The sequence below is a fragment of the Stenotrophomonas genospecies 5 genome (assembly GCF_054473825.1).
The window spans coordinates 111,000-340,079 of record NZ_JBTMUW010000003.1; the positions used below are offsets into that span (position 1 = coordinate 111,000).

Consider the following 229,080-nt stretch of genomic DNA (forward strand, 5'->3'; position numbering starts at 1 on the left):
CAGGAGGCTCCCACCAGCTGCCCATCCGGCAACGGTCGCGCCTGCAGGGACAACAGCTGTTCGCTGCCCAGATGCACGCCGACACCCAGCGAGCGCGCCAGTTCGATATCGCGGTTCAGCAGCCACTGCACCCCGCGCCGGTGCGCACGCAGCGCCTGCTCGATCAGGGCCTGACGGCGAGGATGCTGCAGCGGCAGGCGCAGCTGGATGCGCTGCTGGCCGCCACTGACCGCGCGCTGCAGCCGTTCCTGCCACTGCCGTTGACCGGCCTCGTCCTCACCCGGTGCAGGGGTGACCAGATAGCAGTCGGGCTCGCGCAGTGCCGCCACCACCGGCAGGTCGGCCGGCGGCATCGAGTAGCGTCCGAGCTTGTCCTGCGCGACCCAGGTGATGGCTTGGCCTTCGCGACCGCGCGGCGTGCCCTTCCAACTGCGGACGTGCCGCACTTCCAGCGTCAGGTGCTTGTCCGGGTACCGCTGCGGCACGTCCATGATCCAGTCGCCGACCTCGGCTTCGATGCCCAGTTCCTCGCGCAGTTCACGCACCAGGGCCTGCGCGGAGGTTTCGCCCGCTTCGCGCTTGCCGCCGGGGAACTCCCACAGGCCGGCCATGTCACGGTTCTCGGTACGACGGTTGAGCAGCACGCGGCCACGGGCGTCGGTGATGACGGCCGCCACGACATGGATCGATCGGGTGGGGGAAGGCATGCAGGGAGCATGCCTACAACAGGGGGACCGGCGCAATCGCGGATCGCGTACTTTCCTGCCCCAGAACGGGAGAGCCCCGCTTTCGCGGGGCTCTCTGGCCGGTCAGCTCAGCTGGCCGTGGCAGTGCTTGTACTTCTTGCCACTGCCGCACGGGCACGGATCGTTGCGGCCGATCTTGGCTTCTTCGCGCTGCACCTGGGCCACGCCCTGCTGCGCGGCCTGCACCTGCGCCGCTTCCTCGTCGGCGCTGTAGCCGCCGGCGTCCTGGTGCTGGAACTGCGACTGGCGCAGGCGTGCCTCGACCTGCTGGCGCTCGGCCGCTTCCAGTGCCTGCACTTCCTCGTCGCTGCGGATGCGCACGCGGGCGAGCAGGGTCACCACTTCGCGCTTGACGTTCTCCAGCATGTCCGAGAACAGCTCGAAGGCTTCCTTCTTGTACTCCTGCTTCGGCTGCTTCTGCGCGTAACCCCGCAGGTAGATGCCCTGGCGCAGGTAGTCCATGCGTGCCAGGTGCTCCTTCCAGCTCTGGTCCAGCACGGTCAGCATCACATGCTTTTCCAGCGCGCGCATGGTCTCGTCGCCGACGCTGGCTTCCTTCTCGGCGAAGTGCTGGTTGACGCGCTCCTGCACCTTGGCGGCGATGGTTTCGGCGTCCAGTTCCTCGTGCGACTTGACCAGGTCGGTCAGCGACATCTGCAGGCCGAACTCCGACTCCAGGGTCGCTTCCAGGCCACGCAGGTCCCACTGCTCGTCTACCGAGTTCGGCGGCACGAAGCGCGCAACGATGTCGAAGACGACGTCGTCGCGGATGCCATCGACGTTCTCCTTCACCGATTCGGCGTCCAGCAGTTCATCGCGCTGGGCGTAGATGACCTTGCGCTGGTCGTTGTTGACGTCGTCGAAGTCCAGCAGGTTCTTGCGGATGTCGAAGTTGTGGGCCTCGACCTTGCGCTGCGCCTTCTCGATCTGGCGGCTGACCAGGCGGTCTTCGATGACGTCGTCTTCCTTCATGCCCATCATGCGCATGGCCTTCTGCACCCAGTCGGAGGCGAAGATGCGCATCAGGTTGTCTTCCAGCGACAGGTAGAAGCGGGACGAACCCGGGTCGCCCTGGCGGCCCGAACGGCCACGCAGCTGGTTGTCGATACGACGCGATTCATGGCGCTCGGTGCCGACGATGTGCAGGCCGCCTGCCGCCTTCACTGCTTCGTGGCGCTGCTGCCAGTCGGCCTTGATCGCCGCCTTCTGTTCATCGGTGGCATCTTCGCCCAGCGCATGCAGCTCTGCTTCCAGCGAACCACCGAGCACGATGTCGGTACCACGGCCGGCCATGTTGGTGGCGATGGTCACCGCGCCGGGACGACCGGCATTGGCGACGATGGTCGCTTCGCGGTCATGCTGCTTGGCGTTGAGCACTTCGTGCTTCACGCCCGCCTTGCGCAGGTGCTCGGACAGCATTTCCGAGGTTTCGATCGAGGTGGTACCGACCAGCACCGGCTGGCCGCGCTTGGCGCATTCCTCGATGTCGGCCAGCACCGCGTTGAACTTGCCCTTGCGGTTGAGGAACACCTGGTCCGGGCTGTCCTTGCGGATGGTCGGGCGGTTGGTCGGGATCACCACCACTTCCAGGCCGTAGATGCTCTGGAACTCGAATGCTTCGGTATCGGCCGTACCGGTCATGCCGGACAGCTTCTTGTACATGCGGAACAGGTTCTGGAAGGTAATGCTGGCCAGCGTCTGGTTCTCACGCTGCACCGGCACGCCTTCCTTCGCCTCCACCGCCTGGTGCAGGCCGTCGGACCAGCGGCGACCGGCCAGGGTACGGCCGGTGAACTCGTCCACGATCACCACTTCACCATCGCGCACGATGTAGTCCACGTCACGCTGGTAGATGGCGTGCGCGCGCAGGGCGGCGTTGAGGTGGTGGACCACGGTCAGGTTCTGCGCCGCGTAAAGGCCTTCGGTGTCGCCGTTGAGGATGCCGGCCTCGACCAGCAGCTGTTCGGCGTGCTCCATGCCCGCTTCGGACAGGTGCACCTGCTTGCCCTTCTCGTCGACCCAGAAGTCGCCCTCGCCGTCTTCCACTTCCTGCTTGACCAGGTTCGGCACGATGCGGTTGACGCGGATGTACAGCTCCGGGGAATCGTCGGCCGGGCCGGAGATGATCAGCGGGGTGCGTGCTTCGTCGATCAGGATGGAGTCGACTTCGTCGACGATGGCGTAGTGCAGGCCGCGCTGATAGCGATCGGCCTTGGACAGCGCCATGTTGTCGCGCAGGTAGTCGAAACCGAATTCGTTGTTGGTGCCGTAGGTGATGTCGGCGGAATAGGCTTCGCGCTTGTCGCTGTGCGGCATGCCCGGATACACCACGCCCACGCTCAGGCCCAGCCAGTTGTACAGCTTGCCCATCTGCGCGGCATCGCGGCGGGCCAGGTAGTCGTTCACGGTGACCACGTGCACGCCCTTGCCTTCCAGCGCGTTGAGGTACACCGGCAGCGTGGCCACCAGGGTCTTGCCTTCACCGGTACGCATTTCGGCGATCTTGCCCAGGTGCAGGACCATGCCGCCGATCAGCTGCACGTCGTAGTGGCGCATGCCGAGCACGCGGCGACCGGCTTCGCGGCAGACCGCGAATGCTTCCGGCAGGACCTTGTCCAGGGCCTCACCGCCGGCGATGCGCTGCTTGAACTCCGGCGTCTTGGCCTGCAGCTGCTCGTCGGAAAGCTTCTCGATCTCCGGCTCCAGCGCATTGATCTTGGCGACGATGCGGTTGAGCTGGCGCAGCTGTCGTTCGTTACGACTGCCAAATACGCGGGTAAGCAGGCTGTTGATCATTGAAGGAACCGGGTTGGATGGACACGACGCCCGGCCTTCCCTGGGGAATCCGTCCGCCGCAAACGAAACAGGGCGCTTGGCGCCCTGTCGATGGCAACACCCATTGTAGCTTGGGACGGCCGGGAGGGGTTTCAAGCGTCCCGTGCGGCGTGATCGGCCCGGATCCGGCAAACCGGGGTTGAGCAAAGGGGTCGGATCCCTTTCGCCGTGGCGAAAGGATCTGACCCCAAGGAGGGTGGCGCCGGGCCATGCCCGGCGCTGGAATCAGCCGCGGCTGATACGGCCGACCGGCGTGTTGCCGCCGTCGCCGAGGAACTTGCGCGGGTTGACCACGTTGCCGTTTTCCCACACCTCGAAGTGCACGTGGGCGCCGGTGGAGCGACCGGTGGAACCGGCCTTGGCCACTTCCTGGCCGGCACGGACCAGATCGCCGACCTTCACGACCAGGCGCGAATTGTGCGCGTAGCGGGTGACGTAGCCGTTGCCATGGTCGACATCGACGACGTTGCCGTAGCCGCCCTTGACGCCGGAGAAGCTGACCACGCCATCGGCCACGGCCATGACCGGATCGCCGACCCGGGCGTGGAAGTCCATGCCCTTGTGGGTGGCGGCACCGCGGCCGAAGGGGTCGGCACGGGTGCCGAAGCCGGACGTGACATAGCTGTTGCGGATCGGCATGCGCGAAGGCACGGCGTTCTGCTGCAGCTGGTGATCGAACATCAGCGATTCCATCACCGACAGCTGGCGGCCTGAAGCAGCGAAACGCTGCTCCAGCACCTGTAAGTCGGCGTTGACATCCTTGACCGGGATGTCCGAGGTCGGGCCGCCGGCATCGCCGTCACCCAGGCCGGGAGTTTCGTTGAAGTCGAACTCGCCATCTTCCAGCTTGCCCATCTGGGTCAGCCGTTCGCCCAGGGCGTTGAGGCGGGTGGCCTGCGCCTGCAGCTCGCCGAGGCGGGCCGCCAGCGCGTTGACCTGGGTCTGCGCATCGCGCTGGACCTTGGCCAGTTCAGCCTCCTGGCGGTCGACCTTGGCCTGCAGCCGCGAATCGTTGAACGCGTTGGCGCCGATTCCGCCTGCAAAGCCGATAATGCAGCCTACCCCGAGCACGCTGCCCAGCAGGGCACGGGGGCGGTCCTCGAAATAGAACCGCAAACGCGTGAGCGCCGATTTGGCCTGACCTTCACGCGTTTTGATTACGATCTTTTTGAATGCCATCAGTGAGTTTTCATGTCTGAGCCGAAATCCAGCGTTCGCCCCGCTTCCGTGCCGAAACCGGCACTGGATGCGGTAATGGCGGACAAAAGCGGGAACCCGCTGCGGCGTGCCTTGTGGCTCGACGCGCTGGACCGTCAGTTGCGCCCCCAGTTGCCGCCACCTCTGCGCAGCCGTTGCCGGCTGGCCAATGTGGACGGGGAACACCTCGTTTTTCTCGTCGAGTCCCCGGTCTGGCATGCCAAGTTCCGGCTTGCCGAGGCCCAGCTTCTCGACGCGGCCCGGTCCATCGGGCTGAAGGCCACCAGGGTGACCATCAAGACTGCGTCCACCACTCCCTCACGCTCCCCAGCGATCGACAACCGGAATGGCCCCCACGCAGTTTCAGCCGCCACGCACAAAGGGCTACGCGACGCCTTGGCAGCCCTGCAGGATGTTCCTTCGAAGCCGAAGAAGCGGTCCTGAGGACAACGGAGCCTCCTGCTCCGCTCCCCGTCGCGCGTGTCACCGCAGCGTGAAACATTTCGGGGGCCGGGTCGCATCCTAGCGGTCCCCGGTGGACCTGTCGTTAGATTGTTGTTAAAACAACGTTAAATTCAGGCTTCCGATCCAACAGGTTCACGAAACCGTGACGACAGACCGACAGTCGCGTCACCTGCTGCGTCGTATCCATCGCAGCCTCCAGAAATGCGGACGCCGCCCTGAGAGGCGGCGTTTTTTCCTTTCAATTCAAAACGTTATGTGGATCAGGCGTAGGCCGGGGTGGCGTACTCGACCGGATCCGGTACCGCCGGCGAGTCATAGCTGACCCACTCCCACGCGCTGGCATCGGCCATCAGCGCGCGCACCAGCTTGTTGTTGAGCGCGTGACCGGACTTGAAGCCCTCGTAGGCGCCCAGCACCTGGCCACCGGCGAGGTAGAGGTCGCCGATCGCATCAAGAATCTTGTGGCGCACGAATTCGTCGGCGTAGCGCAGCCCGTCTTCGTTGAGCACGCGGAACTCGTCAAGCACGATGGCGTTGTCCATCGACCCGCCCAGGCCCAGATTGCGTTCACGCATGTACTCCAGGTCGCGCATGAAGCCGAAGGTGCGCGCGCGGGAGATTTCCTTGGTGTACGCCAGCGTGGAGAATTCGATTTCCTGGCGTGACTGCTTGGCCGGGATCATCGGGTGGTCGAACTGGATGGTGAAGCCCAGCTTGTACCCCTCGTAGGGCGTGAAGCGGGCCACCTTGTCACCCTCGGTCACTTCCACGGTCTTGAGCACGCGGATGAAGCGCTTGGGCGCATCCTGTTCCACGATGCCTGCCGACTGCAGCAGGAACACGAACGGGCCGGCCGAACCGTCCATGATCGGCAGCTCGGCCGAGGACAGCTCGACGATGATGTTGTCCACACCCAGGCCGGCCAGAGCCGACATCAGGTGTTCAACGGTCTGGACCTTGGCGTCGTTGCAGGTCAGGCCGGTGCACAGTGTCACTTCGGTGACCAGCTCCGCCTTGGCCGGCACTTCCACCACCGGATCCAGATCCACGCGGCGGAACACGATGCCGTGGTTGACCGGTGCCGGGCGCAGGGTCATGTAGACCTTGTCACCGCTGTGCAGGCCAACGCCGGTGGCGCGGATCGTGTTCTTGAGGGTGCGTTGCTGGATCATGGGGGCAGACCGGAAGTGACACCTTAGATTAACACGCGCACTCCCCTACCCCGGCTGAAACGGCGGCAGGACACACCGGCGCGCGGGTGGGACACGCGTGAAGGGCCGCCGGGCCTATCCTGGCCCGGCGCCCGCACTTCAGGACATGGTGGCGCGACCCGGGGAGGACAAGCCCCGGGCAGCTCCGCTCAGTCCGCCTGGCGGCGCAGGAACGCCGGGATGTCCAGGTAATCGTTCGGCAGTTCCGCCGCCGCCGGGGCCGAAGAGGCCGGGGCCGACGCGGTGGAGGCTGCCGCGGTATCGCTGCTGGCACGACGCAGGCCCAGGCCCATGCCGCCCACGGCCTTGGAGACCGCATCGCCACCCGTGTCGAACTCGCCGAACTCCGGCTGGCCGGTGGTGGCATTGCGCACCAGCTTGATCGGCGCACGCTCGCCCGGACGCTGGCTCTTGCTGGCCGACACGCGGTTCAGGCCGGTAGCGACCACCGTCACGCGCACTTCGTCCTGCATGTCCGGATCCAGCACGGTACCGACCACCACGGTGGCATCTTCGGACGCGAAGCCATCGATGGTGCGGCCGATCTCGTCGAACTCGGCCATGGTGAAGTCGGCGCCGGCGGTGATGTTGACCAGGATGCCGTTGGCACCGGCCAGGTTCACATCGTCCAGCAGCGGGTTCTGGATCGCCGCTTCGGCGGCAGCCTGGGCACGGTCATCGCCACGGGCGGTGCCGGTACCCATCATCGCCAGGCCCATTTCGGACATGACGGTGCGCACGTCGGCGAAGTCGACGTTGATCAGGCCCGGACGCACGATCAGGTCAGCAATGCCCTGCACGGCGCCCTGCAGCACGTCATTGGCGGCACGGAACGCCTGGATCATGGTGGCGTTGCGGCCCAGCACGGTGATCAGCTTCTCGTTCGGAATCGTGATCAGCGAGTCGCAGTGCTGGCTCAGTTCCTCGATGCCCTTCAGCGCAACCTGCATGCGGCGACGGCCTTCGAACGGGAACGGCTTGGTGACCACGGCCACGGTCAGGATGCCCATTTCCTTGGCCAGCTGCGCCACCACCGGCGCCGCACCGGTGCCGGTGCCGCCGCCCATGCCGGCGGTGATGAACACCATGTCGGCGCCCTGCAGGGCGTCCATGATGCGCTCACGGTCTTCCAGGGCGGCCTGGCGGCCCACTTCCGGGTTCGCGCCTGCGCCCAGGCCCTTGGTCACGTTGGTGCCCAGCTGCAGCTGCAGCTTCGCACCGCAATTCTTGATGGCCTGCGAGTCGGTGTTGGCGGTGATGAACTCCACGCCGTCCACCGCCGAGTTGACCATGTGCGCCACGGCATTGCCGCCGCCGCCGCCCACGCCAACCACCTTGATCACCGCATTGGGTGCCATCTTTTCGATCAGTTCAAAATGCGCCATGTCCGTGTCCTCGTTGTATCCGCTTTCGATGGCATGGGCATTCGGGCGTCCTGCCGTCCTGCTGCATGCCGCCGTTGCGGCTGTGTGGGTTGTGTGTTGCCGGTGTTGCGTTGTGTTGCGGGTGTTGCATCCGGGCGATGCCCGGCGTTACGGGTTCCGCGTCAGAACTCGCCGCGGAACCAGGTCTTGAGTTTCTTGAACATGCTGCCGGCGCGCCCGGTCGGCAGCGATGGCCGGCGCGGATGCTCGATCTGGCTGCCCATCAGCAGCAGGCCCACGCCGGTGGCGTGCACCGGGTTGCCGACCACTTCGCCCAGGCCGGTGACGTGCTGCGGAATGCCCACGCGCACCGGCATCTGCAGCATCTCTTCAGCCAGCTCGACCACGCCTTCCATCTTCGATGCACCGCCGGTGAGCACCATGCCCGCGCGCACCAGCTCTTCGAAGCCGGAGCGACGCAGTTCGGCCTGCACCATCTCGAAGATTTCCTCGTAGCGGCCCTGCACTGCCTGCGCCAGCGAATGGCGCGGCATGCGCCGCGGCGGGCGATCACCCACCGACGGCACCTGGATGCTCTCCTCGGCAGTGGCCAGCTGGGCCAGGGCGCAGGCGTAGCGCACCTTGATCTGCTCGGCTTCCGGGGTCGGCGTGCGCAGCATGTGCGCGATGTCGTTGGTGACGTGGTCGCCGGCAATCGGCAGCGATGCGGTGTGGCAGATCGCGCCCTGCACGAACACCGCGATGTCGGTGGTGCCTGCGCCCATGTCGACCAGCACCACGCCCAGCTCGCGTTCGTCGGCGGTCAGCACCGCCACGCTGGAGGCCAGCGAGGAAAGCACCAGATCATCCACCTGCAGGCCGCAGCGCTGCACGCACTTGCTGATGTTGGCGGCGGCGGACTGCGCGCACACCACCAGGTGTGCATGCACTTCCAGGCGCACACCGGTCATGCCCACCGGGTTGCGGATACCTTCCTGCGAATCATCCAGCACGTACTCGCGCGGGATCGCATGCAGGATCTTCTGGTCGGCCGGAATCGCCACCGCCTTGGCAGCGTCGAGCACGCGGTCCAGGTCGCCCCAGGTCACCTCGCCATCGCGGATCGGCACGATTCCCGGCGAGTTCTTGCACTGCACGTGGTTGCCGGAGATCGAGGCGTAGACCGAACGGATCTCGCAGCCGGCCATCAGCTCGGCCTCTTCGACCGCACGCTGGATCGACTGCACGGTCGATTCGATGTCCACCACCACGCCGCGCTTGAGGCCGCGCGACTCGTGCGATCCGATGCCGATCACTTCGATCGGATTGCCCGGCGAATACTCGCCCACCAGCGCCACCACCTTGGAGGTGCCGATATCCAGGCCGACGATCAGCGATTTGTCACCCTTGCGATTCATGTCCTTTCCTGCGTCCTTCTTGCCGGGGTCGCCGGCGCGTCAGCCGGCGCGGCCGGGGTGCCCCAGCTCAGCGTGAAACCATTGGTGTAACGGAGATCGGCGCGCTCGATCGGCGCAGCCTGGTTGGCCAGTTGTGGCAGCACGCGCACGAAGCGCTGCAGGCGCGAACGGGCGTCATCGCGTCCTACCACCACTTCGGTGCCGTTGCTCAGCACCAGCGACCAGCTGCCGCGCGCATCCATGGTCAGGCGGCGCACGTCGACGCCGGCAGGCGCGAACAGCGCGCGTGAATCGTTGTACAGCTTGACCACTTCCTCGGTCTGGCTGTCGGGGCCATCCAGCTCGGGCAGCTGCAGGTCGGCCAGCTTCTTCGGCGTGGGGAACAGCTTGCCCTGCTCGGACAGCAGGCGACCCTCGCCCCAGCGGGCGAAAGGCTTGTGCTCGACCAGGGTCACTTCCAGCACGTCAGGCCACTGCTTGCGCACCTGCGCGCTTTCCACCCACGGCAGCTTCTCCAGTGCGTCCTGCGCATCCTGCAGCTTGACCGCGAAGAACCCGGCACGCGCATACGGCAACAGCACCTGCTGCAGCTGCTCGGCCGGCACGCGCTTGAACTCACCGTGCACGCGCAGCTTCGCCAGCGGCCAGCGCTCGGCGCCGACCCAGCCATTGACCACGGCCACCACCGGCAGTGCCACCACCGACAGCGCCAGAAGCCAGACGAAGATGCGCAGCACCGCGTTCATGCGTGGCCAGCCTCCAGGGTCTGTTCAAGCACGCGCCACACCAGCTCCTCGAAGCCGATGCCGGCCTGGCGGGCCGCCTTGGGCACCAGCGAGTGGCTGGTCATGCCCGGCGCGGTGTTCACTTCCAGCAGGAAGAAGCGGCCACTGGCCCGGTCACGCATCACGTCCACGCGCCCCCAGCCACGGCAGCCGGCGGCGCGGAACGCGGCCAGCGCGATGCGACGGATCTCGTCCTCGGCCTCGCCGTCCAGGCCCGGGCACAGGTACTGGGTATCTTCTGCGATGTACTTGGCGTTGTAGTCGTACCACTGGCCCTTGGGCACGATGCGGATCGACGGCAGTGCGACGTCGCCAAGGATGGCGACGGTCAGCTCGTCGCCGACCACCATCTGCTCCATCAGCAGCTGGCCGTCGTAGCGCGCGGCCAACGCCACCGCCTCGTCCAGGCCTGCTTCGTCGGTCACACGGCTGATGCCCACGCTCGAGCCTTCGTTGGCCGGCTTGACCACCACCGGCAGGCCCAGCTCGCGCGCCTGTGCGTGGACGGTCTCGGCAGTGACCTTCCGGTACTGCGGGGTGGGTAAACCGACCGAGAGCCACACCTGCTTGGTGCGGATCTTGTCCATGCTCAATGCCGAACCCAGCACGTCCGAGCCGGTGTACGGCACGCCGAAGGCGTCCATCAGGCCCTGCACGATGCCATCCTCTCCGCCACCGTTGTGGCCGTGCAGGATGTTGAACACGCGATCGATGCCGCCGCCGGCCAATGCCCGGGCCAGGGCCGGAATGCCGTCCACGGCGAACGCATTGACGCCGCGCGACTGCAGCGCCTCCAGCACGTTGCGGCCGGAGTCCAGCGACACCTCGCGCTCGCTGGAGGTGCCGCCGAGCAGCACGGCGACGCGGCCGAACACGGCCGGGTCGGTACTGCGCAGCGGCGGGAAGGTCAGCGTGCTCACGCCTCGCCCTCCGCCTTGAAGCCTTCCACTGCGATGTGGGTGGCGACGGCGCCGATATCGCCGGCCCCCATCATCAGCAGCAGGTCACCATCCTGCAGCACGTCCGGCAGCACGCTCGCCAGCTCGGCGGCCTTGCCCACCACCACCGGCTCGCTGCGGCCGCGGGCGCGGATGGCGCGTGCCAGCGCATGCGAATCGGCACCTGCGATCGGCTCCTCGCCGGCCGGGTAGACCTCGCTCAGCACCAGCGCGTCGACGCTGGACAGCACTGCAGCGAACTTGTCGAACTGGTCGCGGGTGCGGCTGTAGCGGTGGGGCTGGAACGCGACCACCAGGCGCTTGTCGGCCCAGCCGCCGCGGGCAGCGGCGAACACCGCCTCCAGTTCGCTCGGGTGATGACCGTAATCATCGATGATCCGCACCCTGGCACCGCTGGCGGTGGTGACTTCGCCCAGGTCGTTGAAGCGACGGCCGACGCCGGCGAAGGCCTCCAGCGCACGGGCAATTGCATCCGGTGCCACGCCCAGCTGCCAACCGACCGCAGCGGCGGCCAGCGCGTTGAGCACGTTGTGTCGGCCCGGCAGTGCCAGCACCACTTCCTGGCTGGTGCCCTGCGGCAGGCGCAGGGTGAAGCGCATGCGCGAGCCCTCCTGCACCACGTTCTCGGCGCGCACGTCGGCCTGCGGGCTCATGCCGTAGCTCATGACGTGGCGCGGCGTCCTGGCGGCCAGTGCAGCCACTTCCGGATCGTCGATGCACAGCACCGCCAGCCCGTAGAACGGAAGGCGCTGCAGGAATTCGGCGAATGCGGCCTGCACCCGGGCGAAGTCGTTGCCGTAGTTCTCCAGGTGGTCCGCATCGATGTTGGTGATGATCGACATCAGCGGATTCAGGCGCAGGAAGCTGCCATCGCTCTCATCGGCCTCTGCCACCAGCCACTGCCCACCGCCCAGCTTGGCATTGGCGCCGGCGGCCAGCAGCTGGCCACCGATCACGAAGGTCGGGTCCAGGCCGCCCTCGCTCAGCACCGCTGCCGTCAGGCTGGTGGTGGTGGTCTTGCCATGGGTGCCGGCCACGGCGATGCCACGCCGGAAGCGCATCAGCTCGGCCAGCATCGCCGCACGCGGCATGATCGGAATGCGCTGGCTGCGCGCCTCCATCAGCTCCGGGTTGTCTTCGCGGATCGCGCTGGACACCACCACGCAGTCGGTGCCCAGCACATTGGCCGCCGAATGGCCACGCATGATGCGTGCGCCCAGGCCGGCCAGGCGGCGGGTGGCCGCATTGTCGGCATTGTCCGAACCGGACACTTCATAACCCAGCGTCAGCATCACTTCGGCGATGCCGCTCATGCCGGTGCCGCCGATGCCGACGAAGTGCACGCGCGGGAAGGCGCGCACCAGGTCGTTGGTGTCGTGCAGGCGACGGATCATGCGCGGCCTCGCGCAGGGCAGGCGCGCTGGCATGCCTTCTTCATACAGCTTCCTCGAGAATGATATCGGCGATGCGCTCGGCGGCATCGACCTTGGCCAGGGCACGCGCGGCTTGCGCCATCTGCATGCGGCGGCCGGGATTTTCGGACAGATCGCGCAGCAGTGCGGCAATGCCGTCTGCCAGCGTTCCGTCCTGCTTCAGCAAAACCGCCGCGCCGCGCTCGACCAGATACTCCGCGTTGCGGGTCTGGTGATCGTCGACGGCGGCGGGGAATGGCACCAGCACGCTGCCGACACCGACCGCGCACAGCTCGGCCAGGGTGGATGCCCCGGCACGGCACACGACAAGGTCGGCCCACGCGAATGCCTCGGCCATGTCCGCGATGAACGGCGTGATCTGCGCCTGCACGCCCGCCTTGGCATAGGCCTCGACCGCTTCGGCGTGCAGCTTCTCGCCGCTCTGATGGCGCACCTGCACCGGCACTTCCGCACCGAGCGCTGCGATGGCCTGCGGCACGCCGCTGTTGAGTGCGCGCGCACCCTGGCTGCCACCCACCACCAGCACGCGCAACGGACCGTGGCGATCGGCGAAACGCTGTTCCGGCGGCGCGATCGCGGCGATCTCCGCGCGCACTGGATTGCCCACCGCTTCTTCACCCTTGGCGAAGGTGCCCGGGAACCCGGTCAGCAGGCGGCGCGAGTAGCGCGACAGGATGCGGTTGGTCATGCCGGGTGCGCGGTTCTGCTCGTGCACCAGCAGTGGCAGCCCATGCAGGCGGGTGGCCATGCCACCGGGTCCCGAGGCGAATCCGCCGAAGGCAATCACCGCACGCGGCTGGCGACGGCGGATGATCATGCCGGCCGCACGCAACGCGCGCATCAGCCGCCACGGTGCGCCCAGCAGTGCCAGCTTGCCCTTGCCACGCAGGCCGGTGATGGACAGCGTGTCGATCGGAATGTCGTGCTGCGGCACCAACCGGGTTTCCATCGCGCCTTCGGCGCCCATCCAGGTGACCGGCACGCCACGCTCGCGCAGCACGCGGGCCACGGCCAGCCCCGGGAAGATATGCCCGCCGGTACCACCGGCCAGGATCATCACCGGGCGCACATTGTGGTCGGCGGCGCTCATCCGAGCCTCCCGAAAGTCGGTTCGACGCGGGACTGCAGGCGGCTGGTGCCACGCACGGCAGGGCCCGCGCCGGCAGGCGCGTCCGCGCCCATCGGCAGCGACCCCGCGGACGGGGCGGACGGCTCTTCGGCCGGTGCGGTGGCAGCATCGTCGCCGCCGCCGATGCGCACGGCCTGGCGGCGCTCGGCACGCTTCAGCTCGTAGGACACGCGCAGCAGCAGGCCCATCGCCACGCAGGTCATCAGGACCGACGAACCGCCCGAGGAGATCAGCGGCAGGGTCAGGCCCTTGGTCGGCAGGATGCCCAGGTTCACGCCGATCGAAACGAAGGTCTGCATGCTGATCCACAGGCCGATGCCGAAGGCGATGTAGCCGGAGAAGTGGCGCTTCATTTCCACGCAGCGCATGCCCAGCCAGAAGGTGCGGCCGACCAGCAGCGCGAACAGGGCGATGATGACGCAGGTGCCCATGAAGCCGAATTCCTCGGCGGTCACCGAGAAGATGAAGTCGGTATGTGCTTCGGGCAGGTAGTACAGCTTCTGTACCGAATTGCCGAGGCCGACGCCGGTCCACTCGCCGCGCCCCACCGCCATCAGCGCGTTGGACAGCTGGTAGCCGTCGCCCTGCTGGTCGGCCCACGGGTCCAGGAACGAGGTGATGCGGCGCATGCGGTACGGCTCGATGATCGCCAGCGCGCTCATGCCGACCAGGCCGATGATCACCGGCATCGACATGCGCGGCATGTTGACTCCGCCCAGCACCAGCATGCCGGCCGTGATCGCCAGCAGCAGGGTCGACGAACCGAAGTCGGGCTGCAGCAGCAGCAGCACCACCAGCGCACCGGCCACGCCCAGCGGCTTGAGCATCGCCGGCCAGGTCGCGTTGACCTCGTCGCGGAAGCGCACCAGGTAGCTGGACAGCCAGACGATGTACAGCACCTTCACCGCTTCCACGGTCTGGAACTTGGAGACCCCCAGGTTGATCCAGCGGCGGGCACCATTGACGCTGCTGCCCAGACCGGGAATGAACACCACCAGCAGCAGTGCGAAGCAGCCCAGCAGCAGCACCTGGTTGTACTGCTCGATGGACTTCAGCTCGGTACGCGCGGCAATGGCCGCCAGCACGATGCCGATCGCCAGGAACACCAGGTGGCGGTTGAGGTAGTAGAACGGGCTGCTCATCAACGCGATCGAGCTCGACGCCACCATCACCACGCCCAGCCCGGTGAGCGCGAGCATCGCACCCAGCAGCCACTTGTCGTAGCTGCCTTCGATGGCTTCGAGGCGTGTTGCCTGGCGGGACAGGTCGTTCATCGTCAGCGCACCTTCAACGTGGCCAGGCCGATCAGCACGAGCACGACGGAGATGATCCAGAAGCGCACGATCACGCGCGGCTCCGGCCAGCCCTTCAGTTCGAAATGGTGGTGGATCGGCGCCATGCGGAACACGCGCTTGCCGGTCAGCTTGAACGAGGCGACCTGGATCATCACCGACAGGGTCTCGATGACGAATACGCCGCCCATGATCACCAGCACCAGTTCCTGGCGGGTGATCACCGCGATCGTGCCCAGCACCGCGCCCAGCGCCAGCGCGCCGATGTCGCCCATGAAGACCATCGCCGGATAGGTGTTGAACCACAGGAAGCCCAGCCCGGCGCCCGCGATGGCGGCGCAGATGATGACCAGCTCACCGGCACCGGGAATCTGCGGGATCTGCAGGTAGTTGGCGAACACCACGTTGCCGGAGGCGTAGGCGAACACGCCCAGCGCGCAGGCGACCAGCACGGTGGGCATGATCGCCAGGCCGTCCAGGCCATCGGTCAGGTTGACCGCGTTGGAGAAGCCGACGATCCAGAAGTAGGCGATGGTCACGAAGCCGATGCCGGCCAGCGGCAGCGCCACCGACTTGAACATCGGAATGTAGAAGGTCAGTGCGGCAGGCACATCGGCGGTATAGAACAGGAACAGGCCGGCGGCCAGTCCGAAGATCGACTGCAGCAGGTACTTCCAGCGCGACTTCAGGCCGTTCGGGTCGCGGCGGACGATCTTGATCCAGTCGTCGTACCAGCCGATCGCGCCGAAGCACAGCATCACGGCCAGCACCAGCCAGACGTAGCGGTTGCGGAGGTCGGCCCACATCAGCACCGACAGGGTGACGGTCAGCAGGATCAGCGAACCGCCCATGGTCGGCGTGCCGGCCTTGGAGAAATGGGTCTGCGGGCCGTCCTTGCGGATCGGCTGGCCGCCCTTGAACTGGGCAAGCTTGCGGATCATCGCCGGGCCGAGCCACAGCGACAGGAACAGGGCCGTCAACGCGGCAAGGATGGCGCGGAACGTCTGGTAGTTGAACAGCCCGAACAGGCTCTCCAACTGCTGCAACCATCGAGCCAGTTCATACAACATGCGGGGATTCCTCTCCTTGCGCCAGCAGCGCTTTGACGATCGTGTCCATGGCGCTGCCACGGGAACCCTTGACCAGGCAGCGCACGCCGGCGTGCAGCTCGTCCTTCAACGCCTGCGACAGCGCGTCATGGGTGGCGAATTGGCGGCCGCCTTCGCCGAACGCGGCGGCGGCGGCGGCACTGAGCGGACCGAGCGCGTACAGGCGCTTCAGGCCTGCGGCGCGCGCGCGGACGCCGGCCTGCGCGTGCAGCGACTGCGCATCCGGGCCAAGCTCACGCATGTCACCCAGTACCAGCCAGCCCTCTTCCGGGGCGGCCGCCAGCGCATCGATGGCGGCGGCCAGCGAACCGGGATTGGCGTTGTAGCTGTCGTCCACCAGCACCGCACCATTGCGCAGCTGGTGGGCGATCTGGCGTCCGGGCACCGGCTGTGCGTCGGCCAGGCCGGCGGCGACCCATGCCAGGTCGATGCCGGCGGCCAGCGCCAGGCTGGCGGCAGCAAGCGCGTTGCTGACGTTGTGGCGGCCCGGCAGGCCCAGCACCACGCGTGCTTCGCCCATCGGCGAGACCAGCGTGAACTGGCTGCCCTGCGCACCGGCGCGGATGTCACGCGCGGTGATGTCGGCAGTGTGTTCCAGGCCGTAACGCAGCACGCGGCAGCGCGGCGGAACGCCGACGAAGTGCTGCTCGAACCAGCGTCCGTAGGCATCATCGGCATTGATCACCGCCACGCCGTCGGCCGGCAGTGCGGCGTAGATGGCGCCTTTGGTGGTGGCCACGCCGAGCAGACTGCCCATCCGCTCGAGATGCGCAGGCGCGATGTTGTTGACCAGCGCATAGCGCGGGCGGGCGATATCGGTCAGGTAGGCGATGTCGCCCGGCTTGCCGGCGCCCATCTCGTAGACGGCGTAGTCGGCATCTTCCGGCGCATCGATCACCGCGAGTGGCAGGCCGATCTCGTTGTTGCGGTTGCCCGGGTTGGCATAGACCACCTTGTGCGCGTGCTGTGCCACCTGGTGCAGGATGGCCAGCAGCAGGCTCTTCACGCTGGTCTTGCCGTTGCTGCCGGTGATCGCGAAGACCTCGGTGCTGCGGTCGCGCTGCATGCCCGTGGCGATCTTCGCCAGCGCCAGTTCGCTGTCGGCGACCAGCACCTGCGGCAGCTCGACCGGCAGCAGGCGCTCGACCAGCAGCGCGCTGGCGCCACGGGCCTGCGCGTCGGCGGCGAAGTCATGGCCATCGAAGCGCTCGCCACGCAGGGCCACGTACAGGCTGCCCGGGCCAAGACTGCGGGTATCGTTGCTGATGGCATCGATGGCGACATCGTCGCCGTGGATCTCGCCGCCGGCCCAGTGCGCGATCAGCGACAGCAGGGTGCGCTTCATCGTGCACCCTCCGCCGCCAACACACCGGCCTTGGCAGCCAGTGCAGCGGCCGCCACTTCGGTGTCGTCGAAGTCGTGGCGTACGCCCTTGATCTCCTGGTAGGGCTCATGGCCCTTGCCGGCGATCAGGATGATGTCGCCGGCACCGGCGCGCTTCACGGCCAGGCCGATCGCGCGCGCACGGTTGCGCTGCACCGTCACCGCGCCGGCATCGGTAAATCCTGCAAGGATGTCGGCGACGATGCGGTCACCGTCCTCGCCACGCGGGTTGTCATCGGTCACGATGACCTGGTTGGCCAGCCGCTCGGCAATGGCCGCCATCTGCGGGCGCTTGCCGGTGTCACGTTCACCGCCGCAGCCGAACACACAGTACAGCGTGCCCTGCAGATGCCCGTGCAGGCTGTCCAGTGCCTGTTCCAGTGCATCCGGCGTGTGCGCGTAGTCGATGACCACGGTCGGCAGGCCCTGCTCGCCGCCAAGGCGGTTCATGCGGCCGCGGATCGGCTGCAGCGCCGACAGTACCTCGGCGATACGCGGCAGTGACTGGCCCTGTGCGTGCAGGGTGCCGGCCACGGCCAGCAGGTTGTCGACGTTGAAGCGGCCCAGCAGCGGCGATCGGACAGCTGCGCGCTGTCCTTCGATCACCAGGTCGAAGGCGATGCCACGGCCATCAAGCTGCAGCGCGTCGGCGAGCACGACGGCGCCGTCGGTATCGCGCGAGCTCAGGCCGATCGGCAGCACGCCGGCCGGCAGGTCGGCGAACAGCTGGCGACCGAACGCGTCGTCGAGGTTGATCACCGCGGCCTTCAGGCCAGGACGATGGAACAGGCGGGCCTTGGCCGCGCCGTAGCTGGCCATGTCGCCGTGGTAATCGAGATGGTCGCGGGTGAGGTTGGTGAACACGGCCACGTCGTAATGCACGGCATCGACGCGGCCCTGGTCCAGCGCATGTGAACTGACTTCCATCGCCACCGCACGCGCACCCTGGTCGCGCAGCTGCGCCAGCAGGGCATGCATCTGCAGCACCAGCGGCGTGGTGAAACCGGTCGGCTCGACCGCGCCGTAAAGTCCGGCACCCAGCGTGCCGATACTGCCACTGGGCGTTCCCAGCAGATGCCAGGCCTGGGCCAGCAGCTGCACGGTGGACGTTTTGCCGTTGGTACCGGTGACACCCACCATCGCCATTGCCCGCGACGGTGCACCGTGGAACTGGTCAGCCATTGCGCCCATGCGTGCGCGCAGGCCCGGCACCGCGATGGCATCGGCCGGTGCGGGCAGATCGTCCGGTGCCGGTGGCTCGAACAGGATCGCGCCGGCGCCCGCCGCGCGCGCCTGATCGACGAAGCCCAGGCCATGTGCGCCGAAGCCGGCGATGGCCACGAAGGCATTGCCGGGGCGTACGGCACGGCTGTCCAGCACCAGGCCGGTCAGAACGGGATCATGGCCCGCCAGGGCCACGTCCGGAAGCAACTGCGAAAGCAACATCGAAGGGCTCATTGCGTGCCTCCCGTGGCGGGCGGCGTCTGGACCTGCGCGCTGGGCAGCGCGGCATCGAATTCGGCGGCGGCATCAACCGGCAACGCGGTCTCGGCCGGCGGGGCCGGCAGGATCGAGGCCGAGTGCCCCATCTTTCCGGACTGCTGCGCGGCCAGCCACGACTGCAGGTCGTCCAGCGGCACATCCATCAGGCGCAGAGTGCCTTCCATCACGTTGTGATAGACCGGCGCCGACACCAGGCCGCCGTAGAACTTGCCGGCCTGCGGATCATTGATGACGATGACAGTGGCGAAGCGCGGGTTGGTGGCGGGCACCACGCCGGCGAACAGCGCGTTGTAGTGACCGCGCTCGTAGCCGCCGGGGCCGGCCTTGCGCGCAGTACCGGTCTTGCCGGCGACGTGGTAGCCCAGGACCGCCGCCTGCTTGGCGCCGCCCTGGGTGACCACCGTTTCCATCATCGCCACCACCTGCCTGGCGACGTTCTCGTCGATGATCTGATGTGCTTCGTTGCGCTGGCCCTTGACGAAGGTCGGCGCGATCAACTTGCCGCCATTGGCCAGCGCCGAGTAGGCGGTGGCGATCTGCAGCGGCGTCACGTTCAGGCCGTAGCCGTAGGACATGGTGGTCTTGGTGGCACCGTCCCAGTTGGCCGGGCGTCGCACCACGCCACCGGATTCACCTGGGAAGCCGCTGTGCGGTACCGAACCGTAACCGAAGCGGCGCACGCCGTCGTAGAACACCTGGTCCGACATCTTCGCCGCGACCTTGGCCGCGCCGATGTTGGAACTGCGGGTGATCACGCCGGTCACGTTCAGCACGCCGTTGTTGCGCGGCACGTCGCGGATGGTGAAGCGGGCCACCTGCATGTAACCCGGGTTGGTATCGATGATGGTGTCCTTGGTCACCGCACCGGCCTGCAGCGCGGTGGCGATGGTCAGCGGCTTCATCGTCGAACCCGGCTCGACCAGGTCGGTCACCGCGCGGTTGCGGCGGGTGTCCGGAGCCGCACCCCCCACCGAATTCGGGTTGTAGGTCGGCAGGTTGACCATGGCCAGGATCTCGCCGGTGGTCACGTCCATGATGACCATCGAACCGCCGGCCGCCTTGTTGGCCACCAGCGCATTGCGCAGTTCCTTGAAGGCCAGGTACTGGATGCGGCGATCGATGCTGAGGGTCAGGTCCTTGCCCGGTTCGGCGGCACGCAGCAGATCGCTCTCGACGGTCTCGCCCTTGCGGTTGCGGATCACCCGCTTCGCGCCCGGCTTGCCGCGCAGCCATTCGTCGAACGCCAGTTCCAGGCCTTCCTGGCCGCGGTCGTCGATGTTGGTGAAACCCAGCACATGCGCCATCGCTTCGCCCTGCGGGTAGAAGCGGCGGAACTCGCGCTGCGCGGCCACGCCTGGAATCTTCAGCGCGACCACCTTTTCTGCCTCGTCCGGATTGATCCGGCGACGCAGGTACATGAATTCCTTGTCCGACTTCTGCGACAGGCGGCTGCTCAGCTCGTCCACCGACATGCCCACGGCCTGCGCCAGTTCCGGAATGCGGTCAGGCGCGCGCAGCAGGTCCTGCGGGTTCACCCAGATCGAGGCCACCGGGGTGGAGACCGCCAGCGGTTCGCCGTTGCGGTCGGTGATCATGCCGCGCGATGTTTTGATCGGCAGCTCGCGCAGGTAGCGGGCCTCGCCCTGGCGCTGGTAGAAATCGCTGTTGATGATCTGCACGTAGGCCGCGCGGCCGACCAGCGACACCGAACACAGGCCGAGCGCCAGCGCCACCCAGCGCAGGCGCTGGCGCAGGTTGAAGGCGTTGCGTGGACGGTTGCGGCCGGTCTTGCTCATGGGCGCACCACCACTACGTCGGCGGCTTCGGGGAACTTCATGCCCAGCTTTTCACGGGCGATGCGGTCGACGCGGTTGGCTTCGGCCAGAGTGGCCTGTTCCAGCTGCAGGCGGCCGAATTCGATGTTCAGGTCATCGCGCGCACGCTCGGCGCGCGACAGCTCGATGAACGTCTGCCGGTGGCGGTGGCGCACGAACACCACGCCGATCGCCGAGGCCACGGTGGAGGCCAGCAGAATGATCAGCAGCAGGCGGCTCATGCGTCGGCCTCCCGCTTCTGGGCCACGCGCAGCACGGCGCTGCGCGCGCGCGGGTTGGCGGCCAGTTCGTCGTCCGTGGCCTTGATGGCCCCGCCGATCAGGTCCAGAGTCGGCACGAACGCGACCGCTTCAGGCAGGCGGCGGTTGGCAGGCGGCGCCTTGGCCAGACGGTTCATGTACTGCTTGACGATACGGTCTTCCAGCGAATGGAAGCTGATGACCGCCAGCCGGCCGCCGGGCTTGAGCCGCTCCACCGCCGCGTCGAGCCCGGCCTCCAGATCGGCCAGCTCGCGGTTGATGTGGATGCGAATGGCCTGGAAACTGCGGGTGGCCGGATGGATCTTGTCCTTGCCACGGGGCATCACCGACGCGATCAGTTCGGCCAGTTCGGCGGTGCGGGAGAACGGCTGCTTCTCGCGGCGGGCAACGATGGCGCGGGCGATGCGCCGGCTCTGCCGCTCTTCGCCGTAGGTCCACAGCACGTCGGCGATCTCGCGCTCTTCGACGCGGTTGATCCACTGCGCGGCACTTTCGCCGCTGTCCGGATCCATGCGCATGTCCAGCGGGCCGTCCTTGCCGAAGCTGAAACCACGTTCGGCCACGTCCAGCTGCGGTGAGGACACGCCGAGATCGAACAGCACGCCATCCAGGCCTTCGGCCGTCTCGTTCCACTGCAGCAGCTGGGCGAAGCTGCCACGGAAAATCGACACGCGCGGGTCCGGCGCGAAGTCGCGCTCGGCCACAGCGATGGCTTCCGGATCCTTGTCCATGACCAGCAGGCGTCCCTCCGGCCCCAACTGGGTGAGCACGCCACGTGCGTGACCGCCACGACCGAACGTGCCATCCAGATAACGTCCGTTTTCGATCACCCTCAGGCCGTCCAGGACCTGGGTGTACAGGACCGGCAGGTGCACCGCCGGCGACTGCGACACCGGAAGGTGACCGGCCTGCGCTTCTGGGCGCATCCGGGCACCCCGGCTCACAACTTCAGGTCGAGCAACCCATCGCCCAGATCCTCGTCAGACAACGTCTGCTGGATCAGGGCACGATGCGCCTGCTCGCTCCACAATTCGAACTTGTCGCCCATACCGAGCAATACCGCCTTCTTTTCTATGCCCACCGCACCGCGGTGGCTGGCGGGAATGCTGATACGACCGTTGCCGTCCAGCTCCAGGTGGGCGGCCGAGCCGACCAGCTTCTGCTGCAACAGGCGCACGACGCGCTGGGTATTGGGCTTGGACATGACATCGTCGCGGACCCGCTCCCATTCGGACTCGGCATACAGCCACAGGCAGCCGGCTTCGAACGGGTTGTAGGTCAACACGAGACGGTTGTTGCTGGCGCGCGCGACGAGGTCGCGGTAAGCGGTGGGAACCGCCATGCGCCCCTTGTCGTCAACTGTGATGGCCGTCTCGCCCTGAAACACGACGCCTGCACCTTGTCCTTCGCCCGGTGAAACATTGAACCACGAAAACCCACAAAACACCCGGATTTCCCTCTGATGCCCACCTTAGCAGCGAGCGAAGGGTTGTCAACAACTTTTCCGCAGGGAAATCGCCAGCCACATCAATGGCTTGCAGCAACCTTTAGAGAATTGTTCAAGGCTTATCCACAAGTTGCTGATCCGTCTCAATTTTTGAGATTGAACGGAAGTTCAGGCCTGTGCAGGGGGCGTGAAACATCGCCCCCGCATTCATCGGGAACTGGCTGAAAGCGGCGCCAGACTGCGCAAACCGGGCACAATGACGTCATGTGCCTGCTTGCTCTTGGCTGGATGCACCATCCGCGCTGGCGGCTGGTGATGACCGGCAACCGTGATGAGTTCCACGCCCGCCCCACTGCGGCGCTGGCCCGCTGGCAGGATGAGACCTCCGTCATCGGCGGGCGCGACCTCCGCTCCGGAGGAGGCTGGGCCGGCGTCGGTGCCAGCGGCCGGATGGCGGTGGTCACCAATGTGCGCGATCCGCTGGCCGCCCAGACCGGTCCCTCGCGTGGCGCGCTGGTGGCCGACTTCCTGCGTGGCCGCGACCCGGCCGCAGTGCATATCGACCGCTTGGCGGCCGTGGCCGGCGCCTACGCCCCGTTCAACCTGCTGCTGGCCGATAGCGACAGCCTGGAGTATCTGGGCAACCACCCTGCCGAACGGCAGCGCCTGGGGCCGGGCGTGCATGGCATGTCCAACGGTGCACTGGATGCCCCCTGGCCGAAGACACAGCGGCTGATGGCGGCGCTGACGGCCTGGCTGGAAGAAGACGGGGTCAGATCTCCTTCGCAAAGCGAAAGGAATCTGACCCCGGACCTGACCCCGCTATGGACCGCGCTGGCCGACGAACACCGGCCTGCCGACAGTGACCTGCCGGACACCGGCATCGGACTGGAACGCGAGCGCTGGTTGAGCCCGGCCTTCATCCGCGGCGACGACTACGGCACCCGTGCCAGCACCGTGCTGCTGATCGATGGTGATGGCCACGGGCAGATCCATGAACGCCGCTTCGGGCCGCAGGGCGTATTCGTCGCCGGAAGCCGCATCGACTTCTGAGCGGCGGGCAGGATGCCGCCGGGCATGGCCTGGCGCTACAGAAGTGAATGGAGGCGGAGCCGGCCGATAAGCCGGGTTCTGTCGTGGACAGTCATTCCTCTAGGCGTTACGTCACCGCAACGCTCAAGCAACCTACCCGGATCCAACGCGGGCCGCGCCAAAGGATCCCTATTTGGTCTTGCTCCAGGTGGGGTTTGCCGTGCCGGTCTGTTACCAGACTCGCGGTGCGCTCTTACCGCACCATTTCACCCTTACCGGCCTTCCGAAGAAGACGTAGGCGGTATCTTTCTGTTGCACTTTCCGTCGGCTTGCGCCGCCCAGGCGTTACCTGGCACCTTGCCCTGTGGAGCCCGGACTTTCCTCGGCACCCCGCAAGGGATGACGCGACTGTCTGGCCGGCTCCGCCAGCGCGCATTCTACCGTACGCGGGTGGTTCCTGCCCGGTGGCTGTTCGATGCCGCGCGACGCGCACGCCGGGCATGGCCCGGCGCTACCGGCCGTACAACGCCTTGCGCGGTGCGCCGGTCAGCTCGGCGGCCAGCTTGGCGGCGGTCGACGGCGGCAGGTGCTCGCTCAATGTGGCGTAGACGCGACGGCCATGGGCCAGCTGCGCTTCCTCGTCGTCGCCGGCCCCCTGCACCATCACCACAAACTCGCCCTTGCGCTGGTTCTCGTCGGCTTCGACCGTTGCCAGCAAGGCCGCCAGATCGCCATCCAGCACGGTCTCGAACAGCTTGGTCAGCTCCCGCGCCAGCACCGCAGGCCGCTCACCGCCGAAGATCGCCGCCATGTCCGCCAGGGACTCGGCGATCCGGTGCGAGGATTCGTAGAACACCATCGTGCGCACCTCGCCGGCGAGCGCCTGCAGCCGGTCGCGGCGCCCGCTGGCCTTGGCCGGCAGGAATCCCTCGAAACTGAAGCGATCGCTGGGCAGGCCGGCCACGCTGAGCGCGGCAATGGCGGCACAGGCACCCGGAACCGGGCTGACCCGGATGCCCGCCGCGCGCGCGGCCCGTACCAGGCGGAAGCCGGGATCGCTGACCAGCGGCGTGCCGGCATCGCTGACCAGCGCCAGCGATTCGCCCGCCTGCAGGCGCGAGACCAGTCGCTGCGCCAGGGCGTCTTCGTTGTGCTCGTGCAGCGCCACCAGCGGCTGCTGGATGCCGAAATGGGACAACAGCTGGCCGCTGCGCCGCGTGTCTTCGGCACAGATCGCCGCTACCGAACGCAGCACCTCCTGTGCGCGCGGACTCAGATCGGCCAGGTTGCCGATCGGCGTGGCGACGACATACAGGGTGGGGACACTCATTTCAGCGGTACTCACGGGGCAAGGGTAGAATCCTAGCGTGTACCTGGCCAAGGCCGCTGCCCTCATCGCATGGACCCGATCATGAACAAGCCCGCCGCACGCATCTCCGCCCTTTCGTTGTCGCTGATGCTCCTGGCCGGCTGTGCCACCACCAGCTTCACCAGCGCGCCCGAATCGCCGGCCCAGAGCCAGGCGCTGGCGCTGATCGAACAGGGCAAGCCGCGCGACGCCGCGATGCAGCTGGAGGGCCTGGCGGCCACCCTGCGCGGCAGCGCGCGCAGCAATGCCCTGGCGGATGCAGCCTGGGCGTGGCACCTGGCCGGCGACAGCACCCGCGCGCGCAGCCTGTTGGGGCAGCTCAGCGCCCGCCAGCTGTCCGGTGCCAGCCTGCAGCGTTACCAGCTGACCGGCGCCGAGCTGGCACTGGCTGACAAGCAACCCGCACAGGCGTTGGCCCTGCTCAAGGACAATGGCGACAACGTCGCACCCGGCCTGCGCACGCGCTGGCTGCTCGCCCGTGCCCAGGCCCTGCAGGCCACTGGCGATGCCTTCGGCGCCGCCAGCGACCGCGCACGCGCGCAGGCCGGCCTCACCGGCAGCGCGCGCAACGAGAACCAGGCGGCCATTTCAGGCCTGCTTGGCACCCTCGACGATGCCACGCTGCGCAGCCGTGCCGCCGCGCTGCCGGCCAACGATCCGCTGTACAACTTCGCCGGCCGTGCGTTGATCGCCCGCGGCCTGCCGCTTCCGCGTCCGTTCGACCGCGACGGTGCCGCCCAGTTCGATACCAGCAAGCGCCCGCCGGCAATGAGCGATGGCTACCGCCCGCCGGGGAAGCTGGCCGTGCTGCTGCCACTCAGTGGCCGCCTTGCCACCGCGGCACAGCCGGTGCGCGATGGCCTGCTCGCCGCCTATTACGGCGAATCGCGCCGCCGCCCGGACATCAATTTCTTCGATACCGTCGGCACGCCGGCCGGTGCATTGGCTGCTTACGACAAGGCAGTGGCCTCCGGTGCCGACTTCGTTGTCGGCCCGCTGGGCCGCGATGAAGTGGATGCGGTATACGGCCGCCAGCCGCTGCAGGTGCCGGTGCTGGCGCTGAACCGTGGCAAGGATTCACCGCCGGCCGGCAGCGCCGGCTTCTCGCTCGCCCCGGAAGACGACGGCATCGTCGCCGCCGAATACCTGCGCGGCCGTGAGCGCAATCGCGCCCTGGTCATCAGCAGCAGCGACGATACCGGCCGCCGCGCCGCCGCGGCCTTCTCCCAGCGTTTCACCCAGCGCGGTGGCCAGGTGGCCGCCACGGTATCGGTCCCTGAAGCGGTGGGCGATGTCGGCGCCCAGGTGCGCAATGCCGGCCAGGTCGACGCTGTGTTTCTCGCCGTGCGCGCTCCGCAGGCGCGGCTGCTCGCGCCGCAGCTGGCGCTGGCCGGTGTCGGCGGCGCCACCCGCGTCGGCACGTCCCAGCTGACCATCGGCAGCGGCAAGGTGGAGGAAGACGTGGCACTGGACGGCATCGTCTACCCGAATGAAGCCTGGAACGTGCGCAGTGTCTCCGGCCTGCCGTCGGCCAGCCAGGTCGCCAGCACGCTGCCCAGCGCGCGCGGTGCCGCCGGCCGCCTGTTCGCCTTCGGCGCCGACGCGTGGAAGATCAGCAGCTATCTGGACAAGCTGGCCAACGAAGGCGGCCTGGAAGGCGCCACCGGCACCCTGTTCCTCGATGGCAACGGCAACATCCTGCGCCAGCCGGCGTGGTCGACCTTCAGCGGCGGCCGGCCGATGCCGATCGTCGGTGGTCGCTGAGCGCACGCAGCGGGGCTCGGCGGTGGAAACCGCCGCCGAGCTGCACCTGCAACAGGCCGGGCTGCAGCCACGCGCGCGCAATGTCCGTTATCGAAGCGGTGAACTGGACCTGGTGATGGACGACGCCGGTACCGTGGTTTTCGTGGAGGTGCGGTACCGCGCGCGCAGCGACTTCGGCGGCGCTGCCGCCTCGGTCGACCCCCGCAAATGCCGGCGCCTGGTACAGGCCGCACAGTTGTACCTGCAGGCGCATCCTGCACTGGCCGATGCGCCCTGCCGCTTCGACGTGGTCGAGGCCAGCGGCGAACCGCCACAGCTGCACTGGCTGCGCGACGCATTCCGGCTGGACGACTGCTGATGCCCTCGATCATCACCCACGCTGCCGTGCCGATGCCCGGCGCAGAGGCCGCCTGTAAGGCCATCCACTCCGTACCGGTTGTTCCACGAGATCCAACATGAGCCCTGCCCTGCCCGCTGCCCTGGTTGCCGAACTGTCCGCCCTGCTGGGCACGGAGGGCTGGCGCATGGATGACACCACGCTGGAGGCGAATGCGCAGGACAACTCATGGCGCCGGCAACGCCCCGCCGCCGTCGCGCTGCCGGCCGACACCGAACAGGTGCAGGCGCTGGTCCGCGCCTGCCGTGTGCACGGCGTGGCCCTGGTCGCGCGTGGCGCGGGCACCGGTACCACCGGGGCGGCGGTGCCCCTGCCGGGCAGCATCGTGCTGTCGTTCACCCGCATGGATCGCATCGTCGAGATCCGTGCCGGTGATCGTTGCGCGGTGGTGCAGCCTGGCGTGCTCAACGGCGCCCTGCAGCAGGCGCTGACACCGCATGGGCTGTTCTGGGCGCCGGATCCGTCCAGCGCGGAGATCTGCAGCGTCGGCGGCAACCTCGCCTGCAATGCCGGTGGCCCACGCGCGGTGAAGTACGGCACCAGCCGCGACAACGTACTGGGGCTGGTCGCGGTCACCGGCACCGGCGAGGTGATCCGCTGCGGTGGTGCCTATACCAAGGATGCAACCGGCTACGACCTGACCCACCTGCTGGTGGGTAGCGAGGGCACCCTGGCGCTGATCGTGGAAGCTACCTTGAAGCTGACGCCGCTGCCGGTCGCGCAGGCCGGACTGCGCGTGCTGTACCGCGATGCCTATGCCGCCGCCGCCGCGGTATCGCGGCTGATGTCGCAGCCAGTGGTACCCACCCGCCTGGAGTTCATGGACGCGCGCAGCCTGGAACTGCTGCGCCTCAATGGCGCCGACGTACCGGAGGCCGGCGCGATGCTGCTGGTCGAGGCCGATGGCGACCACGACACCCTGCCCTACCTGCTGCAGGCGCTGGCCAGCGCTGCCGAAGGCGACGGCATGATGGAACTGGACGTAGCGATGGAGGGCCGCGCACGCGACCAGCTGTGGGCGGCGCGCAAGGCACTGTCGCCCGCGCTGCGCAGCGTTGCACCCGGCAAGATCAACGAAGACGTGGTGGTGCCGGTATCGCGCATTCCCGACCTGGTTGCCGGGGTACAGGCGCTGGCAGGCGAGTACAGCCTGACCATCGTCACCTTCGGCCATGCCGGCAACGGCAACCTGCACGTCAACATCCTGTACCACCCGGACGATGCCGATGAGAGCGCGCGAGCGCATGCGGCGCTGCCGAAGATCTTCGCGCTGACGCTGGCGCTGGGCGGCACACTGTCCGGTGAACATGGCATTGGCCTGGCCAAGCGCGATTTCATGGCGCAGGCGTTCACTCCCGCCACGCTGGCGACCATGCGCGCGATCAAGGCCACGCTGGACCCGGATGGCATCCTCAACCCGGGCAAGGTGCTGCCGCCTGCATGAGGCGCCGCCCTGTGCATGAACGCCGTCCGTGTCAGGACGGTAGCGCCGGGCCATGCCCGGCGTTCTCATTCGTCAGGCGAAGTGCTGATAACCACCGTCGGCCACTTCGCCATCCACGTGCACGCCCTGCCCTTCGGCGATGCGGCCAATGCGGGTGAGCGGCAGGTCCAGCGATTCGGCGAGGTAATGCAGTGCGTCGCGCTGATCGGCGGCCGCAGTGAAGCACAGCTCGTAGTCGTCTCCGCCCCGCAACGCGCAGTCGCGCGCGCCATCGCGGCCGAGCAGCTCACGCAGCGCGTGCGAGATCGGCAACGCATCGGTATCGACGTGCGCTGCCACGTCACTGCGGCGGGCGATGTGGCCCAGATCGGCCAGCAGTCCGTCGGACACATCCACTGCCGCATGCGCGAAGGCACGCAGGCGCAGGCCGAGGGTGACACGCGGCGTCGGCCGCAGCAGGCGCAGGCGCAGGCGTTCGTAATCGGCCAGCAACGTGGCCGTGGCCACGTTCAGCGCCCCCTGTTGCCACAGGCGCAGCGCACCTGCCGCATCCCCCAGCGTGCCACTGACCCAGATGTCATCGCCGGCCTGTGCACGGTCGCGGCGCAGGGCCTGACCACGGCCCACCTGGCCCATTGCGGTGACAGACAACGACAGCGGTCCGCGCGTGGTGTCACCCCCGATCAGCGCGACGTCATGCTGGTCGGCCAATGCGAAGAAGCCATCGGCGAATGCCTCGATCCAGTCTTCGGACGTTTCCGGCAATGACAGCGCCAAGGTGCACCAGGCCGGTCGCGCGCCCATCGACGCGAGATCGGATAGATTGACCGCCAGCGTCTTCCAGCCGATATCGAAGGCCGGCGTCTCCGCCGGGAAGTGCACGCCACTGTTGAGTGTATCGGTGGTCACCACCAGCTGTTCGTTCGCGCGGGGCTGCAGCAGCGCGGCATCGTCACCGATGCCGAGCAGCACGTCATCGCGCTCGGCGGTGCGGGCGCGGATACGGTCGATGAGGGCGAATTCGGCCAGGGACATGGGGCGTTCTGCTCTTATGTAGCAGCCGGGCCATGCGCGGCTGCAGTTCGATCACGCGCCACACTACCGGACGCAGCCCTGCCCTGCGCGGCAAGCCAGGCAGGGCACGGCTCTACAGCGATCGGGTCAGTGGCCCGATTCGACCTTGCGCCATTCCACGGCGGCGCGGTCCAGCACACCGTTGACGTAGGTGTGGCCGTGTTCGGAGCCGAAGCGCTTGGCCGATTCGATGGCCTCGTTGATCACCACGCGGTACGGCACGTCCAGGCGGTAGCGCAGCTCGTACGCGGCCAGGCGCAGCACCGCGCGTTCGATGGCATCGACTTCCTCGATGCCACGGTCCAGATACGGGGCCAGCGCTTCGTCGATGTCGGTGCGGTTGTCGAGCACGCCGTGCATCAGCGCCTCGAAGTACGCCAGATCGGCGATCTCGCGGGCCTGCTCATGCGCGAACTGGGCGATCAGCGACTGTGCGTTGCCGCCGGAGATCTGCCACGCGTAGACGGCCTGCACGGCACGACGGCGCGCGCGCGAGCGCAGCACCGGATCAATGCCATCGCGGCGGACGGGTTTACCGGAGGGCTTGCCCTGGGTGTTCTTGTTCATGGCAGCTGCTCCAGAAGATTGACCATTTCCAATGCGGCGAGTGCGACTTCCTCGCCCTTGTTGCCGTGGCTGCCGCCGGCGCGGGCCTCGGCATCTTCCACGCGTTCCACCGCCAGCACGCCGTTCAGTACCGGCACGCCGAAATCCAGCTGCACGCGCATCAGGCCTTCGGCGCAGCGGTCGGCCACGTGTTCGTAATGACGGGTGTCGCCGCGGATCACACAGCCGAGGGTGAGGATGGCGGCGTGTTCATGGGCGGCGGCCAGGCGTGCGGCGACCAGCGGCAGTTCCCAGGCGCCCGGCACCCGGATCACGTCGATGTTGGCTTCGGTGATGCCGTTGCCGGCCAGGCTCTGGCGTGCGCCGGCCACCAGCGTATCGGTGATGCGGGCGTTCCAGCGGCTGGCCAGGATGGCAAAGCGCGCCGACTCGGGAGTGCGAAGATCGCCTTCGTAGTGGCTCATATGCGGCTTGGGGGACTCGATAAGGGGTAATTCTAGCGTGGATGGGCCCCGGCCGTGGTTGGCGGGGGCCTGGCATCCGCCCGGCATGGCCCGGCGCTACCGGGGTCGGATCCCGCACCGCGGCCTCCGACCCCACGGGGCGACCGTTACAGGGCCACCGTCTCCACCACTTCCAGGCCATAGCCGGCCAGGCCGATCTGCCGGCGCGGCGTGCCCAGCACGCGCAGCTTGCCCAGCCCCAGATCGGACAGGATCTGCGCACCGGCGCCATTGCGGCGCCACTGGCCCACATCCTTGTCCTTGCCCGGCACCACCGGTGCGGGCTGCTGGCGCAGGCGGGCGAGCAGCGCCTCGCCATCGCGCGGCGCCGACAGCACCACCATCACGCCGGCACCTTCGGCGGCGATCGCACGCAGCGCGTCGGTGGCGGCCACGCCGAAATCGTCACGACGCCAGTGCAGCAGGTCGGCCAGCGGATTCTCCACCTGCACGCGCACCAGGGTAGGCGTGCCAGCGTCGGGAGTGCCGCGGACCAGGGCGAAGTGCAGGTCGTGGGCGATGCGGTCGCGGTAGGTCACCAGCCTGAACGGGCCAAACTCGGTATCGATGTCGCGCTCATCGACGCGTTCGACAGTCTTCTCGGTGGCCAGGCGGTAGGCGATCAGGTCGGCGATGGAGCCCATCTTCAGGCCGTGCTCGCGGGCGAACACTTCCAGCTCCGGGCGACGCGCCATGCTGCCGTCCGGGTTGAGGATCTCCACCAGCACGCCGGCCGGTTCCAGCCCGGCCAGCATGGCCAGGTCCACGCCCGCTTCGGTGTGGCCGGCGCGGGTCAGCACGCCGCCCGGCTGGGCGATCAGCGGGAAGATGTGGCCGGGCTGGTGCAGGTCCGACGGCCGCGCGTTGGGCTTCACCGCGGTGCGGATGGTATGCGCGCGGTCATGGGCGGAGATGCCGGTGGTCACGCCCTCGGCCGCTTCGATGCTGACGGTGAAATTGGTCTGGAACTGCGCGGTGTTGGCCTGCACCATCGGCGCCAGGCCCAGGTCGGCGGCGCGGGTGCGGGTCAACGGCAGGCACACCAGGCCACGGCCGTGGGTGACCATGAAGTTGATGTCGCTGGCCTTGACCAGCTCGGCAGCCATGATCAGGTCGCCTTCGTTCTCGCGGTCCTCGTCATCGACGATGACGACCATGCGGCCCTGGCGGATGTCTTCCAGGATCTCGGGGATCGGCGCGAAGTTCATGCTGCGCCTCCCTGCAGGTGCCCGCCAACAAGACGTTCGACATAACGGGCGACCAGGTCGATTTCCAGGTTCACCGCACTGCCCACGCCGGAGGCGGAGAAGGCGGTGTTGGCCACGGTATGCGGGATCAGCGCGACCTCGAAGCCTTCCTCGTCCACTTCGTTGACGGTGAGGCTGACGCCGTCCACGCAGATCGAGCCTTTCTTGGCGATGTAGCGCAGCAGCGAGGCCGGCGCGGCGAAGCGCCAGCGCTGGGCGCGCGCGTCATCGTGGATGGACAGCACCTGGCCCAGGCCATCAACGTGGCCGCTGACCAGATGCCCACCCAGACGATCGGTCGGGCGCATGGCACGCTCGAGGTTGATGACCGCGCCCTGCTCGAGTTGGCCCAGCGTGGTCAGGCCCAGCGTCTCGGTGGAGGCATCGGCCTGGAAGCTGTTGGCGTCGAATGCGATGACCGTCAGGCAGACACCGTTGATGGCGATGCTTTCGCCCATCTGCACGTGATCGAACGGCAGGTTGCCGACATTGAAGGTGAAGCGGACATCGCCGCCGATGGACTCGCGTGCGGCCAGACGGCCGACGCCTTCGATGATTCCAGTAAACAAGTAACGTTCTCCGCAGGATGTGAGCGAAAAACGCCGCAAGGCAAACAGGCACGCGCAGGGCATGAGCCCTGTGGCACCGTCTTCTTTCATCCGGACTATGACCGTCGGCTCCGGCCTTGAACCGGATCTGCTGACCCCCGGCCGTGGGCCGGGGCGCTCGCGGGCTCGTGCTTGCGCACCTACCGCCGGTGGGGAGTTGCACCCCGCCCTGAAGACGTTTGTATACCGGCGAACCGGCGTGGCCAGTGTACCAGCCCGGGCTGAACGGGGTGGGACACCCGGGGCCGAAGCCGTTTCCCGGCGGGAAACGGATCTGACCCCAAGCCTGCCCAGCCTGTGACGGCTGTCTCTCGCATTTTGTAAAACTTTCATTAAAATTCGCCGCGGACGACATGAGGTCGCCACGGGCGGCGCCTCCGGCGCGCCCGCCAATGGACTGCAATTCACAGGAATTCCCATGCGCAAGCTCCTGATCATCGCCAGCCTGCTGGCCGTCGCTCCGCTGGCCTCGGCCGCCGAAGGGCTGAGCTACACCTACGTCGAAGGTGGCTGGACCCAGGTCAAGACCGACGACAGCGATTTCAACGACCCGAAGCTTGACGGCGGCTACGTGCGCGGTTCGTTCGCGCTGGCCGAGCAGGTGCACGTGTTCGGCAGCTGGTCGCGTACCAGCAAGAGCTACCACTTCACCGGTGCGTCGGCCAAGTTCGAACTGGACCAGCCTGAGCTGGGCATCGGCTACCACATGCCGTGGACGGACCGCCTGGACTACACCGCCGACATCGCCTGGGTGCGCCAGAACGCCGAGCTGACCGTGAAATCGGATCTGTTCGGCCGCGAACACCTGAAGGATCACACCAACCTGGCCCGCGCCACCATGGGCGTGCGTGGCAAGCCTTCCCCGAAGACCGAAGCGTGGGCCAAGGCCGGCTACATGGATGGCGGCAACGACTTCAAGGGCACCTGGGTCGGCACCGTCGGTGGCCAGATCAATTTCACCCCGACCTGGGGCCTGGTGGGAGAAGTCTCCGGCCAGCGCGATGTCACCCAGTTCTCGGCCGGCGTCCGCGCCAGCTTCTGATTGCCCGATCCTCGTCGTGCGATCGAACGGGCCCCGCAAGGGGCCCGTTTTTTTTCCGCTGCACACCGTTACCTGGCTGCATCGCACCATCGAAAGCGTGGGCAGATGCGCTAGGCTTGCCCGCCTCTGGACCCGGAATCACTGTCATGAAGACCCCCCTGCGTTCCCTGCTGGCCACTGCACTGTTGTGCGCTCCCCTGTTCGCCAGCGCCGCCTCGACGCAGCTGAGCCCCGAACAGACGTTCGATCTCTATTCCCGCGTACTGCTGGAAGACGACGCGACCGCCACGCGCACGCTCAACGACGCGCTGAAGCCGGCGTTCGAGGGCCAGGACGCCGTGACCCCAAACCCGGGCGCGCTGGCCAAGGCATTGGCCGAACCCTGGCAGACGGTACTGGCCAGCACCGGCGCTTCGATCGACGCTGCGGCCACCGAAGCGCTGTACGCCAAGGCGCTGCGTGATTCGAAGTGCCGCGCAACCCAGAGCGTGATCGAAGACAACGAATACGTTGAAGACCAGAAGCTGGCGCGGATCACCTACACCTGCCAGGTGCCCGACCTGGGCAAGGTCCGCCCGCTGTTCGCCGCCAGCCTGGCCGACCATGCCAGCCCGGCCTCGCGCAAGCAGTTCACCGACGCCTACACCCAGGCGCTGCAGAGTGGTGCACGCGTGCCGGTCAGCGGCACCTTCACCCTCTACCCGGCCAAGGACAACGGCTACTGGTACAGCGGCAACTTCGATGATCTGGTGGGCACCGTGGCCGGTGCGCTGGCTCCGTTCGAGGACTGGATGCAGGACGCGCAGGCGGCCAACGCGCCGAAAGTGACCGGCATACCCGGCTGCGACCTGCTGCTGCAGCAGCACCGCAGCTGCGTGGCGAAGATCGCGCCCAACCAGATCAGCGGCGTGGACGCGATGGCCGAAGAGCTGAAGGCCAAAGCGCAGGTGCAGTCGGCCGAGGAGATGACGCAGGAGTGCAAGGCACTGCGCCCGCTGGCCGAGATGATGTGGACCGACGAATGCACCTGAGCCGCTAAGTGGTAGCGCCGGGCCATGCCCGGCGACACTCGAATGCACCTGATCGCGTGATGATGGCATCGCAGCGGGGACATGCGCTGCATGACCCCGTTTGCAACTTGTTGCATTGCTTCACAGGATGCCGGGGCCGATCCTGCAGCACCTTCCCGGCCCCTGACATGCGCCTGCTCGCCGCTCTGTCCTGTCTGTTCACCGGCGTGTGCATTGCCGCGCCACACACGCCGGAACAGGAGTACACGCTGCAGGCGCGTGTTGTTCTTCAGCACGATCCGGCTGCGCGCGACCAGCTGGCCCTGTGGGACGCTGCCGCTGTTCCTCGCAACGGAATCGATTGGCAGCGCAGCCTCGATGATCTGCCCACCTGGCTGCGGCAGCAGCACCTCGGCGTCGGTGATGCAGGATGTCACCGATGCACTGCTGGCGCGACTGTCGACGGCCACCTGCGCCGAGGCGTTCCTGCCGCTGGGCAGTCCCGAGATTGGTCGATTCACGCTCGCCTGCGCGTTGCCCGACCCGGCGCCCACGTTCGCGCTTTACCGGGCATTGCGCCAGGCCGGGCCCGGCGGGCAGGCGCAGCACAGCGATGTGTTCTTCAGCGCCTACGCCGTCCACCTTCGCAGTGCGCCGGCGGCATTGCATCGCACCCATGTGGTGGGGTGGTCCTCCTATCGCCATGGCGACGTGCATGAGGCACGTTCAGACCAGCTGTACCAGGCCATTCTGCTGACATTGCTGCCGTTCGAGGCATGGGACATGCGTATCGCGGGGGATGTTCCCCCAATCCTGCTCCACGACTGACCACCCCGGCTACCGCGCGTCCGTCTCGTCCGCCGCCTGCCAATGCTACGGCCGCAGCAGCAGGCGCAGGTCCTCACCCACCTGGCATTGCTCGACCACGCGCAGCCGGCGTTGCTGCTGCATCGCTTCGATGCCCAGCCCGGCCAGCAGCGGGCGGGCCCGGTCACCCAGCAGGGTGGGCGCCTGGTACAGCAGCAGCTCATCCACCCAGCCGCCGCGCAGCAGCGCACCGGCCAGCGTAGCGCCGGCTTCGGTATGCACTTCGTTGATGCCGCGCCCGGCCAGCAGGGTCAGCATCGCGCCAAGATCGAGACGGCCGTCGGCACTGGGCACGCAGGCGAACTCGGCATCGGCGGCATCCGGTGCGCTGACCGCCGCATCGTGCAGGTACAACGTGGGTGCCCCACCCTCGCGCACGCGGCTGCATTCCAGCGAACGCAGGCGCGAATCGAGCACGACGCGCAGTGGCGGCATCACCTCGGCATCGGCCAGGCGCACGGTCAGCATCGGATCGTCGGCCAGCACGGTATCGGCACCGGTCAGGATCGCGCCGGCGCGTGCACGCCAGTGCTGCACGTCTTCGCGCGCCGCTGCTCCGGTGATCCATTTGGACGTGCCGTCGGCCATCGCCGTACGCCCGTCCAGGCTGGCGGCCAGCTTCACCCGCAGCCACGGGCGATTGCGCTCCACGCGTGACAGAAAGCCCTTGTTGAGCTCGCGTGCCTGCGCCGCCATCAGCCCTTCGGCGACCTCGATGCCGGCGCCGCGCAGCAGGTCGAATCCGCCGCCATCGACCTGCGGGAAGGGATCACGCAGCGCAGCGACCACACGCGATACACCGGCCTCGATCAGTGCCAGCGCGCACGGTGGTGTGCGCCCGTAATGCGCGCAGGGCTCAAGGGTGACGTAGGCAGTGGCACCGCGCGCCTCACCACCGGCCTCGCGCAACGCGAACACTTCGGCATGCGGGCCACCGGCACGCTGGTGCCAGCCCTGCCCGACCACACGTTCACCATGGGCGATCACGCAGCCGACCATCGGATTGGGGCGGGTGGTGTAGGCGGCGCGCTCGGCCAGACGCAGCGCGCTGGCCATGTGCAGATGGTCGAGTACGGAGAATGGGGTGGTCATCTGGCCATGGTAACGCTGCCGGTGTTGATCCATGCCATCGATGCCAACCAAGGTTGGCACCCACCAGTGAATGCAGCTATCGGTGCCAACCAAGGTTGGCACCCACCCGTGGATGCGCCATCAGTGCCAACCGAGGTTGGCACAGGCCACCGCAGAGGCGGTCAGCCCTTCTTCTTCTTGGCCAGGGCGATCACATCGCCCAACAGCTGCAGCTGTTCGGTGCTGGCCGGCAGCTCGCGTTCGAGTTTTTCGATTTCCTCGCGGAAATCGGCCACATCCTCGAAGCTGCGGTAGACCGAAGCGAATCGCACGTACCCCACGTGATCGAGCTTGCGCAGCTCGTTCATCACGAACTCGCCCACCTTGATCGAAGGCACTTCACGCTCGCCACTGAGGCGCAACTGATGGACCACCGCACGCACCGCCGCTTCAATCTTGTCTTCCGGCACGGCACGCTTCTGCAGCGCGCGATCAAAGCCGGCGCGTACCTTGCGCTGGTCGAAGGCCTCGCGGGTGCCATCGCTCTTGACGATGGCCGGCAGCTTCAGTTCGACGGTTTCCAGGGTGCTGAAGCGCTCGTTGCAGGCCTCGCACTCACGCCGACGGCGGATCGTCGCGCCGTCTTCAGAGACGCGCGAGTCGATGACCCGGGTATCGGCATGTTGGCAGAAGGGGCAATACATTGAACGCCTGGCTCAGGGGACAACCTACATGCCACGGTCATGGCAGCGTCGCAAAGGTACCTGAGAAGGGGCTTTCCGGCAAATTCCATGTGCTGTACGGCCCCTCGTCAAGGGCAACCCTGCAGCCGTCCCAGATGCACCCCAATACTCGGAAACACCCTGATGCGTGAGGCTGGACAGGCGATCCCTGCACCACCATGCGACCTGCCTGAAAAGTCAGGCGCCCGGGAGGTGAGCAGGCCGCCAGCGCAGCCAGGCCAGATGCGCCGCCGGCAGCAGCAGCGGCGGGCCGAACAGCAACAGGCTGAAGCCCTCCATGCGCTCGGTCATGCCGACCACCAGCCCCAGCACGACGGCGGGCACCGCAGCCAACGCGCCCAGCGCCAGCAACGCCCACCACACCCGGCCCACTGCCTGCAGGCCAGACCGGCCCTGCAGCAGGAAACCGGCGCCGATGTACAACCAGGCAACAATGCCCAGCGCCCCGGCGCTGCCCCAGCACACCAGCAACAGTCGGCTCGGCAGGCGGGTTTCCTGCGTCAGGCCGGAGTACACGCCCACCAGGGCCACGGTGCCTCCCAGCAGCACGCCTGGCAGCCCGAACAGCAGGGCCTGCACGAGGTGCAGGCGCTTGTGCAGACGTTCATCCATACGCTCATCCATGTGCGTTGCTCTCCCTGGGCCGGGGTCGGAGCCCTTCCCCTGCGGGACGGGATCCGACCCCATCAGCCGATCAACCGTAGACCGGGTACTTGCGGCACTGCGCGCTGACGGCATCGCGCACGCGGGCGATCACGGCGTCATCGTTCGGCGCATCGAGGACATCGGCGATCCAGTTGGCCAGATCCACGCAGTCCTGCTCGGTGTAGCCACGGGTGGTCACCGCCGGCGTACCCAGGCGCAGGCCCGAGGTCACGAACGGCGAACGCGGGTCGTTCGGCACCGAGTTCTTGTTGACGGTGATGTGCGCCTTGCCCAGTGCCGCTTCCGCGTCCTTGCCGGACACGTCCTTGCCGATCATGTCCACCAGCATCAGGTGGTTCTGGGTGCCGCCGGAGACGATCTTGTAGCCGCGCGCGATGAGCGTGCTGGCCATCGCCTGGGCGTTCTTCACCACCTGCTGCTGATAGGTCTTGAAGGCCGGTTCCAGCGCTTCCTTGAAGGCCACCGCCTTGCCGGCGATGACGTGCATCAGCGGACCGCCCTGGATACCCGGGAACACGATCGACTGCAGCTTCTTGACCAGGTCCTCATCGGCACCCTTGGCGACGATGATGCCGCCGCGCGGGCCGCGCAGGGTCTTGTGGGTGGTGGAGGTGACGACGTGGGCATGGTCCAGCGGGCTCGGATAGACGCCGGCGGCGACCAGACCGGCGACATGGGCCATGTCGACGAACAGGTAGGCGCCGACCTTGTCGGCGATGGCGCGGAAGCGTGCCCAGTCGATCACCTGCGAGTAGGCCGAGAAGCCGGCCACGACCATCTTCGGCTTGTGCTCCAGGGCCAGGCGCTCGACTTCGTCGTAGTCGATCAGGCCCTGGTCGTTCACGCCGTACTGCACGGCGTTGAACAGCTTGCCCGAGGCGTTCACCTTGGCGCCATGGGTGAGGTGGCCGCCGTGGGCCAGGCTCATGCCGAGGATGGTGTCGCCCGGCTGCAGCAGCGCGAAGTACACGGCCTGGTTGGCCTGCGAGCCGCTGTGTGGCTGCACGTTCGCATAGTCGGCGCCGAACAGCTGCTTGAGGCGGTCGATCGCCAGCTGCTCGGCGATGTCCACGTACTCGCAACCACCGTAGTAGCGCTTGCCCGGATAGCCTTCGGCGTACTTGTTGGTCAGCTGGCTGCCCTGCGCTTCCATCACTGCCGGGCTGGTGTAGTTCTCGCTGGCGATCAGCTCGACATGGTCTTCCTGGCGCTGGGTCTCAGCGGCGATGGCCTTGGCCAGTTCGGGATCGTAGGATTCGATGCGGACGTCACGCGGGAACATCGGGTACTCCAGCAGGCAGGGAAAGGGGGTGTACGGCTCAGCCCCTGATTGTAGCCCCGCACCGGCCGGCTGGGGCCGAAACGGACGGGGCCGGATCCCTCGAAGGAATCCGGCCCCGTATGGTTCCGAGTGATGTTGCGGGGTCCTCAGCGGCTGCTGAGCACGTACTGGGCGATCACGCCGGTGGCGATGGCCACCAGCAGCATGTTGCCGCGGTCATCGCGGATCCAGTGGTGGCCATGCGGCGGACGGCGCAGGTGGTAGCGCGGATAGTCGTTCACCACGTAGATCGGGCCGCGATAGTAGTCGCGGTAGCGGTGCCCCACCTTCCAGCCATAGCCGGGGCCGTAGGCAGGGCGGTAGACCACACGCGGCGGCGGTGCCGGGCGGTAGTAGCGGTCATGGTCACGGTGCCACTCGCGGCGGTCCTGCCGGTAATCGCGCCGGGCCTCACGGCGGTCGCGCTCCCAGTCACGACGGTCCTGTCGCCACTCGCGACGATCCTCCCGCCACTCGCGGCGGTCGTGACCGCGGCCGCGATGGTCGTCGTCGGCAAATGCCGGGGCAACCGCGCCGAGCGCCCGCACAGAGGCCACGGCTCCGGCCATTACTCGATTGATGCGCATGTCAGACCTCTGCTTGGGTGGTGGTGACCCCATATTGCGCACCGGATCTGAACCGTTTCCGGCTGGAAACGCTTCCCGCTTCAGGACTGTGACGGCGATTCAGGCCGCGGCCAGCCCGGCCGGCTCCCGGTGGCGCGGCGGGTAACCGGTTCCGGCTATAATTGGCGGTATTCCATTCAAGTCTGTGCCCGCTGCCGCACCGGGAAACCTCCCGTGACGGTCGGGCGCAGGGTCGCGCCTACGGAGACCTCATGTCCTCGCAATACATCTACACCATGAACCGCGTGTCCAAGGTGGTCCCGCCCAAGCGGCAGATCATCAAGGACATCTCGCTGTCCTTCTTCCCGGGCGCGAAGATCGGCCTGCTGGGCCTGAACGGCGCTGGCAAGTCGACCGTGCTGAAGATCATGGCCGGCGTGGATACCGATTTCGAGGGCGAGGCACGCCCGCAGCCGGGCATCAAGGTCGGCTACCTGGCGCAGGAACCGGAACTGGACCCGAACAAGACCGTGCGCGAGTCGGTCGAGGAAGGCGTGGGCGAAGTGCTGCAGGCCCAGGCTGCGCTGGAGGCGGTGTACGCCGCCTACGCCGAGGAAGGCGCCGACTTCGACGCGCTGGCCAAGGAACAGGAGCGCCTGGAGGCGATCCTGGCCGCCGGCGACGCGCACACCCTGGAAAACCAGCTGGACGTGGCTGCCGATGCGCTGCGCCTGCCGCCGTGGGATGCCAAGATCGCCAACCTGTCCGGCGGTGAAAAGCGCCGCGTCGCGCTGTGCCGCCTGTTGCTGCAGAAGCCGGACATGCTGCTGCTGGACGAACCGACCAACCACCTCGACGCCGAGTCGGTGGAATGGCTGGAACAGTTCCTGGCGCGCTACACCGGCACCGTGGTGGCCGTTACCCACGATCGCTACTTCCTGGACAACGCCGCCGAGTGGATCCTGGAACTGGACCGCGGCCGCGGCATTCCGTGGAAGGGCAACTACACCGAATGGCTGGTGCAGAAGGATGAGCGCCTGAAGCAGGAAGAAAACCAGGAAAAGGCCCGCCAGAAGGCGATCCAGAAGGAACTGGAGTGGTCGCGCCAGAACGCCAAGGGCGGCCGTTCCAAGGGCAAGGCCCGTCTGGCCCGCCTGGAAGAGCTGCAGTCGCAGGATTACCAGAAGCGCAACGAGACCAACGAAATCTTCATCCCGCCGGGCGAGCGCCTGGGCAACATGGTGATGGAGTTCAAGAATGTGTCCAAGAAGTTCGGCGACCGCCTGCTGATCGACAACCTGTCGATGCTGATTCCGCCGGGCGCGATCGTCGGCATCATCGGCCCGAACGGCGCCGGCAAGTCGACGCTGTTCAAGATGATCACCGGCCAGGAGAAGCCGGATTCGGGCGAGATCGTGATCGGCCCGACCGTGCAGCTGTCCTACGTGGACCAGAGCCGCGACAAGCTGGAAGGCAACCACAACGTCTTCCAGGAAATCGCCGGTGGCCTGGACATCCTCAACATCAACGGCATCGAGATCCAGTCGCGCGCCTACATCGGCCGCTTCAACTTCAAGGGCCAGGACCAGCAGAAGATGGTCGGCTCGCTGTCCGGTGGTGAGCGTGGCCGCCTGCACATGGCCAAGACCCTGCTGCAGGGTGGCAACGTGCTGCTGCTCGACGAACCGTCCAACGACCTGGACATCGAAACGCTGCGTGCGCTGGAAGACGCGCTGCTGGAGTTCCCGGGCAACACCTTCGTGATCTCGCACGACCGCTGGTTCCTGGACCGCATCGCCACGCACATCATCGCTTTCGAAGGCGACTCGCACGTGGAGTTCTTCCAGGGCAACTACCGCGAGTACGAGGAAGACAAGAAGCGCCGCATGGGCGATGACGCTGCGCCGAAGCGCCTGCGCTTCAAGGCACTGAAGTAAGGCAACAGGAAAGGCCGCGCTCGCGCGGCCTTTCTCCTTCTGTGGGTCGCCCGCTTGCCGGGAGACACCTTCACGAGAAGCCCCATGTCCCTGTTCGAACGCCTGTTCCAGCTGCAGCAGCACGGCACCACCGTGCGCACCGAGCTGCTGGCCGGTGTCACCACCTTCCTGACGATGTCCTACATCGTCTTCGTCAACCCCGAAATCCTCGGCACCACCGGCATGGATGCGGGTGCGGTATTTGTCGCCACCTGCCTGGCGGCCGCGCTGGGCTCCACGGTGATGGCGCTGGCAGCCAATTTCCCGGTCGGCATGGCTCCGGGCATGGGCCTGAACGCGTTCTTTGCCTTCACCGTGGTCGGCGCCGCCGGCCTGCCCTGGCAGCAGGCGCTGGCGGCAGTGTTCATCTCCGGCCTGGTGTTCCTGGTGCTGTCGCTGACCGGCGTGCGTGCCTGGCTGGTATCCGGCATTCCTTCGTCACTGCGCTCGGCCATCGTCGCCGGCATCGGCCTGTTCCTGGCCATCATCGCCCTGCAGAAGTCCGGGGTGATCATCGGCAACGAGGACACGCTGGTGGCGCTGGGCCCGCTCAACACCGCCCCACCGCTGCTGGCACTGGCCGGCTTCCTGCTGATCGCCGTGCTGGAGGCGCGCCGCATCCGTGGTGCGATCCTGATCGGCATCCTGGCGGTCACTGGGGCCGGCTGGGCGCTGGGCGACGTGCAGTACCAGGGACTGGTGTCCCTGCCGCCAAGCCTGGCGCCGACCTTCCTGCAGCTGGACCTGCCGGGCCTGCTGCACCACGACGGCGGTGCCCCCATCGCGGTACTGCTGCAGGTGGTGCTGGTGTTCGTGCTGGTGGAGGTGTTCGATGCCACCGGCACGCTGTACGGGGTGGTCGGCCGCGCCGGCCTGCTGAAGCTGCCGGGTGCGCAGAAGCGTTTCGGCCGTGCACTGCTGGCCGACAGCACGGCAATCGTCGCCGGCTCCATGCTGGGCACCAGCAGCACCACGGCATTCGCCGAAAGCGCCTCGGGCGTGCAGGTGGGCGGCCGTACCGGCCTCACCGCCCTGGTGGTCGCCGCGCTGTTCCTGGCCGCCCTGCTGTTCTCGCCGCTGGCCTCGATGGTGCCAAGCTACGCCACCGCACCGGCCCTGCTGTTCGTTGCCGGGTTGATGCTGCGCGAGCTGGTGGAAGTGGACTGGAGCGACCTCACCGAATCGGTGCCGGCGGCCCTGTGCGCGCTGGCGATGCCGTTCACCTACTCCATCGCCAATGGACTGGCTTTCGGCTTCATCGCCTACGCCGCGCTGAAGGCCGGCACTGGCCGCTGGCGCGAGGTGCATCCGGCGGTGTGGCTGGTGGCCGTGCTGTTCGTGCTGCGCTTCGCGCTGGAGTAATCAGGGCAGGGGCCCGCTGTCACGGCGGGCTGGTGGTGTACTCATCGCCATGCCGGTCGCAGCTGGCCATCCACGCCGAAACGCCAGCGGCCCTCGGCCCAGCCCCGGCCGAACAGGGCCAGCATCTGCGAATAGTAGGCCGGTGCCTCGGCACGCTGCTGTTCCGGGCTGGGCAGGCTGGCCAGCAGCGACTTCGCCAGCCCCTGCTCGCGCTGTGCCAGCACACAGGGCAGTACAGCCGCGCGGAAACCATAGTTGCCTTCGCCCTGCCCCTGCCCGCTGCGGGTATCGACCTTTTCCCAGAGTGCCGCACCGCTGCGCAGGCGCTGCAGCGGACCGGACAACGCCGCCAGCTGCCGCCGGAACAACGGATCGCGCGGGGCCGTCATGCCTGCCCACGTGTAGCAGCGGATCGCATCATAGCCGCCCACCGCTCCGTTCACCGGATCGACCACGAAGCGCCCCTGCTGCCACGCCGCCCAGTCCGGTGCATAGCCATGCGGGCTGGTCTGCTCCAGCAGCGTGGTCGCGTTGTCCGCCAGTTCCGCCCAGGGCCCACTGCGATCGGCCGCGGCAAAGCGCCGCAGCAGCGGCAGCGGCAGATAGCTGGGATTGACCCGGGTCGCATCGCCTTCGACGAATCCCTGCGGTCCCGGCAGCAGCATCGGGCCGAGACCGGGCAGCTGCACGACTTCCCTTTCCCGCACCTGCCCCAGCATGCCCCCGGCGATGGCCTGCAACGCAGGACGGTGCCAGAGCCGCCCCGCTTCGAGCAGGGCGTAGGCCAGCCACAGATCGGAATCGGACGCCGGATTGTCGTCCAGTACGCGCCAGCCGCCCTTGTCATCGCGGCCCCACAGCCAGGCCGGCAACCGCTGCCGCATATCGCCCCCGGCCAGGTTGTCCTGGGTCCAGCCCAGAACGCGATCAAACAGCGCCTGATCGTTGTCGACCAGCGCGAAGAACAACGCATACGACTGCCCTTCCGACGTACTGCGCTGGTCGTCCTGGCTGCGATCGATCATGCGTCCGTCGTTGCTGAGGCTGCTGTCCAGCAGCACCTGCCAGGCCGGCCAGCGCGGCGCTGCGAGCGCACGCCCTGCGCCCATGGCCAGCAACGGCAAGGCGGCCGTCGCCTGCAGCAGTCGGCGGCGTTGCGGGTCAGCGGAACTCGCCATAGGGCACCAGCGGCGACACGGGCAGCGGCAGGTTGCCCTGCCAGGGCTTGAAGGTATAGCGCAGATAGAGCTGGAATGTGTTCGGCGAGAAGTCACGGCTGCGCTGCAGGGTTCCCGCCGCGCCCAGGACGATGTGATCGCCCAGCCGCCGCTCCACGGCCGCGTAGAGCCGATAGCCGGTGCCGGTGCTGCGGCTGTCGCCGGTGTACAGGCCAGCCTCGTTTAGCGCGAGAGCACCGTACTGCGGCTCCAGCTGTGCCACCACGCGCTCGATCAGCGCCTGGTCCGGGAAGCGGCTGATCGACGCCGTACGCGCGCTGGAAACACTGACCGACCCATCCACCCGCAGCGACCACAGATCATTGCGCCAGGCAAAGCTGGCCGGCAGGCTCAACGAGGCATAGCGCTGCGGGCTGTAGTAGCCGCCCTGGCCCAGCGAGTAGCCGCCCAGATCCTTCTGGTAACGCCAATACATGGCCGTGGTGCCGACGTCCAGGCGCATGTCCGTACGCTGGATCAGCTTGTGGTACCAGCCGACCATCGCACGCGCACGCGTGTTGTCCGCGACGTTGTGACCGGTCAACCGGTGCCAGCTCCAGTTCGACCAGACACCATTGCGTCCGCCCTCATCGAAGCCCAGGCTGAAGGTGATGCCATTGGCGGTCACCCCACCCCAGGCAATGCCGCTGCGAGGATCGTAGGCACCGGCCTGTGACAGCAGGGAGTTGGTCATCGGCCGCCGCGACAGCGTCGCCCCCCAGCCGAGACGGCCCAGATCGCCATTGGCGGTGATGCCTCCCAGCCAGTTGCCGATCACATAGTGGGACGGCGTATGGCCAAGGTCGACATTCCAGCGATCGTCCAGCGTGCGCCAGCCGGCCGCGAACCCTGCGCCGGAACTGCGCCGCTGATGCACGAAGCGGGTACATCCCGGGGCCTGCAGCCGGGAGCCGTCGGCACGCAGCAGCGACAGGTCGCAGCTGCCGAAATCCTCGTCGTAAGTGCCGTCGGCGCCGGTGCGGAACCGCCCTGCGTCGAAGTGCACCTGTTCGATGCGCGCCCAGCCGAGCCCGCCTGCAAACGGCGCATCCAGATGCGCGATGCGGGTGTCGCGCCCGAGGCGGGAAATGCCGGGCGTTCCGTCGCTGCGACGACCGGTATCCTGCATCACCGTCAGCGTGGGATTTTCCTGCTGGTACAGCGTTTCCACGTCGCTGCGCAGGCTGCGCCGCAGCCAGTCGTCCCCCGCGGTCTCGCGGCTGGCCAGGGTCAGCGCGCGGTTGTCGCGCGGCTGTGCCTGCGTTGCGACCAGCAGGCCGTTGTCGGCCATCGCCTGCGCGTACATGTCCAGCGCCTGCTGCGGATCCTCGCGGCGCACCAGTCGCGCTGCGTCGCGCCAGGACTGTGGATCCGGACCGTCCCTGCGGGCCAGCAGCGCGCGCAGGATCGCCAATGCCTTGGCGTCCTCGTGCAGGTCGGTCCAGATGCCGGCCAGCTGGCGCTGCTGGCCGAGCGCATCTTCGGCGACCACCGGGGGCGACAGCCGCATCTGCCGCCGCGCGTTGTCCAGATCGCCGGCACCGATCCAGGCCTGCACCTGGCCAAGCTGTGCATCGACGTTGTCCGGCTGCTCCGCAAGTACCCGCTGGTAATACTGCAGGGCCTGCGGGTGGTCGCCGCGCAGGCGCGCCCAGTCGGCCAGCAGCAGGTTGTTCTCGGCACTGGCCGGTTGCTGTTGCAGCAGGGCGATGGCTTCCGGCTCGCGTCCCTGCGCACGCAGCGACCAGAGATGATCGATGAGCTGCTGCCGGCGCAGCCGTGCGGACAGTGCGCGGATATCGTCATCCCATTCCGCCAGCGGCACCGCGTCCAGCACTGCCAGTGCCTGCGGCAGGCGATCGGTGCCGGACAGATACAACGCCTGCGCGTAGCGTGCTTCAGCGCTGTCATTGCGTGCCACCATGTCCGCGACCACCGCATCGGCCTCGGCAGGCCGACCCGCGGCCTGCAGCTCAACGGCCAAGGCACGGGCGAGCCACGCATCGGCGGGCAGCTCCACGCGCAGCTCATGCCCGAGCGCAAGGGCGGCCTCCGCATCGCCGGCCGCCAGGGCCTGCTCACGTCGTTCGCGCAGGCGACTGATCCGCAGCTGACGCAGATCCTCGGCGTACAACCGGCGCTGCGCGGCCGGCAACGCATCGATGAAGGTCTCCAGACGCTGCGGATCGGTCCTCCCATACAGCTGCACCAACCTGCGGATCACGTTGGCATCGTTCGGCGCCATCCGCCTCGCGGCCTGCAGCTGGCGTTCGGCCGAGGCGTCGTCGCCACGGGCCACGGCAACATCCACCTGCCCCAGCCGTGCGTTGACCTCGCGTGGCTGCTGCCGCCGCGCCTGCGCGTACAACGCATCCGCCTCGTCCAGCCGACCGGCACCGAGTGCGGCATCGGCCTGGTCCAGCAGCAGCCAGTAGCGCGTACTGGCAATGAGGTCGCGCCATTTGTCGCTGCTCTCGCCGACGGGCGTGGCCTGGATCGCGCGTTCGAACAGGCCGATCGCCGACGCGCGACGGCCCTGTCGCATCTGCGCCATGCCCAATCCGCCCAGGAAGGCGGCTTCGCGCGGATAGGCCCGCAACGCCTGCTGGAAGGCACGTTCGGCCTCGGCATCGCGCCCGCGTTCAAGCAGTTGCTGGCCACGCAGACCCGCCCGCCAAGCCGGATCACTGACCTGCCTGTGCTGCTCGGCATAGCGCTCGCGCACCAGGGCGATGTCATTGAAGGTGGGATTGCGGGTGATGAACGCCTGCAGGCGACGCACGCCGCGCTCATCGGCGGGCTGGTCCTGCAGGTACGCCCACTCGGCATCGGCAGCCAGCCCGCGGGCGTCGGGGTTGCGGCCCATGCGCCGCAGCGCGTCGAGCGCTTCATCGTCGCGACCGGCCGCGAACAGCAGCTGCGACAGCGTCTGCAGCAGCCCGGTGTTGCCTGGATACGCCTGGTCCAATGCGGTCAGCTCCCGGATCGCCAGCGCGCGGCCATCCGCCTGCGCGCCACGCAGACGCCAGTACTCCAGCCCCAGCTGCAACCCCGGAGGCGCGTCATTGAACAGGCGGCGGTAGATCGCCAGCGCATCGGCACTGCGGCCACCGGCTGCGAACAGGCGTGCCTGCTGCAGCTCCTGCTGCAGATCGCCCTGGTAGGCCTGCCAGAGGCGATCACCCGCAGCGAGTTCGCGACTGCCCGCACCGACCTGCCGCAATCGTTGCAGCGTCGCGGTCGCATCCTCCACCTTCTGCTGCGACAACTGCACCTCCAGGATCGCCAGCAGGGCGCCACGATCATCCGGTGCCAGCATGCGCAGCCGTGCCAACGCATCTTCGATCAGGCTCTGGCGCCCGGTCGCCTCGCCGATGCGTACCTGCTGCAACAACCACTGCCGCTGCTCGGCCGCAGTGCCGCCGGGCATTTGCGGCAGCGCCTGTGCCGCGCATGCGCCGGTCCCGGCCAGACCCAGCAGCACCAGCCGGGACGCCATCAGCAGCGGCGGCGAGGTCCGGCTCATTCCTTGCCCGCATCCAGGCGCCGCGCGGCGACCCAGCGCAGTGCACGCCAGAGCAGGAAGGCGACCATCAGCACCACCAGCGTGGCCAGCACGGCCAGCAATGCCGGATGATCGGCCAGGTGGTACCACAGCAGCAGCCACCACGGCAGCGCGCCCACGTAGTAGTGTTCGCCCACGAACTGGCTGTTGATGCCGGAACTGCGCAGGATCGCCACCGATCCCGCAATGGCTTCGCGCTTGCCGGTGTCGCTGAGTGCATCATCGAGCAGCTGATAGTCGGCCGGATGGCTGGCCGCCAGCGAGACGATGCTGCGTTGTGCATGGCGGGGCGACTGCAGGCCGACGATGGCCGCGAAGGGCGCCTGTGCGGTGACCGCCACGCGGGTGACCGCAGGATCGCCCGCGCGGCTGCCGCGACGGGCCTGCTGCACCGCCAGCTCCGGCGATGACCACTGGCCATTGAGCAGGCGCGTGCGTTGGTCGTCGATCAGCAGTGACAGCTGCTGGCTGCCGCGCAGCTCATCCGGCAATGCGCCCAGGACCAGCAGGTCCGCATCCAGCGCACTGGCCTGTTTCCAGTCCGCGGACAGGCGCAACCCGTAGGCCGGGTACCCACTCTGCACGCCCAGGCCTCCGATCAGGTTGAGCAGCAGGCTGACCTGCGCCTCGCTGGCGGACGGCGGCACCAGCACCACGGTTTCAGACAGGTCCGCCATGCGTGTGAACGGGAAGCCGCTGAGCGCGAACGCGGACAGGTCCGGCAGACCCATGTAGTGATGGAAGCCGGAGAAGTCGATGGTCGAATCCTCCTCGATGGCCGCCTGCAGGTTGGGCGGCAGCACGGTCTGGCAGTGGTCGCGCTGGGCACTGCCCATCACGCTGGCAAAGTTGAAGTCGAACCGCAGCTGGTTGCGGTCACCCAGCTTCAGCGCCGGAATCAACAGGCGGCCATCGTCGGCGCCGGCATCGCCAGCGAGCACAGGCAGGCGGATTTCCGCCACACCCTGCTTGCCGGTGCGGCGCACCAGCGGGAAGCTTGAAATGAACTGGTCGTTGATCGCCACGCCCAGCCGCGACTCATCACTGCCAAACGGCGGCGTGTAGCGGTAACGCAGGTTCAGTGGAATGCCCTGGTTGCGCCAGATGAACAGGTCCGGTGGCAGGTTGAGGTTGACCGTGATCGGCTGCGGCGACACCCCGTTGGCACGCAGCTGCTGCGGATAGTCCAGCAGCTCGGCCAGGCGCACCGAGCGATCGGTACGCACCCAGTTCGGCGCGTCGTACGGCCTGCGTGGCGCCAAGGGCTTCATTTCGTCGATCGCGACCTGGCGGCCGCGGAACAGGACATTGCCGGCCGCCATCGCCGAAACGGCCTTCTGCAGGTCATCATCGTTGCGGCCGAGCACCAGCAGCAGCTTGCGCTGCGGATCCTCGGGCAGGGCCATCAGCTCGATCACCGGCCCCTGCACAGGCGCATGGTTGGCGATCACCGGCGGGAAGCGGCCATTCACCGCCAGCACGACCGCCTGGCCCTGCTCGGGCAGCGTGCCGAAGCTCACCGGAAAACGGGCCTGCCGCCACCATCCCGCCAGGCTGCCGAAATAGGACGCCATGACCGCCGCAGCCCGCTGCTGCGCCAGAGTGGGCGCCGCTGCAAACACCACCGGCAGTTCCAGCCGCGCGGTGTCGCGCGGATCGAAGAAGGGCAGCGGGAAATTGGCCAGATCATCCTGCATGTCCAGCAGCTGGCCACCCAGCCTCAACGTGCTGTTGCTGGAGAGGTTGACCCACAGCGAACTGTGCGTGGGTTCTTCGCAGATATCGGTGTAATGGCCGACGAATTCCAGGCGGACCTGGTTGAAATCAGCGATCAGGCGCGCATCCAGCGGCAGCTTGGCCTGCACGGGGCGTCCCAGCTGGTCGTTGCTGATCGGTACCACGCCCATCATCGCGTCGTTCAGATAGACCCGCAGGTGCGACAGCGTCGGCAACAGCGACGGCGAGGGTGTGAAGCTCAGATCCAGTTCCGCTTCGCGCGCGAGGCGATCGCGGCGCACCTGGAATTCGAACGTGGTGCTGTTGCGGACGCCGGACAGCAGCGTGTCCTGGCGGCGGCCGAGCTGTGCGAAGGTGCTGTGCCGTTGCCAGGGCCAAGCGCTGCCGGCCCAGGTGTCGGGCAAGGCCGGTTCGCCGCGCGGCGCGGGCACCGATGCCGCTGTGGTCGGGGTCGGTACCGCAACCTGCGCGGCCGGGGCATCCGGCGTTGAACCGGTGGCAGGCGCCGGCACGGGTGCTGGAGCGCCATTGTCGGACACCACTGGCAGTACCAGCAACGGCAGCAGCAGCCAGCGCAGAGAGGTCGGGATGCTCATGGACGAAGCCCTGGGTCAGCGGCTGGGTCAGCCGGGTGGGAGGGAAGCGGACGTTGTGGTGCGAAACTGGCCAGCCAGCGCAGCAGGCGACCGCTCCAGTGCACCGGGCGGTCGAGATCGAACGGCGTGAAGTCGCCCATCCGCCGATAGCCTTTCCAGCCCAGCACCAGCACGCTCCACAGGCTGCGTGGCAGGCTCTTGGGCTGGTAACCGGCATGCCAGTCCAGCCACGCATCGGCGCGGGCGAATGTGCATTGCGCGAACTCCACGCGCTGGCGCTCGTTGTCGAACTGCAGCAGCAGGCCGAGGCGATGGCCGACGCTGCGCTGTACCCGCGCCGGGAAGGCGAACTCGCGCCGGCCACGCCCGAGCAGCAGGTGTACGCGCGTGCCTTCGGCCAGTTGCGGATCCAGTCCCAACTCCAGGCCGACGCCATCGTTGGAATAGTCCTGCAGCACGCCCCGCAGTCGACGCCCATCGGGTATCTGCAGCGCCATCGGCAGGCGCGTGGTGACCCTGTGGGTGCGCCGCACCTGCTGCACCTCCGCCGCCACCGCCAGCGCGCCGCCGATGATCAGCAGGTTGTACAGCACCCACAACGAACTCACGACCACGGTGCCGCGCTCATCGGCGGGCCCCTCGATGAAACGCCACACGGCGAAGCACAGTCCCAGCACGTTCAGCAGCGCCAGTACCAGGTAGGGGCGCGCCACCCGCCAGTCGAAGCGGTCACCCGCCTGCGTGCCTCCCTTGTCGGTGACATTGAACTTGCCACGGCCGGGACTGAACAGGGCCACGGTGGTCGGCCGCGCGATGTACCAGGCCAGCACGGTTTCATAGACCTCACCCCAGAACGGGCGGCGGTACCGGCCCTGGATGCGCGCGTTGGTCAGGCTGGCGTGGGCCATGTGTGGAACGACAAACAGCAGGATCGCCAGCGCGGGGGCGTAGATGATGTAGACATGAAGCAGGAGGAAGGCCAGCGGCGCGGTGAGGAACACCAGCCGCGGGATGCCCGCGAGAAAGTGCAGCATCGCGTTGGCGTAGCAGAAGCGCTGGAACAGGCTCAGGCCCTTGCCAAGCAGCGGATTGTCGATGCGGAAGATCTGCACCATGCCGCGTGCCCAGCGGATGCGCTGGTTGACGTGCGCGCCCAGGCTGTCGGTGGCCAGGCCGGCCGCCTGCGGAATGCGAAGGTAGGCCGAGTTCCAGCCCTGGCGATGCAGGCGCAGGGCGGTATGCGCATCCTCGGTGACGGTCTCGGTGGCGAAGCCGCCGATGGCATCGATGGCCTCACGCCGCAGCACCGCGCAGGAACCACAGAAGAACGCGGCATTCCACAGGTCGTTGCCGTCCTGCACCAGCCCGTAGAACAGCTCGCCCTCGTTGGGATCACTGCGGAACACCTGCAGGTTGCGCTCGAAGGGATCGGCCGAGAAGAAATGGTGCGGCGTCTGCACCAGCGCCAGCTTCGGATCGCGCAGGAACCAACCACAGGTGATCTGCAGGAACGAGCGCACCGGCAAGTGATCGCTGTCGAAGATCGCCACCAGCTCACCGTCGATCAGGGTCAGGGCGTGGTTGAGGTTGCCGGCCTTGGCGTGCCGGTTGTCGCTGCGGGTGATGTAGTTGACGCCGGTCTGCTCGGCGAAGGCACGGAACTCCTCGCGCTTGCCGTCATCGAGCAGGTGGATGCGAAGTCTGTCGGCCGGCCAGTCCAGCCCCATGGCGGCATGGACGGTATGCCGCACCAGTGACAGGTCTTCGTTGTAGGTGGGAATCAGCACATCCACCGTGGGCCACTGCCGGATGTCCGCCGGCAAGGGCGCCGGACGCCGTCGCAGCGGCCAGGCAACCTGTACGTAGCCCAGCATCAGCACCAGCCAGGAATACGTCTCGGCCACCAGCAGCACCAGACCGCAGACCAGGTCGAAGGTGCTGCTCCAGTTCAGGGTGGCGGTATAGCGCCACCAGAGATAGCGGCAGGACACGGTGATCGACAGCACCACCAGTACCAGCGTCGCATAGCGGCCGGGCATGCGCCGTACCAGCAGCGCGATGACCCATAGCAGCAGCACGAACACGAACTGCGCCAGGTAGCTGAAGGGCTGGGTGATGCACAGTGCCGCCAGACCCAGCGTAGCCAGACCAGTGAGCGCGGTCAGCGCCTGACGCGCGCGGGGCGGCAGGTGCTCCAGGCGCTGCGCGAGCCACGCCGCGAGGCGACTGTTGCCGACATCGGCAGGTGCATCACGCATCGCCCGCAGGTAGCGCAGGCGACCGCGTCCTGCCGCTCCGCGCAGCTCGGCGATGCGCTGGCGCCGGGCCTGGGCCAGGCGCTGGCGGCGCAGCGAGGTATGCGGAACCAGGCGCACCAGCGACAGCCATGCGGCCTGGATCAGCAGCCGCAGTGGATCTCCGGGGCGCCAGCGGCGATCACCCTGCAACTGCGGGAACGCACGCCGCAGCCGCGGCGCCAGCGCCTGCCACGCAGGTCCTTCCAGCCTCAACAGCGCCCAGCCCAGGGCCTGCAGCGACCACAGCAGCGCGCACAGTGGCCATGCGGCGTACACGCGCTCACGCAGCCGGTTCCAGTGCAGATAGTGGATGCGTGCGCCCTTCATCGCCCGCTCTCCCGATCCTGCCGCCGCGCCGCCTCGGCCAGGCACCACAATGCCAGGCCGGCGACGTCGGCAGCCGCCAGCGCATCGGCCGCATGCTGCCCCAGCGGCTGCTTGCTGGCCAACGCGGCCGGCACCCGCGCATCTTCGTGCAGAGGCTGAGGCACCAGCATCGACGCGTGCGCATGCAGCCAAAGCTGCATCAGATCGCGCTGCACCGGAACCGCCGGGTCATACCGGTTGGCCAGCAGACGGCGCGGATCGTCGTGCTGCCGCTGCAGGAAGACGTGGCTTGCCGGATCGACGCACGCCAGGCGCAACGGCAGCGTACAGCGCGCATATCGGTTGACCGCCGCCGCGTGTGCCGGCAGCCGCTGCGGCAGGTCGAACAGCAGCCAGTCGAACTGCGCCGACAGCACTGGCACGCGATCATTCCAGGTGTCGGGTGCCAGACTCAGCGCCTGCTCGATCTGCAGGGCTTCGGCCGCGCTGACACGGCCGTACGGCAGCACTGCCAGGCCCGGTGCGCAGGCGAAGGCCGCATCACGCCAGTCGCGGCCGTCCAGCATCGCCCGCGCCCAGCCATCGGCCTCCCGTGCGGCCAACCCGACATGCAGGCCCAGCATCTGATCCGGACTGCACTCGACCAGCAGCACGCGCTGGCCCTGCGCATGCAGCGCCTGTCCCAACGCGGCCAGCACCGTGGTGACGCCTGTGCCGCCGTGCACGCCCTGCAGGGACAGCAGTACGCTCATGGCTGCCGCTCCAGCTCGGCCAGCAACGGCCAGCGTGCCAGTGCCCGGGCACGTTCGTTCTGCGCCGAGAAGTCCACGTAGGGCAACCCGGGCATGCCCAGGCTGCGACGCAGCAGATCGATGTCGTCCTCCTCCACCGAAAGCGTACTGGCAACGGCCAGGATGTCGGCCATCAGCGTTTGTCCTCCGGGTACGGGTTCCAGGCCTTGCTTCCCTGCAGCTGCAGCCAGGGCTTGCCACCGTAATCGATGACCTTGGCGCCTTCGTTCTCCGACACCGAGGGCGTACGTGGCAGCCCCTGCAGCAGGCTGTCCCAGTCACGCGCTCCCGGCGGCGACTGCGCGTTCAGCGCATACACCCGCGACACCAGTTCGGAGAGGGCCAGATAGCTGCTGGGCTCGGGCACATGACGCGGCCCTCCGCTGGCCGGCGTGCCCATCCCGACCAGCTTGACGCCGACCGGCACATGGGTGATCGAAGGGCTCGGAATCTCCCGCATGCCGGGAATCTGCATGCGGTCGCCATGCAGCGCCGCGCCATGCTCGGGCACCACGACGATCATGGCGCGACGGCCACTGCGCTCCACCGCTTCGACGAAGCCTGCCATGTCACCCAGCACCATCTGCGCGCGGGCCTTGTAGTCCGCCGCGTTGGCACGACCGTCGGCGCCGACGATGCGGTTGCCGTCGTGCAGGGAGATCGTGTTGTAGAACAGCGCGACCTGCTGCGCCTGTTCGGCCTGGCGCTGCTTCCACCAGGCGTTCAGCACGTCACCATCGCGGCGCAGCGGCGACTTGTCGAACGCGACCAGCGCCCGGGGAAACGCGCTGATGTCCATCGGCCGTGCCTGCAACCCACCGTACTGGCTCAGTTCGCCGATGAAGTTGTCGAAGTGCCCATCGTGGTTCATCGCCAGCTCGCTCTGGAAACCCAGGCGCTGCAGGTTGGAGAACAACTGGCATTCGGCTGGCACCGGGTCGAACAATGCGGTGTGCGAGGTCTGTCCGCAGCTGGCGCGCAGCAGGCGGATCGCCGCCGGTCCGCTGTAGGCGGTGGCCGAGTTGAAATCGTCGAAGATCAGGTCCATGTGGTCCAGCAGCGTGTTCTGGCGCATGCCGACTTCGTCCAGATCACTCCATGCCAGCGAACAGATGTTGAGGATGATGACGTCGAACGGCGCAGCGCTGGCCGGCGCCGGGAACACCGTCTTCAGGCCCGACTGCTGCTGGTAGAAGGCCGCCAGCCAGGCATTGAGTGTCTCGTTGCTGGCCGGCGCAAGTGCACCGGCAGCGCCGGCAGCGGCGTCAGCACCGCCGGTCGCTGCGGTGGCCTGCGACGTTCCCCAGTTCAGGCCCGCCGGCAATGGCAGTGCCACCACCGCCATGCCCAGCATGCCCAGCACGCTCAGCGTCGTGATGCGCAGCCACGGTTTCAGCAGCAGGTAGGCAACCACCAGCAGCACCAGCACCGCGACCATCTGCCAGTTGATGAAGCGCTGCGCCAACTCCAGCCAGTAGTCGGCGGAGAAATCGAGCACGCCCGGCTGTGCGAGAAGACGCTGGAAGGGCGGCCACCAGGTGTCCTGGTAGTAGAGCACCACGGCCACCGGCACGGCGACGACCGTGCGTGTGATGCGTGCCCATCGCCACGGCAGTGGCACCAGCAGGGCGGCCAGGAACAACAGGTTGGGCAGGACCTTGAGGTCCAGCGCGCCCATCCAGGCCAACACCACTTTGGACAGGAAGTACAGGTTCCAGCCGCGCAGGTCCGACCAGACGAACGGCGATGCGGGCGTCGGCTCTGCGCTCATTGCGGCCTCCGCGCATCGCGCACCCGCACGCCCGTCCGCCGCAGGTGCCGTGGGGGCAGCCATGACTCTGCGCGGCGACGCACCGCGCGCCACAGCGCGCCCAGCATCACGCCGAACGGAATCATCACCAGCGCACAGGCCGCGATCAGCGTCCACAGCTGCTGGTCGGTTGTCATGCGGAATCTCCCAACCGGAACGGGATGGGGGCGTTGAATGCGACCTCGTTGACCGGGGCCGCGGGTTGCGGCAACGGAACGGCAGGGGCGGGCAGCGTCTCGGATTCGGAGTCGCTGCCGCGGGCATTCATCGCTGCGATGTCGTACTCGGCCAGGCGCTGGTAGCCATCGAACAGCTCGCGCCAGGGCAGCCGGTACAGGTTGGAGAGCGCCTGTTCGACCGCATCGCGGCGGCAGCCGAACAGGAACAGGCGGACCTGGCCGCGGTACACGCAGGCCACATCCCCCTGCCTGCGGATGTTCAACTGCTGCAGGGTCTGTTCCGCGCGCAGCCCGGCCACCGGCTGCAGCGCCAGCACGGCGCTTTCCACCGCGCTGCCGTCCTGATCGATGCGTTCGCCGACGATCTGCCGGAAGCGGTCGGCCGCCACGATTCCATTCACTTCCGGTGGCCGGTGGGCACGGATCAACGGTTCGGGGTCGGCCGCCAGCTGCCCCTGCCAACGCTGCCGCTGCACCGTCTCCAGCAGCGTCAGCAGCCGCGGCAGCGGAGTCGCCGCCGGCACCACCATGTTGCCGCCGCACTGCAGCAGCAGGCGCTCGTCGGCGTAGCGCAGGCACGGTTGCACCTCGCGCACCACCAGCTTCAGCAGGTCGCCGCGCTCGCGGCGCAGCCGATGCAGCAGGCGTGCCAGTGTGTCCACCTGGTCGTTGCTGCGGATCGCCAGCACCACGGTGGCCTCGCGCGCCTGCAGCGCCGAAGGCAGCAGGTCCGCCCAGCCATCGTGGAGCCGCCAGGCGGGCGACAGCGGCGGAGCGCCTTCCAGCACGTCGGCCTCGGCCAGGTACAGATCACGATCGCCGCCGCTGGCCTCGACCGCAGAGAGCACGCTGTCCGCCTCTTCTGGCACGCGGCGCAACCCGCCTTCTGCCGCTTCGATCGCGAAGGCACGGCGGGCCACCACGCCATGGGCGTTGGCCCAGTAATGCAGCAGCAGCTGCAGCGCACCGCGGTGCGGATGAAGCTGGGCGACGCCGGAACAGGTCCGGTTCAAGGCCAGCAGGCGCGGCGCCAGGGTGGCCACTTCACCGTGGCAAAGCAGCAGCAGCACCGTGCCGGCCTGCTCCGCCCAGGCTTGCAGCTGCCGGTTCCATGCCGCCAGCCGGGCATCGCTCCAGCCTTCCAGCGCCGCCAGCGGAAACTGCACCATGCACAGGCGGGTCGCGGCGGTGGCCGCGCGGGGAAGATCAACCGCCAGACCGCGCAGGGTTCGCTGCATGGCAGCGGCCGAGGAACGGAACAGACGCAACCGCGCCGGCCCCTCCCCCGGCGGCAGCTCGGCCAGCATCGCATCGGCGCCGCGCCCCAGCGTCGCCAGCACGGCGTCCTGCACGTCGCTGGCCGAACCCAGCACACCTGCGCCAACCAGGTCGGCCGGCGCGCTTCCGGCCGCGACGACCCAGTACAGCCCACCGCCGTGCATCTCGACGAACTCGGGCGGCAATCCGGCGATGGCAAGATGGGGCGCTGTCATGCCGGGTCCTTTCAGCGGACCTCAGCCGAGCCGACGCTGCGGCAGCGGAGGTGCTGTGTTGGGTGACTCGAATTTCATGACGCGCATCACACTCGTGCTGCGATACGTTCATGGCAGCTCCGATCTTGGTATTTCCGGGATCAAGACGCAGTCAACGTCGCCTGCGGAACAGGCAACGTTGGGGTGCAGCGCAGCGGTGGAACGGCCGTTGGCCGCTACTCGTACTGGATGGTGAAAGTCGCCTGTCCGTTCGCGACACCGGCACCGACGGTACCGGCCTGGGTCTGTACATAGCGGGCGCGCAGCGGCAGGGTCATGGTGCTGGTGCCCGGTATGGTGGTGCCGACATTGATCGCCTGACCGAAGCGCACTTCGCGCTCGGTGGTGCCATCGCGCTGGACCATCTGGATGCCGATGCGGGTCGCGCTGTTGGCAGCCGCGCTGAGCTTCAGCACGCCCGGCATGTTGGAGCTGTCCTGGTCGGCATCCAGGCGGATGCCGATCTTGCTCTGGTAGGCAGCAACATTGCTGCCCTGGCAGTTCAGGCGGATGTCGAAGTCACGGTTGACCGCGCGCGAACCGACGCCGGTGAACGAGGTGTTGGGGACACTGCCGAAATCCACCGCGATGTTGCGGCTGCCGGCGTCCACCTCGCAGGTCGGGCTGACCACGGTCGTGCCCGATCCCTTGAAGGTGGAGGTCAACACCGGCCGGCTGGCACTATCGCCATCGAAGTAATAGGTGGTGAAACGGCCATTGGGCGCGATGATGCCCGAACCTGTCTGCGCCGCGGTCTTGATCAGCTGGATGCGGAACTGGCCACCGATCAGCGAGATGGTCGCGTTGCCGTTGAAGTTGATCGAGTGAGGATAGTAGGTCTGGATGGCGCCGGAGTCGCGGAACAGGCGGATGCCCACGCCCGCCACGTCGGTTTCATAGACGTTGGAAAAGCCGGCCACCGGGCGCTTCTGTGCGGCATTGACGTAATCGCCGATGGAGCGACCGCCGGACCAGTCGCAGCGCGCGACACTGTTCTGCTGGTTGATCGCAACGCTGATCTCCTTGATCACGCCGCCAACCGGGGTGCTGGGCAGGATCACGATCTGACCCATGTCCATGGTCACGTCCTGCGCGGTGAACCCGCTGGTCTGGATGCGGCATGCGGCGCTGGCCTGCTGGGCCAGCAGCACGCCCCCCAGCACGGCCAGTGCGGCCAGCGCCTTGCGGCCACGGGAAAGAATCATCGGCATGCTGCCTCCAGCGGGATGAAGCCGGTCTTGGACGCATCGGCGCCCGCCGGAACCTGGTAATCGACGGTGCAGCGCTGGTCGGCGCCGGCGCCCCACTCCACCTGCAGTCGGCCGTGATCCTGCTCGCTGCGCACATACAGGCGGCCACCCTGGCTGACCATGCCCACCGGCTGGCCCTGCTCGTCCTTGACCTGTGCGCCAAACGGCAGTGTGCGGCCATCGGGATTGCGCACCTGGATCAGCAGCGCGTTGCCCTTGCGGGTATCGAAGCGCAGGTAGCTGATGGCACCGGCAAACGGTGCAACCGACTGGCTGCTGCTCTCCAGCTCGACGTCATGCGCCATGCCCTGCGGATCCAGGGTCACGGTGTTCAGGCGGTACGGCGATACGTACGGCACCACGGCGTAGCCGCGACCATCGATGCGCAGGCCCGGTGCGTTGGTCACCTGCGCGTCGCGCGCGCCCGGCGCCTCGACCAGCACCATGGTATCGCCACGCTGCGGAGTGAAGGTGACGCCGCCCGGATGCATGACCACGCTGCCGTTGGCGCCCACCGATGCCTGGCGGAAATCGCTGGAATGGCTGTAGGTCGCGTTCAACGCGGTGTAGCGGCTGCGGTACTCGGCGTTGCCGACCGCGGTGGTGTTGCCCTCGCGGGAATCGGACAGGGCCACGCCGTAGCTGAAGTTGTTGTCGACGCCGGCCGAACCGGTGATGCCCACGCGGCTGTTGTCGTAGCCACCACGGTCACGCGCGCCCAGGTCGGCGCTGAACGACACCGGATGGGTCCCGCGGCCCAGCGGAACGCTCATCGAGAACAGGTACTGGGTGTCGGCCCGGCCGAGGATGCCTTCTTCGGTGCGCAGTGCCGAGAAACCGTAGTTCACCGAGCGCCAGGCGTTGTTGTAGCCCACCTGGTACTGCTTGGAGGTGCCGGAACGGTCGTAGAAGTCACGCACCGAACCGGTGACGTACAGCGCACCGGCACGGCGGCCCAGCGGCTGGTTCAGGGTCAGCTGGAACTGGCTGCGCTGGCGGCCACGGGTGGTCGGGTCGATGCCGCGATCATCCGCGTCGCGTCCGTACAGGGCGTCCTGCAGGCTGTAGTAGCCTTCGGTCGAATAACGATAGGCGGCCAGGGTCAGGTTGGTCCCGGTTTCGCCGATCATGTTGCTGTAGCTCAGGCGCACGCTGGCGCCGGTGTGGTCGCCGTAGTGGTTGAACGACGTACGGGCATGGGTGACATCGGCCGCGAACGCACCGATCCGGGTGGACAGGCCAATGCCGTACAGCAGTGAAACGTAGCCTTCGCTCAGCGCGCTGCCGCCGTACAGGGTCAGCTGGTTGCCGATGCCGCGCTGGTAGGTACCCTGCGCCAGCCAGGGTTCATCGCGCAGCAGCTCGTTGCGGACCTGGCCGGCGGTCACCGAGTAGCGGGAGACGCCTTCGCGCAGCATCTGCGGCACCGAACCGAACGGCACCTTGAACTCGCGGCGGCGGCCATCGGCCTCGATCACGCTCACTTCCAGGTCACCGCCGTAACCGGTCGGGTACAGATCGTCGATGACGAAGCTGCCCGGCGATACGGTGGAGGAATAGATCAGCTGCTGGTTCTGCCGGACTTCCACCCGCGCATTGGTCTCGGCGATGCCGCGCACCACCGGCGCGTAGCCGCGCAGCGAATCGGGCAGCATGCGGTCGTCACTGGCCAGGCTGGCACCCCGGTATCCGATCGACTCGAACAGTTCGCCGGTGGTGTAGGCCTCGCCCACAGTGAGCATGCCGCGGATCTTCGGGATGCCGCGCTGGGCGTAGGTGGCGATGCTCTGCCAGTGGCGGCCGTCGCCCTCGGTCCAGGTCAGGTTGGAATCGTGGCGGAACTGCCAGCCACCCAGGTTCAGGCCGGCATTCAGGCCCAGATAGGCGCTGCGGTTGCGCTGTCCGCCTTCGACGCGGCTGTCGCTGTCGATGGCATTGAAGCTGTAGCCGACGAAGCCGGCGTTGATGCCACGGTCCCACAGCGCGGGGTTGACGTAGCCACGCGCTTCGCGGCGCAGGAACACCTGCGGGATGCTCAGGTCGTAACGCAGGTTGCCGCTGTCATAGACGCCATAGGCATTGGCCATGCGCTGCTGCACCGGCACGCACGTGGAGGTATCGGTCGGCACCGACGGATCCTGCTGCAGCAGCACCGCCTCGCTGTCCACGCCCATTTCCTCGAGCATCGGCAGCGCCAGGCAGGCATCGACGCGCCCCTGTGCATCCGCCTTGAACTGCACGTCGCGGCGGCCCTGCCAGGCGCCATTGACGTAGACGTCCACGCGATAGGTGCCGGCGACCATCGGATTGCCGTTGCTGAAGGCCGCCAGATCGACCTGCTTGGCCTGGCCGGAGAGGAAGCTGGAGTTGAACTGCGCCGACTCCGGCGCACGCGCGGTCGCCGCCCCAGTCTGCGCCATCAGCGCCTGTTCGCCGAGATTGGCCGGGGCAGCCAGCGCCCATCCTGGGCAGGCCACGCCGGCAGCCAACAGGCAAAGCGCCTGATGGATCGACAATGTCAATCTGTTTCCGATCACACTGACATTCCTTCAATTCGCCGCACGGCGGCGGTGGCGGGATGCGCAGGCCCTGGCCAGCGCGGCGCGTTCAGCCCCCGGTGCTGTCGAGGCGGACCTTGTGCTCCACCCGACCGCCGTAATCGTTGATGGTGATGAAGCGCACCTCGGTGGTGCCCGCCGGTGCGGCGAACTCCAGGTTCTGCTTCGGTGCGACCATCGTTCCCTTGTCCTCGACCGCCTTTTCGCTGCTGCCGGTCACGGCATGCACTTCGGCCAGGGTCACGTGGAAGGGGCTCGGGTTCTCCACCCGCAGGCGGTCACCGCTGCGGGTCCAGCGCAGGGCTGCCGGTGCGTCGTTGGCGACGCCCTTCAGGCCCTGCGGCCGATAGAAAAGCTTCAGGCGCGAACGGAACGCGACCTGCAGGTAGTTCTGCTCACCGTTCTCGGCGTTGTCCGGAGACGGCGGCACGTCCAGCACGTTCAGCCAGAACACCGACTCGCGATCGGTCGGCAGCTGCGCGCCGGAGAAGATCAGGCGCAGCGCCTGGCTGCGGCCCGGCTCGACGCGGCTGATCGGCGGCGTCAGCACGAACGGGGCATCACTGGTGTCGGCCGTCTGGTTGGCGTCGCCACTGTCGATCCAGGCCTGCACCAGCGCGGGCGAGTCGCCCACGTTGTCGACCTGCACGGTGACTTCGCGCGACTGCGCCGGATAGATCACACGCGTGCCATTGACCACCACGCCTGCCATGGCTTCCTGGCAGAAGAGCAGCGTCGACGCTGCCAGCAGCAGCGCCCGGGGAAAGAGAGCTTTCATCGGAAGTACTACGCTCGAGGTGTGTGGCCAGGGGCCGCGGAGCGCTGGCCGGCGCGTACGCCGGCCAGTGCGGGTACGGCGATGATCAGTTGTAGATGATCGTGTACTTGACGCTGCTGGTGACGTCGCCCGGGGTGGCGGCGGCAGTGGCGTAGTACTCGGCGTAGTAGTTCAGGTTGGCGGTGCCGTCGGTGGCAACGGTCACCCACTGCGAGTTGTCCTGGGCCAGACCGGTGCCTGCGGCCTTCACCGGCAGGAACTGGTTGTTCGAGCCCAGCAGCTGCAGCTGCACGTTGCCGGCAGCGTTGGCCGAAGCCTGGTTGATCAGGCGGCCGCTGTTGAAGTCAACGGTCGAACCCGGCTCGAAGTAGGTGGCGACGTTGCCGGCGCTGCACTTGGTCAGGTTGATGGCGAACGGGGTGCGGCCCGCGACGGCACCGGCGGTGGCCAGGGTGTTCTTGGACACGGTCGGCAGGGTAACGGCGAAGTCCTTGCCGCCCGGGGTCGAGATGGTGCAGGTCTTGTCGGTCACCTTGCCATTGAAGGTGATGGTGCCGTCGGCAGCGTTGGCGGCCAGCGGAGCAGCGGCCAGCATGAGAGCCGCGATGATGTTGATCTTGTGCATTGCTTTTACCTAACCCTACTGAAGAGATGGAAGTAGAGGAGGAAGCAAGGAGCACTGCCGGGCTTCAAGACCCATCCTTGCGTCTCACCTGTGGCCGGATTCGGACATACCTACCCCTGAATCCGTGACGCAAGTATATGCAGAACTGTGATGAAAGTCCCATTATTTTTCTGAACGATGGTTTATTGACGCCCCAAATGTGACGTGATATGCACTTTTGGCTTGGCGGCCGATGGGGAGTTGGCGCGGGCCGACAAAGGTGGGGGAACGACAGCAGATGACGTCTTCGACCCCGGTGGCGGGCGCGCCTGAAAGAGGCTGTTTTCAGGCGGCCAGCGCCTTATTTGATGCGCATCACTCTTTGTTGGTGATGGCCCTAGCAGATTCGGATTTTGCCTATTAAAGGCCGTCCGGAGCTGTCGCTAACTAGGACACACCGAACCAGAGAACGTGTCATGAGGACTTCCCTTCTGCTGTGCGTGGCCCTGATGTCCGTCAGTGCGCTGGCCCAGGCCAGCAGTGGCAGCATCCGGTTCAGCGGCCGCATCGCCGAGCCGGGTTGCACGACGGCCCTGTCCCAGGGCGAGCTGAGCCTGGCGGCCTGCCCGCCGTCGGCCAAGGGCTCGACGGTGGCGGTGACCGCGGTGGGCGACAGCCAGGCCGCGACGCTGCGCGATGGCAAGCGCCATGGCCAGCAGCTGGCCGTGTCGGCCAGCGCCATGCGCGTCGGCGACATCGCCTTCTCCGAGCGCTACCGCGTGGAAGCGCCGCAGCAGCAACCGCTGCGGGGCGCCTACCTGGTGGTGGTCGACTACCTTTAAGCCGGGTCCGGCAGTTCAAAGACCTGACGCAGGTAGGCCAGGTAGCCGGGGTCGTCGCACATGCTCTTGCCCGGCGAATCGCTGAGCTTGGCCACCGGCTGGCCGTTGCAGCGGACCATCTTGATGACGATGTTCAATGGCGTCGGGCCCAGATCGTTGGTCAGGTGGGTGCCGACGCCGAAGGCCACCTGGCAGCGACCGCGGAAATAGTCGTACAGGCGCATCACCTTGGCGATGTCGAGCCCATCGCTGAACACCAGCACCTTGCTGCGCGGATCGACCCGGCGCTGCTGGAAATGCGCCAGCATGCGGTCACCCCAGTCGAACGGATCGCCCGAGTCATGGCGCACGCCGTCGAACAGCTTGCAGAAATACATGTCGAAGTCGCGCAGGAAGGCGTCCAGGCCGACCACGTCGGACAGCGCGATGCCCAGGTCACCGCGGTACTCGCGTGCCCATGACTCCAATGCCGCCACCTGCGAATCGCGCAGCCGTGGCCCCAGCGCCTGGAATGCCTGCAGGTACTCGTGCGCCATCGTGCCGTGCGGGGTCATGCCGTACAGCCGGGCGAAATGCACGTTGCTGGTGCCGACCAGCTGCGGGCCGAGCGCATCGCGCAGCAGTGGCAGCAGGCGCGCATGCCAGTCGCGCGAGTAGCGACGGCGGCTGCCATAGTCGGCGATGCGGCATTGCTCGAAGCCGGGGGTGTCGCGCAGCAGCGCGGCCTTGGCCTGCAGGCGGCGCTCGCCCTCGGCGAAGTCGGGCGTGGTGGTGTTGCGGAACCAGACTTCGTTGATGATGGCCAGCAGCGGCACTTCAAACAGGATCGTATGCAGCCAGGGCCCGGTGATGTCCAGTTCGATCTCGCCGGGCACCCGGGTCGAGGCACGCAGCTGGATGTACTTGCGGTCCAGGTGGAACAGGCCGAGGAAATCGGCGAAATCGGGCTTCACGAAGCGCAGGCCACGCATGTAATCCAGCTCGGCGTCGCTGAAGCGCAGGCTGCACAGGTGGTCGATCTCTTCATCGATCTGGTCGATGAAGCGGGCCAGGTCGATGCCGGGCGTGCGGCATTTGAACCGGTACTGCACCTGGGCGCCGGGGTGCTGGTGCAGCACCGCCTGCATCATGGTGAACTTGTACAGATCGGTGTCGAGCAGGGACTGGATGATAGGCATGAGGCGGATTATGCGCCCGGCGGGGTGAACCGGGGGGCCCGCCCATGCGCGCCGCCGCCGGACACGCTCGACACTACAGGGATCTGCGCAGCAGTCTCGGCACCAGCAGCAGCGCGTGCGCCCAGATCGCCCCCCAGACCGCCACCTGCACCAGCAACGAGCGCTGTGGCGCCTCGAACCTGCGGAAGTAACGCCACAATCCGCGGTGCTTGTGCCACTCGACGAAGAAGGGCCGCGAACGGCTGGACACGCCGCGCACATGGGTGACCTGCAGGTCGTTGGCGATCGCCACCACCGCGCCCGCCTCGCGCGCGCGCCGGCACAGGTCCAGGTCCTCGGCGTGCAACCGGTAACCGGCGTCCCAGCCACCGAGACGATCAAACAGCGTCCGCGGCATCAGCAGCAGCGCGCCGGACAGCGCCGGCACCGGCTGCAGCGTCTTTGCCGGATCGCGCGGAATAGCCAGTTTCGAGCCGCTGCCCGGCGAGCGCAGCATGGCCAGGAAATCCGGATCACGGCGGCGCACCGCCTCATCGGCATGGCCGTGCTCATCCACCTGCTCGACCCCGAGCAGGCAGTCACCGAGCACGTGCGCGCGGTCGCGCAGCCTGGCCAGGGTTTCCGGCTCGACCATCAGGTCCGGGTTGATGAACGCCAGCCATGGGCTGTGCGAATCGGCCGCGCCCTGGTTGTTGGCGGCGGCGAAGCCCGGATTGTCCGGGTTGCCGATGAAGCGCACGCGCGGGTCGTGGCTGGCGTGCCGCTGCACGATGTCCAGCGTGCCATCCACCGAACCGTTGTCGATCACCCGGATTTCCGCCACATCCTGCGACTGGCGCAGCCGCGACAGGCAGGCATCGATGGTGCTGCCGCTCTGGTAGGTAACGACGATGGCGGCAATGGCGGCATTCAAGCGGTTGGCTCCGACGCGGACGGGACGAACAGATCGCCCTGTTCGCGCGGCATTATCGCCTGCTGCATCCGCTGCTGCAGGTCCGCGCGCAGTTCGTGCAGCGGATCGTGCATCAGGAAGTCGGCCAGGCGTGGCACCCAGCCAGGCCACCGCGCGGCCAACGCCTCCAGATCGCCATCGCGGCTGACCGCTTCGCCGGCGCGGCTGACGAACGCGTTCTCGCACAGCACGTTGCGCCAGCCCAGGCCCGCCATGCGCAGGCTCAGATCGACCAGCGCAGCGTTCCAGCCGGCGTAGCTTTCCACGTCCAGTCCGCCGGCACGGCGACGTGCATTGCCGCGCACCAGTACCGCATGCGTGACCGCCGATGGCAGCTCCGGGTGCAGGGTCGGCAGTGCGGCGCAGGTCTGCGCCAGCAGCGCAGTATCGGTGGGCTCGGCATTGATCTCGCCCAGCCGGGGCCAGGCCGCGGTCTCGCCTGCATTGCACCAGGGCGTGGCGGTGGCAATGGCCGCATCGCGGGCGAAGGCGTCCTGCAGCTGCTGCAGCCATCCCGGCGCCGGTACGCTGTCCGGTGCCAGCACGGCCACATCGAGCCCCTCGCAGGCACGCAACATTTCATCCAGATGAGCCACCTCGCCCAGCGGCCGGGCGCGGCGGGTGTACTCGGCCTGCAGTGGCGTGTTCGCCAGCCAGTGCTCGACGACCGCCTGAGCGCGTGGTCCGGTCTGGGCATCATCGGCCAACCAGACCGCGGTACCCGGTGCCGTACCGGCATCAAGCGCAGCCAGACACCGGTCCAGCGCCGCATCGTCCACGCACAGCGGCAACAACACGATCGCCCCCATCCCGCCTCCGTGGTTGTCGGTGGCCACAGCGTAGCACCGGGAGGGTGTCGGCCGGGTTGCACCCGGCACGTGCAGAGGCCGGAGCCGAAGCGGGGTTCATGGGAACGGCGGGGGTCGCCCCGCCGTAACCCCCTACTTCTTTGCGCGCGGCTGGTTCAGCGGCTCCATCGCCCGGAAACGCTGGCTGTACTCGTCGGTCAGCGTGCGCGCTTCCTGCCCATTGCGAACGATGCTGGGCGTCAGCAGCACGATCACCTCCGAGCGACGGCTGGTGCGGCTCTTCTGCCCGAACAGCGCGCCGATCACCGGAATGCGGCTCAGGCCGGGAATGCCGCTGCTGCCATCGGTGGCCGAGTCGGTGATGAGGCCGGCCAGCATGATGGTGTCGCCGCTCTGCACGGCGGCCTCGGTAGCCAGCTTCTTGGTGGAAATGCGCGGGTTGCAGTTGCGCTCCTGCGGATTGCAGTTCTCCGGCACGTCCGACGCGCTGCTGACTTCCTGCACGATGTCCAGGAACACCGTGCCGTCTCGGGTCACGCGCGGGCGCACCTTCAGGATCACGCCGGTATCGATGTACTGCACCGAGCTGTAGCTGCTGGTGCCGACGCCGGTGTTCACCGTGGTGGTGCTGATCGGCACCTTGTCACCCACGTTGAGCGTGGCCTCGGCGTTGTTGCGCACGAACACCGACGGGGTCTGCAGCAGTCGCACATCGGTGACCTTGTCCAGCGCGCTCACCACCGCTGCACCATTGTGGCCGGTGAACGCCCAGCCCAGGCCTTCGCCGCCGGTCGCGGCACCGGCGAAGCTGCTCCAGGAGCCACCCGCCGCGGCAGGCAGGGTCACACCGCTCAAGGCTCCCGTCAGTGCACGCCCGGCCACGGCGTTGTCGAAGAACCAGTTCACGCCGTACTTCAGGTCACCATCCAGAGCGACCTCGGCCACCTGGGCTTCGATGTGTACCTGCAGTGGCATCACGTCCAGCTTCTCGATCACTTCGCGGATCGAGCGCCAGGCCTGCGGCGTCGCGCGCACCAGCAGCGTATTGGTTTCCTCCACTGCCGACACGCCGACCCGGTCGCCTTCCACTTCCAGGCTGACGCTGACGTTGCCGGACTGGCGCTGCGGCAGGTTCAAGCTGCCATTGCCGCCACTGGAACTGCTGCCCAGGGTCGAGCCGAAGCTGCTGCTGTTGTTGTTGTTGTCCATGCCACGGTCGCTGTCGCTGTCCAGCTGCGACGGAATGGCACCCGGGGCCAGCGATGCAGGGCTTGAGCCGCCCCGCTTGCCGCTGCTGGCGAACGCCTCGCTGAGCCGCTCGGCAAGATCGCGCGCCTTGATGTAGCGCAGCTCATGGGAGAACAGGCGGGCACTGCCACCCGCGGTATCGATGCGGTCCAGCCATTGCTGGATCTGGTCCAGGTAGCGCACCTGCGGGGTGATCACCAGGACCGCGTTGGCGTTTTCCAGCGGCAGGAAGCGGAACATGCCGGCGCTGGGCGTCTTGCTTTCCTCGCCGAACACCTTCTCCAGGTCGCTGGCAACCTGCTCGGCCTTGCCGGACGTGATCGGGAACACGCCCACCGACATGCCCGACAGCCAGTCCACATCGAAGATCTCGACCGTGCGCAGGTAGTTCTCCAGCTCGGCACGGGTGCCGCCGAGGGTGATCACGTTGCGGCCGCTGTCGACGTTGACGATGGCGTTGGGCCGCGCGTACGGCTCCAGCACCTTCTTCATCTCGGTGGCGGAGATGAACTGCAGCGGCACCACCCGGACCTCGAAACCGCGCGCGCTGGAGGCTGGTGCGGTGCTCGGCGCGACAGTGCCGGCCAGCGCCTGGTCGGCGGCAACGATGTTGTAGCGCCCGCCGCTGTACACCATGCGCGCGTTGTTCCAGCCCAGCACCATCTCCAGCAGGTTCAGCGCCTGTGCCGGCGAGACCGGCTTGGGCGTGGCCAACGTGACCGTGCCCTGCACCCCCGGCGCGATCACATAGTTCTGGCCCAGCATGTCACCGAGGATCGCCTTGACCACGGCATGCAGCGATTCGCCCTCGAAGTTGAACGTGGCGCTGCCGGTGCCGGCCGCATGCAATGCCGGCGACGGCGCGCGCGCGGCCTCGCGGTTGATCATCGTGCCGGTGCCACGGCGGATGACCGCCTGCGGTGCCCCCTGGCTGTCGGCCGCCGCATCGGCCTGGACGTCCGCTGCGGCCTGGCCGGCGCTGGCCGCAGGCTGCAGGGCGCCCTTGCGCTGCACATGGGGGCTGGAGACGGTACTGCAGCCCACCAGCAGCGCGAGCACGAAGGACCAAGGAAGAAAACGCAGGCTCATGCTCTCACTCTACCGGTTGGCGCCATTGCCCGAAGGCGGCGGCGACTGTTGTTGCTGTTGTTGTTGCAGCTGGCGGCGGCGGGCCTGGATGCGCTCGCGGATGGCCTGCATCTGCGCTTCGCTGGGCCCGTTGCTGTTGGCCGGCGGCGGGGGGGCGGCAGCAGACGCCGGCGCGGGTGTGGCGTCCGCTGCACGCTGCGGTGCGGTCGCCGCCTGTGCCGGCGCGGCCTGCGCCGGCAGCGGCACTACCGGCGGTGGCACCGGCACTCCCGGTGCGGGTGCACCGGTACTGCCGCGCAGAACCGTCGGTGGCTCCCCGCCCTGCCCGTTGAATACGGCAAGTTCCAGCACCTGGCTGCCGCCCGGGCCGATCACCGTCGCCTGGCGGGGTTGCAGCGCGACCAGCTGCCAACCGTCGACCGCGTCACCGTTGAGGCGCAGGCGCAGCGAGCGGTTCTGCTCCGTACTGAACGTGGCCAGGCCGAAGTCGTCCGTGAGCAGCACACCGGTCAGGCGCAATGCGGCACTGGCGCTGGGTTCACTGCCGCCCAGCAGGTAAGGGCGCGGCCTGCGGTCTTCGGCGAACAGCGGACGCGCGGCGATGGCGCTGTAGCTGTCCGCACTGGCCATCCGTTCCGGAGCGAACGCCGGCAGCACCGGCAGTGCTGCCGCGGGGTCGGCGTCGGCCCCGCCGGCCGGCAGGCGACTGCCCAGTCCGAAACCGGTGGCCAGCCATATCGCGGCGGACCAGCCGGCCAGGGCCAGCAGGAAAGCGGTGCGCAGGCTGATGGGCTCACGTTTCATCGGCGACCTCCTCTCCCTCGGCGGCCGCCGGTGGCGGCGGCTCGACCGGGGCCGGGGCGGCCTCGGCGGGCTCCGCTGCGGGAGGTACTGCCGCAGCGCCACTGGCGGCACCGGGCAACAGGTAGCCGGCCAGTTCGAAGGAGACGTCCAGGCCCAGCCCGGATTCGTTCGGCGACTGCTGGAAGCGCTGCGCGATGAGATTGAGGTTGTCCACGAACAACCGCGGGCTGCCGGTTTCCAGGCTGTGCAGCACGGTCGCCAGTTCCGCCACGCCGCAGCGCAGGCGTACCTGCATGGCGACGCGGACGAACTCGGCATCACGGCGATTGTCGGTCAGCGGCGTGCGATTGCTGATGGTGCAGCTGCGGTTGCCGGGGCTTGCAGTGGCCACCGCATCCTGCAGGCGCGCGCCGAGCGCGGCGGCGGCGGCTTCGGCAGTGGCCTCCTGCAGGAAGCCGGGTTGCCGTTGCAAGGCTTCACGGGTGGCGCGCAGCCGCTGTTCGATCTGGGGCTGCTGCTGCAGCTGCGCCTGCACGCGCTGCTGGCGCTCGCGCAGGGCCGCGACATCGGCATCGATCTCGCGCAGCGGCTGGGTGAACCAAGGGTGCACCAGCAACAGGTAAGCCAGGCCCAGCACCGCCAGCAGCAGCGCCAGCGCCAGCCAGCGGTCACGGCGTGCGCTTGGCATCGGCCGCCTCCGGAGTCGCTGCTGTCGGCGTTGCCGGTGCCGCCGCGGGCAACGGCTGAAGTTCGGCAGTCATGGTGAAGCGGTCCCGGCCGCTGCCGGCGCCGTCCGCCTGCAGCACACCGGTCAGGTTGACCTTGCGCCATTGCGGAGCATCCTGCAGCAGCTGCACCAGCTGCGAGGCTTCGCGGCTGAGCCCGATCAGCTGCAGGCCGTTGTTCTCGATGGCCAGCTTCTCCAGATAGGTGCCTTCGGGCAGACGGCGGGTCAGCTCGTTCCAGATTTCCACCGTGCCGGCATGCTGGCGGCGCTGCGACTCCAGGAAGGCCGCGCCGTCGATCAGTGCCTGCAGCTGGGCGCGTTCACTGGCGACACCCCGGGCACTGCGCGCGCTGCGTTCGACGTCCGCACGCAGTGCGTCGGCGGCGGCGCGGCGGTTGTCCAGCAACTGCAGTCCAGCCAGTACCAGCATCACCAGCGCGGCCAGGGCCAGCAGCAGGTTCCAGCGCCGCATCGGATCGGGCCGCGACTGGCGCTGGGCGCTCGGCAACAGGTTGACCTGCAGCGTGCCAGCCTGTGCATCGATCGCGTCGACGCCGGCCAGGGCATCGCCCCACTCGCCCACGCTGGCACGCCAGGCCTCCATCTGGCGCAGCGGCCAGGCCACCAGTTCGACCTGCAGCTGGCCTTCCCCTGCCGCGCCCAGTTCACGCACGTCATAGCTGACCTGGCTGGCCTCGAACGGGGTCTGCCGGTCGATCTCATAACCGACCACCGCGTGCAGCCGGTCGCCGGCCGCCGCCGGCAGCCGCAGGGTGCGCCGCAGGACCCGTTCCACCGGCAGCAGCCAGAATCGCGGCAGGCTGCGCAGGCGCGGCTCCAGCACGCGATCCAGTGCAGCCGGAGACGAAGGCCATGGCAGGGTGACCACCGCCTCGCGGCGCTCGCCCGCTTCGCGCCAGACCTGCAGCTGGTCACCCTCGCGCTGCACCAGCAACCGTGCCTGGGCCCAGCCCAGCGCCCATTGCCAACGCGCCGGCACCCACGCCAGCAACGAGTGCCGCCACCAGCGCAGGAAACGGCCGGCGCCAGGACCGATCTGGCCCTGCACCTGCCGCAGACTGTCCTGCCAAGCCGTCATCTTGCCGTCATTCCCTGCTCCCAGCGAAGCACTGTGTAGGACCGCCCGGGAATCCCCCCGGAGCCATTGCGAACCACTGCCTGCAACACCGACCTGCGTCCACTGCTGTCGATGACACGGGACTCGATACTATAGGTGCCGCTGCTGCTGGCAAGCGCTGAAGATCCATCCGCCGGATCGCCGTCACGCTCCGGCTGGTTCCGCTGCGCCAGCACGAGGTCGGCATCCAGGCCCAGCGCGGTCAGCACGGGAGCGCTGGCGAATCGCGGATCCGGTCGCGCCTGGCGGCTGTAGAGGGTCAGGTGCGGCAGCATCTTCCGGTACAGCGGCCCGTTCATGCCCAGCACCCGCTGCAGTTCGCCCAGCGTCTCGAAGCGCTTGTTGCGTGGCCCATACGGCAGCCCGGCCGCAGCGTAATCCTGTGCCTCGGCACCGCCGCCGGGCTGCAGCAGGCTGTCCTCGTCACGCCAGTCGACGATCGCGCCGGCCAGCTGACGCGCGTTGTCCACCGGTTCGCCAAGTGCCTGCAGAAATGCGGTCAGCAGCGCCACGTCGGCCAGGTTCAGGTTGATCTTGCCGTTCTCGTCCAGCACCTGGATCTCGATGCGGGCACCGTCGAACTGCCAGCGATAGGTGCGACCATCGGCCTGCCACGGCGCGCGCAGCGGATCCGGTGACAGCCGCATCAGTGCGTACTCAAGTCCCGCACGGGCACGCTCCTGGCCACGTGCATCGTCGTCGAGCACGCGCTCCTGCAGATGCTCGACGCGGGCGCTGAGCGCGAACGCGCCGACCAGTGCGGTCATCAGCGCGATCAACCACAGCACCAGCACCAGTGCGGCCCCGCGCGACCGCATCAACGCCCCCCTCCACCGCCGCCCAGGCGGGGGGCCACCACCAGGGGCGGCCATGCGGCACCGCGGACCGGCACGATCCGCAGTTCCACCAGCAGAGGCAGGCGACGGGTGTCTTCCCAGCGCGGCAGCCACTCGGTCATCTGCCCGCTGCCGGCATCGATGCCGCGATAGCGCATCTCCACCGCTTGCAGGCCATCCACCAGCACCTCGGGCGGGCGTGGTGGCGTTTCGGCGATGCGCTCGCCCTCCTGCAGCAGGACCAAGTCCAGCAGCAGACGCTGCTGCCCGGCCTTGCCGTCCACCTGCAGCGCATGCAGATAGGGCCCGCCGCGTCCGAGGTAGCCTGGCAGATCGGCGACGAACAGCATCCGTTGCTCTTCGCCCAGGAAGAACACCGGCTCGCGGGTCGGGTCTGGCACTTCCAGCGGGCTGCGCATCGCCCCGGCCAGCTGTCGCCGCAGCAGGGCCTGCACCGCGCGCATCCGCTCGCTTTCGGCGGCGATCTGTTCACCCCGCTGGCTGACCGCCATCGCCGAGCGCACGCTGGCGAACGCCAGCGCCAGGCCACCGGCAAGCAGCACGGTCGCCAGCATCACTTCAACCAAGGTGAATCCCGCAGCGCCCCGCTTCATCGCGCACGCTCCAGGTCTGGTGGCAGCAGGCGCAGGCTGCGCCAGCGCAGCTGTTCGCGTTCGCCATCGCCCCACCGCACCTGCAACTGCAGTTCGGCCAGCCACGGTGCACCCGGCGACTGCGTGGCCGCGGCGTTGCCGGCGCGTGGCTCGGTCCAGGGCTGCACCTGCAGCTCCCAGCGATAGCGCCCGTTTTCCCAGTCGCCCTGCTGCTGCCCCACCTGCAGCGGCGCATCCACGCCCGCCGCAGCCAACAGCGATTGCGCATGCAGGACAGCGCGGGTGCGCAGTTCGGCCTCGCGTACCTGCCTGGCACCGCCGGACAGGCTGCCCAACAGCAGGGTCAGCGCCAGCCCGAGCAGAGCGAAGGCCACGATCACCTCCAGCAGCGTGAAACCGCGCGCCCGCCGCATCACTGCGCCTGCCATGGGCCGGAGCGGACTTCACCGGTCAACCAGCCGACATCGATGCGCCATTCGGCGGCATCACGCTGCAGGCGGATGCGGCCGCCACTGGAACCGCCATCGGGATGGAACTCGATCACGCCCTGCCCCGGTGCAGTGGCCAGCTGCGCCGCACCTTCGAAACGCACCGTCAGCTGTGCCGGCACTTCACCCTGGCGCTGGTTCGCCCCCTGCCAGCGATGCCGTGCCGGCTCGATCACGAACCGCTGCGGTTCGCCGCGCGCGATCGCCTGTGCACGCACCATGCGCAGCTGGTTGGCGATGTCCTTGCCGGCGCTGCGCAGCTGCATGCCGGCGAAGCCACGCGACAGTCCCGCCGCGGTGATCAGGCCGATGGCCGCGATCAGCGCGATCACCAGCAGCATCTCCAGCAGCGACAGCCCCGCCGGGCGCCTGCCGTGCAGGCGCGGTCGGGGCAACCGGCGCGGCAGGAAATACGTCATGCGGGATTACGGCTGGTAGCGGATGTCGGCATCGACGCTGCTGCCACCGGCCTTGCCGTCCTTGCCCAGGCTGATCAGCTCGTACGGCTGGCCTTCGCCGGGTGCGCGGTACTCCAGCGCGTGCCCCCACGGATCGTTGAGGTCGGCCGGCTTGGCGTACGGGCCGAGCCAACCGCCAACGCCGGCCGGTGCGGTCACCAGATCGGTGAGCGCGCCCGGCAGCTTGCCGGTATCGATCTGGTAGTTGTCGATCTTGGATGCCACGGTCTGCACCTGCGCCTTGGCGATGTTGGCCTTGCCCCGGTCGGCACCGCCCAGCACGCGGCTGGCCACCAGGGTCAGCACCGCGCCGATCAACACGATGACGATGATGATCTCCAGCAGGCTCATGCCCGACTGGTGCCGCGCGGCGGTGAAGGACAGGCGGATGGGTCGACGGTTAGCGATCATGATCGGTCCTTTCGGTTGCGTTGGGTCGAAGTGCGGAAGAGTCCATCGTCAACCGATGGCATTGGTCAGGTCGTACAGCGGGACCAGCACGGCGACGATGACCGCACCGACCACCGAAGCCAGCACAAGGGTGATCGCCGGGACCATCGCCGCCAGCAGGCGATCGATGCGCCGGGCGCTGTCCTGCTCGAAGGTATCCGCGGCCTTCAGCAGCATGGTATCCAGCGCGCCGGATTCCTCGCCGACCTGGATCATCTGCAGGGCAAGCCGCGGAAAGCGCTTGCCGCGCGACAGTGCCAGCGACAGGCCCGCACCGTTCTTGACCTCGTCGGCGGCCGTATCCACGTCGGCTGCCAGCGCGCGATTGCCCAGTACGTTGCGGGCGATGCCCAGCGCACCCAGCAGCGGCACACCGTTACGCAACAGCGTCCCCAGCGTGCGCGCCAGCCGTGCGGTTTCCAGCTCGCCGAGCAGGCGGCCGATGCTACGCCGTTGCAGCAGCCAGCCGTCGAGCGCCAGGCGGAAGGCCGGCTGCCGCAGCTTGCGCTCGAACAGCAGGGCCAGCACGCCCGGTACCACCAGCAGCAGGATCCACCAGTCGCGCACGAACAGGCCCAGCTGCAGCACGGCATTGGTGAACCACGGCAGCGCCACGTCCAGGCTCTCGTACATCTGCGCGAACTGCGGCACGACGTAACCCAGCAGGAACAGCAGCGCGCCGCCCACCACCACCAGCAGGATGGCCGGGTAGACCAGCGCATTGATCACCTTGCCCTGCAGCGCACGCGCGCGCTCAAGGTAATCGGCCAGCCGCTGCAGGGTCTCATGCAGGCTGCCGCCGGCCTCGCCGGCACGCACCATGTTCACGTACAGGCGCGAGAACAGGCCATGCTGGCGCTCCAGCGCGGTCGACAGCGGCGCACCACCGCGCACCACGTCGCGGATGTCGGTGATCGCACGACGCGAGCGCTCGTCCTCGGGCAGGCCCAGCAGGATCGACAGCGCGCGATCCAGCGGTTGGCCGGCACCGAGCAGGGTCGCCAGCTGCTGGGTGAACTGCAGCAGCGCCGGGCCCTGCAGCGGGCGCTGGTGGAACAGATTGCGCCAGCTGCCCCCGCCGATGGACCCCGCATCGGCCAGTTGGGTTTCCATCGGCAGATGCCCCTGGTCCTGCAGGCGCGCGATCAGGTCGGCCTCGCTGGCCGCTTCCATCTGCCCGTCGAAGATCTCGCCATGCGGATTGAGGGCCTTGTAGCGGTAGTTCGGCATGTCAGCCCCGGGCTCCGGCGCGCATCAGCTCTCCTCCGTCACACGCAGGACTTCCTCGATGGTCGTCTGCCCGGCAAGGGCCTTGGCCAGGCCATCCTCGTACATGGTGCGCATGCCGCCTTCGCGCGCGATGCGCTCCAGCTCGCCCATGCCATCGCGGCGCATCACCGCGCGCCGCAGCGCGTCGTTCATCACCAGGAATTCCATGATGGTGGTGCGGCCCAGGTAGCCGGTCGGTGCCAGTGCCGAGGGGCGCGGCCGGTACAGGTGAATCGCCCCCTCCGGCTGCAGGCGGCGCAGCTCGAAACGATCGATCTCTTCCGGCGACGCCGGGTAGCGCTCGGCGTGGGTCGGCTCCAGACGGCGCACCAGACGCTGCGCGAGGATGCCGTTGATGGTGGAGGTCAGCAGATAGTCTTCCACACCCATGTCGAGCAGCCGGGTGATGCCACCGGCGGCATTGTTGGTGTGCAGGGTGGACAGCACCAGATGGCCGGTCAGCGCCGACTGGATCGCGATGCGCGCGGTCTCCAGATCGCGCATTTCGCCGATCATGATGATGTCCGGATCCTGGCGCACGATGCTGCGCAGCGCATTGGCGAAGTCCAGGCCGATCTGCGGCTTGGCCTGGATCTGGTTGATGCCTTCGATCTGGTACTCGACCGGGTCTTCGACCGTGATGATCTTGACGTCGGCGGTATTGAGCTGGCTCAACGCGGTGTACAGCGTCGTGGTCTTGCCCGAACCGGTCGGGCCGGTCACCAGCAGGATGCCGTGCGGCTGCTCCAGGACCTTGCGGAACTGCGGCAGGAATGCATCGGTGAAGCCAAGCCGATGGAAATCGAACACCACGGTTTCGCGGTCAAGCAGGCGCATCACCACGCTCTCGCCGTGTGCGGTCGGCACCGTGCTGACGCGAAGGTCCAGCTCCTTGCCCTGCACGCGCAGCATGATGCGGCCGTCCTGCGGCAGGCGGCGCTCGGCGATGTTGAGCCGGGCCATGATCTTGATGCGGCTGATGACCGCGGCGGTCAGGTTGGCGGGTGGGCTCTCGCCCTCCACCAGCACGCCATCGACGCGGTAACGGACTTTCAAACGGCTTTCGAAGGGTTCGACATGGATGTCCGAGGCACGCAGTTCCACCGCGCGCTGGATCACCAGGTTGACCAGGCGGATTACCGGCGCTTCCGAGGCCAGGTCACGCAGATGCTCGATGTCGTCCACCGCGCCGCCTTCACCATCGGCGGTTTCCACGATCGCCCCCATGGCGCTGCGGCCCTGGCCGAACCAGCGCTCGACCAGATCGTCGATCTCCGCCCGCATGCCCAGCACCGGCGTGACCGGCACGCCCAGGGCCAGCTGCACGGCCTGCTGCGGGTAGACATCGTGGGCATCGGCCAACCACAGCCGTACGCCGTGTTCATCCAGCGCCAGCGGGCAGACGTGGAACTGCTTGAGGAAGCGCAGCGACAGCGGCAGGCCTTCGGCGAGGGACTGCGGCGGCGTCTCGGGCACCTGCTTGCCTTCCAGCAGTGGCAGGCCCAGCACATCCGCGCTGGCCTGCGCCTGGTCCCGCTCGGACACCAGTCCCAGGCGCACCAGCAGGCCGAGCAGGCTGCCGCCGGCCTCGGCATGCAGCGGCCGCGCCCGGGCCAGGTCTCCTTCCTTGAGCCGCCCACGCGCCAGCAGCGCATCCAGGATGCGGCTCTCGGCGTCGTCGGCAGTGGTTGCAGCGAGCGCGTTCACGTGACTCTCCTGTCGATCGGCCCGACTTTAGCAGTTAAGCCGTGGTTTCCGCCGCCATCGCGCCGCCTTTCGAAAAATGACAACGCCCGCCACCACGGGGTGACGGGCGTCGCCAGTTCATCTACGACAGTGTGATGGCATTACTGCGTGGCGAGGATGGTCACCCCGCTGTAGGCGGCTTCACCCACCACCTTGACGTAGTACGTGCCGGCCACCGGCTTGTTGACGCGCACGGTTTCGGCGTTGCCCGCACGCGTGGACTTGGCGTCGTTGTCGCTCGCGCTGGGCTCGCGGCCCTGGGCCAGGTACACCGACACGTTGCCACTACCACCGTAGGTGATCACGCTCAGCGATTTGCCCGCCACCGCTTCGAAGCTGTACAGGGCACTGCCGCCGGTCGCACCGGACAGGCCGCCGACAGCGACCTTGTTGGTCAGCGGCGTGGCTACCGGGCCACAGTCCTCGGTGCACGGTTCCTCCAGCGCCTTGGCCAGTGCGGCCTTGGCGTCGACGATGCCGGTACCGATCGGGGTCGCCGACGGGATGGCCACCGGGAACGGGCGTGCGGTTTCCTTGAGCAGGGTACGCATGGCTGCCGGAGCCAGCGGCTCCTTGCCATCGGCGATCAACGCGCTCTGCACCAGTGCCGCCACCGCCGCGACGTGCGGCGAGGCCATCGAGGTTCCGCCCTTGCCCATGTAGGTATAGCTGCCCGAGTCCGGCGTAGTGGCCGCGTCGGAACCGGCCTGCCAGACATAGCCACCCGGATTGCCGTCCACGCTGCCGCCACCACCAGGGCCGGAAAGATCGACGCGGGTGCCGTAGTTGGAGTAGTAGGTGATGCCGCCGGTGATACGGGTGGCTCCCACCGTCACCACGCCATCGCAGCTGGCAGGGCGGTAATTGGACGCATTGTCCGTCTCGTTGCCGGCGGCCACCACGACCGTGGTGCCGCGCGAGATCGCGCCATTGATCGCATCCTGGTAGGTGCCGCCGCAGCTGCCGCTGCCACCGAGGCTCATGTTGATGATCTCGGCCGGGTTGGCATTGGCCGGAATGCCGGCCACGGTGCCGCCGGAGGCCCAGGTAATGGCATCGGCGATATCGGAAAGGTAGCCACCGCACTTGCCGAGCACGCGGACCGGCAGCACCTTGGCCTTGTGCGCGACACCGGCCATGCCGACGCCGTTGTTGGTCTGCTCGGCCACGGTGCCGGCAACGTGCGTGCCGTGCCAGGAGCTGTCATCGGCCAGCGAGCCGGTGTAGCACTCGTTGTCGTTCTCGACCCAGTCGCCATAGTCCAGCGCACCCGGTACCCGCTCATTGGTGGGGCGGCGCGAGGTCTCGGCATCGCTGATGAAGTCGTAGCCTTCCAGCAGGTTGCCGACCAGATCCGGGTGCTGCGGCAGGATGCCGGTGTCGAGCACCGCCACCACCACGCCCTCGCCCTGCGAAACATCCCAGGCTGCCGGCGCGTTGATGCCGCCGGTCGCGTTGTGCAGGTGCCACTGGTACTGCTGGTAGTACTGGTCGTTCGGCACCAGCGCCGGCTGCACATCGCCCGCACGCAGTTCGCTGCGGCGCAGCTTCACGTCGGCCTCGGCGTACTGCACCGCCGGATCAGCCTTCAGCTCCTTCAGCACGCGCTGCAGTTCAGCCGGGGCCAGACGGCCCTGCAGGCGGATTACATCGGCGCCGACGCCGAGCTTGCGCACGACCTGCGGGCCCAGGGTACTGGCGCGCGCAGTGCCGCCGGACAGGCTGGCGCGGGTCAGCGCCGACTGCACCGTGGACAGCTTGGCCGAACGATCCAGCGCAGCGGCCGTGCCGGCGCGGTACTTGACGATGATGCGGTCGGTGCCCGGCTGTGCGGTGCCCGCCTGGCGTGCCGGTTCCTGCGTCGGCAACCCGGCGGCATGGACGGCACCGACCGCGGTCATCGACAGCACGGCGGCGGCAAGCACGTTGATGCGAAGGTTCTGCTTCTTGATCACGTCGAAATTCCTCTTCTGGGTCATGGATCGAACCAACACTGCGGCCATCATTCCTTGACGACTCCCGGCCGGCCCAGCCGGGATTGCCGTGACCTCCCCCCAGGCCCTCGTTGCGGGTGTGGCGCCGGCGTGGGTGGCCGCCGGCGCGATGGAGTGGCTTACCAGCCGAAGCCGGCACCAACGCCGACCGAACTGTCGTCGCTGCTGAAGGCACCGCCGAAGGTGACCGTGGCGCGGTCGCTGATTGCGCGCTGGTAACCCAGCGACAAAGCCGACTCGCCGCCCTGGAAGCCGACACCGACGCCGACCCGGTTCTGGGTACGGATGCCGGCGGCGCTGGTGGCCATGTTGAGCATCGCCGCGCTCATCGCGCCCTGGCGATCGATGCGACGGTCCATGTGACGCAGGCGGCCATCGACTTCGCCCTTGAACACATCGAAGCTGTCGGTCACGGCCTTCACCTGGCCATCGGTATAGCTGTTGGCCGTGGCGACACCACGGTCCAGCTGCCCCTTGTTGACCGCGTCGGTGGCAGCGCTGCCGGCCGCGACATTGGTGACCTGGCGCTCGTTGCCTTCGCTGCCGACAGAGACGGTGTTGGCACGATCGGCAACCGAGCCCTGGCCCAGCGCTACGGCGTTGGCGGCCGTCGCACTGGCCCCCTGGCCGATGGCCGTGGACGACGCGCCGCTGGCAACGGCGCCCTCTCCCACGGTGACCGCGTTGAAACCCGCTGCCGGTGTACCGACCGGGATGCCCGAGCCCGCTGCGGCGGCGGTCGGCGCGCCCTGTACCCGGGCGCTGCTGGCAGTGGCCACGTCGGGGACGGCATCGGCGCTGGCCGGCTGCGCGGCCAGATTGGCGGCGCCCCCCTCCAGCGGCGTGCTGGTCGAACGCAGGCTGGCGGTGCGGGAGCGGCTCGCCCCCCCGGTGCGCTGGTCGATCTCGCTGACCTTGCGGTCCAGTGCGCCGAGCGCATCGCCGACATTGCTGTAGCTGGCACCCTGGATCACGTAGTTCGGCGCGACGAACACACCCTGCATGCCGACACTGGCGCCACCGCCGAGGAAGCTGGCGGCATCGCTGAGCGACTGGAACAGCTGGCCGCCATTGATCGCCTGGCGACTGCCTGCGGCGATGCTGCCGGCGCCGACATTGTCGATCGTGGTGCCCTCGATGCCGGCCAGGGTCAGCCGGTCGCGGCTGGCGTCGTCATAACCGACCGCATTGGCAGTGGACGTTTCCACGGTCGCGATACGCGAATCGAAATCGCCGACCCGGGTTTCCACCGCACCGACGCGCTGGTTGGTGACGTTGAGCTGCGAACCGGTGACCGCGTCGCTGCTGCCTGCGGCGATGCGACCGTCGGCGACGTTGACGATGCGGCGCGTCGCCGGACCATCGGTACCGTTGCCACCGCCGACGGACACCACATTGGCGTCCAGCGCGCGCGCGCCACTGCCCAGCGCCACCGAGTTCGCACCGGTCGCGCCGGCGTTGGCGCCGACGGCCAGCGCCGCATTGCCGATGGCGCTGGCACTGCTGCCCAGCGCATTGCTGCGGTTGCCGCTGGCACTGGCACCGGAACCGACGGCGACCGCGTTGCTGCCCGTGGCGCTGGCGGTCCCGGTACCGGTCGCACGGAAGTGGCGGCCGGTGGCATCGGCGGTGGCCGCCACCACATCCAGCTGGCCCTTGTTCACCGCATCGGTCGCCTGGGTACCGGCCGCGACATTGGTGACCTGGCGGTTGATCGCGCTGTGGGTAACGCCCGCCGCATCAACCCAGTCCTGCGCCGCACCGACCGATACCGCGTTGGCACGATCCGCCAGCGATCCGGCACCCAGCGCGACGCTGTTGTCGGCGGCCTTGGTCGTCCAGGTGTTGCTGCCCAGCACCGTGGCATTGGTTGCCTGCGCGTAACTGTTGTAGCCGACCACGGTGGCCCCGTCCTCGGTCGCCCACGCCTCGCTGCCGATGGCGGTAGTGTGCTGACCGCTGCCGACGCTGTTGGCATCCTGCCCGGCCAGTGCGTTGAAGCCCACCGCCACGCCATTGAGGCCGGTGGCCGCGTTGTTGCCGAGCGCGGTACCGTACTCACCGGCGCGTGCCTGTACGCCGAAACCCGCACCGGCGATCTGCGCGGTGGTGCCCTGGCCGACCGCCGTGGCGACGTCGGCCGCCTGCGCGCCACTGCCCAGGGCCGTGCCGAAGAAGCTGGACGTGGCACCCGCACCGTAGGCTGTGGACTGCCAGCCATTGGCATAGGCGAAGTTGCCGACCGCAGTCGCTTCGCGACCGTCGGCCGTGGCCCCGTAGCCGACGGCGGTAGCGGCCAGGCCGCTGGCCTGGGCGATGCCACCTACCGCAACGGCACCGATGCCCTCCGCTTCCGACTGCGCGCCCAGGGCGACGCTGGCCGGCCCGGCGCTGCTGCTCTGCGCACCGAGGGCGATCGCGCCGCCAGCGGTACTGCTGGCGCTGTTGCCGATGGCCACGCCATCCTCACCCGTCGCCACCGCGTTGAAGCCCACGGCAGCGGCATTGGCGGCGACCGCCGTCGCGCCACTGCCCAGTGCGGTGGCACCGTTGCCGATCGCGTTGGCCGCTTCGCCGGCGGCCAGCGCGTTGTCACCTTCCACATAGGCGCCGGCGTCGCTGTCGGCACTGCCACTGGCCTGGAAGTAGCGGCTGGTGTTCTCAGCTACCGACGCCACGGCGTCCAGCTGGTCCTTGTTGACCGCATCGGTGCCTTCGGTACCTGCGGCGACATGGGTGACCTGGCGTTCGCTGCCCGTGCTGCCAACCGCCACCGTGTTGTCGCGGTCTGCCTTCGATGCAGCACCGAGGGCGACGCTGTTGCTGCCGTTGGCGGTGGCATTGGCGCCCAGTGCGGTGGAATCAGCTGCGTCGGCCCACGAGTTCCAGCCGATGGCGGTGGCGTAGTCGTCGGTGGCCCATGCGCCCGCACCGAACGCCGCGGCGCCGTAGCCGCTGGCGCGGGCCGGGATCAGACCGAAGAAGGTGCTGCCGCCGATGGCGACGCTTTCATCGCCGCTGGCTTCACTGGACTGGCCCACCGCCACGGCTCCGGTACCAGCCGCGGCCGCACCGAAGCCGACGGCCGTGGTGTTGGCGCCGGTCGCGGCGGTGCCATAGCCGAGCGCGGTGCCGAGGCGACCCGTTGCCTCGCTGTAACCACCGACCGCCGTGGTGCCATCGGCCGACGCCGCGCTGCGGAAGCCGCTGGCCAGCGACTGCGCACCGCTGGCCAGCGCTTCCGAGCCGTTGGCGGTGCTGTACACCGCCGTGGCCTGTGCCCCCGCGCCGGTCGCCGTGCTGCCGATCTCGCTGGCAACCGCGCCGTTACCCAGCGCCGCACTGTTTTCACCGGTGGCCTGTGCGTTGCTGCCCACCGCTGCGGCATTGCTGCCGCTGGCCAGGCTGTCCAGGCCCACCGCGGTGGCACTGGCGGCGACCGCGGTCGCGCCACTGCCCAGTGCGGTGGCACCGTTGCCGATCGCGTTGGCCGCTTCGCCGGCCGCCAGCGCGTTGTCACCTTCCACGTAGGCGCCGGCATCGCTGTCGGCACTGCCACTGGCCTGGAAGTAGCGGCTGGTGCTCTCGGCCACCGACGCCACGGCGTCCAGCTGGTTCTTGTTGACCGCATCGGTGCCTTCGGTACCTGCCGCCACGTTGGTCACCTGGCGCTCGTTGCCGGCACTGCCCACGGCCACGCTGTTGGCGCGGTCGGCAACGGAACCCGCACCCAGTGCCACGCTGTTCGCAGCATTGGCGGTGGCGCTGGCACCGAGTGCGGTGGAATCGGCCGCGTCGGCCCACGAGTTCCAGCCGATGGCGGTGGCGTAGTCGTCGGTGGCCCATGCACCCGCACCGAACGCCGCGGCGCCGTAGCCGCTGGCGCGGGCCGGGATCAGACCGAAGAAGGTGCTGCCGCCGATGGCGACGCTTTCATCGCCGCTGGCTTCACTGGAATCACCCATGGCCACCGCGCTGGCGCCGCTGGCCGTGGCAAACACGCCCGTCGCAGTACTGTTTGCCCCGCTGGCGATCGTGCCGTAACCCAGTGCAGAACCGAGACGACCACTGGCTTCGCTGTAACCACCGACCGCCGTGGTGCCATCGGCCGACGCCGCGCTGCGGAAGCCGCTGGCCAGCGACTGCGCACCGCTGGCCAGCGCCTCCGAGCCATTGGCGGTGCTGTACACCGCCGTGGCCTGTGCACCCGCGCCGGTCGCCGTGCTGCCGATCTCGCTGGCAACCGCACCGTTGCCCAGTGCCGCACTGTTTTCACCCGTGGCCTGTGCGTTGCTGCCCACCGCTGCGGCATTGCTGCCGCTGGCCAGGCTGTCCAGGCCTACGGCGGTGGCACTGGCGGCGACCGCCGTCGCACCACTGCCCAGTGCGCTGGCACCGTTGCCGATCGCGTTGGCCGCTTCGCCGGCGGCCAGCGCGTTGTCACCTTCAACGTAGGCGCCGGCGTCGCTGTCGGCACTGCCACTGGCCTGGAAGTAGCGGCTCGTGTTCTCGGCCACCGATGCCACGGCGTCCAGCTGATCCTTGTTGACCGCATCGGTGCCTTGGGTACCTGCCGCCACGTTGGTCACCTGGCGGGTGTTGCCACCACCACCGACCGATACCGTGTTGTCACGGTCTGCAATCGAATCGGCACCCAGCGCGACGCTGTTGGCGCCGCGCGACTCGGCCGCATTGCCGAGCGCGGTGCTGTTGATGCCCGGCGACCATGCGCCACCACCGACGGCCGTGGAGTAGTTGCCGGACGCCTCGGTGGCGAGAATGCCGAACAACGAGCCGCCGACAGCGACACTATTGGTACCGGTGGCCAAGCTGCCCTGACCGGTGGCCGTGCTGTAGTCGCCGGAGGCTTCCGAGTCGCCGCCCAGCGCCACGCTGTTGGAGCCGGAGGCATTGGCGAAATTGCCGAACGCGGTGGCGTTGAACGCCGAGGCGCTGGCGAAACCGCCGATGGCGGTGCTGTAGCCACCCGTGGCTTCCGCACCGATGCCGAATGCAGCCGAGGCCGTGCCGCTGGCCACGCTCTCGCTGCCGACCGCCGTGGCCGCTTCACCACTGGCGGTGCTGAAGTAGCCCACTGCCGTCGCCTCTTCTGCGGAGGCTTCGGACAGCACGCCGCTGGCGGTGCTGCCGGCGCCACTGGCGATCGAGGCAGCACCGAAGGCCGCGCTCTGTTCACCGCTGGCTTCGCTTTCCGCGCCATGCGCGGTGGCGTACTCGCCGGTCGCCTGTGCGTTGGCACCGATCGCGCTGGCGTTGTCTGCGGTGGCCACGGCATTGAAGCCCAGCGCCTGCGCGTTGTTGGCCAGTGCGTTGGCGCCGCTGCCCAGGGCGATGGCGCCGTCGCCGATGGCGTTGGATGCCTCGCCGGCAGCCAGTGCGTTGTCCCCTTCCACGTAAGCGCCAGCATCGCTGTCGGCACTGCCGCTGGCCTGGAAGTACTTGCCGGTGGTGGATGCTTCCGCCGCGACGGCATCCAGCTGTGCCTTGTTCACCGCATCGGTGGCCTGCGTCCCTGCGGCCACGTGGGTCACCTGGCGCTCGTTGCCGGCAGCGCCAACCGCCACGCTGCGGTCACGATCAGCCACCGAGCCTGCACCCAACGCGACCGCGTTGCTGCCGCTGGCGTTGCTGCCGGCACCCAGCGCGATCGCGCTTTCACCGCCGGCCACCGTATTGGTGCCGATGGCGATGCTGTTGACCGTGTTGCCCAGCGCCTGGTAGCCCAACGCCACGCTGTAGTCGCCGTAGCCGAAGGCACCGCGGCCGACGGCGGTGGCGCTGGTGCCGTTGGCCCAGCTGTTGTAGCCGATGGAGGTGGCGCCACTGCCGCTGGCCCATGCTGCATTGCCGAAGGCGGATGCGTTGGTGGCGGTGGCCCATGCGCCCGAACCGAATGCGCTGGCGCCACTGGCGGTGGCCCAGCTGTAGCCGCCGACGGCGGTGCTGTCGTCGCTGCTGGCGAACGCACTGTCGCCCACGGCGACCGCGTAGCTTCCGGTCGCACGCGACTTGCCACCGGCAGCCACGCTGTTGTCGCCGGTGGCTTTGGCCGCGCTGCCGAACGCATTGCCCGACGCACCCGTTGCCTGCGCACCATTGCCGACGGCGGTGGCATCGGCGCCGGCGGTGGTGCCGACACGTTCTGGTTGACCGTCATCGCCGATGATCGGCTGGTTGTACTGGTCGTAGGCCTGGCCCAGTCCACCGATGGCGACCCCGCCGTTGCCACTGGCACTGCTGTTGCGACCGATGGCGACGCTGTCATCGCCGACGGCGGAAGCACCCGCGCCCTGGGCGACGGCACCGGCGCCGATCGCGTTGCTGGACGAACCGGCGGCCACCGCACCCTCTCCCTCGGCAAACGCACCGGCATCGCTGCCGGCTTCCGGCTGGGCCTGGAAGTAATGGGCGGTGGTATCCGCGGTGCTGGCCACGGCGTCCAGCTGCGCCTTGTTCACTGCATCGGTGGCTTCACTGCCGGCAGCGACGCCGGTGATCTGCCGCTCGTTGCCGGCACTGCCCACGGCGACGCTGTTGTCACGGATGGCTTCAGAGTTCGCGCCCAGGGCGACACTGTTGGCGCCGCGCGCCGTGGCGTAGTAGCCGACCGCCGTGCTCTGCGCGCCGCTGGCCCAGGTCTGCGCGCCCAGCGCGCTGGCCCCTTCTCCGGGTGCGTAGGCGAAGTAGCCGATGGCCGTGGCTTCGGCGCCGGAGGCTTCGGTCAGGCTGCCGTTGGCCACGGTCCGGTCACCGCTGGCGATCGCGCCGGCACCCACAGCGGTGGCGGCTTCGCCGCTGGCCTGGGTCTGCACGAAGAAGCCCAGGCCGGGAATCAGGTCAGCCGGGCCACCCACGGCCACGCTGCTGGTGCCGGTCGCGTTGCTCTGGGTGCCGACTGCGGTGGCGTAGTCGCCGATGGCGTTGGCCACCGCGCCGAATGCGGAGGACTGCGCGCCGGCCGCATAGGCACCCACGCCATAGGCGGACGCAGCGAAGCCAGCCGCCTCTGCGCTGGCACCGACCGCAGTGCCGCCGACGCCGGCACTGGTCGCACCGGTCTCCACCGGCACGCCGCCGTTGGTGATGAGCGGATTGCCGTTCTCGTCCACGGCGGCGCCACCCACCGCGACGCTGCCAGGTCCTGCAGCCTGCGCGTTGTTGCCGAACGCGGCGCTGTTCTGTCCGGCGGCCAGGGCGTTGTTGCCGACCGCCGTGGCGTTCTGCGCGACCGCGGTGGCGCCGGCGCCGACTGCGGTGGTGCCATCGCCGAGCGCGTTGGCCGCTTCACCGGCAGCCAGCGCGTCATCGCCTGCGGCCAGCGCACCGGCGTCGCTGTTGCTGCTGCCGGTGGCCTGGAAACGCTTGGCCGTGGCATCGGCCACGGCCGCGACGTCCCGGAGTTGGCCGACATTGGCCGCATCGGTGTCTTCGGTACCCGCCGCGACACTGGTGATCTGCCGGGTCAGACCGTACTCGGCTGCGCCCACCGATACCGTATCGACCCGGTCGGCCAGCGAGCCGGCGCCCAGCGCCACACTGCCGGTGGCAACCGCTGCCGAGTTCGAACCCAGCGCGGTGCTGTATTCACCCACGGCGGTGCTGAACGCACCGACCGCGATCGATGCTTCATTGGCGGCCGTTGCGCCACGACCCACGGCGGTACTGCCCGGGCCCATGGCCACGGCTCCGCCACCGACCGCCGTTGCGCCGTCCGCACTGGCCTCGGACAACGCGCCCAGTGCGGTCGCTGCGCCGTTCTCGCTGGCCGCAACAGCGCTGGCACCGACGGCGGTATCTCCCAGTCCGAGCGCAACGGCACTCTGGCCGACGACGACGCTGGCATCACCGATGGCCAACGCGTTCTGGCCGAACGCACTGGCGCCCAGACCGGCGGCCACGGCCTGTGTGCCGACGGCCGTGGTGGCGTTGGCCAGCGACTGGCTGCCGCTGCCGACCGCAATCGCGCCCTGCCCTTCGATCTTCGCCGCGTCGCTGTCATCACCGGCGCCGTCGGCCTTGAAGTAGCGACTGCTCTGGGCTGTCGCTTCGGCCAACGCCGCCTGCGTGGCCCGCGCCTGTGCATCCAGCTGCGCCTTGTTCACCGCATCGGTTGCCTCGGTGCCAGCGGCGACGTGGGTCACCTGCCGTTCCTTGCCCGCATCACCGACGGCAACGGTATTGGCACGCGTTGCTTTCGAGCCGGCGCCCAGCGCCACGCTGTTGGCACCGGTTGCACGGCTGCCGGTGCCCACGGCGACCGCATTGGTGCCGGTGGCCGAGGCGCTGCCATCCACCAGGCACTTGTCGACGATCGAGCTGTTGAGCACCACGCAGTTGGCGTTGCCGCCGATCTCCACCGACTGTGCAGAGGCGACGCCGGTCATGCCCAATCCCAGTGCCAGCGCCAGTGCGGCAGCCAGTACAAAGGGCCTGGCCTGTGTCGCATCGCGGCGTTGGTCGACGACCCCGCCGCAACTGTCGGACGAGGCCAGTTCCGAGGCCACGACCAACTGACCCAGTGCTTTGTTCCAGACCTTGCGATAAATCCGATTCATCGGTACGGCTCCTGATTGGACTGGTTTTGGGCAAAGCAACGCCACCGCCGGACCTTCTGGTCCAACGTCCCCTGGGGGCGTTTATTCGCGTGATTTACTGCGGGGTATTGCCGAACGGCGCGCAGCGACAGAAAACCGAGCGCGTGCGCCAAGCGGTTACTGCGGGATGAATGGTTCTGAAACGGGGTTCAAGTGTTAACGGCAACTTTCCATATCGTCAAGACTTTGACACAGCAAATCACATTGCCGTGAAGCAGTTCACTTTTTCACGCGTTTATCAATCCATTTTGTTAGTTGCACGTGACGATTGTCTGGCGCATGGAAATGCATGTAACTCATGGTGGCGACAGGAGTTTCATCCGCGCAAAGAAAAACCCGCCGGCAATGCGGCGGGTTTTTCCATACGCATCGGCATCGACGCCTGCGCGAAGCGGTGCGCGATCAGCCGCACCACACCCGGGCATTGCGGAACATCCGCATCCACGGTGAATCACCCTGCCACTCGGCCGGCGCCCAGCTCAGATTGAGTGCGCGCGGGGTGCGCTCCGGATGCGGCATCATGATGGTGACGCGCCCGTCCGTGCTGGTCAGGCCAGTGATGCCATCCGGTGAGCCGTTCGGATTGAGCGGATACTGCTGAGCGATGGCACCGTTGCCATCGATGTAGCGCAGCGACACGCGCGCAGCGGCCTGGTCGACGGCGTTGTCGAACACCGCCTGGCCTTCGCCGTGCGCCACCGCCACCTGCAGGCGGGAACCGGCCATGCCACGCAGCAGGATCGACGGCGATTCCACTACTTCCAGCAGTGCGGTGCGGGCCTCGAACTGCTCGCTGGCATTGCGGCGGAACTGCGGCCAGTGTTCGGCGCCGGGGATGATGTCCTTCAGCTGGCTCATCATCTGGCAACCGTTGCATACGCCGAGGGCAAAGCTGTCCTGGCGCTCGAAGAACGCCGCAAAGGCATCGCGCAGCGCGCTGCGTTCCAGGATCGAGGTCGCCCAGCCACGGCCGGCACCCAGCACATCGCCGTAGCTGAAGCCGCCACAGGCGACCAGGCCGGTGAAGTCCTGCAGGGCCACGCGCCCCTCGATCAGGTCGCTCATGTGCACGTCGAACGCGCGGAAGCCTGCACGTTCGAAGGCATTGGCCATCTCGATCTGGCCGTTGACGCCCTGTTCGCGCAGTACCGCCACGCGCGGACGCGCACCGGTGCTGATGAACGGCGCCGCCACATCCTCGTTGAGGTCGAAGCTCAGCTTCGGCTTCAGGCCCGGTGCGTTGAACGCGCGGGCGACATCGCGCTCGGCATCGGCGCTGGCCGGATTGTCGCGACGCTTCTGCATGGCATGGGTGACCGACCACCACGCATCGAACAGCTGCTCCCAGCGCCACTCGGCCAGGTTCTCGCCTGCCAGCGATACGCGCACCACCGGTGCGGTGGTCGGCCTGGCGATGCGCTGCGCGCATTCGGTAAGGGCGTGGCGCTCGACCAGGTCGGCAAAAGCGGCGCGATCTTCGCGGGCAATCTGCACCACCGCACCCAGTTCCTCATTGAACAGGCTGCGGAACGGGTCATCGCCCCACGCGTCGAGGGCGATATCCAGGCCCAGGCGCGAGGTGAACGCCATTTCGCACAGCGCGGCGAACGCGCCGCCGTCGCTGCGGTCATGGTACGCACGCAGCAGGCCGGACTGGCGCGCATCCCGGATCAGTTCGAAGAAGGCACGCAGGCGCTGCGGGTCGTCCAGGTCCGGCGCGGCACCGGCGAAGGCCGGCAGTTCGCTGTGGTCGGCGTGCACCTGCGCCAGGATCGAGCCGCCCAGGCGCTGCTTGCCGGCACCGAGACCGATCAGCCACAGCTCGCTGTCGACGTCGCGATCAAGCAGAGGCGTCAGCTGCTGGCGCACATCGGCAACCGGCGCGAACGCCGAGATCACCAGCGACACCGGCGACACGCTCTTGTGTGCCTCGCCCTGGTCATGCCACTGCGCCTGCATGGACAGCGAGTCCTTGCCGACCGGGATGCTGATGTCCAGCTGCGGGCACAGTTCCATGCCCACGGCCTTCACTGCGTCGTACAGCAGCGCGTCTTCGCCCGGATGGCCGGCAGCAGCCATCCAGTTCGCCGACAGCTTGATGCCATCCAGCGCATCCACCGGGGCCGCGCACAGGTTGGTCAGCGCTTCGCCCACGGCCATGCGCGCCGACGCCGCGGCGTCGAGCAGGGCCAGCGGCGTGCGCTCGCCGATCGACATCGCCTCACCGGCCACGCCATCGAAATCAGCCAGGGTGATGGCTACGTCGGCCACCGGCAGCTGCCACGGGCCGACCATCTGCTCGCGGGCGGTCAGGCCGCCGACGCTGCGGTCACCGATGGTGACCAGGAAGTTCTTCGAGGCGACGGTCGGGTGCGCCAGCACGCGCAGGCCGGCTTCCTGCAGATCCAGGCCACCGGTCTTCAGCGCCGGCCAGCGCGGTGCCGGCGGGTGCGCCGTGTCGCGGTGCATTTTCGGCGGCTTGCCGAACAGCACGTCCATCGGCAGGTCGATCGGTGCGTCGGCGGGAACATGGCCCGGCACCGCGCCGTGCGCCACCACCAGATGCTCCTCGGCGGTCGCCACGCCCACGGCGGCGAACGGGCAGCGCTCGCGCGCGCACAGCGCGGCAAACTCGGCCAGTCGCTCCTGCGCGACGCCAAGCACGTAGCGCTCCTGCGATTCGTTGCACCACAGCTGCATCGGCGACAACGACGGATCGTCGGTGGGCACCTTGCCCAGATCGATGATGCCGCCCACGTTCGAATCGTGCAGCAGCTCGGGAATCGCGTTGGACAGACCACCGGCACCGACGTCATGGAAGAACTTGATCGGGTTGTCGGCACCCATCGCCACGCAGCGGTCGATGACCTCCTGGCAGCGGCGCTCCATCTCCGGGTTGTCGCGCTGCACGCTGGCGAAATCCAGGTCTTCGGCGCTTTCACCGGAGGCCACCGAGCTGGCCGCACCGCCACCCAGGCCGATCAGCATCGCCGGACCGCCGAGCACGATGACCGCATCACCGGCCTGCAGCGGGATCTTGTCGACCTGGATACGGTCGATCGCACCGAGGCCGCCGGCCAGCATGATCGGCTTGTCGTACGCACGGACCAGGTCAGCGCCTTCAGGCAGCTCGAAGCTGCGGAAGTAACCGAGCAGATTCGGGCGGCCGAACTCATTGTTGAACGCAGCGCCGCCGAGCGGGCCGTCGGTCATGATCTCCAGCGCCGGGGCCATGCGCGGGTTCAGCGCGCGCGGCGCTTCCCACGGCTGCGGCAGCTCGGGGATGCGCAGGTGCGAGACCGAGAAGCCGGTCAGGCCGGCCTTCGGCTTGCCGCCGCGGCCGGTTGCGCCTTCGTCGCGGATTTCGCCACCGGCACCGGTGGACGCCCCCGGGAACGGCGCGATCGCGGTCGGGTGATTGTGGGTTTCGACCTTGATCTGGAAGGCGCTGGGCACCTGCGGCTCGCGGCGGTACTCGCCACTGGCCGGATCCGGACGGTAACGCGACGCCGGATGGCCTTCGATCACCGCAGCGTTGTCGCTGTACGCGCTCAGGGTGTGCTGCGGCGTCTGCTGGTGGGTGTTCTTGATCATGCGGAACAGCGAGCGTTCCTGCGCCTGCCCGTCGATGGTCCAGCTGGCGTTGAAGATCTTGTGCCGGCAGTGTTCGGAATTGGCCTGCGCGAACATCATCAGTTCCACGTCAGACGGGGAGCGCCCCAGTGCGGTGAAGCGCTCGCGCAGGTAGTCGATCTCGTCCTGGGCCATGGCCAGGCCAAGGCGCTGGTTGGCGGCTTCCAGCTGCGCCACCGGAACGCGCTCCAGTTCGCCGCGGGCCGGCGCCGAGAACAGGGCCTGGCCCTGCTCGACGTGGTCCAGCACCGACTGCGTCATCGGGTCGTGCAGCGCCTTCACCAGCGACTGCTGGGTGGCGGCATCGTCCGGCCAGCCCAGCACGTCGATACGCAGGCCGCGCTCGACCCGGCTGACCGGCTGACCGGCCCCGCGGACCAGTTCGGTGGCCTTGCTCGACCAGGGCGACAACGTTCCCAGACGCGGCACCACGATGCGGCTGACGGCCCCTTCGGCGACCGTCCCGGCCTGCGGCTGTGCTTCCAGGATGCGGCACAGGGTGGCCTGATCGGGCACGGCCGAGCCTTCCGGCTGCACGAAGTAGACGTGCCAGGCACCACTGATGCGCAGGGAGGGAGCGATGGACTGCAGGCGGGATTCAAGACGTTCGCGGCGGAACGGCGACAGGGCGGGCGCGCCCTCGAGGACCATCATGTCCGGGGAACCGTAGTTGGGAAACGGGCCCGATATTGTACCGGAAGCGGGGGATGGGCTTGGGCCGGGCTGCGCCCGGCACCCGCCGAAGCAACGGCCGAAGCAACAGCAACGTCAAAAGCCGGTTTCCTGCAGGTTGGCGGGGTGGGTCCGGTGGCGGGGGACGCCGTGAACCCATCCCTGGGGGCTTGGCCGCGGCATCCATGCCGCGGACACCCCCGCCACCGGACCCACCCCGCCTTCGACGGATTTCCGCGATCTGTATTCGGTCCACGCCATGCGCGGATGCTCCGCGGCAGTGCCGGCCGAATGAAGAGCGAAGCGACCGGCTCTTGCTTTTGATTTTGTTCTGTCTTTCGTGGCTGGCAGCCGCAGGAACCTGTCCGTGGCCGGGTGGGTGGGCTGCGCAGGGGCGTAAGCGCCATGGATGGCGCGCCCGAGCCTACAGGGACGTATTCACGGCGTCCCCTGCGCAGCCCACCCACCCGGCCAACCCCCACAAATCCGCTGTAAGCGACCAACCCCCCAGCCACGAAGGGGCTCCGCCGTTGGCCGCCAACTGCGCGCCAGCGCGTTCCGCCCGAATCCCGGAACCATGCGCTTGCTCACGGATTGACCACGCAATTGATGACAACGTTGTCCCCACCTGGCGCCGGACTCTCTCCCCGGCCTCCCAGGTGCCTCCGTCCGGCCCCTCCCGTCGCCTTCCCCGGCGCCGCCCGGACCTGCGTCACGCGCGGCGCCATCGGGGCCCGCGCGCCCTTTGATCGGAGACACACCATGTACGACCCGATTGTGCGCAGTGCCGAACGTTCCACCCGAAGCTGTCGTCCCCGCCGCCTGGCCTGGCTGCTTGCCCTGGCCGCCGGTGCCGCCAGCCTGCCGGGCCTGGCCCAGGCCGCCAGCTGTGCCGGCGTGGCCGAATGGGACCAGGCCAAGATCTATCGCGCCGGCGACACCCTGCAGAAGGGCGGCGTGCTGTACCGGGCAAACCAGGACATCTGGAATGCCCCGCCAGACCATCCGGCCGGTGCGCCCTACTACACCAACCTCGGTGCCTGCGATGGCGGCGGCGTCAACCAGCCTCCCGTGGTCAGCCTGACCTCACCGGCCAATGGCGCTACCTTCAGCGCCGGCAGCACCATCAACGTCACCGCCAACGCCAGCGACCCGGACGGCAGCGTCAGCAAGGTGGAATTCTTCCGCGACGGCAGCTCGATCGGCGTGGATACCAGTGCTCCCTACAGCGCCAGCTGGGCCAATGCCAACGCCGGCAGCCACACCCTGCGCGCGGTGGCCACCGACAACAACAACGCCACCACCAGCACCCCGACCATCACCATCACCGTCAACGCCGCCAGCGGCGATACCACCGCACCCAGCGTGCCCGGCGGACTGGCGGTGGGCACCCGTACCGCCAGCAGCATCGCGCTGAGCTGGAGTCCGTCCACCGACAACACCGGTGGCAGCGGCGTGGCCGGTTACGATGTGTACCGCAACGGCAGCCTGGTCGGTTCTCCGTCCAGCACCAGCTACGTCGATGGCGGCCTGACCGCATCCACCACCTACCGCTACCGCGTGCGTGCCCGCGACAACGCCGGCAATGCGTCCGCCCAGGGCACGGAAATCAGCGCCACCACCCTGGCCGGCGACGGTGGCGGCACCGGCAAGCGGGTCATCGGCTACTTCACCCAGTGGGGCATCTATGGCCGCAACTACCGGGTGAAGAACATCGACAGCAGCGGTTCCGCCGCGCGGCTGACCCACATCAACTACGCCTTCGGCAACGTGCGCAACAACCGCTGCGAAGTGGGCGTGACCCAGCCGTCGGATCCGAACAGCGGCGCCGGTGGCGATGCGTTCGCCGATTACACCAAGGCCTTCAGCGCCGCCGAGAGCGTCAGTGGCAGCGCCGATACCTGGGACCAGCCGCTGCGCGGCAACTGGAACCAGCTCAAGCAGCTCAAGGCCAAGCATCCGGGTCTGAAGGTGCTGATCTCGCTGGGCGGCTGGACCTGGTCGCGTGGATTCTCCAGCGCGGCCCGTCCGGAGAACCGCCAGGCCTTCGTCGCCTCCTGCATCGACGCCTACATCAAGGGCAACCTGCCGGTGACCGACGGCGCCGGCGGCACGGGCGCAGCGCTGGGCGTATTCGACGGCATCGACATCGACTGGGAATACCCCGTGGCCTGCGGCATCGAGTGCGGCAAGCCCGAGGACAACGCCAACTTCACCGCACTCATGGCCGAGTTCCGCCGCCAGCTCGATGCGGTGCGTCCGGGCCTTCTGCTGACCGTGGCGGTGGGTGCCGGCATCGACAAGATCCGCGTCACCGACCCGGCGGCCTATCACCCGTACCTGGACTACATCAACGTGATGACCTACGACTTCCATGGTGCGTGGGATGCAAGGACCAATCACCAGTCGGCACTGTTCGATTCGCCGAATGATCCGTCCACCGGCGACCAGAAGCTGTACAACAGCAACGACGCCATCGAGGCCTTCATCAGCCGGGGTGTGCCGGCCGCCAAGCTCAACCTGGGCATCGGCTACTACGGACGTGGCTGGACGGGCGTGGCCAATGCCAACAATGGCCTGTACCAGACCGCCTCAGGCGCCGCACCGGGCACCTATGAGGCCGGCATCGAAGACTGGAAGGTACTGAAGAACCTGGCCTGGCCGGGCTACACCGACAACACCGCCGGCGCCACCTGGATCTACAACGGCAGCACGCTGTGGAGTTTCGACACTCCGGCCAACATCACCCGCAAGATGGGCTACGTGAAGACCCAGGGCCTGGGCGGCGCGTTCGTCTGGGAATTCAGTGGTGACGATGCGCAGGGCACGCTGACCAAGGCCGTCAGCGATGGTCTGAAGTAAGGAAAAGGCCGGGGGCGCCGTGCGCCCCCGGCCTTGATCGGATAAGGCATCCGCCGGGCATGGCCCGGCGCTACCGTGGTCGGGCGGGTAGCGCCGGGCCCTGCCCGGCGATATCCCGGTCAGCGCTGGGCCGACAGTTTCTCCAGCGCCGCACGCAGCTGCGCCGGCGGCAGGTAGCCGCCCAGCTGGGTGCCATCGGGCGCGAAGATCGCCGGGGTACCGTTCACCCCCAGCTGCTGTCCGAGCGCGTACTGCATCGCCACCGGATTGGTGCAGTTCTTCGCCGGCACGGTTCCGCCACGCTTGGCATTGGTCAGCGCCTGGCGGCGATCGGCTGCGCACCAGACCGAAATCATGTCGGTGTAATCCTTGCTGCCCAGTCCCATGCGCGGGAAGGCCAGGTACTCGACGCTGATGCCGTTGCGGTTGAGTTCGGCGATGTCCTGGTGCAGCTTGCGGCAATAGCCGCACTCGATGTCGGTGAACACGCTGACCGTGTACTTGGCGTTGGGCGCGGCGAACACGATGCGGTCGCCGTGGTTGGCCTTGGCCAGCAGCGCGCGACGGTAACCGAGCAGGCCCTCGCTGTTGGCCGGCCCCTTGGCCCGAGTGTCATAAGGCTGCGACTGGAACAGGTAGCGGCCGTCGTCGGAGACATACAGCAGCTGACCGGAGACCACCACCTCGCGGAAACCGGGGAAGGGCGCGGCGCCGATGTAATCCACTTCGAAACCGGGGTTGAGCGCGGTCAGCGCGGCGCGCACTGCCTGCTCTGCCGGACCATTGGCAGCCGGGGTGGCCCGGGTGGAGGCGGCGGCAGACGCCTTGGCCGCAGGGGCCGGCGGAGCCGGCTGGGCGCAGGCCGTCAGGCTGAGCGCGCCGAACACGGCGGCGATGGCGAATCGGAGCATGGAGCATTCCGCAGCAGAAGAGGACCACCGATTCTGACACAGCCGCCCGGGGCGGCGCCGTGGCCCGCTGACGGAAGCCGGACGGGGTTCATCCAGGTCGCTCAACCACGGGGATGGTGGCGGGCGTGCAGCTTCTGCAGGTGTTCACGCGCCACCAGCGTGTAGATCTGGGTGGTCGACAGCGAGCTGTGGCCAAGCAGCATCTGCAGCGCGCGCAGGTCCGCGCCACGGTTGAGCAGATGGGTGGCGAAGCTGTGCCGCAGGCCGTGCGGGCTGATGCGGGCCGGATCGATGCCGGCGACCTGCGCGTGGCGCTTGACCAGATGCCAGAACGCCTGCCGCGTGAGCGCGTGCAGCCGGGGCTCGATGAACAGCGGCGTCTGCCCATCGGCGAGTGCCTGCACCCTGCCCTTTCCCACCAGCTGCGGCCGCGAATGCTGCAGGTAACGCTCCAGCCAGTGCTGTGACTCCTCGCCCAGCGGCACCAGCCGCTCCTTGCTGCCCTTGCCGGTCACCCGCAGCACGCCCTGCCGCAGGTTCACCGCCGTTGCCGGCAGCAGTACCAGTTCGCTCACGCGCAGGCCCGCGGCGTACATGAGCTCCAGCATGGCCCGATCACGCAGCCCCAGCGGACTGCCGACATCCGGCGCGGCCAGCAACGCATCGATCTGGCTTTCGGCCAGCGCCTTGGGCAGCAGGCGTGGCAGCTTCGGCGGATCCAGCAGAGCGCCGGGGTCCTCGCTGCGCTCGCCGCGACGCACGCCATCGGCGAAGAACGCACGCAGCGCCGACAGCAGGCGCGCATTGCTGCGTGGCGACCAGCCATGGCGCGTGCGCCAGGCCAGGTAGTCGAACAACCCGGCGCGTTCGACGCCGGCCAGGCCCCCTTCGCGGCCGTCCAGCCAGCGTGCCAACCCTTCCAGATCGCGACGGTAGCTGTCCAGGGTGGCCCTGGCCAGACCGTTCTCCGCCCAGATGGCATCAAGGAAGCGCTGGATGCGCATGCTGTCGTCGGCACGCAGTGCAGGCAGTTGCTGGACCAGCTGACGGCGCTCGGCGGGGGTGGAAATGACGGCCATGCGTGGAGGATACGAGGGTGACTGCGGACGCGGCCAGCTTTGCGTATGCTCGGCGCATGTCCAGCCCAGCCACCGACGTGTCTTCCACTGCCACGCCCGAGGCGCAGCGCCCCCGTGCGCTGCTGCCGTGGCGCGTGCTGGCGATGGTCTACGACGCGCTGCCCGTGCTCGCGCTGTGGATGCTGGCCGGCACGGCGTTCACCCTGGCCTATACCTTCAGTGGCCATGCACAGCGCGAGAACATCGCGCCCTTCAGTGCCTGGCAATGGCTGTTGTGGGCGGTGTGCTGGGTCATAACCGGGGCCTATGCAACCGCCAGCTGGCGCCGGGGTGGGCAGACCCTTGGCATGCGGCCGTGGCGCCTGAAACTGGTGTCGGCCGACGGCACCGCGCTGCGGCGCGCGCAGCTGTGGCTGCGGTTCGCCGTGGCAACGCTGTCGTTGCTGCTGGGTGGGCTGGGCTTCTGGTGGGCCCTGCTGGATCGCCAACGCTTGGCGTGGCACGACCGTGCCAGTGGCACGCGTCTGGTGCGGATGCCCAAGCGCTGAAGTGTCCTGCTGGCGCCGGGCATGGCCCGGCGTTGCCGGAATCAGCCCGATTTCCGCCGGAACAGCAGGCCTGACACCACCAGCATCACGATCGGCGGCAGCGCGTAGGCGATGCGGTAATCAAACTTCAGTGCGCCGGCCATGCGCCCGAAGAACAGCTGCAGCAGCCAGAAGCCCAACGCGAACAGGATGCCGAGGAACAGGCGCTTGCCCATGCCACCACTGCGCAGCGAACCAAACGCGAACGGCACGGCGGCCAGGCACAGCGCCAGTACGTTCACCGGATAGAACCAGCGGCTCCAGTACACATCCTCGAAGTCACGCGCATCCAGGCCGTTGCGCTCGCGATAGGCGATGCTCGTGCTCAGTTCGGACACGCTCAGGTTGCGCGGCTTGGCGATACCGGTCGCCAGTGCCGCCGCGTCCAGCTTGGAATTCCAGGGCTCGCGCGCCACTTCCTCGCGCGTTGCCGAGCGCTCGCCGAAGGTATCGCGGCGCACGCCGGTCAATACCCAGCCGTCCTTGTCATGTTCGGCAGTGGCGGCGTGGGTCAGGGATGCGATCCGCCCGTCTTCGGCGATCCGGTACAGGCGGACGTCACGCAGGATCAATCGCGTTCCCGTGTTGCCGACCAGCTGTTCCTCACCGCTCTGCGCGTTGAGGAAGGTATCGCCTTCGCGTGCCCACATGCCGGAATAACGGGCCACGGCCATGTCCTGGCCCCATTTGGCACTCATCTTCAGCGAATCGGCACGGTTCTGCCCCCACGGGCCCAGCGTCTCGGCGCTGAACACCATCACTGCGGTCAGCAGCGACAGGGCAATCGCCACCGACACGCTCAGGCGTTTGCGGGACAGGCCCAGCGCACGCAGCGCGGTCAGTTCGGAGGTCGCCGCCAGCTGGCCCAGCCCCATCAGCGCGCCGATCACCGCTGCGGTCGGGAAGAAGGTGTAGGCGCGGCGTGGCACCGTATACAGCACCCACGCCGCGGCGTGTCCCAGGGTGTAGCCGTTCTTTCCGATGTCCTTGAACTCGCCGGAGAAGGCCATCACCACGTCCAGGCCGGTCAGCACCGCCCAGGTCAACAGCACGGTGCCGAACACCGCGCGCCCGAGGTAGAAATCGAACCGCATCGGTCGCAGCATCATGCGCGGGCCCCCTTGGGCAGGCTCATGCGTCCATCACGCGCATACATCCAGACCGCGAACGCCAGCAGTGGCAGGGTCAGCCACCACAGGCCCAGCATCGCCGGCAGCTTGCCACTGGCGATCCAGCCGGCGCCGATGAACGTCAGGTTGGTGCCGACCATGTAGGCCAGCAGGGCCAGCATCATGCGCCCGTAGCGCTGCTGGCGCGGCGAGCTGCGCCCCAGCGGCACGGTCAGCAGGGCGAACGCCAGGGCGATCAGCGGCGGGGCCAGCCGGCGATGCAGTTCGGCCTGGGCCTGGGTGCGGCCGTCGCCCAGCAGCTGCAGGGTCGACATCAGTTCCGGATCGTCATCCTTGCGGGTCTGCGCACCGTCAGGCAGGGCCACATCGTTGCGGGCGAAGGTGGCCAGCCGGTAATCCAGCGCACCGGCCAGCGGACCCTCGACCTGGTGGCCCTTGTCCAGTTCCAGGAAGCGCTGCCGCTCGCCCTCGAAGTACATGCGGCCGCTGGCGGCAGAGACCACTTCCAGCCGGTCGTCCTTGGCACGCTGCAGGAACACCTTGCCCAGTTGGGTGCCATCGGGCGAAATCGAGGACAGGTAGACCACGCCGCCGTTGGGCAGCGGGGTGAAGCGCCCGGGTTCCAGGCCGGCCATCAGTACGCTGCGGTTGGCGTCCTGGATCATCTGCTCGGCGGTGCGTGAGGCCCACGGCCCCAGCCACAGCGAACAGGCGCCCACCACCGCCACCACCGGCACCACCAGCATCAGCAGCGGCCGCAGCAGGCGCCTGGGGCCCACGCCGATGGCGGTGATCACCGCCATTTCCGAGTCGCGGTAGAGGCGGGCGATCGCCAGCAGCAGGCCCAGCATCAACGCCAGCGGCAGGATCAGCGGCATGTAGACGATGAACTGCAGCGCCAGCTGCGAGAACAGCAGCCTGGCCGGCAGGCGCCCGTCGGCGATGTTGCCGAGGATGTCCACCAGCACGCCGCCCACGCTGACCACCAGCAGGACGATCAGGGTGGCCAGGAAACTCTGGACGAAATCGCCCAGCAGGTAGCGGTCGAGCTTCAACATGGGGCGGTGGTTTAAACTCTGGGGTTCGTTCGCGGTGCCGCCCAGTCTAGCGTCTGGGCGTAAACGGTCCGCGATTGTACGGACTTGCCAATGGAATCTGCTCAATGGCTCTCGAATTCACCCTGAACCACCTCGCCCCGGCCGCCGCCCCCGTTGACTGCCTGGTGGTCGGCGCATACGCCGACCATACCCTGACTCCGGCCGCACAGGCGCTGGATGCCGCCAGCGGCGGCCGCCTGTCGGCCCTCGCCCAGCGCGGCGACCTGTCCGGCAAGACCGGCGCCACCAGCCTGCTGCACGACCTGCCGGGCGTGGCAGCGCCGCGCGTGCTGGTGGTGGGGCTGGGTGAAGCCGCCCGCTTCGGCGTGCCGCAGTACCTGAAGGCCGTAGGCGACGCCGTTCGCGCGCTGAAGGCAGGCGCCACCCGCAGCGCGCTGTTCACCCTGTCTGAAGTGGCTGTGAAGGAGCGCGATGCGGCGTGGGCGATCCGCCAGGCAGTGATCGCTGCCGATCACGCGGCGTACCGCTACACCGCCACGCTGGGCAAGAAGAAGGCCGATGATGCCGGGCTGGCCCAGCTGGCCATCGCCGGTGACGACGCGCAGGCCCTGGCCCAGGGCCAGGCCATTGCTGCCGGTGTCGAGTTCGCCCGCGAACTGGGCAACCTGCCGCCGAACTACTGCACCCCGGCCTACCTGGCCGAAGTCGGCGTGAAGTTCGCCAGCGAGCATGACGGCGCCGAGGCCGAGATCCTCGACGAGACCCAGATGGAAACCCTGGGCATGGGCTCGCTGCTGGCCGTGGCCCGTGGTTCGGCCAATCGCCCGCGCCTGGTCGTGCTGAAGTGGACCGGTGCCGGCGATGCCAAGCCCTATGTGCTGGTCGGCAAGGGCATCACCTTCGATACCGGTGGCGTCAATCTGAAGACCCAGGGCGGCATCGAGGAAATGAAGTACGACATGTGCGGCGGCGCCAACGTCATCGGCACCTTCGTCGCTGCGGTCAAGGCCAGGCTGCCGGTGAACCTGGTGGTGGTGGTGCCGGCCGTGGAGAACGCCATCGACGGCAACGCCTACCGCCCGTCCGACGTCATCACCTCGATGTCGGGCAAGACCATCGAAGTCGGCAACACCGACGCCGAAGGCCGCCTGATCCTGTGCGATGCGCTGACCTACGCGCAGCGCTTCGAGCCGGCCGCGCTGGTCGACGTCGCCACCCTGACCGGCGCCTGCATGGTCGCCCTCGGCCACCAGACCGCGGGCCTGATGAGCAAGCACGACGACCTGGCCAACGAGCTGCTGGCCGCCGGCGAGCACGTGTTCGACCGCGCCTGGCGCCTGCCGCTGTGGGATGAGTACCAGCCGATGCTGGATTCGACCTTCGCCGACGTCTACAACATCGGCGGCCGCTGGGCCGGCGCCATCACCGCCGGCTGCTTCCTGTCGCGCTTCGCCGAAGGCCAGCGCTGGGCTCACCTGGACATCGCCGGCGTCGCCAGCGACGAGGGCAAGCGTGGCATGGCCACCGGCCGCCCGGTCGGCCTGCTGAGCCAGTGGCTGCTGGACCAGGCCGCCCGCGCCTGATGCTGTACCAGACCCTGGCCGGCCACCGCCGGCCAGGGCCTCGCCCGGCCAGACCGGGCCCCCGCCTGTTCCGGACCCTGCCATGCCCCGCGCCGACTTCTACCTGATCGCCAAGCCCCGTTTCCTGACCGAGCCGTTGCGCCTGGTCTGCGAGCTGGCACGCAAGGCCAACGATGCCGGCCTGTTCACCCTGGTGCTGGCGCGCGACCAGGCCCAGGCCGAGGAACTGGACGAACTGCTGTGGGCGTTCGATGACGACGCCTACATCCCGCATCAGATTGCCGGCGAGGACATGGACGAGGAAGAAGCGCTGGTGCTGATCGCCGTGCCCGGCACCGAGGCGCCGGCCCGCCCGCTGGTGATCAACCTGCGCGACGACCCCTGGCTGGGCCAGTGCGAGCGCGTGCTGGAAGTGGTCCCGGCCGACCCTGAAGCGCGCGAACCGCTGCGCGAACGCTGGCGCCAGTACAAGGCCGCCGGTTACGACCTGAACAAGCACGACATGTGAGCGCCCCGCGGCCCCCTTGATGGGCCACCCCTGCGCCCTGATCCTTCAACGATTACCTCCTGGTTCCCCCGCATGACCCAACTCGCCTCCAGCTACGACCCGAAGTCCTTCGAGACCGACCTCTACGAGGCCTGGGAGAAGGCCGGCCACTTCAAGCCGTCCGGCCAGGGCGAGCCCTACACCATCCTGCTGCCACCGCCGAATGTGACCGGCACGCTGCACATGGGACACGCCTTCCAGCAGACCCTGATGGATGCGCTGGTGCGTTACCACCGCATGCGCGGCTACGACACGCTGTGGCAGGTCGGCACCGACCACGCCGGCATCGCCACCGAGATGGTGGTCAGCCGCAACCTGGCGCTGGAAGGCAAGGGCGAAACCCGTGACTCGCTGGGCCGCGAAGGCTTCATCGGCAAGGTCTGGGAGTGGAAGCAGCAGTCCGGCGACACCATCGAACGACAGATGCGCCGCCTCGGCACGTCGGCCGACTGGTCGCGCAGCACCTTCACCATGGACCCGCAGCCCTCGGCGGCGGTGATCGAGGCCTTCGTGCGCTGGCATGAGCAGGGCCTGATCTACCGCGGCCAGCGTCTGGTCAACTGGGATCCGGTGCTGAAGACCGCCATCTCCGACCTGGAAGTGGAGAGCGCCGAAGAAGACGGTTTCCTGTGGTCGATCGCCTATCAGCTCGATGATGGTCTGAGCTACGAGCACGTCGAGCGCGACGCCGACGGTAACGAAACCCTGCGCGAGACCCGCGATTACCTGGTGGTGGCCACCACCCGCCCGGAGACCCTGCTGGGCGACACCGCCGTGATGGTGCATCCGGAAGACGAGCGGTACGCACACCTGATCGGCAAGACCGTGGTGCTGCCGCTGACCGGCCGCCGCGTGCCGGTGATCGCCGATGATTACGTGGACCGCGCGTTCGGTACCGGCGTGGTCAAGGTCACGCCCGCGCATGACTTCAACGATTACCAGGTCGGGGTGCGCCACAGCCTGCCGATGATCAACCTGTTCACTCCGGTGGCGGCGCTGAATGAGAACGCCCCGGAACGCTTCCAGGGCCTGGACCGCTATGAAGCACGCAAGGCCGTGCTGTCCGAGCTGGAAGACCTGGGCATCCTGGTCGAGACCAAGGCGCACAAGCTGCAGGTGCCGCGCGGCGACCGCACCGGCCAGGTGATCGAGCCGTACCTGACCGACCAGTGGTTCGTGAAGATGGACGAGCTGGCCAAGCGCGGCCTGGAGCTGGTCGAAGGTACCGATGGGAAGCCGGGCAGCATCTCCTTCGTGCCGCCGAACTGGATCAACACCTACCGTCACTGGATGGCCAACATCCAGGATTGGTGCATCAGCCGCCAGCTGTGGTGGGGCCACCGCATTCCGGCGTGGTTCGACGCTGCCACCGGCACCTGCTACGTCGGTCGCAGCGAGGATGAGGTGCGGGCAAAGCACGAGCTCGGCAGCGATGTCGTGCTGAACCAGGAAAGCGACGTGCTGGAAACGTGGTTCTCCTCCCAGCTGTGGCCGTTCTCCACCCTGGGCTGGCCGAACGAACAGGCCATGGCCGAGCGTGGCTTCGACCGCTACCTGCCGTCGTCGGTGCTGGTCACCGGCTTCGACATCATTTTCTTCTGGGTGGCCCGCATGATCATGGCCACCGACAACCTGACCGGAAAGATTCCGTTCAAGGACGTCTACTTCACCGGCCTGATCCGCGACGGACAAGGCCAGAAGATGTCCAAGAGCAAGGGCAACGTGCTCGACCCGCTGGACATCATCGATGGCATCAGCATCGATGACCTGGTCGCCAAGCGCACCGGCGGCCTGATGCAGCCGAAGATGGTGGAGAAGATCGAGAAAGCCACGCGCAGGGAGTTCCCGGACGGCATCGCCGCCCACGGCGCCGACGCGCTGCGCTTCACCATCGCGGCGCTGGCCACCCATGGCCGCGACATCAAGTTCGACATGAACCGTGCCGAAGGCTACAAGAACTTCTGCAACAAGCTGTGGAATGCCAGCCGCTTCGCGCTGATGAACACCGAAGGTGCGGCGTTCAGCGGCGTGCCGACACCGCGCACCGACGCCGAGCGCTGGATCCTTGCACGCCTGGCGGCCACCACCGCTGAAGCGCAGGGCCACTTCGCCGCCTACCGCTTCGACCTGCTGGCGCAGTGCCTGTACGAGTTCGCGTGGAATGCGTTCTGCGACTGGTTCCTCGAACTGAGCAAGCCGGCGCTGAGCGGCAGCGACGCAGCGGATGCCGAAAGCACCCGCCACACCCTGCTGTATGTGCTGGAAGCCCTGCTGCGCCTGCTGCACCCGTTGACGCCGTTCATCACCGAACAGCTGTGGCAGCAGCTCGCCCCGCGCCTGGGCCTGGCCGAAACCACGCTGTCGCTGCGCCCCTACCCGACCGCAGCCGAGTTCCAGGGCGATTTCGCCCAGGCCGAGGCCGACGTCGAATGGCTCAAGGCGGTGATCAGCGCGGTGCGCCGCGTGCGCAGCGAACTGAACGTCGCACCGTCCAGGCTGGTGCCCCTGCGCCTGCAGGCCGGCCAGCAGCAGGATCGTGCCCGCGTCGAACGCTTCAGTGCGTCGCTGTCGTTCCTGCTGAAGCTGGACAGCGTGCAGTGGCTGGGCGAAGGCGAAAGCGCTCCGCCTGCGGCCGCCGCCATCGTCGGTGAGTTGAAGCTGCTGGTGCCGCTGGAAGGCCTGGTCGATCTGGATGCCGAACGTGCACGCCTGGACAAGGAGATCAAGCGCGTGGAAGGCGAGCAGGAGAAGAGCGAAACCAAGCTGGCCCGGTTCACCGACAAGGTGCCGGCTGCGGTGGTCGAGCAGGAGCGCGTGCGCCTGGCCGACTGGAACACCCAGCTGGCCGGCCTGCGCGAACAACGCGCGAAGCTGTAACAGCCGACCGGCGGGTGCGGATCCAGGTCCGCACCCGCCCAGGTCTTTTGGCATCATCAGAGGATGCCGCTTTCGATCTTCCTGCTGGTTCTCGCCGCTGCCGCGCTGCATGCCAGCTGGAACGCCATCGTCAAGCGTGGCGCCGACAAGCTCCTCGGCACCGTGCTCGTCACCGGCAGCGCCGCACTGCTGTCAGCCGCGCTGCTGCCTCTCCTTCCTCTGCCGGACGTGACCAGCTGGCCGTGGCTGGCGGCCTCGGCACTGCTGCAGGTGGTCTATTACGCGCTGGTCGCGCGCTGCTATCAGCAGGTGGACATGAGCCTGGCGTATCCGCTCATGCGCGGTTGCGCACCGATCCTGGTCGCGCTGGCCGGCACCGTGCTCGGCGAATCACTGCCCGCAGCGGCGTGGCTGGGCGTGGCGCTGGTCAGCAGCGGCATCCTGGCCATGGCACTGGGCGCGCGCGCAGGCCAGCTCGGCCTGCCGCTGCTGACGGCGACGATGATCGCAACCTACACCCTGGTCGATGCGCACGGCGCGCGCCTGTCGGGCAGCCCGCTGGCCTACACGTTGTGGCTGTTCCTGCTGTCGGGCATCCCGCTGCCGCTGTGGGCGCTGTACACCCGCCGCAGCGCGGTGCTGACCTATGCGCGCCAGCATTGGCCGCTGGGCCTGGCCGGCGGCGTGGGCACCACCGCGTCCTACGCGATGGCACTGTGGGCGATGACCCAGGCACCGGTCGCGATGGTGTCGGCCCTGCGCGAGTCATCGATCCTGTTCGCCCTGCTGATCTCGGCATTCCTGCTGCGCGAACGGATACCGCGCGTGCGCTGGCTGGCGGCGTCGCTGATCGTCAGCGGAGTGCTGGCCCTGCGGCTGGCGTGAGCCACACGTGCCCGCCAAGGTTCGCACCTGCCGCCAGCGCCCGGCCGTACCGGCGGGCAACGCGGCGCATCCCGGTTACAGCGGCGGCATCGTCTGCAGGTCGCCCTCGACCAGCTCGATCGCCATCACCACCGCGTCCTCGCGCCCCTGCGCGGCCGGGTAATAGCGCGGACGCCGGCCGATTTCGTTGAACCCTTCGCTGTGATACAGCGCCAGCGCCGGCGCATTGGACGGGCGCACTTCCAGGAACACACGCTGGGCACCGCGATCACCAGCCAGCTGCACCAGCGCACGCAGCAGCTGCCGCCCCAGCCCGCGTGACTGCACCAGCGGATCGATGCAGATGTTCAGCACATGCGCCTCGTCGGCAGCGATGCTCAGCACGCCGTAGCCGAGCAGCTGGCCATCGCGCTCCATTGCCAGACCGGGATAACCCGCACGCAGGCAATCGATGAAAATGCCGCGGGTCCACGGGAAGGGATAGCCACGCACCTCGATCGCCATCACCTCGGCAAGATCGCTCTCGCGCAGCGCCCGCAGGCGCACCGGACCGGGCTGGCTGACCGCACTCACGGCGCGCCCCGCTTGCGCAGGGCGCGCAGCTGCGGCCACAGCGCGCGCTTGGCGGCTGGATCACGGCGCAGCTGCTCCAACGGCCAGCTGTCCATCAGCGCCTGCGTCGCGGCATCGTTCGGATTGCAGCCGGACGCGCGCAGCAGCGCGATCTGCAGGCGATCAGGCAGACGTACCGCCGGCTGCCGGGTGGTGCCCGCCGAGGCTGCGCGTGCCGCCTGCGGTTCGGTTGCCGACACCACGGCGGGCGCGGTGCGAGGCGGCGGCGACGGACTCCGCGGCTGGCGCGGTGCCGGCTCCACCGCTGCCGGTTCGGGCTGGCGTGACGGAGACTGCGCTGCCGGGCTGGCCGCATCGGCGTCGGCCACGCTCAGCTGCAATGCAGCGTCCAGCTCCGCGGCGAGCTGGCCGTCGTGATAGACGGTATAGCCCATCGCCTGCAGCCAGGCCTGCTGGGCCGGTGACCACAGCACGGGCAGATCCTGGCTCACGCGGCCTCGGACTTCTTGCGCAGGCGCTGCACCGCCCACATCACCGGGCCGGACAGGGCATACAGGATGCCCACGGCGAACAGGACGCGCGGCAGGTCGATCACCGCGATCGCGATGGCCATCGGTACCAGTGCCAGGACCAGGAACGGCACCCGGTCGGATCGGGAATCCTTGGCGGCACCGCCCTTGAAGCTCCAGAAGCGGATGCGGCTGACCATCAGCAACGCAGCGACCAGCGTCACCGCCAGCGCCACATAGCGCAGCTGATTGCCATCCCAGCCCAGGTTGCCATCGGCGAAGGCCCAGACGAACGACATCATCAGCCCGGCAGCAGCCGGGCTGGCCAGGCCGACGAACCAGCGCTTGTCCACCACCGCGACCTGGGTATTGAAGCGGGCCAGACGCAGCGCCGCGCATGCGGCGTACAGGAAGGCCACGGCCCAGCCGACACGGCCCAGCAGGGGATCATCGAATTTCAGCCAGGACAGCGACCAGTGGTACATCACCAGTGCCGGCGCCATGCCGAAGCTGACCAGGTCGGCCAGCGAGTCGTACTGCACGCCGAACTCGCTGCTGGTGCCGGTCAGGCGCGCGACACGGCCATCCAGGCCGTCCATCACCGCCGCCACGAACACCGCGATGCTGGCATTGATGAAATCCCCGTTGGCAGCGGCGATGATCGCGTAGAAGCCCGCGAACAGGCCCGCAGTGGTGAACAGGTTGGGCAGCAGGTAAATCGTGCGCGAACGCGGCGGCGGTGTGATCGGGTCCATGGAATCCAGTTTAATCGACTTGCCAGCGGTCGGTGCCAATGCTGCAATCGGCGTTCTACGCCCATTCTGCGGAGTTTGCCATGCGTGCCCTGTCCTGCCTGGGATGCCTGCTGCTGTTGGCCAGTACCAGTGCCATGGCCGGCCCCGTCTACAAGTGGAAGGACGCCAACGGCGTCACCCAGTATTCGGAAACCCCGCCAGCAGGCAGGACCTACGAGACCCGGGCGCAGGCGCGCTCGGCGCCATCGGCTGACAGCGCCGAACGCCCGGCCGCACCCGTACCGGAGCAGTGCAGCACCGCCCGTGCCAACCTGGCCCTGCTGGAAGGCTCCGGCCAGGTGATGCAGGACACCGACGGCGACGGCAAGGGCGACACCGTACTGACCGCGGAGCAGCGCACCGCGCAGAAGGGACTGGCTGAAGCCAGCATCAAGGCCTACTGCCCAGCAGCCGGTTGAGGGCTCGGCAGGGCTGCGCCCTGCACCTGCTTCAAGCAACCGCAACGTCAAATGCCAAAGCGGCTCTGGTTTTCTGCTGGTCTGGCGGGGCGGTGTGGGCTGGCAGGACACGCCGTAAAGCCATCCATGGGGGCTCGATGGCGCCATCCATGGCGCCAACGGTCCTGCCAGCCCACACCGCCCCACCCCCGACAGTTCCTGGTGACGGCGGGCCATCCATGCCATGCGTGGATGAAATCCATTGAAATCGAATATTTCGAGAATGGATCGAACAGCAGCCGAGCATGGCTCGGCTCTACAGAAGTGCGGGCAGGTCGCAGAGATCCGTCGAAGGCGGGGTGGGTCCGGTGGCAGGGGTGTGAGCGGCATGGATGCCGCGACCAAGCCCCCATGGACGGGTTTACGGCGTCCCCTGCCACCGGACCCACCCCGCCATCCCACGCGAAGCCCGCTGTTGCTGTGGCAGTTGAAGTTGCTTGAGGCGGGTGCAGGGCGCAGCCCTGCCGATACCCTCCCCCCGCCCGGGCTGGCAGAATAGGGATCTCTGCCGTAGACCGAAGCCGACGATGCGCCTCTCCCAGTTCCACCTGCACACCACCAAGGAAACCCCCAGCGACGCGGAGCTGACCAGCCACCGCCTGATGCTGCGTGCGGGCATGATCCGCAAGCTCGCCTCCGGCCTGTACACCTGGTCGCCGCTGGGACTGCGCGTGCTGCGCAAGGTCGAACGCATCGTGCGGGAGGAAATGGATCGCGCCGGCGCCGTGGAGTTCCAGATTCCGACCATCCAGCCCAAGGAGCTGTGGGAGCAGACCGGCCGCTGGCAGAAGTTCGGGCCGCAGCTGCTGAAGATCAAGGATCGCAAGGACCAGGTGTTCTGCTACAGCCCGACCGCCGAGGAAGCCGCATGCGACTTCGCGCGCAGCGAACTGTCCAGCTACAAGCAGCTGCCGGTGAACTTCTATCAGATCCAGACCAAGTTCCGCGATGAGATCCGCCCGCGCTTCGGCGTGATGCGTGCACGCGAATTCCTGATGAAGGACGCCTATTCGTTCCACCTGCACGATGAGTGCCTGGTGCGCGAGTACGAGAACATGAAGGCCGCCTACAGCCGCATCTTCACCCGGCTGGGCCTGGACTTCCGCATGGTGCAGGCCGATTCCGGCGCGATCGGTGGCGACGCGTCGCAGGAATTCCATGTGATCGCCGATTCGGGCGAGGACGCGCTGGTGTTCTCCACCGGCTCGGACTACGCGGCCAACATGGAAGCGGCGATCGCCGCGGAACCGGCACCGCGCGCGGCAGCCGGCGAGACGATGCGCAAGGTCGAGACCCCCACCCAGAAGACCTGCGAGGACGTTGCCGCCCTGCTCGGCATCGCGCTGCAGCGCACGGTGAAGTCGGTGGCGCTGATGACCGACGAAGGGTTCGTGCTGGTGCTGGTCCGTGGCGACCACGAGGTCAACGAGATCAAGCTGGGCAAGGTTCCCGGCCTGGAAGAGCAGCGCTTTGCCAGCGAAGCGGAGATCGCCGAGTACCTGGGCAGCGTGCCCGGCTTCCTCGGCCCGGTTTCACCGGCCAAGGCGATCCGCGTGGTGGCCGACCGCGAAGTGGCGGCGATGTCCGATTTCGTGGTCGGTGCCAATGAAGCGGGCTTCCACCTGGCTGGAGTCAACTGGGGCCGCGACCTGCCGGAACCGGAAGTGGTCGATATCCGCAACGTGCGTGCCGGTGACCGTGCGCTGGACGGCGGCGAGTTGAAGATCGCCCGTGGCATCGAAGTCGGCCACGTGTTCCAGCTTGGCCGCAAGTACGCCGAAGCACTGGACGCCACCGTACTGGACGAGAACGGCAAGGCCGCAGTGATGGCAATGGGCTGCTACGGGATCGGCATCTCGCGCGTGGTCGCTGCCGCGATCGAACAGAATCACGACGATGCCGGCATCATCTGGCCGGACGCGATGGCGCCGTGGCAGGTGGTGGTGTGCGTCATCAACCCCAAGGGCGATGCCGCTGTGGCCGAAGCCGCTGCCGGCCTGCTGCAGGAACTGCGCGATGCCGGTCTCGATGCCGCGCTGGATGATCGCGGGCTGCGCCCGGGTGCGATGTTTGCCGACATGGAGTTGATCGGCATCCCGCATCGCGTGGTGGTCAGCGAGCGCGGCCTGGCGGCCGGCACGTACGAGTACCGCTCGCGACGTGCCAGCGAAGCCGAAAGCCTGGATAAGGCTACCCTGCTGCAACGCCTGCAGGGTTGAGTGACCGGACCGGGGCATGCCCCGGTCTTTTTCTTTGTACCGGCGGTGGGCCGGTGAATATGCAGCTGGACATAATCCGGTCAAAATGGTCACGATGCAGTCGGTCCATCGCCATACCCTGACCTGCATGATTTGTACTGGATTTAATTCATCATTATCCTGTGCGCCGACGCCACGGACCGGCTCGTCCCTGTCCCTTATTAGTTTCCGGAGTAACCGTAGATGAGCATCGACCTGACCGGCCTGTCGGCACGCGAGCTGGGCGCATTGATCCGCACCGCGAAAAAGCAGCAGACCATCGTCGCCAAGCGTCGCCCGATCGCCAAGGTGCGGGCCCAGCTGAGCAAGCTGGCCAAGACCGAGGGTTACACCATCGAGGAGTTGTTCGGTACCGCTACCACGGCTGCCAAGCCACGCGCCCGCAAGGCAGCGGCGCCGTCCAAAACCGCCGGCCGCAAGCTCGGCAAGGTCGCCCCGAAGTACCGCAACCCGGCCAACCCGAAGGAAACCTGGACCGGCCGTGGCAAGCAGCCGCGCTGGATGGCCGAGCTGACCGCCAAGGGCAGCAAGAAGCCGGAAGATTTCCTGATCAAGAAGGCCTGAGGCCGGATCGGAAAGAATGAAGAACGCCGGCGCAAGCCGGCGTTCTTCATTCCATCACAACGTCTTGCGCGCCGGCATCAACAGGTTGCCGAACAGCAGGCCCGCCACCAGCGCCATCACCACGTTGAGCACGGTCAGGAACACGCTCTGGCCGGCACCGACATCCTGCTGCTGGACGAGCGTCAGCACGCCACGCAGGCTGGTGCTGCCAGGGACCATCATGATGATGCCCGGCAGGCGGATGATCGCACCCGGACGCCCGGCCAGCCGACCGAACAGGTTGCCGCCGGCGGTCAGCACCATCGCCGACAGGAAGATGCCCGCCGGTGCCCCCCAGGCGTGCCCGCCAAACTTGGAAATGGCATAGCCGGCCACGGACGCGGCAATCACCCAGGGATAATCGCGACGGCTGGCCTTGAACAGCATCGCGAAGGCGAAGGCCGCGGTCAGCAGCGACCCCCACTCCACCCACGGTCCCTGCGGTCGCGAGGCACGGATCACCGGGTCCAGGCCCAGCACATCGGCCAGGGTCACCGCGATCATCGCGCCGACGCTCAGTTTCATGATCGTGGTCAGCGCACCGGCAAACCGCGCGGTGCCTGACACCCAGTGCTGGCTGGCCAGTTCGTTGACCGCATTGGTCAGCGACATGCCGGGCAGCAGCACCACCAGCGAGGCGATGATCACCGTGTTGAGGTTGAGCGCGCCGACAAACGAAGCGACCAAGGTGGCAACCAGGCCGGCCAGCAGCGCGGCCAGCGCCTCGGCGGCCTCGCGGGTCGCCGGGCGACGGTCGGTGACCATGCCGAGCAGGCCGATCATCAGGCCGATGACACCGGCGGTGGCGATGTCCAGCCAGGGCAGCTTCCACATGCCGGCGACGCCGGCCGCGCCGAGCGTGAACGAGAGAATGGTGCGGAGCTTGCCGCGACGGCCGGGATCCTTGTCCAGCTGACGCAGCGCGGTGTGCCCCTGCGCGATGCTCATCCGCCCGTTGGCCACTTCCTCGGCGATCCGGTCGGCGACACTGAGCTTGTGCAGGTCGTTCTCGCCCGGTGCCAGGCGGATCACGCGGGTGATGTCGCTGGAGCCGATCGCCTGGGCCGGGTCGCTGAAGCTGAGGATGATGCCGGTGGGGTTAGACCACGGTTCACAATCGAGATCGAGCTGTTTTGCCAGTGCGACCACGGCCGTTTCCAGACGCTGGGCCGTGGTGCCGTAGCTGTGGAGGCGGCCGGCGATCTCGGAAACGAAGGCCACGCGCTGCGCGTAGGTGGCCTGGGGCGTGGGGATCGTGTGAGCGTCTGCGGACATGCGCCGTAGTATTACCTAGGCCGGGCCCCGCCGGAGGAATTCATCCTGGTTCAACGCGAAGCACAATACAGAACGGTTATGCTGCGACCCGAATGGCCCACGTGACCCAGAACCTCGCCCCCCAGCTCGAACAGGACGCCCACGACCCCGGGCTGATCCGCCTGTCCGGCCACTGGACCTTGAAGACCGCGCTGGCCGCGGCCGAGGTGCTGCGCGCCGTTCCCGACAAACTGACCGGCATTGACGCCACGGGCATCGAGCAGCTCGATTCGGCCGGCGTACTGCAGCTGTTGCGCGTGGCCCATCGCGCCGACCTCGGTGAGGATGCGCTGCAGTTCCGGCCGGATCACCAGGCCCTGGTGTGCACCATCGAGGAAGTGGCCGACGATCGGCCCAAGCCCAAGCGCGACTTCGGCGTGCTGGCCGCGCTGGAACGGCTGGGCGTCAGCATGCATGGCACCGGCCACAACATCGTGGCCCTGGCCAGCTTCCTCGGCGAGGCGATGGTCAAGACCGCTCGCCTGGTCAAGCAGCCGCGGCGCTTCCGCCTCACCGCCACCGTGCACCAGATGGAACAGGTGGGCCTGGACGCCGTGCCGCTGGTGGCGCTGCTGTCCTACCTGGTCGGTGCGGTGATCGCGTTCCTGGGCTCGACCATCCTCCGCGACTTCGGCGCGGAGATCTACGTGGTCGAGCTGGTCAACATCGCCTTCCTGCGCGAGTTCGCCGTGCTGCTGACCGCGATCGTGCTGGCCGGCCGCACGGCAAGCGCGTTCACCGCGCAGATCGGCGCGATGAAGGCCCGCGAGGAGATCGATGCGATGCGCACGCTGGGCCTGGACCCGATCGACCTGCTGGTACTGCCGCGCCTGTTCGCGCTGCTGGTGACCCTGCCGCTGCTGACCTTCATCGCGATGATTGCCGGCCTGGCCGGCGGCATCACGGTCGGCGCGTTCGATCTGGACATTCCGCCGCAGATGTACATCGCGCGGATGCACGACACGATGGAGGTGCGGCACATGCTGGTCGGCCTGTCCAAGGCGCCCGTCTTCGCGGTGGTGATCGGCCTGATCGGCTGCCTGGAGGGCCTGAAGGTCACCGGCACCGCGCAGTCGGTCGGCGAGCGCACCACATCCAGCGTGGTGCAGACCATCTCGCTGGTGATCATCATCGACGCCTTTGCGGCGTTGTGGTTCATGCATATGGACTGGTGACATGAACACGACCTCCGGTTCCGGCACCTTCGAGATGCGTGATGACGATGGCCATGACCTGGCCATCCGCGTGCGCGGGCTGGTCAACCGCTTCGGCAGCCAGACCGTCCATGAGGACCTCGACCTGGACGTGCGGCGCGGCGAGATCCTCGGCGTCGTCGGCGGCTCGGGCACCGGCAAGTCCGTGCTGATGCGCTCGATCCTGGGCCTGCGCGTGCCGGATGAAGGACAGATCGAAGTGCTCGGCCGCGATGCGCGTGCCGACGATGCCGAAAGCCGGCTGCATATCGAGCGCAACACCGGCGTGCTGTTCCAGGATGGCGCGCTGTTCTCCTCGCTGACCGTCGGCGAGAACGTGCAGGTTCCGCTGAAGGAGCATCATCGCGACCTTCCCGAACGCTGGCACTACGAGCTGGCACTGCTGAAGGTGAAGCTGGCCGGCCTGCCCGCCGATGCGATCAACAAGCTGCCCTCGCAGCTGTCCGGCGGCATGCGCAAGCGTGCCGGCCTGGCCCGCGCGCTGGCACTGGACCCACCGCTGCTGTTCCTGGACGAACCGACCGCCGGCCTGGACCCGATCGGCGCGGCGGCCTTCGACCGGCTGATCAAGACCCTGCAGGAAGCGCTGGGCCTGACCGTGTTCCTGATCACCCATGACCTGGACACGCTTTACGCCATCTGCGACCGCGTCGCCGTGCTGGCCGACCACAAGGTGATCGCCAACGCACCGCTTGCGGAAATCGAGAAACTGGATCATCCGTGGATCCAGGAATACTTCCACGGACCACGTGCGCGTGCCGCGCGTGGCGAACAGATCGAGAGTGCCTGAGCCATGGAAACCAAAGCCAACTACGTGCTGATCGGCGCGTTCACCCTGATCACCGGCCTGGCCCTGCTGGCCTTCGGCCTGTGGGCGGCCAAGTACTCATCCGACCGCACCTGGCAGGAATACCGCGTGGTGTTCCGCGAGGCGGTGACCGGCCTGTCGGTCGGCAGCCCGGTGCAGTACAACGGCATCGCGGTCGGCTCGATCATCGAGCTGAACCTGGTACCGGACGATCCGCGCCAGGTGGTGGCGCGCATCCGCCTGAACTCCACCACGCCGGTGAAGACCGATACCCGTGCCAAGCTGGCGATCACCAGCCTGACCGGTCCGTCGATCATCCAGCTCAGCGGCGGCACGCCGCAGTCGCCGGCACTGACCACGGTCAACAAGGACCCGGCGCCGATCATCCCGACCACGCCTTCGGCACTGCAGAACATCACCGATGTGGCCAACCGCATCGTCGAGCGCATGGACCAGATCCTCAGCGATCGCAACGTGGCGTCGATCAACGCGACCCTGGCCAACCTGGAAACCATCAGCGGCGGACTGGCCGACCGCGACCAGGGCACACAGGCGCTGCTGCTCAGCGCGCGCGATGCCGCACGCAGCCTGGACACCACGCTGAAGACCACCAACGGCACCATCGAGCGCCTCGACAGGAATCTGGTGCAGCAGCTGCCGGGCATCATCGACAAGCTCGACGCCACCCTGGTCAAGCTCGATTCGGCTGCCGGCAACGCCGATTCGATCCTTGGCGAGAACCGCGCCGCGATCAACAGCTTCGCCAATGACGGGCTCGGCCAGCTGGGCCCGACCCTGACCGAGCTGCGTGGCCTGATCCGCGACCTGCGCCGGGTCAGCGACCGCCTCGAGAACAACCCCGCGCGCTATCTGCTCGGCCGCGATGCCCCGAAGGAGTTCGAACCCAAATGAGCCCGATCCTCTTCCCGCGCCTGCTGCTGCCAGGCCTGGCCCTGGCGCTGCTGTCGGGCTGCTCGATCCTCGGCAGCGGCGACAAGAATCCCGTCACCCTGTACTCGCCTGCCGTGCAGGTGAAGGTCGATCCCAGCTGGCCCCAGGTCGCCTGGCAGCTGGTGCTGGCCAAACCCAGCGCGGCGCGCATGGTCGACAGCCCGCGCATCAACGTGCGTCCCACGCCGTCGGAGCTGGAGATCTACAGGGGTGCCAGCTGGGCCCAGCCGGCCACCGACATGATCGAGGACACGCTGCTGCGCGGTTTCGAGGACTCCGGCCGCATCAACGGCGTGGCCCGCACCGCCGCCGGTATCCGCGCCGATTACAAGCTGTCCACGGACATCCGTCGTTTCGAATCGGACTACCAGGGCCAGACCACGCCGACGGTGGTGATCGAACTCAATGCCAAGCTGATCCACGTGGCCGACCAGCGCGTGGTCGCTGATCGCACCTTCCGTCAGGCGCAGCCCGTTGGCAGTACCGATGTGCCGGCGGTTGCGGCGGCGTTCGAACGTGGCCTGCAGCAGATCGCGCAGGACGTGGTCGGCTGGACGCTGGTCAGTGGGCAGAACGACAGCGCCGCAGCACCGCGCTGATCCCTCGCTCAGCGCGGCGTGATCCAACGGAATGTCAGGTTGATCCGCTCGCCCTGGGCCCGCGCCATCTTCGGCAACGCGTGCTGATAGAAGCGCTGGGTGCTGCCGGCCATCAACAGCAGATCGCCATGGCCCAGCAGGAACTCCGCCTTGCGTGCCGGCTCGTCGCGCCGTCGCAGCAGGAAACGCCGCGCCGCACCCAGGCTCAGTGAAGCGATCACCGGCGCCGGTCCCAGTTCGGGTTCGTCGTCGCTGTGCCAGCCCATGTAATCGCCACCATCGCGGTATCGATTGAGCAGCACGCTGTTGAACCGGCCGATACCCTCTTCCTGCAATCGCACGCGCAGCGCCTGCAATGCCGGCAGCCAGGGCCGCGGGACGAACTCGGCGCCGGAATACCGGTAGCGCGCCTGCGGATCGCCGATCCAACTGCTCAGCCGCGGCGAATCCACCCAGTGACCAAACATCCGGATGCGGTGCACATCCCAGGCCACCTGTTCGCCCAGTGTCCGCTGCAGCGCATCCGCCCGATCCGGCAGCAGCCAGCCCGGAACATGACGGACGTCGGCATCGGGCAGCTCGTGTGGAAACAGCATCGGGATCGCCAGGCAGTGTCGGGGCGGCACGAGGCCGCCCCGCCGGACTCAGGCACGCCGGAACGGCACGCCGGTCTTTTCCTTCAGTTCGTCCTCGCCAACCCCCGGCGCGGTCTCCACCAGCACCAGACCGGCATCGGTCACGTCGAACACAGCCAGATCGGTGATGATGCGGTCGACCACGCCCACGCCGGTCAACGGCAGCGTGCATTCGGCCAGCACCTTGTGCTCGCCGTTCTTCGCGGTGTGCTCCATCAGCACCACCACGCGCTGCACGCCGGCCACCAGGTCCATCGCGCCGCCCATGCCCTTGACCATCTTGCCGGGCACCATCCAGTTCGCCAGATCGCCCTTGTCGGTCACCTGCATCGCGCCAAGAATGGCCAGATTGATGTGGCCGCCACGGATCATGGCGAAACTGTCATGGCTGCCGAAGTAGCTGGCACCGGCGCGCGCGGTCACGGTCTGCTTGCCGGCGTTGATCAGGTCGGCATCGACCTCGGCTTCGGTCGGGAACGGGCCGATGCCAAGCAGGCCGTTCTCGGATTGCAGCCACACGTCCACGCCCTCGGGAATGTGGTTGGCGACCAGGGTCGGCAGGCCAATGCCCAGGTTCACATAGGCACCGTCGGTCAGTTCACGGGCGGCGCGGGCCGCCATCTCATCGCGGGTCCACGCCATGTCAGTTGCCCTCCGCACGCACGGTGCGCTGCTCGATTCGCTTTTCAGGATGCGCGTTGTGCACGATGCGATGCACATAGATCCCCGGCAGATGCACCTGGTCCGGATCGATCGCACCGACCGGCACCACCTCTTCCACTTCGGCGATGCACACCTTGCCGGCCATCGCGCAGGCAGGATTGAAATTGCGCGCGGTCTTGCGGAACACCAGGTTGCCGGCTTCGTCGGCCTTCCACGCCTTCACCAGGGCAACGTCGGCACGCAGCGCGGTTTCCAGCACATAGTGCCTGCCGTCGAATTCGCGGGTCTCCTTGCCTTCGGCCACCACCGTGCCGTAGCCGGTGGCAGTGAAGAAGGCAGGAATTCCGGCGCCGCCGGCACGCAGGCGCTCGGCCAGGGTGCCCTGTGGATTGAATTCCAGCTCCAGCTCACCGGCCAGGAACTGGCGCTCGAACTCCTTGTTCTCGCCCACGTACGACGAAATCATCCTGCTGATCTGGCGTGTTTCCAGCAGTTGGCCCAGGCCGAAGCCATCGACGCCGGCGTTGTTGGAGATCACGGTCAGGCCCTTGACTCCACTGTCGCGCAAGGCTGCGATCAGTGCCTCGGGTATGCCACACAGGCCGAAGCCGCCGACGGCCAGCGTCTGGCCATCGGCGACCACGCCCTCCAGCGCCTGGGCCGCGCTGGCATAGCGCTTGCTGCGCTTGCCGCCGGTATTGGACTTGTCCATCGCTTTGCTGTCCCACACGGTAAGGATGCCCGCATTCTAGCGGCACACCCGCATCCGGCTGGGATGCGCCGCAGCAATTGCGGCGTGCCCTCAGCCGCGCGCGATCGCGGCCATGACCTGCTTCAGGCCGTCCTGCCACGGCGGCAGCACGATGCCCAGCGCCTGCTGCAGGGCGCTGTTGTCCAGCACCGACCAGGCCGGCCGCCGCGCCGGGGTCGGATACTCGGCACCCGGAATCGCTTCAACCACCGGCACCCTGTGCAGGACACCGGTTGCCAGCGCTTCGGCGAAGATCGCTTCAGCGAAGCCGTGCCAGCTGGTCTGGCCACTGGCGGTGAGGTGCCAGGTACCGGAGAGCGCGGCAGGATGCTGCAGCGCGAGCGCGGTGACATCGGCGATCAGCGCAGCCGGCGTCGGCGTGCCGATCTGGTCGGCCACCACACGCAGATGGTCGCGCTCTGCGGCCAGGCGCAGCATCGTGCGCAGGAAGTTCGCGCCGTGCTCGGCATACACCCATGCGGTACGGAAGATCAGGTGGCGGCCACCGGCAGCGCGCACGGCGTCTTCGCCATCGCGCTTGCTGGTGCCATACACACCCAGCGGCGCCGTCGGCTCGTCCTCGCGATAGGGCGCGGAACCTTCGCCGTCGAACACGTAGTCGGTGGAGTAATGCACGAACGGCACGCCCTGCGCCTGGCACCAGCGCGCGATCACGCCCGGGGCCTGCGCATTGGCGGCGAAGGCGGCCTCGATGTCCTGCTCGGCGCGATCCACGGCGGTATAGGCCGCCGCATTGACCACCACCGATGGTTGCACGCGATCCAGCAGCGCCGGCAGGCTCCCGGGCTGGCCGAAGTCCGCCGTCTCGCAGGGGCTGCCATCAGGCAGCTGGCCACTGCGGGTGGTGGCGACCACCGGCCCCAACGGCGCCAGCGCGCGCAGCAGCTCCTGGCCGAGCTGGCCGTTGCCGCCGAGCACGAGAACCGTCATGGCGCGAAGACCGGCAGACGTTCCTCGGCGATGTCCTTCAGGAACGGCGCATGTTCGTCCTTGGGCGAGAGCGTCGGCGCGCCCACCGGCCAGTCCACTGCGATGTCCGCGTCGTTCCAGCGCACTCCGGCATCGGCTTCCTTCACGTACACATCGGTGCACAGGTAGTGGAACAGCGCGGTGTCGGACAGCACGGCAAATCCGTGCGCGAAGCCTTCCGGAATCCAGTACTGGCGCTTGTTCTGCGCGCTCAGCACCACTGCTTCCCACTGGCCGAAGGTGGGCGATCCGCGGCGGATATCGACGGCCACGTCGTACACCTCGCCTTCCAGCACGCTCACCAGCTTGCCCTGCGGTCGCGGCCACTGGTAATGCAGGCCGCGCAGCACGCCCTTGCTCGATGAGGAGACATTGCTCTGCACGAAGCGGTCGGGCAGGCCCAGCTGGCCGAATCGCGCCGCATTCCAACCTTCGAAGAAGAAGCCGCGCTCGTCACCGAACACCGCCGGTTCAATCACCACACATCCCGGCAACCGGGTTTCAATCACTTTCACGGAACCACTCCACGCAATGCAAGTGTGTGCAGGTACTGGCCGTAGCCATTCTTGATCAACGGAGCGGCCAGCGCTTCCAGCTGCTCGGCATTGATCCAGCCCTGCCCGAACGCCACTTCTTCCGGACAGCAGACCTGCAGGCCCTGGCGCGTCTGGATGGTCTCGATGAAGTTGGACGCTTCCAGCAGCGACTGGTGAGTGCCGGTATCCAGCCATGCATAGCCACGCCCCAGCGCCTCCAGATGCAGGCTGCCCGCACCGAGATAGCGCTGGTTGAGATCGGTGATTTCCAGCTCGCCGCGCGGCGAAGGCCTCAGCTCGGCCGCATAATCGCTGGCGTTGCCATCATAGAAATACAGGCCGGTGACCGCGTAGTTGGAACGCGGGTTCTCCGGCTTTTCGACCAGGCCGACAACCCGGCCGTCCTTGTCGAATTCGGCCACGCCGTAACGCTCGGGATCGTTGACCCAGTAGCCGAACACGGTCGCGCCATCGGTGCGGGCGTCGGCCCGCCGGAGCACGTCGCGCAGGCCGTGGCCATGGAAGATGTTGTCGCCGAGGACCAGGCAGCTGGGCTTGCCGGCGACGAACTCGCGGCCGATCAGATACGCCTGCGCCAGCCCATCCGGACTGGGCTGCACGGCGTACTGGATGTCCATGCCCCACTGCGAGCCATCACCCAGCAGCTGCTGGAACAGGGCCTGCTCATGCGGGGTGTTGATGATCAGCACTTCCCGGATGCCGGCCAGCATCAGCACGCTGAGCGGGTAGTAGATCATCGGCTTGTCGTACACGGGCAACAGCTGCTTGCTGACGCCCTTGGTGATCGGATACAGCCGGGTGCCGGTTCCGCCGGCGAGGATGATGCCCTTGCGCTGGGTCATGACGTCTCCTGGGTTCAGGCCGTAGTGCCGATGCGCTGCAGGCGGTAGCTGCCGTCAAGCACGCCCTCGACCCAGTCCTGGTTCTCCAGGTACCAGTCAACAGTGAAGGCGATGCCCTGCTCGAATGTGTGCGCCGGCTGCCAGCCCAGTTCGTTCTTCAGCTTGCTGGCATCGATCGCATAGCGACGGTCATGGCCGGGGCGATCGGCCACATGGGTGATCTGGCTGCTGCGCGGCTGCCCGTCAGCGCGCGGACGGCGCTGGTCCAGCAGGGCGCAGATCGCATGCACCACCTCGATGTTCTGCCGTTCCGAATTGCCGCCCACATTGTAGGTCTCGCCCACCCGGCCCTTGGCCAGCACGGTGCGGATCGCCTCGCAGTGATCTGACACGAACAGCCAGTCACGCACCTGCCTGCCGTCGCCGTACACCGGCAGCGGTTCGCCGGCCAGCGCCTTGGCGATCACCAGCGGGATGAGCTTTTCCGGGAAGTGGTAGGGGCCGTAGTTGTTGGAGCAGTTGGTGGTCAGCACCGGCAGCCCGTAGGTGTGGTGGAACGCACGCACCAGGTGATCGGACGCGGCCTTGGACGCCGAGTACGGCGAGTTCGGCGCGTACGGGGTGGTCTCGCTGAACGCGCCGGTCTCGCCCAGCGTGCCGTACACCTCGTCGGTGGACACATGCAGGAAGCGGAACGCTGCGCCGCGCTCGGCCGGCAACGCCTTCCAGTAGTCGCGCACCGCTTCGAGCAGGCCCAGGGTCCCCACCACATTGGTCTGGATGAAGGCCCCGGGGCCATCGATGGAGCGGTCGACGTGGCTCTCGGCTGCGAAGTTCAGCACCGCATCGGGCTGATGCTCGGCGAGCAGGCGGGCGACCCGCTCACGGTCGCCGATGTCCCCGTGCACGAACACATGGTCCGGATTACCTTCCAGGCTGGACAGCGTCTGCAGGTTGCCGGCGTAGGTCAGTGCATCGAGATTGACGACCTTGACGCCACGGGCCACGGCCTCGAGGACGAAATTGCCGCCAATGAACCCGGCGCCGCCGGTGACAATCCAAGTTGGCACTACCCGTTACTCCTGTTCGATCAAGGCTCCCGCGCCGCCTGGCAGTCGGGTGCAGCGCAGCAGGATACATCGGGCCCACCTTTACCACTGCCTCTGACGGGTGAACAGAGCCCCTTCCCTGAGAGAGCATTAGTGCGCCGCAGCACAACCATACGCATTCGCATGGTTGCCCCAAGCCAGCTAGAATCGGGATCCCACCCCCGAACCGGTTGCTGTCAGGACCGGACGTTCTCCCTGTTACTGAAGGACCCCGTACCAGATGAAAATCCTCGTCGCATACAAGCGCGTGGTGGACTACAACGTCCGCATTCAGGTCAAGCCGGACGGTTCCGGCGTGGTCACCGACGGCGTCAAGCTGTCTCCCAATCCTTTCGATGAAATCGCCCTGGAAGAAGCCCTGCGCCTGCGCGACAAGGGCATCGCCACGGAGGTGGTGGTGGCCACCATCGCCCCGGCCGACGCCCAGGCGCATCTGCGCAACGGCCTGGCCATGGGCGCCAACCGTGCCGTGCACGTGGTCACCGACCAGGCCATCCAGCCGCTGACCGCCGCGCGCACCCTGCTCAAGCTGGTCGAGAAGGAGCAGCCGGACCTGGTGATCCTCGGCAAGCAGGCCATCGACGATGATGCCAACCAGACCGGGCAGATGCTGGCCACGCTCTGGGGCCGCCCGCAGGCGACCTTCGCCAGCAAGCTGGACATCGCCGATGGCAAGGCCACGGTGACCCGTGAGGTCGACGCCGGCCTGGAAACACTGGAAGTGGATCTGCCGGCGGTCGTCACCACCGACCTGCGCCTGAACGAGCCGCGCTTCATCAAGCTGCCGGACATCATGAAGGCCAAGGCCAAGCCGCTGGAAACCCTGCAGCTGGCCGACCTCGGCGTTGAAGCCGCCGACACCTTCAAGACCACCCTGTACGCTGCGCCGTCCAAGCGCAGCAAGGGTGTAATGGTCAAGGACGCGGCCGAACTGGTGGCCGCACTCAAGCAGAAGGGGTTGCTGTAATGAGCAAGATTCTCGTCATCGCCGAGCACCACGACGGCAAGCTCAACGCCGCCACCGCCAAGACCGTCAGCGCCGCCGCTGCCATCAGCGGTGCCAGCATCGACGTGCTGGTGCTGGCCGCCGATCCGACGGCCGTCGCCGCCGAGGCCGCCAGGATCGCCGGCGTCGCCAAGGTCCTGACCGTGGCCAACGCCGCCAACGCACAGGCCCTGGCCCAGGTGCTGGCGCCGCAGATCGCACAGCTGGCCAAGGGCTACAGCCACGTGTTCGGCCCGTCCACCACCTTCGGCAAGGACCTGATGCCGTGCGTGGCCGCCCTGCTGGGTGTCAACCAGGTCTCCGACCTGATGGCCGTGGAAGGCAGCCACACCTTCAAGCGCCCGATCTACGCCGGCAACGCCATCATCACTGTGGAAGCCCCGGCCGACCAGGTCGTGGTCGCCACCGTGCGTGCCGCGTCGTGGCCGGAAGCCGCGCAGGGCGGCAGCGCTGCCATCGAAGCGGCCAGCGTGGAAGCGGCACTGCCGACCCACACCCGTTTCGTCGGCCTGGCCGCCGGTGCCAGCGACCGTCCGGACCTGCAGAGCGCCAAGCGCGTGGTCTCCGGTGGCCGTGGTGTCGGCTCGGAAGAGAACTTCAAGGTCGTCTTCCAGCTGGCCGACAAGCTCGGTGCCGCCGTCGGCGCCTCGCGCGCCGCCGTCGATGCCGGCTACGTGCCCAGCGACCTGCAGGTCGGCCAGACCGGCAAGATCATCGCGCCGGAGCTGTACGTGGCCGTCGGCATCAGCGGTGCGATCCAGCACCTGACCGGCATCAAGGATGCCGGCACGATCGTGGCGATTAACAAGGACGGCGATGCGCCGATCTTCGAGATTGCCGATATCGGCCTGGTCGGGGATCTGTTCACGATCCTGCCGGAACTCGAGGCCGCGCTGGGCTGAGCGCCCGCCCGGGGTGCCGCGTAATCAACAGGTTACGCGGCATTCCCTTCCTTCTGGGGCCCGCAGGGACGCTGGCCTGGCTCACCCGTCCTTGCAGTGCCTGTCGCTATAATCCGGGGTCAACCCGTGTAAGGACTGCATTGATGACGCTCCCGTGTTTCAAGGCCTATGACATCCGTGGCCGCGTTCCGGATGAACTGGATGAACGCCTTGCCCGCCGCATCGGCGCCGGCACTGCCGCGTTGCTGGGCCCGGGACCGGTGGTGGTGGGACACGATATCCGCCTGAGCAGCCCTGCCCTCCTGCAGGCCGCCATCGAAGGCCTGACCGCCAGCGGCCGCGATGTCATCGATATCGGCATGTGCGGTACCGAGGAGGTCTATTTCCAGACCTTCCACCGCAAGGCCGCCGGCGGCATCATGGTCACCGCCAGCCACAACCCGATGGACTACAACGGGATGAAGCTGGTGCGCGAGGAGTCCAAGCCGATCAGCGGCGATACCGGCCTGTTCGACATCCGCGACTTCGCCGCCTCGGAGGCGCCGCTGGGAACCGGCCAGGGCGAGGTCCGCCAGGACACCGACAAGTCCGCCTACATCCAGCACCTGCTGGGCTACGTCGACGTGGCCGGCCTGAAGCCGCTGAAGATCGTCACCAACCCCGGCAACGGTGGCGCTGGCCTGGTGATCGACGAACTGGCGCCGCACCTGCCGTTCGAGTTCATCCGCATCCAGCACGAGGCCGATGGCAGTTTCCCGAATGGCATCCCCAATCCGCTGCTGCCGGAGAACCGTGCGGCAACGCGCGATGCCGTGCGCGCGCACGGTGCCGATTTCGGCATCGCCTGGGACGGCGATTTCGATCGCTGCTTCTTCTTCGACGCCGACGGCAACTTCATCGAGGGCTACTACCTGGTCGGGCTGCTGGCGACGGCACTGCTGGCCCGCCAGGCGGGCGGCAAGATCATCCACGACCCGCGCCTGACCTGGAACACCGTGGAAATGGTCGAGCAGGCCGGCGGCGTGCCGATCATGAGCAAGACCGGGCATGCGTTCATCAAGGAGCGCATGCGTGCCGAAGATGCCATCTACGGCGGCGAGATGAGCGCCCACCATTACTTCCGCGAGTTCGCCTACTGCGACTCGGGCATGATCCCGTGGCTGCTGATCGCGCAGCTGGTTTCCACGACCGGCAAGTCACTGGGCGAGCTGGTGGCCGATCGCATGAAGGCCTATCCGTGCAGCGGCGAGATCAACTTCCGTGTCGATGATGCCAAGGCGACCGTGGCGCGCGTGCTGGCGCATTTCCAGCAACAGCAGCCGGTACTGGACCATACCGATGGCGTCAGTGCGGATTTCGCCGACTGGCGCTTCAACCTGCGTAGCTCCAACACCGAGCCGCTGCTGCGCCTGAACATCGAAACCCGTGGCGATGACGCCCTGCTGCGCGAACGCATCGCCGAGCTGACCGCCCTGATCGGCGGCACGCCGGCAAACCATTAACCGAAGGACGCACCATGAATCCCATCGTTCCCGTCATTCTTTCCGGCGGCTCTGGCACGCGTCTGTGGCCGCTGTCGCGCGAAGCGTATCCGAAGCAGTTCCTGCCGCTGGTCGGCAACGACACGATGCTGCAGGCGACCTGGAAGCGCGTTGCGTCGATTGCCGGCGCGGCACCGATCGTAGTCGCCAACCAGGAACACCGTTTCATGGCGGCCGAGCAGCTGCGCGAATGCAAGGTGCTGCCGCAGGCGCTGATCCTCGAGCCGGTCGGCCGCAACACCGCGCCGGCGATCGCCATCGCCGCGCTGCAGGCACTGTCGGCCGGCGATGACGCGCTGCTGCTGGTGCTGCCGTCGGACCACGTGGTCCGCAACGAGGCGGCGTTCCATGCCGCGGTCAAGCAGGCCGCCGTCGCGGCCGAATCCGGCAAGCTGGTCACCTTCGGCATCGTGCCGACGGCGCCGGAGACCGGCTACGGCTACATCAAGGCCGCCACGGGTGAAGGCGTGCGTGCCGTCGACCGCTTCGTCGAGAAGCCCGACCTGGCTACCGCCGAACAGTACGTGGCATCCGGCGAGTACTTCTGGAACAGCGGCATGTTCCTGTTCAAGGCCTCGCGCTACCTGAAGGAACTGGAGACGCTGCAGCCGGCGATCCTCGCCGCCTGCCGCAATGCGCTCGACAAGGCCGCACGCGACAACGACTTCATCCGCCTCGACGCCGAGGCCTTCGCTGCCAGCCCGAACGACTCGATCGACTACGCGGTGATGGAAAAGACCGCCGATGCCGCCGTGGTACCGCTCGACGCGGAATGGAATGACGTCGGCTCGTGGTCGGCATTGTGGGAAGTGTCCGACAAGGATGCCGACGGCAACGCCTGCCATGGCGATGTCATCGCCCTGGACTGCAAGGACAGCTATGCCTATGGCAACCGCCTGATCGCGATGGTCGGCCTGCAGGACGTGGTGGTCGTGGAGACCGACGACGCCGTGTTCGTCGGCCACAAGGACCGCGTGCAGGACGTCAAGGAGATTGTCGGCCGGATCAAGCGCGAGGGCCGCAGTGAAGCTGCCGCGCACCGCAAGGTGTACCGTCCGTGGGGCGCCTACGATTCCATCGACAACGGCGACCGCTTCCAGGTCAAGCGCATCACCGTCAAGCCGGGCGCGACCCTGAGCCTGCAGATGCATCACCACCGCGCCGAGCACTGGATCGTGGTCAGCGGCACGGCCGAGGTGACCCGGGGCGACGAGGTCATCCTGCTGTCGGAAAACCAGAGCACGTACATCCCGCTGGGTGTCACCCATCGCCTGAAAAACCCGGGCAAGCTGCCGCTGGAGTTGATCGAAGTGCAGTCGGGCAGCTACCTGGGCGAGGACGATATCGTTCGTTTCGAAGACCAGTACGGCCGCGCGGGAGGCTGATCGGTGAGTGCTTCGGGTGCCGGCCGTTCGAGGCCGTTGTGTGTTGATCTGGACGGCACCCTGCTGCGCAGTGACCTGTTGTACGAGACCTTCCTGAGGATGCTGGCACGGCAGCCCTGGATGCTGTTCGTGCTGCCGTTCTGGCTGCTGCGTGGCAAGGCGCACCTGAAGCACCAGCTGGCGGTGCACGGTGCCGGCGATCCGGCACTGCTGCCGTACGACCCGCGCGTGGTCGAACTGCTGCGGACCAGCAGTGATCGCAGGCGGGTCCTGTGCACGGCATCGGACGCGGCACTGGTGGAGCCGATCGCGCGCCATCTGGGCGTGTTCGACGACGTGTTCTGCAGCGATGGACACACCAATCTTGCCGGCCATCGCAAGGCCGATCTGCTGGTGGAGCAGTTCGGCGAGCGCGGTTTCGACTACATGGGCAACGCGCGGGTCGATCTGGCCATCTGGAAGCACGCGCATTCGGCCTGGGTGGTCAACGCCAGTGCCGGTGTCGCCCGCGCTGCGGCGCACTGTTCGGAGCTTGCCGCCCACTGGCCCCGCGAAGGCGGCGGCCCACGCGCCTGGCTCAAGGCGATGCGTGTCCACCAGTGGCTGAAGAACGTGCTGGTATTCGTGCCATTGCTGGCGAGTCATCGTTTCCTGGAGCTGGAGACCACGCTCAACGCGGTGCTGGCGTTCATCGCCTTCGGGCTGTGCGCATCCGGCGTGTATCTGTTCAATGATCTGCTGGACCTCGACTCGGACCGGCAGCATCCGCGCAAGCGCAAGCGCCCGTTCGCCTGTGGCCGGCTGGATCTGCGTTCGGGGCTGCTGGCCACGCCGGTACTGACCCTGGCCGGCTTCCTGCTGGCGGCCATTGTCGCCCCTGCATTCCTGCTGGTACTGGCCATCTATTTCTGCCTCACCCTGGCCTATTCGCTGCGGATGAAGCAGGTGGTGATGATCGATGTGGTGATGCTGGCCGCGCTCTACACCATCCGCATCGTCGGCGGTGCCGCGGCAATCGACGTCACGCTTTCGTTCTGGCTGCTGACCTTCTCGATGTTCATCTTCCTCAGCCTGGCCATGCTCAAGCGCTACACCGAACTGCGCATGACGCTGGCCAGCGGCAAGGAGAAGCCCAGCGGGCGTGGCTACCACGTCGAGGACCTGGGACTGGTACAGGCCCTGGGTACCGCGTCGGGCATGGCGTCGGTACTCGTGCTGTGCCTGTACATCAACGCGCCGGAAAGCCAGGAGCTCTACGGGCATCCGCTGTTCCTGTGGCTGCTGTGCCCGGTCCTGCTCTACTGGATCTGCCGCACCTGGCTGCTGGCCCACCGTGGACAGATGCACGACGACCCGGTCGTGTTCGCAGTGAAGGATCCCGGCAGCCTGATCACGGTGCTGGTGGGTGGCCTGTCGGTACTGGCGGCGATCTGACTCAGGCACATCACGGCTGCGCCACCGGCGCGCAGCCCGTCATTCAAGCGCGGGGAATGACGGTGCCATCGCTGCCCGCAGGCAGCGGTGGCAACCCGGCCAGGTCGGATCAGGCCGGACGCTCGGGTCCGGTGCGATCGAGCAGCATGGCTTCCTGCAGATCGTAGAAGCGCCGCAGCGGATAGGCCTGCAGTGCCTGTGCCCGTACCTCGGCACGGCTTGCCGCATCGCGGCTGGCCATCAGGCGCAGCATCGCTGCCGCCAGTGCCGGTGCATCGCCGACCGGCACCACCTCGCCATTGCCGGTGTTCTGCACGATGGTGCGCACGCCCGGCAGGTTCGACGCGATCACCCGTGAACCACTGAGCATCGCCTCCAGCTGCACCATGCCGAACGCTTCATAGCGGTTGACGCTGGGCAGTACCAGCACATCAAGCTGCGCATAGAACGCCTGCAGTTCCTGTTCGCTGACGCGACCGCGCACGTCGACCGCATCCCCCAGCGCGGCGATGCTGCCGTGGATGGCATCCATGATGCCGCCGCCGGCGATGTTGTGGGTATCCCCGACCAGCACCAGGCGGACACGGTCGCCATGCAGGGCATGGACCTGGCTGAAGGCCTCCAGCAGGACGGGCAGGCCTTTCTCGGCGACGAAGCGGCCCACGAAACCAAAGCGGAACACCCCGTCGGTACTCGCCGGGCGATCCTGCCAGGGCATCGCCTTCATCGGCGCCAGCACTTCATGCTGCTTGTGACGGATACCGGACAACCAGGCCGATGAGCTCGCGTAATCGTGGGTGAGCACCCCGACATCACGGGCGCGCCGCGTGGCCAGCCAGCAGGACACACGGGTGACGTTCACCGCCAGCCGGTCCAGCAGTCCACCCACCACGGCCATGTCGCACTGGTAGTTCACCACCAGCTTGCGGGCAGGAACCAGCAATGACAGCAGGCCCGATTCCAGCATCGGCATATGCAGGTTGACCACATCATGCTGCCGCGCCAGTCGGCGGAACCAGGTGATGAACTTCCAGCTCAGGACGCCTTTGTGCATGCGGGCGAACACCGGTGCGCGCACCACGCGCACGCCGTTGATGGTCTCTTCCACCGGCAGGGATGCATCGTGCTGGGTGGTGAGCACGGTGACCTCGTGGCGATGGGACAGGTCCTCGGCAAGCATCCGCGCGAATTCAGTCACCCCGCTCATGTAGGGCGTGTAGTAGGTCAGGACGATCAGGATCTTCATGCTCAGCTCGCGCTCACAAGTACCACGCCCAGCACGATCAGGCCGATGCCGGCCATGCGCAGTGGGCCGATGTGCTCGCCCAGGAACAGCACGGCAAGCACCGGTGTCACCACGTAGGTCAGGGCGATCATCGGCTGCAGCTTGGTCAGTGGCATGTACTTGAGCAGCACCACCCACGACACCAGCGGGATCATCTGCAGGATGAAGCCGGTCACCAGTGGCAGGTTGAACGCAGACGACAGCATGGGCAGGAGGCCATCGGAATAGGTGACACGCCCTGCCCCGACCTTCAGCAGGACGGTTCCACAGGCGCCGAGGATGACCAGGCCGAAGACGATCAGGAGTTGCATGGGAATTCCAATGTCGACTGGAGAATGGGGCTCAACGCATCGCTGCTGCCGCACCGGCCGCAGCTGATCCACAGTGGACCTGCGCAGAAGACACCGCTGCGAACAGCGGCCGCGGGTCCACGGAAGTGCCGAGTGACTCCGGTGAAACGATCGGCCAGTCCGGTGTGACCTCCACTCGGGACCAGCCCGCGGGCAGATCGAGGGTGACAGTGGTGGCATCCGCTGGAGCCAGCGTACTGACAACACGTCCCTGGACGCTGACCTTCAGCATGCCGTCATGGGGTACGGCATGGAAGCTCTGGCTGACGACCAGCTGCGGACGGGGGCATCCGGCAGGCGCCCACACTTCCAGGCTGTACGGCCCGGCGCTCCAGCAATGCGTGGGCTCGCAGGCGTGCCAGCCATCGCCGGACAGCACGATGCCCACCTGCCCGTCGCGCAGGTCGACAAGGTCGTAGACACCTGGCACGACCACCGTCGCTGGCAACTGGGGGTTGAACACCGATGCGTGTCCGGCGTCGGTCAATCGCACCAGCCAGTCGGGAGATTGGCTGCCGCGGAAGGAGTCGCGCCTGACGGATTCGCTATGTGCCGGAATCGATCCATCGCCACGGCTGCTCAACCGCGCCACGCCGCCTCGCAGGTGCGTGCCGATGGTCACATAGTCCTGCTTGATGTAGCGGCCGATGTCGAACACTGCAGAAGCATCGATCACCACCTCATCGCCGGGCACGACATGCGCCAGGCCCGCTGTGAAATCACGCGGCAGCGCACGCTCGGGCGCGCGCAGCCTCAGCGCCTCTGCTGAGTCGAGGAGAAAGCTGACCGTCAGCACCGGAACTGCCAGCAGTGCGACCATCGCCAGCGCATTCTGCTGCGATTCCAGGTTCGGCTTCGGCGACGGAGAACGAAGCAGCGTATCCAGGAGCATCGCGCCCAGTGCTCCGGTCCAGATCGCACCGAGCATCTGCACGACCTTATGTTCGCCGTACTGATAGCCGGTGCGCTCCAGGTAGATCACCAGCGCCAGGCTGAACGCAGCAAGCAGCGCTGCGGGCACCCATCGATCCTTGCGCAGGGACAGGACGATGGTGATCGCAGCCAGCAACAGACCCAGCCCACGGTGCAGCGGCGCCACCAGCTGCTGTCCATCCATCTGGATCCCTGCGAACGGAGCCGCCAGCCAGTTCGCGGGCGGTGCATTCATGTACCAGACCCGCCATTCGCCAGCCTGCACGATCTGGCCGATCGTCGTCAGTGAATGATGGATTTCCCGCAACAGCAGGTTCGATCCCAGCACCACAAGCGCAATCGAGATGGCGCCTCCCACGATGGCCCAGCTGGGGCGCCTGAGGCGGACGGCGTCGCCGATTACACCGGCGGCCACCACAACGCATGCGTAGACCAGGGCTTCGCCGTAAAGATGGGTGGCAATGGCCGCCCCCAGACCCAGCACAGTCGCCTTCAACGCGGGCGACGCACAGGGCACGAATGCGAGCAGCGCCAGCATCACAAGCGGCGCGCCGGCGAATGCGGTACCGATGTTTCCATTGGCGACGGAGCCGACGATACCGGTGCACAGCCCCATCAGCATCACCGAAGCGAGGATGACACCGTATCTCCAGACCCGGGCCAGACGCGTGGGTTCGGTGCCGGAGCCCCGCCACCACAGCAGCGGCAGCAGACCTGCCAGCAGCGGTATCCCGGACAACCCGAGGGCAGCGCGCGCGGCGTTGGGAGAAAGGCCTTCGATCACTCCGGGCAGCAGGGACATCAGGGTATAGCTGCCGCTGCGCGACACCGCACACCCCTCACCGACCAGCATGACTCCGGCCCTGCAATCGCCGAGCCCGAATGTGGATGCCACGAGCGCCTGGGGAACCATCAACGGGTGTTCGACGGCCCATGCTCCGCCGGCGAAGAAGTAGACCATGTCGTTGCCATCGCCCTGCAGGAACCACGTTCCATGCGCGGCGAACAGCTTCAACCACACCAGGGCCAGCGCGGTGGAAGACAGGCCAGCAATGACCAGCAGCGGCAGCTGTTGCAGGAAACGCGGGCGGTCACGCAGGAATAGCAGCCCCTGCAGCGCGATGGCGACGAGTGCGAGAGCGCCCCAGGCGGCTTTCCCGGAAAGCCAGAGGTTGGCATTGAGCAGCAGCAGCAACGCAGCTGAAAGACCCAGCGCCAGCCGCCAGCCCATCAGGTGCCCGGCCGGGGCAGCACTCCTCGCGTCCGCTGGCCACAGCCCGGCGATGCCGCCGCCCGCTGCCGCGATTGCCGTTCCTGCGGCTGCCACGGCAACGGCAACTTCAATCAGCATGCGTGTCTCCCGCGGTATCCGGCGTCAGCCCTGGTACATCCAACGAAGCGTCTCGCCCAGATCGAAGTCCGGCAATGAGCCGACCGCGGCCCGCAGCTTGCCGTTGTCACCACGCAGCGACTTGACCTCGTTGGCGCGGACGAAGGCGGGATTCACTTTCACTTCGATGTCGCGGCCGGAGATGCCACGCATGCGTTCGATGACCTCATGCAGCGAATGCTCCTGGCCGGAGCAGACGTTGTAGGTCTGGCCATTGCCCGGTAGTGCCAGCAGGCCTTCGTAGGCAGCGGCCACGCCCCGCACGTCATTGAAATCGCGCGAGACATCGGTGTTGCCCAGCTCGATCACATCGGCACCGCGGCGGAAGTGCGCCACGATCTTCGGAATCAGGAACTTCTCGTCCTGGCCCACGCCGGTGTAGTTGAATGGACGCACCAGGGTCAGCGGAAGCTGATCGATCCACAGCGCCGCCATGGCCTCCATCGCCATCTTGCTGACCGCGTAGTCGTTCTGCGGCGAAAGCGGCGCCTGCTCGTCGAGCACGCCGGACGCGTTGCCGTAGACATTGGCACTGCTGGCCAGCAGTACATTGCTCGGCGCCTCGTCCAGAGACGCCAGCGCTTCCAGCAGATTGCGCGTACCCACCACGTTGACCCGGTAGATCTCGTCGGCATCACCGTGGGCGACGAACGAGATCGCAGCCAGATGGACCACGCGCTGCGGACGCACTCTGGCGACGTGCTGCTTGAGCGCAGCACGGTCGAGCAGATTGACCGACGTTGCGGTGTCGCCGGAATGCAGATCATGCACATCGCAACCGGCAGCACGCAGGCGCTCGATCACGTAGCGCCCGGTGAACCCGGACGCCCCCGTGACCAGCACGCGCTGGCCTGACAACTCAGAACGAGAAGCCACGCTCGTTCCTCTTGAGGTCAGCCTCGACCATCATCTGGCACAGCTGTTCCAGGCTGGTCTGCGGCTTCCAGCCAAGGATGCGCTCGGCCTTTTCCGGGTTGCCGATCAGCAGATCGACTTCGGCCGGGCGGTGGAACTTCGGATTGATGCGCATCACGGTCTTGCCGGTGGCGGTGTCCACCGCGACTTCGTCCACGTCCTTGCCCTTGAACTCGACATCGATGCCGGCGCCCTTGAACGCCATCGCCACGAAGTCGCGCACGGTCTCGGTACGGTTGGTGGCCAGCACGAAGGTGTCCGGCTGCTCGGCCTGCAGCATGCGCCACATGCCTTCCACGTATTCCTTGGCGAAGCCCCAGTCACGCTTGGCGTCCAGGTTGCCCAGTTCCAGGACGTCCAGCTGGCCCAGCTTGATCTTGGCAACCGAGTCGGTGATCTTGCGGGTCACGAACTCGCGCCCGCGCAGCGGGCTTTCGTGGTTGAACAGGATGCCGCTGGAACCGAAGATGTCGTAGCTCTCGCGGTAGTTGACGGTGATCCAGTGCGCGTAGAGCTTGGCCACGCCGTACGGGCTGCGCGGGTAGAACGGGGTGTCCTCCACCTGCGGCACGGCCTGCACCTTGCCGAACATTTCCGAGGTCGACGCCTGGTAGAAGCGGATCTTCGGATTGACCAGGCGGATCGCTTCCAGCAGGTTCAGTGCACCCACACCGGTGATCTGCGCGGTGGTAGTCGGCTGGTCGAAGCTGACGCCGACGAAGCTCTGTGCGGCCAGGTTGTAGATCTCGTCCGGCTGGATCTTCTGCACCATCGCCAGCGACGTGCCGAGGTCGGTCAGGTCGTACTCCACCAGGTGCAGGTTCGGGTGGTTGGTCACGCCCAGCTCATCCAGGCGCCAGAAATTCACCGAGCTGGTGCGGCGGTAGGTGCCGTGCACTTCATAGCCCTTCTCCAGCAACAGCTGCGTGAGATAGGCGCCGTCCTGACCCGTGATGCCTGTGATGATTGCCTTCTTCATGTTCATTCTCGTTGTAATGGTAGGGCGGAGGAGTGTCACTGGGCCAGGTGGACCAGCTGGCGGGTGATGCTGTCCAGTCGGGCGGCCAGCCTGGGATAGCGATGATCCGACCGCCATTGGGCAGCGCGCTGCTGGACGGCTTCGATGGCCGCGTCGCCCGCGTTCCAGCCTGCGTGCAGTGCGGCCAGGCCGCGCGCGATATCGTTGGGGCGCGTGCCCGGCAGTCTGTGGACGATGTTACCGACGTCATCGAAGATTGGAATAGGCGTGACCGCCACCGGACGGCCTGCCGCCAGGCCGTAGCGCACTGCACCACTCGCGGATTCGCCGGTTCCCTGGTACGGGAACACGATGATGTCCGCCTCCTGCAGCAATGCCATGCTGTCTGCGTCACGCTGGAAACCGGTGAGGATGCGCACATGCGACTTGAGCCCCAGCCGTGACACGAGTTGTTCGGCCCGCTGGATCTGCTCGGCCGAGGCGGGATCCGGATACTCCGCATTGACCATGGTCAGGCAGGCATCGATGCCGGACCGCCGCAGGATGCTCACTGACTCGATCAGCTCCAGCAGCCCCTTGTGCGGCAGGAAGAATCCATAGGAGGCGAGGTGCAGCCTGGTGCTGCCCCTGCGCGGAGCGACAACCGGAGCATCCATGATGCCGTGCGGATAGAGCGCCGTGTTCCGCTCGACACCAACGGCCTTGAGGCGATTGAGGTCTTCGATGCTGTGCACGAGTACACGGTCACACAGGGCCAGCGAAGGCGCGATGATCCGCAGCAGCTTGGTGGGCGTCTCGGCAGCGTCGATGGTGGCATGCATCAGGACCACCACGGTGCGCCCTGCCGCCTTCTGGCGGGCGAGGAAACGTTCGAAGTGCGGGAAATCGAAGAAGGCGTACTGGAACTGGATGACCAGAGCCTTCAGTTCAAGGCGCTCGATCTCGGCCGAAAGGCGCGACAGATCGTCACCGAAACCGCGTGTCCAGCAACGGGTGACTTCCGGGCCGTCATCGAACGTGCGATCAGCGTCGTCGGCAGCCAGAATACTCACCGGCGCGTGCAGTCCCTCAACAAGATTGCTGGCGTAGGTGGCGATTCCACAGCGCGTGTTCCAGCTCGTGATCCACCCGGTGGCAACCGAAGGAAGCCCGGGGTCACCGGCAAACGAGCGCACGTCCTGCTCAAGCTTGCGCGCCACGTCCGACCACTTGAAGCGTTCCAGCAGCAGGGCCCTGGCACGTTCGGCACGCTCGGCACGCAGTGCGGGCGGGGCCGAATGCACCTGCACCAGCGCATCCGTCAGTGAGGCCACATCCGGTTCTGCCCAGACCGAGCCATGCAGGTTGAAATGGGTCCTTGCCTGGACAAAACGGTAATCCACCAGCCAGGCTGTGTCAGGCGTGCAGAAGTCCAGCTGACCGCCCCACGCAGTCGTGATCACAGGCAGATCCATCAGCATGGCCTCTGCCATCGGAAGGCCAAAACCCTCCGCACGGCTCGGCGAGACCAGTGCTTGGCATTGGGCGTACAGCGCCTTCAACTGCCCATCGGTGATGTCGCCCTCGATGATCCTGACATCCGGGAAATCGTCGCGGCCAGCAGAGGCTTCCTGCAGCCAGCGGTGAACTTCATTGTGCGGATTGGCGAACGTCTTGATGACCAGCGAAACATCATCGGCGTTGGTGAAGGCCTGGCCATACGCGATCAACAGGGCATCCACGCCCTTGCGCGGGAAGCAGGAAGAGACATGCAGGAACCGGAACGCCTTGCCCTCTATGCGATACGCCGGGTCTGCCTCCACCGACAGCCAGTGGTCGACACCACAGGAGCCCACGCGCAGCGGAACCGCCGCACCGTTGTCGACCATGATCTTCTGCACGTGATTGGACAGGCACGAAATGCCCTGCAGGTTCACGTTGAAGTCGTCCATCCATGCCTGCGGGAAACCGGACTCCTCCCACGCATACAGATGCACGGTGTTGATCCGTGACTCCATGTCGGCAACCCGCGGCGGGTACATCATGCGGCTGGTGACGGTCGCCTGCGAAGCGGGAAGCCCGGCCGCGCCGGCATGCAGCGCTGCGATGGCCGGATTGTCCTGCAGGAACTGCTGCGAAGGCTCGAAATCACCCGGGCCCTCACTGGAATGCAGGACCACATTGTGCCCGCGCGCCTTCAGGGCCAACGCAAGATTCCGGTTGACCAGCGCCAGACTGTAGCTGCTGTCGAACGGGCCCTCGATGCGCCAGTCCAGCCGATCAGGCAGTTCACCGGAGCGGGCAACGGCCAGGTTGGCTTCCATGGCGGCAGAGATCGCCCGTGCCGCAACCTGCAACTCCAGGTCGCTGGGGCCGGGAGAAGCATCCAGGCGGCCGAGCTCGGACAACAGCGACTGATAGTTGCCCTTCAGGGCACGCCGGCTTTCCTGCCAGCCACGCGGTACCGGACGACGATCCGCCACCACGCGCTCGAACGCGGCGAGCGCGGTACAGGCCGTTGTATCCCAGGAGAAGCGCGCGGCCTGCTGCGGCGCATGCGCGCGCAGCGCCGAGGCGAAATCGGCGTCCTCCAGCACACGGCGGATGGAACGCGTCATGTCTACCACGTCGGTCGGGTCGAACAACGCATCCTGTCGGCCAATGACCTCGGGCACACTGGTGGTACCAGAGCCGATCGTCGGCGCACCACAGGCCATAGCTTCCAGTGCCGGGAGCCCGAAGCCCTCATGCAACGACGGGAACACATAGACGCTCGACGCGCTGTAGAGAAGAATCAACTCGTCGTCGGTTATGTAGCCGGTGTACACCACGCGATCGGCGATGCCCAGCTGCCCGGCCAGGATGTTGAAGCGCACCATGTCGTGTGCACTGACCTTGCCGGCGATCACCAACTGATGCTGTCTCAGCAACGCATCGCCAAGCATGGCAAACGACTGCAGCAGCCTCTCTGCATTCTTGCGCGGCTCCATCGCACCGCTGTACATCACGTAGCCCTGCGTAATGCCGAAGCGCTGGCGCAGCCGGTCGCGCTGCTCCGGGCCGATGGCCAGCGGCTGGAAATGCGGGGAAATGGCCGAGGACATGTTGACGATGCGCGCTGGATCCAGGCTCAGGGCCTGCAGTGCCTCCTCACGCGCGTGACCGGAGATGGACAGCAACAGCTCCGAGCGCTTCAGCGCCTCGAGCTTGTCCATGTACCAGGCCCGGCCCCAGTCCGAGCCGAGGTACTTTTCCGGGTTCAACAGGGGAATCAGGTCATACAGCGTCATCGCCGAGGGGGCGCCGCCCGGCAGCCGCCCGATCGAGGTCACCGCCCCGCCCTGGGCCCCCTCGAACAGGCTCGATACGTGCACGATGTCCGGCTGCAGGCCGGCCAGCGCCGATTCCCACATCAGCTCCGACGACTGCCGCCTCCAGGCGTTGTCAGCCTGCGGCCAACCGACCTCGGAGAAGGTGTCGAAAACGCGGATCCGGCTTTCCGGAAGCACGCCGTCAAAGGCTGCGCGGATATCGTCGATGCCGTCCGGGAATGCACCATTGAGCGCCAGCCAGACTTCGTGATCGCCCGCATTGCGGGCCATGGCCTGCGCCAGCGATACCGAATAACGGCCGATGCCACGGAAACGGCTTTCCGTCTGCGCGCCCTGTAGATCGATCACCAGCCTCATGAACCTGCTCCCCGCTTGCAGGCAACGCGAAGGTCCTCGAGAACCTTCAGTGCCTTTCCATCCAGATGGATCGCTCTCCCTTCCCGCTCGCGCCCTCCCAGGGGCGGCTGCGGATTGGCCTGCGATGCTGCGGCGAACATGCCGCCATCACTGGCCATTGCGAACAAGCGATTGTAGAGGAAGGGAATGCGCACCACGACCGGCTTGGCCATCCGCCGCAACCCTGGAACCTTGAAAGCCAGCTTCAGACTGGCCACGACCAGGGGTCGCAGTGCCCGCTTGGAGGCAGCCAGCACGCCGCCGGACATCCGCCTCCTCACCGCCCGCAGCGGACGCGTCAGCTGCCAGGAGCGGCTCTGCTCCATGGTCGTGACAGTGGCGGCAAGCTCCTCTGCACGCAGCCACCAGCGATGCGCTTCGACCTGCTGCGCGGTGAGCGCGGCGCGGGCTTCGGCCAGCTCCTGGGTGCTCTGCTCGGTGGCCTGCTCGATCGCGCGTGCGGTGTCCTCCAGGACGCGGTGCTGGGCCAGTACCATCGTATTGATGGCGTTGGCATGATCGACACTCGCGCGCTCCAATTCACTGCGCAGGTGATTGATCGATTCCTCCTGCGCTGCGATCAGTTCGTCGCGTTCGGCAATCTGTTGCTCGGTGTGAACCTTCAATGCGTGATAGGACAGGTTCACCTCGCCGCAGAACATGGACGAAGCACTGAGGCTGAAGTCATCGAAGACGTTCGGGCCACAGTTGAAAGCGGGAAGCAGTTCAGGATGTGCCTCGCTCACATAGAACCTGTTGAGGCCGTCGAAGTACGCGAAACGGTAGCCCTTTGCCAGCACGGCAGGTTCCCACTCGGCGTAGGTCTGTTCCGGGCTCAATGGACGCGTGCTCTCGATCACCACGACCCATGGCCGCAGTTCGGACTGTCTCCATCCTTCGATGACCCGCCCCTCGGCGCCTTCGACGTCGATCTTCAACCAGTGGATCTCACGCCCGTTGAACTGCTCGAGCACCGTGTCCAGGGTCATCGTGGGAACACGGATTTCGGTCACCCGGAAGCCCGCTTCGCGATGCTCCTCGGCAATGGACTCTTCCAGCGTGCTCAGGCCGGTCTCGGCGATGTCGAAGAAGCGCAGCACACCTGGCGTGTTCGAGAGCGCCACCTGCAACACGATTTCATCCTGACGGCGCTCCCGCAGGAGGTTGGCGTAATGCGGCGTCGGTTCCACATGCAGGCCGCGCCAGCCCCGCTCGTGGAACAGGCGGCTGACCGAGTCGGTATCCGGGCTCTGCGCACCAACATCGATGTAGCAGCCGTCCTGCACGCCCGACAGGGCGCGCCACAGCATGATGTCCTCGAAGTTCTGGGCATAGGAAATCAACTTTTGCATCGACGTGTTCACTCTTGCTGCAGCCCTTCGTTGCCCTGTGCGGAGGGACCGGAGCGATCCACGCTGAACTGTGCATCGAGCCAGTTTGAGCCGATGAACGTGGTCCGGTTGGCATTCATCACATCGAACACCAGCAGGTTGTCCACCCATTCGAAGTTGTCGACCAGGTGGGTTTCGGTGCTGACCAGCGCCGGGGAGATCGAATAGGAACCCGGCCCCAGCGTGCAGGTGAAGTCGAGATGGAACACAAGCCGTTCACCGGCACGGACGTCCCGCTGCACCTGTCGTGTGTGCCAGGTGTTACTGCCCCAGATGATGTGTCCCTGCTTGTCCCGCATCATGAAACCGAGTACCAGGCTGGGCAGATTCTCACCGACACTGGCCTCGAGCTCGACGCGCAGTTTCTGGCCCACCATCGCAAGTGCAACCTCCTGCTGCGTCTCCGCATCGAGCAGGCGCATGCGAGCGACCTTGGCCTGGCCGGTCCCGCTCCGGGTAGTCACCCAGCCGGATTTGCCACGGCGCTGCTCGACCGCAAGCGTCTCGTTTTCCTTCTTCGCGATCAGCGCGTTGTAGAAATCGATGACCTCGTCCGGCTCGCCATCCTTCAGCACTCGTCCCTTGTCCAGCAGGATCGCGCGGTCGCACAGTGCCTTCACGTCGCTGAGGCTGTGCGAGACCAGCATGATCGACGTGCCCTCCTCGCGGAAGCGACGCATGCGGTCGAAGCTCTTGTGCTGGAAGTAGCTGTCGCCGACCGACAGGGCCTCGTCGACGATCAGCAGGTCCGGGGTGAATGCAGTGGCGACGGCAAACGCCACGCGCACCTGCATGCCGCTGGAATAGGTACGCACGGGCTGGTCGAAGTACTCGCCCACTTCGGCGAAGGCCTCGATCTCCGGCATCGCGGCTTCGATCTGCTCCTGCGAGTAGCCCATCAGGCCTGCGGAGTGGAACGCGTTCTGGCGACCGGTGAGGTCGGGGTTGAAGCCCATGCCCAGCTCGAGAATCGCCGCAACGCGGCCGGTCCGCGTCACCTGGCCCTCGGTGGGCTGGGCGGTTCCGGTGATGAGCTTGAGCAGGGTGCTCTTGCCCGCGCCGTTCTGGCCGATCACGCCCACGGCTTCGCCGGGCGCGATGGTGAAAGACACATTGCGCAGCACCCAGTTCTCTTCCTTGGGCCGCGTCGGCACACCGAACCAGCGGGCCGCGCGCAGCCACTCACTCGTCCAGACACGATACGCCTTGCCGACGTTGTCGACCTTCAGTTCACCACTCATAGCGCATCCACCATTTCCGGGCTGGCACGACGGAACATCACCAGCGAAGCCAATGCCAGCACCACCGTGGCGATCATCAGCCACAACAGGTCACCCCAGACCGGCGGCTTGTCGAACAGCAGCACGTTCTGGTAGCTGGTAACCAGCGGCAGCAACGGGTTGAGCCGGAAGATAGCCTGCACGCGCTCGGGCAGAATGGTGATGTGGTAGACGATGGGGGTCAGCCAGAACAATGCCTGCAGGACCACCGGGACGACCTGGCCGATATCGCGCATGAACACGTTGAGCACGCCCAGCAGCAGGCCCAGCGCCATCGAGAAACTCAGCGTCAGCAGCATCAGCGCCGGCAGCCACAGGGCCTCGGCCGTGGGCATGTGGCCCATCACCGCGAACACCGCGAAGATCGCCACCAGCAGCAGCACGTTGTTGACCAGCATCGTGCCACCGGCGATGAACGGCAGGCAGATGCGGGGGAACGACATCTTCTTCATCAGGTTGCCGCTGTCGACGAACAGGTTCACCGACTTGCCGATGGTCTCGGAGAACATCGTCCAGCACAGGGTGCCGGACATCAGGTACAGCGCGTAACCGTACTTGTCATCGATGCCCGGCAGCTTGGCGGCCAGCACCTCGGACAGGATCGTGGCGAAGATCAGCACCTGCATCAGCGGGTGGATGATCATCCACAAGGCGCCCAGGCGGCTGCGGATGAAGCGCAGCCGCAGCTCGTTCTTGATCGAGGAAAAAATGAAATAGCGGTAGTTCCACAGGGCTTTCAGCATACCCAGCATGTCCAATCCTCGTGCCCGGTGGTGGTGGTTCTTGGGTTCATCGGTCGTGTCGTTCCAAAGACTGCAATCGAGCGCGCATGGCCGTTGCGGCGGCCTGCAGGCTCATGGTTTCCAGGATGTCGCTGCGTGCCTGCACGCCGATCCGCTGCGCCAGGCCCGGTTCACGGGCGAGCCGGCGCATCCACGCTGCCGCGGCCGGCACGTCGGCCTCGGCCCAGGTGCCGCCATCGGCGAAGGGATACTCCCCAGGGCGGATCGGCACCGTGCGGAACGGCACCAGGCAGCTGTTGCCATCGTTCATGAAATCGAGATTGCCCGACCAGGCGGTGGCGATCACCGGCTTGCCACGGGCCATGCTCTCGGCCAGTCCGAGCCCCAGCCCTTCCGCGCGGTGCAGCGAGACATAGGCATCGGCAGTCTCCTGCAGTGCGTGCAGCTGCGCATCGTCGAGCACCTGGTCGCGTACCAGGATGCGCGGATCGCCGGCAGCCTGCTGCATCAGCTCGCGCAGCCGCTGCGGATGTCGGAAGCCGTTGCTGCACTTCATCACCAGCTGCACGTTGTCCGGTGCACCATCGAAGGCCGCGCGGAACGCCGCCAGCACCGCCCACGGATTCTTGCGGTGGATCGACGAATTGAAGTCGAAGCTGCACAGGAACACGAACGCGTCGTCGTCCAGGCCGAAGCTGGACCGGGCCAGGTCCGCGCCGGGCTGCGGCACGATCGGATGCGGAATGCGCACCACCGGCTTGCCGGTCGCGCGCCGGAAGGCATCCTCGACGAAGCGGGTGGAGACCCAGACTTCGTCGACCTGCTCCAGCGTTCGCTGCCATGCGGCCGGCACGGTATCCAGTTCCCAGAACCAGAACGCGATGGTGTAGGTATCGCGTGGCAGGCGGGGCGCCAGTTCACCGAACAGGTCCGGATTCACGAATACCAGGTTGAAGGGATAGGGCGCGCCCCGTCCGAGCTGACCGGACAGGCTGTGGTCATTGCACGCATGCGGGATGCGGAGGGCGGCATCGTTCACCGCAACCGGATATCCCTCACCCAGCAGGGCACGGGCATACATCCGTGCCGCCTGCCCCAGGCCGAACTGGCCGTGGATGTAGCCGTACAGATTGACGCCCGGCCCCAGGGTGGGATCGGTCGGCGGGAAGACCAGCGCTTCACCGCGCGCGTCGCCAGCGGCCGGTGCGGGCAGCGCGGGGAAACGCGCCTGCTCCAGTCCGCGGGCAAGCCACCAACGGCGCAGCCCGCCCAGGCGGGCGCGCAGGGCGTGGACGATGCGACGTGGCGCCCGCGTCCCTCCCCGGCTTTCGTCGTTGCTGGCCATGGTGCGGCTCAACCCAGCGCCCGTTCCAGGTCCAACTGCAGGTCGCCCAGGTCTTCCACCCCCACGCTCAGGCGCACCAGCGCATCGCTGATGCCCAGCTGCTCGCGGCGCGCGACCGGGATCGACGCATGGGTCATCACGGCAGGATGGTTGACCAGGCTCTCCACGCCGCCGAGCGATTCGGCCAGGGTGAACAGCTCGGTCTTCTCGCAGAAGCGCTTGGCCGCCTCGAAACCGCCCTTGAGGACGATCGAGACGATGCCGCCGTAGCCGCCCATCTGGCGGGTCGCCAGGTCGTGCTGCGGGTGCGAGGCCAGGCCGGGGTAGATCACCTTGTCCACCGCCGGGTGCTTTTCCAGCCATTGGGCCAGGGCCAGCGCATTGGCGCAGTGCGCCTTCATGCGCAGCGGCAGGGTCTTCAGGCCACGCAGGGCCAGGAAGCTGTCGAACGGCCCCTGCACGCCCCCCACCGAGTTCTGCAGGAACGCCATCTGCTCGGCCAGTTCGGCGTTGTCGCCGACCACGACCATGCCGCCGACCATGTCCGAATGCCCGTTGAGGTACTTCGTGGCCGAGTGCAGGACCAGATCCGCACCCAGTTCCAGCGGACGCTGCAGCATCGGTGAGGCGAATGTGTTGTCCACCACCACGATCAGGCCGTGGCGCTTGGCGATGGCGGCGACCGCGGCGATGTCCACGATCTTCAGCATCGGGTTGGTCGGGGTTTCGATCCACACCATGCGCGTGGCCGGCGTGATCGCAGCCTCGAACGCGGCCAGGTCGGTCAGATCGACGAAGCTGAAGTCCAGCCCGGCGGTACGACGGCGCACGCGCTCGAACAGGCGGAAGCTGCCGCCATAGATGTCATCCATCGCCACCACGTGGCTGCCGGCGTCCAGCAGTTCGATCACGGTCGAGCTGGCGGCCATGCCGGAAGCAAAGGCGAAACCGCGGGTTCCCCCCTCCAGCGAGGCGACGCAGCGCTCATAGGCAAAGCGGGTCGGATTGTGCGTACGCGAGTATTCGAAGCCCTGGTGCTCGCCCGGGCTGGACTGCGCATAGGTCGAGGTGGCGTAGATCGGCGGCATCACCGCACCGGTGCTCGGATCGGGCGACTGGCCGCCGTGGATGGCCAGGGTGGCCAGGGCGAGCGCGCGATCCTGGGAAGAAGCGTTGGACATGTTGATTCCTGATGGGCACCGGTGGACGGTGCCGTCGAAGGAGCGGAAGTCTATCAGCGCGGCCTTAACAACCTTTGACGCGAATAAACGTGAATTCAGCTGCGATCGTCTGCGATCTTCGCGTTACTGAACGCGACGCCGCAGGTAGTTGAGCAGATCGATCCGGGTGATCAGGCCGAGGAAGGCATTGCCGTCCATGACGATCGCCACCTGGCCACGATCGAAGACGGGCAGCAGGGCTTCGATCGGCGACTTCACGTCCAGCCGGTCCAGCTTGCTGACCATGGCCGTGGCCACCGGATCCCGGAAGCGCGCCTCGTCGCCGTAGACATGCAGCAGTACGTCGCTTTCATCGACGATGCCGACCAGCTGGTCGCCCTCCATCACCGGCAGCTGCGAGACGTCGTACAGCTTCATCCGCTGGTAGGCGGTGGTCAACAGATCATTCGGGCCGATCACGACGGTGTCGCGCTGGCCGTACGGGCGCAGGATCAGGTCGCGCAGGTCGCCGTGCTGCGGGCGCTCGAGGAAGCCGTTGTCCAGCATCCAGTAGTCGTTGTACATCTTCGACAGGTACTTGTTGCCGGTGTCGCACACCAGCACCAGCACCTTCTTCGGCGTGGTCTGCTCGCGGCAGTACTTCAGTGCGGCGGCGAGCAGGGTACCCGTGGAGGAGCCACCGAGGATGCCTTCCTTGCCCAGCAGTTCGCGTGCGGTGTGGAAGCTCTCGGCGTCGCTGATGGCATAGGCCTTGGTGACACGGCTGAAATCGGAGATCGAGGGCAGGAAATCCTCGCCGATGCCTTCCACCAGCCAGCTGCCCGACTTGTCATTGAGCACGCCATCATTGATGTACTCGGCCAGGATCGACCCGACCGGGTCGGCCAGCACCAGCTCGGTCTTCGGCGACAGCGTGGCGAAGGCGCGCGACAGGCCGGTCATGGTGCCCGAGCTGCCGCAGCCGAACACGATGGCGTCCAGATCGCCGCCCATCTGCTCCAGGATCTCCGGGCCGGTGCCGAATTCGTGGGCGGCCGGATTGTCGGGGTTGCCGAACTGGTTGATGAAGTAGGCGCCCGGCGTCTGCTCGGCGATGGTCTTTGCCAGGTCCTGGTAGTACTCCGGGTGGCCCTTGGCCACGTCCGAGCGGGTCAGACGCACTTCAGCGCCCATCGCCTTCAGATTGAAGATCTTTTCCCGGCTCATCTTGTCGGGAACAACCAGGATCAACTTGTAGCCCTTCTGCTGGGCGACCAGGGCCAGGCCCAGTCCGGTGTTGCCCGCGGTGCCCTCGACCAGCGTCGCGCCCGGCTTCAGGTCCCCGCGCTTCTCCGCTGCCTCGATCATCGACAGGCCGATGCGATCCTTGATCGATCCACCCGGGTTGGCGTTCTCGAGCTTCAGATAGAGCTCGCAGACACCGGTGTCCAGGCGCTGGGCCTTGACGATCGGGGTCTGGCCAATGAGTTCGAGGACGGAAGAATGGATGGGCATTCGCAGGACTTTCGGTTCGCGCCACACAGGGCCGGACAGATGATTATCCGACGGATGGCGCTGAAAGTCAGGTCAGTCCGGGTATGGGCGCGACGCTGCCGGAAAAGGGATGCGGACGGCCCCGGATCGACGAGGAGACCGGTACCGTCCGCATCGATGAGACAGGGACGTGCGGGCCAAGGCACCACCGCCTGTGGTGCCTTGGCGCGGCCGCCGTCATCGGCGGTACCGCGACGCCAGGGCGCGAGCGCCTGGCCGGGCCTTCTGTGGCCGGATCACGCCGTTCCGGGCGTGACGAGGTGCGTCACAGCGTGGCGGACGTCGTTGGGAGCGGTGTTTCGTACATTCGCAGAAGTCGTTGCTTGGCCAGCAGCTTCTCACGCTTCATGCGACCCAGGGTGACATCATCGATCGGGAGTACACCCAACTCCGCGTCCATGCACTTCTTGTTCAACTTGCGGTGCTGGTCATGGAGTGCCCTGAACTCCGGATCACGCGCGCGACGTGCGTCGATCTCGCTCTGGGGCTGATCTTCAAACATGATGGACCTCCTTCGACAGATACGCGAACGCCCCGGCCGCAAGGCACGGGGCGTTGTTCATGGAGGAGCGCCGTTCGATGGCTGCATGGGTGCGCACAACGACCTGCGGCACTGGCCTGCGCACGTCGGTCTGCTGCGGTTCGCGCCCTGCTTGCATCGGCCCGGCCCTCCCATCGTCCGGTCCGCGGCATTGCGTCCCGGACGATTGACCCTACGCCTGCTCCGGGCGGGGTACAAGACCCCTGCGACAAAAAGACCGAACCCCGCCGGGGCGGGGTTCAGGCTGAATGCTCAACGCAACGAAAAACAAACAATATCAATCAATTACGGGGCGATGATGACCTCGGCCGAGCGCGCCCGGGTCGACGCCGCCTTCTTGCCGCTGATCTGGATGCGGTTGCTGGCGACACCGCCCGCCACCAGTGCATCACGCAGGGCCTCGGCGCGCTTCTGCCCGACGCCGTTGGCGCTGTCGTAGGCCTCGATGCGCAGCCGGCCCTTCTTGCCGATGTTCAGGTACTCGGCCAACGCCTTGGCCTGGTTGCGCGCCCCGGCGGACAGACTGGAGCCGCCCGCTCCGAAAGCATCACCGGCGAAGGTGAAGACCTCGCCGCGTCCGTCGAACTTCGAGCCCGGCAGCTTCTGCCCGGACACCAGCTCGGCCTCCTCGCGGGCCAGTTTCGCCGCATTCTGCTGGGCCGCGCTCAATCGTTGCTGCTGCTTGCCGGCCACGCTGGTCAGGGCGTTCTCGGCGTCCTGCCGTGCCAGCGTCTCGGCCTCGGCAGCCTGACGCAGGCGTTCAGCTTCCTCGGCCTGCATCTGCGCCTGCATGCGCAGCTGTTCGGCCTCCTGGCGGGCGCGGGCGGCATCGCGGCGGCTCGCCTCGATCAGCAGGTCACTGCGGGTCCGCTCGAGCCGATCGACCTCACGGGCGGCCAGGGCCGCGCGTACGGCGGTCTCGGCGATCTCGACCCGGCGCTGGGCCAGGTAGGTCGCCAACTCCTGGTCGCGGCGCTTGGCCTTGTCCAGGGTGGCAATGGCCTGCTGGGCCTGCATGCGCTCGAAGGCGCCCAGTTCGGCGGTGTCCGGATTGGCCTGGATGGCCATCAGGCGCTGGCTCAGCTGGGCCACCACGGGGTTGTCGGCCGCCAGGGCAAGGGTCGGCAGAGCCAGCAGTACGGCCAGGGTTGCGGCGTTCACGGGTTTCACCGGCGGTCCTCCCCGGTCGAGAGCTGGCGCTGCAGCTGGTTGACCTCGTTGCGGCGCAGCTGCAGCTGCGCGGTGGCAGTGGCCTCCTCGCTGCGGGCGCGGGCCAGGTCGGCATCGGCCGCCGCGCGCAGGGCCATGGCCGGGGCGTTCTTGCGTTCGCGGCGATCGCCAGCGGCGCGCTGCGCCTGCTCCAGGCCCTGCCGGGCCAGATCGATCAGGTCCGGCGCGTACTGGTCGGCATCGGCCTGGGTGGCCTTGTCCACCGCCTGCCGGGCCTGGGCCAGTTCCAGCGCACCGTCCTGCGCCCAGGCGGGGGCAGACAGTGCGAATGCAAACGCCATCACATACAGGCCGTGGCGCATTCGTGCGAAGCTAGGTCGTTTCATCGGGGAGGCCGTACCGGTTGTCGGTTCACGGCCATTGTCGTCAAGCCAGCGCCGTGCTTGCAACGGGCGCCGGCAGTTTCGTTGGGGAAAATTCGCGATGGATATCGGCTACTTCCTGAAGCTGATGACCGAAAAGAACGCCTCGGACATGTTCCTGACCACCGGAGCACCGGTCTACATCAAGATCGAGGGGAAGCTTTACCCGCTGGGCAACACCGGCCTGCCGCCCGGCATGGTCAAGAAGATCGCCTATTCGCTGATGGACGAGGGCCAGGTGCCGCAGTTCGAGCGCGAGCTGGAGCTCAACATGGCCATCGCCCTGGCCGATGCCGGCCGTTTCCGGGTGAACGTGTTCAAGCAGCGGGGCGAGGTCGGCATGGTCATCCGCGCCATCCGCAGCCGGATCCCGAGCATCGAGGAGCTGAACCTGCCGCAGGTGCTGAAGGACGTCATCATGACCCCGCGCGGGCTGGTGCTGGTGGTGGGGTCCACCGGTTCCGGCAAATCGACCTCGCTGGCGTCGATGATCGACCATCGCAACAGCACCACGACCGGACACATCCTCACCATCGAGGATCCGATCGAGTACCTGCACAAGCACAAGATGTCCATCGTCAACCAGCGTGAAGTGGGGCTGGACACCCATGCCTTCCACAATGCGCTGAAGAACGCGATGCGCGAGGCACCGGACGTCATCCTGATCGGCGAGATCCTGGATGCCGAGACGATGGAAGCGGCCATCGCCTTCGCCGAGACCGGCCATCTGTGCCTGGCCACGCTGCATTCCAACAATGCCGACCAGACCATCGAGCGGATCCTCAACTTCTTCCCGGAAAGCGCGCACAAGAACGTGCTGATGAACCTGGCGCTGAACCTGCGTGCGGTGATCAGCCAGCGCCTGGTGAAGAACAAGGACGGCCGCCGTCTTCCAGCCACCGAGGTGCTGATCAACACCCCGATGATCCGCGACCTGCTGCGACGCGGCCAGGTGCACGAGATCAAGGCCGCGATGGAAGCCTCGCTGGAAGAAGGCATGGAGAGCTTCGACCAATGCCTGTTCCGGCTCGCCAAGTCTGGCGTGATCGAGCAGGAGGAAGCCTTGCGCGCTGCCGATTCGCGCGACGGCCTGGCGCTGAAGTTCCGCCTCTCCGAAGGCAGCAGCGGCGAGCACGACCCGTACGCCGACTATTCAGCAGGCCAGCCGAGCATCACCCACGGCTTCTGATCCACCCCCGCCGGGCCATGCCCGGCGGGGGTGCCAGTGCATCGGTAGCGCCGGGCCATGCCCGGCGGCAGATCCTGAAGAGTTCAGGGGCTGTCTCACCCAATGAGACAGCCCCTGCGTAGCGTGCCGCCATGGACACCCTCCGCAAGCTGGCCATTCTTGCCGACGCCGCCAAATACGACGCCTCCTGTGCTTCCAGCGGGTCCGGCAAGCGCGACTCCCGGACCAGCGGTGGCATCGGCAGCACCGAGGGCATGGGCATCTGCCACAGCTACACGCCGGACGGCCGCTGCGTGTCCCTGTTGAAGATCCTGCTCACCAACTTCTGCGTCTACGACTGTGCGTACTGCATCAACCGCGTCTCCAGCAACGTGCCACGCGCGCGTTTCAGTGTGGATGAGGTGGTCGCGCTGACCCTGGATTTCTACAAGCGCAACTACATCGAGGGCCTGTTCCTTTCCAGCGGAATCATCCGCAATGCGGATTACACGATGGAGCGCCTGGTGGAAGTCGCCCGCCGGCTGCGCGAGGAACATCGCTTCGCCGGCTACATCCACCTCAAGACCATTCCCGAAGCATCGCCGGAACTGCTGGCAGCGGCCGGCCGGCACGCCGACCGTCTCTCGATCAATGTCGAACTGCCCACCGAGGCCGGATTGACGAAACTGGCTCCGGAGAAGACCGTCGGCTCGATCCGCGGCGCCATGGGCGAGCTGCGCTGGCGCATCGAGGAGGCCAAGGAGGCCGGCAAGGCATCGCGCGCGATCACCGCGGGCGCGCCGCGCCGGACGCGAGCGAAAGCCCCGCGCTTCGCACCGGCGGGGCAGAGCACCCAGATGATCGTCGGTGCCGATGGCGCCAGCGACAGGCAGATCCTCTGCAGTGCCGACAATCTGTACGGAAGTTACCGGATGCGCCGCGTCTACTACTCGGCCTTCAGCCCCATTCCCGACGCCAGTCTGCAGTTGCCGGTACAGCCGCCGCCTCTGCAGCGCGAGCATCGGCTGTACCAGGCGGACTGGCTGCTGCGCTTCTATGGCTACGGCGTGGAAGAGATCACCGACACCGCGCAGGGGGGCATGCTGGATCTGGACATCGATCCGAAGATGGCCTGGGCGATCCGCCATCCCGAGCGCTTCCCGGTCGACCTCAATCGTGCGCCGAAGGAACTGCTGCTGCGGGTTCCCGGGCTCGGCGTACGCAATGTGAAACGCGTGTTGATGGCGCGCCGCCATGGCCGGCTGCGGGTGGCGGACATTGCGAGGCTGAAGGCACCGATGGGCAAGCTGCTGCCGTTCGTGCTGCTGGCTGACCACCAGCCACGCAAGGCGCTGGAGGATCCTGTGGCATTGCGTGCGCGTTTGGCGCCGCCGCCCCGCCAGGGATCGCTGTTCGATGCACCGCCGGCGGCCTGACGCCCAGCGCTGGTCGCTGCGGGTCGATCCCCCGTGGTCGCTCGATGCCTGGCGGGGTGCAGCGCGCGAAGCGCTGCTGCGCGGACTGTCGCCCGAGCAGCTGGACTGGTTGGAAAGCAGCGCCGGGTCGTTGCTGGATGCTCCTGCAGCGACCCAGGCCCCGCTTCTGGAAACGCCCTCCGTGCCACATGTGCCGAGTGCGTTCCTTGAGCTGGCCTCCACCTGCCTGTGCCATGCCGATGCGCAGCCGATGCCACTGCTGTACCGGCTGCTGTGGCGGATCGTGCACGGCGAGCGCGCGCTGCTCTCCAATCCAACCGACGCCGATGTGCTGCGCGCGATGACGATGGCGCAGGCGGTCCGCCGCGACACGCACAAGATGAAGGCGTTCGTGCGCTTCCGCGAGATCCCCGGCGAGCAGGATGCCTTCATCGCATGGTTCGAGCCGCAGCATCGGATCGTCGACCGGGTCGCGGCGTTCTTCGCACGCCGCTTCGCTGGCATGCGCTGGGCCATCCTCACCCCCTACCGGAGCGTGCACTGGGATGGCCAGGCGCTGTCCTTCGGCGCTGGCGGGCACCGCGAGCAGGCGCCGGCGGAGGACGCACGCGAGACGCTCTGGCAGACCTACTACGCAAGCATCTTCAATCCCGCACGCCTCAACACGCGGATGATGCAGCAGGAGATGCCTGCCCGGTACTGGCGGCACCTGCCCGAGGCGCAGGTGCTGCCCGGGCTGATCCGCGATGCTGGCGACCGCGTGCAGGCCATGCACGATCGCCCGGCGCAGCCACCCCAGCGGCGGATTCCATCGCGGCAGGCGACATCCCCGGTCCCCTCACCCTCCAGTGATCTGGCTACCCTGCAGCGCCAGGCAGCGGGCTGCCGGCAGTGCCCCCTGTGGGAGTCCACCACGCAGGTGGTGTTCGGTGAAGGGCCTGGCGATGCACGGGTGATGCTGGTCGGCGAACAGCCGGGCGACACCGAGGACCTGTGCGGACGCCCCTTCGCGGGACCTGCCGGCGCGCTGCTGGACCGTGCCCTCTCCGAGCTGGGTATCGCCCGCTCCACGCTGTACCTGACCAACGCAGTGAAGCATTTCCACCACGAGAGGCGCGGCAAGGTGCGCCTGCACAAACGTCCGCAGGGCCGCCATGTGCAGGCCTGCCGTCCGTGGCTGCTCGGCGAGATCGAGCGGGTGCGGCCGGAGATCATCGTGTGCCTGGGCGCAACGGCGGCGTCGGCGGTGTTCGGCAGCCATTTCAGCCTGACGCGTGATCGCGCCCGTTGGCACACCCTGCCGGATGGCACCCGTGGCTCTGCCACGGTGCATCCCGCATGGGTGTTGCGGCAGGCCGACGAGGTCCGTCGAGAAGACGCCTACCGGCTGTTCCGCGATGACCTGCGGCAGTTGCTCATCGGGGATGCGGAATCCACAGGGCGTCGCCCCGCGCTGCCACCAACCAGCGAGGGGTAGCGCCGGACCATGCCCGGCGATCGCAGCGGCAATCAGGCCGCGTCGACCTGGTTTTCGGGGCGCGCACGCTCGAATGCGTCCAGCGCCTGGCAGGCGGCTTCGATGCGGCGCAGGGTCGGATACGGCGACAGATCCAGACCAAAGCGATGTGCGTTGTACACCTGTGGCAGCAGACAGATGTCGGCCAGGCCGGGCCGGTCGCCATGGCAGAAGGTGCCGGTGTCGCTGCTCCCGGCCAGCAGGGTTTCCAGGGCCGCAAAGCCTTCGGCGATCCACTGCAGCGTCCACTGGGTGCGGACCTCGGCGGACAGGTGCAGGCCGCGTTCCAGATGCTGCATCACCCGCAGGTTGTTCAGCGGATGGATGTCGCAGGCGACCAGCTGCGCCAGCGCACGCACGCGGGCGCGGCCGGCCGCATCGGCCGGCAGCAGCGGCATCTGCGGAAAACGTTCGTCCAGATACTCCAGGATCGCCAGCGACTGGGTCAGCACCTGCCCGTCGTGCAGCAGGGTCGGCACCCGCTCCTGCGGATTGAGTACGCGATAGGCTTCGCCGTGCTGTTCACCACCGTCGCGCAGCAGATGAACCGGGCGCGCCTCCCAGCGCAGGCCCTTCAGCTCCAGGCCGATGCGCACGCGGTAGGCGGCGCTGGATCGCCAGTAGGTGTACAGCACGATGCCGTCGTCGACCGGGATCTCCATCGCCGCGTCCCTCCTCAGGGCCTGGCCGCCTGCTCGATGCGCTGCTCGATCGCACCGAAGATGCTGTTGCCGGCGGCGTCGAACATTTCAATCCGCACCACGTCGCCGAACGACATGAACGGTGTGCTCGGCTTGCCGTCGCGCAGGGTTTCCACGGTGCGCTGCTCGGCAAAGCACGAAGCGCCCTTGCTGGTGTCCTCGTTGGCGATGGTGCCCGATCCCACGATGGTGCCGGCGCCCAGCGGACGGGTCCTGGCCGCATGCGCCACCAGCTGGGCGAAGTTGAACTGCATGTCCACGCCTGCCTCCGGCGCACCGAACCACGCACCATTGATGTGGGTGACCAGCGGCAGGTGCACCTTGTTGTCCTGCCAGGCGTCACCCAGTTCGTCAGGGGTGACGAACACCGGCGACAGTGCCGAGCGCGGCTTGGACTGCAGGAAGCCGAAGCCCTTGGCCAGCTCGCCCGGAATCAGGTTGCGCAGCGAAACGTCGTTGACCAGACCCACCAGCTGGATGTGGCCGGCGGCCTGCTCCGGGGTGACCGCCATCGGCACGTCGTCGGTGATGACCACCAGTTCGGCCTCCAGATCGATGCCGTACTCCTCGCTGACCACCTTCACCGCGTCGCGCGGGCCGTAGAAACCGGCACTGGTGGCCTGGTACATCAGCGGGTCGGTGTAGAAGCTTTCCGGAACCTCGGCCCCGCGGGCGCGGCGGACGCGCTCGACGTGCGGCAGGTAGGCGCTGCCATCGACGAATTCATAGGCGCGCGGCAGGGGCGCCGCCAGCGTCTGCGGGTCCAGGTCGAACACGCCATCGGCGTCACCGGCATTCAGTGATTCGTAGAGCGCGTTCAGGCGCGGTGCGACACGGCTCCAGTCCTCCAGGGCCTGCTGCAGGGTGGCCGCGATGCCGGTGGCGCGGACGCCGTGGCGCAGATCACGCGAGACGACGATCAGGGTGCCGTCGCGGCCGCCTTCCTTCAAAGAACCAAGCTTCATGGGTGGGTGTCCGGAGTCATGGGCAAACAAGTTTCAAGTGTAATCAAATATGGGGCGGCGCCAAGCTGCAGCGCCGCATCGCTCCACCCTACCGTAGCGGGGGTCAGGCAGGGCTGCGCCCTGCACCTGCTTCAAGCCAGGGCAACGTCAATGGCAACAGCCGGCTCTGGGTTGTCTGCGGATCTGGCGGGGCGGTGTGGGCGGGCAGGACACGCCGTAAACCCATCCCTGGGGGCTCGATGGCGCCATCCATGGCGCCAACGGTCCCGCCCGCCCACACCGCCCCACCTTTGACAGTTTCCCGGTGACGGTCGGTAGATCCACGCCACGCGTGGATGAGATCTTTCGGACATCGAAATCCAAACTGGGGTCAGATCCGCCAGTTCGCAGGAAACTGTCGAAGGCGGGGTGGGTCCGGTTGCGGGGGCGTAAGCGCCATGGATGGCGCGACCGAGCCTCCATGGACGGATTCACGGCGTCCCCCGCAACCGGACCCACCCCGCCTACCTTCAGGAAGCCCGCTTTTGACGTTGACGTTGACGTGGCTTCGGCCTCTGCGGGTGCAGGGCGCAACCCTGCAGAGAGAACCCTTACCTGAACAGGCCTTTTTGCGTGAAGTCTCAAACATCGTTTAGACTTGTGGAGTCTGCAGCGGCCGTCCGTTTCCCTCCGGGATCGCCGGCGACCAGGGTCCGCCCTCTTCGCCCGCCCCCACTCCGACGCCGTTCGTCACGCATTCCAGCCTGCGCTTCGTGCCGGCTGCACCCAATTCTCGCAGCGCGGTTCACGGGAACGCTCCGAGTCAGCCGATCAGTTTGATCTGCCCCCGTCTGTCCATTCGGACAGGCGTTTCTTGTACTTGGAGCACACTCGATGTCTTTTGAATCGCTGGGCCTGGCGCCCTTCCTGCTGCGTGCGCTGGCCGAGCAGGGCTACGAAAACCCGACCCCGATCCAGCAGCAGGCGATCCCGCTGGCGCTGGCCGGTCGCGACCTGCTGGCCGGCGCACAGACCGGTACCGGCAAGACCGCAGCCTTCGGCCTGCCGCTGCTGCAGCATCTGGGCACCGCGCCGCAGGAAGTGCGTGGCGGTGGCCCGCGCAAGCCCCGCGCACTGATCCTGGCTCCGACCCGCGAGCTGGCCACCCAGGTGCATGACAGCCTGCGCGGCTACAGCAAGTATCTGCGCATCCCCAGCGCCTGCATCTACGGCGGCGTCGGCATGGGCAACCAGCTGGACATCCTGCGCCGTGGCGTGGACCTGCTGGTGGCCTGCCCGGGCCGCCTGATCGATCACCTGGAGCGTCGCAGCATCGACCTGTCCGGCATCGAACTGCTGGTGCTGGACGAAGCCGACCGCATGCTTGACATGGGCTTCCTGCCGTCGATCAAGCGCATCCTGGCCAAGCTGCCCAAGCAGAACCGTCAGACCCTGCTGTTCTCGGCCACGTTCGAGGACAACATCCGCCAGCTGGCGCTGGAGTTCATGCGCAACCCGGAACAGATCCAGGTGACGCCGAAGAACACCGTGGCCGAGACCATCACCCATCGCGTGCATCCGGTCGACGCCGGCCGCAAGCGCGACCTGCTGCTGCACCTGCTGGCACAGGACAGCCGTGAGCAGACCCTGGTGTTCGCCCGGACCAAGCACGGCAGCGACAAGCTGGCCGCGTTCCTGGAGAAGTCGGGCATCAAGACCGCGGCGATCCATGGCAACAAGAGCCAGGGCCAGCGGCTGCGTGCGCTGGGTGACTTCAAGGCCGGTCGCGTGACCGTGCTGGTGGCCACCGACATCGCGGCGCGAGGCATCGACATCAACGAGCTGCCGAAGGTGATCAACTTCGACCTGCCGATGGTCGCCGAGGATTACGTGCACCGCATCGGCCGCACCGGCCGCAACGGCTCCACCGGCCAGGCGATCTCGCTGGTGGCGCAGGACGAGGTCAAGCTGCTGCGCGCAATCGTGCGCCTGCTCGGACGCGACATGGACATCCGCGATGTGCCGGGCTTCGAGCTGCAGGTGCCGATCCGCTGGGGCAACAGTGCACCGGGCAAGGCCGAGCACGACAGCGGCGAGCGCGCCCCGCGCAAGAGCCACGCGCGACGTCCGCACGGCGATGCGCCGCGCCATGCCCACGCCGGCCCGAAGAAGGCCGGTGGTGGCCGTCGTGAGGGCGGTGGCAACGGCCAGCAGCGTGCCGGCGCAGGTCAGGGCCAGCGTCGTGGCGGAGGCGGCAACGGCGGTGGTCGTGGCCGTGGCCAGGGCGGCGGCGGTCGCGCCGGCTGATCCTGACTGACAGGAATGAGGCGTCCCGCTGCGCGGGGGGCCTCACATCGGGGACGGCGCTGGCGCGCCGTCCCTTTTTTGTTGCCCGCGCATCGAACAAGGCGCCAGACGCCTCACCCGCGCGCTTTCGCCGGATTCGCCAGATTCCCGAAGAAGATCGCATTGATCAGCAGTCGATCCGTGCCATGCCAGTACTTGCGGTGTGCCGGATCATCGGCGAACAGCACCACGTTGCCCTTTCCCTGGGCCGACACCAGCAGCCACGCACTGCCTGCCACCCGCGCACGATTGCGCTCGGACAGGTAACCGTTGACCCGTGGTGACGCGTCGATGCGCACCACCGTCGAGAACGGATTCGCACTCGGCTGCAGCGTCACGCTGTTTTCCTTGTTCACCGCCAGCTGCCGGCCCGGCACGCCGAACGCCAGGGGATGGCTGGTATCGACATCGGCGCTGAGGATGTTGCCGCTCACCCGCTCGATCGCAGCGATGTCGCGCTGGTCACCGAAGGCGCGACGGGATTCGTCGCCGGCCTCTTCGTCCTTGCCGGTCTTCTCGCCATCGGCGAGCTTCTGCTCGATCGCCCACTTCGACGCGCTGCCATAGGTCACCAGCGAGCCGCCGGCCTGCACCCAGCGCTTCAGTGCGGCCACCGCGGTCGCATCGACACTGCTGTAGGTGCCACCGGACAACACGAGCGTGGTATAGCGATCCAGCGGAACCTTGCCCAGCTGCTGCGGATCCAGCTTGCTGGCCGGCAGGTGCAGGTGCTGGTCCAGCAGGAACCAGGCCGATCCGATCTCGGTGGCCGCCACGCCTTCGCCCATCACCAGTGCCACGGCCGGCTTGCGCAGTGCCTTCACGCCATCGCTGCCGAGATCGATGCCCTCGCGGCTGCGGCCACTCGACAACGCATGCACCTGTACGCCTGAAGCACGTGCCGCCGCGGCCACCGCGTCGAGCAGGGCCGCCCCCTGCAGTGGCTGGCCGGCGACCGGAACGACGATGCTGCCGGCCGCGAAAGCCACATCGCCCTGTGCGGTTCCGGCGGTGAACGGCTGGAATGCAGCGCGGGCGGCCAGTCCCCTGCCCTGCAGCTCGGCCAGCGCACGGCTGGCGTTGTAGTCACGCCAGTCGATGGCATAGGCGAACCCCGCCTGGCCGCCGACGACCGCGCCCTGCAGTGGTGGCAGCTCGCTCACCTGTGCACCGCCGTCGATGCGGCTGCGGCTGCCGGCGAAGGCCACGCCGTAGGCTGGCGCAATAGCGTAGCTGGTGCTGCCATAGAACACGTCGCCCTTGATCGGCGGCGTCTCGGCGAAGATCGAGTGCACCAGGCGGAACTGCGCCTGCTGCACGGGCACGACATAGGCACTGCCTGCCTGGAAGCGCTTCCCCTCGACGGTGACATCGCGATCCAGCGCGCGTACCTCGATCCGGTGCAGGAGCAGCAGTTCAAGCAGGCGCCGGGTCAACGCCGGATCATGCGCGTCGCCGAACACGAAGGTCTTCTGCGGCTGCTGCGCGGCCTGCTTCAATGCGCTCTGGAAGAAGGTCTTCTGCAGGTCGAACAGGCCACTGCGCTCGGCCACCGCACCGCGCACCGTGCCCAGGCCGGTGGCGACCTGGTTGCGGATGGTGAACGGGAAGGTCAGCAGCCCGTTCACCGACTCCTGCACCCGTCCCCGCGAACTGGCCTGCTCGACGGTGACACCGACCGCGCCATGGAAGTCCGGATAGGTCGAGCCATACACCGGCGAGAAGTTGTCGAAGTTCTCCCCCGTGTAGTACAGCGACCCCAGTGCGTCCAGCGCCTGTGCGTGGTACGTGGCCAGCGTCCTGTTGAACTCGTAGGAGGCGGCCGGGATCAACGGGCTGTGCATGCTCTTCGGCGAAGGCTCGAAGTAGTACGTGCTGTCCTTGCCCATCTCGTGGAAGTCGATCTGCACGTTCGGGTACCACTGGTGGAAGGCGGCCACCTTTGGCCGCGAATCCTGCTGGGTCAGCGCCAGCCAGTCGCGGTTGAGATCGGTGAAGTAATGGTTGGTACGGCCCTGCGGGAACGGCTCGACATGCTCCTTGTCAGCCGGATCGGCCGAGGCCGGGTCCGATGCCCAGGCGTTGTGCCAGTTGGCGGCACGGTCGCGTCCGTCCGGATTCTGCGCCGGGTCGAACAGCACCACCGCCTGCTGCAGCCATTGCTGGGTTTCACTGCTGCGATTGGCCACCAGGTAATACGCGGTGAGCATCGCCGCTTCGCCGCTGGAGGTTTCATTGCCGTGCACACTGTAGCCCAGCCAGACCACCACCGGGCTGTCACCGGCTGCGCTGCGCGGTTGTGCCGGATCGACCAGGGTCGCGTGCTGCTGGCGGATCTGTTCCAACCGCGCCTGGTTGCTGGCCGCGGTGATGGTGGCAATCAGCAGGGGGCGGCCTTCATAGCTGCGTCCAATGTGCTGGACGCGGATCCTGTCCGAATGCCTGGCCAGTTCCTCGAAATAGGCGACCAACTGGTCGTGGCGGGTGTAGCGGCTGCCGATCGGATAGCCGAGGAACTGCTCCGGCGTGGGAATGGCGCTGTCGAACGCGCCGGCCTCGCTGGCCTGCGGAAAGAAATAGGCGCTCTGCGCCTGCGCGGACAACGCGGGGAACACTGCGCTGGCAGCGGCGATCAGCAACGGAAGAACGGCACGGCGGTGGAAGGACACGGTGACTCCCCGGAAACAGGACGGCAGAGGGCAACGTGGCCGGTCACGGCAGGTGACCGGCCACGGCGTTGGGTCAGAAGCGGTAGTCGAAGCCCAGCGTGAAGTAGCGACCCCGCAGGTCGTACTGGGTGAAGTCATACGGCGCACGGATGCCCGGGAACGACGCATCGTAGGGCGGCGTCTTGTCACCCAGGTTCTGCACCTTGGCGTACAGGGTCAGGCTGTCGATGCCGGTGTACCCCAGGTACAGGTCGTACTGGCTGTAGCTGCCGACACGCTGCTGCACGGCCTTGGCGGCGGTACTGGCTTCCTGCCGATAGCTGCTGGTGTAGTACCAGGTCACCGCCGCGTTGAAGTCGCCGTACTTCCAGTCCAGCGTGGTGGTGGCCTTGTCCTTGGGCAGGGTGGCGCCGAGGTTGCTGCCGGCGTAGTCGACCAGGGGCCCACCGACCACGGTCGGACGGCGGTAGTCACGGACGTGGGTGTAGGCCGAAGACAGGGTGAAATCTCCCAGGCGCGCCGTCGGAATGCGCTGGCGCAGTTCCACGTCGATGCCCGATGTCTTCAGCTCGCTCAGGTTCTGGTAGCGGTTGTAGACGGCCTGCAGCTTGCCGCGCTCATCGCGCTGCACGGCACCGGCGACATTGTCGTTGATCAGCGTCTGGGTGTTGTTGGTGCCGACCAGGTTGTCGAGCTGGATACGGTAGTAGTCGACACTCAGATTGGTGTTCGCCCACGGTGACAGCACCACGCCGAAGTTCACGCTCTTGGTGCGCTCCGGCTTCAGGTCACTGTTGCCCACGGTGAAGAACGTCGGGCTCTGCCGCGAGCCCGGCACATCCGGGTCGCGCGGATCGACCACGCTGCCGTAGGAGATGCTGGTGCTGTTGGAGTTCTCCGACAGCGAGGGCGCACGGAAGCCCTTCGAGGCCGACGCGCGCACCAGCAGGAAGTCCAGCGGTTGCCAGCGCAGTCCGAGCTTCGGCGAGAACGCATCGCCGAAGTCATCGTAGTGATCGGCACGCGCAGCGGCGGACAGTTCCAGGGTCGAGGCCAGCGGCACGTTCACTTCCGCGTACGCAGCGCTGACCTGGCGCTCGCCGTGCACCTCGGCGATGGCCGGACGCACCTGCAGGCCGGCATCGATCTGCCAGGGGTTGTTCGAATCGAGCTTCTCGCGGCGCCACTCGGCGCCAGCGGCAAAGCCGATGTCACCGGCCCAGGTGCGGCCCAGGCTGCCCGAGATCTTCGCATCGACACCCTGCAGCTTCGATTCGGCCGGACGCAGCGTAGCGATGTTGATCGCATCACGCACCGACTGCGGGGTGGCCGCCGGGTCGAGCAGATTGTAGCTGCCGCTGGCCAGCGCATCGGCCAGCGCCCAGCGGTTGGCGAAGCCGCCCGAGACGGTCTCACGCTCGCTGCTGCGCGCACCGAACGCCGCCACTTCCCAGTCCCAGTTGGCGGTGGTGCCGCGCAGGCCGAACACGCCGCGATAGGCGGTGGAGCGGTTGGTCTTGATGGTGCCGCCGAGATCGAAGAACGTGTACTCGATCGGCACGGCACGCCCGTAGGGATTGTACGGATTGCCCGCCGGCAGCTGCGACGACACCGGCTCGGCCAGGCCGGTCTCGGCATTCAGGGCGAAGCGGCCGCTTTCCAGGGTGAAGAACGGGCTGCTGCCGAACCAGGCCGCGCTCTTGATCTGGCTGTACAGCACTTCACCGAACGCTTCGACGTTGTCGCCCAGGCGGAAGGTGCCGTTGGCATAGGCCTGGTAGCGCTTCGTGGATGGAATCAGCGTGGTGTACGGCGCTTGGTTGAAGCCGCAGGTGTCGCCAGCCAGGCCGTCGATCGGAGCGCTCGCGACGCGCGTGGTCCCGGTGGGGCAGTTGCCGCTGGCGTCGAGCATCGGCACCGACACGCCATTGATCAGATAGCGCGCCCCCTTGGCTGACCAGCCGTTCCAGCGCCCACCCGGCAGATCGGTGTAGATGCCACTCTTGGTCAGATTGCGCTCGTCCTGGTCCAGGCGGTCGCGGTTGTAGCCCTGCAGACTGAACAGGATGTTGTAGCCATCGCTGTCCAGATCACCGAGGCCACCCACGAACTTCAGGTTCTGCTCGCGCAGGCCCCCTTGGTCGGCGCCTCCGAAGCTGCCACCGATCTCGGCACCTTCGAAGTTCTGGCGGGTGATGATGTTGACCACGCCGGCCACGGCATCGGAGCCATACACGGCCGAAGCACCATCCTTGAGCACTTCGATGCGCTCGACCGCAACCAGCGGCAGGGCATTGAGGTCGACGAAGGTATCGGACAGGCCACCGGCCGGGAAGCCGTAGTTCGCCACGCGGCGGCCGTTGAGCAGCACCAGCGTGTTCTTCGGTGACAGGCCGCGCAGGCCGATGCTGGCCGAGCCGGAGGCCCAGCCGTTGTTGGTGGTCTCGTTGTTGGCATTGCCGGTGTTGGCGGAGATCGAGCGCAGCACATCGGCGACGGTGGCCTTGCCGGTCTGTTCCAGCTGCTGGCGGCCGATTACCTGCACCGGATTGGACGCCTCGGTATCGGCGCGCTTGATGTTGGAACCGGTGACGCGGACGGCGGCCAGGGTACTGGCTTCGCCACTGGCGGCAGCGGTGGTTTCGGCGGCGGCGGACAATGGCGCGGCCAGAGCGGCGGCCAGGGCCGCCACGAGCAGGGTGTGCTGGGGCATGACGATGTGTGGGGTGGTGGTAGGGCGACGAAGTTCCGCAGTAATCCATGACTGGCCGGGGCCCGACCAATAACATCTCTTCATACGGATATAAGAGAAGCTAACATCTCTTCATCCGGATGGAAATAGTCACTCCGCTTCAGGGCCGGCGCGATCCCGGTCGGATGCGACAGCAGCGGCGTACAATCCGCTCATGGAAATCTTCAAAGTCTTCATGCTTGAGGCGGCCCACCGCCTCCCGAACGTACCGCCGGGGCACAAGTGCGCGCGCCTGCATGGCCACTCCTTCCGGGTGGAACTGAAGGTCGAGGGCGAACCCGGCGCGCAGACCGGCTGGATCATGGATTTCGGGGACGTGAAGGCGGCCTTCCAGCCGATCTACGAACGCCTGGACCACCACTACCTCAATGACATCCCCGGCCTGGAAAACCCGACCAGCGAGAACCTGGCGGTGTGGATCTGGAACGAACTCAAGCCCGCGCTGCCGGCGCTGAGCGAGATCACGGTCCACGAGACCTGCACCTCCGGCTGCCGGTACCGGGGCCCCGGCACCTGAACAACTCATTGATATCTAAAGGTTTCTAAAGGCGCCTTGGGCGCCTTTATGATTTTTGTTGCAATGCGGCATCATCGGCGTATGCTGCAATGCATCAAGTCCTTTCCTGACGCCCATGACCGCCGCCTTCAGCGATCGCTTCAGTGATGCCACCCGCCAGCTGGCCGCCGCCGCAACGCGCGCGAACCGGTTGGCGCTGGAGAACGCTGAAAGCATGTTCGGCGTGCAGCTGAAAGCACTGGAACGCAACCTGACCGCGACCGGTGGCTGGCTCGGCGAGCTGGCACGAAGCGAAGATCCGGCCGGATTGCTGTCGCAGGGGGCTCAGCTGTGGCAGGACAACCTGCAGCGGTTTGGGCAGGCCCAGCAGGACGTGGTCGGTCTTGGCCTGCTGGCTGGACGCTCCTGGTCCGAGCTGGTGCAGGGCTACAACGAATCAACAGCGGACGCGACCGGCCACACGCCCTGACGCGACGCTTTCGCTCATTGCATGGGTCCCTCCCCCCATGCAATCCGGACCCGGCAGATCCCTCCCTCTGCCGGGTCTTTTTTTATTCCTCGCCTGCGTGCAGATGCGCGTCTTCGCCCGAGCAGATCGCGAGCGCAAAGGCCTCGCGCCGGCCCGCAGCATGTGGGCAAATGTCCCCGGCGCATTTTCGCACCTCTGCGCACCGATAACCCCTGCACGCCGGGCGGATGCCCTTGCGTGCGAAGTGAAGGAGGAGGTGACGGCCAACGGCCGGCGCCGGGGGACATTCGCACGCAAAGGCATCCGCCCGGCGCCACAGGAAAAACGAACACACGCACAGGCAGCCTCAACCCGAGCGATCCCATGCCAGCGCGGGTACCACACCCGGACGTGCCCCACCTGCCTGCCAGGCACGGTGCCGTCGTCCGCACACCGCTGCGTGCCGACAGCCCCTGCACGCCGGGTGGATGCCCTTGCGTGCGAAGTAAAGGAGGAGGTGACGGCCAACGGCCGGCGCCGGAGGACATTCGCACGCAAGGGCATCCGCCCGGCGCCACACGGAAAACGCACGCACCTGCGCACAGGCAGCCTCAACCCGAGCGATCCCATGCCAGCGCGGATACCACACCCGGAGGTGTCCCACCTGCCCACCCAACACGATGCCGTCGTCCGCACACCGCTGCGTGCCGACAGCCCCTGCACGCCGGGCGGATGCCCTTGCGTGCGAAGTAAAGGAGGAGGTGACGGCCACCGGCCGGCGCCGGGGGACATTCGCACGCAAGGGCATCCGCCCGGCGCCACAGGAAAAACGAACACACGCACAGGCAGCCTCAACCGAGCGATCCCATGCCAGTGCGGATACCACACCCGGACGTGTCCCACCTGCCCACCAGCACGGTGCCGTCATCCGCACACCGCTGCGTGCCGATAACCCCTCAACGCCGGTTGGATGCCCTTACACCGGCCGGCGCCGGGGGACATTCGCACGCAAGGGCATCCGCCCGGCGCCACCCGGAAAAACGCACATACCTGCGCGAAGGGGCAAACACCGCCACCCGGAAACCAGCTGCGCCTAGGCCACCGCCGCCGACTCCGCCCGCGGCAGCTCGAACACGAACGTCGCCCCTGCCTCACTGTCGCGCAGCGCGATGCTGCGGCCATGCAGCTGCACGATACGCTGCACGATCAGCAGCCCCAGGCCACCGTTCTCGCCCCGTCGCGCCCCCAACGCAGCAGGCGCCTGGAACAGCTGCGCACGCACCGCAGCAGCAACGCCGGGACCGTCATCAGAGACGATCACCTCCACGCTGTCAGCCACCGCGCGCAGCCGCACCTCGATCCGCCCTCCCTCCGGCGCATGGCGCAGGGCGTTGTCGAGCAGGTTGGTCAGCACCCGCTCCACCAGACCCAGGTCCGCACGTACCAGCGGCAACCCCTGCGGGAAATCCGCGTGCAACTGCTGGCCGCGCGCCTGCGCCGCCAGCTCGAACTTCTGCAGCACGTCCTGCAGCAGCTCGGGCAGCGCGAACACCTCCCACTCCAGCCGCACCTCGCCGTGTTCCAGGCGTGCCAGCTCGAACAGCGCGCGCGCCAGTCGCCCGACCTTCGCACTCTGCGCCAGGGCAATGCCGAGATAGCGCCGGCGCTCCTCCGGCGACAGCGTCGCGTCCTTCAACGCCATCGTCTCAAGGTAGCCATGCAGTGAAGACAGCGGCGTGCGCAGATCGTGCGAAATGTTGGCCACCAGCTCGCGCCGCTGCAGGTCCTGCTGGCGCAGCTGCTGCCACTGCTCCCCCAACCGCTGCGCCATCTGCGCATGCGCATGTTCGAGGATGACCAGTTCATCGCGCTCGCCCGGCCGCAGCGGGCCGGGCGGCGGCAGCGGCGTCGGCGCATCGATGTCGAATGCCTGGATGCGACGTGTCAGGCGACGCAGCGGCCGGGTCACCCAGTAGAACGCCACCAGCCCGGCCAGCAGGCCCAGGCTGCCCACCAGCATCACCGACCACAAGGTCGTGTTCCACTGGTTGCTGGCGGCGAGGTCGTCGGCGAGCATCTGCCGGTGCTCGCCCACCAGCACCACGTAGACGTAGCCGGCCTGCCGCCCCTGCACCACCAGCGGCGCCACGCTGAACACCTTGCGACCCTCGCTACTGCGCGGATCGTCGCCCAGGATCGGCAGCGGCGCGCCCGCCAGCAGACGGCGCAGCGGTGCCACGTCCACGCGGTTGCGCATCAGGTGCCCGCTGGGTGCGTCGTGGCCGAGAATGCGACCCTGGTCGTCCAGCAGGTACACCTCGACGCTGGGGTTGACCGCCATCAGTTGCCCGAACAGCGCACGCACCGCCGCATCGCGCATGCCGCTGGTATCCATCAGCTCACTGCGCTGCGCGATGTGCTCGGCCAGCCCCAGCGACAGCCGCTGCACGACTTCCTGCTCGTGCCGTGTGTTCGAGCGCATCTGCAACGCCAGCAGCGCCATGCAGCACATCAGCATCAGCGCCGCGATCACCGCGGCCAGCTTCTGCCACAGGTTCGGCCGGATCATGCCGCCGCCCCGGCCGGGTCCACCAGCTTGTAGCCCCGGCCCCAGACCGTCAGCAACCGCCGCGGGTTGGCCGGATCCGTTTCGATCTTGCTGCGCAGGCGGTTGATATGGGTATTGACCGTATGCTCATAGCCATCGTGCTGGTAGCCCCAGACCTGGTTGAGCAGTTCCATCCGCGCGAACACCTGGCCGGGATGGCGTGCGAAGAACAGCAGCAGGTCGAACTCGCGCGGCGTGAGTTCCAGCGGCTTGCCATCCACGTCGGCAGTACGCGCGACCGGGTCCAGCTGCAGTCCTCCCAGCTCGATGGCACCGGCATCGATGCGGGCGTTCTGCGCCATGGCCTCGGCGCGACGCAGCAGGGCACGCACGCGCGCCACCAGCTCCGGCATCGAGAATGGCTTCGCCAGATAATCGTCCGCGCCGAGTTCCAGGCCGACAATGCGCTGGGTTTCGCTGCCGCGTGCACTGATGATGATGATCGGGACATAGCGCGCCATCGCCCGTGCGCGCTGGCAGACCTGCAGGCCATCGACACCGGGCAGCATCACGTCCAGCACCAGCGCGTCCCACGGGCCTTCCTGTTCGAGCAGGCGCAGCCCGCCATCACCGCTGTCGGCGTGGGCGACCTCATACCCCTCATCGCCCAGGTGCATGCGCAGCAGGTCGGCGATGTGGGCATCGTCTTCAACGATCAGGACACGTCTCGGGGACATCGGCAGCTCGGGCCAGGGGGGAGGCTGAGCGCATTGTGGCGCGGGATCGCCGCCGATACCTCACGAAAAATTGAATCCTGCGTGAGGATTCGTTGACCGGAGCAGGCGCAGCATGGCCCCGTCGCCCCTTCCCGGAGTCCGCCATGCCCCTCACCCGCCGCCATCTGCTGGGTCTGGGCGGTATCGCCACCAGCGCCGGCCTGCTCGGTCTCGGGGCCTGCAGCCGCGCCGCGCCAGCGGCAGCAGAAACGCGCCCTGCGCGACAGTTCGAGATCATGCGCAGTGATGCTGACTGGCGCCAGCGGCTGACCCCGGCCCAGTACGCAGTGCTGCGCCAGCAGGCGACCGAACGCCCTTGGAGCAGCCCGCTCAACAAGGAACACCGGCAAGGCACGTTCACCTGTGCCGGCTGTGCGCTGCCGCTGTTCTCTTCGTCCACCAAGTTCGAGAGCGGTACTGGCTGGCCCAGCTTCTGGGCACCGTTGCACAACGCTATCGGTGAGGACCGCGACGTCACCTTTGGCATGCTGCGGGTGGAAGTGCATTGCCGCCGCTGCGGCGGCCATCTGGGCCATGTCTTCAACGACGGCCCACGCCCTACCGGCCTGCGCTACTGCATGAACGGCGCGGCGCTGGCCTTCCAGCCCGGACCTGCCGCGCATGACAGCGATGCGGGCTGGCGCGTGCCGGTGGGATCGTCCCCTGCTTCTGGAGCCCGATGATGCTGCTGTTGCTGCTTGCCTATCTTGGCGGTGTGCTGACCCTGCTCAGCCCCTGCATCCTGCCGGTGCTGCCGTTCGTATTCGCGCGTGCTGACCGCCCGTTCCTGCGCAGCACCCTGCCGCTGCTGCTGGGCATGGCGCTGACCTTTACCCTCGTCGCCAGCCTGGCGGCAGTCGGCAGCCAGTGGGTGGCGCAGGCCAACCAGATCGGTCGCTGGATCGCCCTGCTGCTGATGGCGCTGTTCGCGGTGGCGTTGCTGTGGCCCGCACTGGCAGACCATCTGCTGGCGCCGTTGCAGCGTGTCGGCGCGCGGTTGAGCGCACGCGCGGACGCTGCCGATGCCGCCGGGCGCGGCGGTGCCTGGACGTCGCTGCTGATCGGCATCGCCACCGGCCTGCTGTGGGCGCCGTGCGCGGGCCCGATCCTTGGCCTGGTACTGACCGGGGCTGCGCTGCATGGCGCCAGCGCCAGCACCAGTACGCTGCTGCTTGCCTACGCGCTGGGTGCGGTCACCGCGCTGGCATTGGCGGTCTGGATCGGCGGCCGGGTGTTCCGCGCCCTGCAGGCACGGCTGGGGCTGGGCAATCTGCTCCGCCGTGTGCTCGGCGTCGCTGCGCTGCTGGCGGTCGTGGCCATTGCCCTGGGCTGGGACACCGGCCTGCTGACCCGGCTGTCCACCGTCAGCACCGCGCGTATCGAGCAGGGCCTGCTCGATGCGGTACCCGGCGCGCAGCCTTCTGCTCCGCCGATGATGATGATGGGCCCGGCCACTGCAGGCAGCGAGGCACCGCTGCCGGTGGAAGGCACGCTGCCCGCCCTGGACGGCGCCACCGGCTGGCTCAACAGCCCACCGCTGGACGCCGCCCAGCTGCGCGGCAAGGTGGTTCTGATCGACTTCTGGACCTATTCCTGCATCAACTGCCTGCGTGCGATGCCGTTCGTGCACGAGTGGCAGCGGCGCTACCGCGATCACGGCCTGGTGGTGATCGGCGTGCACACCCCCGAGTTCGCCTTCGAACGCGACCCGCGCAACGTCATGAAGGCCGTGCAGCAGTTGAAGGTCGACTATCCCGTCGCGCTGGACAACCAGTACGCGATCTGGCGTGCGTTCAACAACCGCTACTGGCCCGCGCACTACTTCGTCGATGCGCAGGGCAACATCCGCGGCCATCAGTTCGGCGAGGGCAACTATGCGCGTTCGGAGCAGATGATCCGCCGCCTGCTGGCCGAAGCCGGCCAGACCCGGCTGCCACCGCCGGCCGATCCGGCCGCAGCGGACCTGCAGGGCGTGGCCGCGCAGGCGGACATGGGCAACCTGCGCTCGCCGGAGACCTACCTGGGGCATGCGCGCGCCGAGCAGTTCGCCTCGCCAGGCGGGCAACGTGTGGACACCGCATTCGACTACGCGCTGCCACCCGCGCTGGCGCTGAACCAGTGGGGCCTGTCCGGCCACTGGATCATCGACGACGAGGCGGCACGGCTGCAGCAGCCCGGAGGACGCATCGCCTTCCAGTTCCATGCCCGCGATCTGCATCTGGTGCTCGCGCCACGCCAGGACGGCACGCCGGTGCGCTTCCGCGTCTGGCTGGATGGTCGGCCGTTGCCCGCGGCCGACGCCGGCAGCGACGTTGGCAGCGATGGCAGCGGCGTGATCGACGAACACCGTCTGTACCAGCTGGTGCGCCAGCGCGGCGCCGTCGCGCCACACCGCTTCGAGATCGAATTCCTCGATGCCGGCGCCCAGGCCTACGCCTTCACCTTCGGTTGATCCGGGAGGACACGATGAAGATTTCGTTCGAACAGGGGATCGCCGCCGGCATTGCCGGGCTGGTCGCTACCGCACTGATTGCCGGGGTACTGCTGGTTGATCACGGTGCCATCGCCGCGCCGCTCGAGCGCAGCGCACAGGTGCAGGTGTTGCCTGCGCCCACCGGTGAAGCCGCATTCCGCGATGACGGCACGCACGCCAGCGTAGTGTTTGCCGGCGGCTGCTTCTGGGGCGTGCAGGGCGTGTTCCAGCACGTCAAGGGCGTGAGCAACGCAGTCTCGGGCTACGTCGGCGGCAGCGCGGCGGATGCGCGCTATGAGCGTGTCAGCAGCGGACGCACCGGCCACGCCGAGGCGGTGAAGGTCGACTACGACCCGCGCCAGGTGAGCTACGGCCAGCTGATGCAGGTGTTCTTCTCGGTGGTGCATGACCCGACCCAGCTCGACCGGCAAGGCCCGGACCATGGCAGCCAGTACCGCTCGGCGATCTTCGTCGATGATCCCCGCCAGCAGGCGGCCAGCCGTGCCTACATCACCCAGCTGGGCCAGGCCGGAAGCTATCGCGCGCCCATCGTCACCCAGGTGGGGAGCGGCCAGCGCTTCTATCCGGCCGAGAGCTACCACCAGAACTACATGAGCAACTATCCGCAGGCGGCCTACATCCGCTACTACGACGCTCCGAAGCTGGCGGCACTGGGCAGGCAATTCCCTGCCCTGTATCGCCGGGATCCGGTGCTGGTGCCGATGCGTTGACTGCATGGTGCGCCAGCCCATGCAAAAAAAGGGGCGCGCGGCCATCCAGCCGCGCGCCCTTGAAATATCGGCGGGCACCGATCAGGCCCTGCCGACGAGGACATGCTAGGCTCGGAATCCTCATGGGTACAGCACCAGATGCGGCCGGAACCGATGGATACAGATCAACGCAGCAGCGCGTCCGCTCCTCGCTACCAGCGGCTGTCCGATGAGCTGGCCGAGGCCATCCAGGGAGGGCGCCTGCCGGTCGGCAGCCGCCTGCCATCGCTGCGGCAGATGGCAGCACAGCGTCAGCTCAGCCTCAATACGGTGATCGCCGCCTACCGCCAGCTGGAAGACGCCGGCCTGGTGGTTCCGCGGCCAAAGGCAGGTTTCGAAGTGGCGCCGCGACTGTCAGTGCCGCAACGGTCGCTGCGCGATGCGCCGTCGGCCCCCACCGCGCCGTTGCAGCAGGTGCTGATGGCACGCGTGCTGGAGGCGCAACGCCGTTCCGGGGTGATCGACCTCGCCTTCGCCGGGCCACGCGGGCGCCAGTTCTATCCTGGCGCCCAGCTGGCCCGGCACACCGCCCAGGTATTGCGCCACGGCCAGCAGACGGTCGAAACCTACGCACGCCCCAATGGCTCGCCGCGGCTGCTGGCGCAGATCGTGCGGCGCGGCCCGCGCATGGGCCTGCACACGCACAGCGATCGCCTGCTGCTGACCCACGGTGCGATGGAGGCGCTGCAGCTGGCACTGCGTGCGGTGACCCAGCCCGGCGATTCAGTGGGTATCGAAGCACCGTCGTACTTCAACCTGTATCCGCTGCTGGCCAACCTGGGCCTGCAGGCCATCGAACTGCCGACGCATCCGCAACAGGGCCTGGACGTCGATGCGTTGGAGGCGATGCTGGAGCACACACCGCTGGCCGCGCTGGTGCTGATGCCGACCGTGCACAATCCATTGGGCTGCACCATGCCGGTGGCGGCCAAGCAGCGTCTGGCCGAGCTGGTCAACGCGCGGCAGCTGCCGCTGATCGAGGATGCCGTGTACGCGGAACTGCAGTTCTGCGAGCCACCTGCGCCGCTGCTGAAGGCCTTTGACCGCGACGGCTGGGTGATGGTGGTCGGCGGTTTCTCGAAGACGCTGGCCCCGGACTATCGCATCGGCTGGCTCGACGGCGGGCGCTTCGCTGAACGCATCGCCCTGCTGAAGTTCCAGTCCACGGGCGGCGAGCCGCAGCTGCTGGGTGATGCCGTGGCCGCGTACCTGGAGGGGAGCGGATACGAACATCACCTGCACCGCATGCGGCGCCTGTATCGCGAGCAGGTGGGACGGCTGCGCCAGCTCGTGGCCGAGCATTTCCCGCCTGGCACACGCGCCACGGAACCACAGGGTGGCTTCCTGCTGTGGCTGGAACTGCCGGGCGTGGACACCCGCGCACTGTTCGAGCGGGCGCTGGAAGAGGGCATCGTGTTCATGCCCGGCCAGGTGTATTCGCGCGGTCCGCGCTACCGGCACTGCCTGCGGCTGTCGTGCTGCCAGACCTTCGACGCACGTTTCATCGCTGCCGTGGAGCGCCTGGGCGCCCTCGCGCGGGAGCTCGCGGCCGGTTGATCGCAGCGGGTCGCAGGCTCCGCTCTACGGGAACTCAGCCCTCATGCAGGTGCATCGCCAGGGCCTGAGCATCGGCGCCCGGCAGGTGCGGCAGCCGTCCCCAGCATGGCATCGGCAACCGCTGCACCAGGGTGGCCACGTTCTCGTCCTGGCGCTGCATGGCCGGATCGATGTGATTGCCGATCCAGCCCAGGCACTCCACGCCGCTGGCCTGCAAGGAGTGCGCGGTCAATCTCGCGTGGTTGACGCAGCCCAGCCGCAGGCCGACCACCAGCACGACCGGCAGGTGCAGTGCCCGCACGATGTCGAGCTGGTCCAGGTGGACGGAGACCGGCGCCAGCCATCCCCCTACGCCTTCCACCACCACCACGTCGGCGGTGGCACGCAGGCGCTCGAACGCGGCGACGATCGGTGCCAGGGCGATGTCCACCCCGTCCTCGGCCGCCGCCAGTTCGGGGGCGATCGGCTGCCGCAGGGCATAGGGATTCACGTCGACGTAGTCCGGCAACGGCCGACTGGCCGCCTGCAGCGCCAGCGCATCCTCGTTGCGCAGGCCCTGCCCCAGATCCTGGCTGCCACTGGCCACAGGCTTCATTCCGACCGCTCGCAGGCCACGCCGGCGCAGGGCGTGCAGCAGCGCGGTGCTGGCCGCCGTCTTGCCGATCTCGGTATCGGTGCCGGTGACGAACAGCGCGGATGGCAGGGCAGCGGGCAACGGCATCAAAGGCTCCAGCGGGGCAACAGAGCGTGCATTATCGCTGGCCCGGCACGCTTGCTAGACTGCGGTCATGTTCGCCAATGCCTCGCTTACCGGCAGCAAGCCGGAACAATACGCCCAGTTGCTTGAACAGGCCCGTGGCCTGGTCCATGGAGAGTCCGACCGCATCGCCAACGCGGCCAATCTCTCGGCGCTGGTCTTCCACGCCCTGCCCGACCTGAACTGGGTGGGTTTCTATCTCTACGATGGCCAGGAGCTGGTGGTCGGCCCGTTCCAGGGGCTGCCGGCCTGCGTGCGCATTCCGCTGGACAAGGGCGTGTGTGGTGCCGCGGCCCGCCAGCGCGTGACCCAGCGCGTCGACGATGTCGATGCCTTTCCGGGCCACATCGCCTGCGACTCGGCCTCCCGCTCGGAACTGGTCGTTCCGCTGCTGCGCGGCGATGAACTGATCGGAGTCTTCGACATCGACAGCCCGAAGACCGGTCGCTTCGATGCAGATGACCAGGCCGGACTGGAAGCCATCGCGCGCGTCTTCGTCGAGGCGCTGGGATGAGTGCGCCGAAGCTGCGCAACATCGGTCCGAAAAGTGCGGCGTGGCTGCGCCAGGTCGGTCTGCGCAGCCGTGACGATCTGGCCGCCGTCGGCGCGGTGGGTGCCTTCGTCAAGGTCAAGCGCGCCGGCTTCAAGCCCAGCCTGAACCTGCTCTACTCGCTGGAAGGCGCCCTGCTGGACTGCCATTGGCAGGAACTGGGCGAGCCGCAGCGCGAGGCGCTGGTGCAGGACTACGAAGCGCGCATCGCCGCGCACCCGCTGAAGGCGGCCGGCCCGGCCTCGGGGCCCGTGCACGAGCAGCGATTCGACGCAGACGACGACGCAGAAGAAAACGTGGCCGGAAGCGCGGACGAGGACTGATCGGCGCCGACCGGATCAGGGCTGCTGCAACTCCAGCAGCTCGCCCACCAGGCCTGCCTCGCCACGCTCCAACCTGACCCGCAGGCGCGTACCGTGGTCGATGCGCAGCGCCCAGCACAGCGACATCGGCAGGCCGCAGACCTGTGACAGCACCATGCGCAGCGGGCCACCGTGGCTGACCACGACGGTCGGCAGCGGGTCGTCATCGTCGAGCAGGCGGTCGAGCGCACGCGCGATGCGCCGCTCGAAGTGCCCCCAGCTTTCGCCGTTGGGCGGCGGATACGCATGCGGATCAGCATGGAATGCCGCCAGCGCCTGCTCCGGCAGGTCGAACAGTGCCTGCCCGTCCCAGTCGCCGAAGTCGAGTTCTTCCCACTCCTCGTCTGCATCCACGTCCAGCCCGCGCGGGGTGGCCAGCGCCATCGCTGTGTGCAGTGACCGCAGGCGGGGCGAGCTGATCACCCGCTCCCAGGGCTGCGTGGCGTAGGCCTCCACCAGTTCCTGTGGCAGGCGGGCCAGCTGCGGTGGATCGCTGCGGCCATCGAGGTACTCGTCGCGACCGTTGCCGGCGTGGCGGACCAGGTCGAGGATCATGCATGCGTCCTGTGCAGGCAACGCGGGGACAGCGGAAAACGGGCGGACATCGGCAACGGCACCACGGGATCAAGCAGCAATTCTAGTGGCTGGGGATCATCAGCTCCACAGACATTGCCGCATATGCGCCGCACCGGGCATGCCGATGCCGTAGACTGCGCGCACTTCCAGGTGACCTGCGGCATGGCCGGCAGGTTGAAACGGGAAGCCGGTGACGCGTGAACCCACGCCATGCCGGCGCTGCCCCCGCAACGGTAAGCACGTCAGTTCCAGGCAACACCGCCACTGTGCCAACAGCATGGGAAGGCGCCTGGACGGTGGCCTCGCGCCGCCTGGCGGCAAGCCCGGAGACCGGCCCGGAAGCCTCAGGTCGCGATGCGGTGGGCATGGCGCTGGATGTCCGCAGCACTGCCTGCGGCATCGGCGCTTGCCTGCCTCCGCGGCTCCTCCCCTTCGCCACGCGGGCGTGCGTGGCACCTGGAGTCCCCCGATGAAGCTGCAGTCCCGATTGCTTTCCCTGGCCGTATTGGCCGCCCTGCCCGCGTTGGCCCAGGCCGATGATGGCGCCCGCGCGCTCGATCCCATCCTGGTCACGGCCACCCGCACCCCCATCGCCCTGCAGGACAGCATCGCGCCTGCGCAGGTGATCGACCGGACGCAGATCGAGTCCAGCCAGGCCACTTCGCTGCAGGACCTGCTGCGTGGCCGCGCCGGCATCAACCTCACCAACGCCGGCGGCCTGGGCAAGCAGAGCTCGCTGTTCCTGCGCGGCACCAACTCCGGCCACACGGTGGTGCTGGTCGACGGCGTGCGCATCAACAGCGCCGATCTCGGCCTGGCGATGATCCAGGACCTGCCGCTGGCGCAGATCGAACGCGTGGAGATCGTGCGGGGCCCGCAGTCCAGCCTGTATGGCGCCGACGCCATCGGCGGTGTGATCCAGATCTTCACCCGCCGCAACCAGGGCGACTTCGCGCCACATCTGCAGCTGGGCGGTGGCAGCAATGGCCTGCGTGAGGCCAGCGGCGGCATCGGTGGCAGCAGCGAACGCGGCTGGTTCGGCGCCGACATCGCCTACCAGCATTCCGATGGCATCGATGCCTGCCGGGGCTCGGCCACGCTGTTCACCGGCTGCTTCGCCGACGAACCCGACCGCGACGGCTACCGCAACCTCTCCAAGAGCCTGCGCGGCGGCTACAACTTCAACGAGCAGTGGACGGTGGAGGGCAGCGCGCTGCGCGCCGACGGCCAGAACCACTACGACGGCTACTACAACTACTCCGAGACGCGCCAGCAGGTACTGTCCGGCAAGGTCCGCTACACGCCGGCCGAACGGCTGGTGCTGACCGCCAACGTCGGTCGCAGTGACAACGAATCGGACAACGTCGGCACGGACGGCGTGCATGGCAGCGCGCAGACGCATCGTGACAGCGCGTCGCTGCAGGGCGACTTCGGCGTGGCCGAAGGCCAGCTGCTGAGTGCCGGTGTGGACTGGAGTGAGGACAACCTGGACGGCAGCAGTGCCGGCTATCGTGTCGACAGCCGTCGCAACACCGGTGTGTTCATGCAGTACCAGGGGCGCTTCGGCCGGCACCAGCTGCAGGCCAGCGCGCGCAACGACGACAACCAGCAGTTCGGCAACCATGCCACCGGCAGCATCGGCTGGGCGATGGAGCTGGATCACGGCCTGCGCATCAACGCCAGCTACGGCACGGCCTTCAAGGCTCCCACCTTCAGCGACCTGTATGACCCGTGGAGCGGCGTGCCGACGCTGGATCCTGAGAAGTCGAAGAGCGCCAACCTGGGCATTTCGCAGCAGGGCCAGGGCTGGCGCTGGGGCCTGGATGTGTACGAGACCCGCATCGATGACCTGATCACCTACGATGCAGCCACCTTCAGGATGCAGCAGGTGGAGAAGGCGCGCATCCGCGGTGCCGAACTGACCGGCGGCGTCGTGCTGGCCGGCTTCGACATCGCTGCACAGCTGAGCTACACCGACCCGCGCAACCGCACGAACGGCAGCAGCCAGTTCGACAACTGGCTGCCGCGCCGTGCACAGCAGACCGCACGGCTGGATGTGGATCGCCGCTTCGGCGCATTCCGTGCCGGCCTGACCGTACAGGGTGCGGGCAAGCGCTATGACGATGCCGCCAACACGGTGAAGGTCGGCGGCTATGGCACGTTGGATCTGCGCGCCGAGTACGCGCTCACGCCATCGTGGTCGCTGCTGGCCCGGGCAACCAATGTGTTCGACCGCAGGTACGAGACCGTGGCGTGGTTCAACCAGCCGGGCCGCGAGTATCAGCTGAGCGTGCGCTACCAGCCGAAATGAGCAGGCGCGCCGGGCGCAGGCCCGGCGCTATACCGGGATGCGCGCGGCCAGGCCCGGCAGTTCGCGCAGATCGTCGATCACCGCCACCGCAGCTGCGGTGGCCAGGTCCAGGCCACGCGGATAACCGTAGCGCACCAGCACGATCGGCATTCCCGCGTCTTCCGCCGCGCGGTAATCGGTCAACGAATCCCCCACCATCAGGCATGCATCCACCGGCAACCCGAAATGTGCAGCGATGTGCCGCAGTGGGTCGCCGCTGGGCTTGCGCTGCGGCAGCGAATCGCCGCCCAGCACCAGCGCGAACGCATCGCCGATGCCCAGATGCTGCAGCAGCGGCGGCACCAGCGCTGCAGGCTTGTTGGTGCAGATGGCCAGCGGCACAGCGCGTTCCCGCAGCTGCGCCAGTGCTTCGGCCACACCGTCGAACAGGCGTGGGCTGCGCAGCAGGCACTCACGGTAATGCACCATGAACACCGGCATGACCTCGGCCAGATCGACCTGCCGCCCTGCGGCATGCACGGCCTGCTCGACCAGCCGGCGGACACCGTCGCCAATCCAGCCCAGCACGGTGGCTTCCGGCACACGGGCCAGGCCGATGTCCTCCAGCGTGCGGTTCAGGGCTTCGGCGATATCGGCGGCGCTGTCGACCAGCGTGCCATCGAGGTCGAATACGACCAGCGGATAGGGATACGACACGCAACGCACCTGTACGACGTGGGGCCGCTCATTGTATGCCGTGTGCGCATCGCACCGGGATGTCATGCAGGTTCCACACGCGCCGGTCGCCAGTCCAGATCCTGGAAGGCCGGGCTGGCGAAGCACTCGCCCAGGAAGTCGAGGAACCGCCGCATGATCGCCGACTGCTGGCGACGCGATACGTACACCGCATGAATGCCCAGCTCGTCCAGGGTATACGCCGGCAGCAGTTCCACCAGCTCGCCACTGCGCAGCAACGGCGCCACCTGGTAGGTGGGCAGCATCGCAATGCCGGCGCTGGCGCGAACGGCTTCGAGCAGCAATGACGCTTCGTTGGCGCTGATGTTGCCGCCCACCGCCACCGACTGCGAACGTCCGTCGCGGTGCAGGTGCCACAGGCTCTTGCCCACGTAGTGATGGGTCAGGCAGTTGTGTGCGGCCAGATGTTCCGGGGCGGTCGGCGTGCCGCGCACCTCCAGGTAACCGGGCGTGGCGCACAGCACCGAGCGGCATGTGGCCAGCCGCCGCGCGATCAGGCTGGGGTCGATCTGCCGGGCGATGCGTACCGCCAGATCCACCCGCTCCTCGACCAGATTCACCGTGCGATCGACCAGCAGCAGTTCGATGCGCGCCGCCGGATGACGCTTGACGAAGTCGGCGACGGCGCGCGCCAGATGGCTCTGCCCGAACGAGACGCTGGCGGTCACCCGCAGCGTGCCATGCGGTTCGGGATCGTCGCTGACCAGTTCGCCCTGCAGCGCCTCGCCGATCTCCAGCATCTGCCGGAAGCGCGCCAGCGCCGCCTCCCCCGGGCCGGTCAGGCTGACCCGGCGCGTGGTCCGGTGCAGCAGGCGCGCCCCCAGCCAGGCCTCCACCTCGGCGAGGTAACGGGTGACCATCGCCCGCGACATGTCCAGCACCTCAGCGGCGGCCGTGAGGCTGCCGCGCTCGGCCACCTCGATGAATACGGTCATGGCGGTCAGTCGATCCATCTGCTCGATCCATGCAACAAACAAGCGCGTTATACGCTGTTTTTCGGACAATTGCAGCGTCCTACAGTGGCCCCGTCGTCTTCCCCTCCCCTTGCTTACGGAGTTCGCCATGAAAATCGCCCTCGTCGGTGCCACCGGCAACATCGGCCGCCAGATCGCGCGCCACGCGCTGGCCGCCGGCCACGAATTGACCCTGATCGTGCGCAGCGCGCAGGACCTGCCGGCGGAGCTGGCCGGTGCCCATCCGGTGATCGCCGCGCTGGATGATCCCGACGCGCTGGCCGCGGCCATCGCCGGCCACGACGTGCTGGCCAGCGCCTACGGGCCACGTCCGGGCGATGACATCAGCCGCGTCGGCGAAGTGGCCGGACAGCTGGCAGCCGCGGCACGCAAGGCCGGGGTGCCGCGCCTGGTCGTGGTCGGCGGTGCCGGCAGCCTGGAAGTGGCACCGGGTGTCCAGTTGGTCGATACGCCGGATTTCCCGGAGGCGTACAAGCCTTATGCCCTGGCCCACCGCGAAGCACTCAAGCGCCTGCAGGCGGTAGACGACCTCGACTGGACGTTCTTCTCGCCGGCCGCGGAAATCGGACCGGGCGAAGAGCGTGGCCAGTACCGCGTGCAGGCCAAGGCCTTCCTCGCCGACGCCAGCGGCCACAGCCGCATCAGCTACGCCGACTATGGCGCTGCCTTCGTGGCGGAACTCAAGGCGCATGCCTACCCGAAGCAGATCATCACTGCGGCGTACTGATCGACCTACATGCCGGGCATGGCCCGGCGCTGCACAAGGAGTTCCGCATGCGTTCCGTTGCCCTGCTGCTTCCGCTTGCACTGGTCACCAGCTTCGCCAGCGCCCCGCTGCTGGCCGCACCGGCTGCCCCGGCGCCGGCCACGGCGGCGAAATCACAGCTGCACCTGCAGTACTTCCATCCTGGCCCGCAGGCGATGTTCTCCGTGTCATCGGTGCTGATCGAAGGCCGCCACGATGCGATCCTGGTCGACGCACAGTTCGCGGCCAGCGACGCGCGCAGGCTGGTCGAGCTGATCCGTGCCAGCGGCAAGCAACTGACCACGATCTACATCAGCCATGGCGATCCCGATTACTACTTCGGCCTGGCCACGCTGCAGGACGCCTTCCCGCACGCACGCATCGTCGCCACGGCGCAGACCGTGGCCCACATCCAGCAGACCCACGCCGGCAAGCGTGCCTACTGGGGCCCGAAGATGGGGGCCGACGCACCGGCGCGCATCGTTGTGCCGCAGGTGCTGGAGGGCGACGCGCTGCTGCTGGAAGGGCAGCGCCTGCCCTTGATCGGACTCGATGGCCCTACGCCGGACCGCAGCGTGCTGTGGGTGCCTTCACTGCGCGCGATCGTCGGTGGCATCCCCGTGGTCGCCGGCGAGCATGTGTGGATGGCCGACACGCAGACCCCGAAGTCGCATGCCGACTGGCTGCAGACCCTGCAGCGACTGCAGGCACTGAAGCCGCAGGTGGTGGTACCGGGTCATTACGCGCAAGGGGCGGCGCTGGACGCCAGTGCGCTGCGCTTCACCGCCGGGTACATCCGTGCGTTCGACGCGGAAGCGGCCAAAGCGAAGGACAGCCAGGCGCTGGTGAAGGCGATGCAGGCGCGTTACCCGCGGCTGGAGGGCGTGGAGTCGCTGCAGCTGAGCGCGAAGGTGGCCAAGGGCGAAATGCAGTGGCCGTGAGGCAGGACCGCGGTCAGGGGCGGTGCGGATCGTTCGACGCCTGCTCGAACAGCTCCCCCTGCACCACCGGTTCCTTGTCGCGGAAACCGCCCAGGCCGACGCCCACCAGGCGATAGCGCGTGTCGGCCGGCAGGTCCACGCGCGCGCGCAGCGCCAGCGCGGCATCGCGCAGCTCCTCCATCGATTCCGGCGGGCGGTCCGGGGTGAAGCTGCGGGTAAGGATGCGGAACTGCGCCGTCTTCAGCTTCAGCACCACGGTGTGGCCCACGCGTTCCGTCCGGCGCGTGGCGTTCCAGGTTTTCTCTGCCAGCTGCACAATGGCCTCGCCCAGGTCTTCAAGCAGCAGGTCCTCGGCAAAGGTGTCCTCGGAAGAGATCGACTGCACCGGCTGGTCCGGCTCCACCGGCCGTTCATCGACGCCGCGTGCACGGTTGTAGAGGCTGCGGCCGAAGCTGCCGAACGCGTCCTCCAGATCCGCCAGCGCCCATTGCCGCAGGTCACCGCAGGTGATGATGCCGCGCGCCGTCAGTTTGCCTTCCATCACCTTGCCCACGCCGGGCACGCGGCTGACCGGCAGCGGCGCCAGGAATGCGTCCACCCGTTGCGGTGGAATAACGAACTGGCCGTCGGGCTTGCGCCAGTCCGAGGCGATCTTGGCCAGGAACTTGTTCGGCGCGATGCCCGCTGAAGCGGTCAGCTGGGTCTCGTCGCGGATCTGTGCGCGGATCGTGCGTGCGATCTCGGTTGCCAGCTCGATGCCACTTTTCGGCTCGGTCACGTCCAGATAGGCCTCATCCAGCGACAGCGGCTCGACCAGGTCGGTATGGCGCAGGAAAATCTCGCGCACCTGGCGCGACACGGCCTTGTAACGCGCGAAGTCCGGCGGCACGAAGATCGCGTCCGGGCACAGGCGCTCGGCACGCATCGCCGGCATCGCCGAACGCACGCCGAACACGCGCGCTTCGTAGGACGCCGCGCATACCACCGAGCGCGCACCGCGCCACGCCACCACCACCGGCCTGCCGCGCAGTGAGGGATCGTCGCGCTGCTCCACCGACGCGTAGAAGGCGTCCATGTCGACGTGGATGATCTTGCGCAGTCGGGTCATGTCAGGTGTACGGGGCGGGTTCGGCGTGGGTGGGCCACACGCCGAGGTATGGTCGTTGCACATCAACAGGATGCGCGTATTCCATTGAAAACACTACGGTTGCGTACGGTTGAAATGTTTGATCGGCAGCGCTTCCAAGGGCATTCTCGAGCACTTGTATCCCTGTTCGTCGCTTCCAGGATTGCGTTTCATGACTCGTCTCCACGCGTTCAACCGCGACCAGCTGCTGGCCAGCGCACGCGGTGAACTGTTCGGCGCCGCCGCCGGCCGTCTGCCCAACGACCCGATGCTGATGTTCGACCGCATCACCGACATTCGCGAGGACGGCGGCCCGCATGGCAAGGGCATGGTACGCGCCGAACTGGATATCCGCCCGGACCTGTGGTTCTTCGGCTGCCACTTCATCGGCGACCCGGTGATGCCCGGCTGCCTGGGCCTGGATGCGATGTGGCAGCTGACCGGCTTCTACCTGACCTGGCTGGGTGCTCCCGGCAAGGGCCGCGCCCTGGGCTGCGGCGAGGTCAAGTTCACCGGCCAGGTACTGCCGGACGCCAAGCGCGTGCGCTACGAGATCGACATCACGCGCGTCATCAACCGCAAGCTGGTGATGGCCCAGTCCGACGCCCGCATGTATGTGGACGATCGCGAGATCTACAACGCTCGCGACCTGCGGGTGGGCCTGTTCACCGAAACCGGGAGCTTCTGATGCGTCGTGTCGTCATCACCGGCATGGGCATCACGTCCTGCCTCGGCAATGATCTGGATACCGTCTCTTCCGCACTGCGCGAGGGGCGTGCCGGCATCACCGCATTGGCCGACCACGCCGAAGCGGGCCTGCGCAGCCAGATCGGCGGTCGTGTCGACCTCGACCTGGACGCCCTGATCGACCGCAAGCAGAAGCGCTTCATGAGCGATGCAGCAGCGTTCGCCTACATCGCCATGCGCGATGCCATCGCCGATGCCGGGCTGGACGAGGCGCAGGTCAGTGGCCTGCGCACCGGCCTGATCGCCGGCTCCGGCGGCGGCTCCAGCGAGTGGCAGATCGGCGCGGTCGATCTGCTGCGTGCACGTGGCGTGCGCAAGGTCGGCCCGTACATGGTGCCGCGCACGATGTGCTCCACCGTGTCGGCGTGCCTGGCCACCGCGTTCCAGATCAAGGGCGTGAGCTACTCGCTGTCGGCGGCCTGCGCGACGTCGGCGCACTGCATCGGCGCCGCCGCGGACATGATCCGGCACGGCGCGCAGGACATCATGTTCGCCGGCGGTGGTGAAGACCTGCACTGGTCGATGAGCGTGATGTTCGATGCGATGGGCGCGCTGTCGACCAGTTTCAACGACACCCCGGCCAACGCGTCGCGCCCCTACGACAAGGACCGCGACGGCTTCGTCATCGCCGGTGGTGGCGGCATGCTGGTGCTGGAAGACTACGATCATGCGGTTGCGCGCGGCGCACGCATTTATGCCGAGCTGATCGGTTATGGCGTGACATCCGATGGTGCGGACATGGTGGCACCGTCCGGCGAGGGCGCGGTGCGCTGCATGAAGATGGCACTGCAGAACGTGGACCGCCCGCTGGACTACCTCAACACGCACGGTACCTCGACCCCGCTGGGCGATGTCACCGAACTCAACGCGATCCGCGAGGTGTTCGGCGAGGCCGTGCCGCCGCTGTCCTCGACCAAGGCGCTGTCCGGCCATTCGCTGGGCGCGGCCAGCGTGCACGAAGCCATCTACTGCCTGCTGATGATGCGCGATGGCTTTGTTGCCGGCTCGGCCAACATCAGCGAGCTGGACCCGGCGGTGGAAGGCTTCCCGATCCTGCGCGAAAGCCGCGCACAGGTGCTGGACACGGTGATGTCCAACAGTTTCGGCTTCGGCGGCACCAACGCGGCCCTGGTGTTCGGTCGGGTCTGATCGCCCGCCATTGGCCTGCACGGTCGCCGGGCATGGCCCGGCGCTACCGCGTAGTCGGCAGCACCGCCTCTGGTAGCGCCGGGCCATGCCCGGCGCAAAGACAGCGCGCGCCTACGCCGGGCGCGGCAGCAGCGGCAGCAGCAGGGCGTGCGCGTCGCGCAGCGAGCCGACGATGCGATGGCCGAGCGCGCGCAGTTCCTCATCGGGATGCACCAGGTCCGGCACCTGGATCACGGTCATCCCTGCGGCCAGCGCCGCACGCGTTCCCGCAGGTGAGTCCTCCAGCGCCAGGCAGCGCTCCGGCGCCTGCCCCAGCCGCTGTGCGGCCAGCAGGTAGATGTCCGGCGCCGGCTTCGGCCGCGCCACGTCGCCACTGGTGATCACTGCATCGAAGTACGGCAGCAGACCGGCGGCGCCCAGCTTGCGGTTGGCCCGCGGCTGACGCGTGGTGGTCGCCACCGCACGCGGAATCGCATGCGCCTTCAGCAGTTCCAGCAGCTCCAGGATGCCCGGCCGCAGGGGCAGGCCGGTCTGCGTGCGTTGCTCGTACAGATCATGGCAGCGCAGCGCCATCGCCTCGATCACGCTGTCCTCCACGCCCTGCTGGCGCAGCAGCGCTTGGCTGTCGCGGTCGCCAAGGCCGACCATGCGCACGAAGAAGGATGCATCCAGCGGCAGGCCAAACGCTTCGGCAGCCTCACTCCAGCAGGCGATGGACACCCGCTCGCTGTCGATCATCAGGCCGTCCATGTCGAAGATGACGGCGTCGGGAAGAAACGGCAGCGCAGCGATGACAGTCATGGAGCGAACAGCGTATCCAGGTCGGTGGAGGTCAGCAGCCGCCATTGCCCCTCGGCCAGCCCCTCCAGGTCCAGGCCACCGACGCGGCTGCGGTGCAGTGCCTGCACATGGTTGCCGGTAGCGGCGAACATGCGGCGCACCTGATGGTAGCGGCCTTCATGCAGTACCAGGCGCGCCTTGCGTGGACCCAGCACCTCCAGTTCAGCCGGCAGCAGGGCGGTCTTCTCCGACTCCAGCATCAGCGTGCCGCTGGCGAACAGGGCCACTTCGTCGCCGCGCAGGTCTTGGGCCAGCTCCACCTCGTAGACCTTGGGCAGTTTCGACTTCGGCGAGATGATCCGGTGCAGCAGGCCGCCATCGTCGGTCAGCAGCAGCAGGCCGCTGGTGTCGCGGTCCAGCCGGCCGACCGTGGACAGCACCGGGTCGCGGTCGCGGAAACGCGGCGGCAGCAGATCGTAGATCAGGCGGCCGGTGTCCTTGGTCGAGCAGGTGTAGCCGGCCGGCTTGTGCAGCGCGATCGACAACCCCGGCGGCGGATCCAGCGGCTCGCCGTCGACCCGCACGGCCTCGTGCGGCACCTGGTCGTCGGCATACAGCACCTCGCCGTCGGCATCGGTGATACGGCCTTCGCGGAACATCCACTGCACCTGCTTGCGGCTGCCATAGCCCAGGTTGGCGATGTGCTTGACCAGCTTCATCGGCCCTTCCCCTTTACCGCTTCGACCAGCTTGAACCCGTCACGCTCGGCGACCACGCGCACCGCGCCGAAGCTGTCGTTGAGCGTGTGTTCGTACGGCAGGTGGCGGTTGGCCACCACATACAGGCGACCGCCCGGACGCAGCGCCTGCGCCGCCACGGCGATGAAGCGCTGGCCGATATCCGGCCGGTCCGCGCGCGACGGGGTATGGAACGGCGGATTGCTGATGATGACGTCGTACCCCGGCTCGATGCCGGCGGTGACGTCCCGCCACAGGAAGCGCAGCGGCAGCGGGCGCGGCGGTGGTGCAAGATTCAGCTCGGCCAGTGCCAGGGCCCGCTGCTCGGCTTCGTACAGATCCAGCGCGGTGATCTTCGGGCAACGCTCCAGCAGCTCGCGCGACAGGTAGCCATAGCCGGCCCCGAGGTCGGCCGCGCGTCCGGCCAGATCGGCCGGAAGGTGCTCGGCCAGCAGCGCCGAAGCCGGGTCGATGCGGTCCCAGGCGAACACGCCCGGGCGGCTGAGGAAGCGGCCACCCACGATCGGCCGCACCGCATCCAGCGCGCTCCATCGCTTGGCCAGGTCGGCATCGTGCTGACCCTGCAGTGGCGGGGTCCAGTACACCCGGCAATGGTTCTTGGTCAGGCTGCCGCCGAGGCCGGCCAGCTGCTTGAGGTCACCTTCGCCGGAGCGCGCGCCCTCGTTGTTGGACTGGCAGGCGACGATGCGGCCCCCTTCTGCGGCCAATGCCAGGGCACGGGCGAACAGCGCGCGGGCCTCCTCGCGCTGGCGCGGCGGCAGCACCAGCACCAGCGGGTAGCGGCCCCGGCCCGCGACATCGTCAAGCTGGCCGCTGACGGTCCAGCCGGCGGCCTGCTGCAGGGGCTGCGCGAACGGCGCAAAACTCTGCTCGCAGTGCACCTCGCGCCCGCCGGCCTGCTCACGCAGTGGCCAGCCGTCGCGGGCACGCAGGAACGCAGCCGGCCCGTCCGGCCAGCGCAGCGCGCCCTGGGAGAACGGCAGGAACAGGGTCTGCAGGGGGGCGTCGTCGCTGGCGGCCATCGGCGCGGTTACTTGAAGCGTGAGGGCCGTCCATTGTACCGGCTCGCGCGGTCCGGCCCGGCAGGCCACTTTGCGAAACTTCAACGGGGCATTGATGCCCCAGCAACATCGGACCCTTCAGGGTAGAGGTCCCCCGAGACTTCCAGCAGGAGAATCCGCATGCGTGCCTTGTTCGTCGGTGGCGTGGTCGACAACAGCGAAATGGACCTGGAAGGCAGCCATCCTCCCGTGCACTACCCCGAGGACACCGGCGGTGGACATTCACGCTACCGGCTGCACCAGGTCGGCCACGGCGCCGATGGCAGCGTGGCATACGCGGTATACGGCGCACCGGACCTGGCCGACGACGAGGTGGCGCGGGTGGCGGAGGAGCGCGCCTATGCCCGTCGGTTCGAAGCAACGCCGACGGTGTTCGAGCACTGACGTGCCTGTCGCGCCCGAGCCGAGGCCCGGGCGTGCGGACCGCAGCCGGGCGTGAGCCCGGCCCCCTGCCGGATCACGTCGTTCTGGGTGGCAGCTGGTGGATGCTGGCGATCTCGTCGAGCCAGACGTGATGCTGCTGCACCGGCGTGTCGTAGTCGTCCAGGCGCAGCTGGCCGTTGCTGCCTTCATCGCCGGCGTCGTTGCGGTACTGCTGCACCGTTGGGCGCACGGCGACCGTGCCCAGCAGGCGGCGGCCATCGAGCAGGGTCAGTTCGACCTGCGTTTCGCCACCGAGCTGCGGCAGCAGGGATTCCAAGCGCGCGATCTGGGCCGGGTCGGTATGGATGCGTGGAGCAATGCGGGACATCGGTGAACCTCCTGCGTGCAGGGTCGCCGATCCACCGTGAATGCTCAGTGCAGCGCGCTGTCGGCGCGCGGCACCTGCACCTTGCGTACCGCAGCCACCAGCTGGGCCACCGAGTACGGCTTGGCCACATGCTCCTGGAAGCCGGAGGCCAGCGCGCGACGACGGTCATCCGCACGGGCCAGCGCGGTCACGGCCACCGCCGGCAGGGTCGCCGCATCCACGCCCATGTCTTCGCGCAGGGTGCGCACCAACCCATACCCATCCATACCCGGCATGCCGATGTCGGTCAGCATCACGTGGTACTGAAGGTGGCCGGCATCGGCCAGCAGCGCCAACGCTTCGCCGGCCGAACTGGCAGCCGACACCGTCGCGCCCTGCTCTTCCAGCATGCGCCGCAGGTACTCCAGCACTTCCGGCTGGTCTTCCACGGCCAGCACGTGCATGCCCCGCAGCGGATAGGGCTCGACGACCACCGGCTCCAGAATCGGCCCGCTGATCACCTCGCGCAGCGGCCGCCGCTCGGCATCGGGCAGATGCTGCGGCAGGCGCACGGTGAACGTGGCACCGTGGCCATGGCCTTCGCTGGCCGCAGTGACCGTGCCGCCGTGAAGCTCGACCAGCTGCTGCACGATCGCCAGGCCCAGGCCGAGCCCACCATGGCGGCGGGTGGTGGTGCCGTCGGCCTGCCGGAAGCGGCTGAACAGATGATTGAGGAACTCCGGAGCAATACCATCACCGGTATCGCGCACGGTGATCTCCCAGTGCTTGCCGTCGGCCCGCAGCTGCATCTCGATGCGGCCCTCGGCCGGCGTGAACTTGATGGCGTTCGACAACAGGTTCCAGAACACCTGCTGCAACCGCGTCGCATCCCCGAGCACCAGGCTGGGCTGCTCAGGCAGCCGCAACTGCACGTCCAGTGCCTTGCCCTCGGCCACCAGCTCCTGCGCACCGATCGCCTCGCCCAGCAGTTCGCGCAGGTCCAGTACTTCCACTTCCAGCTGCACCTTGCCCAGCAACATGCTGCTGAGGTCGAGCATGTCCGAGATCAGCCGCTTCTGTGCACCGGCGCTGTTGGCGATCACGCCCAGCCCCTTGTACAGCGGGCTGGTGTTGTCGACACGCTGCAGCAGCAGCTCGCTCCAGCCAAGGATGGTGGTCAGCGGCGTGCGCAGTTCGTGCGACAGGGTCGCCAGGAATTCATCCTTCAGGCGCGCCATGTTCTCGGCGGCACTGCGTGCGGCGCGCTCGGACTGCAGCAGTTCTTCACGGGCCAGTTCGATCTCGCGGCGCTCGGTCACGTCCGGACTGCTGCCGGCCAGGCCGATGAATCGACCCATCCGCGAGAACCGCGGACGCGCGTTCATTTCCAGCCATCGCCACTGTCCGTCCGCACGCCGTGCGCGGACGAGGGCATGCATGGAACGTTGCGCCTTCAACGCTTCCTGCAGTTCGTACTCGAACACCGACGCATCATCCGGATGCACCAGGCCGCGCCAGACATCCTCCGGCACACGCGTCTCGTCACCACCAAAGAACTCGCTGAAGGCACTGTTGACGAAGCGCGCATGTCCGCGCTCATCCAGCACCCAGACCGGCATCGGCAGGCCATCGGCCAACGCGCTGAACCGGGCCTCGCTCTCGCCCAGCTCCAGCTCCATCTGCTTGCGTGCGGTGATGTCGAAGAACAGGATGCCGACCTTGTCCTCGCCGGGGCGGCCCACGCGGACCGCGTCCACCGCGAACGAGCGCCCCAGCGCCCGGGCTTCCATTTCGAACTGCGCCGGCCGTCCGCTGCGCGCCACCTCGCCGTAGATGCGGTACCAGTCGCTCTCGTGGTTCGGTTCCAGCGCGCTCATGCACTTGCCGAGGGCGTCCTTGAGACCGGTGTGGCGCTCGAAGGCGTCATTTACCTCAAGGAAGCGGTAATCCACCGCGCGATCGGCGTCGAACATGACCTGGATCACACAAAAGCCGGCGTTGATGCGTTCAAGCACACCGCGATGCAGGTCGGGTTCGGGCGCCGGAACCATCAAGGGTGGGCGCTCCGCGAGGGGCGGCAGTGTGGACAAGGGCGTCTGGGGCGTACCGGATGGAGGCACAGCATCTTCCAAAGGACGTATTCACAGCGTCAAGCGCCGTCAGTCATGGTTGACGACCATGAATTGGCGACAACCGCCGACGCTGTTGACGCATTCGGCCATTGCTGGGCCCCGCCGGCAGGATCACACTCGATGCGAGATCAACATCCGCCCCCATTCCGGGGACGCAGGAGACCGCCATGAACCGCTCTCTGTCCGCCACCCTGCTGCTGGCCGCGGCCCTTGCCGCGGGTGCTGCGAACGCCGCGCCGCGCACCGTCACCAGCCCGGATGCGCCGCGCACGCTGCAGGCCGACGGCCCGGTCAACGTGCAGTGGAACGATCCGGCGACATTCACCGAGATCCGCCAGAGCCACAACCGCTTCGAGGCCGAACGCGGCGACTGGGTGCAGCAGCTGGCGCGCTACCTGCAGACCAGCGCCGCCAAGCCGCTGCAGGCCGGGCAGACGTTGGACATCACCCTGGTCGACATCAAGCGCGCGGGCGACTACGAACCGTGGCATGGCCCGCGCGCCAATGACATCCGCGTGATGCGCGACATCTATCCGCCGCGCATCACCCTGCAGTACACGCTGAAGGACGCCAGCGGCCGCATCGTCGACGAGGGCGAGGCCAAGCTGACCGACACCGGCTACCTGCACACCCTCGGGCTGCGCAGCGACAGCGATCCGCTGCGCTACGAGAAGCGGCTGATCGATGACTGGGTGAAGCGGCAGTTGACCGCCCAGGCCACCGCCGCGCGTTGACCGATAACCGCCGGGCATGGCCCCGCGCTACCTGTGCATTTCCGATAACCGCCGGGCATGGCGCTTTGGACATCCGGTAGCGCCATGCCCGGCGGCGCATCAATCGCGGTAGACGCGGGCGACCCGCTTGACCGCGCAGGGCAGCTGGTAGGCGCTCACCCCGCAACGTGGCGCCAGTTCCGAAAGCGTCGGGGCCTGCCCCCACAGTTCCACCACACTGCCAACGCCGGCCTGTGCATGTGCGGTCAGGTCCACCGTCAGCATGTCCATCGAAACCCGACCGATCAGCACGCCAGGCTGGCCGTCGATCAGTACCGGGGTGCCGTTCGGCGCGAACTGGGGATAGCCGTCGGCATAGCCCAGGGCCACCACGCCCACGCGTGTACGCGCCTTGGCCACGAAGCGCGCGCCATATCCCACCGGCTCACCGGCTTCGATCCAGCGCTCGGCAATCACCTTGGACTGCATGGTCATCACCGGGCGCAGCCGCGCGGTCAGATCCGTGTCGTCCGGCATCGGGTTGGCGCCGTACAGCATGAGCCCCGGGCGCACCCAGTCGCTGCGCACGTCGGGCCACCCAAGCAGGGCCGGCGAATTGCACACGCTGGTCTCACCCTGCAGGCCCTCGATTGCACGTGCGAAGGTGGCGGCCTGCTCGTGGGTACGTTCGCTGTCCAGTTCATCGGCACGCGCCAGATGGGTCATCAGCACGATCCGCTCCACCTGCGGCATCGCCTGCAGGCGCGCGTGTGCGGCGCGGAAGGTCTCCACGTCCAGACCCAGGCGATGCATGCCGCTGTCCAGCTTCAGCCAGACCGTCAACGGATGCGGGCTGTCGAAGGCAGCCAGCGCTTCCAGCTGCCACGGCGAGCCGACCGAGAACCACAGCGAATGCTCGGCCACCAGCGCCATCTCGCTGGCTTCGAAAATGCCTTCCAACAGCAGGATGGGCGCGCGGATACCGGCCTTGCGCAGCTCCAGCGCCTCTTCGATGGTCGCCACCCCGAAGCCGTCGGCCTCGTCTTCCAGGGCCTGCGCGCAGCGCACGGCGCCATGGCCATAGGCATCAGCCTTGATGATCGCCAGCGCCTTGCCGCCCCCCAGCTCGCGGGCGAGCCGGTAGTTGCTGCGCAGCGCGTGCAGATCGATCAGCGCGCGGGCAGGACGCATGTGCGGCTCTCGTGTTGCGGGGCATGGCCGAACTGGCCGTAGCGGAAGATGTCCAGGCCTTCAGTGCTGATCTGTGGCTGGCGTGCACTCATCAGGTCGGCCAGGTAGCGACCTGAACCACACGCCATGGTCCAGCCCAGGGTGCCGTGACCGGTGTTGAGATACAGGTTGCGGAAGGGCGTGGCGCCGATCACCGGCGTGCCATCCGGCGTGGCCGGGCGCAGGCCGGTCCAGAACTGCGCGCGCGACAGGTCCCCGCCCTTCGGGTAAAGGTCACGAACCACCAGCTCCAGGGTCTCGCGGCGACGCGGTGACAGCGACAGGTCGAAACCGGCCACTTCGGCCATGCCACCGACACGGATGCGGTTGTCGAAGCGGGTTACAGCAACCTTGTAGCTCTCATCGAGGATGGTCGAGGTCGGAGCCATGGCCGGATCGGTGATCGGCAGGGTCAACGAATACCCCTTCAGCGGGTACACCGGCAGGCGCATGCCCAGCGGCGCGACCAGCGCCGGCGAGTAACTGCCCAGCGCGACCACATAGCGGTCGGCAGTCTCCAGCTTGCCGGCGATGCGCACGCCGGTGATGCGCTCTCCATCCGACTCGATGGCGCTGATGTCCTGGTCGAAGCGGAACTCGACACCGGCATCGGTGCACATCTGCGCGAGGCGGCGGGTGAACAGCTGGCAGTCGCCGGTCTGGTCACGCGGCAGGCGCAGCGCACCGACCAGGCCATCAACGTGCGCCAGCGCCGGTTCCGCGGCGATGATGCCGGCGCGATCCAGCACTTCGTACGGCACGCCATAGCGGGCCAGGATCTCGATGTCCTGTGCCGAGGCATCCAGCTGCTGCTGGGTGCGGAACAGCTGGGTGGTACCCAGGTCGCGCCCCTCGAACTCGATGCCGATCTGCGCGCGCAGCTCGTTCAGGCAATCGCGGCTGTACTCGGACATGCGCACCATGCGCGCCTTGTTGATCGCATAGCGCTCGTGGGTGCAGTTGCGCAGCATCTGCCACAGCCAGCGGTACTGGGCCAGATCCATGCCGGGACGGATCGCCAGCGGCGCATGCTTCTCGAACAGCCAGCCGATCGCCTTCTTCGGCACGCCGGGCGCGGCCCAGGGCGAGGTGTAGCCGAATGACAGCTGGCCGGCATTGGCGAAACTGGTCTCCAGCGCGGGGCCGGGCTGGCGGTCGACGACCGTGACATCAAACCCGGCCTGTCGCAGGTACCAGGCACTGGTGGTGCCGATCACGCCGCTGCCGAGAACTAGGACTCGCATGGAAATTCTCCAACCCGATCATTCCCTGCGTTTGAGCACGACAGGGCCATAATCGGGGAAGTATATTCTTCCATTCATAGGCGATTTGCCTGTTTTTCACGCTGCGGGCAAGATGTTTCCCCGTGATTTACTTCCCCAGGTTGACGCCCATGGCCGCCCGCCCCCGTGAACTGGACAAGATCGACCGCAGGATCCTGCGCATCCTCCAGGCCGAAGGCCGCATTTCCTTTACCGAGCTGGGCGAGCGCGTGGGCCTGTCGACCACCCCGTGCACCGAGCGCGTGCGCCGGCTGGAGCGCGAGGGCGTGATCACCGGCTATCACGCCCACCTCGATCCCACGGCCCTGAAAGCCAGCCTGCTGGTGTTCGTGGAGATCAGCCTGGCCTACAAGTCCGGCGACATCTTCGAGGAGTTCCGGCGTGCGGCGCTGAAGCTGCCGAACGTGCTCGAGTGCCATCTGGTGTCCGGCGACTTCGACTACCTGCTGAAGGCGCGGATCAGCGAGATGGCCTCCTACCGCAAACTGCTGGGCAGCACCCTGTTGACCCTGCCGCACGTGCGCGAATCGAAGAGCTACATCGTCATGGAAGAGGTCAAGGAGACGCTCAGCCTGCCGATTCCCGAATGAAGGGCCAGAGCCCGCGCTGCGGGTTCCGGCCCTGTTCCAGGGGCGTCAGCGCTGCTGCGGGTGCTTCATCGAGCCCTGCTGCTGACCTGTCTCCTGCTGTTTGCTGCCCTTCTGCGGCCGCTGCGGGTCCATCTGCTGCTGTTGCTGCTGTTGCGGCTTATGGCTCTGCGCTTCCTTGCCGGGATGACGGTTCTGCGGATTCTTCATGATCGCGATCCAAAGGACAAAGGACACGCGACGGCGGGATGCCGGCGCAGGGCCACGGTGGTCCTACGGCGGTTAATCACAGGCGAAAAAGCCGTGAGCAGCAGCAGTGTGTTTTCAGGCGTTCAGCCGGCGCGGTCACCACCCGCCGCGGGCGGTGGCGGACTGCCCTATGGCTTGACCTGCTGGCCACTGCCGGCCGGCACACTGTCGTAGTAGCGGCCGGTACGGGAGTCGAACACACGGTTCGGGCCGACCGGCTTGACGCCGGGAACGATGCGCCCGTTGCGGTCATAGACCTTGTCCGGCAGCTTCGGCGCCGGCGTCGGCACCACCTGCGCCGGGCCGGTGGACTTGATCGGCTGCGTCGGCTGCGGTGACGGCAGGACCTGCGGCTGCGGTCTTGCCGGCTGTGGGGGCGGCGTCACCGGCGCTGGCGCCACGGTGGTGGTGGTGCGGGTGGTGGTCGGCGATGTGGTGGGCACCTGGGCCTGTGCCGACAGGGGCAGCAGAGCCGACAGCACCCAGACGGAAAGGGTCTTCATGGCACGCTCCAGCAGGAATCCTCCCCACCATGCGCCCGCGCCCGTGTGCCGCCCATGAACGCAGCTCACACTTGCAAGACGGCGGTCACACCCCCACGTCTGCAGGCATCCCCAGGCCATCGACCCCACGGAGAGCCAGCATGAGTGCCTTCGACCTGACGCCCCCTACCGCCTCCCAGACCGACACCCTGGTCGCCGGCCTCAGCAGCGAAGAACGCCGCGTGCTGCTGCAGCACGGCACCGAAGCACCGTTCTGTGGCGTGTTCCTGGACAACAAGCGTGAGGGTGTCTACTGCTGCCGGCTGTGTGGGCTGCCCCTGTTCCGCTCCAGCACCAAGTTCGATTCCGGCACCGGTTGGCCGAGCTTCTTCGCCCCCTACGACGCGGCACACGTGCGTGAGATCCGCGATACCAGCCACGGCATGATCCGCACCGAGATCACCTGCGCCCGCTGTGGCAGCCACCTCGGCCACGTGTTCCCGGACGGGCCGCCGCCCACCCATGAGCGCCACTGCCTGAACTCCGTCTCACTTTCGTTTGCCGGCAACGGCGAGGCCTGGCCCAACCCGTTGCAGCGTGGCGGTGCGGAAAGCGGCGTGGCGGGCTGAGACACCCCTGCTGACCGGTTTCACAGAATTCCCTCTTCAGAAATCCGCAGGGTGGGCCGACAAGGAGATATCCCCCCTCTCTGCGTTGCCCCATGCTCATCATCGTTGGATTCCTGGTCGTCATCATCAGCGTGATCGGGGGCTACCTCGGTGCCCACGGCCGCCTGGGGGCTCTCTGGCAGCCCTACGAACTGGTCATCATCGGCGGTGCCGCGCTGGGTGCGTTCCTGGTCGGCACCCCGGCCAAGACGGTCAAGCAGACGCTGCAGGCCATCGTCGGCGTGTTCAAGGGCCCGCGCTACAAGCAGCAGGACTACATCGACGTCCTCAGCCTGCTCTACGAACTGCTCAACAAGGCGCGCCGGGAAGGCTTCATGGCGCTGGAGGACCATGTCGAACGCCCGGCCGAGAGCGCCGTGTTCGGCAACTATCCGAAGGTGCAGGCCGACCACCACCTGATCGATTTCATCACCGACTGCCTGCGCCTGATGATCGGCAGCAACATCGAGCCGCATGAACTGGAGCCGCTGCTCGAACTGGAGCTGGAAAAGCACCACGCCGAAGCGATGGCCCCGTCGCAGGTGCTGACCAAGGTGGCCGACGGATTGCCCGGTTTCGGCATCGTCGCGGCGGTGCTGGGCATCGTCATCACCATGGGCTCGATCGGCGGCGACATCGTCGAGGTCGGCGGCCATGTCGCCGGTGCGCTGGTCGGCACCTTCCTGGGCATCCTGCTGGGTTACGGGTTCGTCGGCCCGATGGCAGCGGCGATGGAAGCACGTGCCGAGCAGGACAGCCGCATCTACGAATCGGTGAAGACCGCACTGCTGGCCTGCCTGCGCGGTTACAACCCGAAGATCGCGCTGGAATTCGCCCGCAAGACGTTGCCGTCGAACGTGCGCCCGGCCTTCTCCGATTTCGAGCAGCACCTGAAGACGGTCAAGTAAACCATGGCCGAGAGCAAACCCACCGTCATCGTCCGCAAGGTCAGGAAGGCCGGCCATGCCGCCCACCATGGCGGCTCGTGGAAGGTGGCCTATGCCGACTTCGTGACCGCGATGATGGCCTTCTTCCTGGTGCTGTGGCTGATGGCCACCACCAGCAAGAACGATCGTGCGGCCATTTCCGAATACTTCCGCAACCCCAGCCCGCTCAGTGGCCAGAGCGCCACGCCGGCCCCTGGCATGGCCGGGCCGGGCGGTGCCAGCACGTCGATGATCAAGCTCGGCGGCGCCACCGACATCTCGCGTGGCAGCAGCAACGATCCCTTCCAGAACCAGCAGGAAGCCGTGCCGCACCCGGTGGACCAGCAGCAGCGCGACAAGCAGCAGCTGGAACAGCTGATGAAGGAACTGCAGGAAGCGATCAGCCGCAGCCAGGCGCTGGAGCCGTTCAAGGACCAGCTGCTGCTGGACCTGACCCCGGAAGGCCTGCGCATCCAGATCGTGGACAAGCAGAACCGGCCCATGTTCGACCTCGGCAGTGCCACGGTCAAGCCGTACACGCAGCAGATCCTGCATGAGCTGGCCGAGTACCTGAACCACGTGCCGAACCGGATCAGCCTGACCGGCCACACCGACATCACCGCCTACACCGCCGCCCGCGGCTACGGCAACTGGGAACTGAGCGCCGACCGCGCCAATGCGGCCCGCCGCGCCCTGATCGATGGCGGACTGGAGGACAGCAAGATCACCCGCGTGGTCGGCCTGTCCTCCTCGGTGCTGTTCGACCGGGCCGACCCGCAGAACCCGATCAACCGCCGCATCAGCATCGTGGTGATGACCCGCGCCGCCGAGCAGGCCGCGCTGGCCGGCGCCGGTCCACAGGTGGGTCTGTCGGCGCCGGTCATCGACGCGGACGTACAGGCGGCGCAGGGTGAGGCAAAGTAGACGGTGGGTGCGGACCTTGGTCCACACATCCGGGAAAGCATGCGGACCAAGGTCCGCACCCACCAGGGGCATGGCCCGGCGCACCCGGTACAATGGGGGTCTTTCCGTTTTCAGGTGACACCCCCGATGTCCAAGTCTTCCAAGGCCAAGCGCGACCAGCGCAAGAAGCAGCAGGCCAAGCGCCCGTTCCTCCGTCTGAACGCCCAGCAGCAGGTGCAGAACCACGCCGTGCTGACCAGCGAGGACGGCCAGGTGGTCGCCGCCATCGGCCTGCAGGGTCGCGAGTGGCTGCTGGCCATCGGCGGTCAGACCATGGGCAATGCCGAGAACCCGGTGCCGATGCTGGCCATGCTCAAGCACCTGGCCAACGTGCAGGAGAAGGAAGGCCGCAAGGTCAGCCTGGAGTATTCCGAACTGCTGCAGAAGCTGCTGGATACCCTGGCCGCCGAAGCGGGCCAGACCGCCGACGAGTACCTGGACGCGCTGGTCGCCGAGTTCGAAGGCGTGGAAGCAGAGGGCGAGACCGCTGAAGGCGATGTGGCCGAAGAAGCCAGCGCTGCCGAAGGTACCGCTGACGCCGAGGCTGCTCCGGCCGCCGACGCCGACGCCGACGGCAAGCCGCAGGCCTGATCCGGCCGCGGCGGTGACGGTCTACGTCGATGACGCAGTGCATGCCTGGCGCGACCAGCGCTGGGCGCATCTGATGGCCGACACCCTGGCCGAGCTGCACGCCATGGCGGCGCAGCTCGGCATCCCCCGCCGGGCCTTCCAGAACAAGGCCAGCGGCGCGCACTACGACGTCACCACCGAGCTGCGCGCACAGGCGATCGCACTGGGTGCCGTGGCGATTTCACGGCACACCGACCGCGCACAGGTGAAAGCGGTGATCGCCAACGCGCGGGCACAGTACCAGCCGTAGGCCGCAGTGCCCCCCGCCGGGCATGGCCCGGCGAACCGGGATGACGCTCAGAACGGGTCGCTGCCCAGGCGGATTTCCACGTTCAGCAGCGAGCACAGCGCCAGCATGGCGTCGTCGTCACGGGTCAGTGCCATCCAGCCGGTGAAACCCGCGCTGCCGGCATCCACGCTCCACAGCGTGTAGTTGTGCTCGCGCAGGCGGTCGAAGGCGGTGGACATCAGCTGCACGCCATCCAGGTCTTCGGTGAAATCCTCATCGTCCAGGTCGCCGCCCCAGTCAAGCTGCAGGTTGAAGCGCGCGGACAGCTCGTTCACCGCCGATATCAGCGTTTCCAGGTCATCCCGCTCCACCTCGAAGCCGGATTGCCAACCGATCGCGGACAGCAGTGGCGGCAGCCAATCGGCGTCTGCTTCCAGCGGTTCGCCGGCTTCGGCCAGCAGCTCGCGCCAGCGGTTGAACTGCTGCAGCGCCAGTTCCTCGTCGCCCGGGTTGATCAGTACCAGCAGGTTCCAGACCCGCGCTTCGAAGCCATCCTCGTCGAAATCATGGACGTCCTCCTCGAAGTCGAAGTAGTCGCTGTTGTCGGGCATGGCGGGAACTCCTCGGGGCAGGCCGGCATTCTACGGTTTATCCTGTATCGCTGAAGCCGGCCTTGGTGGCCGTCACTGTGAATGATGCGATGAGCGATACCCCTCCCGACCACCTGGCGATCAATCCGGCCAGCCCCTTCCATGATGCGCAGGCGCTGGAGCGCGGCGTCGGCGTGCGCTTCAACGACGTCGAGCGCGACAACGTCGAGGAATACTCGGTCAGCGAAGGCTGGATCCGCGTGCAGGCCGGCAAGGCCCGTGACCGTCGCGGCAACCCGATGACGATCAAGGTCAAAGGCAAGGTCGAGGCCTACTTCCTCGACCAGAAGCCGGCCTGACGGAGCCCGGGGTCAGATCCCTTTCCGCGGGAAAGGGATCCGACCCCGATGCACAGGGCCGGTCACTCGCGCTTGCGCGACTCCAGCAGATCCAGGTTGCGGATCAGGCGCCTCGAGATCTCGTCGGAGATCACTCCGCGCCGGGTGAGGCGGAACAGTTCCTCGCGCTCGGCAGTGAGGCCGGCGCTGCGCAACTGGCGATAGCCCTCCTCCATCCGCTTCACCTTCTCCGGATCCACGTCAGGGTTCTCGCGATCCAGGTGCCGCTGATACAGCAGGCTGACCCGCGAGGCCGCGTCGTTGTACAACTGCACGTTCTCGGTGTTCTGGTTCAGCACCAGCTGCTGCCGCTTGCGCTCCACCCCGGCCAGCGCCGCCTTCGAGGACAACCGGCGGGCCAGATCCTCTTCCTTGCGCTCACCGGAGTCGGCCGGCAACTGCAGGCCCTTCAGCAGCTGCGGCAGCGCCACGCTGGCGCCGACCAGCGAGAACAGGATCACCGCTGCAGCCAGGAAGATCACCAGGTCGCGTGCGGGGAACGGGCTGCCATCGGGCAGGAACAGTGGCAGCGTCAGCACGCCGGCCAGGGTGATCGCACCGCGCACGCCCGCCACCGAGGTGGCCACCACGATGCGCCAGTTCGGCGCCTCGCCCCGCTCCAGGCCACGCCGACGCGCACGCAGCAGGTTCCAGCGCAGTGACAGCCACACCCACAGCAGGCGCAGGGCGATCAGGCTGGCATTGATCACCAGCACGTACACCAGCAGCCACCACGCGCTCTGGTGACCGGTCTCGTTCATCGTGGTGGTTGCACGCTCGACGATGCCCGGCAACTGCTCGCCCAGCAGCACGAACATGATGCCGTTGAAGCTGAACTGCAGCATGTTCCACACGCCCGCGCGCTGCACGCGCATGCTGCCGGAAACACGGCCGGTCATTTCCACGTAGCTCATCGAGATGCCGGCCGCGACCGCCGCGAGGATGCCCGAGGCATTGATCTCTTCGGCCAGCAGGTAGGCCGCGAACGGGATCAGCAGGTTGACCAGCATTGCCGCACCCGGCTCTTCACCGAAACGGCGCCACAACCAACGCTGGAAGGTCGACACGCCCAGCGTCACCGCCACGCCCACCGCCAGGCCCGCCACCGCCACCCACAGGAAGGTCAGCGAAGCGGTGGCCAGCGAGAAGGTACCGGTCATCACCGCCGCCACCGCGAAGCGGAAGCAGACCAGACCGGAGGCGTCGTTGAGCAGTGATTCGCCCTCGAGGATGTGCATCAGCCGCTTGGGAATGGGGGCCTTGGAGGCGATCGCTCCAACGGCCACCGGATCGGTCGGCGAAACAATCGCCGCCAGCGCGAAGCACACCGCCAGCGGCATCACCGGGATCATCCAGTGGATCAGCAGGCCGGCGCCGATGACGGTGAACACCACCAGGCCGAACGCCAGCTCGAGAATCGCGCCCTTGTCGCGGAACAGGCCCTGCTTGGGGATGCGCCAGCCGTCAAGGAACAGCAGGGGCGGCAGGAACAGCAGGAAGAACACTTCCGGCTCCAGCGCATGGCCGCGGTTGAACACGCCCGCAATGACCGCGCCCAGACCGATCTGCACCAGTGGCAGCGGCAGTGAGAACGGCAGGACGCGGACGAGGTATCCGCTGGCGACGACCGCCACCAGCATCGCCAGCACGACTTCAATGGTATGCATGCTTCTTCCAGGAAGCGGCGCGCGGGGGGCATGAAGCCAGCGCCGGAAACCCGGAAAAAACTACCACAGGCGACCACGGCTGCGACAACCGCGGCGACGCTGCGTCAGCACAGGCTCATGCCCCGTCGAAGCGGTAGATGTCCATCGCCAGGAAGCCGCCATCGACGCCGGCATCGATGCGACGTGCGCCGAAGCGGTCGTCACCGGCCGCACCCATCGCGAAGAACAGCGGCAACAGGTGTTCATCGGTGGGATGGGCGCGTTCGGCGAACGGTGCCTGCCGGCGGTAGTCCAACAGCGCCGGGCGATCATCGGCCGCCAGCCGCTGCTCTACCCACTCGATGAACGGCCGCACATAGGGCGCTTCCTTGCCGTCCTGGTAGTCGCCCCAGTCGTGCAGGTTGTGGGTGATGCTGCCCGAGCCGACCAGCAGCACACCCTGTTCGCGCAGAGGTGCCAGCGCGCGGCCCAGCGCAAACTGGTGCGCAGGCCCCAGCAACGGCTGGATCGATACCGGCACCACGGGAATGTCGGCCTGCGGACGCAGCAGGCGCAGCGGCACCCAGGCGCCGTGGTCGAGACCACGCTGGGTATCGATGGCCACCGGCAGGCCCGCCGCGGCGATGCGCCCGGCTACGTCTTCGGCCAGCGCAGGATCGCCCGGTGCCGGGTACTGCAGTTCAAACAGCGCGCGCGGGAAGCCGCCGAAGTCATGGACGGTCGGCGGTTGTGGGTGGGCGCCGACCAACGGCTGCCGCCCCAGCCAGTGGGCCGAGGCGATGACGATGGCGCGCGGCGTGGGCAGGTCGCGGGCCAGTTCGGCCAGGCGCACGCCCACCTCGCCCGGCTGCAGCGCAGTCATCGGGGAACCGTGCGAGATGTACAGCGAAGGCAGGCGGGACATGGAATTCTCCGTTTGCAGTATCAGCCAGCGCTCAACGCGAACGCAGGGTCCAGCGGCCGTCACCGACCAGGAACAGCACCACCAGCGCCAGCGCCCAGAAGGCCGGGTACTCCCAGCCACCGCCGGCATTGGCAAAGCCGAAGCCGTTCGCGCCGTGCACGGTGACGATGGTGCCCAGCAACAGGGGCACACCGGCCAGCCCGACCCAGCGCGCGTAGATTCCGAGCAGCAGGGCTGCGGAAATCACCAGTTCTGCCGCGAGGGTGAGGTAACCCAGCACACCCGGCAGACCGAGCGACTCGAAGAACGCCGCGGTGCCGGCCGGGGTGAACACCAGCAGCTTGGTCAGCCCATGGATCAGGAACAGGACGCCGAGGGCCAGGCGTAGCAGGGTCGCCCCATAGGGCGCCAGCGGGGGAGCGGAAGCAGCAGAGGTCGTCATGGCGGGGCCTCGAAAGGGAAGAAGCACAGCTTATTGCGCCGACCCATGCCGATAAATACGATGATTCGACCGTATTTATTTCATAAGGCGCAACAATGGACACTTTGGACGCCATGCGTGTGTTCGTGGCCGTGGTCGAGCGCAATGGCTTCAGTGCGGCCGCCCAGGCACTGGATATGTCCACCGCCGGCGTCACCCGGCAGGTTGCGGCGCTTGAGAAGCGCCTGTCGACGCGGCTGCTCCACCGCACCACCCGCCGGGTCAGCCCGACCAGTGCCGGCGCCGCCTACTACGCGCAGTGCGTGCGCCTGCTGGCGGAGTTCGACGCACTGGAGGCCAGCATCGGCGCACAGGCACTGGAACCGTCCGGCCTGCTGCGCATCAATGCGCCGGTCAGCTGGGGCATCGCCCGTCTCGGCCCGCTGCTGGCCGGCTTCCGCGAGCGGTTCCCGCAGGTGGAACTGGACCTGGCCCTGTCCGACCGCCTGGTGGACATGGTCGAAGAAGGCTACGACGTGGCCATCCGCATCACCCGCGAGCCCGGGCCCACGTTGATCGCGCGTCGCCTGGGCGAATCGCGGATCAGTCTGTGCGCGGCGCCCTCCTACCTGGCTGCGCACGGCACGCCGGCCACGCCGCAGGCACTGCAGGATCACGCATGCCTGGGCTACAGCTACTGGGCCGGCGGCGACCAGTGGCCACTGCACGGCCCCGGAGGCGACGTCCAGGTCACGGTGAACAGCGTGCTGCGCGCCAACAACGGCGACGTGCTGCGCGAGGCGGCCATTGCTGGCATGGGCGTGATCCTGCAACCGGATTTCCTGCTCCAGGAGGCGCTGGCCGACGGCCGCCTGGTGCGCATCCTGCCGGACTGGGAAGCGGCGCCGATCGGCATCTTCGCCGTCTACACCAGTCGCAGCCACCTGGCGCCGAAGGTGCGCAGCTTCATCGATTACCTGGTGGAGGCCGGGATCTGACCGCGCCACCGGACAACACCCGTGACACGCGGGCGCAAGGCCGTGCCCGGCGAGCCGCAACATGGGCTAGACAGCGACCTCGTCCAGCATGCCGATGATCCGCTCCAGAGGGGCCGGACGTCCCAGCAGGTAGCCCTGCACCTGGTCGCAACCGTGCGCGGCCAGCCAGTCGAGCTGCCCCGGCGTTTCCACGCCTTCGGCAATGATGGTCAGGCCCATGCTGTGGCCCAGCGACAGCAGCGCCCTGCAGATCGATGCGTTGCGCGGATTGGTCTCCACGTCGGCGACGAAGCTGCGGTCGATCTTGAGGATGTCCAGCGGCAGGTGCTGCAGGTAGGACATGCTGGAGTAGCCGGTACCGAAATCATCCAGCGACACGCAGATGCCCTGCTCGTGCAGGCGCTGCATGGTCTGCATCGCCTGCGCCGGCTTGCGCATCAGGCTGCTCTCGGTCAGCTCCACATGCAGCGCGCCGCGGGCCAGGCCGAAGTCCTGCTGGGCACGGGTGAACTCGGCCACCAGGTCGCTGTTGAAGAACTGCACGGCCGACACGTTCACCGCGATCGGCAGATCGCCCCAACCCGCCTCCACCAGGCGCCGCTGCGCCTGGGCCGCCGCACGGATCACCCAGCGCCCCAGGGCCAGGATCAGGCCGGTGTCCTCGCACAGCTGGATGAACTCGTTGGGAGGAATGAAGCTGCCATCGGCCTGCGGCCAGCGCAGCAATGCCTCCAGTGCCGCCGGACTGCCATCGCTGGCGTGCCGGATCGGCTGGAAGTACAGCTGGAATTCGCTGTCGATCGCCGCATGGATGCGCCCGGCCAGGCGCAGGCGATCAGCCAGGCGCGTGGTCACCGCAGCGTCGAACCAGGCCACCACATCCCCTTCGGCGCGCGCGGCGTGCGCCGCCTGTGCCGCCATGCCGATCACCTGCTCGGCGCTGTGGCCATCATCTGCCGTGTGCACCGCCACGCCGATGCGCGGCTCGAACTGGTGCAGCGAATCCTTGCCACGCATCGGTGCCGACACGATCTGCAGCAGATCGTCGAGTACGCGCCGGGTGTCATGCGCGGCGCCGATGGCGAACACGAAATCTTCCGCCGGCTGGAAGGCCAGCGCGCCGTAACGTGCCGCCAGCACAGCCAGGCGCGAGGCCATCGACTGCAGCACCGCATCGCCGATCTCCCGGCCCAGCGTGTCGGCCACCAGCTGCAGGCCACGCAGCTGCACGAAGGCGATGGTATAGCCCTCCGCCTGGGCATCCAGCTGCTCGGTCAGCGCGCGCACGTTGAGCAGCCCGGTCGCCGGGTTGTGCCGCGCCTGGTAAGCCAGGTCGCGCTCATAGGCCATCCGCTCGCTGACATCCTCGGCCAGTACCAGGCAGGCCGGCTGGCCATCGAAATCCAGCCGGGACAAATGCGCGCGCACTTCGAACACACTGCCATCCTTGCGCCGGTGCAGGCGCACGGCAGCATCGGGAAGGTCGCCCACGCGCGCCCGCGCGATGGCTCCCTTGACCTCGTCCCACCCTTCCCGCGGCCGGATGTCGAGGATGCTCATGGTGAGGAATTCCTCACGGCTGTAGCCGTACTGCCGCACGGCCGCATCGTTGACCTCGATGAAGCGCAGCGTGTCCGGATCGAACACCCAGAACGGCGCAGGATTGCGGTCGAACAGCAGGCGGAAGCGCCGTTCGACCTGGTTCATCTGTTCACGGGCCTGATACCGCTCGCTGAGATCGGTGAGCGCGCCGATCATGCGCCGCTGGCGATCGGCCACCGGCACGCGCTGGCCCCGCGCGCCGACCCAGCGCACCGCACCCCCCGGCAGCACCAGGCGGAATACCTCATCCATCACCGCGTTGCCGGCAAATGCCTGGTCAAACGCCTTCTGCAGCCGTGCGGCATCATCGCGGTGCACCCGGGCAAAGAAATCGGCCACCGGCAGCGCGTCGGTCTGTACGCCGAAGATCTCGCGTGCCAGCGGTGACCAGCGCAGCAGTGCAGCGTCCTCATCGACATACCAGGTGCAGACCCGCCCGACCTGGTGGGCCAGCCGCAGTTCCGCATTGCCGGCCTGCAGTTCCTCGGCCATCGATTGCTGCCGGCGGATCGTTCGCCGGACGGCGAACAACAGCACCAGCAGCACGGCCACATAGACCAGCACGATGGCCACCGATGCCTGCAGGTAGGGCCACCACGGCGCCAGCACGTCCTTTTCGGCCAGGCCCACCTGTACCGCCAGCGGGTTGCGTTCCAGCGTACTGATGGTGGTGATGCGCGGCACGCCGTCGACCACGCCGGGCATGTTCCCCAGTTCGATCACCGCCTGCCTGCCGAGCAGATCGCGCCCGGGCAGCGCGTAGCGGTGTCCGACCGTGCCATGCGGATCGGGCACGCGCGCCAACATGTAGCCTTCGGCATCACTGATCGACACCAGGCCGTTCGGGCCCACGTCCAGCCCGCCGATGATGCGCTGCAGTTCGCCGCAGCGCAGGCGCGCCAGCAGCCAGCGGTCGTCGTCCAGCGGCAGCGCCAGCGGCACCACCCAGCCATCATCGCTGCCCCGCTGCGGCGGCCCGATGTACAGCGCACTGCCAGGGCCGCGCCGTTGCGGATCGGTCCACAGGGGCAGCTGCAGGTCGCCCTGGCCCGCGGTCAGCGCACGTCCGTAGCTGTCGAGCACCACGATGCTGTGCAGCTCGGCGTGCCGTTGCAGCACGCCGGCCACGGCCGCATCGAGCAGCCGCGGTGCCTGTGCCGGCACGCTCCGGAACAGCTCGGCGGCGTCGGCGGAAATGCCGCCCATCGCCCGCTCCAGATTGCGCAGCTGCAATGCCAGCAGGCGCTCGCTGCCGACCGCCAGTGCCCGGCTTTGCCGCTGCGCCGCTTCCAACCGCCGATGATGGTCATTGACCAGCATCATCGCCAGACCGGCCACCAGCAGCACGCCCAGCACCACCCCGCCCCAGGTGATGGCGCGCAGTGGCCGGGCCAACGCGCGTTTCAGCGCGGGCATCGGTGGGTGTTCCCTGTCCAGTCGGCTGGCTTCATGCGCGAACGATTCCTCCACATCCCCGACCTCAGCGGCCGGCGACTGCCATTCTTGACCGCCGGGCCCGCCACGCCGGATCACCGCCCTGCGTCCGCGCAGGGGTCCGGCATGCAGCATGCACCACGGCGGTGACGGCGTGAAGATCGCCGCACCGCGTTCAGCCAGATCGTGCACAGCCTTGCGCCACAACGGTGCGACCCATCGCATCGGAGCGGATTAGACTTGGCGTTTTCCCGCCGCAAGAGAAGTCCATGTCCAAGCTGCGCCGTCCCACCCTGGCACTGGCCATTGCTGCCAGCCTGTCCCTGGCCGCCTGCGACCGCGCCGCCGATCCGGCGGCCAGTACCGCCGCGCCGGCCGCATCCGCCCCCGCAGCCGCCAAGCCGATGCTGGGCAGCTTCGGCTTCGATGCCAGCGGCATGGATCGCAGCATCGCCGCCGGCGACGATTTCTTCGGCTTCGCCAATGGCACCTGGGTGAAGAACACCCAGATCCCCGCCGACCGCTCGCGCTTCGGCAGCTTCAACGTCATCGCGGAGAAGACCCAGGCCGACACCCGCGCCATCCTCGAAGGCGCTGCCGGCAATGCCCAGGCCAGCGGCGAGGACAAGCTGATCGGCGACTACTACGCCGCGTTCATGGACGAGGCCGGCATCGAGCAGCGCGGTATCGCACCGGTGCAGCCGCAGCTGAAGGCGATCGATGCGATCACTGACAAGGCCGGCCTGGCCCGCGCGCTGGGCGGCGACATGCGCGCCGATGTCGACCTGCTCAATGCCACCAACTTCTACACCGACCGCCTGTTCGGCCTGTGGGTCTCGGTCGATCTGCTGCAGCCGGACCGCACCGCGCCATATCTGGTGCAGGGCGGACTTGGCATGCCCGACCGCGACTTCTATCTGGGCGACGGCCGCATGGCCGAACTGCGCAAGCAGTACCAGGCCTATATCGCGCAGCTCCTGCAGCTGGCCGGCAGCGCCGACCCGGCCGGCAAGGCGCAGCGCATCGTTGCGCTGGAAACGAAGATCGCGCAGGCGCACGCCACCCAGGAAGAAACCAACGACGTGACCAAGGGTGCCAACCCCTGGACCCAGGCTGACTTCAACGCCAAGGCCCCGGGCATGGACTGGACCGCCTTCCTCGATGCCGCTGCACTGGGCAAGCAGCAGGACTTCATCGTCTGGCAGCCCAGGGCGGTGGCCGGCCTGTCCAGGCTGGTGGCCACCGAGCCGCTGGAGGTCTGGAAGGATTACCTGGCCTTCCATGCGCTGGATCGCGCCGCGGCGTACCTGCCGAAGAAGTTCGCTGATGCCCGCTTCGCCTTCCACGGCACCGCGCTGAGCGGCACGCCGCAGCAGAGCGATCGCTGGAAGCGCGCGGTGGATGATGCCAACCACGCCGTCGGTGAGGCCATCGGCAAGCGCTATGTCGAGAAGCACTTCGACGCCAGGACCAAGGAGCGCGCGGACGAAATGGCGAAGAACATCATCGCCGCGTTCGCCAGGCGCATCGACGCGCTGTCATGGATGTCGCCGCAGACCAAGGCCAGCGCCAAGGCAAAGGTGGCCGGCCTGACCGTGGGCATGGGGTATCCGGAAAAATGGCGCGATTACAGCGGTCTGGAAATCCGCCGCGACGATCCGCTGGGCAATGCACAGCGCGCCGAACTGTTCGAGTACCAGCGCAACATCGCCAAGCTGGGCAAGCCGGTCGACCACGGTGAGTGGGCGATGCTGCCGCAGACCATCAACGCGATGAACGTGCCGCTGGAGAACCGCCTGGTGTTCCCGGCCGCGATCCTGCAGCCGCCGTTCTTCGATGGGGCCGCCGATGATGCGGTGAACTACGGTGCGATCGGTGCGGTGATCGGCCATGAGATCAGCCACGGGTTCGACAATGCCGGCGCGCTGTTCGACGAGACCGGCAAGCTGCACAACTGGTGGACCGCCGAGGACCTGAAGCAGTTCAACGCCGCCGGCGACGCGCTCGCGGCCCAGTTCAGCAGTTACGAGCCGTTCCCCGGCGTGCACGTCAACGGCAAGCTGACGCTGGGCGAGAACATCGCCGACGTCGCCGGTCTGGGAACGGCGTACGACGCCTACCAGCTGTCGCTGCAGGGCAAGCCGGGCCAGACCCTGGAAGGCTTCACCCCGGACCAGCGCTTCTTCCTCGGCTTCGCCCAGGCATGGCGCAGCAAGAGCCGCGAGCAGGCGCTGCGCAATTCGCTGCTGACCGACGTGCACGCGCCGGGCCAGTTCCGCGCGCTCACCGTGCGCAACATCGACGCCTGGTACCCGGCGTTCGAGGTGAAGGAGGGCCAGAAGCTGTACCTGGCCCCCGACAAGCGGGTCAAAGTCTGGTGAGATGAGGGAAACGGGCGCCGCGAGGCGCCCGTTTTCATCCGCACCGGGCCTGGCAGGCTGCGCGGTCGGTGCCGATTCAGGCCGAAGACGAGGCCGATTGCCGGGATCCCTGCTCATCCCCGGTTTCATGTGCGCCCGCAGCACGTTTCACCCTGCGACATCCTGTCGCAGGGTGCGGGCACTGTGCTGCATCGCACAAAACTTCACCCGGCCGGACAAGACCCTTACGCCGCTTGGCGTTCCGCCCATTGCACCGCTCGCTGGAAGTGCTAGAACTGAACCCGCCACACCGTCCAACGCTGATCGACGCACGTTCCACAAGGAGCCAGCCATGATTGCTTTGTTCAAGGGTTTGGGAATTCTGCTTCGCGACAACGAGCTCTACAGCAGCCCGTTCGACAAACAGGTCGCGCACTGGCGCAATCTCAGCGAGCAGCAGATCCGCGATGAAGTGGCGGTGCTGGCCCAGGCCAAGTGCCAGTGGCTGATCGCCTCCATCATCGGCTGGCAGGCGGCGTCGCTGGTGATTCTGGGCCTGATCGCCAACTACCTGTGGCGTGACGACTTCCATATCACCTTCACCCGCGTGGTGATCGTGTTCGGCTCATGGGTCTCGATCCTGTTCGTGATCTGGTTCATGGCCAACATGTTCGACCAGCAGGCCGGCTTCGAGCGCTGGATGAAAGCCTTCAACAGCCGGGCCCGCATCAGTTCCAAGGCCGACAGCGTCGAGCATGTGGCCGAGGCGCTGGACCTGGCCGAGCACTACCCGGAAGTGCTGGACTACAAGCAGGCGGTCACCGCCAGGCGCGAGCTGCGCCATGAGGACATCCGCATCATGACCGAGATCGGACGGATGAAGCAGCACTCCGAACTGGTCGGGCGGCTGAACCATGTAGGCGAAACCGAACACCATCACGAACTGACGCTGCAGCCTGCCTACTGACCCTTGCGGAAAACGGGGGGGTCCACAATGCCACCGTGATCACTCACGGTGGCATTGTTCTATCGGGTCCTGGCTGACGCATTGCTGGAAGCCCTCGGGCAGGCCTCGCATGGTTTCGGTTTGGCCTACGGCCACCGAAAAACGCCGCAGGGGCGGCGTGGCGCAGGTGGCCTCGGTGCTGCAGGCCGGATCCAGCACGAGATAGTGGCACCTGCCACTGCTGCTGGCGATGCATTGGAACCGCGCCTGACCATCGACCACGGTGCCCTTGCTGTACAGCGTGTCCACGCCGTTGGCGCGCGCGCGGGTAATCGAGGAATTACTGGATTTTTCGCAGCCGGCCAGTGCCAGCAGCACAGCACACACAAGCAGCAGACGGGGCATGGTCATTCCTCGGGGCAAGGATGCAACGTCGCGGCTACATGCCGCGGAACAGGCTCATGAAGGGCTGGCTGACCACCAGCGTTTCCGGCCGCTGGCGCAGGCGCAGCAACACCGCGCCCGGTATCGTCGCGGCTGACCGCGGCGACCGATTTCATGTTGACGATGGTCGAGCGGTGGATCTGGCGGAAGTGCTGCGGATCGAGCACTTCCAGCAGTTCGCGCAGCGGGGTGCGCAGCAGGCTCTCGCCGGCGGCGGTGATCACGGTGGTGTACTTGTTGTCCGCGCGGAAGTAGACCACGTCCTCCAGCATGATCAGCTGGGTCTCGCGGCCATTGCTGGCGGTGATCCACGCCAGCGGCGGGCGGTCACCGTTCTGTCCCGGTCCCAGACGCTGCAGCAGGCGTTCCAGCACCGCATCATCGTGGCGCGTGGAGGGCAACCGCGCCAGGATGCGCTCGCGCGTGGCCAGCAGGCGCTCATCGCTGACCGGCTTGAGCAGGTAGTCCATCGCACCCTGTTCGAAGGCATCGATGGCGTACTGGTCGTAGGCGGTGACGAACACCACCTGCGTGCGCGGGCTGAGCTCGGACAGTGCACGCGCGACCTCGATGCCGGTGATGCCCGGCATGCGGATGTCGAGGAAAGCGATGTCCGGCTGCTTCTCGGCCAGCTGCTCCAGTGCACTGGCGCCGTCTTCGCACTCGGCCACCAGCTTCAGCTCCGGCCACAGCCGGCGCAGCTGATCCACCAGCGACTGCCGCAGCAGTTCCTCGTCCTCGGCAATCAGGGCTTCAAGCGGCATGGCTGCGCTCCTTGCTGGATGGCGGCAATGTCATGGTCGCAGCAACGCCGCTGGGGAAATTGGCGACGATCGCTACGCCGGACTGCTCGCCGCAGGTCAGGCGCAGCCGCTCGCGCAGGTTCTTCAGGCCGATGCCGGTGCCACTGGTGGTGCCTTGGCTGAAGCCGAGCCCATCATCGGCCACGGTCACCGTCACGTGGTCGTCGAAACCGCGCGCCAGGATCCAGATCGTTCCACCTCCGGGCTTGGGCTCCAGGCCGTGCTTGATCGCGTTCTCGACCAGCGTCTGCAGCGCCATCGCCGGCAGCTTCACCGCATGCAGTTCCGGCGGCACCTGCACCTCCACCGCGAGCCTTGCGCCCATGCGGATCCGCAGGATCTCCAGATACGCGCGGGTACGCTCCAGCTCCACGCCGAGGGTCGACATCGATTCGTCCACCTGCGGCAACGAACTGCGCAGGTACTGGATCAGGTGTCCCAGCATCTGCTCGGCCCGCGCCGGATCGGTGCGGGTCAGCACTTGGGCATTGGCCAGCGTGTTGTACAGGAAGTGCGGCTCGACCTGCGCGTGCAGCAGGTTCAGGCGCGCCACCGACAGCTCCTTTTCCACCTGGGTCTGCTCCGCGGCGGCCTGCTCGGTGCGGCGCTGGTCGGCCACCCGACGGCTGATCGCACGGGTGACCGCTTCGGCATTCTCGTAGTTGCTGCCTTCGTCCAGCGCCAGCAGATCGGCCCACCAGCCCGCATCGGGCTCGAACAGCAGGGTGACGGTACTGGTGCCCTGCCCGGGCGTGACCGTGGCCAGCACGCCGTTGCGCTTGATCGCCAGCCGCGCGGGCAGGTTCCAGCGCGAGGGCTGGCGGCCGTTCCAGGGGTCGACGCGGCGCACGTAGGCGCGCACCTGCAGGCTGCCGGCCGCGCTTTCCACGTCCTCTACCCGGGGCAGCTCGGCCACGGCCGCCTCGACCACGGCAAAGGCCTGGCCGGCATCCATCGGCAGTTCCACCTGCCGACGCTGGCGCCCGGACAGCGTGCTCGCGTCCAGGCGCCCGGCCACGAGCCAGACCCGGCGCACATGGCTGATCGCACTGCCCAGCGCGGTAATCATCAGGAACATCGCCAGCAGGCCGAAGATCCAGCCCGGGCCATCGTTCATGCCGCTGAAGATGCCGCTCCAGACCATGCCGGCCACGACCAGCGCCGCGGCCCAGGCCAACAGATGACGGAAAATGAGAGTGAGGCTGGCGAACACGGCGGCGCCTTGGTGAAAGGGGTAAGCCGAGCATAGGGCGGCATGCCGGGCAGACAAGCGGCCTGCGACGAAGTGCGGGAAAGCCGCGATGGAACCCCTCCCGGAAACGCCGGGCCTGGCCCGGCGCTACCGGGGGGGCGGGGCAGCGCCCCGCCTTCCCTTACTTCCGCTGCCCCGCGCTTTCGTCACGCACGGCGCGGAACGACTCGTCCTTGCTCCAGTTCGGCCAGCTGCGCGAGTTCGCCAGCTGGTTGCCCAGGGTGTACAGCACCTCCAGGTCGCGGGCGGCGCCGGCGAACACCCAGTCCGGCTGCCACTCGTCGCCCTGCTGGTGGTAGCGCTTGGCGGTGTAGTCCTCCGACGCCTTCCTGCCAGCAGCCACGCCCCCGTCCACCCAGTCCTGTCCGGCCGACCAGGACAGCGCCGGCACGCCGCGCTTGGCGAACGGGAAATGGTCAGAGCGGAAGAACAGGCCCGCTTCCGGCTTCGGATCGGGCGTATAGCGGATGTCCCAGCCCTTGGCCACCTCTTTCAGCTGGTCCAGCAGCTCGAAGCGCGCGGCACCGTAGATGCCGAAGTCGCGCGAGGGGCCGAACGGCGCCATGCCATCCATGTTGATCACCGCCACGGTCTTCTCCAGCGGATACAACGGGTGGGTCGCGTAGTACTCCGAACCCAGCAGGCCCTTTTCTTCGGCGGTGACCGCCAGGAACAGCAGCGAGCGCTGCGGCTGCTTGCCCTTGGCGAAGCCACGGGCCAGTTCGAGCAGCGAAGCGGTGCCACTGGCATTGTCCAGCGCACCGTTGAAGATGCGGTCGCCGCGGGCATCGGGCTCGCCCACGCCGATGTGGTCCCAGTGGGCGCTGTAGATCACGGTCTCGTCCGGGTGGCTGCTGCCTTCCAGCCGCGCCGCCACGTTGTGCGAGGTGATCACCTCGGTCTTCACCGCATACTTCGCGTCCAGGCTGGCGCCGGTCAGCGTGACCGGCGTGAAGTCGCGCTGCTGCGCCTTCTTCTTCAGTGCCTCGAAATCCTGGCCGGCCGCGCGGAACAGGTCCACGGCCAGGTCGCGCTGGATCCAGCCTTCCAGCAGAGGGTGACTGTCGGCCGGGTTGTCGCGCACCACATCGAACATGGTGTTGGTGTTGGAGCCGGCGACCGTGGCCCAGCCGTACGAGGCCGGTGCGGTCTCATGCACGATCAGCACGCCCAGCGCGCCCTGGCGTGCGCCTTCCTCGTACTTGTAGGGCCAGCGGCCGTACCAGGTCATGCCCTTGCCGTCGAAGTCGCCCTTGCCGGTCTCGAAGTCCGGGTCGTTGATCAGCACGACCGCGATCTTGCCCTTCAGGTCCACGCCCTTGAAGTCGTCCCAGTTGCGCTCCGGTGCCTTCACGCCGTAGCCGAGGAAGACCAGCGGCGCCTTGCTGATGTCCACCGTGCTGGCGCCGTTCATCGCCGCGCGCACGGCGATCTGCTTGCCCTGCTCCAGCGCGATGGTCCTGTCGCCCTGATGCAGGGCCAGCTGCGGCGTCCCCACGATGTCGCCCTTGCGCAGCGGCACGGCCTGGGTCCACAGGCGCTTGCCATCCTTCAGGTCGCCACCCGGCTGCAGGCCGGCGTCGGCAAACTGCTTGCTCAGGTAGGCGATGGTCTTCGCTTCGCCCGCAGTGGCCGGCGAACGGCCCTCATACGCGTCCGAGGCCAGTTCCTTCACGTCGGCGGAAATCCGCGCGCCATCGAATTTTGGCGTGGCCGCCATCAGCGCGCCCGACACCGACAGGGCCAGCACGCCCAGTGCTACTCGTTTCATTGCTCTCTCCAGCAGGGAAATCCCAGCCGAGTGTACAAAAGGGGCCCGAGGGATTTAAGGCGCTTTTGGCACTGTCGGATGGGCCCGCGCCAGCAGGTGATCGCGTTCGCGCACGTTGTCGGTGAGCGCGGCAGCGGCCTGGAACGCCTGCCGGGCGTCTTCGACCCGACCCAGGTGCTGCAGCACTTCACCACGGACGACCTGCAACGGTGCGTAGTCACGCAGACGGTCATCGGAGAGCAGCGGCTGCAGATGCGCCCAGGCAGCGAACGCGCCCTCGCTGCGCAGGATGGCCACCACCCGGTTCAACGCCACCACAGGCGAAGGCTGGATCTGCAGCAGCCGCGAATACAGCCCGGCGATGCGTGCCCAATCGGTCTGGTCGGCCTGGCGCGCCGTTGCGTGGCACTCGGCAATGCAGGCCTGCAGCACGTAGGGATCGTCGCTACCGCCGGCCGACAGCGCGCGCGCCAGCGCCTGCCGCCCGCGTTCGATCTGCAGCCAGTCCCAGCGTGCGCGGTTCTGCTGGTCCAGCAGCACCGGCCGGCCCTGCGCATCCACCCGCGCCGCGGCGCGCGAGGCCTGCAGTTCCATCAGTGCCAGCAGTCCCAGCACGGCGGCGGCCGGCATGCGATGGGCGAGAATGCGCGCCAGGCGAAGCGCCTCCTCGCACAGCGCTGGCCGCATCCAGTCATCGCCGGCACTGGCGGCGTAGCCTTCGTTGAACACCAGGTAGATCGCTTCCAGCACGGACGCCAGGCGCGCGGGCAACGCTTCGGCACGCGGCACTTCATAGGGCACCTGCTTCTGCGCGAGCGTGCGCTTGGCGCGCACCACGCGCTGGGCGATGGTCGGTTCCGGCTGCAGGAACGCGCGCGCGATCTCGCTCGTGGTCAGCCCGCCGAGCAGGCGCAGGGTCAGCGCCACGCGGGCGTCGGCAGGCAGTACCGGATGGCACGCCACGAACATCAAGCGCAGCAGATCGTCGCCAAGATCGTCTTCCAGCGCGGTGCTGTCGTCGGGTGCCGGCAGCGCGGCCGGATGCAGCGCCTCGCCCCACTGCGCATGCTGCTGCGCCGCCCGCTGGTGCTGGCGCAACACATCGATGGCCCGGTTGCGCGCGGTGGTCATCAGCCAGGCTCCAGGATTGTCCGGGATGCCCTGCTCCGGCCAACGCTCCAGCGCGGCCAGCCAGGTGTCCTGGGCCAGTTCCTCGGCACGGCCGACATCACCGCCGAGCAGCCGCGCCAGGCGCGCGATCAACACTGGCGATTCCATCCGCCAGAGAGTCTCCAGGCGCTGGGTCAGGGCGGGCTCGTGCATGCGCCGATCACAGCATGCACGTTCCCGCCGCACAAGCACCGGCAGTCACGCTTCGACGATGGGCCTGAAACCGCCCCAGAACATCCGCCGGGTATCGAACGGCATGTCCTTCGGGCCGATGCCGGCCAGGCGCGGATCGGCCATCACCTTCGCGTTGATGCGGTCACGTGCCGCACGCGACCGGAACACCACGAAGGCCACGATCACGGTCTCGCCCGGCTTGGCCTTCACCGCACGCGGGAACGAGGTCGACGTGCCGGGTTCCACGTCGTCGGCCACGCATTCCATGTACTGAAGCGCACCGTGATCCTTCCACACCGCACCGGCCTTGCGGGCAAGGCGGCGGTAGGCCGCGACCTTGTCCTCGGGGCACGGCAGCACATAGGCATCGACGTAAGCCATGAGCGTTCTCCTGTCGTCGGGCGTGGCCGCTCAGCCCGGCTCACCGTCCATGTGGGCGATTTCCCAGAGATGTCCGTCCAGGTCCTGGAAGCCACGCTGGTACATGAAACCATAGTCGCGCGCCGGCTGCGGTTCAGTGGCACCGGCGGCAAGTGCCTTGTCCACCATCACGTCCACTGCGTTGCGGCTGTCGGCGGACAGGCAGGTGATCACCTCGGTCTGCGCCTGCGCGTCGGCGATCGCCTTGGTGGTGAACTGCTGGAAGAACGGCTTGACCAGCAGCATCACGAAGATGCTGTCGCTGACCACCATGCAGGCCGCGTTCTCATCGGTGAACGCCGGGTTGAAGTGGTAGCCCAGTGCGGCGAAAAAGGCCTTGGACTTGTCCAGATCCTGCACGGGCAGGTTGACGAAGATCATCTGCGGTTGCGGTGTGCTCATTGCTCAGGTTCCCTGGGAAATGGAAAGAAGGCGGGCGATCAGGGCTGCTTCATGCAGTTGACCATCCACGGCTTGCCGTAGCGATCGGTCAACATGCCCCAGCGGTGCGCCCAGAACGTCTCGGCGATCGGCATCTGCACCTGGCCCCCATCGGCCAGCGCGGCGAACACGCGCTCGGCCTCCTCGATGCTGTCGACATCGACATTGATGGTGGTCGAGCCGCCTTCGCCGGCACCGGGGCCGTCGGCGGCCATCAGGATGGCACTGCCGATTTCCAGCTGGCTGTGGGCCACGTGGTCAAGGGTGTCGGCCGGCATCTCGTTGCACCCCGGCGAGCCGTCGGAGGGGGGCATGTCGCGGTACTTCATTTCCGAGGTGACCTGGCCACCCAGGGCCTTGGCGTAGAAGGCCATCGCCTCGTGGGCCTGGCCGCTGAAGCCAAGGAAGGGAATCAGTTTCATCGGGGTGCTCCGTTCGGTTGAAGATGTCGAGTGTTCGCGGCGCGGCGGGGCTCAGCCTTCGAGCTGCTCGCGCAGACGCTGTTCCTGCTGCTGTAATTCGGGGGTGAAGGCTTCGCCGAAGTCTTCGGCGGAGATCAGCGGGCGCACCTCGAGCGTGCCACCACTGCCAAAGGGGGCGCGGCTGGCCCATTCCACAGCCTCGTCGAGCGAGCGGACATTCCACAGCCAGAAGCCTGCGATCTGGTCGGCGACGGGCGCGAACGGGCCGCTCTCGACCTGCGGTCCAGCGCCGCCGAAGTGAATGCGGCGGCCACGCGCGGTGGCATGCAGGCCTTCACCGGCCAGCATGATGCCGGCGGCAACCAGCTGTTCGTTGTAGGCGCCCATGGCCGTCAGCTCCTGCTCGCTGGGCAGGCGTCCGGCTTCGGAATCGGCGTTGGCTTTGACGATCACCATGACTTTCATGTGGGTCTCCCGTGGGGCGCAGGTGCGCGCCCTTCACTGTTACAACGAACGAGGGGACGGGGAATCGACAAATTCTGAAAGTTTTTTTTTGGGGGGGCATCGGGCACCGGTCTCCCGCGCTGCAACATGCCCCGGCGCAAACCTGCGCGATCATGCAGGTCCGCCCCGCCCCGCTAGGATCGCGCCATGCAGCAGTACCTGCTTCTGATCTACATCGAACCTGCCTTGCTGCAGGCCCTGCCGACCGAGGCGTTCAACACCTTGATGCGCGACTGCCTGGCCCACGCCGACAGGCTGCAGGCCGAAGGCACGCTGCTGCTGGCGCAGAAACTTCAGCCGGTGGATACCGCGCAGACCCTGCGCGTCCGCGATGGCCACAGCCGGGTGCTGGATGGCCCGTTCGCCGAAACCCGCGAGCTGCTGGCCGGCTTCAATCTCATTGTCGCGCGCGACCGTGACGAGGCGATGCGCATCGCGCGCGAGTTCCCGTGGGCACGCTTCGGCAGCATCGAAGTGCGCCCGCTGGAGGACATGGACGCCGAGCGCGAGCGCTGCGGCGCCCCGCCCGCTATGGCAGCAGCCGTACTCTGACCTCGCGCTTGCCGATGCCCTCGTTGCCGCTGTAGTCGCGCACGCTGGCGCGCACGATGTAGTCCCCCGGCGGCAGGGCTGCCGGCTGCCAGCGACCGGTCTCCATCAGGCCATCGCGCACGGTGTTGGTGACCAGGTAGCGGAAACGGGTGACGGCGCTGCCGTGCACCGTGATGCCGCTGTCCGGTGCGTAGGCAACCTTTACGGCGGCATTCTGCGGCGGCATGCGGTTGAACACGATGTTCCAGCGCGGCTGCTCGTAGCCCTGCAGCGGCCGACCGGCCGCATCCAGGATCTGGTAGCCCACCTGGTACGCGCCCAGCCTGCGCCGGGCCAGGTTGTTGTCGACCTGGTCCCAGGCCTCGACCACGATCTGCACGCCCCGTCCCTGCCGCGCGACCATCACGCTGCCGTCGCTCCCCGCCGTCATCGGTTGGTCGTTGGCGTCCAGCAGCGCCACATCGGTGATGCGCGGCGCGAAGTGATCGGCGAAGTTGCGGAACCCCAGCGCGACCGCGTTGGTTTCAAAGCCGCTGGTGCCCACCGCCAGATGCACGTGCGCCTGGCTGTTGATGCTGCCCAGGCGATCGCCCACATGGATGCGCGTGCCCCGGCGCACGCGGATGCGTTCCAGCGCGCCCTGATCGTCATACAGCGCCTGCCAGCGCGTGTCGAACGGTTCCCCGCGCGGCGTGCGGCCCACCCGCATGTGGATGTACTTCAGCCGGTCCACCGCCAGCCCTTCGCCCTGCCCGCCCAGGCTCCAGCTGGCCACCGGGCTGCTGATCTTGCCCTCGGCAATGGCCAGCACGGTCTGGCCGACATCACCGCGCACATCGAAGCCGCCGTGCAGATGGTGCCGGCTCTCACCCCTGAAATTGCCCCGCACCTCACCCAGCGTGCCGACCACTTCGTGCCAGCCCTCCTGCGGTGCCAGCGGCCAGCGCCCGGCCGTGTCCGGCAGCGCTGCATCAGCGGCGGGTCCAACCAGCGCAGGGGCCGGAAGCTCGCCCACCGGCAGCGGCCGCAGCCGATGCAGCCGGTATCCGGCCGCGTCGGCCACCAGCAGGCTGCCATCCGCATCCAGCGCCAGGCCGCTGGGGCGCGCCAGCCGCGGCAGCCGGTCATTGCCCACCAGTGCGATCTGGTGGCCCTGTGCGGTGACCTGCACCACGCGTCCCTCAAGGTCGCCCACGTACAGCACGCCATCATGGGTCGCGGCCAGCGACAGCGGCCCGTTGATGACCCCGCCACTGCCGACCCACGTGCTGACCGTGCCATCGGCACCGACACGACGCACCGCGTTGTTGAACAGATCCGCCACCAGCAGGGCCCCGTGCGCGTCGAAGGCCAGCGCCACCGGTGTATCGAACCGCGCCTCGCCTCCTGCCGCGTCGATGAAACCGGGCCGATCGCCCCCGGCGAGGGTGCGCACACTGCCGTCGGTGCCGATCACCCGGATCCGGTCGTTCCAGGTATCGGCCACGTAGATCTGCCCCTGCGCATCCACCGCAATACCCATCGGTGCATCGAAACGTGCCTGCGCGCCGGGACCGTCGGCGTATCCCTGCTCGCCGCCGGCCACCGTGGTCACCTGGCCATCGACGCCAATGCGGCGGATCGCATGGTTGCCGGTGTCGGCCACGTACAGATTGCCCTGTGCATCGGCGGCGATGCCGGACGGCGTGTGGAAGCGTGCCTGCAGTGCCGGGCCATCGACGCGACCTTCGCCCTGCCCGGCCACGGTCTCGACGCGGCCATCGGGCAGGCGGCGGCGGATACGGTTGTTGTCGCCGCCATCGGTGAAGTAGACGCTGCCATCGGCCAGCCGCAGCAGCGCGTAGGGATCGGCGAAGCGCGCCTGCGCGGAGGCCCCATCCCGATCGCCCGGATGGCCATCACCGGCCAGCAGTTCGATCTGCGCGGTCCATGCCAGCGGCGTCGGCGCTGGTCCCGCAGGTGTGTCGGGGTGGGGTTCGTCCGGCAGCCAGAAGGTCGCTGCCAATGCACCGGCGGTTGCCACCGCAACCGCCGCCATCCAGTATCGCCGCGCCATCGTGTTCCATCATTCAACGGGGAGCGACGAACTTAGCCAGTAGCGCCACCAATGCCAACCCGCATCGGCCTCAGCCGCACGCTCGGGTGCTGTTGCAGCGCGCACTTTGATTTCGTCAGGCCAGGCATCGCTGTGCTTCAGCGGCCCTACCCTCCGCTCGCACAGCGCAGCCTGGTTGGCCGGCTCCAGCGCGGTGTCGAGCAGCAGCGCGTCGGCGAACAGCTTCCAGTCGCCATCCTGCATGTAGGACGCTACCGGATGTGGATGCGATTTCAGCGCGGGCTGCGGAAACGCGACGGCCCACACCTGCTTTCGCCCGTGCGATTCGCTGCTGCGCAGGTCGCGCCGTACCGCTGCGCAGGAATAGCGGATGTGGGTGGCCATGCAGGTGTTGCCCGCCATCCTGCACGACCCCAGCCGGCGGCCCTTGCCGGTGGCGAAATCGTGCCGGCTCAGGCCCAGGATCAACCGGTCGGGGATCGTGCCGAAGGTCTGCTCCAGGCGCGGATGATGGTAGTTGGCCATCGCCGTCGGCGGCTGCGCCGGCACCAGCATCGCCATGCGCAGGTTGCGCAGCGGCGGGAATCCATAGCCATCCAGACCGGCAGCGCGACGGTAGTAGGCGTCCTGCATGCCGCGCAGCGGCGAAGAGCCGTTGCCCAATGCGTTGTTCATCACGTACGCACCCGAGCTGTGGGTGAACACCCGCAACGGCATGTCCGTGTTGTCCACACCCGCCAGCACCCTGCGCAGCTCCAGTCCCACGTAGGGCCCGTTGAGCTGGGCGGCGCCCCAGATCAGGAACGCGTTGCCATGCATGCCATCCCAGTACACGCGCACGAATGACAACGTCTGCCCGCTGGCCGCCCCGCGCTCTCGGAAATCACGCTCCACTCGTTCGTACCAGGCGGCCGCCTCGCGGTAGTCGTTGTTGTAGCCGTGCACCAGCAGCACCACCACACGGCCGTCCTCCGCCGCACGATCCAGCTGCTGCGAGGCGCGCGCACGCAGCACCTGCTGGATCTGCTGCCAGGTGTCGGTGAAGGCGGCGTCGGGCGTCACCCCGGTATCGGCAAGCAGGCTGCGCCACGCCTCTGCCGAGGCAGCACCTGGCACCGCCGACTGCTGGTAGAGATGCCGGAGCGTCGCGAACTCCGCCGACGACGGGCGTGCCCCTTCCAGCATCTGCTGCACCGGCACCGCCACGCTGGCTGCAGGGTAGAGACTTCCCTCACGGTCCAGGAACAGCGCGGTTGCGTCCTGTCGTCGTTCGGCATCGCGATATAGCACGTTCTTGCTGGCACAGCCATTGCATGCGATCGCGAACAACAATGCCGCGACCACGCTCCTGATAGGCTTCATGCACATCCCCCTGTGGATTCGATGCTGCAGGCCGGATCGTCCCTCGACGCCCGGGCCGGCGCTCCCCCGCCCACCCGTGCAGCGCCATCCTGCCGCGGCCGAGGGGCGCCCACAATCACCGTCCGACGAGTGGCTACTTTGCCGGCACCTCGATGCGGATGCCCATCGCCTCGCGATAGCGCGTGTACAACGCCATCACCTTGTCCACGTAGGCCAGCGTTTCCGCGTAGGGCGGTACGCCCTTGTAGCGGGTCACCGCGCCGATGCCGGCGTTGTACGCGGCCGCGGCAAGCGTGCGGTCGCCGTTGTAGCGGCGCAGCAGCGCGCGCATGTAGCGCGCGCCACCGTCGATTGACTGCTGTGGCGAGAACGGGTCGCTCACCCCGTACTCCAGTGCGGTCTCGGGCATCAGCTGCATCACGCCCTGGGCGCCCTTGCTGGACACCGCCAGCGCGTCGAAGTTGCTTTCGGCGTGGGCGATGGCACGCAGCCAGGCATCATCAACACCGGTTGCCTTCGCTGCCGCCCTGAACTGCCGCGCGTGCGGTGCCAGCTGCGGCTTGCCGACCCGGCCCAGGCCCTCATGCGCAGGCTCGCCCGGCGGCGTGGCCACGGTGAATTTCAGGAACACCCGCGAGCCCGGCAGATTGCGGGTGGAATAGACCAGCCGGCCGTCCTGCTCACGTTCGTACAGCACGCCGCTGAACACCCCCATGTTGCCCCACAGGTTCGGGGTCTGGATGGCGTTGTCGTCGATATCGCGCGCGGTGCAGCGCGAACCGGGTTCCGGCGCGGTGGCCAGGCTGACGGTGTTGCCCTGCACGCAGCGGTACACCGTGCGCGCAGCCGCCGTCCCGGCCCACAGGAGAGACAGCAGCATCAGCGCAGCGAGGACGGGGCGGCGGGTCATGGCGGCCGGATCATCCGGCCGCCCCCGCTAACGATGGGTGAATGCGGTGGCGGCCGCGCCCCTAGCGGGCCATCCGGCTGCGCAGCGCGTAGCCCACGCCCAGCAGCACGAACCACGCCGGGCTGGCGATCAGGGCCTGGCGGGTATCGGCCTGCAGGCTCAACAGGACCAGCACGCCCGCGAAGAACACCAGGCACGCCCAGCACATCGCCACGCCACCGGGCATCTTGAAGATCGAGGCCTCGTGGCGCTGCGGGTAACGGCGGCGGTAGACCATGTAAGCCACCAGGATCAGCGACCAGACGAAGATGAAGAGCACCGTCGCCAGCGTCGTCACCAGGGTGAAGGCGGTCACCAGATTCGGAATCAGGTAGATCAGCAGCGTGCCGCCCAGCAGGCACAGGCAGGAGAACAGCAGCCCGCGGGCCGGCACCGCCGCGCGCGACAGTTTCGACAGGCCGCGCGGCGCGTGGCCTTCTTCCGCCAGGCCATACAGCATGCGGCTGGTGGAGAAGATGCCGCTGTTGGCCGAGGACGTTGCCGAGGTCAGCACCACGAAATTGATCAGGCTGGCGGCGGCAGGGATCCCGGCCAATACGAACAGCTGCACGAACGGGCTCTTGTCCGGCACCACCTGCCGCCACGGCGTCACTGCCATGATCGCCACCAGCGCAAGCACGTAGAAGATGATGATGCGCACCGGGATCGAGTTGATCGCCTTGGGCAGGTTGCGCTCCGGGTCGGCGGTTTCAGCGGCGGTGGTTCCCACCAGCTCGATGCCGACGAAGGCGAACACCGCGATCTGGAAACCGGCAAAGAAGCCGACCAGTCCCATCGGGAACATGCCACCGTCGTTCCACAGGTTGGCCAGCGAGGCGGTGTGCCCGCTGGGCGAGGTGAAGCCCCACGCCACCAGGCCGGCGCCGGTGATGATCAGCGCGCAGATCGCCACGATCTTGATCAGCGCGAACCAGAACTCCATCTCACCGAACAGCTTCACTGTCACCAGATTCAGCCCCAGCAGCAACAGCACGCACATCAGTGCCGGAATCCACGCATCCAGGCCGGGGAACCAGAACTGTGCGTACGCAGCGATGGCGATGACATCGGCGATGGCGGTGACGATCCAGCAGAACCAGTAGGTCCATCCACAGAAGAAGCCGGCCCAGGGCCCGAGCAGATCGGTGGAAAAATCGATGAAGGATTTGTACTGCAGGTTGGACAGCAGCAGTTCGCCCATCGCGCGCATGACGAAGAACAGCATCGCGCCGATGATCAGGTAGACGAACACGATGGACGGCCCGGCCAGGCTGATGGTCTTGCCCGATCCCATGAACAGACCGGTGCCGATGGCACCGCCGATGGCAATCAGCTGAAGGTGGCGGTTGGACAGGCTGCGGCGCAGATGCTCGGGGGGCTGGGCAGGGTCGGTCATGGCGCGGAATCGGCGGGCGAAGCGTCCGACGGTAGTCCTCCCGGGCCGGTTGCGCCAGCTGGGGACGGGCTGAATCCGGCAAAGTTGGCCGCTTTCACCACAATGTGACCGAATACCTGATTCGTCCCATTCCGCCCGGCGCGGCGGCGTGCTCAGATAGCCGCATCTGCCCAAGGATCGGCCCGACCATGCGCCCTGCCCTGCCTGCCTTGCTGGAGCCCCGGACGTGAGCCGACTGCGGATCATCATCGGGGGAACCGCGCTGGCGCTGCTGGCGGCGGCCATTCCCATCGCCGTCATGGCCTACGCCACGTGGGACCGCGCCGTGAGCGTGGAGCAGCAGCGCCTGCATGACATCGCCGAACGCACCCTGCGGCGTGCGGACCTGTCCTACCAGGAAGCGCTGGCCGCACTGAAATCAGCCGAGGCCACCGCACTCCCCGCCTGCAGCCCGGAGCACATCCGGCGCATGCAGACGCTGGTGATGACCACCCCTTCGGCCGATCAGCTGGGCTATTTCGAAGGCGGCAAACTGCGGTGCACCTCATGGGGGCCGTTCCTGTCCGACGTGAACCAGCCCAGGCCGGACCACGTCACCAGCGACGGCGCCGGAATCGCGGTCGATGTGCGTCCCGAGACCAGCGGCCGCCGCAAGGTGCTGTCGATCCTGTATGGCTCCTACGACGTACTGGTCGATCCCCGCCGCTTCGTCGATGTCATCGTTGATCCGAACGTGCGGCTGGCCCTGGCCAGCCCCGACGGCCGCCTGCTGGCCCGGCAGAACGACATGGATCCGGCGCTGCTGCAGAGCCTGCTGCGCGATCCCGGCATTGGTCTGGACCAGAACACGCTGTACGCCACCGCTCGCAATGAAGAATGGCTGGCCATCGCCACCACCCCACGGACCGCGCTCACCGCCAGCTTCCGCCAGCAGGCGTGGCTGTTCGTGCCGCTGGGCGTGCTGCTGGCCGCCGCCGGTGCCGGCCTGGTGATCTGGTTGTCGCGCCGCCGGCTGTCGCTGCGGGGCGAACTGGCCACCGCCATCCGCCGTCGCGAGCTGTACCTGCATTACCAGCCGATCATCGAACTGGACACCGGCATCTGCGTGGGCGCCGAAGCGCTGGTGCGCTGGCAGCGTCCGGACGGCACCCAGGTGCGTCCGGACCTGTTCATTCCGCTGGCCGAAGAGGCCGGCATGATCGGCGATGTCACCGATCTGGTGATCGAGAACGTGGTGCGCGACCTGCGCGAACTGCTGGTCGGCGATCGCAGCGCGCACGTGGCGATCAACCTTGCGGCCGAAGACATCAGCAGCGGCCGCGCGTTGAAGATGATCGCCAAGCACATGACCGGCAGCGGCATCCTGCCGCAGCAGATCTGGATGGAGGCCACCGAGCGCGGCTTCCTCGACCTGGACCGCGCCCGCACGATGCTGGCCGCGGCACGCCGCGCCGGGCACAGCGTCGCCATCGACGATTTCGGCGTGGGCTATTCCAGCCTGCAGTACCTGGCACAGCTGCCACTGGATGCGCTGAAGATCGACAAGTCCTTCGTCGATGCGATCGGCACCGACAGTGCCACCAGCCCGGTCACCCCGCACATCATCGGCATGGCGCGCGAGCTGGGCCTGTGGGTCGTGGCCGAAGGCGTGGAGACAGAAGCGCAGCTGGCCTATCTGCACGGTCAGAAGGTGCAGTTCGGGCAGGGCTGGCTGTTCTCCCGGCCGCTGCCACGTGACGAATTCGTGGCGTTCCACCACAAGCGGCAGCAGCGCTACGGCGCAGCGCGCGAACAGATGCAGAACCCGCGCAGCGTACCGATCGAACAGGAGCCACTGCCGTAAGCGTTACGCCCAGGCCTTCGGGCGTGCGATCAGCCACGCCGCACTTGCCGCCAGCAACAGCAGCGGCAGCCAGCCCAGATGGCGCGCGTCACCGGACTGCAGCACCAGGCCGCCGGCCACGCCGCCGGCCGCAATGGCCAGGTTCCAGCCGGTTACCAGCATCGACTGCGCAAGGTCGGCCGCCGCGCCGGCGCGCCGCGCCAATGCCGTCTGGAACAGGGTCGGCACCGCACCGAACGCCATACCCCACACGATCGTCGCCAGCAGCAGTGCGGTCGCGCTCACCGGCCACAACAGCAGCGCCATGACGGCGGCGATGAAGCCCAGCACCGTGCTCCAGACCAGCGCATGCAGGTGGCGATCCACGCCCCAGCCAGCGATCGCGATACCGACAAGGGCCGCCATGCCGAACGCCAGCAGCAGGCGGTCCAGCCAGGCCCCCGCACCGGCCTGCAAGGCCACAGGCTCGATGTAGGTGTACAGCACGTTGTGCGCGAGTACGTACAGCGCCATCACCAGCAAGGTGCTGCGCACGCCCGGCATGCGCCATACCGCAGCCAGCGACACACGCCGTCCGGAGCCGGCTGCGGGCAGGGCCGGCAGGGCCCAGCGCGCATAGACCAGCAGCAGCACCGCCAGCACGCTCATCAGGGCGAACGCCCAGCGCCAACCGATCTGCTGGCCCAGCAGGGTACCGGCTGGCACGCCCAGTGACAGGGCCAACGGCGATCCGATCATCGCCACCGCGATGGCGCGTCCCTGCAGCTCAGGCACCACCATGCGCGCGGCGTAACCTGCCACCAGCGACCACAGCAGGCCGCCACTGACGCCGGCCAGGAAGCGCGCCGCCAGAATCAGCGCGTAGCTGCTGCTCAACGCGGTCAGCGTATTGACCAGCACGAAGCCGGCGATCGCGGCCAGCAACAGGGGACGACGCGGCAAACGCTGGGTCAGCGCGGTCATCGGCAGCGCCGCCAGTACCGAACCCAGCGCGTACACGCTGACCAGCTGACCCACCGCCGCATCGCTCACACCCAGGCTGGCGCCCATCGGACGCAGCACCCCGGCCGGCAGTGTTTCCGTCAGCAGGGTGATGAAGGCACCGCCGGCCAGCGCCAGCAGGCCGGCCCAGGGCAGGCGCGAGGCCGCACCCGCGGGGGCTGCCGCATCGATCGCGTGGCCACTCATCGTGCAGCCTCCAGATCGGCGTAGATCGCATCGCGCAGTTCATCCACGAATGCACCGTCCATGCCCTCGTACAGCGTATTGGTCAGCGCCACCACGCTCAGGCCCCGTGCCGGGTCGACGAACCAGCTGTGGCCGTAGGCACCGCCCCAGCGCCAGCTGCCCGGCGCCTGCGGCGTTGCGCCGGCAACCGCATCGCGCAGCACGGCAAATCCCAGGCCGAAGCCCCAGCCTGCCGGCTCCGGCGGCCCCGCCTCACCCACCTGCGGCGTGCCCATCTGCGCCAGCAGCGGGGCCGGCAGCAGCGCAGGCGCCTGCCCGTCGCGCAGCGCCTCGAGCACTGTCATCAGATCGTCGGCCGTGCCGACCAGGCCCGCGCCGGCCGATGGATAGCGGCTGGCATCGGTGGCCCGGGCCAGGCTGTACTCGATACCGACCGTTTCCGGGAACACCGGCACGACCTCGCCCTCGCGCAGGCGGTGCGGCAGCGGGTCGTCGCTGACATAGGGCGTGGCCAGGCGGCTCGCGTCGCCGGTTGCGAAGGCGGTGTCGCGCAGGCCGAGCGGCGTCGCCAGCAGGCGCTCGAACAACGCCTGCAGGGTCTCGCCCGTTGCGGCTTCGGCCACCGCCCCGGCCACGTCCACGCCCAGCGAGTACATCCACTGGCTGCCCGGCGGGAACAGCAGGGGCACCTGTGCGATACGCCGCACGTTGTCGGCCAGCGACAGCGGATTGGCATCCATGCCATCACTGACGCCGGCCCGCGCGTAGGGGCCGTGCGCATCGGCTTCCAGGAAGCGGTAGCCCAGGCCGCTGCTGTGACTGAGCAGCTGGCGCAGGCTGATGGCCGGCGTGCTGCCGTCGGCGAGCGTCGGCCGGAAATCGGGCAGCCAGTGCTGCACGGGCGCATCCAGATCAAGCACGCCCTCGGCGACCAGGCGCAGGATCACCACCGTCAGCAGAGGCTTGCTCACCGATGCCAGGCGGAACAGATGGTCACGGCGCATCGGTTCGCCGCGTTCACGGTCGGCCAGGCCGGTGGCGCTGGCGTGGCGCAGCACCCCGTGCACGCGCACCTGCACGACCGCACCGACCAGCCGATGAGGGTGCACCTGCTGCAGCAGACGCTGCACCGACGGCAGGGCGGGTTCAGTCACTGGAGAAAGAGCGGCATTCATGACGGCAGTCCGTGGGAGGAGAGGCCGCCACCTTAGGCAGCCTGGACGCCGGCAAAAAGCCGGTTGCCGCTCCGCGCATCATGGACCGGGGAGTCCGCAATGGGCATGATGCCCGGAACCGGAAGGCCATCATCGCGCGTCAACGCGCTGCATCACGGTGTTGCATTCCCCCCGCCGCTGCCCGCCTGCCACGCCCATGTCCGTTCTCGACAATCTCGCCAACCTGCAGACCTTCGTGCATGCCGCCGACACCCGCAGCTTCGTCGAAACCGGGCGCCTGCAGGGCATTTCCGCCTCCGCGGCGGGCAAGTGCGTGGCCCGGCTGGAACAGGCCCTGGGCGTACGCCTGTTTCACCGCAGTACGCGCAGCATCACCCTCACCGCGGAGGGCCAGCTGTTCCTGGCCCGTTGCCGGCGCATCCTCGACGAGCGCGATGCCGCGCGTACCGAACTGGCGCAACCGCATGCCACGCCCAGTGGCACCCTGCGCATCAGCCTGCCGCTGGTCGGCGACCTCACCCTGCCGCTGATGGCCGAATTCATGGCGGCGTATCCGGACATCCGCCTCGACCTGGACTTCAGTGACCGCCTGGTGGACGTGATCGAAGAAGGCTTCGACGCAGTGCTGCGCGTGGGTGAGCCCAGCGATTCGCGCATGAACGCGCGTCGGATGGGGGTGTTTCCCCGGCGTGTCGTTGCCTCGCCTGCCTATCTGCAGCGGCGTGGTACGCCCCGCACCCCGGCCGACCTGCTGCAGCACACGCTGCTGCACTACCGCTTCCCCAGCAGCGGCAAGCTGGAGCCATGGCCGATTCACTGGCCCGAAGGCGAACCCGTGCAGGAACTGCCTGTGCACATGGTCGCCAACACCATCGAAGCCCGCGTGGCCCTGGCCCTGCGCGATGTCGGCCTGGCCTTCGTACCCGTGCATTCAGTGCGCGATACGCTGGCCGACGGGCGCCTGGTGACGGTGCTGGACGAGTACGTGCACTCCTGCGGCACCTTCCACCTGTTGTGGCCCTCGGGGCGCCACGTACTGCCGAAGCTGCGCGTGTTCATCGACTTCGTCGGCGCGCGCCTGGACACCGTGCCGTAGCCACGCCGCGGCGCGACCGTTCAGCCGCCGGCGCTATACTGGCCGCTCATTCCTCCTTGAGGCTCGCGACCGATGCGCCATTGATGCCGCCGTCTTCGAACTAGACGGCCCGACGCTTCCCGCCCCTGTGCGCAGGGGAGAACACGGCATCCATGGAGGTCGCATGACCGCACATTTCCTCACGCTCGATCGCGTGTCGTATCGACTGGCCGATGGCCGGTCGCTGTTTTCAGACCTGTCGTTTTCCTTTGAACCGGTCGCCACCGGCCTGGTCGGCGCCAACGGTGCCGGCAAGAGCGTGCTGGCGCGCCTGCTGGCGGGGCAGATCACGCCGGACAGCGGCGACGTGCACCGCAGCGGCAACGTGTTCCTGCTGCCCACGCCCGGCCACCCACCCCGTGGCAGCGTCGGCGAGCTGGCCGGCGTCGGCCCGCAGCTGGCCGCACTGGCGCGGATCGAGGCTGGCAGCATCGACGAGGCCGACTTCGCCTGCATTGGCGAGCATTGGGATCTGCGCGAGCGGCTGGCACAGCACTGGCAGGCGCAACAGCTACCGGACGATCTCGATCCTGCGCAGCCGGCGGCCCGCCTCAGCGGTGGCCAGGCGATGCAGGTGGCGCTGTCCGGCGCCTGGGCCAGTGGCGCCGACTGGCTGATTCTGGACGAGCCCAGCAATCACCTCGACGCCCGCCATCGGCAGCAGCTCTACGCGCAGCTGCAGCAGTGGACCGGCGGTCTGCTGGTGATCAGCCACGACCGCGAACTGCTATCGCACATGCAGCAGATCGTCGAGCTGGACGCGCACGGCCTGCGTCGCTACGGCGGCCCTTGGCAGCACTATGCCGAGGCACGCGCCGCCGAGCGGGACGCAGCGGACGCACAGCTTGACCACGCACGTGCGCAGCACCGGCGGCAGCAGCGCAGCGCGCGCGAGCAGCACGAACGCCAACAGCAGCGGCAGGCACGCGGCACGCGCGAGGCGAAGCAGGCCAACCAGGCACCGATCCTGCTCGGCCGGCAGAAGCAGCGCGCAGAAGCCAGCCACGGGCGTGCGCAGCAGATCCAGAACGAGCGCCTGCAGGCCAGTGCCGCGCAGGTGCGCGCCGCTTCATCGGCCGTGCAGGCCACACCCGAGCTGGCCCTGTTTGCGGGCGAGGGCGAACGTGGCAGCACGCGCCTGCTGCAGGCGACTGATCTCGTACTGCCGTACGGTTGCAGCCTGCCGTTGCAGCTGGAGATCCGTCGCCGGCAACGCATCGCCGTGATCGGCGACAACGGCAGTGGCAAATCGACCCTGCTGCGTGTGCTGGCCGATCACCTGCCCGCCCGCAGTGGCGCCGTGCAGCGCCTGGCGCCGCTGGCCCTGCTGGACCAGCAGCTGCTGGGGTTGTGCGGTACGCGCAGCATTCTGGACAGCGTGCAGGCCGCCAACCCCGCCGCCGATCCTGGCGAGCTGCGCACGCGCCTGGCGTTACTGGGGCTGGATGCGCAGCGCATCCAGCGTCCCGCCAGCAGCCTCAGCGACGGCGAACGGGTGAAGGGCGCACTGGCCAGCGTGCTGTATGCCGACCCGGCACCCCAGCTGCTGCTGCTCGACGAGCCCGGCAATGCCCTGGACCTGGGGGCACTGCAGGCGCTGGAACAGCTGCTGGATGCATGGCCGGGTGCGTTGATGATGGTCAGCCACGACCGTCACCTGCTGCAGGCATTGCAGCCCACGCAGGTACTGCAGGTAACAGCAGACGGTTGGCAATGGCACGACCCACGCCCTTGAACTCCTCCCGTCAGCGCTTCCATGCCGGGAACGACTGAGGCAACTGCTGCCACAGCAGCGGGCCGGCGCGGAGCTCCTGGTCATCCAGCAGGCACGCGTCCAGTTCCGCGCGCACCGCGCGTTCATCCATGTGCACGCCGATCACCACCAGCTCCTGCCGACGGTCCCCCCATAGCGGATGCCACAGCCGCGCCATCGCGGCATGCGCGGCGCGATCCGGGAAGTCCTCCACGCCCGGCAGCGGAGCGCTCCAGCAGTTGGCCTGCTGGCGCGCCCAGCCCACATCGCTGTACGGCAGGGGCGTCGGCGGCAGCAGCGGCGTGGTGTCTTCCAGGCCTGCACGTACGCGATCACGCGCGGCGTACCAGAACCCTGCGGCCTGCGTGCGCGTTGCCGCGCCAACCGCGTTCAACTCGCCCACCCAGTCCATGCGGTTGGCCAGCCAGAACCAGCCCTTGCTGCGGATCACGCCGGGCATGCCACTGCGCAACGCGCGCGCGAAACGGGCCGGATGGAACGGCCGCCGTGAACGGTAGACGAAACTGGCAATGCCGTACTCTTCGCTTTCCGGCCTGTGCTCGCCACGCAGCTCCTTCACCCAGCCCGGTGCGCGCTGCGCCCGCTCGAAGTCGAAGCGGCCGGTATCGAGCAGTTCCGTCAGCGGTACATCACCGAAGCTGGACAGCAGCAGCTTCGCATCGCGGTTGAGGCCGCGCAGCACGGCCAGCGTGTCCTGCACCACTTCCTCCTCCACCTGGTCGATCTTGCTGACCACGATCACGTCAGCGAACTCGACCTGCTCGCAGAGCAGGTCGACCACCCCGCGGTCGTCGTCCGGTCCCGCCTGCTGGCCACGCTCGGCCAGGCGCAGGGTCGATCCGAAGTCGGCCAGGAAGGCACTGCCGTCGACCACGGTGACCATCGTGTCCAGCCGGGCGATGTCGCTCAGGCTGAAGCCCTGCTCATCGCGCACCGCGAAGGTCGCGGCCACCGGCATCGGTTCGCCGATACCGGTGGATTCGATCAGCAGGTAGTCGTAGCGGCCGCTGTCAGCCAGCCGCCGCACTTCCTGCAGCAGGTCCTCGCGCAGCGTGCAGCAGATGCAGCCGTTGCTGAATTCCACCAGCGTCTCTTCGGTGCGGCGCAGTTCGGCGCCACCGTCGCGCACCAGCTGCGCATCGATGTTGACTTCGCTCATGTCGTTGACGATGACCGCCACGCGCAGGCCCTCGCGGTTGCGCAGGATCTGGTTGAGCAGGGTGGTCTTGCCGGCCCCCAGAAAGCCGGACAGCACGGTGACGGGCAGGCGGCGGTCGGCGCGGGAAACAGTGTTCATGTCGGAGCGGTCTGGCTGCGGGAAAGAAATGTTACTATATAACAATTGTTACGCAAGGAACCTCCCCATGAAGTCCCCTTCCCCCGCACTGCTCGATGCCGGAGCCCTCGCCCTGTCGAGCCTGTGCCTGCTGCACTGCCTGGCGCTGCCCCTGCTTGCCGCCGCGTTGCCACTGTTCGGCGCCTGGGCCCAGGCCGAATGGGTGCATCTGCTGTTCGTGGCGATCGCCCTGCCGCTGACCGGCTACGCCCTGTGGCGGGCCGACCGCCGCCATCGCCTGCCCGTCATGGCCTGGACCGCGGCCGGTCTCGGCCTGGGCCTGCTGCTGGCCGGCGCGCTCGAGCTGCCTTCGCATGCCTGGGAAACGCCGCTGACCGTCACCGGCAGCCTGCTCCTGGCCGCCACCCACGTCTGGAACGCGCGGCGCCGGCACCGCCACTGCTGAGCATCGCCGGCCGCCTGCCCGGCGTTACTTCCCGTAACGCCGCAACAGTTCGACCAGCACCTCGGCCTCCGCCGCCCGCTGCTGCGGGTCTTCAGCCCCGACCACATGCTCCTGCAGGTGCTCGTGCAGCAACTCCATCAACAGGCTGTGGGCCGCACCACGCACCGCCGCAACCTGCACCAGCACGTCCGCACAGTCGCCCGCTTCACCCTCGGGCCTGTCCAGCGCCTGCTCCAATGCCGCCACCTGGCCGCCAATGCGGCGCACCCGGGTCAGCAGCTGTTTTCGATTTCTGTGTACATGTGCCATGGGTGGATCGTATACCCTATGGGGGTATCAACTCCACCCGCCGGTCACTCCATGCATCTGGACACGCTCGCCGCTGCCCGTCGCCACGACCATCGCTTCGACGATGGCAATCCCCTTGCCGAACGCAATACCCGCCGCGCCCTGTGGCTGACCGTCGGCATGATGCTGGTGGAGATCATCGGCGGCTGGTGGTTCAACTCCATGGCCGTGCTGGCCGACGGCTGGCACATGAGCTCGCACGCACTCGCGCTGGGCCTTTCGGTGTTCGCCTACCGCTGTGCACGGCGCTACGCACACGACCCGCGGTTCGCCTTCGGCACCTGGAAGATCGAGATTCTGGCGGGCTATACCAGCGCCATTGCCCTGCTGGGTGTCGCCGCGCTGATGGCCGCGCAGTCCGTGCAGCGGCTGTGGGTACCCGCGCCGATCCGTTACGACGAAGCCATCGCCATCGCCGTGGTCGGCCTGGGCGTGAATCTGCTCTGTGCGTGGTGGCTGCACGACAGCCCCGGCCACGCGCATCACGCGCATGGGCACGACCACGCGCATCATCACGGGCATCACCACGATCACGTTCATGACCCTTCGCATGGCCACGATCTCAATCTGCGCTCGGCCTACCTGCACGTGCTGGCCGACGCGGCCACCTCGGTGCTGGCCATCGTCGCACTGCTCGGCGGCAAACTGCTGGGCCTCACCTGGCTGGACCCCGTGATGGGTCTGGTCGGCGCCGTGCTGGTCACGGTGTGGGCGGTCGGCCTGCTGCGTGACAGTGGCCGCATCCTGCTCGACGCGCAGATGGACGCGCCGGTGGTGGCCGAGGTCCGCGAGGTGATCGAGCAGGGCCCATGGCCGGCACGCCTGGCCGACCTGCACGTCTGGCAAGTGGGCCGGGGCAAGTACGCGGTCAGCGCCAGCGTGGTGACCAGCGACGCCCGCCTTGATGCCGATACCGTGCGCCAGGCGCTGGCGATCCACGAGGAGCTGGTGCACGTGACGGTCGAGATCCATCACAGCCCGTCCTGATAGCGCCGAGCATCGCTCGCCCCGGCTTCAGAGCTTCAGCATCATCCGCAGCAGGTACATCAGCAACGGCAGCGCACTCAGCACCGCGCCCACGATACCGATCCAGGGCCAACGCTCGCCCCGCACCCGCGATGCCACAGCCAGCCCGCAGCCCACCAGTGCCGAGCCCAGCACGCCCACCCCCAGGCCCGCGGCGAGGCCATTGCCTCCCGCGGCCACCGCCGCCTGCGCCGCAAGCGTGCCTGCAGCCCACCCCACGACCAGGCCCAATCCACTGGCCACACCGCACCACGGTGCCTTGCCCTGTGCCATTGCACGCGTCCTCTTGCCGAATTTCTGTACGGGCCACGCCCGGCTGCTGCCTACACTAGCCGCACCTGCCTCGTCGGGACATCCCATGCGCGCGCTTCGCCTGCTGCTGCCCGGTGCCCTGCTGCTGTTCACCGCCTGTGGT

Annotated in this window: 196 protein-coding genes, 1 other RNA gene, 1 pseudogene and 2 riboswitches (2 of these 200 running past the window's edge); of the genes and pseudogenes, 65 read left to right on the forward strand and 133 right to left on the reverse strand. The window is 67.6% G+C overall.

Features of this window, described 5'->3' with window-relative positions:
• The 3 genes from ACX9OW_RS17585 to ACX9OW_RS17595 all read right to left on the reverse strand — a co-directional run.
• Positions 1 to 707: the 5' portion of a Nudix family hydrolase gene (locus tag ACX9OW_RS17585; protein WP_053516444.1), read on the reverse strand. Its footprint begins 247 nt before the window's first position; only the first 707 of its 954 coding nucleotides appear in the window; it begins with the start codon at positions 705 to 707; its stop codon lies beyond the left edge, outside the window.
• Between the two features lie 102 nt (positions 708 to 809).
• Positions 810 to 3,542: a preprotein translocase subunit SecA gene (gene secA, locus ACX9OW_RS17590; protein ID WP_053516445.1), complete on the reverse strand. Its 2,733-nt coding sequence runs from the start codon at positions 3,540 to 3,542 to the stop codon at positions 810 to 812.
• A 264-nt stretch (positions 3,543 to 3,806) separates the two neighbouring features.
• Positions 3,807 to 4,760, reverse strand: coding sequence for a M23 family metallopeptidase (locus tag ACX9OW_RS17595; RefSeq protein WP_053516446.1), 954 nt, complete (start codon positions 4,758 to 4,760; stop codon positions 3,807 to 3,809).
• Positions 4,761 to 4,772: 12 nt separating this feature from the next.
• Between ACX9OW_RS17595 and ACX9OW_RS17600 the strand changes: the two genes are divergently transcribed.
• Complete coding sequence (locus ACX9OW_RS17600) at positions 4,773 to 5,222, forward strand: DciA family protein (RefSeq protein ID WP_053516447.1); 450 nt, start codon at positions 4,773 to 4,775, stop codon at positions 5,220 to 5,222.
• A gap of 281 nt (positions 5,223 to 5,503) precedes the next feature.
• Here ACX9OW_RS17600 and lpxC read toward each other — a convergent pair whose 3' ends face one another.
• The 15 genes from lpxC to mraZ form a co-directional block, all read right to left on the reverse strand.
• Positions 5,504 to 6,415 carry a UDP-3-O-acyl-N-acetylglucosamine deacetylase gene (gene lpxC / locus ACX9OW_RS17605; RefSeq protein ID WP_053516449.1) on the reverse strand — a complete coding sequence of 304 codons (912 nt, stop codon included), beginning with the start codon at positions 6,413 to 6,415 and terminating at the stop codon, positions 5,504 to 5,506.
• 188 nt (positions 6,416 to 6,603) lie between these two features.
• Positions 6,604 to 7,839 carry a cell division protein FtsZ gene (gene ftsZ, locus ACX9OW_RS17610; protein WP_053516450.1) on the reverse strand — a complete coding sequence of 412 codons (1,236 nt, stop codon included), beginning with the start codon at positions 7,837 to 7,839 and terminating at the stop codon, positions 6,604 to 6,606.
• A gap of 161 nt (positions 7,840 to 8,000) precedes the next feature.
• Positions 8,001 to 9,236 carry a cell division protein FtsA gene (ftsA, locus tag ACX9OW_RS17615; RefSeq protein WP_005408083.1) on the reverse strand — a complete coding sequence of 412 codons (1,236 nt, stop codon included), beginning with the start codon at positions 9,234 to 9,236 and terminating at the stop codon, positions 8,001 to 8,003.
• Complete coding sequence (locus ACX9OW_RS17620) at positions 9,233 to 9,982, reverse strand: cell division protein FtsQ/DivIB (protein ID WP_053516451.1); 750 nt, start codon at positions 9,980 to 9,982, stop codon at positions 9,233 to 9,235. The genes ftsA and ACX9OW_RS17620 overlap by 4 nt, the downstream gene beginning before the upstream one ends.
• Entirely contained in the window at positions 9,979 to 10,941 is a 963-nt protein-coding gene (locus ACX9OW_RS17625; RefSeq protein ID WP_053516452.1) for a D-alanine--D-alanine ligase, read from the reverse strand. Before ACX9OW_RS17625 ends, ACX9OW_RS17620 begins: the two co-directional genes overlap by 4 nt.
• Positions 10,938 to 12,374 carry a UDP-N-acetylmuramate--L-alanine ligase gene (gene murC, locus ACX9OW_RS17630; RefSeq protein ID WP_053516454.1) on the reverse strand — a complete coding sequence of 479 codons (1,437 nt, stop codon included), beginning with the start codon at positions 12,372 to 12,374 and terminating at the stop codon, positions 10,938 to 10,940. The genes ACX9OW_RS17625 and murC overlap by 4 nt, the downstream gene beginning before the upstream one ends.
• A 40-nt stretch (positions 12,375 to 12,414) precedes the next feature.
• Positions 12,415 to 13,503 carry an undecaprenyldiphospho-muramoylpentapeptide beta-N-acetylglucosaminyltransferase gene (gene murG / locus ACX9OW_RS17635; RefSeq protein ID WP_065175811.1) on the reverse strand — a complete coding sequence of 363 codons (1,089 nt, stop codon included), beginning with the start codon at positions 13,501 to 13,503 and terminating at the stop codon, positions 12,415 to 12,417.
• Positions 13,500 to 14,816: a putative lipid II flippase FtsW gene (gene ftsW / locus ACX9OW_RS17640; protein ID WP_065175812.1), complete on the reverse strand. Its 1,317-nt coding sequence runs from the start codon at positions 14,814 to 14,816 to the stop codon at positions 13,500 to 13,502. The genes murG and ftsW overlap by 4 nt, the downstream gene beginning before the upstream one ends.
• 2 nt (positions 14,817 to 14,818) lie before the next feature.
• Entirely contained in the window at positions 14,819 to 15,904 is a 1,086-nt protein-coding gene (gene mraY, locus ACX9OW_RS17645; RefSeq protein ID WP_053516457.1) for a phospho-N-acetylmuramoyl-pentapeptide-transferase, read from the reverse strand.
• On the reverse strand, positions 15,894 to 17,288 hold the full coding sequence (locus ACX9OW_RS17650; protein ID WP_193396214.1) for a UDP-N-acetylmuramoyl-tripeptide--D-alanyl-D-alanine ligase: 1,395 nt from the start codon (positions 17,286 to 17,288) through the stop codon (positions 15,894 to 15,896). The genes mraY and ACX9OW_RS17650 overlap by 11 nt, the downstream gene beginning before the upstream one ends.
• On the reverse strand, positions 17,285 to 18,784 hold the full coding sequence (locus tag ACX9OW_RS17655) for a UDP-N-acetylmuramoyl-L-alanyl-D-glutamate--2,6-diaminopimelate ligase (RefSeq protein WP_459062626.1): 1,500 nt from the start codon (positions 18,782 to 18,784) through the stop codon (positions 17,285 to 17,287). The genes ACX9OW_RS17650 and ACX9OW_RS17655 overlap by 4 nt, the downstream gene beginning before the upstream one ends.
• Positions 18,781 to 20,625, reverse strand: a complete 1,845-nt coding sequence (locus tag ACX9OW_RS17660) for a peptidoglycan D,D-transpeptidase FtsI family protein (RefSeq protein WP_459062627.1) — start codon at positions 20,623 to 20,625, stop codon at positions 18,781 to 18,783. Before ACX9OW_RS17660 ends, ACX9OW_RS17655 begins: the two co-directional genes overlap by 4 nt.
• Positions 20,622 to 20,885, reverse strand: a complete 264-nt coding sequence (gene ftsL / locus ACX9OW_RS17665; RefSeq protein ID WP_053516463.1) for a cell division protein FtsL — start codon at positions 20,883 to 20,885, stop codon at positions 20,622 to 20,624. The genes ACX9OW_RS17660 and ftsL overlap by 4 nt, the downstream gene beginning before the upstream one ends.
• Complete coding sequence (rsmH, locus tag ACX9OW_RS17670) at positions 20,882 to 21,850, reverse strand: 16S rRNA (cytosine(1402)-N(4))-methyltransferase RsmH (RefSeq protein WP_053516464.1); 969 nt, start codon at positions 21,848 to 21,850, stop codon at positions 20,882 to 20,884. Before rsmH ends, ftsL begins: the two co-directional genes overlap by 4 nt.
• Before the next feature lie 14 nt (positions 21,851 to 21,864).
• Entirely contained in the window at positions 21,865 to 22,311 is a 447-nt protein-coding gene (gene mraZ, locus ACX9OW_RS17675; RefSeq protein ID WP_004143635.1) for a division/cell wall cluster transcriptional repressor MraZ, read from the reverse strand.
• Between the two features lie 324 nt (positions 22,312 to 22,635).
• On the opposite strand from mraZ, the gene ACX9OW_RS17680 reads away from it, so the two are divergent.
• Positions 22,636 to 23,424, forward strand: a complete 789-nt coding sequence (locus tag ACX9OW_RS17680; protein WP_283219231.1) for an NRDE family protein — start codon at positions 22,636 to 22,638, stop codon at positions 23,422 to 23,424.
• A gap of 51 nt (positions 23,425 to 23,475) precedes the next feature.
• On the opposite strand, the gene rnpB is transcribed toward ACX9OW_RS17680, so the two are convergent.
• Positions 23,476 to 23,827, reverse strand: an RNA gene (gene rnpB, locus ACX9OW_RS17685) — RNase P RNA component class A.
• A gap of 87 nt (positions 23,828 to 23,914) precedes the next feature.
• Positions 23,915 to 24,733 carry a 16S rRNA (cytidine(1402)-2'-O)-methyltransferase gene (rsmI, locus tag ACX9OW_RS17690; protein ID WP_053516466.1) on the reverse strand — a complete coding sequence of 273 codons (819 nt, stop codon included), beginning with the start codon at positions 24,731 to 24,733 and terminating at the stop codon, positions 23,915 to 23,917.
• Between the two features lie 81 nt (positions 24,734 to 24,814).
• Between rsmI and ACX9OW_RS17695 the strand changes: the two genes are divergently transcribed.
• The 3 genes from ACX9OW_RS17695 (at position 24,815) to ACX9OW_RS17705 (ending at position 28,377) form a co-directional block, all read left to right on the forward strand.
• Positions 24,815 to 26,536: a penicillin-binding protein activator gene (locus tag ACX9OW_RS17695; protein ID WP_459062628.1), complete on the forward strand. Its 1,722-nt coding sequence runs from the start codon at positions 24,815 to 24,817 to the stop codon at positions 26,534 to 26,536.
• On the forward strand, positions 26,526 to 26,894 hold the full coding sequence (locus tag ACX9OW_RS17700; protein WP_065182806.1) for a YraN family protein: 369 nt from the start codon (positions 26,526 to 26,528) through the stop codon (positions 26,892 to 26,894). Before ACX9OW_RS17695 ends, ACX9OW_RS17700 begins: the two co-directional genes overlap by 11 nt.
• A gap of 97 nt (positions 26,895 to 26,991) precedes the next feature.
• Positions 26,992 to 28,377 (forward strand): FAD-binding oxidoreductase, encoded by a 1,386-nt coding sequence (locus ACX9OW_RS17705; protein WP_459062629.1) that lies wholly within the window; start codon positions 26,992 to 26,994, stop codon positions 28,375 to 28,377.
• Positions 28,378 to 28,449: 72 nt separating this feature from the next.
• Here the strand turns inward: ACX9OW_RS17705 and thiL are convergent, their stop codons facing one another.
• The 5 genes from thiL to ACX9OW_RS17730 all read right to left on the reverse strand — a co-directional run bounded on the left by thiL (position 28,450) and on the right by ACX9OW_RS17730 (position 32,337).
• Positions 28,450 to 29,412 carry a thiamine-phosphate kinase gene (thiL, locus tag ACX9OW_RS17710; RefSeq protein ID WP_459062630.1) on the reverse strand — a complete coding sequence of 321 codons (963 nt, stop codon included), beginning with the start codon at positions 29,410 to 29,412 and terminating at the stop codon, positions 28,450 to 28,452.
• 126 nt (positions 29,413 to 29,538) lie between these two features.
• Positions 29,539 to 30,018 carry a transcription antitermination factor NusB gene (gene nusB / locus ACX9OW_RS17715; protein WP_128989124.1) on the reverse strand — a complete coding sequence of 160 codons (480 nt, stop codon included), beginning with the start codon at positions 30,016 to 30,018 and terminating at the stop codon, positions 29,539 to 29,541.
• Positions 30,015 to 30,482, reverse strand: a complete 468-nt coding sequence (gene ribH / locus ACX9OW_RS17720; RefSeq protein WP_010481977.1) for a 6,7-dimethyl-8-ribityllumazine synthase — start codon at positions 30,480 to 30,482, stop codon at positions 30,015 to 30,017. Before ribH ends, nusB begins: the two co-directional genes overlap by 4 nt.
• Positions 30,483 to 30,628: 146 nt before the next feature.
• Positions 30,629 to 31,729 (reverse strand): 3,4-dihydroxy-2-butanone-4-phosphate synthase, encoded by a 1,101-nt coding sequence (gene ribB / locus ACX9OW_RS17725; protein ID WP_053516472.1) that lies wholly within the window; start codon positions 31,727 to 31,729, stop codon positions 30,629 to 30,631.
• Entirely contained in the window at positions 31,726 to 32,337 is a 612-nt protein-coding gene (locus ACX9OW_RS17730) for a riboflavin synthase (protein WP_111186317.1), read from the reverse strand. Before ACX9OW_RS17730 ends, ribB begins: the two co-directional genes overlap by 4 nt.
• 74 nt (positions 32,338 to 32,411) lie before the next feature.
• Positions 32,412 to 32,557: riboswitch (FMN riboswitch) on the reverse strand.
• A 237-nt stretch (positions 32,558 to 32,794) separates the two neighbouring features.
• Here ACX9OW_RS17730 and ACX9OW_RS17735 point away from each other — a divergent pair.
• The 3 genes from ACX9OW_RS17735 to ACX9OW_RS17745 all read left to right on the forward strand — a co-directional run bounded on the left by ACX9OW_RS17735 (position 32,795) and on the right by ACX9OW_RS17745 (position 35,256).
• Positions 32,795 to 33,418, forward strand: a complete 624-nt coding sequence (locus ACX9OW_RS17735) for a hypothetical protein (RefSeq protein WP_053518907.1) — start codon at positions 32,795 to 32,797, stop codon at positions 33,416 to 33,418.
• A gap of 146 nt (positions 33,419 to 33,564) precedes the next feature.
• Positions 33,565 to 34,449: a hypothetical protein gene (locus tag ACX9OW_RS17740; RefSeq protein ID WP_459062631.1), complete on the forward strand. Its 885-nt coding sequence runs from the start codon at positions 33,565 to 33,567 to the stop codon at positions 34,447 to 34,449.
• Between the two features lie 258 nt (positions 34,450 to 34,707).
• Positions 34,708 to 35,256, forward strand: coding sequence for a hypothetical protein (locus ACX9OW_RS17745; protein WP_459062632.1), 549 nt, complete (start codon positions 34,708 to 34,710; stop codon positions 35,254 to 35,256).
• 45 nt (positions 35,257 to 35,301) lie between these two features.
• On the opposite strand, the gene ribD is transcribed toward ACX9OW_RS17745, so the two are convergent.
• From ribD to ACX9OW_RS17770, 5 genes are all read right to left on the reverse strand, one after another.
• On the reverse strand, positions 35,302 to 36,387 hold the full coding sequence (gene ribD, locus ACX9OW_RS17750) for a bifunctional diaminohydroxyphosphoribosylaminopyrimidine deaminase/5-amino-6-(5-phosphoribosylamino)uracil reductase RibD (protein WP_065182811.1): 1,086 nt from the start codon (positions 36,385 to 36,387) through the stop codon (positions 35,302 to 35,304).
• A 161-nt stretch (positions 36,388 to 36,548) separates the two neighbouring features.
• Entirely contained in the window at positions 36,549 to 37,070 is a 522-nt protein-coding gene (gene nrdR, locus ACX9OW_RS17755; protein WP_053518899.1) for a transcriptional regulator NrdR, read from the reverse strand.
• A 216-nt stretch (positions 37,071 to 37,286) separates the two neighbouring features.
• The gene (locus ACX9OW_RS17760; protein WP_180876964.1) at positions 37,287 to 37,721 is read right to left on the reverse strand and encodes a hypothetical protein; all 435 of its coding nucleotides are present in this window, start codon (positions 37,719 to 37,721) and stop codon (positions 37,287 to 37,289) included.
• An 82-nt stretch (positions 37,722 to 37,803) separates the two neighbouring features.
• Positions 37,804 to 39,057, reverse strand: a complete 1,254-nt coding sequence (glyA, locus tag ACX9OW_RS17765; protein ID WP_065175825.1) for a serine hydroxymethyltransferase — start codon at positions 39,055 to 39,057, stop codon at positions 37,804 to 37,806.
• A gap of 146 nt (positions 39,058 to 39,203) precedes the next feature.
• Entirely contained in the window at positions 39,204 to 39,683 is a 480-nt protein-coding gene (locus tag ACX9OW_RS17770; RefSeq protein WP_459062633.1) for an RcnB family protein, read from the reverse strand.
• A 251-nt stretch (positions 39,684 to 39,934) separates the two neighbouring features.
• On the opposite strand from ACX9OW_RS17770, the gene ettA reads away from it, so the two are divergent.
• Both ettA and ACX9OW_RS17780 read left to right on the forward strand, forming a co-directional pair.
• Positions 39,935 to 41,599 (forward strand): energy-dependent translational throttle protein EttA, encoded by a 1,665-nt coding sequence (gene ettA, locus ACX9OW_RS17775; protein ID WP_005415249.1) that lies wholly within the window; start codon positions 39,935 to 39,937, stop codon positions 41,597 to 41,599.
• An 84-nt stretch (positions 41,600 to 41,683) separates the two neighbouring features.
• Complete coding sequence (locus ACX9OW_RS17780) at positions 41,684 to 43,000, forward strand: NCS2 family permease (protein WP_053518892.1); 1,317 nt, start codon at positions 41,684 to 41,686, stop codon at positions 42,998 to 43,000.
• A gap of 41 nt (positions 43,001 to 43,041) precedes the next feature.
• Here ACX9OW_RS17780 and bcsZ read toward each other — a convergent pair whose 3' ends face one another.
• The 13 genes from bcsZ to ACX9OW_RS17845 form a co-directional block, all read right to left on the reverse strand.
• Positions 43,042 to 44,178, reverse strand: coding sequence for a cellulose synthase complex periplasmic endoglucanase BcsZ (gene bcsZ, locus ACX9OW_RS17785; RefSeq protein WP_111186320.1), 1,137 nt, complete (start codon positions 44,176 to 44,178; stop codon positions 43,042 to 43,044).
• Positions 44,162 to 47,743, reverse strand: a complete 3,582-nt coding sequence (gene bcsC / locus ACX9OW_RS17790; RefSeq protein ID WP_459062634.1) for a cellulose synthase complex outer membrane protein BcsC — start codon at positions 47,741 to 47,743, stop codon at positions 44,162 to 44,164. Before bcsC ends, bcsZ begins: the two co-directional genes overlap by 17 nt.
• Complete coding sequence (gene bcsB, locus ACX9OW_RS17795; protein ID WP_459062635.1) at positions 47,740 to 50,115, reverse strand: cellulose biosynthesis cyclic di-GMP-binding regulatory protein BcsB; 2,376 nt, start codon at positions 50,113 to 50,115, stop codon at positions 47,740 to 47,742. The genes bcsC and bcsB overlap by 4 nt, the downstream gene beginning before the upstream one ends.
• Entirely contained in the window at positions 50,112 to 52,739 is a 2,628-nt protein-coding gene (gene bcsA / locus ACX9OW_RS17800) for a UDP-forming cellulose synthase catalytic subunit (RefSeq protein ID WP_065175829.1), read from the reverse strand. The genes bcsB and bcsA overlap by 4 nt, the downstream gene beginning before the upstream one ends.
• The gene (gene bcsQ, locus ACX9OW_RS17805; protein ID WP_053518884.1) at positions 52,736 to 53,491 is read right to left on the reverse strand and encodes a cellulose biosynthesis protein BcsQ; all 756 of its coding nucleotides are present in this window, start codon (positions 53,489 to 53,491) and stop codon (positions 52,736 to 52,738) included. The genes bcsA and bcsQ overlap by 4 nt, the downstream gene beginning before the upstream one ends.
• Positions 53,488 to 53,664, reverse strand: coding sequence for a cellulose biosynthesis protein BcsR (gene bcsR / locus ACX9OW_RS17810; protein ID WP_080375313.1), 177 nt, complete (start codon positions 53,662 to 53,664; stop codon positions 53,488 to 53,490). The genes bcsQ and bcsR overlap by 4 nt, the downstream gene beginning before the upstream one ends.
• On the reverse strand, positions 53,664 to 55,301 hold the full coding sequence (gene bcsG, locus ACX9OW_RS17815; protein WP_180876948.1) for a cellulose biosynthesis protein BcsG: 1,638 nt from the start codon (positions 55,299 to 55,301) through the stop codon (positions 53,664 to 53,666). The genes bcsR and bcsG overlap by 1 nt, the downstream gene beginning before the upstream one ends.
• Positions 55,298 to 55,477 carry a cellulose biosynthesis protein BcsF gene (gene bcsF / locus ACX9OW_RS17820; RefSeq protein ID WP_459062636.1) on the reverse strand — a complete coding sequence of 60 codons (180 nt, stop codon included), beginning with the start codon at positions 55,475 to 55,477 and terminating at the stop codon, positions 55,298 to 55,300. Before bcsF ends, bcsG begins: the two co-directional genes overlap by 4 nt.
• Entirely contained in the window at positions 55,474 to 57,012 is a 1,539-nt protein-coding gene (locus ACX9OW_RS17825; protein WP_065175833.1) for a BcsE family c-di-GMP-binding protein, read from the reverse strand. The genes bcsF and ACX9OW_RS17825 overlap by 4 nt, the downstream gene beginning before the upstream one ends.
• A gap of 215 nt (positions 57,013 to 57,227) precedes the next feature.
• Positions 57,228 to 58,262, reverse strand: a complete 1,035-nt coding sequence (locus ACX9OW_RS17830) for a fimbrial protein (protein WP_459062637.1) — start codon at positions 58,260 to 58,262, stop codon at positions 57,228 to 57,230.
• Positions 58,253 to 60,817 (reverse strand): fimbria/pilus outer membrane usher protein, encoded by a 2,565-nt coding sequence (locus ACX9OW_RS17835; protein WP_065175834.1) that lies wholly within the window; start codon positions 60,815 to 60,817, stop codon positions 58,253 to 58,255. The genes ACX9OW_RS17830 and ACX9OW_RS17835 overlap by 10 nt, the downstream gene beginning before the upstream one ends.
• Before the next feature lie 91 nt (positions 60,818 to 60,908).
• Complete coding sequence (locus ACX9OW_RS17840) at positions 60,909 to 61,637, reverse strand: fimbrial biogenesis chaperone (protein ID WP_053518872.1); 729 nt, start codon at positions 61,635 to 61,637, stop codon at positions 60,909 to 60,911.
• Positions 61,638 to 61,722: 85 nt separating this feature from the next.
• Entirely contained in the window at positions 61,723 to 62,262 is a 540-nt protein-coding gene (locus tag ACX9OW_RS17845; protein ID WP_053518870.1) for a fimbrial protein, read from the reverse strand.
• A 455-nt stretch (positions 62,263 to 62,717) separates the two neighbouring features.
• On the opposite strand from ACX9OW_RS17845, the gene ACX9OW_RS17850 reads away from it, so the two are divergent.
• The gene (locus ACX9OW_RS17850) at positions 62,718 to 63,083 is read left to right on the forward strand and encodes a hypothetical protein (RefSeq protein WP_053518868.1); all 366 of its coding nucleotides are present in this window, start codon (positions 62,718 to 62,720) and stop codon (positions 63,081 to 63,083) included.
• On the opposite strand, the gene pncB is transcribed toward ACX9OW_RS17850, so the two are convergent.
• The 17 genes from pncB to purL form a co-directional block, all read right to left on the reverse strand.
• A complete protein-coding gene (pncB, locus tag ACX9OW_RS17855) occupies positions 63,080 to 64,261 on the reverse strand; it encodes a nicotinate phosphoribosyltransferase (protein ID WP_053518866.1) in 1,182 nt (393 codons plus the stop codon). The two genes, ACX9OW_RS17850 and pncB, sit on opposite strands and share 4 nt — an antisense overlap.
• A gap of 73 nt (positions 64,262 to 64,334) precedes the next feature.
• Positions 64,335 to 65,174, reverse strand: a complete 840-nt coding sequence (locus tag ACX9OW_RS17860; RefSeq protein ID WP_065182821.1) for a glycosyltransferase family 2 protein — start codon at positions 65,172 to 65,174, stop codon at positions 64,335 to 64,337.
• Positions 65,171 to 66,022, reverse strand: coding sequence for a glycosyltransferase family 2 protein (locus tag ACX9OW_RS17865; protein WP_111186329.1), 852 nt, complete (start codon positions 66,020 to 66,022; stop codon positions 65,171 to 65,173). The genes ACX9OW_RS17860 and ACX9OW_RS17865 overlap by 4 nt, the downstream gene beginning before the upstream one ends.
• Positions 66,023 to 66,154: 132 nt before the next feature.
• Positions 66,155 to 68,359 carry a type II secretion system secretin GspD gene (gene gspD, locus ACX9OW_RS17870; RefSeq protein ID WP_459062638.1) on the reverse strand — a complete coding sequence of 735 codons (2,205 nt, stop codon included), beginning with the start codon at positions 68,357 to 68,359 and terminating at the stop codon, positions 66,155 to 66,157.
• A gap of 9 nt (positions 68,360 to 68,368) precedes the next feature.
• Positions 68,369 to 69,163: a hypothetical protein gene (locus ACX9OW_RS17875; protein ID WP_459062639.1), complete on the reverse strand. Its 795-nt coding sequence runs from the start codon at positions 69,161 to 69,163 to the stop codon at positions 68,369 to 68,371.
• Positions 69,153 to 69,851: a type II secretion system protein GspM gene (gene gspM, locus ACX9OW_RS17880; RefSeq protein ID WP_128989086.1), complete on the reverse strand. Its 699-nt coding sequence runs from the start codon at positions 69,849 to 69,851 to the stop codon at positions 69,153 to 69,155. The genes ACX9OW_RS17875 and gspM overlap by 11 nt, the downstream gene beginning before the upstream one ends.
• Positions 69,832 to 70,989: a PilN domain-containing protein gene (locus tag ACX9OW_RS17885; RefSeq protein ID WP_065182826.1), complete on the reverse strand. Its 1,158-nt coding sequence runs from the start codon at positions 70,987 to 70,989 to the stop codon at positions 69,832 to 69,834. The genes gspM and ACX9OW_RS17885 overlap by 20 nt, the downstream gene beginning before the upstream one ends.
• Positions 70,986 to 71,849 (reverse strand): type II secretion system minor pseudopilin, encoded by an 864-nt coding sequence (locus ACX9OW_RS17890; RefSeq protein ID WP_065182827.1) that lies wholly within the window; start codon positions 71,847 to 71,849, stop codon positions 70,986 to 70,988. Before ACX9OW_RS17890 ends, ACX9OW_RS17885 begins: the two co-directional genes overlap by 4 nt.
• Positions 71,846 to 72,478, reverse strand: coding sequence for a type II secretion system protein J (locus ACX9OW_RS17895; RefSeq protein WP_074901857.1), 633 nt, complete (start codon positions 72,476 to 72,478; stop codon positions 71,846 to 71,848). The genes ACX9OW_RS17890 and ACX9OW_RS17895 overlap by 4 nt, the downstream gene beginning before the upstream one ends.
• Positions 72,475 to 72,891: a type II secretion system protein XpsI gene (xpsI, locus tag ACX9OW_RS17900; protein ID WP_053520017.1), complete on the reverse strand. Its 417-nt coding sequence runs from the start codon at positions 72,889 to 72,891 to the stop codon at positions 72,475 to 72,477. Before xpsI ends, ACX9OW_RS17895 begins: the two co-directional genes overlap by 4 nt.
• The gene (gene xpsH, locus ACX9OW_RS17905; RefSeq protein ID WP_053520018.1) at positions 72,891 to 73,385 is read right to left on the reverse strand and encodes a type II secretion system protein XpsH; all 495 of its coding nucleotides are present in this window, start codon (positions 73,383 to 73,385) and stop codon (positions 72,891 to 72,893) included. The genes xpsI and xpsH overlap by 1 nt, the downstream gene beginning before the upstream one ends.
• Before the next feature lie 6 nt (positions 73,386 to 73,391).
• A complete protein-coding gene (gspG, locus tag ACX9OW_RS17910; RefSeq protein WP_053520019.1) occupies positions 73,392 to 73,835 on the reverse strand; it encodes a type II secretion system major pseudopilin GspG in 444 nt (147 codons plus the stop codon).
• A gap of 48 nt (positions 73,836 to 73,883) precedes the next feature.
• Positions 73,884 to 75,104 (reverse strand): type II secretion system protein XpsF, encoded by a 1,221-nt coding sequence (gene xpsF / locus ACX9OW_RS17915; RefSeq protein WP_065175845.1) that lies wholly within the window; start codon positions 75,102 to 75,104, stop codon positions 73,884 to 73,886.
• Between the two features lie 24 nt (positions 75,105 to 75,128).
• On the reverse strand, positions 75,129 to 76,850 hold the full coding sequence (gene gspE, locus ACX9OW_RS17920; RefSeq protein ID WP_111186337.1) for a type II secretion system ATPase GspE: 1,722 nt from the start codon (positions 76,848 to 76,850) through the stop codon (positions 75,129 to 75,131).
• Between the two features lie 140 nt (positions 76,851 to 76,990).
• The gene (locus ACX9OW_RS17925; RefSeq protein ID WP_277381772.1) at positions 76,991 to 78,844 is read right to left on the reverse strand and encodes a S8 family peptidase; all 1,854 of its coding nucleotides are present in this window, start codon (positions 78,842 to 78,844) and stop codon (positions 76,991 to 76,993) included.
• A gap of 158 nt (positions 78,845 to 79,002) precedes the next feature.
• The gene (locus tag ACX9OW_RS17930) at positions 79,003 to 87,459 is read right to left on the reverse strand and encodes an ESPR-type extended signal peptide-containing protein (protein ID WP_459062640.1); all 8,457 of its coding nucleotides are present in this window, start codon (positions 87,457 to 87,459) and stop codon (positions 79,003 to 79,005) included.
• 441 nt (positions 87,460 to 87,900) lie between these two features.
• On the reverse strand, positions 87,901 to 91,785 hold the full coding sequence (gene purL, locus ACX9OW_RS17935; protein ID WP_459062641.1) for a phosphoribosylformylglycinamidine synthase: 3,885 nt from the start codon (positions 91,783 to 91,785) through the stop codon (positions 87,901 to 87,903).
• A gap of 780 nt (positions 91,786 to 92,565) precedes the next feature.
• Between purL and ACX9OW_RS17940 the strand changes: the two genes are divergently transcribed.
• Entirely contained in the window at positions 92,566 to 94,665 is a 2,100-nt protein-coding gene (locus ACX9OW_RS17940) for a glycosyl hydrolase family 18 protein (protein WP_262101504.1), read from the forward strand.
• Between the two features lie 119 nt (positions 94,666 to 94,784).
• Here ACX9OW_RS17940 and ACX9OW_RS17945 read toward each other — a convergent pair whose 3' ends face one another.
• Positions 94,785 to 95,576, reverse strand: a complete 792-nt coding sequence (locus tag ACX9OW_RS17945) for a DsbC family protein (protein ID WP_128987984.1) — start codon at positions 95,574 to 95,576, stop codon at positions 94,785 to 94,787.
• Positions 95,577 to 95,677: 101 nt separating this feature from the next.
• Positions 95,678 to 96,655, reverse strand: coding sequence for a site-specific tyrosine recombinase XerD (gene xerD, locus ACX9OW_RS17950; protein ID WP_053516940.1), 978 nt, complete (start codon positions 96,653 to 96,655; stop codon positions 95,678 to 95,680).
• A gap of 56 nt (positions 96,656 to 96,711) precedes the next feature.
• Between xerD and ACX9OW_RS17955 the strand changes: the two genes are divergently transcribed.
• On the forward strand, positions 96,712 to 97,203 hold the full coding sequence (locus tag ACX9OW_RS17955; RefSeq protein WP_263177261.1) for an RDD family protein: 492 nt from the start codon (positions 96,712 to 96,714) through the stop codon (positions 97,201 to 97,203).
• 41 nt (positions 97,204 to 97,244) lie between these two features.
• Here ACX9OW_RS17955 and lptG read toward each other — a convergent pair whose 3' ends face one another.
• Together lptG and lptF are read right to left on the reverse strand one after the other, a co-directional pair.
• Complete coding sequence (gene lptG / locus ACX9OW_RS17960; protein ID WP_053516943.1) at positions 97,245 to 98,351, reverse strand: LPS export ABC transporter permease LptG; 1,107 nt, start codon at positions 98,349 to 98,351, stop codon at positions 97,245 to 97,247.
• The gene (gene lptF, locus ACX9OW_RS17965) at positions 98,348 to 99,430 is read right to left on the reverse strand and encodes an LPS export ABC transporter permease LptF (RefSeq protein WP_053516945.1); all 1,083 of its coding nucleotides are present in this window, start codon (positions 99,428 to 99,430) and stop codon (positions 98,348 to 98,350) included. Before lptF ends, lptG begins: the two co-directional genes overlap by 4 nt.
• Before the next feature lie 104 nt (positions 99,431 to 99,534).
• Between lptF and ACX9OW_RS17970 the strand changes: the two genes are divergently transcribed.
• From ACX9OW_RS17970 to ACX9OW_RS17985, 4 genes are all read left to right on the forward strand, one after another.
• Positions 99,535 to 101,013: a leucyl aminopeptidase gene (locus ACX9OW_RS17970; protein WP_414488168.1), complete on the forward strand. Its 1,479-nt coding sequence runs from the start codon at positions 99,535 to 99,537 to the stop codon at positions 101,011 to 101,013.
• 82 nt (positions 101,014 to 101,095) lie between these two features.
• Positions 101,096 to 101,521, forward strand: a complete 426-nt coding sequence (locus ACX9OW_RS17975) for a DNA polymerase III subunit chi (RefSeq protein ID WP_004154132.1) — start codon at positions 101,096 to 101,098, stop codon at positions 101,519 to 101,521.
• Positions 101,522 to 101,593: 72 nt separating this feature from the next.
• Positions 101,594 to 104,437: a valine--tRNA ligase gene (locus ACX9OW_RS17980; protein ID WP_197600669.1), complete on the forward strand. Its 2,844-nt coding sequence runs from the start codon at positions 101,594 to 101,596 to the stop codon at positions 104,435 to 104,437.
• Positions 104,438 to 104,500: 63 nt separating this feature from the next.
• On the forward strand, positions 104,501 to 105,322 hold the full coding sequence (locus tag ACX9OW_RS17985; RefSeq protein WP_459062642.1) for an EamA family transporter: 822 nt from the start codon (positions 104,501 to 104,503) through the stop codon (positions 105,320 to 105,322).
• Positions 105,323 to 105,397: 75 nt separating this feature from the next.
• On the opposite strand, the gene rimI is transcribed toward ACX9OW_RS17985, so the two are convergent.
• Genes rimI through pssA form a run of 3 tightly spaced genes read right to left on the reverse strand, consistent with a single transcriptional unit; the run spans position 105,398 to position 107,159 of the window.
• On the reverse strand, positions 105,398 to 105,895 hold the full coding sequence (gene rimI / locus ACX9OW_RS17990) for a ribosomal protein S18-alanine N-acetyltransferase (protein ID WP_053516950.1): 498 nt from the start codon (positions 105,893 to 105,895) through the stop codon (positions 105,398 to 105,400).
• Entirely contained in the window at positions 105,892 to 106,386 is a 495-nt protein-coding gene (locus tag ACX9OW_RS17995) for a hypothetical protein (RefSeq protein ID WP_065182497.1), read from the reverse strand. Before ACX9OW_RS17995 ends, rimI begins: the two co-directional genes overlap by 4 nt.
• The gene (pssA, locus tag ACX9OW_RS18000; RefSeq protein ID WP_459062643.1) at positions 106,383 to 107,159 is read right to left on the reverse strand and encodes a CDP-diacylglycerol--serine O-phosphatidyltransferase; all 777 of its coding nucleotides are present in this window, start codon (positions 107,157 to 107,159) and stop codon (positions 106,383 to 106,385) included. Before pssA ends, ACX9OW_RS17995 begins: the two co-directional genes overlap by 4 nt.
• Before the next feature lie 80 nt (positions 107,160 to 107,239).
• On the opposite strand from pssA, the gene ACX9OW_RS18005 reads away from it, so the two are divergent.
• The 3 genes from ACX9OW_RS18005 (at position 107,240) to ACX9OW_RS18015 (ending at position 110,478) form a co-directional block, all read left to right on the forward strand.
• Positions 107,240 to 107,617 carry a DUF4124 domain-containing protein gene (locus ACX9OW_RS18005; RefSeq protein ID WP_074902117.1) on the forward strand — a complete coding sequence of 126 codons (378 nt, stop codon included), beginning with the start codon at positions 107,240 to 107,242 and terminating at the stop codon, positions 107,615 to 107,617.
• A gap of 566 nt (positions 107,618 to 108,183) precedes the next feature.
• Positions 108,184 to 109,875 carry a proline--tRNA ligase gene (locus ACX9OW_RS18010; protein WP_180875768.1) on the forward strand — a complete coding sequence of 564 codons (1,692 nt, stop codon included), beginning with the start codon at positions 108,184 to 108,186 and terminating at the stop codon, positions 109,873 to 109,875.
• 222 nt (positions 109,876 to 110,097) lie between these two features.
• Positions 110,098 to 110,478, forward strand: a complete 381-nt coding sequence (locus ACX9OW_RS18015) for an H-NS histone family protein (protein WP_053516955.1) — start codon at positions 110,098 to 110,100, stop codon at positions 110,476 to 110,478.
• 54 nt (positions 110,479 to 110,532) lie between these two features.
• Here the strand turns inward: ACX9OW_RS18015 and ACX9OW_RS18020 are convergent, their stop codons facing one another.
• The gene (locus tag ACX9OW_RS18020) at positions 110,533 to 111,792 is read right to left on the reverse strand and encodes a threonine/serine exporter family protein (RefSeq protein WP_053516956.1); all 1,260 of its coding nucleotides are present in this window, start codon (positions 111,790 to 111,792) and stop codon (positions 110,533 to 110,535) included.
• Positions 111,793 to 111,884: 92 nt separating this feature from the next.
• On the opposite strand from ACX9OW_RS18020, the gene ACX9OW_RS18025 reads away from it, so the two are divergent.
• Genes ACX9OW_RS18025 through ACX9OW_RS18040 form a run of 4 tightly spaced genes read left to right on the forward strand, consistent with a single transcriptional unit; the run spans position 111,885 to position 115,403 of the window.
• Positions 111,885 to 113,006, forward strand: coding sequence for an ABC transporter permease (locus ACX9OW_RS18025; RefSeq protein ID WP_053516957.1), 1,122 nt, complete (start codon positions 111,885 to 111,887; stop codon positions 113,004 to 113,006).
• Between the two features lies 1 nt (position 113,007).
• The gene (locus ACX9OW_RS18030) at positions 113,008 to 113,835 is read left to right on the forward strand and encodes an ABC transporter ATP-binding protein (RefSeq protein ID WP_053516958.1); all 828 of its coding nucleotides are present in this window, start codon (positions 113,008 to 113,010) and stop codon (positions 113,833 to 113,835) included.
• Between the two features lie 3 nt (positions 113,836 to 113,838).
• Positions 113,839 to 114,765: an MlaD family protein gene (locus tag ACX9OW_RS18035; protein WP_053516959.1), complete on the forward strand. Its 927-nt coding sequence runs from the start codon at positions 113,839 to 113,841 to the stop codon at positions 114,763 to 114,765.
• Complete coding sequence (locus ACX9OW_RS18040) at positions 114,762 to 115,403, forward strand: ABC-type transport auxiliary lipoprotein family protein (RefSeq protein ID WP_065182499.1); 642 nt, start codon at positions 114,762 to 114,764, stop codon at positions 115,401 to 115,403. The genes ACX9OW_RS18035 and ACX9OW_RS18040 overlap by 4 nt, the downstream gene beginning before the upstream one ends.
• Before the next feature lie 8 nt (positions 115,404 to 115,411).
• Here ACX9OW_RS18040 and ACX9OW_RS18045 read toward each other — a convergent pair whose 3' ends face one another.
• From ACX9OW_RS18045 to rfbB, 7 genes are all read right to left on the reverse strand, one after another.
• Positions 115,412 to 115,999 carry an alpha-ketoglutarate-dependent dioxygenase AlkB family protein gene (locus ACX9OW_RS18045; RefSeq protein ID WP_053516962.1) on the reverse strand — a complete coding sequence of 196 codons (588 nt, stop codon included), beginning with the start codon at positions 115,997 to 115,999 and terminating at the stop codon, positions 115,412 to 115,414.
• Positions 116,000 to 116,047: 48 nt separating this feature from the next.
• Positions 116,048 to 116,680: a CoA transferase subunit B gene (locus ACX9OW_RS18050; protein WP_053516963.1), complete on the reverse strand. Its 633-nt coding sequence runs from the start codon at positions 116,678 to 116,680 to the stop codon at positions 116,048 to 116,050.
• A gap of 1 nt (position 116,681) precedes the next feature.
• Positions 116,682 to 117,413, reverse strand: coding sequence for a CoA transferase subunit A (locus ACX9OW_RS18055; protein WP_053516964.1), 732 nt, complete (start codon positions 117,411 to 117,413; stop codon positions 116,682 to 116,684).
• A 90-nt stretch (positions 117,414 to 117,503) separates the two neighbouring features.
• Positions 117,504 to 118,403, reverse strand: coding sequence for a dTDP-4-dehydrorhamnose reductase (rfbD, locus tag ACX9OW_RS18060; RefSeq protein ID WP_459062644.1), 900 nt, complete (start codon positions 118,401 to 118,403; stop codon positions 117,504 to 117,506).
• A complete protein-coding gene (gene rfbC / locus ACX9OW_RS18065; protein WP_459062645.1) occupies positions 118,400 to 118,957 on the reverse strand; it encodes a dTDP-4-dehydrorhamnose 3,5-epimerase in 558 nt (185 codons plus the stop codon). The genes rfbD and rfbC overlap by 4 nt, the downstream gene beginning before the upstream one ends.
• Positions 118,954 to 119,841: a glucose-1-phosphate thymidylyltransferase RfbA gene (rfbA, locus tag ACX9OW_RS18070; RefSeq protein ID WP_197600664.1), complete on the reverse strand. Its 888-nt coding sequence runs from the start codon at positions 119,839 to 119,841 to the stop codon at positions 118,954 to 118,956. The genes rfbC and rfbA overlap by 4 nt, the downstream gene beginning before the upstream one ends.
• Positions 119,842 to 119,855: 14 nt before the next feature.
• The gene (gene rfbB, locus ACX9OW_RS18075; protein WP_065175347.1) at positions 119,856 to 120,911 is read right to left on the reverse strand and encodes a dTDP-glucose 4,6-dehydratase; all 1,056 of its coding nucleotides are present in this window, start codon (positions 120,909 to 120,911) and stop codon (positions 119,856 to 119,858) included.
• Positions 120,912 to 121,170: 259 nt separating this feature from the next.
• Between rfbB and ACX9OW_RS18080 the strand changes: the two genes are divergently transcribed.
• The 5 genes from ACX9OW_RS18080 to ACX9OW_RS18100 all read left to right on the forward strand — a co-directional run bounded on the left by ACX9OW_RS18080 (position 121,171) and on the right by ACX9OW_RS18100 (position 127,218).
• A complete protein-coding gene (locus ACX9OW_RS18080) occupies positions 121,171 to 121,917 on the forward strand; it encodes an electron transfer flavoprotein subunit beta/FixA family protein (protein ID WP_459062646.1) in 747 nt (248 codons plus the stop codon).
• Entirely contained in the window at positions 121,917 to 122,858 is a 942-nt protein-coding gene (locus ACX9OW_RS18085; RefSeq protein WP_053516971.1) for an electron transfer flavoprotein subunit alpha/FixB family protein, read from the forward strand. Before ACX9OW_RS18080 ends, ACX9OW_RS18085 begins: the two co-directional genes overlap by 1 nt.
• A 143-nt stretch (positions 122,859 to 123,001) precedes the next feature.
• On the forward strand, positions 123,002 to 124,360 hold the full coding sequence (locus ACX9OW_RS18090) for a phosphohexomutase domain-containing protein (RefSeq protein WP_053516973.1): 1,359 nt from the start codon (positions 123,002 to 123,004) through the stop codon (positions 124,358 to 124,360).
• A gap of 14 nt (positions 124,361 to 124,374) precedes the next feature.
• The gene (locus ACX9OW_RS18095; protein ID WP_065175349.1) at positions 124,375 to 125,784 is read left to right on the forward strand and encodes a mannose-1-phosphate guanylyltransferase/mannose-6-phosphate isomerase; all 1,410 of its coding nucleotides are present in this window, start codon (positions 124,375 to 124,377) and stop codon (positions 125,782 to 125,784) included.
• Positions 125,785 to 125,787: 3 nt separating this feature from the next.
• Complete coding sequence (locus tag ACX9OW_RS18100; protein WP_197572361.1) at positions 125,788 to 127,218, forward strand: UbiA family prenyltransferase; 1,431 nt, start codon at positions 125,788 to 125,790, stop codon at positions 127,216 to 127,218.
• A 109-nt stretch (positions 127,219 to 127,327) separates the two neighbouring features.
• Here the strand turns inward: ACX9OW_RS18100 and ACX9OW_RS18105 are convergent, their stop codons facing one another.
• The 15 genes from ACX9OW_RS18105 to ACX9OW_RS18175 all read right to left on the reverse strand — a co-directional run bounded on the left by ACX9OW_RS18105 (position 127,328) and on the right by ACX9OW_RS18175 (position 146,323).
• A complete protein-coding gene (locus ACX9OW_RS18105; RefSeq protein WP_111186688.1) occupies positions 127,328 to 128,464 on the reverse strand; it encodes a glycosyltransferase family 4 protein in 1,137 nt (378 codons plus the stop codon).
• A 2-nt stretch (positions 128,465 to 128,466) separates the two neighbouring features.
• The gene (locus ACX9OW_RS18110; protein ID WP_053516976.1) at positions 128,467 to 128,814 is read right to left on the reverse strand and encodes an EamA family transporter; all 348 of its coding nucleotides are present in this window, start codon (positions 128,812 to 128,814) and stop codon (positions 128,467 to 128,469) included.
• Positions 128,815 to 128,845: 31 nt separating this feature from the next.
• A complete protein-coding gene (locus ACX9OW_RS18115; RefSeq protein ID WP_459062647.1) occupies positions 128,846 to 131,137 on the reverse strand; it encodes a hypothetical protein in 2,292 nt (763 codons plus the stop codon).
• Positions 131,138 to 131,161: 24 nt separating this feature from the next.
• Complete coding sequence (locus tag ACX9OW_RS18120) at positions 131,162 to 132,052, reverse strand: GDP-mannose 4,6-dehydratase (protein WP_459062648.1); 891 nt, start codon at positions 132,050 to 132,052, stop codon at positions 131,162 to 131,164.
• Positions 132,036 to 133,070: a GDP-mannose 4,6-dehydratase gene (gene gmd / locus ACX9OW_RS18125; RefSeq protein ID WP_053516980.1), complete on the reverse strand. Its 1,035-nt coding sequence runs from the start codon at positions 133,068 to 133,070 to the stop codon at positions 132,036 to 132,038. Before gmd ends, ACX9OW_RS18120 begins: the two co-directional genes overlap by 17 nt.
• 35 nt (positions 133,071 to 133,105) lie before the next feature.
• Complete coding sequence (locus tag ACX9OW_RS18130) at positions 133,106 to 136,738, reverse strand: glycosyltransferase (protein WP_459062649.1); 3,633 nt, start codon at positions 136,736 to 136,738, stop codon at positions 133,106 to 133,108.
• Complete coding sequence (locus tag ACX9OW_RS18135; protein ID WP_459062650.1) at positions 136,735 to 138,129, reverse strand: FkbM family methyltransferase; 1,395 nt, start codon at positions 138,127 to 138,129, stop codon at positions 136,735 to 136,737. The genes ACX9OW_RS18130 and ACX9OW_RS18135 overlap by 4 nt, the downstream gene beginning before the upstream one ends.
• Before the next feature lie 8 nt (positions 138,130 to 138,137).
• Positions 138,138 to 139,409, reverse strand: coding sequence for an ABC transporter ATP-binding protein (locus tag ACX9OW_RS18140; RefSeq protein ID WP_459062651.1), 1,272 nt, complete (start codon positions 139,407 to 139,409; stop codon positions 138,138 to 138,140).
• Positions 139,406 to 140,200 carry an ABC transporter permease gene (locus ACX9OW_RS18145; protein WP_111186692.1) on the reverse strand — a complete coding sequence of 265 codons (795 nt, stop codon included), beginning with the start codon at positions 140,198 to 140,200 and terminating at the stop codon, positions 139,406 to 139,408. The genes ACX9OW_RS18140 and ACX9OW_RS18145 overlap by 4 nt, the downstream gene beginning before the upstream one ends.
• Positions 140,201 to 140,237: 37 nt before the next feature.
• Positions 140,238 to 141,536 carry a glycosyltransferase family 4 protein gene (locus ACX9OW_RS18150; RefSeq protein ID WP_459062652.1) on the reverse strand — a complete coding sequence of 433 codons (1,299 nt, stop codon included), beginning with the start codon at positions 141,534 to 141,536 and terminating at the stop codon, positions 140,238 to 140,240.
• A gap of 8 nt (positions 141,537 to 141,544) precedes the next feature.
• Positions 141,545 to 142,717, reverse strand: a complete 1,173-nt coding sequence (locus ACX9OW_RS18155) for a cystathionine gamma-synthase (protein WP_065175355.1) — start codon at positions 142,715 to 142,717, stop codon at positions 141,545 to 141,547.
• Between the two features lie 123 nt (positions 142,718 to 142,840).
• The gene (locus ACX9OW_RS18160; RefSeq protein ID WP_053516986.1) at positions 142,841 to 144,211 is read right to left on the reverse strand and encodes a pyridoxal-phosphate dependent enzyme; all 1,371 of its coding nucleotides are present in this window, start codon (positions 144,209 to 144,211) and stop codon (positions 142,841 to 142,843) included.
• 304 nt (positions 144,212 to 144,515) lie between these two features.
• A complete protein-coding gene (locus tag ACX9OW_RS18165; RefSeq protein ID WP_053516987.1) occupies positions 144,516 to 144,752 on the reverse strand; it encodes a YdcH family protein in 237 nt (78 codons plus the stop codon).
• Positions 144,753 to 145,076: 324 nt separating this feature from the next.
• A complete protein-coding gene (locus ACX9OW_RS18170) occupies positions 145,077 to 145,961 on the reverse strand; it encodes an OmpA family protein (protein ID WP_053516988.1) in 885 nt (294 codons plus the stop codon).
• A complete protein-coding gene (locus tag ACX9OW_RS18175; RefSeq protein WP_053516990.1) occupies positions 145,958 to 146,323 on the reverse strand; it encodes a DUF4398 domain-containing protein in 366 nt (121 codons plus the stop codon). The genes ACX9OW_RS18170 and ACX9OW_RS18175 overlap by 4 nt, the downstream gene beginning before the upstream one ends.
• A gap of 121 nt (positions 146,324 to 146,444) precedes the next feature.
• On the opposite strand from ACX9OW_RS18175, the gene ACX9OW_RS18180 reads away from it, so the two are divergent.
• The 3 genes from ACX9OW_RS18180 to ACX9OW_RS18190 all read left to right on the forward strand — a co-directional run bounded on the left by ACX9OW_RS18180 (position 146,445) and on the right by ACX9OW_RS18190 (position 150,464).
• Positions 146,445 to 147,572, forward strand: a complete 1,128-nt coding sequence (locus ACX9OW_RS18180; RefSeq protein WP_053516991.1) for a PilT/PilU family type 4a pilus ATPase — start codon at positions 146,445 to 146,447, stop codon at positions 147,570 to 147,572.
• Positions 147,573 to 147,703: 131 nt separating this feature from the next.
• Positions 147,704 to 148,987: a putative DNA modification/repair radical SAM protein gene (locus tag ACX9OW_RS18185; protein WP_065182510.1), complete on the forward strand. Its 1,284-nt coding sequence runs from the start codon at positions 147,704 to 147,706 to the stop codon at positions 148,985 to 148,987.
• Positions 148,968 to 150,464: a UdgX family uracil-DNA binding protein gene (locus tag ACX9OW_RS18190; RefSeq protein WP_459062653.1), complete on the forward strand. Its 1,497-nt coding sequence runs from the start codon at positions 148,968 to 148,970 to the stop codon at positions 150,462 to 150,464. The genes ACX9OW_RS18185 and ACX9OW_RS18190 overlap by 20 nt, the downstream gene beginning before the upstream one ends.
• 32 nt (positions 150,465 to 150,496) lie before the next feature.
• Here the strand turns inward: ACX9OW_RS18190 and maiA are convergent, their stop codons facing one another.
• Complete coding sequence (maiA, locus tag ACX9OW_RS18195; RefSeq protein WP_193396172.1) at positions 150,497 to 151,165, reverse strand: maleylacetoacetate isomerase; 669 nt, start codon at positions 151,163 to 151,165, stop codon at positions 150,497 to 150,499.
• 14 nt (positions 151,166 to 151,179) lie between these two features.
• Positions 151,180 to 152,169, reverse strand: coding sequence for a fumarylacetoacetate hydrolase family protein (locus ACX9OW_RS18200; protein WP_111186697.1), 990 nt, complete (start codon positions 152,167 to 152,169; stop codon positions 151,180 to 151,182).
• Between the two features lie 873 nt (positions 152,170 to 153,042).
• Here ACX9OW_RS18200 and ACX9OW_RS18205 point away from each other — a divergent pair.
• Positions 153,043 to 154,455 (forward strand): DEAD/DEAH box helicase, encoded by a 1,413-nt coding sequence (locus ACX9OW_RS18205; RefSeq protein WP_053518302.1) that lies wholly within the window; start codon positions 153,043 to 153,045, stop codon positions 154,453 to 154,455.
• Positions 154,456 to 154,568: 113 nt separating this feature from the next.
• Here the strand turns inward: ACX9OW_RS18205 and ACX9OW_RS18210 are convergent, their stop codons facing one another.
• Positions 154,569 to 157,163, reverse strand: coding sequence for a M14 family zinc carboxypeptidase (locus ACX9OW_RS18210; RefSeq protein WP_368866153.1), 2,595 nt, complete (start codon positions 157,161 to 157,163; stop codon positions 154,569 to 154,571).
• Between the two features lie 73 nt (positions 157,164 to 157,236).
• A complete protein-coding gene (locus ACX9OW_RS18215) occupies positions 157,237 to 159,876 on the reverse strand; it encodes a TonB-dependent receptor plug domain-containing protein (RefSeq protein WP_459062654.1) in 2,640 nt (879 codons plus the stop codon).
• A gap of 193 nt (positions 159,877 to 160,069) precedes the next feature.
• Between ACX9OW_RS18215 and queD the strand changes: the two genes are divergently transcribed.
• Together queD and ACX9OW_RS18225 are read left to right on the forward strand one after the other, a co-directional pair.
• Positions 160,070 to 160,432, forward strand: a complete 363-nt coding sequence (queD, locus tag ACX9OW_RS18220; RefSeq protein ID WP_053518296.1) for a 6-carboxytetrahydropterin synthase QueD — start codon at positions 160,070 to 160,072, stop codon at positions 160,430 to 160,432.
• 115 nt (positions 160,433 to 160,547) lie between these two features.
• The gene (locus tag ACX9OW_RS18225) at positions 160,548 to 160,901 is read left to right on the forward strand and encodes a phasin family protein (protein WP_065175367.1); all 354 of its coding nucleotides are present in this window, start codon (positions 160,548 to 160,550) and stop codon (positions 160,899 to 160,901) included.
• A 1,072-nt stretch (positions 160,902 to 161,973) separates the two neighbouring features.
• On the opposite strand, the gene ACX9OW_RS18230 is transcribed toward ACX9OW_RS18225, so the two are convergent.
• Both ACX9OW_RS18230 and ACX9OW_RS18235 read right to left on the reverse strand, forming a co-directional pair.
• A complete protein-coding gene (locus tag ACX9OW_RS18230) occupies positions 161,974 to 163,449 on the reverse strand; it encodes a sensor histidine kinase (protein ID WP_065175368.1) in 1,476 nt (491 codons plus the stop codon).
• Entirely contained in the window at positions 163,446 to 164,165 is a 720-nt protein-coding gene (locus ACX9OW_RS18235; RefSeq protein ID WP_197572607.1) for a winged helix-turn-helix domain-containing protein, read from the reverse strand. Before ACX9OW_RS18235 ends, ACX9OW_RS18230 begins: the two co-directional genes overlap by 4 nt.
• 143 nt (positions 164,166 to 164,308) lie before the next feature.
• On the opposite strand from ACX9OW_RS18235, the gene msrB (ACX9OW_RS18240) reads away from it, so the two are divergent.
• From msrB (ACX9OW_RS18240) to ACX9OW_RS18255, 4 genes are all read left to right on the forward strand, one after another.
• The gene (msrB, locus tag ACX9OW_RS18240) at positions 164,309 to 164,887 is read left to right on the forward strand and encodes a peptide-methionine (R)-S-oxide reductase MsrB (RefSeq protein WP_459062655.1); all 579 of its coding nucleotides are present in this window, start codon (positions 164,309 to 164,311) and stop codon (positions 164,885 to 164,887) included.
• The gene (locus ACX9OW_RS18245) at positions 164,887 to 166,656 is read left to right on the forward strand and encodes a cytochrome c biogenesis protein DipZ (protein ID WP_459062656.1); all 1,770 of its coding nucleotides are present in this window, start codon (positions 164,887 to 164,889) and stop codon (positions 166,654 to 166,656) included. Before msrB (ACX9OW_RS18240) ends, ACX9OW_RS18245 begins: the two co-directional genes overlap by 1 nt.
• Before the next feature lie 14 nt (positions 166,657 to 166,670).
• Complete coding sequence (msrA, locus tag ACX9OW_RS18250; RefSeq protein ID WP_053518286.1) at positions 166,671 to 167,408, forward strand: peptide-methionine (S)-S-oxide reductase MsrA; 738 nt, start codon at positions 166,671 to 166,673, stop codon at positions 167,406 to 167,408.
• Between the two features lie 153 nt (positions 167,409 to 167,561).
• On the forward strand, positions 167,562 to 169,004 hold the full coding sequence (locus ACX9OW_RS18255; RefSeq protein WP_164150978.1) for an aminotransferase-like domain-containing protein: 1,443 nt from the start codon (positions 167,562 to 167,564) through the stop codon (positions 169,002 to 169,004).
• Positions 169,005 to 169,038: 34 nt separating this feature from the next.
• Here ACX9OW_RS18255 and bioD read toward each other — a convergent pair whose 3' ends face one another.
• Positions 169,039 to 169,725, reverse strand: a complete 687-nt coding sequence (bioD, locus tag ACX9OW_RS18260) for a dethiobiotin synthase (protein WP_262100753.1) — start codon at positions 169,723 to 169,725, stop codon at positions 169,039 to 169,041.
• A 67-nt stretch (positions 169,726 to 169,792) separates the two neighbouring features.
• Between bioD and ACX9OW_RS18265 the strand changes: the two genes are divergently transcribed.
• Together ACX9OW_RS18265 and ACX9OW_RS18270 are read left to right on the forward strand one after the other, a co-directional pair.
• Positions 169,793 to 170,275 (forward strand): GAF domain-containing protein, encoded by a 483-nt coding sequence (locus ACX9OW_RS18265; protein WP_053518280.1) that lies wholly within the window; start codon positions 169,793 to 169,795, stop codon positions 170,273 to 170,275.
• Positions 170,272 to 170,634 (forward strand): TfoX/Sxy family protein, encoded by a 363-nt coding sequence (locus ACX9OW_RS18270; protein ID WP_128990499.1) that lies wholly within the window; start codon positions 170,272 to 170,274, stop codon positions 170,632 to 170,634. Before ACX9OW_RS18265 ends, ACX9OW_RS18270 begins: the two co-directional genes overlap by 4 nt.
• Before the next feature lie 15 nt (positions 170,635 to 170,649).
• On the opposite strand, the gene ACX9OW_RS18275 is transcribed toward ACX9OW_RS18270, so the two are convergent.
• On the reverse strand, positions 170,650 to 171,228 hold the full coding sequence (locus tag ACX9OW_RS18275; RefSeq protein WP_065175373.1) for a histidine phosphatase family protein: 579 nt from the start codon (positions 171,226 to 171,228) through the stop codon (positions 170,650 to 170,652).
• Positions 171,229 to 171,380: 152 nt separating this feature from the next.
• Positions 171,381 to 171,602: riboswitch (cobalamin riboswitch) on the forward strand.
• 116 nt (positions 171,603 to 171,718) lie between these two features.
• Here ACX9OW_RS18275 and btuB point away from each other — a divergent pair.
• A complete protein-coding gene (gene btuB, locus ACX9OW_RS18280; RefSeq protein ID WP_459062657.1) occupies positions 171,719 to 173,560 on the forward strand; it encodes a TonB-dependent vitamin B12 receptor in 1,842 nt (613 codons plus the stop codon).
• Between the two features lie 27 nt (positions 173,561 to 173,587).
• Here btuB and gph read toward each other — a convergent pair whose 3' ends face one another.
• Both gph and ACX9OW_RS18290 read right to left on the reverse strand, forming a co-directional pair.
• Positions 173,588 to 174,256, reverse strand: a complete 669-nt coding sequence (gene gph, locus ACX9OW_RS18285) for a phosphoglycolate phosphatase (protein WP_459062658.1) — start codon at positions 174,254 to 174,256, stop codon at positions 173,588 to 173,590.
• Positions 174,257 to 174,318: 62 nt separating this feature from the next.
• Positions 174,319 to 175,248: a LysR family transcriptional regulator gene (locus ACX9OW_RS18290; RefSeq protein ID WP_459062659.1), complete on the reverse strand. Its 930-nt coding sequence runs from the start codon at positions 175,246 to 175,248 to the stop codon at positions 174,319 to 174,321.
• Between the two features lie 109 nt (positions 175,249 to 175,357).
• Here ACX9OW_RS18290 and ACX9OW_RS18295 point away from each other — a divergent pair, with 109 nt between their 5' ends.
• Positions 175,358 to 175,996 (forward strand): NAD(P)-dependent oxidoreductase, encoded by a 639-nt coding sequence (locus tag ACX9OW_RS18295; RefSeq protein WP_459062660.1) that lies wholly within the window; start codon positions 175,358 to 175,360, stop codon positions 175,994 to 175,996.
• A gap of 47 nt (positions 175,997 to 176,043) precedes the next feature.
• Entirely contained in the window at positions 176,044 to 176,955 is a 912-nt protein-coding gene (locus ACX9OW_RS18300; protein ID WP_111186587.1) for an MBL fold metallo-hydrolase, read from the forward strand.
• A gap of 13 nt (positions 176,956 to 176,968) precedes the next feature.
• On the opposite strand, the gene dinB is transcribed toward ACX9OW_RS18300, so the two are convergent.
• Positions 176,969 to 178,063, reverse strand: coding sequence for a DNA polymerase IV (gene dinB, locus ACX9OW_RS18305; RefSeq protein ID WP_053518266.1), 1,095 nt, complete (start codon positions 178,061 to 178,063; stop codon positions 176,969 to 176,971).
• A 190-nt stretch (positions 178,064 to 178,253) separates the two neighbouring features.
• Here dinB and fabA point away from each other — a divergent pair, with 190 nt between their 5' ends.
• Positions 178,254 to 178,769, forward strand: coding sequence for a 3-hydroxyacyl-[acyl-carrier-protein] dehydratase FabA (fabA, locus tag ACX9OW_RS18310; RefSeq protein WP_053518264.1), 516 nt, complete (start codon positions 178,254 to 178,256; stop codon positions 178,767 to 178,769).
• The gene (gene fabB / locus ACX9OW_RS18315; protein WP_164150991.1) at positions 178,769 to 179,977 is read left to right on the forward strand and encodes a beta-ketoacyl-ACP synthase I; all 1,209 of its coding nucleotides are present in this window, start codon (positions 178,769 to 178,771) and stop codon (positions 179,975 to 179,977) included. Before fabA ends, fabB begins: the two co-directional genes overlap by 1 nt.
• A 111-nt stretch (positions 179,978 to 180,088) precedes the next feature.
• On the opposite strand, the gene ACX9OW_RS18320 is transcribed toward fabB, so the two are convergent.
• Genes ACX9OW_RS18320 through ACX9OW_RS18330 form a run of 3 tightly spaced genes read right to left on the reverse strand, consistent with a single transcriptional unit; the run spans position 180,089 to position 182,537 of the window.
• Entirely contained in the window at positions 180,089 to 180,778 is a 690-nt protein-coding gene (locus tag ACX9OW_RS18320; protein ID WP_053518260.1) for an HAD family hydrolase, read from the reverse strand.
• Positions 180,775 to 181,476, reverse strand: a complete 702-nt coding sequence (locus ACX9OW_RS18325; protein ID WP_065175382.1) for a pseudouridine synthase — start codon at positions 181,474 to 181,476, stop codon at positions 180,775 to 180,777. The genes ACX9OW_RS18320 and ACX9OW_RS18325 overlap by 4 nt, the downstream gene beginning before the upstream one ends.
• Positions 181,473 to 182,537: a class I SAM-dependent methyltransferase gene (locus ACX9OW_RS18330; RefSeq protein WP_065182527.1), complete on the reverse strand. Its 1,065-nt coding sequence runs from the start codon at positions 182,535 to 182,537 to the stop codon at positions 181,473 to 181,475. The genes ACX9OW_RS18325 and ACX9OW_RS18330 overlap by 4 nt, the downstream gene beginning before the upstream one ends.
• 159 nt (positions 182,538 to 182,696) lie before the next feature.
• Between ACX9OW_RS18330 and ACX9OW_RS18335 the strand changes: the two genes are divergently transcribed.
• Positions 182,697 to 182,960: a hypothetical protein gene (locus tag ACX9OW_RS18335; RefSeq protein ID WP_053518254.1), complete on the forward strand. Its 264-nt coding sequence runs from the start codon at positions 182,697 to 182,699 to the stop codon at positions 182,958 to 182,960.
• A gap of 73 nt (positions 182,961 to 183,033) precedes the next feature.
• On the opposite strand, the gene ACX9OW_RS18340 is transcribed toward ACX9OW_RS18335, so the two are convergent.
• Positions 183,034 to 183,327: a DUF3247 family protein gene (locus ACX9OW_RS18340; protein ID WP_459062661.1), complete on the reverse strand. Its 294-nt coding sequence runs from the start codon at positions 183,325 to 183,327 to the stop codon at positions 183,034 to 183,036.
• Between the two features lie 44 nt (positions 183,328 to 183,371).
• Positions 183,372 to 185,357, reverse strand: a complete 1,986-nt coding sequence (locus ACX9OW_RS18345; protein ID WP_258391181.1) for a hybrid sensor histidine kinase/response regulator — start codon at positions 185,355 to 185,357, stop codon at positions 183,372 to 183,374.
• A gap of 248 nt (positions 185,358 to 185,605) precedes the next feature.
• On the opposite strand from ACX9OW_RS18345, the gene ACX9OW_RS18350 reads away from it, so the two are divergent.
• Positions 185,606 to 186,172 (forward strand): DUF3016 domain-containing protein, encoded by a 567-nt coding sequence (locus ACX9OW_RS18350; protein WP_053518248.1) that lies wholly within the window; start codon positions 185,606 to 185,608, stop codon positions 186,170 to 186,172.
• Between the two features lie 99 nt (positions 186,173 to 186,271).
• Here ACX9OW_RS18350 and alr read toward each other — a convergent pair whose 3' ends face one another.
• Complete coding sequence (alr, locus tag ACX9OW_RS18355; protein ID WP_053518246.1) at positions 186,272 to 187,342, reverse strand: alanine racemase; 1,071 nt, start codon at positions 187,340 to 187,342, stop codon at positions 186,272 to 186,274.
• On the reverse strand, positions 187,321 to 188,625 hold the full coding sequence (locus ACX9OW_RS18360; protein ID WP_053518245.1) for a D-amino acid dehydrogenase: 1,305 nt from the start codon (positions 188,623 to 188,625) through the stop codon (positions 187,321 to 187,323). The genes alr and ACX9OW_RS18360 overlap by 22 nt, the downstream gene beginning before the upstream one ends.
• Positions 188,626 to 188,774: 149 nt before the next feature.
• On the opposite strand from ACX9OW_RS18360, the gene ACX9OW_RS18365 reads away from it, so the two are divergent.
• Positions 188,775 to 189,254, forward strand: a complete 480-nt coding sequence (locus ACX9OW_RS18365) for a winged helix-turn-helix transcriptional regulator (protein WP_053518243.1) — start codon at positions 188,775 to 188,777, stop codon at positions 189,252 to 189,254.
• 45 nt (positions 189,255 to 189,299) lie between these two features.
• On the opposite strand, the gene ACX9OW_RS18370 is transcribed toward ACX9OW_RS18365, so the two are convergent.
• The gene (locus ACX9OW_RS18370) at positions 189,300 to 189,461 is read right to left on the reverse strand and encodes a lana protein (protein ID WP_262100746.1); all 162 of its coding nucleotides are present in this window, start codon (positions 189,459 to 189,461) and stop codon (positions 189,300 to 189,302) included.
• Between the two features lie 167 nt (positions 189,462 to 189,628).
• A complete protein-coding gene (locus tag ACX9OW_RS18375; protein ID WP_262218499.1) occupies positions 189,629 to 190,003 on the reverse strand; it encodes a classical arabinogalactan protein 4 in 375 nt (124 codons plus the stop codon).
• Between the two features lie 140 nt (positions 190,004 to 190,143).
• Here ACX9OW_RS18375 and msrB (ACX9OW_RS18380) point away from each other — a divergent pair, with 140 nt between their 5' ends.
• From msrB (ACX9OW_RS18380) to ACX9OW_RS18400, 5 genes are all read left to right on the forward strand, one after another.
• A complete protein-coding gene (gene msrB, locus ACX9OW_RS18380; RefSeq protein WP_053518238.1) occupies positions 190,144 to 190,611 on the forward strand; it encodes a peptide-methionine (R)-S-oxide reductase MsrB in 468 nt (155 codons plus the stop codon).
• A 92-nt stretch (positions 190,612 to 190,703) separates the two neighbouring features.
• Positions 190,704 to 191,558, forward strand: a complete 855-nt coding sequence (motA, locus tag ACX9OW_RS18385; protein ID WP_053518236.1) for a flagellar motor stator protein MotA — start codon at positions 190,704 to 190,706, stop codon at positions 191,556 to 191,558.
• Positions 191,559 to 191,561: 3 nt separating this feature from the next.
• Positions 191,562 to 192,500 (forward strand): flagellar motor protein MotB, encoded by a 939-nt coding sequence (gene motB, locus ACX9OW_RS18390; protein ID WP_459062662.1) that lies wholly within the window; start codon positions 191,562 to 191,564, stop codon positions 192,498 to 192,500.
• Positions 192,501 to 192,626: 126 nt separating this feature from the next.
• Complete coding sequence (locus ACX9OW_RS18395) at positions 192,627 to 193,130, forward strand: hypothetical protein (RefSeq protein WP_065175386.1); 504 nt, start codon at positions 192,627 to 192,629, stop codon at positions 193,128 to 193,130.
• A 13-nt stretch (positions 193,131 to 193,143) separates the two neighbouring features.
• Positions 193,144 to 193,419 (forward strand): DUF4031 domain-containing protein, encoded by a 276-nt coding sequence (locus ACX9OW_RS18400; RefSeq protein WP_053518230.1) that lies wholly within the window; start codon positions 193,144 to 193,146, stop codon positions 193,417 to 193,419.
• Positions 193,420 to 193,466: 47 nt separating this feature from the next.
• On the opposite strand, the gene ACX9OW_RS18405 is transcribed toward ACX9OW_RS18400, so the two are convergent.
• Positions 193,467 to 194,009, reverse strand: a complete 543-nt coding sequence (locus ACX9OW_RS18405; RefSeq protein WP_053520273.1) for a DUF6630 family protein — start codon at positions 194,007 to 194,009, stop codon at positions 193,467 to 193,469.
• 89 nt (positions 194,010 to 194,098) lie between these two features.
• Here ACX9OW_RS18405 and ACX9OW_RS18410 point away from each other — a divergent pair, with 89 nt between their 5' ends.
• A complete protein-coding gene (locus tag ACX9OW_RS18410) occupies positions 194,099 to 194,347 on the forward strand; it encodes a DUF3297 family protein (RefSeq protein WP_053520274.1) in 249 nt (82 codons plus the stop codon).
• A 62-nt stretch (positions 194,348 to 194,409) separates the two neighbouring features.
• Here ACX9OW_RS18410 and ACX9OW_RS18415 read toward each other — a convergent pair whose 3' ends face one another.
• From ACX9OW_RS18415 to ACX9OW_RS18425, 3 genes are all read right to left on the reverse strand, one after another.
• Positions 194,410 to 196,053, reverse strand: a complete 1,644-nt coding sequence (locus ACX9OW_RS18415; RefSeq protein ID WP_053520275.1) for a Na+/H+ antiporter — start codon at positions 196,051 to 196,053, stop codon at positions 194,410 to 194,412.
• A 115-nt stretch (positions 196,054 to 196,168) separates the two neighbouring features.
• Positions 196,169 to 196,957 (reverse strand): dioxygenase family protein, encoded by a 789-nt coding sequence (locus ACX9OW_RS18420; RefSeq protein ID WP_065182531.1) that lies wholly within the window; start codon positions 196,955 to 196,957, stop codon positions 196,169 to 196,171.
• Positions 196,958 to 196,988: 31 nt separating this feature from the next.
• Complete coding sequence (locus ACX9OW_RS18425; protein WP_053520277.1) at positions 196,989 to 197,399, reverse strand: DoxX family protein; 411 nt, start codon at positions 197,397 to 197,399, stop codon at positions 196,989 to 196,991.
• Between the two features lie 95 nt (positions 197,400 to 197,494).
• Between ACX9OW_RS18425 and ACX9OW_RS18430 the strand changes: the two genes are divergently transcribed.
• Entirely contained in the window at positions 197,495 to 198,376 is an 882-nt protein-coding gene (locus ACX9OW_RS18430) for a LysR family transcriptional regulator (RefSeq protein ID WP_053520278.1), read from the forward strand.
• Between the two features lie 66 nt (positions 198,377 to 198,442).
• On the opposite strand, the gene ACX9OW_RS18435 is transcribed toward ACX9OW_RS18430, so the two are convergent.
• On the reverse strand, positions 198,443 to 201,394 hold the full coding sequence (locus ACX9OW_RS18435) for a bifunctional diguanylate cyclase/phosphodiesterase (protein ID WP_253119815.1): 2,952 nt from the start codon (positions 201,392 to 201,394) through the stop codon (positions 198,443 to 198,445).
• Positions 201,395 to 201,681: 287 nt separating this feature from the next.
• Here ACX9OW_RS18435 and ACX9OW_RS18440 point away from each other — a divergent pair, with 287 nt between their 5' ends.
• A complete protein-coding gene (locus ACX9OW_RS18440) occupies positions 201,682 to 203,793 on the forward strand; it encodes a M13 family metallopeptidase (protein WP_065175391.1) in 2,112 nt (703 codons plus the stop codon).
• Between the two features lie 331 nt (positions 203,794 to 204,124).
• Entirely contained in the window at positions 204,125 to 204,739 is a 615-nt protein-coding gene (locus tag ACX9OW_RS18445) for a hypothetical protein (protein ID WP_053518857.1), read from the forward strand.
• Between the two features lie 39 nt (positions 204,740 to 204,778).
• Here ACX9OW_RS18445 and ACX9OW_RS18450 read toward each other — a convergent pair whose 3' ends face one another.
• From ACX9OW_RS18450 to ACX9OW_RS18490, 9 genes and pseudogenes are all read right to left on the reverse strand, one after another.
• Positions 204,779 to 205,123, reverse strand: a complete 345-nt coding sequence (locus ACX9OW_RS18450; protein WP_065175392.1) for a hypothetical protein — start codon at positions 205,121 to 205,123, stop codon at positions 204,779 to 204,781.
• Positions 205,124 to 205,157: 34 nt separating this feature from the next.
• Positions 205,158 to 205,926: pseudogene (locus ACX9OW_RS18455) on the reverse strand (LytR/AlgR family response regulator transcription factor).
• Positions 205,916 to 207,178 carry a sensor histidine kinase gene (locus ACX9OW_RS18460; RefSeq protein ID WP_053518853.1) on the reverse strand — a complete coding sequence of 421 codons (1,263 nt, stop codon included), beginning with the start codon at positions 207,176 to 207,178 and terminating at the stop codon, positions 205,916 to 205,918. The pseudogene ACX9OW_RS18455 and the gene ACX9OW_RS18460 overlap by 11 nt, the downstream one beginning before the upstream one ends.
• A 160-nt stretch (positions 207,179 to 207,338) precedes the next feature.
• Positions 207,339 to 208,988, reverse strand: a complete 1,650-nt coding sequence (locus tag ACX9OW_RS18465; protein ID WP_459062663.1) for a M28 family metallopeptidase — start codon at positions 208,986 to 208,988, stop codon at positions 207,339 to 207,341.
• A gap of 54 nt (positions 208,989 to 209,042) precedes the next feature.
• Positions 209,043 to 210,311, reverse strand: a complete 1,269-nt coding sequence (locus ACX9OW_RS18470) for an RNA polymerase sigma factor (protein WP_459062664.1) — start codon at positions 210,309 to 210,311, stop codon at positions 209,043 to 209,045.
• A 45-nt stretch (positions 210,312 to 210,356) separates the two neighbouring features.
• On the reverse strand, positions 210,357 to 210,713 hold the full coding sequence (locus ACX9OW_RS18475; protein ID WP_053518847.1) for a DUF1428 domain-containing protein: 357 nt from the start codon (positions 210,711 to 210,713) through the stop codon (positions 210,357 to 210,359).
• Between the two features lie 30 nt (positions 210,714 to 210,743).
• A complete protein-coding gene (locus ACX9OW_RS18480; protein WP_065175394.1) occupies positions 210,744 to 211,154 on the reverse strand; it encodes a VOC family protein in 411 nt (136 codons plus the stop codon).
• A gap of 38 nt (positions 211,155 to 211,192) precedes the next feature.
• The gene (locus ACX9OW_RS18485; RefSeq protein WP_065182537.1) at positions 211,193 to 211,615 is read right to left on the reverse strand and encodes a VOC family protein; all 423 of its coding nucleotides are present in this window, start codon (positions 211,613 to 211,615) and stop codon (positions 211,193 to 211,195) included.
• Between the two features lie 51 nt (positions 211,616 to 211,666).
• Complete coding sequence (locus ACX9OW_RS18490) at positions 211,667 to 212,080, reverse strand: YciI family protein (protein WP_053518842.1); 414 nt, start codon at positions 212,078 to 212,080, stop codon at positions 211,667 to 211,669.
• A 186-nt stretch (positions 212,081 to 212,266) separates the two neighbouring features.
• Here ACX9OW_RS18490 and ACX9OW_RS18495 point away from each other — a divergent pair, with 186 nt between their 5' ends.
• Entirely contained in the window at positions 212,267 to 212,671 is a 405-nt protein-coding gene (locus ACX9OW_RS18495; RefSeq protein ID WP_065175397.1) for a YciI family protein, read from the forward strand.
• Here ACX9OW_RS18495 and ACX9OW_RS18500 read toward each other — a convergent pair.
• From ACX9OW_RS18500 to cycA, 4 genes are all read right to left on the reverse strand, one after another.
• On the reverse strand, positions 212,649 to 214,727 hold the full coding sequence (locus tag ACX9OW_RS18500) for a gluconolaconase (protein ID WP_459062665.1): 2,079 nt from the start codon (positions 214,725 to 214,727) through the stop codon (positions 212,649 to 212,651). The genes ACX9OW_RS18495 and ACX9OW_RS18500 overlap by 23 nt on opposite strands.
• Before the next feature lie 9 nt (positions 214,728 to 214,736).
• Positions 214,737 to 216,089 carry a hypothetical protein gene (locus ACX9OW_RS18505; protein ID WP_459062666.1) on the reverse strand — a complete coding sequence of 451 codons (1,353 nt, stop codon included), beginning with the start codon at positions 216,087 to 216,089 and terminating at the stop codon, positions 214,737 to 214,739.
• 133 nt (positions 216,090 to 216,222) lie between these two features.
• The gene (locus ACX9OW_RS18510) at positions 216,223 to 216,999 is read right to left on the reverse strand and encodes a lytic transglycosylase domain-containing protein (protein ID WP_065182540.1); all 777 of its coding nucleotides are present in this window, start codon (positions 216,997 to 216,999) and stop codon (positions 216,223 to 216,225) included.
• A gap of 61 nt (positions 217,000 to 217,060) precedes the next feature.
• Positions 217,061 to 218,434, reverse strand: a complete 1,374-nt coding sequence (gene cycA / locus ACX9OW_RS18515) for a D-serine/D-alanine/glycine transporter (RefSeq protein WP_180875803.1) — start codon at positions 218,432 to 218,434, stop codon at positions 217,061 to 217,063.
• Between the two features lie 226 nt (positions 218,435 to 218,660).
• On the opposite strand from cycA, the gene ACX9OW_RS18520 reads away from it, so the two are divergent.
• The gene (locus ACX9OW_RS18520) at positions 218,661 to 220,277 is read left to right on the forward strand and encodes an EAL domain-containing protein (RefSeq protein WP_065182542.1); all 1,617 of its coding nucleotides are present in this window, start codon (positions 218,661 to 218,663) and stop codon (positions 220,275 to 220,277) included.
• Between the two features lie 3 nt (positions 220,278 to 220,280).
• On the opposite strand, the gene ACX9OW_RS18525 is transcribed toward ACX9OW_RS18520, so the two are convergent.
• Both ACX9OW_RS18525 and ACX9OW_RS18530 read right to left on the reverse strand, forming a co-directional pair.
• Complete coding sequence (locus tag ACX9OW_RS18525; RefSeq protein WP_459062667.1) at positions 220,281 to 221,465, reverse strand: MFS transporter; 1,185 nt, start codon at positions 221,463 to 221,465, stop codon at positions 220,281 to 220,283.
• Positions 221,462 to 222,640, reverse strand: coding sequence for a serine hydrolase domain-containing protein (locus ACX9OW_RS18530; protein WP_459062668.1), 1,179 nt, complete (start codon positions 222,638 to 222,640; stop codon positions 221,462 to 221,464). The genes ACX9OW_RS18525 and ACX9OW_RS18530 overlap by 4 nt, the downstream gene beginning before the upstream one ends.
• Positions 222,641 to 222,836: 196 nt before the next feature.
• On the opposite strand from ACX9OW_RS18530, the gene ACX9OW_RS18535 reads away from it, so the two are divergent.
• The gene (locus tag ACX9OW_RS18535) at positions 222,837 to 223,736 is read left to right on the forward strand and encodes a LysR family transcriptional regulator (RefSeq protein WP_053518823.1); all 900 of its coding nucleotides are present in this window, start codon (positions 222,837 to 222,839) and stop codon (positions 223,734 to 223,736) included.
• 163 nt (positions 223,737 to 223,899) lie between these two features.
• Positions 223,900 to 225,510: an ABC-F family ATP-binding cassette domain-containing protein gene (locus ACX9OW_RS18540; RefSeq protein ID WP_459062669.1), complete on the forward strand. Its 1,611-nt coding sequence runs from the start codon at positions 223,900 to 223,902 to the stop codon at positions 225,508 to 225,510.
• 10 nt (positions 225,511 to 225,520) lie between these two features.
• Here the strand turns inward: ACX9OW_RS18540 and ACX9OW_RS18545 are convergent, their stop codons facing one another.
• Positions 225,521 to 226,846 carry a GTP-binding protein gene (locus ACX9OW_RS18545; RefSeq protein WP_459062670.1) on the reverse strand — a complete coding sequence of 442 codons (1,326 nt, stop codon included), beginning with the start codon at positions 226,844 to 226,846 and terminating at the stop codon, positions 225,521 to 225,523.
• Positions 226,847 to 226,913: 67 nt separating this feature from the next.
• Here ACX9OW_RS18545 and ACX9OW_RS18550 point away from each other — a divergent pair, with 67 nt between their 5' ends.
• The gene (locus ACX9OW_RS18550) at positions 226,914 to 227,291 is read left to right on the forward strand and encodes a MerC domain-containing protein (RefSeq protein ID WP_053518817.1); all 378 of its coding nucleotides are present in this window, start codon (positions 226,914 to 226,916) and stop codon (positions 227,289 to 227,291) included.
• Positions 227,292 to 227,315: 24 nt separating this feature from the next.
• Here the strand turns inward: ACX9OW_RS18550 and ACX9OW_RS18555 are convergent, their stop codons facing one another.
• The gene (locus tag ACX9OW_RS18555) at positions 227,316 to 227,600 is read right to left on the reverse strand and encodes a metal-sensing transcriptional repressor (RefSeq protein WP_049417302.1); all 285 of its coding nucleotides are present in this window, start codon (positions 227,598 to 227,600) and stop codon (positions 227,316 to 227,318) included.
• Positions 227,601 to 227,651: 51 nt separating this feature from the next.
• Between ACX9OW_RS18555 and dmeF the strand changes: the two genes are divergently transcribed.
• Positions 227,652 to 228,626: a CDF family Co(II)/Ni(II) efflux transporter DmeF gene (gene dmeF, locus ACX9OW_RS18560; RefSeq protein ID WP_459062671.1), complete on the forward strand. Its 975-nt coding sequence runs from the start codon at positions 227,652 to 227,654 to the stop codon at positions 228,624 to 228,626.
• Between the two features lie 27 nt (positions 228,627 to 228,653).
• Here the strand turns inward: dmeF and ACX9OW_RS18565 are convergent, their stop codons facing one another.
• On the reverse strand, positions 228,654 to 228,938 hold the full coding sequence (locus tag ACX9OW_RS18565; protein WP_312555000.1) for a hypothetical protein: 285 nt from the start codon (positions 228,936 to 228,938) through the stop codon (positions 228,654 to 228,656).
• A gap of 85 nt (positions 228,939 to 229,023) precedes the next feature.
• Here ACX9OW_RS18565 and ACX9OW_RS18570 point away from each other — a divergent pair, with 85 nt between their 5' ends.
• On the forward strand, positions 229,024 to 229,080 hold the 5' portion of the coding sequence (locus ACX9OW_RS18570; protein ID WP_322523345.1) for a hypothetical protein. Its footprint extends 360 nt past the window's final position; only the first 57 of its 417 coding nucleotides appear in the window; the start codon lies at positions 229,024 to 229,026; the stop codon falls past the right edge of the window.

Coding starts and splice junctions, on each gene's coding strand:
- xerD (WP_053516940.1), bottom strand. CDS start 96,655: ATGGCCGTCATTTCCACCCCCGCCGAGCGCCGTCAGCTGGTCCAGCAA.
- msrB (WP_053518238.1), top strand. CDS start 190,144: ATGAGTGCCTTCGACCTGACGCCCCCTACCGCCTCCCAGACCGACACC.
- ACX9OW_RS18505 (WP_459062666.1), bottom strand. CDS start 216,089: ATGAAGCCTATCAGGAGCGTGGTCGCGGCATTGTTGTTCGCGATCGCA.
- gspM (WP_128989086.1), bottom strand. CDS start 69,851: ATGCCAAGCGCACGCCGTGACCGCTGGCTGGCGCTGGCGCTGCTGCTG.
- ACX9OW_RS18340 (WP_459062661.1), bottom strand. CDS start 183,327: ATGTCCCGCATTGCTCCACGCATCCATACCGACCCGGCCCAGATCGCG.
- ACX9OW_RS18050 (WP_053516963.1), bottom strand. CDS start 116,680: ATGGCGTGGACCCGCGATGAGATGGCGGCCCGCGCCGCCCGTGAACTG.
- ACX9OW_RS18205 (WP_053518302.1), top strand. CDS start 153,043: ATGTCTTTTGAATCGCTGGGCCTGGCGCCCTTCCTGCTGCGTGCGCTG.
- ACX9OW_RS18035 (WP_053516959.1), top strand. CDS start 113,839: ATGGAAACCAAAGCCAACTACGTGCTGATCGGCGCGTTCACCCTGATC.
- ACX9OW_RS18135 (WP_459062650.1), bottom strand. CDS start 138,129: ATGCAAAAGTTGATTTCCTATGCCCAGAACTTCGAGGACATCATGCTG.
- dinB (WP_053518266.1), bottom strand. CDS start 178,063: ATGACCCGACTGCGCAAGATCATCCACGTCGACATGGACGCCTTCTAC.
- ACX9OW_RS18535 (WP_053518823.1), top strand. CDS start 222,837: ATGTCCGTTCTCGACAATCTCGCCAACCTGCAGACCTTCGTGCATGCC.
- ACX9OW_RS18200 (WP_111186697.1), bottom strand. CDS start 152,169: ATGAAGCTTGGTTCTTTGAAGGAAGGCGGCCGCGACGGCACCCTGATC.
- ACX9OW_RS17850 (WP_053518868.1), top strand. CDS start 62,718: ATGAGGACTTCCCTTCTGCTGTGCGTGGCCCTGATGTCCGTCAGTGCG.
- ACX9OW_RS17825 (WP_065175833.1), bottom strand. CDS start 57,012: ATGACAGCGCCCCATCTTGCCATCGCCGGATTGCCGCCCGAGTTCGTC.
- ACX9OW_RS18085 (WP_053516971.1), top strand. CDS start 121,917: ATGAGCAAGATTCTCGTCATCGCCGAGCACCACGACGGCAAGCTCAAC.
- rsmH (WP_053516464.1), bottom strand. CDS start 21,850: ATGCGCCCAGAAGCGCAGGCCGGTCACCTTCCGGTGTCGCAGTCGCCG.
- bcsQ (WP_053518884.1), bottom strand. CDS start 53,491: ATGAGCGTACTGCTGTCCCTGCAGGGCGTGCACGGCGGCACAGGCGTC.
- ACX9OW_RS18155 (WP_065175355.1), bottom strand. CDS start 142,717: ATGTCCAACGCTTCTTCCCAGGATCGCGCGCTCGCCCTGGCCACCCTG.
- ACX9OW_RS17660 (WP_459062627.1), bottom strand. CDS start 20,625: ATGAGCAAGACCGGCCGCAACCGTCCACGCAACGCCTTCAACCTGCGC.
- lptF (WP_053516945.1), bottom strand. CDS start 99,430: ATGTTGAAGCTCGACCGCTACCTGCTGGGCGATTTCGTCCAGAGTTTC.
- ACX9OW_RS17620 (WP_053516451.1), bottom strand. CDS start 9,982: ATGAACGCGGTGCTGCGCATCTTCGTCTGGCTTCTGGCGCTGTCGGTG.
- ACX9OW_RS18230 (WP_065175368.1), bottom strand. CDS start 163,449: ATGATCCGGCCGAACCTGTGGCAGAAGCTGGCCGCGGTGATCGCGGCG.
- ACX9OW_RS18045 (WP_053516962.1), bottom strand. CDS start 115,999: ATGCTGTTTCCACACGAGCTGCCCGATGCCGACGTCCGTCATGTTCCG.
- ACX9OW_RS17770 (WP_459062633.1), bottom strand. CDS start 39,683: ATGCGCATCAATCGAGTAATGGCCGGAGCCGTGGCCTCTGTGCGGGCG.
- ACX9OW_RS18115 (WP_459062647.1), bottom strand. CDS start 131,137: ATGCTGATTGAAGTTGCCGTTGCCGTGGCAGCCGCAGGAACGGCAATC.
- ACX9OW_RS18365 (WP_053518243.1), top strand. CDS start 188,775: ATGGCCGCCCGCCCCCGTGAACTGGACAAGATCGACCGCAGGATCCTG.
- nusB (WP_128989124.1), bottom strand. CDS start 30,018: ATGAACAAGAACACCCAGGGCAAGCCCTCCGGTAAACCCGTCCGCCGC.
- ACX9OW_RS17655 (WP_459062626.1), bottom strand. CDS start 18,784: ATGAGCCCTTCGATGTTGCTTTCGCAGTTGCTTCCGGACGTGGCCCTG.
- ACX9OW_RS18235 (WP_197572607.1), bottom strand. CDS start 164,165: ATGTCCCCGAGACGTGTCCTGATCGTTGAAGACGATGCCCACATCGCC.
- msrA (WP_053518286.1), top strand. CDS start 166,671: ATGAAGATTTCGTTCGAACAGGGGATCGCCGCCGGCATTGCCGGGCTG.
- mraY (WP_053516457.1), bottom strand. CDS start 15,904: ATGTTGTATGAACTGGCTCGATGGTTGCAGCAGTTGGAGAGCCTGTTC.
- ACX9OW_RS18445 (WP_053518857.1), top strand. CDS start 204,125: ATGATTGCTTTGTTCAAGGGTTTGGGAATTCTGCTTCGCGACAACGAG.
- ACX9OW_RS18485 (WP_065182537.1), bottom strand. CDS start 211,615: ATGAAACTGATTCCCTTCCTTGGCTTCAGCGGCCAGGCCCACGAGGCG.
- glyA (WP_065175825.1), bottom strand. CDS start 39,057: ATGTTCCCGCGTGACGTCCGCATCGAATCCTACGATCCCGAACTGGCC.
- ACX9OW_RS18360 (WP_053518245.1), bottom strand. CDS start 188,625: ATGCGAGTCCTAGTTCTCGGCAGCGGCGTGATCGGCACCACCAGTGCC.
- ACX9OW_RS17845 (WP_053518870.1), bottom strand. CDS start 62,262: ATGCACAAGATCAACATCATCGCGGCTCTCATGCTGGCCGCTGCTCCG.
- ACX9OW_RS18335 (WP_053518254.1), top strand. CDS start 182,697: ATGCGTGCCTTGTTCGTCGGTGGCGTGGTCGACAACAGCGAAATGGAC.
- queD (WP_053518296.1), top strand. CDS start 160,070: ATGGAAATCTTCAAAGTCTTCATGCTTGAGGCGGCCCACCGCCTCCCG.
- ACX9OW_RS18005 (WP_074902117.1), top strand. CDS start 107,240: ATGCGTGCCCTGTCCTGCCTGGGATGCCTGCTGCTGTTGGCCAGTACC.
- bcsR (WP_080375313.1), bottom strand. CDS start 53,664: ATGGCCGACATCCTGGCCGTTGCCAGTACGCTTTCGGTGGAGGAGGAC.
- ACX9OW_RS18300 (WP_111186587.1), top strand. CDS start 176,044: ATGCGTTCCGTTGCCCTGCTGCTTCCGCTTGCACTGGTCACCAGCTTC.
- ACX9OW_RS18525 (WP_459062667.1), bottom strand. CDS start 221,465: ATGAGTGGCCACGCGATCGATGCGGCAGCCCCCGCGGGTGCGGCCTCG.
- ACX9OW_RS17600 (WP_053516447.1), top strand. CDS start 4,773: ATGTCTGAGCCGAAATCCAGCGTTCGCCCCGCTTCCGTGCCGAAACCG.
- ACX9OW_RS18055 (WP_053516964.1), bottom strand. CDS start 117,413: ATGGACAAGTCCAATACCGGCGGCAAGCGCAGCAAGCGCTATGCCAGC.
- ACX9OW_RS17930 (WP_459062640.1), bottom strand. CDS start 87,459: ATGAATCGGATTTATCGCAAGGTCTGGAACAAAGCACTGGGTCAGTTG.
- ACX9OW_RS18490 (WP_053518842.1), bottom strand. CDS start 212,080: ATGAAAGTCATGGTGATCGTCAAAGCCAACGCCGATTCCGAAGCCGGA.
- ACX9OW_RS18420 (WP_065182531.1), bottom strand. CDS start 196,957: ATGTCCCGCCTGCCTTCGCTGTACATCTCGCACGGTTCCCCGATGACT.
- ACX9OW_RS18545 (WP_459062670.1), bottom strand. CDS start 226,846: ATGAACACTGTTTCCCGCGCCGACCGCCGCCTGCCCGTCACCGTGCTG.
- ACX9OW_RS18320 (WP_053518260.1), bottom strand. CDS start 180,778: ATGACTGTCATCGCTGCGCTGCCGTTTCTTCCCGACGCCGTCATCTTC.
- gspD (WP_459062638.1), bottom strand. CDS start 68,359: ATGAGCCTGCGTTTTCTTCCTTGGTCCTTCGTGCTCGCGCTGCTGGTG.
- ACX9OW_RS17945 (WP_128987984.1), bottom strand. CDS start 95,576: ATGCTCCGATTCGCCATCGCCGCCGTGTTCGGCGCGCTCAGCCTGACG.
- ACX9OW_RS18015 (WP_053516955.1), top strand. CDS start 110,098: ATGAGCATCGACCTGACCGGCCTGTCGGCACGCGAGCTGGGCGCATTG.
- purL (WP_459062641.1), bottom strand. CDS start 91,785: ATGATGGTCCTCGAGGGCGCGCCCGCCCTGTCGCCGTTCCGCCGCGAA.
- ACX9OW_RS18550 (WP_053518817.1), top strand. CDS start 226,914: ATGAAGTCCCCTTCCCCCGCACTGCTCGATGCCGGAGCCCTCGCCCTG.
- ACX9OW_RS18530 (WP_459062668.1), bottom strand. CDS start 222,640: ATGAATGCCGCTCTTTCTCCAGTGACTGAACCCGCCCTGCCGTCGGTG.
- murG (WP_065175811.1), bottom strand. CDS start 13,503: ATGAGCGCCGCCGACCACAATGTGCGCCCGGTGATGATCCTGGCCGGT.
- gmd (WP_053516980.1), bottom strand. CDS start 133,070: ATGAAGAAGGCAATCATCACAGGCATCACGGGTCAGGACGGCGCCTAT.
- ftsW (WP_065175812.1), bottom strand. CDS start 14,816: ATGAACGACCTGTCCCGCCAGGCAACACGCCTCGAAGCCATCGAAGGC.
- maiA (WP_193396172.1), bottom strand. CDS start 151,165: ATGGAGATCCCGGTCGACGACGGCATCGTGCTGTACACCTACTGGCGA.
- ACX9OW_RS18540 (WP_459062669.1), top strand. CDS start 223,900: ATGACCGCACATTTCCTCACGCTCGATCGCGTGTCGTATCGACTGGCC.
- ACX9OW_RS18080 (WP_459062646.1), top strand. CDS start 121,171: ATGAAAATCCTCGTCGCATACAAGCGCGTGGTGGACTACAACGTCCGC.
- ACX9OW_RS17975 (WP_004154132.1), top strand. CDS start 101,096: ATGCCCCGCGCCGACTTCTACCTGATCGCCAAGCCCCGTTTCCTGACC.
- ACX9OW_RS17595 (WP_053516446.1), bottom strand. CDS start 4,760: ATGGCATTCAAAAAGATCGTAATCAAAACGCGTGAAGGTCAGGCCAAA.
- ACX9OW_RS18265 (WP_053518280.1), top strand. CDS start 169,793: ATGTTCGCCAATGCCTCGCTTACCGGCAGCAAGCCGGAACAATACGCC.
- rsmI (WP_053516466.1), bottom strand. CDS start 24,733: ATGAGTGTCCCCACCCTGTATGTCGTCGCCACGCCGATCGGCAACCTG.
- bcsF (WP_459062636.1), bottom strand. CDS start 55,477: ATGACAACCGACCAGCAGCTGTGGACGCTGATCGCGGCCTGTGCGCTG.
- ribH (WP_010481977.1), bottom strand. CDS start 30,482: ATGAGCCACTACGAAGGCGATCTTCGCACTCCCGAGTCGGCGCGCTTT.
- ACX9OW_RS17875 (WP_459062639.1), bottom strand. CDS start 69,163: ATGAAACGTGAGCCCATCAGCCTGCGCACCGCTTTCCTGCTGGCCCTG.
- ribD (WP_065182811.1), bottom strand. CDS start 36,387: ATGACCACCCCATTCTCCGTACTCGACCATCTGCACATGGCCAGCGCG.
- ACX9OW_RS17760 (WP_180876964.1), bottom strand. CDS start 37,721: ATGGATGAACGTCTGCACAAGCGCCTGCACCTCGTGCAGGCCCTGCTG.
- ACX9OW_RS17740 (WP_459062631.1), top strand. CDS start 33,565: ATGAAGACCCCCCTGCGTTCCCTGCTGGCCACTGCACTGTTGTGCGCT.
- ACX9OW_RS18325 (WP_065175382.1), bottom strand. CDS start 181,476: ATGAAGCTGGTCAAGCACATCGCCAACCTGGGCTATGGCAGCCGCAAG.
- ACX9OW_RS18350 (WP_053518248.1), top strand. CDS start 185,606: ATGAACCGCTCTCTGTCCGCCACCCTGCTGCTGGCCGCGGCCCTTGCC.
- fabA (WP_053518264.1), top strand. CDS start 178,254: ATGACTCGTCTCCACGCGTTCAACCGCGACCAGCTGCTGGCCAGCGCA.
- ACX9OW_RS18495 (WP_065175397.1), top strand. CDS start 212,267: ATGCAGCAGTACCTGCTTCTGATCTACATCGAACCTGCCTTGCTGCAG.
- ACX9OW_RS18470 (WP_459062664.1), bottom strand. CDS start 210,311: ATGCACGAGCCCGCCCTGACCCAGCGCCTGGAGACTCTCTGGCGGATG.
- ACX9OW_RS18500 (WP_459062665.1), bottom strand. CDS start 214,727: ATGGCGCGGCGATACTGGATGGCGGCGGTTGCGGTGGCAACCGCCGGT.
- bcsG (WP_180876948.1), bottom strand. CDS start 55,301: ATGAGCGCAGAGCCGACGCCCGCATCGCCGTTCGTCTGGTCGGACCTG.
- ACX9OW_RS17865 (WP_111186329.1), bottom strand. CDS start 66,022: ATGGGGGCGATCGTGTTGTTGCCGCTGTGCGTGGACGATGCGGCGCTG.
- ACX9OW_RS18150 (WP_459062652.1), bottom strand. CDS start 141,536: ATGGCCAGCAACGACGAAAGCCGGGGAGGGACGCGGGCGCCACGTCGC.
- ACX9OW_RS18180 (WP_053516991.1), top strand. CDS start 146,445: ATGGATATCGGCTACTTCCTGAAGCTGATGACCGAAAAGAACGCCTCG.
- ACX9OW_RS17680 (WP_283219231.1), top strand. CDS start 22,636: ATGTGCCTGCTTGCTCTTGGCTGGATGCACCATCCGCGCTGGCGGCTG.
- ACX9OW_RS18175 (WP_053516990.1), bottom strand. CDS start 146,323: ATGCGCCACGGCCTGTATGTGATGGCGTTTGCATTCGCACTGTCTGCC.
- ACX9OW_RS18290 (WP_459062659.1), bottom strand. CDS start 175,248: ATGGATCGACTGACCGCCATGACCGTATTCATCGAGGTGGCCGAGCGC.
- ACX9OW_RS18435 (WP_253119815.1), bottom strand. CDS start 201,394: ATGCCCGCGCTGAAACGCGCGTTGGCCCGGCCACTGCGCGCCATCACC.
- ACX9OW_RS18090 (WP_053516973.1), top strand. CDS start 123,002: ATGACGCTCCCGTGTTTCAAGGCCTATGACATCCGTGGCCGCGTTCCG.
- pssA (WP_459062643.1), bottom strand. CDS start 107,159: ATGGACCCGATCACACCGCCGCCGCGTTCGCGCACGATTTACCTGCTG.
- ACX9OW_RS18345 (WP_258391181.1), bottom strand. CDS start 185,357: ATGGTTCCGGCGCCCGAACCCGACCTGCATCGCGGTGTGCTTGAACGC.
- ACX9OW_RS18270 (WP_128990499.1), top strand. CDS start 170,272: ATGAGTGCGCCGAAGCTGCGCAACATCGGTCCGAAAAGTGCGGCGTGG.
- ACX9OW_RS17940 (WP_262101504.1), top strand. CDS start 92,566: ATGTACGACCCGATTGTGCGCAGTGCCGAACGTTCCACCCGAAGCTGT.
- rfbA (WP_197600664.1), bottom strand. CDS start 119,841: ATGACCCAGCGCAAGGGCATCATCCTCGCCGGCGGAACCGGCACCCGG.
- ACX9OW_RS18020 (WP_053516956.1), bottom strand. CDS start 111,792: ATGTCCGCAGACGCTCACACGATCCCCACGCCCCAGGCCACCTACGCG.
- ftsL (WP_053516463.1), bottom strand. CDS start 20,885: ATGAGCCGCCTGCTGCTGATCATTCTGCTGGCCTCCACCGTGGCCTCG.
- ACX9OW_RS17840 (WP_053518872.1), bottom strand. CDS start 61,637: ATGAAAGCTCTCTTTCCCCGGGCGCTGCTGCTGGCAGCGTCGACGCTG.
- ACX9OW_RS18555 (WP_049417302.1), bottom strand. CDS start 227,600: ATGGCACATGTACACAGAAATCGAAAACAGCTGCTGACCCGGGTGCGC.
- ACX9OW_RS18110 (WP_053516976.1), bottom strand. CDS start 128,814: ATGCAACTCCTGATCGTCTTCGGCCTGGTCATCCTCGGCGCCTGTGGA.
- xpsF (WP_065175845.1), bottom strand. CDS start 75,104: ATGCCGAACTACCGCTACAAGGCCCTCAATCCGCATGGCGAGATCTTC.
- ACX9OW_RS18410 (WP_053520274.1), top strand. CDS start 194,099: ATGAGCGATACCCCTCCCGACCACCTGGCGATCAATCCGGCCAGCCCC.
- ettA (WP_005415249.1), top strand. CDS start 39,935: ATGTCCTCGCAATACATCTACACCATGAACCGCGTGTCCAAGGTGGTC.
- xpsH (WP_053520018.1), bottom strand. CDS start 73,385: ATGACGTATTTCCTGCCGCGCCGGTTGCCCCGACCGCGCCTGCACGGC.
- ACX9OW_RS18510 (WP_065182540.1), bottom strand. CDS start 216,999: ATGACCCGCCGCCCCGTCCTCGCTGCGCTGATGCTGCTGTCTCTCCTG.
- ACX9OW_RS18295 (WP_459062660.1), top strand. CDS start 175,358: ATGAAAATCGCCCTCGTCGGTGCCACCGGCAACATCGGCCGCCAGATC.
- ACX9OW_RS18440 (WP_065175391.1), top strand. CDS start 201,682: ATGTCCAAGCTGCGCCGTCCCACCCTGGCACTGGCCATTGCTGCCAGC.
- ACX9OW_RS18330 (WP_065182527.1), bottom strand. CDS start 182,537: ATGGCCGCCAGCGACGACGCCCCCCTGCAGACCCTGTTCCTGCCGTTC.
- gspG (WP_053520019.1), bottom strand. CDS start 73,835: ATGATCGCTAACCGTCGACCCATCCGCCTGTCCTTCACCGCCGCGCGG.
- ACX9OW_RS17985 (WP_459062642.1), top strand. CDS start 104,501: ATGCCGCTTTCGATCTTCCTGCTGGTTCTCGCCGCTGCCGCGCTGCAT.
- ACX9OW_RS18275 (WP_065175373.1), bottom strand. CDS start 171,228: ATGATCCTCGACCTGGTCCGCCACGCCGGCAACGGTCGCGACGAGTAC.
- ftsZ (WP_053516450.1), bottom strand. CDS start 7,839: ATGGCGCATTTTGAACTGATCGAAAAGATGGCACCCAATGCGGTGATC.
- msrB (WP_459062655.1), top strand. CDS start 164,309: ATGCCCCTCACCCGCCGCCATCTGCTGGGTCTGGGCGGTATCGCCACC.
- pncB (WP_053518866.1), bottom strand. CDS start 64,261: ATGCCTATCATCCAGTCCCTGCTCGACACCGATCTGTACAAGTTCACC.
- ACX9OW_RS17650 (WP_193396214.1), bottom strand. CDS start 17,288: ATGAAGCGCACCCTGCTGTCGCTGATCGCGCACTGGGCCGGCGGCGAG.
- dmeF (WP_459062671.1), top strand. CDS start 227,652: ATGCATCTGGACACGCTCGCCGCTGCCCGTCGCCACGACCATCGCTTC.
- alr (WP_053518246.1), bottom strand. CDS start 187,342: ATGCGTCCTGCCCGCGCGCTGATCGATCTGCACGCGCTGCGCAGCAAC.
- ACX9OW_RS18040 (WP_065182499.1), top strand. CDS start 114,762: ATGAGCCCGATCCTCTTCCCGCGCCTGCTGCTGCCAGGCCTGGCCCTG.
- btuB (WP_459062657.1), top strand. CDS start 171,719: ATGAAGCTGCAGTCCCGATTGCTTTCCCTGGCCGTATTGGCCGCCCTG.
- secA (WP_053516445.1), bottom strand. CDS start 3,542: ATGATCAACAGCCTGCTTACCCGCGTATTTGGCAGTCGTAACGAACGA.
- ACX9OW_RS18225 (WP_065175367.1), top strand. CDS start 160,548: ATGACCGCCGCCTTCAGCGATCGCTTCAGTGATGCCACCCGCCAGCTG.
- ACX9OW_RS18215 (WP_459062654.1), bottom strand. CDS start 159,876: ATGCCCCAGCACACCCTGCTCGTGGCGGCCCTGGCCGCCGCTCTGGCC.
- bcsA (WP_065175829.1), bottom strand. CDS start 52,739: ATGAAGGGCGCACGCATCCACTATCTGCACTGGAACCGGCTGCGTGAG.
- ACX9OW_RS17830 (WP_459062637.1), bottom strand. CDS start 58,262: ATGCCGATGATTCTTTCCCGTGGCCGCAAGGCGCTGGCCGCACTGGCC.
- ACX9OW_RS17695 (WP_459062628.1), top strand. CDS start 24,815: ATGAACAAGCCCGCCGCACGCATCTCCGCCCTTTCGTTGTCGCTGATG.
- ACX9OW_RS17955 (WP_263177261.1), top strand. CDS start 96,712: ATGTCCAGCCCAGCCACCGACGTGTCTTCCACTGCCACGCCCGAGGCG.
- ACX9OW_RS18095 (WP_065175349.1), top strand. CDS start 124,375: ATGAATCCCATCGTTCCCGTCATTCTTTCCGGCGGCTCTGGCACGCGT.
- ACX9OW_RS17780 (WP_053518892.1), top strand. CDS start 41,684: ATGTCCCTGTTCGAACGCCTGTTCCAGCTGCAGCAGCACGGCACCACC.
- bioD (WP_262100753.1), bottom strand. CDS start 169,725: ATGCCGTTGCCCGCTGCCCTGCCATCCGCGCTGTTCGTCACCGGCACC.
- ACX9OW_RS18130 (WP_459062649.1), bottom strand. CDS start 136,738: ATGAGGCTGGTGATCGATCTACAGGGCGCGCAGACGGAAAGCCGTTTC.
- ACX9OW_RS18375 (WP_262218499.1), bottom strand. CDS start 190,003: ATGAAGACCCTTTCCGTCTGGGTGCTGTCGGCTCTGCTGCCCCTGTCG.
- ACX9OW_RS18450 (WP_065175392.1), bottom strand. CDS start 205,123: ATGCCCCGTCTGCTGCTTGTGTGTGCTGTGCTGCTGGCACTGGCCGGC.
- ACX9OW_RS18430 (WP_053520278.1), top strand. CDS start 197,495: ATGGACACTTTGGACGCCATGCGTGTGTTCGTGGCCGTGGTCGAGCGC.
- bcsB (WP_459062635.1), bottom strand. CDS start 50,115: ATGAGCATCCCGACCTCTCTGCGCTGGCTGCTGCTGCCGTTGCTGGTA.
- ACX9OW_RS18160 (WP_053516986.1), bottom strand. CDS start 144,211: ATGCCCATCCATTCTTCCGTCCTCGAACTCATTGGCCAGACCCCGATC.
- motB (WP_459062662.1), top strand. CDS start 191,562: ATGGCCGAGAGCAAACCCACCGTCATCGTCCGCAAGGTCAGGAAGGCC.
- cycA (WP_180875803.1), bottom strand. CDS start 218,434: ATGACCGACCCTGCCCAGCCCCCCGAGCATCTGCGCCGCAGCCTGTCC.
- lptG (WP_053516943.1), bottom strand. CDS start 98,351: ATGATGCTGCGACCGATGCGGTTCGATTTCTACCTCGGGCGCGCGGTG.
- ACX9OW_RS18185 (WP_065182510.1), top strand. CDS start 147,704: ATGGACACCCTCCGCAAGCTGGCCATTCTTGCCGACGCCGCCAAATAC.
- xpsI (WP_053520017.1), bottom strand. CDS start 72,891: ATGCGGCGGGCGCGCGGTTTCACGCTGCTGGAGGTGATCGTGGCCTTC.
- ACX9OW_RS17970 (WP_414488168.1), top strand. CDS start 99,535: ATGGCTCTCGAATTCACCCTGAACCACCTCGCCCCGGCCGCCGCCCCC.
- ACX9OW_RS18105 (WP_111186688.1), bottom strand. CDS start 128,464: ATGAAGATCCTGATCGTCCTGACCTACTACACGCCCTACATGAGCGGG.
- ACX9OW_RS18245 (WP_459062656.1), top strand. CDS start 164,887: ATGCTGCTGTTGCTGCTTGCCTATCTTGGCGGTGTGCTGACCCTGCTC.
- lpxC (WP_053516449.1), bottom strand. CDS start 6,415: ATGATCCAGCAACGCACCCTCAAGAACACGATCCGCGCCACCGGCGTT.
- rfbD (WP_459062644.1), bottom strand. CDS start 118,403: ATGACGGTTCTCGTGCTCGGCGGCAACGGCCAGCTCGGCCAGGAGCTG.
- motA (WP_053518236.1), top strand. CDS start 190,704: ATGCTCATCATCGTTGGATTCCTGGTCGTCATCATCAGCGTGATCGGG.
- ACX9OW_RS18475 (WP_053518847.1), bottom strand. CDS start 210,713: ATGGCTTACGTCGATGCCTATGTGCTGCCGTGCCCCGAGGACAAGGTC.
- ACX9OW_RS18480 (WP_065175394.1), bottom strand. CDS start 211,154: ATGAGCACACCGCAACCGCAGATGATCTTCGTCAACCTGCCCGTGCAG.
- ACX9OW_RS17895 (WP_074901857.1), bottom strand. CDS start 72,478: ATGAAGCGGGGCGCTGCGGGATTCACCTTGGTTGAAGTGATGCTGGCG.
- ACX9OW_RS18255 (WP_164150978.1), top strand. CDS start 167,562: ATGGATACAGATCAACGCAGCAGCGCGTCCGCTCCTCGCTACCAGCGG.
- ACX9OW_RS18030 (WP_053516958.1), top strand. CDS start 113,008: ATGAACACGACCTCCGGTTCCGGCACCTTCGAGATGCGTGATGACGAT.
- ACX9OW_RS18370 (WP_262100746.1), bottom strand. CDS start 189,461: ATGAAGAATCCGCAGAACCGTCATCCCGGCAAGGAAGCGCAGAGCCAT.
- ribB (WP_053516472.1), bottom strand. CDS start 31,729: ATGAACTTCGCGCCGATCCCCGAGATCCTGGAAGACATCCGCCAGGGC.
- ACX9OW_RS17980 (WP_197600669.1), top strand. CDS start 101,594: ATGACCCAACTCGCCTCCAGCTACGACCCGAAGTCCTTCGAGACCGAC.
- ACX9OW_RS18565 (WP_312555000.1), bottom strand. CDS start 228,938: ATGGCACAGGGCAAGGCACCGTGGTGCGGTGTGGCCAGTGGATTGGGC.
- ACX9OW_RS18465 (WP_459062663.1), bottom strand. CDS start 208,988: ATGAAACGAGTAGCACTGGGCGTGCTGGCCCTGTCGGTGTCGGGCGCG.
- ACX9OW_RS18190 (WP_459062653.1), top strand. CDS start 148,968: ATGCACCGCCGGCGGCCTGACGCCCAGCGCTGGTCGCTGCGGGTCGAT.
- fabB (WP_164150991.1), top strand. CDS start 178,769: ATGCGTCGTGTCGTCATCACCGGCATGGGCATCACGTCCTGCCTCGGC.
- ACX9OW_RS18025 (WP_053516957.1), top strand. CDS start 111,885: ATGGCCCACGTGACCCAGAACCTCGCCCCCCAGCTCGAACAGGACGCC.
- murC (WP_053516454.1), bottom strand. CDS start 12,374: ATGATCCGTCGCCTGCACGACACCAACGACCTGGTGCGCGCCTTCCCG.
- ACX9OW_RS17885 (WP_065182826.1), bottom strand. CDS start 70,989: ATGACGGCTTGGCAGGACAGTCTGCGGCAGGTGCAGGGCCAGATCGGT.
- ACX9OW_RS18405 (WP_053520273.1), bottom strand. CDS start 194,009: ATGCCCGACAACAGCGACTACTTCGACTTCGAGGAGGACGTCCATGAT.
- bcsZ (WP_111186320.1), bottom strand. CDS start 44,178: ATGGCGAGTTCCGCTGACCCGCAACGCCGCCGACTGCTGCAGGCGACG.
- ACX9OW_RS18395 (WP_065175386.1), top strand. CDS start 192,627: ATGTCCAAGTCTTCCAAGGCCAAGCGCGACCAGCGCAAGAAGCAGCAG.
- ACX9OW_RS18140 (WP_459062651.1), bottom strand. CDS start 139,409: ATGAGTGGTGAACTGAAGGTCGACAACGTCGGCAAGGCGTATCGTGTC.
- ACX9OW_RS18425 (WP_053520277.1), bottom strand. CDS start 197,399: ATGACGACCTCTGCTGCTTCCGCTCCCCCGCTGGCGCCCTATGGGGCG.
- nrdR (WP_053518899.1), bottom strand. CDS start 37,070: ATGTATTGCCCCTTCTGCCAACATGCCGATACCCGGGTCATCGACTCG.
- bcsC (WP_459062634.1), bottom strand. CDS start 47,743: ATGAGCCGGACCTCGCCGCCGCTGCTGATGGCGTCCCGGCTGGTGCTG.
- ACX9OW_RS17705 (WP_459062629.1), top strand. CDS start 26,992: ATGAGCCCTGCCCTGCCCGCTGCCCTGGTTGCCGAACTGTCCGCCCTG.
- ACX9OW_RS18415 (WP_053520275.1), bottom strand. CDS start 196,053: ATGCATACCATTGAAGTCGTGCTGGCGATGCTGGTGGCGGTCGTCGCC.
- ACX9OW_RS17735 (WP_053518907.1), top strand. CDS start 32,795: ATGCGCAAGCTCCTGATCATCGCCAGCCTGCTGGCCGTCGCTCCGCTG.
- ftsA (WP_005408083.1), bottom strand. CDS start 9,236: ATGAATCGCAAGGGTGACAAATCGCTGATCGTCGGCCTGGATATCGGC.
- thiL (WP_459062630.1), bottom strand. CDS start 29,412: ATGTCCCTGGCCGAATTCGCCCTCATCGACCGTATCCGCGCCCGCACC.
- ACX9OW_RS18145 (WP_111186692.1), bottom strand. CDS start 140,200: ATGCTGGGTATGCTGAAAGCCCTGTGGAACTACCGCTATTTCATTTTT.
- ACX9OW_RS18165 (WP_053516987.1), bottom strand. CDS start 144,752: ATGTTTGAAGATCAGCCCCAGAGCGAGATCGACGCACGTCGCGCGCGT.
- ACX9OW_RS18010 (WP_180875768.1), top strand. CDS start 108,184: ATGCGCCTCTCCCAGTTCCACCTGCACACCACCAAGGAAACCCCCAGC.